General features: G+C 37.8%; 198 protein-coding genes, 3 pseudogenes and 1 other annotated feature. Of the genes and pseudogenes, 126 read left to right on the top strand and 75 right to left on the bottom strand.

Annotated features, from left to right (window positions below; genetic code table 11):
- The first annotated feature begins 201 nt into the window (after positions 1-201).
- The 17 genes and pseudogenes from ND811_RS12980 (at position 202) to ND811_RS12900 (ending at position 21,377) form a co-directional block, all read left to right on the top strand.
- A complete protein-coding gene (locus ND811_RS12980; RefSeq protein WP_265352215.1) occupies positions 202-1,686 on the top strand; it encodes a type I restriction-modification system subunit M in 1,485 nt (494 codons plus the stop codon).
- Complete coding sequence (locus ND811_RS12975) at positions 1,683-3,149, top strand: type I restriction-modification system subunit M (protein WP_265352216.1); 1,467 nt, start codon at positions 1,683-1,685, stop codon at positions 3,147-3,149. The genes ND811_RS12980 and ND811_RS12975 overlap by 4 nt, the downstream gene beginning before the upstream one ends.
- On the top strand, positions 3,086-4,276 hold the full coding sequence (locus ND811_RS12970) for a restriction endonuclease subunit S (RefSeq protein WP_265352217.1): 1,191 nt from the start codon (positions 3,086-3,088) through the stop codon (positions 4,274-4,276). The genes ND811_RS12975 and ND811_RS12970 overlap by 64 nt, the downstream gene beginning before the upstream one ends.
- A 2-nt stretch (positions 4,277-4,278) precedes the next feature.
- Positions 4,279-7,242, top strand: coding sequence for a type I restriction endonuclease subunit R (locus ND811_RS12965; protein ID WP_265352218.1), 2,964 nt, complete (start codon positions 4,279-4,281; stop codon positions 7,240-7,242).
- Positions 7,243-8,037, top strand: coding sequence for a DUF2971 domain-containing protein (locus ND811_RS12960; protein ID WP_100717148.1), 795 nt, complete (start codon positions 7,243-7,245; stop codon positions 8,035-8,037).
- 189 nt (positions 8,038-8,226) lie between these two features.
- Positions 8,227-8,470: a sequence feature (23S ribosomal RNA rRNA prediction is too short), on the top strand.
- Between the two features lie 431 nt (positions 8,471-8,901).
- Positions 8,902-10,049, top strand: a protein-coding gene (locus tag ND811_RS12955) for an IS3 family transposase (RefSeq protein ID WP_265352219.1) whose coding sequence is annotated in 2 segments (ribosomal slippage) — positions 8,902-9,145 and positions 9,145-10,049 — 1,149 coding nt in all. Because the reading frame shifts where the segments join, the coding sequence is not laid out codon by codon here.
- Between the two features lie 33 nt (positions 10,050-10,082).
- The gene (locus tag ND811_RS12950) at positions 10,083-10,310 is read left to right on the top strand and encodes a hypothetical protein (RefSeq protein WP_265352220.1); all 228 of its coding nucleotides are present in this window, start codon (positions 10,083-10,085) and stop codon (positions 10,308-10,310) included.
- A gap of 434 nt (positions 10,311-10,744) precedes the next feature.
- On the top strand, positions 10,745-12,202 hold the full coding sequence (locus ND811_RS12945) for an NAD(P)/FAD-dependent oxidoreductase (RefSeq protein WP_265352221.1): 1,458 nt from the start codon (positions 10,745-10,747) through the stop codon (positions 12,200-12,202).
- Positions 12,203-12,221: 19 nt separating this feature from the next.
- Positions 12,222-12,416, top strand: coding sequence for a hypothetical protein (locus ND811_RS12940; RefSeq protein ID WP_265352222.1), 195 nt, complete (start codon positions 12,222-12,224; stop codon positions 12,414-12,416).
- A 108-nt stretch (positions 12,417-12,524) separates the two neighbouring features.
- Positions 12,525-13,154, top strand: coding sequence for a DUF2306 domain-containing protein (locus ND811_RS12935; protein WP_265352223.1), 630 nt, complete (start codon positions 12,525-12,527; stop codon positions 13,152-13,154).
- Between the two features lie 121 nt (positions 13,155-13,275).
- Complete coding sequence (locus ND811_RS12930; RefSeq protein WP_265352224.1) at positions 13,276-13,743, top strand: MarR family winged helix-turn-helix transcriptional regulator; 468 nt, start codon at positions 13,276-13,278, stop codon at positions 13,741-13,743.
- Positions 13,744-13,817: 74 nt separating this feature from the next.
- Positions 13,818-14,861: pseudogene (locus tag ND811_RS12925) on the top strand (thiolase family protein).
- Positions 14,862-15,226: 365 nt separating this feature from the next.
- Positions 15,227-18,109, top strand: coding sequence for an Ig-like domain-containing domain (locus ND811_RS12920; RefSeq protein ID WP_265352225.1), 2,883 nt, complete (start codon positions 15,227-15,229; stop codon positions 18,107-18,109).
- A gap of 5 nt (positions 18,110-18,114) precedes the next feature.
- The gene (locus ND811_RS12915; RefSeq protein ID WP_265352226.1) at positions 18,115-19,326 is read left to right on the top strand and encodes a hypothetical protein; all 1,212 of its coding nucleotides are present in this window, start codon (positions 18,115-18,117) and stop codon (positions 19,324-19,326) included.
- A gap of 54 nt (positions 19,327-19,380) precedes the next feature.
- Positions 19,381-20,148, top strand: coding sequence for an OmpA family protein (locus ND811_RS12910; RefSeq protein ID WP_265352227.1), 768 nt, complete (start codon positions 19,381-19,383; stop codon positions 20,146-20,148).
- A gap of 69 nt (positions 20,149-20,217) precedes the next feature.
- Positions 20,218-20,826, top strand: coding sequence for a glycosyltransferase family protein (locus ND811_RS12905; protein WP_265361177.1), 609 nt, complete (start codon positions 20,218-20,220; stop codon positions 20,824-20,826).
- A gap of 191 nt (positions 20,827-21,017) precedes the next feature.
- Positions 21,018-21,377, top strand: a complete 360-nt coding sequence (locus tag ND811_RS12900) for a cysteine rich repeat-containing protein (protein ID WP_265352229.1) — start codon at positions 21,018-21,020, stop codon at positions 21,375-21,377.
- A gap of 153 nt (positions 21,378-21,530) precedes the next feature.
- Here the strand turns inward: ND811_RS12900 and rnk are convergent, their stop codons facing one another.
- A complete protein-coding gene (gene rnk, locus ND811_RS12895) occupies positions 21,531-21,947 on the bottom strand; it encodes a nucleoside diphosphate kinase regulator (protein ID WP_265352230.1) in 417 nt (138 codons plus the stop codon).
- A gap of 153 nt (positions 21,948-22,100) precedes the next feature.
- On the opposite strand from rnk, the gene ND811_RS12890 reads away from it, so the two are divergent.
- Together ND811_RS12890 and ND811_RS12885 are read left to right on the top strand one after the other, a co-directional pair.
- Positions 22,101-22,538, top strand: a complete 438-nt coding sequence (locus ND811_RS12890; RefSeq protein WP_265352231.1) for a MarR family winged helix-turn-helix transcriptional regulator — start codon at positions 22,101-22,103, stop codon at positions 22,536-22,538.
- Between the two features lie 91 nt (positions 22,539-22,629).
- Entirely contained in the window at positions 22,630-23,016 is a 387-nt protein-coding gene (locus ND811_RS12885) for a nuclear transport factor 2 family protein (protein ID WP_265352232.1), read from the top strand.
- An 89-nt stretch (positions 23,017-23,105) separates the two neighbouring features.
- On the opposite strand, the gene ND811_RS12880 is transcribed toward ND811_RS12885, so the two are convergent.
- Both ND811_RS12880 and ND811_RS12875 read right to left on the bottom strand, forming a co-directional pair.
- Positions 23,106-23,744 (bottom strand): DNA-3-methyladenine glycosylase I, encoded by a 639-nt coding sequence (locus ND811_RS12880; RefSeq protein WP_265352233.1) that lies wholly within the window; start codon positions 23,742-23,744, stop codon positions 23,106-23,108.
- 112 nt (positions 23,745-23,856) lie between these two features.
- A complete protein-coding gene (locus ND811_RS12875) occupies positions 23,857-24,816 on the bottom strand; it encodes an alpha/beta fold hydrolase (protein ID WP_265352234.1) in 960 nt (319 codons plus the stop codon).
- Positions 24,817-25,062: 246 nt separating this feature from the next.
- On the opposite strand from ND811_RS12875, the gene ND811_RS12870 reads away from it, so the two are divergent.
- Both ND811_RS12870 and ND811_RS12865 read left to right on the top strand, forming a co-directional pair.
- Entirely contained in the window at positions 25,063-26,049 is a 987-nt protein-coding gene (locus ND811_RS12870; protein WP_265352235.1) for a M14 family zinc carboxypeptidase, read from the top strand.
- A 483-nt stretch (positions 26,050-26,532) separates the two neighbouring features.
- Positions 26,533-27,474 (top strand): sensor histidine kinase, encoded by a 942-nt coding sequence (locus ND811_RS12865; protein ID WP_265352236.1) that lies wholly within the window; start codon positions 26,533-26,535, stop codon positions 27,472-27,474.
- Between the two features lie 22 nt (positions 27,475-27,496).
- On the opposite strand, the gene ND811_RS12860 is transcribed toward ND811_RS12865, so the two are convergent.
- On the bottom strand, positions 27,497-28,702 hold the full coding sequence (locus ND811_RS12860; protein WP_265352237.1) for a hypothetical protein: 1,206 nt from the start codon (positions 28,700-28,702) through the stop codon (positions 27,497-27,499).
- A 189-nt stretch (positions 28,703-28,891) separates the two neighbouring features.
- Entirely contained in the window at positions 28,892-29,482 is a 591-nt protein-coding gene (locus ND811_RS12855) for an HAD family hydrolase (RefSeq protein ID WP_265352238.1), read from the bottom strand.
- A gap of 339 nt (positions 29,483-29,821) precedes the next feature.
- On the opposite strand from ND811_RS12855, the gene ND811_RS12850 reads away from it, so the two are divergent.
- Positions 29,822-30,253 carry a DoxX family protein gene (locus ND811_RS12850; protein ID WP_265352239.1) on the top strand — a complete coding sequence of 144 codons (432 nt, stop codon included), beginning with the start codon at positions 29,822-29,824 and terminating at the stop codon, positions 30,251-30,253.
- 5 nt (positions 30,254-30,258) lie between these two features.
- Here the strand turns inward: ND811_RS12850 and ND811_RS12845 are convergent, their stop codons facing one another.
- Entirely contained in the window at positions 30,259-30,669 is a 411-nt protein-coding gene (locus tag ND811_RS12845; protein ID WP_265352240.1) for a CoA-binding protein, read from the bottom strand.
- Positions 30,670-30,825: 156 nt separating this feature from the next.
- Here ND811_RS12845 and ND811_RS12840 point away from each other — a divergent pair, with 156 nt between their 5' ends.
- The 4 genes from ND811_RS12840 to ND811_RS12825 all read left to right on the top strand — a co-directional run bounded on the left by ND811_RS12840 (position 30,826) and on the right by ND811_RS12825 (position 33,726).
- Positions 30,826-31,203, top strand: coding sequence for a DUF4215 domain-containing protein (locus ND811_RS12840; RefSeq protein WP_265352241.1), 378 nt, complete (start codon positions 30,826-30,828; stop codon positions 31,201-31,203).
- 20 nt (positions 31,204-31,223) lie between these two features.
- A complete protein-coding gene (locus ND811_RS12835) occupies positions 31,224-32,375 on the top strand; it encodes a hypothetical protein (RefSeq protein WP_265352242.1) in 1,152 nt (383 codons plus the stop codon).
- A 7-nt stretch (positions 32,376-32,382) separates the two neighbouring features.
- Positions 32,383-33,096: a flagellar filament core protein flaB2 domain protein gene (locus ND811_RS12830; protein WP_265352243.1), complete on the top strand. Its 714-nt coding sequence runs from the start codon at positions 32,383-32,385 to the stop codon at positions 33,094-33,096.
- An 84-nt stretch (positions 33,097-33,180) separates the two neighbouring features.
- Positions 33,181-33,726 carry a DUF4334 domain-containing protein gene (locus ND811_RS12825; protein WP_265352244.1) on the top strand — a complete coding sequence of 182 codons (546 nt, stop codon included), beginning with the start codon at positions 33,181-33,183 and terminating at the stop codon, positions 33,724-33,726.
- Between the two features lie 67 nt (positions 33,727-33,793).
- On the opposite strand, the gene ND811_RS12820 is transcribed toward ND811_RS12825, so the two are convergent.
- Both ND811_RS12820 and ND811_RS12815 read right to left on the bottom strand, forming a co-directional pair.
- Positions 33,794-35,485, bottom strand: a complete 1,692-nt coding sequence (locus tag ND811_RS12820) for a methyl-accepting chemotaxis protein (RefSeq protein ID WP_265352245.1) — start codon at positions 35,483-35,485, stop codon at positions 33,794-33,796.
- 96 nt (positions 35,486-35,581) lie between these two features.
- On the bottom strand, positions 35,582-36,727 hold the full coding sequence (locus tag ND811_RS12815) for a DJ-1/PfpI family protein (protein ID WP_265352246.1): 1,146 nt from the start codon (positions 36,725-36,727) through the stop codon (positions 35,582-35,584).
- Between the two features lie 118 nt (positions 36,728-36,845).
- Between ND811_RS12815 and ND811_RS12810 the strand changes: the two genes are divergently transcribed.
- Both ND811_RS12810 and ND811_RS12805 read left to right on the top strand, forming a co-directional pair.
- Entirely contained in the window at positions 36,846-37,670 is an 825-nt protein-coding gene (locus tag ND811_RS12810; RefSeq protein ID WP_265352247.1) for an AraC family transcriptional regulator, read from the top strand.
- Between the two features lie 15 nt (positions 37,671-37,685).
- Positions 37,686-37,985 (top strand): helix-turn-helix domain-containing protein, encoded by a 300-nt coding sequence (locus tag ND811_RS12805; protein ID WP_265352248.1) that lies wholly within the window; start codon positions 37,686-37,688, stop codon positions 37,983-37,985.
- A 2-nt stretch (positions 37,986-37,987) separates the two neighbouring features.
- Here the strand turns inward: ND811_RS12805 and ND811_RS12800 are convergent, their stop codons facing one another.
- The 5 genes from ND811_RS12800 to ND811_RS12780 all read right to left on the bottom strand — a co-directional run bounded on the left by ND811_RS12800 (position 37,988) and on the right by ND811_RS12780 (position 44,149).
- A complete protein-coding gene (locus ND811_RS12800; RefSeq protein ID WP_265352249.1) occupies positions 37,988-39,163 on the bottom strand; it encodes a YheT family hydrolase in 1,176 nt (391 codons plus the stop codon).
- Between the two features lie 9 nt (positions 39,164-39,172).
- A complete protein-coding gene (locus ND811_RS12795; RefSeq protein WP_265352250.1) occupies positions 39,173-40,864 on the bottom strand; it encodes a glycoside hydrolase family 2 protein in 1,692 nt (563 codons plus the stop codon).
- A complete protein-coding gene (locus tag ND811_RS12790; RefSeq protein WP_265352447.1) occupies positions 40,864-42,192 on the bottom strand; it encodes an MFS transporter in 1,329 nt (442 codons plus the stop codon). The genes ND811_RS12795 and ND811_RS12790 overlap by 1 nt, the downstream gene beginning before the upstream one ends.
- Positions 42,193-42,284: 92 nt before the next feature.
- Positions 42,285-43,727, bottom strand: a complete 1,443-nt coding sequence (locus ND811_RS12785) for a lipid A deacylase LpxR family protein (protein WP_265352251.1) — start codon at positions 43,725-43,727, stop codon at positions 42,285-42,287.
- Between the two features lie 98 nt (positions 43,728-43,825).
- A complete protein-coding gene (locus tag ND811_RS12780) occupies positions 43,826-44,149 on the bottom strand; it encodes a DUF3817 domain-containing protein (protein WP_265352252.1) in 324 nt (107 codons plus the stop codon).
- A 231-nt stretch (positions 44,150-44,380) separates the two neighbouring features.
- Between ND811_RS12780 and ND811_RS12775 the strand changes: the two genes are divergently transcribed.
- From ND811_RS12775 to ND811_RS12750, 6 genes are all read left to right on the top strand, one after another.
- A complete protein-coding gene (locus ND811_RS12775) occupies positions 44,381-46,393 on the top strand; it encodes a neutral/alkaline non-lysosomal ceramidase N-terminal domain-containing protein (RefSeq protein ID WP_265352253.1) in 2,013 nt (670 codons plus the stop codon).
- 206 nt (positions 46,394-46,599) lie between these two features.
- Complete coding sequence (locus ND811_RS12770; protein ID WP_265352254.1) at positions 46,600-47,403, top strand: SDR family NAD(P)-dependent oxidoreductase; 804 nt, start codon at positions 46,600-46,602, stop codon at positions 47,401-47,403.
- A gap of 6 nt (positions 47,404-47,409) precedes the next feature.
- Positions 47,410-47,835 carry a hypothetical protein gene (locus tag ND811_RS12765; protein ID WP_265352255.1) on the top strand — a complete coding sequence of 142 codons (426 nt, stop codon included), beginning with the start codon at positions 47,410-47,412 and terminating at the stop codon, positions 47,833-47,835.
- A gap of 93 nt (positions 47,836-47,928) precedes the next feature.
- Complete coding sequence (locus tag ND811_RS12760) at positions 47,929-51,048, top strand: HAD-IC family P-type ATPase (RefSeq protein ID WP_265352256.1); 3,120 nt, start codon at positions 47,929-47,931, stop codon at positions 51,046-51,048.
- A gap of 140 nt (positions 51,049-51,188) precedes the next feature.
- Positions 51,189-52,433, top strand: a complete 1,245-nt coding sequence (locus ND811_RS12755) for a hybrid sensor histidine kinase/response regulator (RefSeq protein WP_265352257.1) — start codon at positions 51,189-51,191, stop codon at positions 52,431-52,433.
- Between the two features lie 4 nt (positions 52,434-52,437).
- A complete protein-coding gene (locus ND811_RS12750) occupies positions 52,438-53,871 on the top strand; it encodes a PAS domain-containing sensor histidine kinase (protein WP_265352258.1) in 1,434 nt (477 codons plus the stop codon).
- Here ND811_RS12750 and ND811_RS12745 read toward each other — a convergent pair whose 3' ends face one another.
- Positions 53,872-54,981 (bottom strand): hypothetical protein, encoded by a 1,110-nt coding sequence (locus tag ND811_RS12745; protein WP_265352259.1) that lies wholly within the window; start codon positions 54,979-54,981, stop codon positions 53,872-53,874. It abuts the gene before it with no gap.
- Between the two features lie 82 nt (positions 54,982-55,063).
- Positions 55,064-55,276: an STAS domain-containing protein gene (locus ND811_RS12740; RefSeq protein ID WP_265352260.1), complete on the bottom strand. Its 213-nt coding sequence runs from the start codon at positions 55,274-55,276 to the stop codon at positions 55,064-55,066.
- 184 nt (positions 55,277-55,460) lie between these two features.
- Between ND811_RS12740 and ND811_RS12735 the strand changes: the two genes are divergently transcribed.
- Positions 55,461-55,766 carry a hypothetical protein gene (locus tag ND811_RS12735; RefSeq protein WP_265352261.1) on the top strand — a complete coding sequence of 102 codons (306 nt, stop codon included), beginning with the start codon at positions 55,461-55,463 and terminating at the stop codon, positions 55,764-55,766.
- 55 nt (positions 55,767-55,821) lie between these two features.
- On the opposite strand, the gene ND811_RS12730 is transcribed toward ND811_RS12735, so the two are convergent.
- Positions 55,822-56,739, bottom strand: coding sequence for a hypothetical protein (locus tag ND811_RS12730; protein ID WP_265352262.1), 918 nt, complete (start codon positions 56,737-56,739; stop codon positions 55,822-55,824).
- Positions 56,740-56,806: 67 nt separating this feature from the next.
- A complete protein-coding gene (locus ND811_RS12725) occupies positions 56,807-58,216 on the bottom strand; it encodes a hypothetical protein (RefSeq protein WP_265352263.1) in 1,410 nt (469 codons plus the stop codon).
- On the opposite strand from ND811_RS12725, the gene ND811_RS12720 reads away from it, so the two are divergent.
- A complete protein-coding gene (locus ND811_RS12720; protein ID WP_265352264.1) occupies positions 58,208-59,368 on the top strand; it encodes an SGNH/GDSL hydrolase family protein in 1,161 nt (386 codons plus the stop codon). The genes ND811_RS12725 and ND811_RS12720 overlap by 9 nt on opposite strands.
- A 2-nt stretch (positions 59,369-59,370) precedes the next feature.
- Here ND811_RS12720 and cueR read toward each other — a convergent pair whose 3' ends face one another.
- Complete coding sequence (cueR, locus tag ND811_RS12715) at positions 59,371-59,763, bottom strand: Cu(I)-responsive transcriptional regulator (RefSeq protein WP_265352265.1); 393 nt, start codon at positions 59,761-59,763, stop codon at positions 59,371-59,373.
- 109 nt (positions 59,764-59,872) lie between these two features.
- Between cueR and ND811_RS12710 the strand changes: the two genes are divergently transcribed.
- The 6 genes from ND811_RS12710 (at position 59,873) to purT (ending at position 65,299) form a co-directional block, all read left to right on the top strand.
- Positions 59,873-60,307 carry a hypothetical protein gene (locus ND811_RS12710; RefSeq protein ID WP_265352266.1) on the top strand — a complete coding sequence of 145 codons (435 nt, stop codon included), beginning with the start codon at positions 59,873-59,875 and terminating at the stop codon, positions 60,305-60,307.
- A complete protein-coding gene (locus ND811_RS12705) occupies positions 60,300-60,503 on the top strand; it encodes a heavy-metal-associated domain-containing protein (RefSeq protein ID WP_265352267.1) in 204 nt (67 codons plus the stop codon). The genes ND811_RS12710 and ND811_RS12705 overlap by 8 nt, the downstream gene beginning before the upstream one ends.
- On the top strand, positions 60,487-62,691 hold the full coding sequence (locus ND811_RS12700) for a heavy metal translocating P-type ATPase (RefSeq protein ID WP_265352268.1): 2,205 nt from the start codon (positions 60,487-60,489) through the stop codon (positions 62,689-62,691). Before ND811_RS12705 ends, ND811_RS12700 begins: the two co-directional genes overlap by 17 nt.
- 25 nt (positions 62,692-62,716) lie before the next feature.
- Positions 62,717-63,580 (top strand): helix-turn-helix domain-containing protein, encoded by an 864-nt coding sequence (locus ND811_RS12695; RefSeq protein WP_265352269.1) that lies wholly within the window; start codon positions 62,717-62,719, stop codon positions 63,578-63,580.
- Positions 63,577-64,047, top strand: coding sequence for an ankyrin repeat domain-containing protein (locus ND811_RS12690; RefSeq protein WP_265352270.1), 471 nt, complete (start codon positions 63,577-63,579; stop codon positions 64,045-64,047). The genes ND811_RS12695 and ND811_RS12690 overlap by 4 nt, the downstream gene beginning before the upstream one ends.
- Positions 64,048-64,123: 76 nt before the next feature.
- Positions 64,124-65,299 (top strand): formate-dependent phosphoribosylglycinamide formyltransferase, encoded by a 1,176-nt coding sequence (purT, locus tag ND811_RS12685; protein WP_265352271.1) that lies wholly within the window; start codon positions 64,124-64,126, stop codon positions 65,297-65,299.
- 60 nt (positions 65,300-65,359) lie between these two features.
- On the opposite strand, the gene ND811_RS12680 is transcribed toward purT, so the two are convergent.
- Positions 65,360-66,091, bottom strand: coding sequence for an adhesin OmpL37 family surface protein (locus ND811_RS12680; protein WP_265352272.1), 732 nt, complete (start codon positions 66,089-66,091; stop codon positions 65,360-65,362).
- Between the two features lie 199 nt (positions 66,092-66,290).
- Between ND811_RS12680 and ND811_RS12675 the strand changes: the two genes are divergently transcribed.
- From ND811_RS12675 to ND811_RS12665, 3 genes are read left to right on the top strand one after another with little or no spacing between them, the layout of a single operon-like run.
- Positions 66,291-67,787 carry an ABC-F family ATP-binding cassette domain-containing protein gene (locus ND811_RS12675; protein WP_265352273.1) on the top strand — a complete coding sequence of 499 codons (1,497 nt, stop codon included), beginning with the start codon at positions 66,291-66,293 and terminating at the stop codon, positions 67,785-67,787.
- Positions 67,784-68,710, top strand: a complete 927-nt coding sequence (locus ND811_RS12670; RefSeq protein ID WP_265352274.1) for an ABC transporter ATP-binding protein — start codon at positions 67,784-67,786, stop codon at positions 68,708-68,710. Before ND811_RS12675 ends, ND811_RS12670 begins: the two co-directional genes overlap by 4 nt.
- Entirely contained in the window at positions 68,707-69,468 is a 762-nt protein-coding gene (locus tag ND811_RS12665; RefSeq protein ID WP_265352275.1) for an ABC transporter permease, read from the top strand. Before ND811_RS12670 ends, ND811_RS12665 begins: the two co-directional genes overlap by 4 nt.
- A gap of 22 nt (positions 69,469-69,490) precedes the next feature.
- Here ND811_RS12665 and ND811_RS12660 read toward each other — a convergent pair whose 3' ends face one another.
- The gene (locus ND811_RS12660) at positions 69,491-69,880 is read right to left on the bottom strand and encodes an FKBP-type peptidyl-prolyl cis-trans isomerase (protein WP_265352448.1); all 390 of its coding nucleotides are present in this window, start codon (positions 69,878-69,880) and stop codon (positions 69,491-69,493) included.
- An 82-nt stretch (positions 69,881-69,962) separates the two neighbouring features.
- Between ND811_RS12660 and ND811_RS12655 the strand changes: the two genes are divergently transcribed.
- Positions 69,963-70,277, top strand: coding sequence for a ribonuclease HepT family protein (locus ND811_RS12655; RefSeq protein WP_135745787.1), 315 nt, complete (start codon positions 69,963-69,965; stop codon positions 70,275-70,277).
- A gap of 3 nt (positions 70,278-70,280) precedes the next feature.
- Here the strand turns inward: ND811_RS12655 and ND811_RS12650 are convergent, their stop codons facing one another.
- Together ND811_RS12650 and ND811_RS12645 are read right to left on the bottom strand one after the other, a co-directional pair.
- Positions 70,281-71,414: a DUF1577 domain-containing protein gene (locus tag ND811_RS12650; protein ID WP_265352276.1), complete on the bottom strand. Its 1,134-nt coding sequence runs from the start codon at positions 71,412-71,414 to the stop codon at positions 70,281-70,283.
- Between the two features lie 101 nt (positions 71,415-71,515).
- Positions 71,516-72,076 (bottom strand): hypothetical protein, encoded by a 561-nt coding sequence (locus tag ND811_RS12645; protein WP_265368939.1) that lies wholly within the window; start codon positions 72,074-72,076, stop codon positions 71,516-71,518.
- A 273-nt stretch (positions 72,077-72,349) separates the two neighbouring features.
- Here ND811_RS12645 and ND811_RS12640 point away from each other — a divergent pair, with 273 nt between their 5' ends.
- Positions 72,350-73,192 carry a patatin-like phospholipase family protein gene (locus ND811_RS12640; protein WP_407658903.1) on the top strand — a complete coding sequence of 281 codons (843 nt, stop codon included), beginning with the start codon at positions 72,350-72,352 and terminating at the stop codon, positions 73,190-73,192.
- A gap of 3 nt (positions 73,193-73,195) precedes the next feature.
- On the opposite strand, the gene ND811_RS12635 is transcribed toward ND811_RS12640, so the two are convergent.
- Together ND811_RS12635 and ND811_RS12630 are read right to left on the bottom strand one after the other, a co-directional pair.
- Entirely contained in the window at positions 73,196-75,475 is a 2,280-nt protein-coding gene (locus ND811_RS12635) for a Kelch repeat-containing protein (RefSeq protein WP_265352279.1), read from the bottom strand.
- A gap of 87 nt (positions 75,476-75,562) precedes the next feature.
- The gene (locus ND811_RS12630) at positions 75,563-77,836 is read right to left on the bottom strand and encodes a beta-propeller fold lactonase family protein (RefSeq protein ID WP_265352280.1); all 2,274 of its coding nucleotides are present in this window, start codon (positions 77,834-77,836) and stop codon (positions 75,563-75,565) included.
- Positions 77,837-78,288: 452 nt separating this feature from the next.
- Between ND811_RS12630 and ND811_RS12625 the strand changes: the two genes are divergently transcribed.
- On the top strand, positions 78,289-78,684 hold the full coding sequence (locus tag ND811_RS12625; RefSeq protein WP_265352281.1) for an acyl-CoA thioesterase: 396 nt from the start codon (positions 78,289-78,291) through the stop codon (positions 78,682-78,684).
- 1 nt (position 78,685) lies between these two features.
- Here the strand turns inward: ND811_RS12625 and ND811_RS12620 are convergent, their stop codons facing one another.
- On the bottom strand, positions 78,686-79,072 hold the full coding sequence (locus ND811_RS12620) for an LIC_11502 family protein (RefSeq protein ID WP_265352282.1): 387 nt from the start codon (positions 79,070-79,072) through the stop codon (positions 78,686-78,688).
- Between ND811_RS12620 and queG the strand changes: the two genes are divergently transcribed.
- On the top strand, positions 79,071-80,048 hold the full coding sequence (gene queG, locus ND811_RS12615) for a tRNA epoxyqueuosine(34) reductase QueG (protein ID WP_265352283.1): 978 nt from the start codon (positions 79,071-79,073) through the stop codon (positions 80,046-80,048). The genes ND811_RS12620 and queG overlap by 2 nt on opposite strands.
- Before the next feature lie 95 nt (positions 80,049-80,143).
- Here the strand turns inward: queG and thiE are convergent, their stop codons facing one another.
- The 10 genes from thiE to ND811_RS12565 form a co-directional block, all read right to left on the bottom strand.
- The gene (thiE, locus tag ND811_RS12610; protein WP_265352284.1) at positions 80,144-80,788 is read right to left on the bottom strand and encodes a thiamine phosphate synthase; all 645 of its coding nucleotides are present in this window, start codon (positions 80,786-80,788) and stop codon (positions 80,144-80,146) included.
- Positions 80,778-81,581 carry a hydroxyethylthiazole kinase gene (gene thiM, locus ND811_RS12605; protein WP_135745796.1) on the bottom strand — a complete coding sequence of 268 codons (804 nt, stop codon included), beginning with the start codon at positions 81,579-81,581 and terminating at the stop codon, positions 80,778-80,780. The genes thiE and thiM overlap by 11 nt, the downstream gene beginning before the upstream one ends.
- Before the next feature lie 21 nt (positions 81,582-81,602).
- Positions 81,603-81,998: a response regulator gene (locus ND811_RS12600; protein WP_135745797.1), complete on the bottom strand. Its 396-nt coding sequence runs from the start codon at positions 81,996-81,998 to the stop codon at positions 81,603-81,605.
- A gap of 6 nt (positions 81,999-82,004) precedes the next feature.
- Positions 82,005-82,136, bottom strand: coding sequence for a hypothetical protein (locus tag ND811_RS12595; protein WP_265352285.1), 132 nt, complete (start codon positions 82,134-82,136; stop codon positions 82,005-82,007).
- Positions 82,137-82,194: 58 nt separating this feature from the next.
- Positions 82,195-82,950, bottom strand: a complete 756-nt coding sequence (gene map / locus ND811_RS12590; RefSeq protein WP_238778373.1) for a type I methionyl aminopeptidase — start codon at positions 82,948-82,950, stop codon at positions 82,195-82,197.
- 3 nt (positions 82,951-82,953) lie between these two features.
- Entirely contained in the window at positions 82,954-83,157 is a 204-nt protein-coding gene (locus ND811_RS12585; protein WP_100744290.1) for a hypothetical protein, read from the bottom strand.
- Between the two features lie 11 nt (positions 83,158-83,168).
- Positions 83,169-86,399, bottom strand: a complete 3,231-nt coding sequence (locus ND811_RS12580) for a SpiroCoCo family coiled-coil protein (protein ID WP_265352286.1) — start codon at positions 86,397-86,399, stop codon at positions 83,169-83,171.
- 83 nt (positions 86,400-86,482) lie between these two features.
- Positions 86,483-87,118 (bottom strand): rubrerythrin, encoded by a 636-nt coding sequence (locus tag ND811_RS12575; RefSeq protein ID WP_265352287.1) that lies wholly within the window; start codon positions 87,116-87,118, stop codon positions 86,483-86,485.
- Positions 87,119-87,149: 31 nt separating this feature from the next.
- Positions 87,150-87,797 (bottom strand): hypothetical protein, encoded by a 648-nt coding sequence (locus tag ND811_RS12570; RefSeq protein WP_265352288.1) that lies wholly within the window; start codon positions 87,795-87,797, stop codon positions 87,150-87,152.
- A complete protein-coding gene (locus ND811_RS12565; protein WP_265352289.1) occupies positions 87,797-89,053 on the bottom strand; it encodes a 1-acyl-sn-glycerol-3-phosphate acyltransferase in 1,257 nt (418 codons plus the stop codon). Before ND811_RS12565 ends, ND811_RS12570 begins: the two co-directional genes overlap by 1 nt.
- Before the next feature lie 47 nt (positions 89,054-89,100).
- Here ND811_RS12565 and lmtA point away from each other — a divergent pair, with 47 nt between their 5' ends.
- Both lmtA and ND811_RS12555 read left to right on the top strand, forming a co-directional pair.
- Positions 89,101-89,862, top strand: coding sequence for a lipid A Kdo2 1-phosphate O-methyltransferase (gene lmtA, locus ND811_RS12560; RefSeq protein WP_265352290.1), 762 nt, complete (start codon positions 89,101-89,103; stop codon positions 89,860-89,862).
- Positions 89,863-89,868: 6 nt separating this feature from the next.
- Positions 89,869-90,126, top strand: coding sequence for a hypothetical protein (locus ND811_RS12555; RefSeq protein ID WP_265352291.1), 258 nt, complete (start codon positions 89,869-89,871; stop codon positions 90,124-90,126).
- A gap of 91 nt (positions 90,127-90,217) precedes the next feature.
- Here the strand turns inward: ND811_RS12555 and ND811_RS12550 are convergent, their stop codons facing one another.
- Positions 90,218-90,799 (bottom strand): hypothetical protein, encoded by a 582-nt coding sequence (locus tag ND811_RS12550; protein ID WP_265352292.1) that lies wholly within the window; start codon positions 90,797-90,799, stop codon positions 90,218-90,220.
- A 73-nt stretch (positions 90,800-90,872) separates the two neighbouring features.
- Between ND811_RS12550 and ND811_RS12545 the strand changes: the two genes are divergently transcribed.
- The 6 genes from ND811_RS12545 to ND811_RS12520 all read left to right on the top strand — a co-directional run bounded on the left by ND811_RS12545 (position 90,873) and on the right by ND811_RS12520 (position 96,359).
- Positions 90,873-91,787: a TIGR01777 family oxidoreductase gene (locus ND811_RS12545; RefSeq protein WP_265352293.1), complete on the top strand. Its 915-nt coding sequence runs from the start codon at positions 90,873-90,875 to the stop codon at positions 91,785-91,787.
- A gap of 63 nt (positions 91,788-91,850) precedes the next feature.
- On the top strand, positions 91,851-92,255 hold the full coding sequence (locus ND811_RS12540) for a c-type cytochrome (protein WP_265352294.1): 405 nt from the start codon (positions 91,851-91,853) through the stop codon (positions 92,253-92,255).
- A gap of 51 nt (positions 92,256-92,306) precedes the next feature.
- A complete protein-coding gene (locus tag ND811_RS12535) occupies positions 92,307-92,528 on the top strand; it encodes a hypothetical protein (protein WP_135745807.1) in 222 nt (73 codons plus the stop codon).
- Between the two features lie 42 nt (positions 92,529-92,570).
- The gene (locus ND811_RS12530; protein WP_135575065.1) at positions 92,571-92,921 is read left to right on the top strand and encodes an STAS domain-containing protein; all 351 of its coding nucleotides are present in this window, start codon (positions 92,571-92,573) and stop codon (positions 92,919-92,921) included.
- A gap of 56 nt (positions 92,922-92,977) precedes the next feature.
- Positions 92,978-94,258, top strand: coding sequence for a citrate/2-methylcitrate synthase (locus tag ND811_RS12525; RefSeq protein WP_135745808.1), 1,281 nt, complete (start codon positions 92,978-92,980; stop codon positions 94,256-94,258).
- A 22-nt stretch (positions 94,259-94,280) separates the two neighbouring features.
- Positions 94,281-96,359, top strand: coding sequence for a SpoIIE family protein phosphatase (locus ND811_RS12520; RefSeq protein ID WP_265352295.1), 2,079 nt, complete (start codon positions 94,281-94,283; stop codon positions 96,357-96,359).
- 80 nt (positions 96,360-96,439) lie between these two features.
- Here ND811_RS12520 and ND811_RS12515 read toward each other — a convergent pair whose 3' ends face one another.
- The 4 genes from ND811_RS12515 to ND811_RS12500 are packed head-to-tail and all read right to left on the bottom strand — an operon-like array spanning position 96,440 to position 99,806.
- Positions 96,440-97,360: a TPM domain-containing protein gene (locus ND811_RS12515; protein ID WP_265352296.1), complete on the bottom strand. Its 921-nt coding sequence runs from the start codon at positions 97,358-97,360 to the stop codon at positions 96,440-96,442.
- Positions 97,360-98,025, bottom strand: coding sequence for a TPM domain-containing protein (locus tag ND811_RS12510; RefSeq protein WP_265352297.1), 666 nt, complete (start codon positions 98,023-98,025; stop codon positions 97,360-97,362). Before ND811_RS12510 ends, ND811_RS12515 begins: the two co-directional genes overlap by 1 nt.
- 45 nt (positions 98,026-98,070) lie before the next feature.
- On the bottom strand, positions 98,071-98,925 hold the full coding sequence (locus ND811_RS12505) for a heme o synthase (protein WP_265352298.1): 855 nt from the start codon (positions 98,923-98,925) through the stop codon (positions 98,071-98,073).
- A complete protein-coding gene (locus ND811_RS12500; protein WP_265352299.1) occupies positions 98,925-99,806 on the bottom strand; it encodes a COX15/CtaA family protein in 882 nt (293 codons plus the stop codon). Before ND811_RS12500 ends, ND811_RS12505 begins: the two co-directional genes overlap by 1 nt.
- 295 nt (positions 99,807-100,101) lie before the next feature.
- Here ND811_RS12500 and ND811_RS12495 point away from each other — a divergent pair, with 295 nt between their 5' ends.
- The 6 genes from ND811_RS12495 (at position 100,102) to ND811_RS12470 (ending at position 106,913) form a co-directional block, all read left to right on the top strand.
- Positions 100,102-100,935 carry an SCO family protein gene (locus tag ND811_RS12495; RefSeq protein ID WP_265352300.1) on the top strand — a complete coding sequence of 278 codons (834 nt, stop codon included), beginning with the start codon at positions 100,102-100,104 and terminating at the stop codon, positions 100,933-100,935.
- Positions 100,936-101,898 (top strand): cytochrome c oxidase subunit II, encoded by a 963-nt coding sequence (coxB, locus tag ND811_RS12490; protein ID WP_265352301.1) that lies wholly within the window; start codon positions 100,936-100,938, stop codon positions 101,896-101,898.
- 9 nt (positions 101,899-101,907) lie between these two features.
- Positions 101,908-103,521 carry a cytochrome c oxidase subunit I gene (locus ND811_RS12485; RefSeq protein WP_265352302.1) on the top strand — a complete coding sequence of 538 codons (1,614 nt, stop codon included), beginning with the start codon at positions 101,908-101,910 and terminating at the stop codon, positions 103,519-103,521.
- Positions 103,508-104,281, top strand: a complete 774-nt coding sequence (locus ND811_RS12480) for a cytochrome c oxidase subunit 3 family protein (protein ID WP_265352303.1) — start codon at positions 103,508-103,510, stop codon at positions 104,279-104,281. The genes ND811_RS12485 and ND811_RS12480 overlap by 14 nt, the downstream gene beginning before the upstream one ends.
- 13 nt (positions 104,282-104,294) lie before the next feature.
- Positions 104,295-104,891: a cytochrome C oxidase subunit IV family protein gene (locus ND811_RS12475; RefSeq protein WP_265352304.1), complete on the top strand. Its 597-nt coding sequence runs from the start codon at positions 104,295-104,297 to the stop codon at positions 104,889-104,891.
- Between the two features lie 69 nt (positions 104,892-104,960).
- A complete protein-coding gene (locus ND811_RS12470; protein WP_265352305.1) occupies positions 104,961-106,913 on the top strand; it encodes a PP2C family protein-serine/threonine phosphatase in 1,953 nt (650 codons plus the stop codon).
- 59 nt (positions 106,914-106,972) lie between these two features.
- Here ND811_RS12470 and ND811_RS12465 read toward each other — a convergent pair whose 3' ends face one another.
- Positions 106,973-107,506, bottom strand: a complete 534-nt coding sequence (locus ND811_RS12465; RefSeq protein ID WP_265352306.1) for a class I SAM-dependent methyltransferase — start codon at positions 107,504-107,506, stop codon at positions 106,973-106,975.
- Between the two features lie 238 nt (positions 107,507-107,744).
- On the opposite strand from ND811_RS12465, the gene ND811_RS12460 reads away from it, so the two are divergent.
- The 5 genes from ND811_RS12460 (at position 107,745) to ND811_RS12440 (ending at position 113,397) form a co-directional block, all read left to right on the top strand.
- The gene (locus ND811_RS12460; RefSeq protein WP_265352307.1) at positions 107,745-108,356 is read left to right on the top strand and encodes a hypothetical protein; all 612 of its coding nucleotides are present in this window, start codon (positions 107,745-107,747) and stop codon (positions 108,354-108,356) included.
- Positions 108,357-108,440: 84 nt separating this feature from the next.
- Entirely contained in the window at positions 108,441-109,022 is a 582-nt protein-coding gene (locus ND811_RS12455; RefSeq protein WP_004785733.1) for a CarD family transcriptional regulator, read from the top strand.
- A 39-nt stretch (positions 109,023-109,061) separates the two neighbouring features.
- Positions 109,062-110,099, top strand: a complete 1,038-nt coding sequence (locus ND811_RS12450; RefSeq protein WP_265352308.1) for a PIN/TRAM domain-containing protein — start codon at positions 109,062-109,064, stop codon at positions 110,097-110,099.
- A 24-nt stretch (positions 110,100-110,123) separates the two neighbouring features.
- A complete protein-coding gene (gene lnt / locus ND811_RS12445) occupies positions 110,124-111,887 on the top strand; it encodes an apolipoprotein N-acyltransferase (RefSeq protein ID WP_265352309.1) in 1,764 nt (587 codons plus the stop codon).
- Entirely contained in the window at positions 111,868-113,397 is a 1,530-nt protein-coding gene (locus tag ND811_RS12440; protein WP_265352310.1) for a hypothetical protein, read from the top strand. Before lnt ends, ND811_RS12440 begins: the two co-directional genes overlap by 20 nt.
- Before the next feature lie 101 nt (positions 113,398-113,498).
- Here the strand turns inward: ND811_RS12440 and ND811_RS12435 are convergent, their stop codons facing one another.
- Complete coding sequence (locus tag ND811_RS12435; protein ID WP_265352311.1) at positions 113,499-113,948, bottom strand: hypothetical protein; 450 nt, start codon at positions 113,946-113,948, stop codon at positions 113,499-113,501.
- Between the two features lie 83 nt (positions 113,949-114,031).
- Complete coding sequence (locus tag ND811_RS12430) at positions 114,032-114,673, bottom strand: flagellar filament outer layer protein FlaA (RefSeq protein WP_265352312.1); 642 nt, start codon at positions 114,671-114,673, stop codon at positions 114,032-114,034.
- Between the two features lie 64 nt (positions 114,674-114,737).
- On the opposite strand from ND811_RS12430, the gene ompL47 reads away from it, so the two are divergent.
- Positions 114,738-115,811, top strand: a complete 1,074-nt coding sequence (gene ompL47 / locus ND811_RS12425; RefSeq protein WP_265352313.1) for a multi-beta-barrel domain surface protein OmpL47 — start codon at positions 114,738-114,740, stop codon at positions 115,809-115,811.
- 25 nt (positions 115,812-115,836) lie between these two features.
- Here ompL47 and ND811_RS12420 read toward each other — a convergent pair whose 3' ends face one another.
- A complete protein-coding gene (locus ND811_RS12420) occupies positions 115,837-115,974 on the bottom strand; it encodes a hypothetical protein (RefSeq protein ID WP_265352314.1) in 138 nt (45 codons plus the stop codon).
- A gap of 129 nt (positions 115,975-116,103) precedes the next feature.
- Between ND811_RS12420 and ND811_RS12415 the strand changes: the two genes are divergently transcribed.
- Genes ND811_RS12415 through ND811_RS12400 form a run of 4 tightly spaced genes read left to right on the top strand, consistent with a single transcriptional unit; the run spans position 116,104 to position 118,557 of the window.
- Complete coding sequence (locus tag ND811_RS12415; RefSeq protein WP_265352315.1) at positions 116,104-116,538, top strand: ComF family protein; 435 nt, start codon at positions 116,104-116,106, stop codon at positions 116,536-116,538.
- 9 nt (positions 116,539-116,547) lie between these two features.
- Positions 116,548-116,898, top strand: coding sequence for an STAS domain-containing protein (locus ND811_RS12410; protein ID WP_004785977.1), 351 nt, complete (start codon positions 116,548-116,550; stop codon positions 116,896-116,898).
- Positions 116,895-117,491 (top strand): RdgB/HAM1 family non-canonical purine NTP pyrophosphatase, encoded by a 597-nt coding sequence (rdgB, locus tag ND811_RS12405; RefSeq protein WP_265352449.1) that lies wholly within the window; start codon positions 116,895-116,897, stop codon positions 117,489-117,491. The genes ND811_RS12410 and rdgB overlap by 4 nt, the downstream gene beginning before the upstream one ends.
- A 40-nt stretch (positions 117,492-117,531) precedes the next feature.
- Positions 117,532-118,557: an Lsa36 family surface (lipo)protein gene (locus ND811_RS12400; protein WP_265352316.1), complete on the top strand. Its 1,026-nt coding sequence runs from the start codon at positions 117,532-117,534 to the stop codon at positions 118,555-118,557.
- Here the strand turns inward: ND811_RS12400 and ND811_RS12395 are convergent.
- A complete protein-coding gene (locus ND811_RS12395; RefSeq protein ID WP_265352317.1) occupies positions 118,554-120,194 on the bottom strand; it encodes an ATP-binding cassette domain-containing protein in 1,641 nt (546 codons plus the stop codon). The genes ND811_RS12400 and ND811_RS12395 overlap by 4 nt on opposite strands.
- A gap of 50 nt (positions 120,195-120,244) precedes the next feature.
- Here ND811_RS12395 and ND811_RS12390 point away from each other — a divergent pair, with 50 nt between their 5' ends.
- From ND811_RS12390 to ND811_RS12380, 3 genes are read left to right on the top strand one after another with little or no spacing between them, the layout of a single operon-like run.
- Positions 120,245-122,101, top strand: coding sequence for an OmpA family protein (locus ND811_RS12390; protein WP_265352318.1), 1,857 nt, complete (start codon positions 120,245-120,247; stop codon positions 122,099-122,101).
- Positions 122,102-122,104: 3 nt separating this feature from the next.
- Positions 122,105-122,839, top strand: a complete 735-nt coding sequence (locus ND811_RS12385) for an LIC_11485 family protein (protein ID WP_265352319.1) — start codon at positions 122,105-122,107, stop codon at positions 122,837-122,839.
- Entirely contained in the window at positions 122,836-123,774 is a 939-nt protein-coding gene (locus ND811_RS12380) for a tetratricopeptide repeat protein (RefSeq protein WP_265352320.1), read from the top strand. Before ND811_RS12385 ends, ND811_RS12380 begins: the two co-directional genes overlap by 4 nt.
- A 10-nt stretch (positions 123,775-123,784) precedes the next feature.
- Here ND811_RS12380 and ND811_RS12375 read toward each other — a convergent pair whose 3' ends face one another.
- Both ND811_RS12375 and ND811_RS12370 read right to left on the bottom strand, forming a co-directional pair.
- A complete protein-coding gene (locus tag ND811_RS12375; RefSeq protein ID WP_265352321.1) occupies positions 123,785-124,249 on the bottom strand; it encodes a chemotaxis protein CheX in 465 nt (154 codons plus the stop codon).
- On the bottom strand, positions 124,250-125,491 hold the full coding sequence (locus ND811_RS12370) for a hypothetical protein (protein ID WP_265352322.1): 1,242 nt from the start codon (positions 125,489-125,491) through the stop codon (positions 124,250-124,252).
- A gap of 85 nt (positions 125,492-125,576) precedes the next feature.
- Between ND811_RS12370 and ND811_RS12365 the strand changes: the two genes are divergently transcribed.
- Positions 125,577-126,224, top strand: a complete 648-nt coding sequence (locus ND811_RS12365) for an LIC_11490 family protein (protein ID WP_265352323.1) — start codon at positions 125,577-125,579, stop codon at positions 126,222-126,224.
- Between the two features lie 57 nt (positions 126,225-126,281).
- Here the strand turns inward: ND811_RS12365 and ND811_RS12360 are convergent, their stop codons facing one another.
- From ND811_RS12360 to ND811_RS12345, 4 genes are read right to left on the bottom strand one after another with little or no spacing between them, the layout of a single operon-like run.
- Positions 126,282-127,589, bottom strand: coding sequence for a DUF389 domain-containing protein (locus ND811_RS12360; protein WP_265352324.1), 1,308 nt, complete (start codon positions 127,587-127,589; stop codon positions 126,282-126,284).
- A 41-nt stretch (positions 127,590-127,630) separates the two neighbouring features.
- Positions 127,631-129,076 carry a gamma-aminobutyraldehyde dehydrogenase gene (locus ND811_RS12355; protein WP_265352325.1) on the bottom strand — a complete coding sequence of 482 codons (1,446 nt, stop codon included), beginning with the start codon at positions 129,074-129,076 and terminating at the stop codon, positions 127,631-127,633.
- 7 nt (positions 129,077-129,083) lie between these two features.
- Positions 129,084-130,373 carry a 4-aminobutyrate--2-oxoglutarate transaminase gene (gabT, locus tag ND811_RS12350; protein ID WP_265352326.1) on the bottom strand — a complete coding sequence of 430 codons (1,290 nt, stop codon included), beginning with the start codon at positions 130,371-130,373 and terminating at the stop codon, positions 129,084-129,086.
- Entirely contained in the window at positions 130,370-131,827 is a 1,458-nt protein-coding gene (locus tag ND811_RS12345; protein WP_265352327.1) for an NAD-dependent succinate-semialdehyde dehydrogenase, read from the bottom strand. The genes gabT and ND811_RS12345 overlap by 4 nt, the downstream gene beginning before the upstream one ends.
- 138 nt (positions 131,828-131,965) lie before the next feature.
- Here ND811_RS12345 and ND811_RS12340 point away from each other — a divergent pair, with 138 nt between their 5' ends.
- The 17 genes from ND811_RS12340 (at position 131,966) to ND811_RS12260 (ending at position 151,492) form a co-directional block, all read left to right on the top strand.
- Complete coding sequence (locus ND811_RS12340; RefSeq protein ID WP_265352328.1) at positions 131,966-133,135, top strand: ABC transporter substrate-binding protein; 1,170 nt, start codon at positions 131,966-131,968, stop codon at positions 133,133-133,135.
- Between the two features lie 34 nt (positions 133,136-133,169).
- Positions 133,170-134,195 carry an ABC transporter ATP-binding protein gene (locus tag ND811_RS12335; RefSeq protein WP_265352329.1) on the top strand — a complete coding sequence of 342 codons (1,026 nt, stop codon included), beginning with the start codon at positions 133,170-133,172 and terminating at the stop codon, positions 134,193-134,195.
- 10 nt (positions 134,196-134,205) lie between these two features.
- On the top strand, positions 134,206-135,123 hold the full coding sequence (locus ND811_RS12330; RefSeq protein WP_265352330.1) for an ABC transporter permease: 918 nt from the start codon (positions 134,206-134,208) through the stop codon (positions 135,121-135,123).
- Complete coding sequence (locus ND811_RS12325) at positions 135,113-135,916, top strand: ABC transporter permease (RefSeq protein WP_265352331.1); 804 nt, start codon at positions 135,113-135,115, stop codon at positions 135,914-135,916. The genes ND811_RS12330 and ND811_RS12325 overlap by 11 nt, the downstream gene beginning before the upstream one ends.
- A 125-nt stretch (positions 135,917-136,041) precedes the next feature.
- Positions 136,042-136,473, top strand: coding sequence for a universal stress protein (locus ND811_RS12320; RefSeq protein ID WP_265352332.1), 432 nt, complete (start codon positions 136,042-136,044; stop codon positions 136,471-136,473).
- A 103-nt stretch (positions 136,474-136,576) separates the two neighbouring features.
- Positions 136,577-137,836 carry an AfsA-related hotdog domain-containing protein gene (locus ND811_RS12315; RefSeq protein ID WP_265352333.1) on the top strand — a complete coding sequence of 420 codons (1,260 nt, stop codon included), beginning with the start codon at positions 136,577-136,579 and terminating at the stop codon, positions 137,834-137,836.
- Positions 137,833-138,597, top strand: coding sequence for an SDR family NAD(P)-dependent oxidoreductase (locus tag ND811_RS12310; RefSeq protein ID WP_265352334.1), 765 nt, complete (start codon positions 137,833-137,835; stop codon positions 138,595-138,597). The genes ND811_RS12315 and ND811_RS12310 overlap by 4 nt, the downstream gene beginning before the upstream one ends.
- Before the next feature lie 9 nt (positions 138,598-138,606).
- Complete coding sequence (locus ND811_RS12305; protein WP_265352335.1) at positions 138,607-144,321, top strand: AAA family ATPase; 5,715 nt, start codon at positions 138,607-138,609, stop codon at positions 144,319-144,321.
- Between the two features lie 8 nt (positions 144,322-144,329).
- Positions 144,330-144,713, top strand: a complete 384-nt coding sequence (acpS, locus tag ND811_RS12300) for a holo-ACP synthase (RefSeq protein ID WP_265352336.1) — start codon at positions 144,330-144,332, stop codon at positions 144,711-144,713.
- Positions 144,710-144,934 carry a hypothetical protein gene (locus ND811_RS12295; protein ID WP_407658900.1) on the top strand — a complete coding sequence of 75 codons (225 nt, stop codon included), beginning with the start codon at positions 144,710-144,712 and terminating at the stop codon, positions 144,932-144,934. The genes acpS and ND811_RS12295 overlap by 4 nt, the downstream gene beginning before the upstream one ends.
- 5 nt (positions 144,935-144,939) lie before the next feature.
- The gene (locus ND811_RS12290) at positions 144,940-145,308 is read left to right on the top strand and encodes a bactofilin family protein (RefSeq protein ID WP_265352337.1); all 369 of its coding nucleotides are present in this window, start codon (positions 144,940-144,942) and stop codon (positions 145,306-145,308) included.
- Between the two features lies 1 nt (position 145,309).
- A complete protein-coding gene (locus tag ND811_RS12285; RefSeq protein ID WP_265352338.1) occupies positions 145,310-147,091 on the top strand; it encodes a sensor histidine kinase in 1,782 nt (593 codons plus the stop codon).
- Positions 147,088-147,945, top strand: coding sequence for an SDR family oxidoreductase (locus ND811_RS12280; protein ID WP_265352339.1), 858 nt, complete (start codon positions 147,088-147,090; stop codon positions 147,943-147,945). The genes ND811_RS12285 and ND811_RS12280 overlap by 4 nt, the downstream gene beginning before the upstream one ends.
- Before the next feature lie 3 nt (positions 147,946-147,948).
- Positions 147,949-148,314 carry a cupin domain-containing protein gene (locus ND811_RS12275; protein WP_265352340.1) on the top strand — a complete coding sequence of 122 codons (366 nt, stop codon included), beginning with the start codon at positions 147,949-147,951 and terminating at the stop codon, positions 148,312-148,314.
- Between the two features lie 16 nt (positions 148,315-148,330).
- Positions 148,331-149,560: a PP2C family protein-serine/threonine phosphatase gene (locus tag ND811_RS12270; protein ID WP_265368938.1), complete on the top strand. Its 1,230-nt coding sequence runs from the start codon at positions 148,331-148,333 to the stop codon at positions 149,558-149,560.
- Positions 149,561-149,576: 16 nt separating this feature from the next.
- On the top strand, positions 149,577-150,455 hold the full coding sequence (locus tag ND811_RS12265) for an acetyltransferase (protein ID WP_265352342.1): 879 nt from the start codon (positions 149,577-149,579) through the stop codon (positions 150,453-150,455).
- A complete protein-coding gene (locus ND811_RS12260) occupies positions 150,452-151,492 on the top strand; it encodes an SMP-30/gluconolactonase/LRE family protein (protein WP_265352343.1) in 1,041 nt (346 codons plus the stop codon). Before ND811_RS12265 ends, ND811_RS12260 begins: the two co-directional genes overlap by 4 nt.
- Positions 151,493-151,559: 67 nt before the next feature.
- Here ND811_RS12260 and ND811_RS12255 read toward each other — a convergent pair whose 3' ends face one another.
- Positions 151,560-154,643: a hypothetical protein gene (locus ND811_RS12255; protein ID WP_265352344.1), complete on the bottom strand. Its 3,084-nt coding sequence runs from the start codon at positions 154,641-154,643 to the stop codon at positions 151,560-151,562.
- Positions 154,644-154,731: 88 nt separating this feature from the next.
- Between ND811_RS12255 and ND811_RS12250 the strand changes: the two genes are divergently transcribed.
- Positions 154,732-155,358: a trimeric intracellular cation channel family protein gene (locus tag ND811_RS12250; protein ID WP_265352345.1), complete on the top strand. Its 627-nt coding sequence runs from the start codon at positions 154,732-154,734 to the stop codon at positions 155,356-155,358.
- A 210-nt stretch (positions 155,359-155,568) separates the two neighbouring features.
- Positions 155,569-157,089, top strand: a complete 1,521-nt coding sequence (locus ND811_RS12245) for an HDOD domain-containing protein (protein WP_265352346.1) — start codon at positions 155,569-155,571, stop codon at positions 157,087-157,089.
- A 10-nt stretch (positions 157,090-157,099) separates the two neighbouring features.
- On the opposite strand, the gene msrA is transcribed toward ND811_RS12245, so the two are convergent.
- The 4 genes from msrA to ND811_RS12225 all read right to left on the bottom strand — a co-directional run bounded on the left by msrA (position 157,100) and on the right by ND811_RS12225 (position 159,510).
- Entirely contained in the window at positions 157,100-157,798 is a 699-nt protein-coding gene (gene msrA, locus ND811_RS12240) for a peptide-methionine (S)-S-oxide reductase MsrA (RefSeq protein ID WP_265352347.1), read from the bottom strand.
- A 56-nt stretch (positions 157,799-157,854) separates the two neighbouring features.
- Positions 157,855-158,217: a hypothetical protein gene (locus tag ND811_RS12235; RefSeq protein ID WP_265365528.1), complete on the bottom strand. Its 363-nt coding sequence runs from the start codon at positions 158,215-158,217 to the stop codon at positions 157,855-157,857.
- Between the two features lie 217 nt (positions 158,218-158,434).
- Positions 158,435-158,800 (bottom strand): sulfite exporter TauE/SafE family protein, encoded by a 366-nt coding sequence (locus tag ND811_RS12230; RefSeq protein ID WP_265352349.1) that lies wholly within the window; start codon positions 158,798-158,800, stop codon positions 158,435-158,437.
- The gene (locus ND811_RS12225; RefSeq protein WP_265352350.1) at positions 158,797-159,510 is read right to left on the bottom strand and encodes an MBL fold metallo-hydrolase; all 714 of its coding nucleotides are present in this window, start codon (positions 159,508-159,510) and stop codon (positions 158,797-158,799) included. The genes ND811_RS12230 and ND811_RS12225 overlap by 4 nt, the downstream gene beginning before the upstream one ends.
- A gap of 165 nt (positions 159,511-159,675) precedes the next feature.
- Between ND811_RS12225 and ND811_RS12220 the strand changes: the two genes are divergently transcribed.
- Positions 159,676-160,029: a rhodanese-like domain-containing protein gene (locus tag ND811_RS12220; protein WP_265352351.1), complete on the top strand. Its 354-nt coding sequence runs from the start codon at positions 159,676-159,678 to the stop codon at positions 160,027-160,029.
- Between the two features lie 19 nt (positions 160,030-160,048).
- Here ND811_RS12220 and ND811_RS12215 read toward each other — a convergent pair whose 3' ends face one another.
- The 4 genes and pseudogenes from ND811_RS12215 to ND811_RS12195 form a co-directional block, all read right to left on the bottom strand.
- Positions 160,049-161,242, bottom strand: coding sequence for a diguanylate cyclase (locus tag ND811_RS12215; protein ID WP_265352352.1), 1,194 nt, complete (start codon positions 161,240-161,242; stop codon positions 160,049-160,051).
- A gap of 115 nt (positions 161,243-161,357) precedes the next feature.
- Positions 161,358-162,938: pseudogene (locus ND811_RS12210) on the bottom strand (methyl-accepting chemotaxis protein).
- 198 nt (positions 162,939-163,136) lie between these two features.
- Positions 163,137-163,976 carry an SGNH/GDSL hydrolase family protein gene (locus tag ND811_RS12200; protein ID WP_265352355.1) on the bottom strand — a complete coding sequence of 280 codons (840 nt, stop codon included), beginning with the start codon at positions 163,974-163,976 and terminating at the stop codon, positions 163,137-163,139.
- A 44-nt stretch (positions 163,977-164,020) separates the two neighbouring features.
- On the bottom strand, positions 164,021-164,623 hold the full coding sequence (locus ND811_RS12195; protein WP_265365527.1) for a TetR/AcrR family transcriptional regulator: 603 nt from the start codon (positions 164,621-164,623) through the stop codon (positions 164,021-164,023).
- 101 nt (positions 164,624-164,724) lie between these two features.
- Here ND811_RS12195 and ND811_RS12190 point away from each other — a divergent pair, with 101 nt between their 5' ends.
- The gene (locus tag ND811_RS12190) at positions 164,725-165,195 is read left to right on the top strand and encodes a nuclear transport factor 2 family protein (RefSeq protein ID WP_265352357.1); all 471 of its coding nucleotides are present in this window, start codon (positions 164,725-164,727) and stop codon (positions 165,193-165,195) included.
- A 63-nt stretch (positions 165,196-165,258) separates the two neighbouring features.
- Here ND811_RS12190 and ND811_RS12185 read toward each other — a convergent pair whose 3' ends face one another.
- Together ND811_RS12185 and ND811_RS12180 are read right to left on the bottom strand one after the other, a co-directional pair.
- Positions 165,259-166,119, bottom strand: coding sequence for an AraC family transcriptional regulator (locus tag ND811_RS12185; protein WP_265352358.1), 861 nt, complete (start codon positions 166,117-166,119; stop codon positions 165,259-165,261).
- 60 nt (positions 166,120-166,179) lie between these two features.
- Entirely contained in the window at positions 166,180-166,701 is a 522-nt protein-coding gene (locus tag ND811_RS12180) for a VOC family protein (protein WP_265352359.1), read from the bottom strand.
- A gap of 168 nt (positions 166,702-166,869) precedes the next feature.
- On the opposite strand from ND811_RS12180, the gene ND811_RS12175 reads away from it, so the two are divergent.
- Positions 166,870-167,739 (top strand): DUF6544 family protein, encoded by an 870-nt coding sequence (locus tag ND811_RS12175; RefSeq protein WP_265352360.1) that lies wholly within the window; start codon positions 166,870-166,872, stop codon positions 167,737-167,739.
- Positions 167,740-167,790: 51 nt separating this feature from the next.
- On the opposite strand, the gene ND811_RS12170 is transcribed toward ND811_RS12175, so the two are convergent.
- The 5 genes from ND811_RS12170 to ND811_RS12150 all read right to left on the bottom strand — a co-directional run bounded on the left by ND811_RS12170 (position 167,791) and on the right by ND811_RS12150 (position 174,778).
- Positions 167,791-169,302: an LA_3751/LA_3752 family putative glycosyltransferase gene (locus tag ND811_RS12170; RefSeq protein WP_265352361.1), complete on the bottom strand. Its 1,512-nt coding sequence runs from the start codon at positions 169,300-169,302 to the stop codon at positions 167,791-167,793.
- A gap of 131 nt (positions 169,303-169,433) precedes the next feature.
- Positions 169,434-171,212 carry a glycoside hydrolase family 15 protein gene (locus tag ND811_RS12165; protein ID WP_265352362.1) on the bottom strand — a complete coding sequence of 593 codons (1,779 nt, stop codon included), beginning with the start codon at positions 171,210-171,212 and terminating at the stop codon, positions 169,434-169,436.
- Positions 171,199-173,385 carry a bifunctional alpha,alpha-trehalose-phosphate synthase (UDP-forming)/trehalose-phosphatase gene (locus ND811_RS12160; protein WP_265352363.1) on the bottom strand — a complete coding sequence of 729 codons (2,187 nt, stop codon included), beginning with the start codon at positions 173,383-173,385 and terminating at the stop codon, positions 171,199-171,201. The genes ND811_RS12165 and ND811_RS12160 overlap by 14 nt, the downstream gene beginning before the upstream one ends.
- A 295-nt stretch (positions 173,386-173,680) precedes the next feature.
- Complete coding sequence (locus tag ND811_RS12155; RefSeq protein WP_265352364.1) at positions 173,681-174,328, bottom strand: hypothetical protein; 648 nt, start codon at positions 174,326-174,328, stop codon at positions 173,681-173,683.
- A gap of 225 nt (positions 174,329-174,553) precedes the next feature.
- Positions 174,554-174,778, bottom strand: a complete 225-nt coding sequence (locus tag ND811_RS12150; protein ID WP_265361175.1) for a hypothetical protein — start codon at positions 174,776-174,778, stop codon at positions 174,554-174,556.
- A 498-nt stretch (positions 174,779-175,276) separates the two neighbouring features.
- Here ND811_RS12150 and ND811_RS12145 point away from each other — a divergent pair, with 498 nt between their 5' ends.
- The 15 genes from ND811_RS12145 to ND811_RS12075 all read left to right on the top strand — a co-directional run bounded on the left by ND811_RS12145 (position 175,277) and on the right by ND811_RS12075 (position 191,658).
- Positions 175,277-175,510 (top strand): hypothetical protein, encoded by a 234-nt coding sequence (locus ND811_RS12145; RefSeq protein WP_002974969.1) that lies wholly within the window; start codon positions 175,277-175,279, stop codon positions 175,508-175,510.
- A 2-nt stretch (positions 175,511-175,512) separates the two neighbouring features.
- Positions 175,513-176,412: a 30S ribosomal protein S2 gene (gene rpsB / locus ND811_RS12140; protein ID WP_265352365.1), complete on the top strand. Its 900-nt coding sequence runs from the start codon at positions 175,513-175,515 to the stop codon at positions 176,410-176,412.
- Complete coding sequence (tsf, locus tag ND811_RS12135) at positions 176,412-177,008, top strand: translation elongation factor Ts (RefSeq protein WP_265352366.1); 597 nt, start codon at positions 176,412-176,414, stop codon at positions 177,006-177,008. Before rpsB ends, tsf begins: the two co-directional genes overlap by 1 nt.
- Positions 176,998-177,744 (top strand): UMP kinase, encoded by a 747-nt coding sequence (gene pyrH / locus ND811_RS12130; RefSeq protein WP_265352367.1) that lies wholly within the window; start codon positions 176,998-177,000, stop codon positions 177,742-177,744. Before tsf ends, pyrH begins: the two co-directional genes overlap by 11 nt.
- Positions 177,734-178,285 (top strand): ribosome recycling factor, encoded by a 552-nt coding sequence (gene frr / locus ND811_RS12125; protein ID WP_265352368.1) that lies wholly within the window; start codon positions 177,734-177,736, stop codon positions 178,283-178,285. Before pyrH ends, frr begins: the two co-directional genes overlap by 11 nt.
- Before the next feature lie 6 nt (positions 178,286-178,291).
- Positions 178,292-179,005: an isoprenyl transferase gene (locus ND811_RS12120; protein ID WP_265352369.1), complete on the top strand. Its 714-nt coding sequence runs from the start codon at positions 178,292-178,294 to the stop codon at positions 179,003-179,005.
- Positions 179,002-179,913 (top strand): phosphatidate cytidylyltransferase, encoded by a 912-nt coding sequence (locus tag ND811_RS12115; RefSeq protein ID WP_265352370.1) that lies wholly within the window; start codon positions 179,002-179,004, stop codon positions 179,911-179,913. Before ND811_RS12120 ends, ND811_RS12115 begins: the two co-directional genes overlap by 4 nt.
- Before the next feature lie 30 nt (positions 179,914-179,943).
- Positions 179,944-181,104, top strand: a complete 1,161-nt coding sequence (dxr, locus tag ND811_RS12110) for a 1-deoxy-D-xylulose-5-phosphate reductoisomerase (RefSeq protein ID WP_265352371.1) — start codon at positions 179,944-179,946, stop codon at positions 181,102-181,104.
- Positions 181,101-182,807 carry a site-2 protease family protein gene (locus ND811_RS12105; RefSeq protein ID WP_265352372.1) on the top strand — a complete coding sequence of 569 codons (1,707 nt, stop codon included), beginning with the start codon at positions 181,101-181,103 and terminating at the stop codon, positions 182,805-182,807. Before dxr ends, ND811_RS12105 begins: the two co-directional genes overlap by 4 nt.
- 43 nt (positions 182,808-182,850) lie before the next feature.
- Positions 182,851-184,611, top strand: coding sequence for a proline--tRNA ligase (locus tag ND811_RS12100; protein WP_265352373.1), 1,761 nt, complete (start codon positions 182,851-182,853; stop codon positions 184,609-184,611).
- Between the two features lie 195 nt (positions 184,612-184,806).
- Positions 184,807-185,997, top strand: coding sequence for a tryptophan synthase subunit beta (trpB, locus tag ND811_RS12095; RefSeq protein WP_265352374.1), 1,191 nt, complete (start codon positions 184,807-184,809; stop codon positions 185,995-185,997).
- Entirely contained in the window at positions 185,994-186,794 is an 801-nt protein-coding gene (trpA, locus tag ND811_RS12090) for a tryptophan synthase subunit alpha (RefSeq protein ID WP_265352375.1), read from the top strand. Before trpB ends, trpA begins: the two co-directional genes overlap by 4 nt.
- A 90-nt stretch (positions 186,795-186,884) precedes the next feature.
- Positions 186,885-189,212 (top strand): adenylate/guanylate cyclase domain-containing protein, encoded by a 2,328-nt coding sequence (locus ND811_RS12085; RefSeq protein ID WP_265352376.1) that lies wholly within the window; start codon positions 186,885-186,887, stop codon positions 189,210-189,212.
- Positions 189,213-189,219: 7 nt separating this feature from the next.
- A complete protein-coding gene (dxs, locus tag ND811_RS12080; RefSeq protein ID WP_265352377.1) occupies positions 189,220-191,109 on the top strand; it encodes a 1-deoxy-D-xylulose-5-phosphate synthase in 1,890 nt (629 codons plus the stop codon).
- Positions 191,110-191,172: 63 nt separating this feature from the next.
- Positions 191,173-191,658 (top strand): tetratricopeptide repeat protein, encoded by a 486-nt coding sequence (locus ND811_RS12075; protein ID WP_265352378.1) that lies wholly within the window; start codon positions 191,173-191,175, stop codon positions 191,656-191,658.
- Here ND811_RS12075 and ND811_RS12070 read toward each other — a convergent pair.
- Together ND811_RS12070 and ND811_RS12065 are read right to left on the bottom strand one after the other, a co-directional pair.
- Positions 191,655-192,146: a hypothetical protein gene (locus tag ND811_RS12070; RefSeq protein WP_265352379.1), complete on the bottom strand. Its 492-nt coding sequence runs from the start codon at positions 192,144-192,146 to the stop codon at positions 191,655-191,657. The genes ND811_RS12075 and ND811_RS12070 overlap by 4 nt on opposite strands.
- 5 nt (positions 192,147-192,151) lie before the next feature.
- The gene (locus ND811_RS12065; RefSeq protein WP_265352380.1) at positions 192,152-192,556 is read right to left on the bottom strand and encodes a hypothetical protein; all 405 of its coding nucleotides are present in this window, start codon (positions 192,554-192,556) and stop codon (positions 192,152-192,154) included.
- 83 nt (positions 192,557-192,639) lie between these two features.
- On the opposite strand from ND811_RS12065, the gene ND811_RS12060 reads away from it, so the two are divergent.
- Complete coding sequence (locus ND811_RS12060; RefSeq protein WP_135574738.1) at positions 192,640-193,326, top strand: hypothetical protein; 687 nt, start codon at positions 192,640-192,642, stop codon at positions 193,324-193,326.
- Here the strand turns inward: ND811_RS12060 and ND811_RS12055 are convergent, their stop codons facing one another.
- Positions 193,327-194,229 carry an NAD(P)/FAD-dependent oxidoreductase gene (locus ND811_RS12055; protein WP_265352381.1) on the bottom strand — a complete coding sequence of 301 codons (903 nt, stop codon included), beginning with the start codon at positions 194,227-194,229 and terminating at the stop codon, positions 193,327-193,329. It abuts the gene before it with no gap.
- Positions 194,230-194,267: 38 nt separating this feature from the next.
- A complete protein-coding gene (locus ND811_RS12050) occupies positions 194,268-196,805 on the bottom strand; it encodes a cyclic nucleotide-binding domain-containing protein (protein WP_265352382.1) in 2,538 nt (845 codons plus the stop codon).
- Positions 196,806-196,893: 88 nt separating this feature from the next.
- Between ND811_RS12050 and aroA the strand changes: the two genes are divergently transcribed.
- Positions 196,894-198,180 (top strand): 3-phosphoshikimate 1-carboxyvinyltransferase, encoded by a 1,287-nt coding sequence (gene aroA, locus ND811_RS12045; RefSeq protein WP_265352383.1) that lies wholly within the window; start codon positions 196,894-196,896, stop codon positions 198,178-198,180.
- A gap of 43 nt (positions 198,181-198,223) precedes the next feature.
- Here aroA and ND811_RS12040 read toward each other — a convergent pair whose 3' ends face one another.
- Positions 198,224-198,877 carry a slr1658 superfamily regulator gene (locus ND811_RS12040; RefSeq protein WP_265352384.1) on the bottom strand — a complete coding sequence of 218 codons (654 nt, stop codon included), beginning with the start codon at positions 198,875-198,877 and terminating at the stop codon, positions 198,224-198,226.
- 255 nt (positions 198,878-199,132) lie between these two features.
- On the opposite strand from ND811_RS12040, the gene ND811_RS12035 reads away from it, so the two are divergent.
- The 3 genes from ND811_RS12035 to ND811_RS12025 all read left to right on the top strand — a co-directional run bounded on the left by ND811_RS12035 (position 199,133) and on the right by ND811_RS12025 (position 202,521).
- Positions 199,133-200,266 (top strand): AraC family transcriptional regulator, encoded by a 1,134-nt coding sequence (locus ND811_RS12035; RefSeq protein WP_265352385.1) that lies wholly within the window; start codon positions 199,133-199,135, stop codon positions 200,264-200,266.
- A 124-nt stretch (positions 200,267-200,390) separates the two neighbouring features.
- Entirely contained in the window at positions 200,391-200,816 is a 426-nt protein-coding gene (locus ND811_RS12030; protein WP_265352386.1) for a hypothetical protein, read from the top strand.
- A 106-nt stretch (positions 200,817-200,922) separates the two neighbouring features.
- Complete coding sequence (locus tag ND811_RS12025; protein WP_265352387.1) at positions 200,923-202,521, top strand: hypothetical protein; 1,599 nt, start codon at positions 200,923-200,925, stop codon at positions 202,519-202,521.
- Here ND811_RS12025 and ND811_RS19630 read toward each other — a convergent pair.
- Positions 202,502-203,960: pseudogene (locus ND811_RS19630) on the bottom strand (histidine kinase dimerization/phosphoacceptor domain -containing protein). The gene ND811_RS12025 and the pseudogene ND811_RS19630 overlap by 20 nt on opposite strands.
- A gap of 144 nt (positions 203,961-204,104) precedes the next feature.
- Between ND811_RS19630 and cmk the strand changes: the two are divergent.
- From cmk to fabG, 7 genes are all read left to right on the top strand, one after another.
- On the top strand, positions 204,105-204,857 hold the full coding sequence (cmk, locus tag ND811_RS12010; protein ID WP_265352389.1) for a (d)CMP kinase: 753 nt from the start codon (positions 204,105-204,107) through the stop codon (positions 204,855-204,857).
- 24 nt (positions 204,858-204,881) lie between these two features.
- Positions 204,882-206,585, top strand: coding sequence for a 30S ribosomal protein S1 (locus tag ND811_RS12005; protein WP_135745903.1), 1,704 nt, complete (start codon positions 204,882-204,884; stop codon positions 206,583-206,585).
- Positions 206,586-206,589: 4 nt separating this feature from the next.
- Complete coding sequence (locus ND811_RS12000; RefSeq protein WP_265352390.1) at positions 206,590-207,336, top strand: tetratricopeptide repeat protein; 747 nt, start codon at positions 206,590-206,592, stop codon at positions 207,334-207,336.
- 3 nt (positions 207,337-207,339) lie between these two features.
- On the top strand, positions 207,340-207,954 hold the full coding sequence (gene hisG / locus ND811_RS11995; RefSeq protein ID WP_135745905.1) for an ATP phosphoribosyltransferase: 615 nt from the start codon (positions 207,340-207,342) through the stop codon (positions 207,952-207,954).
- 67 nt (positions 207,955-208,021) lie between these two features.
- Positions 208,022-208,222, top strand: coding sequence for a 50S ribosomal protein L32 (gene rpmF, locus ND811_RS11990; RefSeq protein WP_015679024.1), 201 nt, complete (start codon positions 208,022-208,024; stop codon positions 208,220-208,222).
- A gap of 5 nt (positions 208,223-208,227) precedes the next feature.
- The gene (plsX, locus tag ND811_RS11985) at positions 208,228-209,250 is read left to right on the top strand and encodes a phosphate acyltransferase PlsX (protein WP_135745906.1); all 1,023 of its coding nucleotides are present in this window, start codon (positions 208,228-208,230) and stop codon (positions 209,248-209,250) included.
- 76 nt (positions 209,251-209,326) lie between these two features.
- Positions 209,327-210,088: a 3-oxoacyl-ACP reductase FabG gene (gene fabG / locus ND811_RS11980; RefSeq protein WP_135740697.1), complete on the top strand. Its 762-nt coding sequence runs from the start codon at positions 209,327-209,329 to the stop codon at positions 210,086-210,088.
- A 121-nt stretch (positions 210,089-210,209) separates the two neighbouring features.
- Here the strand turns inward: fabG and ND811_RS11975 are convergent, their stop codons facing one another.
- Together ND811_RS11975 and ND811_RS11970 are read right to left on the bottom strand one after the other, a co-directional pair.
- Positions 210,210-211,331: a P-II family nitrogen regulator gene (locus ND811_RS11975; RefSeq protein WP_265352391.1), complete on the bottom strand. Its 1,122-nt coding sequence runs from the start codon at positions 211,329-211,331 to the stop codon at positions 210,210-210,212.
- Entirely contained in the window at positions 211,328-213,238 is a 1,911-nt protein-coding gene (locus ND811_RS11970; RefSeq protein ID WP_265352392.1) for a DUF1538 domain-containing protein, read from the bottom strand. The genes ND811_RS11975 and ND811_RS11970 overlap by 4 nt, the downstream gene beginning before the upstream one ends.
- Positions 213,239-213,321 lie beyond the last annotated feature (83 nt).

The following is a 213,321-nucleotide window of genomic DNA, read 5'->3' as shown; positions in this document are numbered from 1 at the left end:
ATTTACATGTCGTATACAAATGTTGGGAAGAGCCTTACGTCGAAAGATGTGAGGCTTTTTTTATGTTTGGGGGTAAATTTGTCCTACCCATATTAGATAATTCGAATTATGAATTCTAACAATTGGAGTATTTTTTTGCCAATGGTTGACGCTATCTTTGAAGCGAATGGAAATGTGTATGTAGGAATAAACAGACGCTAAATGGAAGATAAAAAAGTTACCTTATCGCAACTGGAGCAGTATTTATCAAAAGCGGCTTGGATTTTAAAAGGTCCCGTTGATGCTTCTGATTTCAAAGTCTATATTTTCCCATTATTATTTTTTAAACGTATTTCAGATGTTTATGATGAAGAGTATCGTATTGCATTAGAAGAGTCTGGCGGCGATCAGGCGTATGCTTTGTTGCCAGAAATGCATCGATTTGAGATTCCAGATGGATGTCATTGGAAGAATATACGTGAGAAAACAACAAATGTCGGTTTAGCCATTGAGAAAGCACTTCGAGGTATCGAAAAAGCAAATCAGGAATATTTGTATGGAATATTCGGTGATGCTCAGTGGAGCAATAAAAATAAACTTACCGATAAACTACTCATCAATCTAATAGAACACTTTTCTATGTATTCCCTTGGTCGGGAAAATGTGAATCCAGATATGTTAGGTGAGGCATACGAATATTTAATCAAACATTTCGCTGATCTAACCAATAAAAAGGCCGGAGAATTTTATACACCGCGTTCGGTAGTGCATCTTCTGGGACTGATCTTGGACCCTCACGAAGGAGAAAGTATCTATGATCCCGCATGCGGGACAGGTGGCATGTTACTGGAATGTGTGGACCATCTCAAACACAATAAAGAAGACTACAGAACTCTTAAATTATTTGGTCAGGAGAAAAACTTAACATCCAGTGCCATCGCAAGGATGAATATGTTTTTGCATGGGATCGAAGATTTTCAAATTTTGCGTGGTGATACTTTGCGCAGTCCCGCCTTTTTTGAAGCGGATGGTTTGAAAACCTTTGATTGTGTGATTGCCAATCCACCGTTTTCATTAAGCGATTGGGGTTCCGAAAACTGGGCCAATGATCCCTTCGGTCGCAATATTGCAGGAGTGCCTCCGCAAAGCAACGGGGATATGGCATGGGTCCAACATATGGTCAAATCAATGAACCAAAATGGTCGTATGACGGTTGTTTTGCCCCATGGAGCCTTATTTCGGAAAGGTGCAGAAGGAAAAATTAGACAAGCACTATTAGAACAAGATTTGCTTGAGGCTGTGATTGGACTGGGTCCCAATATCTTTTATGGAACACAGCTTGCCGCCTGCGTTTTAGTTTTTAAGAGAAAAAAAGAAAAATCAAAAAAGAATAAAGTTCTATTTATCGATGGTTCTGACCAAGTGCGAGTGGGTCGTGCGCAAAACTTTTTAGATCCCACACATGTGGACCAACTCTTCGCCTGGTATAAAGCTTTTAAAGACGTAGATAATTATGTGAAAGTTGTCAGTTTTGAAGAGTTAAAGGAGAATGAATTCAATCTCAATATCCCTCTCTATGTCGAAAAAATCATAGAGGACAGTTTACCCGCGGTTGAAGAAGCAATGAAGGATCTGAAAGAGGCCTGGCAAGCAAGTCTCGAAGCCGAAGAACGTTTTAAAAAAATCTTAGAGAAATTTATCAAATGATGACCCAACAAGAATTGGAAAAATACCTTTGGGGCGCTGCAGTTGCGTTACGCGGAACGATTGATGCGGGAGACTATAAACAATACATTTTCCCACTTTTATTTTTTAAGCGAATATCGGATGTCTATGATGAAGAATTCGAAACGGCACTTGCGGAAAGTAAGGGGGATTTGGAATTTGCCTCCTTTGCCGAAAACCACCACTTTCAGATCCCAAAAGGGGCGCATTGGAAAGATGTTAGAGAGGTCACAACCAATGTAGGAGTCGCATTGCAGAAGGCAATGCGAGCCATCGAAAAGGCCAATCCAGACACACTTCATGGAATTTTTGGTGATGCGAGTTGGACAAGCAAGGAACGGCTTTCTGATGCGATGCTCACAAACCTGATTGAACATTTTTCTAAACACAAACTGGATTTAAAGAATGTCCCCGATGATAAATTGGGAAATGCTTATGAATACTTGATCAAAGAGTTTGCTGATGACAGTGGGCATACAGCGGCTGAGTTTTATACCAACCGAACGGTAGTAAAACTAATGACCATGATCATGGACCCAAAGCCTGGTGAGAGTGTCTATGATCCTACTTGTGGTTCGGGAGGACTCCTGCTGAACTGCGCCTTACACCTGAAAGAAGAAGGAAAAGAATACCGCACACTCAAGTTGTATGGCCAAGAAATCAATTTGTTAACCTCTGCCATTGCCAGAATGAATATGTTTTTGCATGGCATCGAAGAGTTTCAGATTGTCCGCGGAGATACTTTGGCTAGTCCTGGTTTTCTCGAAAATGATGAACTAAAGAAGTTCAACGTGATCCTTGCCAATCCCCCCTATTCGATCAAATCTTGGGATCGGAAAAGTTTTGAGAGTGACCCCTATGGCAGAAACATTTGGGGAACCCCACCGCAAGGTTGTGCCGATTATGCCTTCCAACAGCATATGCAAAAAAGTCTGGATCCGAAAAATGGTCGTTCGATTTCTCTTTGGCCGCATGGTATTTTGTTTCGCGATGCAGAAGCGGATATGCGTCGCAAAATGATCGAAGAAGATTTAGTAGAATGTGTGATTGGCCTTGGACCGAATCTATTTTACAATTCGCCTATGGAAGCCTGTTTGCTAATCACCAAAACGAATAAGGAGAAAAGTAAGAAGGGCAAAATATTGATAATCAATGCAGTGAAGGAAGTCAAACAGCAAAGTGCAATGGGTTATTTGGAAAAGAAACACATCGAGAAAATCTATTCCACTTACAAAGCCTTTGTTAGCCAGGATAACTTCGCAGTGTTAGTTGATACAAAGGATGTATTGGCCAAGAATGCCAATATGGCGATCAATCTTTATATCCGACCCGATTCGCTGGCAAACCAAACTGAGGTTTCTTTCGCAAGTGCCTATGAAAAGTGGCAAGAGTCATCAAATCATTTGAAGGCATCCATGGAAAAGCTGTTCAAGGAGTTGGCCTAGGCATGGATAAATTGGAAACGCCGAACCTCTTTATTGATAAAAGTAATTGGACCAAAGTTAAATTAGGCGATGTAGCATTTGAGCCGAAAGAAACGGTGAAAGACCTCGTGACAGAAGGTATAGAGCATGTTGTTGGGTTGGAACATATCGATAGCGAAGATATTCACTTACGTCGCTCCGCCGGAATTGAAGAAAGCACAACTTTTACCAAGAAATTCTCAAAAGGTGATGTGTTGTTTGGTCGTCGCAGAGCTTACCTAAAGAAAGCAGCGCAGGCAAATTTTGATGGGATATGTTCGAGCGATATCACGGTCATTAGAGCAAAAAAGAATTTGTTAGCAGAGCTCTTACCCTTCGTTATGAATAACGATAAGTTTTTTGATTATGCGATCAAACATTCCGCCGGTGGATTATCGCCACGTGTGAAATTTAAAGATTTGGCAAACTACGAATTCCTTCTCCCCCCAAAAGACCAACAAGCGGAGTTGGCTGAATTGCTTTGGGCGATGGATGAGGTGATTGAAATGAATTTGGCTTGCTTGGGGAAAATCAAATTAAATCGAAATCTCATCTTTACTAATTTGGTAAATATGTGCGAAGGAATTGAAAAACCATTTTCTGACTTGTTGATCTTGAAAAAAGGAAGAAGTGTAAACCCACATCAACGTGATAAATATATTGGGTTAGAGCATGTTGACTCAGGTGCATTTGATTGTGAAAAATATAGTAACGCTTCAGAAGCAGAATCAAGTTGTAACATAGTCGATGCCGGAGATTTGTGCTATTCCAAATTGAGACCATATTTAGATAAAGCTTTTATCGCTTCATTTGATGCTATTTCTACTACAGAAATTTTAGTTTATGATACTAAAGAAATTTCAAAAGAGTATGCTCTTCAGCACTTGCATAGTGAAAATTTTATTTTATATGCTAAAGGTAAGGCATTTGGTACAAAAATGCCGAGAGTTAGCAATGAAATCGTTGGAAAATATTTCATAAAAGTTCTCAAAGATGAATCAATTTTACTTTCAAAAATGAAAACGATAAGCGAAGCTGAATTAAAACTAAAATCCAAAATAACTACGTCCAAGTCCCTCCAGAAATCCCTCCTTAATCAGGTATTTTAGACATGTCATTTACCGAACTCAACAGTGTTGAACATTATATCATCCATCAGCTCAGTGGTGAGAACCTTAACGATCCTCAGGGAACGCCAAAGGAAAGTTATGCTGGGAAATGGCAATACCAATCCCCAGAACAGTTGCAACGTAGCGTTAACGAAGTGTTGCTTGAAGAAGAATTAAAAGCGGCACTACTTCGATTAAACCCAGAGATCCAACAAAGGCCAGAACTGGCAGAGGAAGTGATCTACAATCTCCGCGACATTTTAATTTCTGTGAACCAAATCGGTTTGGTCCGAGCCAATGAAGAGTTCTTCCAGTGGATGACTGGTGAAAAGACCATGCCCTTTGGAGAAAACAACCGCCATGTCCCGGTTAGGTTGATCGATTTTGAATTACTAAAGAATAATTCCTACACCATCACAAATCAGTTTCGGATCCACCACCGCGAAACGAAAATTCCGGATCTTGTGTTCCTCATCAATGGAATTCCTGTTGTTGTGGGAGAAGCCAAAACTCCGATCCGACCTTCTGTGAGTTGGCTGGATGGGGCTCATGAAATCCATTCGGTATATGAAAATGCAGTGCCTCAATTGTTTGTGCCCAACATATTCTCTTTTGCGACCGAAGGCAAAGAATTGTTTTACGGAGCGGTTCGTTGTCCTCTGGAATTTTGGTCTCCGTGGAGAATTACAAAGAAAGATCTGGGCATAGCCAAACAGCTGGGACTTGCCGAGATCGGAAGGGAACTTGTGGATTTACTCAGTCCGGTTCGTTTACTCGATATGATGCGAAACTTTTCGCTCTTTACGACCAATCATAAAAAACAAAGGATGAAAGTGATCCCCAGGTTCCAGCAGTATGAAGGAACCAATAAAATTGTGGACCGTGTGATAGAGGGACAAATCAAAAAGGGACTCCTTTGGCATTTCCAAGGATCAGGGAAATCACTCCTTATGGTCTTTGCAGCTCAAAAATTACGAAGAAATCCTTTGTTAAAAAGTCCGACCGTCATTGTTCTTGTAGACCGAACGGACTTAGACACACAAATCAGCGGGACATTCAATGCGGCAGACATACCAAATGTAGAAACTACAGACAATATCAATGAACTCAGAACCCTTTTGGAACAAGATACACGAAAAATCATCATCTCTATGATTCACAAGTTTCGAGATGCCAAACCAAATCTAAATACTCGGGAAAATATCATAGTTCTTGTTGATGAGGCCCACCGAACACAAGAAGGTGATCTTGGTCGCCAAATGCGCGCTGCATTGCCAAATGCCTTTTTATTCGGATTAACGGGAACACCAGTTAACAAGGTAGATAAAAATACATTTTGGGCGTTTGGTGCCGAAGAAGATCGGGGTGGATATTTGTCTCGTTATACGTTCCAAGATTCAATTCGAGACAACGCAACCTTACCACTTCACTTTGAACCTCGCCTAGTCGATGTTCACGTAGACAAAGAAACAATCGATATTGCCTTTGAGGAATTTAAAGAAAGTGCTGCCCTGACGGATGAAGAAGCAGATGCCCTCAATCGAAAATCGGCAAAAATGGCTGCCTTCTTAAAAGCACCGAAACGAGTTTCCAAAATCGTGGAAGATATAGCTCGTCACTTCAAGGAGAAAGTCGAACCGCAAGGTTTTAAGGCAATGATCGTTACACCTGATCGTTATGCTTGCGTGCAGTACAAAGAGGAACTAGACAAACATTTTCCTGCGGAAGCAAGTTGTGTTGTCATTTCAACAACAGCCAATGATGATTTTGATTTCAAAAAGAAATGGGCTTTGGATAAGGGCAAACTGGAAAAAGTCGTCGATGAATTCAATGATTCTCATTCTTCCTTAAAATTTCTCATTGTTACCGCAAAACTTCTGACAGGTTTTGATTCTCCCATTTTACAAACGATGTATTTGGACAAATCGCTCAAAGATCATACTCTTTTGCAGGCAATTTGCCGAACCAATCGACTGTATCCACACAAAACGTTTGGATGCATCGTCGACTATTTTGGCGTTTTTGATGATGCCGCCACAGCCCTCGAATACGATGAAGCGGGCGTCGATAAAATGATCACCAATTTATCTGAGCTTCGCGGGAAATTGCCGGAGGCTATGAAAGATGCCCTGTCTCATTTTCCAAACGTGGATAGGACGATCGAGGGTTTTGAAGGGCTCGAAGCGGCACAAAATGCCATCAATACCAATGAAAAGAAAGACGCCTTCGCGAATGATTTCAAATTTTTATCAAATTTATGGGAATCATTATCACCAGATGCAATTCTTGACCTCTATACTCAGGACTACCGTTGGCTTGCTCAAGTTTATGAATCTGTAAAACCTGCTTCTGATACTATTGGTAAGTTGTTATGGCTTACTTTGGGTGCACAAACTACGAAACTAATTCATGAAAATATCCATGTCGGGAACGTTCATGTGCTTGATGAGTTTGTCTTAGATGCAGACATCATAGATGACCTTGCCAACAACCAAGATCCAAAAAAAGTTCGCCAATTGGAGAAACTTCTCATCAAACGATTCCAAAAAAATGCAGGCGATCCTAAATTCAAATCCTTAAGCGAGAGATTAGAGGAACTTAGGAAAAAAGCGGAGCAAGGTCTCATTTCATCGATTGAGTTTGTAAAAGAATTATGTAAACTTGCAAAGGAAACAGTCCAAGCCGAAAAGGAATATGAACAAGAGATTCTAGCTAAGTCTCCCCAAGCCGCACTTACAGAATTATTCTTAGAAATTAAAACCGACCAAACGCCTGCTGTAGTTGCGCGCATTGTTGCCGATATCGATGCCATCGTACGAGTTGTTCGCTTTCCTGGTTGGCAAACTACGACAGGAGGTGAACGTGAAGTGCAAAAATCTTTACGGAAGGCACTCCTAAAATACAAATTGCATACGGATCAGGTATTGTTTGATCGGGCGTATGCGTATATTAAGGAATACTATTAGGTGGATCGGTTTGAATCGTATTCGGAAAATATTTTAAAAGGCAAAAATGAAAATCTTCTTTTTCGATTCGAGAAAAATGAAGAAAAACGTTTAAATTCAGTTTTAGATTCAAAATTGTTTTTCAGTGGTATAGGAAAATTTAATGATCCTTACGAATTCACTCATTTCCCGATTGCAAAAACTTCATCAAATTTATTAAGTTTTAAAAAATCGATGGAAGATGCTGGAATTTCTTTGGAAGGAATTGATTGGAAGTCTTTTCTTTTGCAAAAGAATGACGATTCCGAATTTCTCAAAGAAAACATGACTGCATTATCAAAAGAATATTCAATAGTATGTTTTTCTAAAGTCTGGGATAACCATCTTTTATGGTCACATTACGCAAATGCACACAAGGGTCTTTGTTATGCATATGGCTTTGATTCTGGAATCACAGCGGATATGCGATCGATTGTCGAAGTTGGAAACATATATCAGGCAACATTGTTTGATATAATTTATACAAATGTTTGGCCTGAATATTTGCGAGATCATGAGGAATTTAGCCGACGAATTTTATATACAAAATCACTCGTTTGGGAGTATGAAAAAGAAGTCAGGCTTATTCTTAGGAAGGAACGAGGTCTTCAAACTATCAAAAAGGAATCATTGAGAGCTTTGATTTTTGGTATGAAGTTTGATCCTGATTTAATTGATCCGATAATTAAACAGTTTCAAGATCGTGGATACAAAATAGAATTTTATATCATTAAAATGAAACTGGGCTCTTATGAACTTGGTCTCGAGAAAATCTAATCTCCCCCGCGTTAGGGATCTGCAGGGCTTGGTCCGAAGGACGGAAGCGAGAGCGCACCCCGAAAGAGCCCGACCCTTACACATTCCATTTCCGAAACTCTAATCCAATCGGGAACGCCCATTTCTTTTAACTGTGGTCAGAGGACCGGGTTGGTCGAACCATTCGCAGCGACCCATAGGGAGCGAGAATGCGAGTTTGGCGGAGCGTAGCCTAGCCAAAACTCGTCTGGCCCGAAGGGACACTGTGCATCTGTTGTCACACCAGTGGCATGGCAGAGTAGCTACGTTCGGTCGGGATAACCGCTGAAAGCATATAAGTGGGAAGCCCACCTGAAGATAAGATCTCCCTGAAGAGTCCAGGCAGACGACCTGGTTGATAGGTCACAGGTGTAAGTTCAGTAATGGATTCAGCCAAGTGATACTAATCGCTCGATCGGCTTGACCATATTACAATATACACGTGTTAACGTGTATGTATAGATTATAGCGTTGTTTGTTTTACTTACATGTCGTATACAAATGTTGGGAGAAGCCTTACGTCGAAAGATGTGAGGCTTTTTTTATGTTTGAAAACAATTCTTTAGATTTGTCCTACCTATATCATAAAATTAATGAAGATTGATCGATAGGTTCTAGTTAATTTCTGGGTAATAAAATACTTTGTCTTGTAGGTTAAAGTATGTTTTTTTATCAATATGGTTTTTAATTTCTATTCTATTGACTTTTCAGCAAACTAAGGTAAGGTTAGACGGGAAAATTCGAAATTTTGAATATTCCCTGGTCAGGCAAATTAAATGGTCAACGAGTTAGCCTGATTACATAAAAACGGACACCTTTTTTGCAAAGAAAAAGCAAGAGGTGCAAATGAGCAGACGATCAAAATACTCACCCGAGTTCAAAGAACAAGCAGTAAAACGAGCCATGTCAGGTTCGTTTACAATAAAAGAAGTTTCCGAATCTTTAGGAATCAGTTACTTTGTCTTACGACAATGGAAGGCTGAATTTTTGAAAAAATCAGATCAATTAAATCCCCCAACAGATAAACAGATCAAAGAAAGCGAAGAGCTTAAAAAACTTCGAAAAGAATTGGTGAAACTTCGAGAGGAAAACGCTATCTTAAAAAAGTTTGCAGCCATGCTCTCAAAGGAACAAAATCCCGATTAGAGTTCATGGCTACGTACAGAAATGAGTTTAAAGTAACGAGTATGGCGACCTATTTGGCGGTTTCTCGATCAGGATTCTACGACTATGTTAAACGGTTAAAGAATCCTAATGGTAAGCTTGATTTAGCTTTCATTGATTTCGTAAGGGAAACATGGAAGTCTAGTAAGCAGAGCTATGGATTGATTAGAATTCTCAATGAAGTCAGAAAAAATTCCCTAGGCTATGGATCAAGAAAAGTAAAAAAAGCCATGAATCTATTGAATATAAAGGGTAAACAAGATAAGAAATTTCGCATCAGTACCACAGACTCGAAACATTCAAAGCGAATTGCACCTGATTTAGTTCAACGTAAATTTCATGTCGAAAAGAAGGATGAGGTCTGGGTCTCAGACGTTACCTTCGTTAGAAGTTTCTCTGGTTGGTTGTATCTTTGTGTGATTTTAGATTTATATTCTAGAAAAGTAGTTAGTTGGAAGATAAGCACAAGAAATGATTCCGAATTAATAGTCGATGCACTTAACCAGGCGATCAATTCTAGAAATCCAAACAAAGGAATAATTTTTCATACTGACAAAGGCTCAAACTATTGTTCTGGAGAGGTTCGTAAAATCTTGGCAACCAATCGTATTAGAAGAAGTAACAGCCGTAAGGGAAATTGTTGGGACAATGCCGTCGCAGAATCTTTTTTTGCTACCTTAAAAAGAGAAATCGAATTCAATGTTTTTCAAAATCTAAAAGATGCAAAAAACAATCTCTTTGATTACATTGAAGTATTTTATAATAGACCGAGATCACATTCTTTTCTAGGTTATGTGAGTCCTGAGAAATTTGAATTAAAAATGAATTAGAAAAGTGTCCGACAAAACGTAATCAGGCTAAATATGGAAAAAAAAAGATATTGGAGAAATTCGGAACCTTATCACTTAGTCGAAGTTATACTTGAAAATGATAGAGTTGTATTTAAAGATTGGTTCGATTCAGGTAAAGATCCCAATCGCTATGATTGGAACTTTGAAGAGTTTTTGATGGGGGAAGGAAAGTCGGAAATTGTATATCATTTAGGATCAAATTTTTACCTCGAGATTATCGAAGAAGTAAAGTCTAGGTAACTAATATAAAATATTGAATTTTAATGTATAACATTACTAATGTTATACTAACAATAAAGATAAATGTTTCCAGAAAGATTGATTGTTTGAATAACAAAGACAAATAAATCAAATTCCATTTTTACTTTTTGTTATTGAATCGGTTGCCAATAGATGTAAAGGAAAGGGGTATAAGCACAAACGAACCTTTGCCTTTGTATGAGAACTTTTCTACATGCACTCGCGCAGTTTACTCATGCTAGTCCATTTCTTCCTTGAGCAGCTAACTTAGAACAATTCTATCTTTTGGTGACTTTGTTTTGTCTTTCCACATCATCCGCTCTGTATTCACAAACTGTGTTCAGTAAAAAATCTAAAATAATATCTTTTCAAAAAAGAATTTCTTGCAATTTTTTTTTGATTCAATATACATATAGGGGTATAGGTATTTGGTTATGAGAATTGTAATTATGGGTGCTGGTATTTCGGGACATACTGCTGCTACGTTGTTAAAAAAATACTTGGGAAAAAAACACGAGGTAGTTGTGATTTCTCCCAACGCCAATTGGAATTGGATTCCTTCCAATATTTGGGTTGGTGTGGGTGCAATGAAACCAAAAGAAGTTACATTTGCGTTGAAACCTATTTACGATAAAACGAAAATCCAATTCATCCAAGCTAAAGTCATTAGTTTGTACCCGGAAGGCGATGAGAAATCCGAACAGGCATTTCTCGAATTCGAATCGACAGCACTGGAAACAAAGGGACAGATCAATCGAATCAGCTATGATTATTGTATCAACGCTACGGGTCCCAAACTCAATTTCTCTGCCACACCGGGTCTTGGTCCTGAAGAAGGAAATACTGTTTCCGTGTGTACCTTTTCACATGCTGAGGAAGCAAATGAAAAATTACAAGTTCTGATTCAAAGAATGCAGAACGGTGAAAATCTGAATTTTGTATTTGGAACAGGGCATGGTATGTGTACTTGCCAAGGTGCCGCTTTTGAATATCTTTTTAACGTAGATCATGAACTAAGGAAAGCTGGCGTTCGTGATCACGCCAAAATTCTTTGGCTTTCCAATGAATATGAGTTAGGCGATTTTGGGATGGGCGGAATGCATTTAGAACAAGGTGGATACATAACAAGTAATAAAATATTCGCCGAATCATTGTTTACTGAAAGAGGGATACAGTGGAAAACAAGGGCACATGTAACTAAAATTGAAAAAGGCAAAATTTATTACACAACACTTGAAGGAGAAAATGGGTTTGTCAGATTTGACTTTTCGATGTTGATTCCTCCCTTTAGTGGGGTAGAATTGAAGGCCTTTGGAAAAAATAAAGAAGATATCACTGCAAAATTGTTTGCTGCCAATGGAATGATGAAAGTGGATGCAAACTATGAAGTTAAATCATATGAAAATTGGGATTCTAGAGACTGGCCGAGTACTTACCAATCGCCATTCTATTCTAATTTATTTGGGATTGGCATTGCTTTTGCGCCTCCTCATCCCATTTCGAAAGTGATGAAAAATAGCGAGGGAATTCAAATTTCTCCGACCCCACCAAGAACTGGAATGCCTTCTGCGATTATGGGAAAGGTTGTAGCACAAAATATAACTCTCCAAATCAAATCAAAAACCAAGGAACTAAAACATAGAGCTTCTATGGCGGAGATGGGAGCTGCTTGTATTGCTTCTGCAGGGAATGGTTTCTTTTCTGGAACTGCTGTCTCTATGACAGTTTATCCGATTGTTCCCGATTTCAAAAAGTATCCCAAGTGGGGTAGATCTCTTCGGTATACTACGGGCGAGATAGGGCTTGCTGGTCATTGGATCAAGATGGTACTCCATTATTTGTTTATGTATAAAGCTAAGTGTAAACCTGGTTGGTGGTTGATTCCTGAATAAAAAAATATCGGAGAAAAATATGAAACAAGATGAATTTGTAGAATTATCACTTCTGGATCAAAAGGAATTAAGTGCATCTTACAGACAAGGTGATTTTGTAGCACTTCCAAATAATAACACAAAATTTTTTAGAACCTTTTTCCCTTGGCAATTGGTAAGATTTATTTGGATAAATATTCGTATGGTGGTAATGATTTTTAAATCTCATCATTAAGTGATAGAAATTAGTTTTTTCCAATTCCATTTCTCAGAAAACTTTTCCAGGAAATCTTTTTTGGTTGATCGATCTTTCGTTTGTTAAGGCAATAATCTATATATTTTTATGACAACATCTTCAAAAAAAGACTATTGGATCATTGGCTCTCTTCTTTTCTTAAGTTTGATTCCTGCCATTGCAGGTATCATTCGTTTCCATCAAGTCATGACAGGGAATGGTTATACGATAGAAAACCAACGGTTTTTTAATGATCCGATTCCTGTTCTCACACATATTTTCAGTGTAGTGTTCTTTAGTATTTTAGGTGCTTTTCAATTTGCACCAGGTTTTCGAAAGAAACATATTATTTGGCATAAAATTTCTGGAAGATTCTTAGTATTAGTGGGAGTTGTTTCTGCACTCTCTGGTTTATGGCTCACCCTAGTTTATCCGAAAGTACCAACGGATGGAAATTGGCTTTTTGGAATTCGTTTGGTCGTTGGAATATGGATGTTCATTTGCATATTCGTTGGGTTTATTTTTATATTAAAAAGAAATATTTCCAAACATAGCCATTGGATGATTCGTGGTTATGCGATTGGAATGGGTGCGGGAACACAGGTTTTTACTCATTTACCTTGGTTTATCATTGTCGGTGGAGATCCTTCCGGTGTTCCCAGAGATTTGATGATGGGTGCTGGTTGGTTTATAAACTTTGTTTTTGCCGAATGGATCATTCGCAAAAAAAATTCCTAAGATGGCAGTTTCAGTTTCTATCAGTTTCTTTCTTTTGTTTGTAAATTAAGTAAAAAATTCTCTTTTTATTTGTTTGAAAGAATAGTGTATATACACTTTGAATTAATGCAGGTGATTGGAAATGAAATACACTCATGAAGATTTGAAGCAAATTGGGTTGTCCTGTTTAAATTTAAGTCTTAGGCGTACAAGTCGGCTAATCACCAGTTACTATGATTTGAAGTTAAAACCTATTGGGCTTAGGATCACTCAATTTACGTTGCTTGCAAGTATCGCTTATGAAAATGATCCCAGTATCTCTGATCTGGCACGTCTTACAGATATTGATCGAACTACATTGCAGAGAAGTTTGGAAATTTTGAATCGAGATGGTCTAATTACTGTAGAAAAAAAAGAGATTGGAAATGTTAGAAGTATCGCTCTCACCAAAAAAGGGGAGCTGAAACTTACAAAAGCAATTGAACTTTGGAGAGAAATTCAAAAATCAATTATGGAAGACTTAGGAAAATCTGAATTTAAACAAACCTTACAAATTCTTTCCGAACTACGTAACCTACCTGGCATACAAATAGGTATAGAAAAAGAATAAACAGCTGGTAGTGCATCTACTTTATTTTTAAATTTTGGATTTATGGTGTATATACACTATAAAAGGAGTCGGTAATGGTAGTATTGGTTGATGGAGTTCGAACTCCATTCGGGAAATTTGGCGGTGGGCTTAAAGAATATAGTGCTTCGGAGCTAGGTGTTATTACAGCTAAAGAGGCGATTCATAAAATTGGATTAGACCCCAGAGAAATCGAGGAATCCATTTATGGGAATGTGATCCAGGATGATAAGGATTCCGCTTATTTGGCCAGGCATATCGGGCTTAAATCTGGACTTAGTGAAAGTTCGAGCGGTCTCACCGTCAATCGCCTTTGTGGTTCTGGAATGGAAAGTGTAATCATCGGATCCCGGAAAATTCTTTCTGGAGAAAATCACCTTTTGTTAGTCGGTGGAACAGAATCTATGAGCAATGCTCCTTTTGTCCTAAAGAATGCTAGGTGGGGTAATAAATACGGTGACACAATGACTGAAGACCGTTTAGCGCATAGTTTAACAGATACATTTGTAAATCTTACAATGGGTAACACTGCCGAAAACATTGCACAACAGTTGCATATTTCTAGGTCGGATCAGGATGATTGGGCTGGACTCTCACAGGTTCGAGCAGAAAGAGCAACGGAGACCGGGATATTTTCTGAAGAAATAATACCCGTCTTAAGCAAAAGTAAAAATGCCAGTCTCCACCAAAAGGATGAACAGATTCGTGGAGTTTCTTGTATCAACCAATTGAAACAACTTCCTGCGGCTTTTTTGAAAGGGGGCAGTGTTACAGCAGGAAATTCATCAGGGATTAATGATGGAGCAGCATCTCTTCTGATTACCTCTCAGAAGTGGTCTAAAGTAACAATTTCAAACCCTTAGCAAAAATCTTGGGATTTGTATTGAGGAGGTTGATTTATTCGAGATCAACGAAGCTTGCACATCACGAACGTTAGCTGCCATTAGGGAATTAAAGTTAAATCCTGAAAAAACAAACGTAAATGGAGGTGCAATTGCCATTGGACATCCTCTAGGTGCGAGTGGGACCGCGTGGTTTTGACGCTCGCCTATGAACTGCGAAGAAAAAATTTGCGTTATGGAGTGGCTTCGCTTTGTTAAGTAGGAGGACAAGGCATTGCCTTAGTTTTAGAGAATCTATCGGAATAAATTCACAAAGGATGGGGGTATTGTGTTGCGAAGACCCTCAGATTTCTTTGAAAAATTATAAAATTGTCATATAGCGATAGTTAGACTATTTGTTATCATCATTATGATTTCCCTAAGAAATTTGTGAGTATTTACTCAGTGATCGGTGTTCTTTAAAATTAGAACGTTAAAAGTGTTTTTGAATCCAGTTCAAAACGTTTTTAACGGTATTTTATAAAAATTTAATTCTCTAAACAATTTTCACATTGCTTTATAGATTCTCGAATACCAGATTGCACCAGTAACGAAAATTATATGCTGAAACCTCGGAGTCGAAAATGGAAAATTTCTTTAAAAGGGTATGCGTTAGCTTTACTCTAATTCTCTCAACTATTTTATTTGCATCCTGCGCTGCGCTAATGGATGGAGAGGGAAATTTTAAACTTTTCCAATCAAATAAAGCACAGGAAGCTTTGCAGTTTAGAAATCAATTTTTATTAGCTTCTGTTTTCTTTTCGGGGAATGGCTCGGTTTCGAAAACCATCGGTAAAAATGGTGGCACCATTGAAAACCAAGCATTTTCTTTAAATATTCCCAAAGATGCATTGTCTCAAGATATAGTCATTACGATGAGGGTTGAGGAGATGAAGGGAACGGAGATTCCAGGAATGACTCCGGTAGCTTCAAAACTGGTATTAGAACCAGAGGGGACCACATTCGCAAAGCCAGTGACTCTGACTACGAAATACGATCCAAAGTCCGTACAATCTCAGATTCAAAATGAACTCACCCAAATTTACTATTTTAACCCTTCTACAAAAGAATGGGAACAACAGAAAACTAGTGTGGATGCTATTGCTGGAAGACTCACTACAGAACTAAACCATTTTTCGATTTACGCAGCACTCCATGTAAATATTGAAATGATTGTAGCTCGAGTCATTACCGATTCAGCGGCCATTCGCATGGCTGCAATTCAGTTCCGTAATTATTTGGATGATATAAACCAACTTAGCAATAGAAACAGGTTTTATTCCTTATTTTCTCGAACCTTCCTTCCATTCCTAAACATTGTTAAAGCTGAATATGCACCTGGAACAGATCCACTCCGACTTACTTTTCCTCTGGATGACTTTGATCAAGATGGAGCTCCCAATATCATTGATTCTTTTCCGTATGATCCAACGAATAACAATGATACTACGGCACCTCAAATCGTTTCAGGAACTCCAAATTCGAACGTGCTTCCATTGCAACCAGGGAACCTTTTTACAGTTACCTTCAATGAACCGGTAAACGAATTAACGGTCATTCATTCCGGCTTTATTTCAAGAGATCAAAATCTCTATGCACCCTTGAAATTTGTTTCGATTTCCTTAGACAGAAAAATTGTTACTTATAAAAACGAATTCACCCTCGATTCTGATGCCAATTATGCTTTGTATGTCAATGGAGTTACAGATGAAATTGGCAATTTAGAAAATGGATATAGGCTTGTGACAGCGTTCCATACGGTAGATATCATTTCACCAATGGTAACTTCCATTGAACCAGAAGGACAAAACGTTAACCCAAACGTCACAGAGTTCAAAATTCATTTCAGTGAACCGATGGACCCAGCTACAATAAAAGGATTTGGATTGGTTGGTTACGGCGATCCCGAAATCATCTTCTCCTCTCTAAGTTCAGACCAAAAAACAGCCATTTTTTCCTTTAATCCTTCCAAACCATTACGGAGTGATTCGGCATATCTCTTGGTTTCTTCTTCGGAGGCAAAGGATACATCTGGCAATTTGTTAGCTGTGTTAACGAAGCAGTTCTTTTTGATCACACAAGATACGGAAGCACCTTACGTCCGTTTAATCCTACCGGAAGGGGAAAGAGTGGATCCATCGATCACTAGTTTTCGCGTAGACTTTAGTGAAGCATTGAACGCGTCGAGCGTCCAAAATAAATTTATCTTACGAGCAAAACTATCAGGTTCCTTAATCGCGATTAATTCTGTTGATTACGATGATGCAAACCGCCGAGTGAACGTTCAGATTCCGGCAAACGCGCTAATAGAAAAAACGGAATATGAATTAGAAATTCTTCCTGGAATTCAGGATAGTTTCGGAAATGCGATGACAACGGGAAAGTTACATCCTTTTAGAACTACTGATGTAACACCTCCGCAAGTAACGTCCGTTTCTCCAGATCATGAGAGGGATGTTTTTTATTTCAGTGGTATTAACATAAAAATAAAATTCAATGATGTTATGGATCGGAACTCTCTCGAGTTCAATCCTCTTCGTTTGGAAAATCTTTCCGATGGGGGAGTGCAATATGTAATTTTGACGTCTTACGATCCGATCATCGGCGAAGCCATTTACTATTTGAATCCAGACCAAGTATTGAGTGACAAGGAATACGAGTATACCGTTCCTTCTGGGATTCGTAACATTGATGGAATTGCGTCCGTAACCACTGCAACATCTCGATTCTTTACAACAGCAGACAGGTTAACTCCTTCATTGCCTAAGATCAATAACGTGAATCTTGTAAATTGTCCGAACAATGCAAAGTTAAACGTTAATTTTTCAAGATTGATGGATTTTGAAAATGTAAATTCTAACCCACCAGCTTACTTAAAACTCAATTTAAAGATTCCGGAACTTTATAAGTATGAGCGCCAAACTAGTTCCATTTGCAGTTGGAGAACGGTAGAACGTAGAATTGAGAACCCTGATTTCAGAACTTGTTTGAATCTTTCTGTGGTCATTCCTTATGGATTTCTATGTATCTTAATTCCTCAGCAAATTTCAGTTTATGATTCCGTACCGGTATATTGCACAGTCCCGGATGTTGCGATGAGTTATACGAATAAGGACATTCGTGTTCAATTTGAAAAAGGAACTTTGAATCGAAAGGCAGCGGTTTACAAATACAATGCGAATATTAAAAAGAGTTTCTTTGATATTCAATGGACCAATGCACCTGTCCAAGATGGAAAGATTGTTACTTCTACAAGTTATTATTGTCCAAACTACGGTGGGCCATTAAACATTACACGATGTGATTACTCTCCAAGTGCAGTATATCAATTGGAAATTTCTGATCCTTGGAAGGTAAGAGGAAAATTTTTCGATGTCGATAACCAGGAGTTTATTTTTAATGACAACCTGACTATTCGTACAAATCAAAAATTGTTAAATCCAATTTCAGACGAGTGCGTGGAGTAAAATATATGCAAATTAAAACCACTTTAGTAATATCCTTATTTTCTTTAGTTGCGGTCTCATGTGGCCCAGCTAAAAAGAATGATCTTTCGGATGAATTGTTACTTGGTTTGTATCTGCTTTCCCAAAAAAATATAGTTTTTCGGATTGTCGATTCTGGCAACGCTCAAGCTTCTCTAAAAAATATTAAGGCGAGTGGGAGTAATTCTCTACCTGCTCGTTTCTTAAATGATGGAAAACTAAACCATTCTGTCGGATGTAAAAAAGCAAGATTGAATGTTTATTCTATTTTGTTATGGGAAAAAGGCATTGTTGCGTCGGGTAAAGAACGGATTTCTAATGCCTCTGCTCTTGTTTATGATGGCGATTGGATTGATAATCAGAACGGCGGACGTATGAAAGTCAGTTATCCTTTTGATTCGGGTAAGGCGTTTTACGGTGTCAGTGGATCTAGTAATGTAAGTCCCTTTGCTTGGAAAGAAGGAAAATACGATCGGATTGGGATCAGGATTGGCTCTATCAAGTGCGAGTTAGATGATTCTAAATTGGCAAATTCCCATAACAAATACATTTCCTATGTGATGTGGAATGAATCTGAGACAGGAAAGTCCGATCCGCAATATGGAAAACGAAATATTTTAAACGCCTATCCATTTGACAATAGTATTGAAAAAGTAAATTCCATTAATTACTTTATTTCTGCGACAACAGGATATCTAAGTCTAAAAGATCATGCTACCTATTCTCCTCGAATTCATAGAAATTCAGGAACAGAAGCCCAAGAATTAGCAGATCCAAATAACAATCCTTTTTGGGATTTATTAACAGCACCTTTCACTGATCGTTTGGATTTTGAATACCTAAATGATGAATACACAATGGACCGTTACAATGAAGATGGCCTGATTGTTTTGGATTTACCTGAAGGGAATAGAGAGAGTTTAATCTTGGATATGTATGCAACCAACAACTTTGTATATCAAACTGAACCTGGATTAACTTCTGCTAAGTTCTCACCAATTGATTATATTAAATTTGATCACAAAGAAAACGACTTTCAAACTTACTATCTCAATGCAGATTTCATAGCAGCAAACGGAAAGTATTTGGACTCTTGGACACTTCCGACACCTGGTCCCAATCAGCCGAATCCTGCTGATCCTGCTGGTGGAAGGCATATTGGATATTTTTTGCCGAAATTTGGGGTAAGCAAAGAATAAAGGCCATAAAACGGTTTCCTTTTGCGGCTGAAGAAATATTAATAAATAAGCATTATGGTTTTTCAAAAAGAAAATTTTAAAAATAGTATCTTTCTTATTCTTCTCATTGGTTCTTTGGCCGTATCTTGTAATTCTTTAGGAATCCCTTTAGAAAAAAAACGTCACTTACCTATAAATCCAACAAATGGCTGTGAGATGACATCGGAAGAACGTACATACCGTGTACTCTTCTTGTTACCGATTTATTCCCATGTTTTAGATTCTGATTCCGCTTCAAGTCATGTTGACCAGTTTGAATTGGAATCTAATTCTTATGCAAAACCTTGGGATATTGTTGTGACAACTTTGGGTTTTTTATTATCCTTTAACTCGTCTACTGAAATTAAAGTTTATTGCCCGAAGTCGGTAGTTTTGGAGTCCATCAAAAGAGAGCCAAATTCAGACACATCTTCTTCCAAGTTATCTTATTGGAAACCAGAGGGTCAACCAACGCCGATACAAATGGTGTCCTTTGTTCCTGATGATTATAAGATTACAGAGGAATCTAAGTCAAAACTCATCGCATTGTCTCGAGAAATCTTAAAATCGGAAGAACCTTTTAAAGTTGTGTTGGTTGGTAAATCACAGACTACCGGTGATTTGGCCTACCAAGTTCGTCTAGTGAAACGTCGTTTTGATGAAGTAAAACAAGTTTTAAGTAAGGAATCAATCGATGAAAACCGAATTCGCACATTTATATCTGATCGCGAAACCAGCGGAAGTATAAAAGAAATATCTGGGGACACCCCATCAACAATTCATATTTATCTAATAAAAGAGTGATTTTTCGCTTTTCCTGTTTGTATTGATTCTTCAACTATAGAATCAATACAAACAAAGATGTTGAGCATTGTGATTCCTACAGATAGCGGAGAGAATACTCTGTTTCAAAAATCCCTTTTGGGTTTTGAGAATCATCCAAAAGTGGAAATCCTTCCTATCGGTCAGCAGGAAGGAACCTCTCGTGCGGAACGTTTAAACATGGGCTTTCACAAAACAAAAGGAGAGTTGGTTCTTTTCCATCATCCTCGCTCGTTTTTACCTCCAGAAGCAATAAACCATTTAATCGAGTTAAGTTGTAAAAAAGTACCTGAGATTTGTTGGGGGGGATTCCTACACCAATTTGATAAAGAACATATGTTCTTACGATTGGTATCCTGGTATTCGAATTCGATACGATTTCGAAGAAAGGGTATTGTATATCTGGATCATTGTATTTTTTTTGATCGAAGACTTTGGAAAACGGATTTAAAAATACAATATATCTTTGAAGATACTGAGCTGAGCTTAGAATTTTGTAAAATTTCTTGGCCGATTCTTTTACCATATCCAGCCATTACCTCTGCCCACAGATTTGAAAAAAATGGAATTATGAAACAGTTGGTACTGAATCAAATTTTGAAATTGGGATATTTTTTAAAAATTCCATCTTCGTTTTTATACTCACTCTACCAACGGTAGAAATTATAAATGGAATTATTTTGATATCTCCTATAGAATCTAAAGACCTGGTAAAAGTATAAATTTTGACCAATGAAAGCTTCAAATTTGTAATATAATGGAGTTGTATTCTTTCTATAAAAATAAGGAATTTGATTTGAAGTCATAAATTTTAAACCATAGTTTATTAAGGATTCTGGATCAAATAAAATATGAAACTATACTCAATTTTGCTTATTTTCCTTTTTAGCTTTACTCTATTTGCAGAAACTAAATCAATTTATGATGTTTGCAAACAAGAAATAGTAACCTACTGTCAAGGAATCAAACTTACGAAAGCGAGCGTTTTGCAATGTTTGAAAGAACGTGGAAAAAATCTTTCAGATGTTTGTGATGCAGGCCAAAACGCACTTTCGGAATCGATGAAGAATCGGTCACAAAATTTTTGCAAAGAGGATGTGAGTGAATATTGTCGTTGGGTCATTCCTGGTGGTGGTCGTATCTTAAAGTGTCTGTTCGAAAATGAAAAGAAAATCTCTAATCAATGTAAAGTTATACTCAACGAAATATGACTCGCGTTAGTGGATCCGTAGGGCTTGGTCTGCCGAAGGCAGACGGGAGCGAACGCGGACCCCGAAGGAGCCCGCCCCTTATTTTAAGGGATTACCATAGAAAATTGAATGGGGAACGCCAAACGGAAAAGTGAAATTTGTAATTAATTTTAACTACAGATGGTAATCACCGTTAGCTTCTGGTTGGTATTTGATATTTGTGATTTGGAACTGATTTACGCCACTTGGAATTTTCCATTGAATCACGTCCCCAATCTTGTAACCAAGGATTGCAGTTCCAATAGGTGCTAAAACAGAAATTTTATTTTCATCTGTGTTCGCTTCTTCGGGGAAAACTAATCTAAATTCTTGGAATTCCAACTCGTTTAAATTTTTTAGCTCAATCACCGAATTCATTGTTACAAAGTTCGGTGGAATAACATGTGAGTCCACTTTTTGCGCTCTTTCAATTTCACCGAGTAGGTCTTTTATGTTTGGATCCATTTTGTTTCTTTTGGTATAATCCGAAATCATTAGTTTTATTCGGTTATAGTCAAAATGGGTGATACAAAGTTTATTTTTTCTATTCATTTTATACTCCTTTTTGTTTGTGCAAAAACTTTAGACTATAAATAATAAGGATTTGGTGTCAAGATAGATTGTCCAATGCTTAGGGCAGTTACAAAATACTTGCATTTTACTTGACTTAATAATCACATGCAATATTGTTGCTATAGCAACAATATGAACGAACCTTTTGATTTAGAAAACTCATACGCATATTTAATTTATCGAACCGTAAGAGCGTTAAGGCGTCAGTTCATGCGGTTAGCTTCTGCCAACGGGTTGGATTTATATCCTGAGCAGTGGTTTGTATTGGTTCGTTTGATGAAACAACCGGGATGTAGCCAATCGGATTTAGGTAGAGATTTTGATGATAGACCTTCGATGGCAAGGGCCTTGCGAAATATGGAAGAAAAGGGGTGGATTAAAATTCAGTCAAACCCTGAGGATGGTCGTAAAAATCAGGTTTATCCTACAAAGAAAGGTTCTGAAATTTATCAATTGATGGTTGCTGTTGTTACGGAAGAGCGTAAACGAATGTTTAAAAAACTATCGTCGCAAGACTTTAAAACCTTTAAAAGGATTATTGATCAAATTTATGAGGAGTCGATAGATTGATTTTTTTTGTATATATTGTTGCTATAGCAACAATATATAATCGGATTTGAGTGCGAGTGTGTTTGGAATTTTAGTGATTTTAGGAGGATTTATGATCACAAATGAAGTCGTTGTAGGAAAGGATGAGGAATCGTTAAGAAAAGAGTTTCTCTTTATTATGAAAAATATTGATGGAAGGAATGTTTCCGAGATTGAATCGAAGTTTCATTCCGATTATTCAGATAGTGTTTATATTAAAGGAAATGATCAGGTATTTAGTTCGAATAAAGCGAATTATATTCAATCATTAAAAGAAGGAAAAATCGGAGGTGTAGAAAGAGCGGTTCTGATTCATTCGATAGATTTTATAGATCAGTTTGGTTTTGTAAAAGTTGATTTAGAGAGTCATGTAATGAAATTCCGATCAATGTACATCCTTTATTTTGAAGGTGGAGAGTGGAAATTGATTAAGGCAGTGGTAGTGGCGGAGAAGAAGTAGTTTGAAATTTGAATATTTCTAAATTGTTTTTGATAATTGAAGAGTTGCTTTAAAAGATTTATACAACTCTTCAATTATCATTTGAAAATTCACTCAGAGTTTTGATCGGTATTATAAGGATTGTTTTTTTGTTGTGAAGACAAAAAATTAATCTCTTTATAACGAAAACAATCTTTGATATGATCATTGACAAGTCCACAAGCTTGCATATGCGCATAGATTACAGTGCTTCCAACAAACTTAAATCCACGTTTGATTAAATCTTTACTCAACGCATCAGACTCTTTGGTTGTTGCGGGAACTTCCCTTAGGTTTTTCCATTTATTTTGAATTGGATTGTGATTTACAAAACTCCAAATATAAAAATCAAAAGAACCAAATTCTTTTTGGATTTCTAAAAACCGTTTTGCGTTGTTTACCGCTGCATATACTTTTAAGCGATTTCGGACAATGGCAGGATTGAGAAGGATTGTTTCTATTTTTTTATCGTTGAATTTTGAAACTTTGTTTGGGTCAAAGTTTGCGAAAACTTTTTTATAACCTTCTCTTTTTTTTAAGATGGTCGACCAACTAAGTCCTGCTTGTGCGCCTTCTAGGATTAAAAATTCGAAGTGGGTTTGGTCATCATGAACTGGAACACCCCATTCTTCATCATGATACTTTACGTATTGCTCAAATTTGAGACACCAGGAACATCTTTCTTTTTCAGGAGGAGTCTTAGTCGGCATTTTTGATAAATGAAATTATACTGGATTTTTTATACTATCTATTTTATCTTTATAAAATTTTATCATGATTTCAAAGGCAAATGAATCTTCAGCTTCTAATATGTTTAATAATCTATTTTTTTAAATTCTTCAAAAAAAGATCAATCGCTTTGTCTCTTTCATTTAATTCTTCAAAAAGAATGCCATAGTGATTTGTTTTGATTTCCTCTCCTCTTGCAAATGGAATTCGCTGCAACATAGATTGAAAGGAAGTTTTGGGTAATAAATCATCCTTTGGAAATAGGTTCATTTCTGTGGCTCGTAGGATTAAGGTTGGTGTTTGTATTTTCTCGAATTCTAATTTTTTGTTTTCGATCATTTTCGAAATCACTTTTTTGGGGTTTTTTAGTAAGTATTTGATAATGTTTTTTTTGTGCATAGATCCACCCATTTCTTTGAGTTCTTCTTCCATCACATATCTAGGCATATGGCATACATAACCATTGTTTGTTTTTTCTAGTTCCAGTCGGAAGTATTCTTCGATCACTTTTGTCCAGTTCGGTACTAAAGGTGAGTTTTTTACTAAGTTTAAGTATTCGGAAATGTTTGGATAGATGACATCTAATCTTTCGAATGATTGTTGTAGTACCTTTAGGACTTGAAGTCTTTTTTGTACGGAAAGTAACCCTCCTCCATCCATTAGGATCATCGCTTTTACTTCATTGGGATATCGGATTGCAAAACGAAGAGCTATCATACAACCAAAAGAATGAGCAAAGAAAATGGGATTTTTGATTTTGTAATGAGTGATGATACCTTTTAAATCTTCGATATGATTTTGGAACCCATAACCCGATTTTGGTTTGTCAGATTGCCCTCTGCCTCTTAAATCATAGGAGATAACTTTGTATCCTTTGCGGTATAATCTTTCCGCTAGAGGTTTCATTGAGTAGAGATTTCCGGATAATCCATGTAGGCAAATAATCGTTTGCCCGCGTCCAGGCCAAATCCCTAAATGAATTTTGACACCTTTGGTTGTGATAAAATCTTCTTTGTATTTTTTTTGTTTAGTTTTGGGTGTAGAAGGACTCATTGATTCATGTTGAAAAAATTTCTATTCTTTCGTAAATGAAATTTGTGTAAGACACTTCTTTAATATTTTTTTTACCAGTCTTGTCCGTTTCTTTTTACCTGTTTTTGTAATCAAATTGTCATATAACTTTGTTAAATAGAATTTCTCTAAAAGGATTCAGTTTGAGACCATGAGTTCTATCGGCTATGGATCATCTTAGATCCGTGATTGTTAGTGATATAACGAAAGGTTCTTAGGTTAATATTAATGCTTAGAGGAATGAAACGCCTTAATCGATACGAAAATAGAATACTCAGGATAGTTAAGTTAGGTGGTAAATTAGTTCGATTCAAACAGTTTGGATTTTCCACAAAAACTGCAGACGGTTTTCGATTTCCAATTTATGTCTTAGAGATTGGAAAAGAAAAGGCAATCAAACGTAATGTAGCTGGTTTGGTTGCAGGTGTTCATGGCTTAGAAACGATAGGAATCAGAGTATTGTTAGATTTTTTGGATGATTTGTTTGCACGCAAAACTTCCGAACTGTATCAAGAAATCAAATCTGGTGAACTTGGAATTGTTTGTATTCCCATTCTAAATCCGGGTGGTGTTGCCATGAAACGTAGGTCAAATCCTGGTGGAGTGGATTTAATGAGAAACTCTGGTGTGGAGGCTGTGAAGGCTCCTTTCTTTTTTGGCGGTCACAAAATTTCTAATTTTTTTCCTTATTATAGAGGAAATGTTCTACAAGCTGAATCCAAGGTATTGGACAGGTTTTATGCAGAATACCTATTCCCAGCTGAGAACTTAATGATTCCCGTTGTTGATATCCATTCTGGATTTGGTGCCATTGATCATGTCTGGTGGCCATATGCAAGTACCCATGAACAATGTGTCGATGAGTCTTTGTTTCAAAAAATTGCAAATCATTTAACCACTAAGTATAATCATATTCTTTATAAATTTGGCCCGCAAAGCGAAACATATACGACACACGGTGATCTATGGGATCGTTTGTATAATGAATACCAAAAGGCAAAGGGGAGTGCCAATCCGAATAGTTCAAGGTTTCTTCCCTTAACATTAGAAATTGGTACATGGTCCGATATTCAAATTGATCCTTGGAAAGTTTTTCGAAAACGAGGAATTTTTAATCCTGCACGTGAATCAAAACAAGAGTTAATCATTAGTCATCGAAAATTTTTGACAGATGTATTAAGGTTGGCAAAAATGAAACTCATAGATTTAGATTAATTCCTTTTGCAAAGATGATTAGCTAAGTAAAATCTGGCATTTTAGTTCTTTTACTAAGTTTAATTGCTTTTATCATTTTTTTTGAACTTCTCTTAGGGGACTTGCGACGGATATTTATGTTCCTTTTTCACTAAAATTATCACTTTACCATAAACAAAAGTCTGTTATAGTTTGTCCTCTAGGTTAATGTACAGGCAACGTGGCCGCGGTAAATTATGTATCAAGTAAGTGAAGTCTTAAATCTTATTTTTGATAGCGTAGGGTTACTCATTACTCTACGGTTACTTACTTCCGGATTGATCCCTAAATTTTACTTTTTGATCTTTGGTTTTTCATGTATTTGGTTAAGTAATATTTTTACTGTTGTCGAGGGTTTTTGGTTTCATGATTTTTTTAATCTTCTCGAACATTCGTTTTATTTTTTAGCTTCCATCCTTTTTTTAGTAAGTTTAAAAAAAGAAATTTTGGTTTAGGACCACTAATATGAATTTTATATCTCTACTAAATCTTTCCTCTTTATCCGTTTATATAATTGCCATTTACATTATTATTAGAAGACTAATTGAGCAACCTAGTTACAGAGGGGAAGGTTCATTCGTTTTGATTCTAGCTATTATTCCATGTTATGTGAGCGTTTCGAATGTATTTGAACATGGATATTCGATTGATTATTTTGATGACTATGAAGGTTTTTTTAAAGACCTTTATGCAATGTTTTTTTTAATTTTTTTATACGTCCATTCGCTAAAGAAGGAACAATCCAAAAGAAACGAACAAGAGAGACAAATTAAGTCAGATCTAAAATTAAAATCAAAGTTACTTACAGAAATCCATCATAGAGTCAATAATAATCTTCAAATTATTTCTGGGCTTTTGGCTATGCAGGTAGAGTCTGAGAATGATATCAAATTAACTACTTCGTTAGGATTGATACAAAATAGAATTATGGCGATTGCCTCTGTTCATAAAATTATTTACGAATCACCAAATCTACTTTATGTGGACTTGAATCTGATCTTTAATTCGATATTGGGAAATCTAAAAGTCACCTATATAAACGAAAAAAGCAATATCGAATTACATGAATTGATTGAGGAAGGTTTGGAGATGGACTTAGATCGTGCCATTCCTATGGGACTAATATTGAATGAATTAGTGTCTAATTCATTTCGTCATGCTTTTATGAATCGTAACGAAGGTAAAATTGAGGTAAGTTTGGGTAGAATTGCGGATCAATTTTTACTTATCGTAAAAGACAATGGTGGTGGAACAGAAAATGTGGAGATGGAAGTAAAAGGAATGGGATTAACACTTGTAAAAAATCTTGTGAAACAACTTAGGGGAACCATTAAAATAGAAAATGAGAATGGAATGAATATCGAAATTAAATTTCCTATTTTAAACGAAAATTCCATTCATATTTAGATTTATCGTTTTCTAAATCAAACTAAGGTACGTTTACTTTTCCGTTGATATAATGATCAGAAAACCCACTTGGTCCATCCTTTACAAGATAAGATGATATAATCATACATGCATGCGGATAGGTAGTAACGTCAAAGGTTCGATTTTCCGTTTGATATTCGCCGGCTCCAATAGGGGACTCATGTTCAGTCCAAGAAAAATTAGCTGGACCTGAGCCGCCACTAGGAGTGGAACTGGTTGCATCTAAGTAAATATATTCCAGATTAGATTCAATATTTGATTTTGCTATGTAACTCATTTGATTACCAGCTAAATCGACAACCAAACAATGTGTAGAACAGTTTCCGATAGTGGTGGGAGCGTTGACACTTCCTTGACATGGGGAAGGTGGTGGCGGTGGGGGAATTGTATCAAGGCTACGATTTCCTTTTGCATCGGTTGTAGCACCAACAACAAAAATCTTGTAGGACGAATTCAGCTCAGGAGTTAGAAATAAAAATTCATTAGATGATGAATTGTAATAAGTTGCTGAGATATAATTGATTACATTATAGTTGTCCGGAGCAAGAGCAATAATAGTCGGTCTTCCAATATAGGCATCGAGTTTAATGAACTGACTGAGGTCTGCACCTAATTGGAATTTTACTCGAATGACTTGGTACTCCGTACCGCCAATGAGCGAACGTTTTGTTTCATAAGTAATTGCAGGTAGAGCTATAGCATTTGGTGGGATAGTAGGTGGGTTCGGTGGAGTCGATAATATTTCGCGGTAAGAAATGATTTTACCTTCTTTTTTTAAGGTAAGGATAATTTTGAATTTTTTTGTATGATCAGAGAAAGAAAAAAGTATTGAGTTTGTTTGGAATTGATCTTCTTTTCTGTTTAAATATCCTGAAATAGTTTTTGTTTTTAAGTCGAAACTGATTTCGCTTGGGTTACCTAGATACGCCTCAATTGTTTCAGAACCTTCTAATAAATTCTTTAATTGATACTCTATTAATATGTCTTGGAATTGTAAGTTCCCATCTTTTCTATAATAAGTTGTAGATTTTAGGGATTGGAATTTATCGTCAAGGGTTTGGAATTTATCGTCAAGGGTTTGGTCGGTCTGATTTCCAAGGATCCCCAAAAGGCCGAGTGCAGATATGTTGTCTTTTGTAGACCGATTGTTACACGAAATTAGAAGAAGTGTAAACAATAAATAAGAACAGATTTTAATAATACCCATCTATTGTTATTAACAATTAGTTGATGGATAAATTTCATTCAATTTATTATTTATTCAATTTCCTGTTTTTCGAATTTGAGAACATTAGAATACATTGAATTATTTATTTTTTTGTAAGGTTATTTGAAGAAAAAATATCCTAGATTATGCTACAAATACTTTCTATAATGATTTTGCTGCCTTAATCGTTCAGAGATTTAGGATTTCGCCTAAGTCTCTAATACAATGGGTTGCGAATTCTCTGAATGGGAATTTTCCTTCTGGATCTATATAAATGGTTTCTACACCTGCTGCCTTACCAGCATCTAAATCAAAAAGGTAATCTCCAATCATAACGGTTTCTTTTGGGTCGGCTTGCCAAAGTTCCATTAAACGAAAGATTCCTTCCGGGTTGGGTTTTGGTAAGGCGTGTTCTCGACAAAAGATATAATCGGATTGAAAAAAATGAATTAAACCAGCTGCCTTCAAGGTTTCAATTGAATTGGAGAAACTATTTCTTGTTAGTATGCCTAAACGATTGGTTTGGTTATTTAGTTCTTTTAACAAATCAAAACATCCGGGAGAAGGAGTGGATAACTTTGCAATTTTCAGTTCAATCGAATCTAATTGGATATGTTTTAATTTAGCTTCCTCTTTAGGTAAGTTGGACAAAGAAGTGAGTATGTCTGTATCAAAAGGAATTTCTAATTCTCGTTTAATAGCATCAAAGTCATGTTTGGCGATAGTGAGTGTTCCGTCCATATCAAAGATCCAATTCTTTTTCTGTTGTAAGAGGTGCATGTCGTTCCTTTAGAATCTTGTTTTGAATTTGTGCTTCTGATAATGGAAGCTTTCTTTAAAGGATGATTCAGAAAAACTTTTTTCTTCGTTCACATAATTTTCGATTGATAAGGAAAAAGATCTTCGTTGTTTTTAAGTCGAAACTATTAGTCCAAGCTGTAAATTCAGGGGAGAGTGGTTCTCAATAAGAAAGACCCTGTGGCCATTGCTTGTCAAAACTCGTCATTTGTCTATTCATAAACTAGAAAAAGACTAAAAATTATCAAATTAGTTTGATTGGATTTGAGGCTACAAGGAAGAGAAAAACATCAAAAGAGCGGAGCTTTCGTCTAAATTTGTATGAATCAAGCTAACACTTTTAAACGATCTGTTTTTCAAACGGCATTACGAATTCTTCTTGGTGCCTTTTTGGCCTTTGCTGGGACAGGTCACCTAACGTGGCATAGAACAGAGTTTTTGGCACAAGTCCCAACTTGGTTACCAATAAATGCGGATTTAGTAGTGTTGCTATCGGGAGTAGTAGAGATCACATTAGGTCTGTCTTTGATTTTTCTTCGCAGCAAACAAGTGCAAGTTGGTTGGATAGTGGCACTGTTTTTTGTGTTGATTTTTCCAGGGAATATATCTCAGTATATGAACGGAATCAGTGCTTTTGGCTTAGATACTGATAGGGCTCGACTGATCCGTTTGTTCTTTCAACCTGTGCTTGTTTTGTGGGCACTTTGGAGTTGCGGATCCTGGGCAGATTTTCGAGAGAAAAGAAAGAACTAAAAATTCTAAAAATACTTTTTGTGTTCTATGATGAGACAGCGATTTGATACAACACGCAGTCCTGCCTCTTCTGCTTTTTTTTCAGCTTCTGGATGAGAAATTCCCAACTGAAGCCAAATAACTTCTGTACCACCTAAACTTAAAATTTCATCGATTACTTCGGGAATTTTATCGGAGCTTCGAAAAACATCGATGAATTTCCGGTCTTCTTTTGGTATCTCATTTAAACTTTTAAAGATAGCAAATCCACCTACACTGTGTTCTTTGGGGTAAGTTCCGATTACTTCCCAACCTTTTTCACGAATGTAGAGAGGTACATAATGACTTGGCTTAGAAGGATCATTGCTTAAGCCGTAAACTGTGATTTTTTTATAAGTTTCTAGGAGGGATTTAATCTCGGAATCTGCTACATTCATAAGTGCAGTATAATGGAAAGATTAAAAATTGCAAGTGAGGAAATCATGTATTTCCCTAACTGGATATCCAATATTACATAGATTTATTATCTTAAATTAACAAGAATCAGTTGACGATGAGAGGAGTAAGTAAAAGATTCTCGCAGAGGTTAGTTGATGAAGTATTCTTTTTTGAAAAAATTTGTTTTTTCTTTGATTTCCCTAGTTGGAATTTTGGGATGTGATTTAGTTTCTAGTAAAGATGATGGGAAAAACATTCCTGTTGAATTAGTTGCTTTGGTTGTTGCAACAACTCCAGCGAGTCCTTCAACACCGCCATCAAATTTAAGTTATGCTGGCACACCAACCGTCAACCAGGCTTTGTCTAATTATACTATCACAGCAGCAAATAGTTTTGGGTCAACTTCAGCAACAATTTCTATACAGGTGAAAGACGCAGTGTGTGGGAATGGCGTAATCGAAGGAAACGAAGTTTGTGATGATAATAATGCAACTAATGGTGATGGTTGTAATAATACTTGCAGTGGTGCATAGCCTTCTTGTTTGTGATACCAATGCGGCGGATCGAATTTTTAAAAAACCTTTCTTTTACTGCCTTACTTGTTGCGGGAATTCGTAATGAGATTGAGGCAGTATCTGTCCCGACGCATACCTCGTCGTTAAAAAAACCTCCAGAATCTATTTCTCCTTATCCCATGAATGTTGCTGAAGAAATAACATCATCGATTATTTCTAAAATTGATAAAGTAGGAATGGAATTAGATTTTTTCTTGGATATGTTTGCAAAAGAATTACAAACACTCTATCCTTTTGAAAATAATTCTAAAATTTCAAACTACCGAGAATTGTACTTAGCATCTGCACGTTCTGAAGTAGTGTTTCAACTGACGATATTACTGGTAAAAGTTTGGCAAAATTTGTGTCTTCAGTATGGATTGGATGGATATGATAAAAAGCAACTGGCAATCGATTCTATTCAAATCCAAAATGCAATTATTCGATTTGGAAAAAAATTTAAAGTTGGTGAAGTAGATCCTTTTGTGATTGAGGATTCGAATAAATCTTTTCCGATGCGGTCGAGCATAACATGTTCCGTTTTATGGTTTGGATCTCAAAAAAAAGAATCTATCGTGAGTGATACCCTAGCCATTAATGTAATCAAAATAGGGAAGGAAATCAAAGACTTAGAAGGTAGCTCTGAATACAATCAATCATTTGTTTCTCAATTGTTAGCCTTTACGAATCAGATTTTATTTGATTTGGACTCACTTAGAGCTAGATGGCATCAATATTCTGTTCGATTTTATTATTTAGACTTTGCACAGACCAAATTTGAAAACCAACAAAAAATGCTCTCTAATGCAGATGATAGGAACAAAGCAGATATTAGTTTTTTGATTCAATCTCTTTCTTTAGAGTCTGCTATTCGGACCATAAAAGAGAGAGCCTTTCATATGCAAAGCGGAGTATATCATAATTTAGATCGACAAAACCAACAAATGGTGGTATCAACTCTTGTTCAAATTGTAGATCAGATTTCCAATGCAACTCGAGGAAAAATAGATGTCATTAAAAGGCTACGGTTGGTAAACCAATACGGCGGTATCATTACCGTGTCAACGGCAGCAATGGCAACAGATTCCCTGCCTGTCCTAGAAGAGGCAATTTTACTTTTGCAAAAAGAAAGAAAATTACATTTCCCGTGAGTTGTTTATGAAGCTAATCTATAACCTCAAATTATCTTTAAGTTCGTTTCGAGAGTATATTATCTATAAACAAATTCTCTACACTCAAAAAAAAATTTCTCGTTTTGTTGTAAATCGATTCGATTTAAAATCTGAAAACATTGTTAACTTTCGAACCGATACAAATCCGAACTCTGCTTTTACTGTAAAAGTGGATAAAAAAAATTCACAATCTCTTGAATCCAGATTAAAATTTATGGCTATTACAGCAAAGTCGTTGGAAAGATTGTATCAGATACAACCACAAAAAACCACTTTTCAAAAACAAAACTTACTAATCCAAAAGACTTTGGTTTATTTGGATACTTTACTTGCCATTTCCCATCGTCTATCATTCCTCTTCCAATCGAATGACACCAATCAGGAATTGCAGGGAGAAGTGCAGGCATTGGTTGACGAAGTAGACAGAATAGCTTCAACGGCAAAGTTTAATCGAATGAAATTGTTTGAAGGAGACTTTGCAAAATCTTCACGAACGGCGTCTATGTGGTTTATCAATGAAAAAAATGGAGAACTCTTTCGAATGTATATTTCTACTATGACATCCCATTCTCTTGGCTTAACTTCTTTTAATGGATTTCCTTTGACTTTATCCAATCCTATTCAGGCGCAAAAAAAAATCGAAGTCGCAATTAATCGAATTTCCGAAGAACGAAAACGGATTCAATCCGTTCTTGATTGAAGGTTGAAAATCTAATTAAACTTTTGTATATTTATTTCATCCTGGCGAAGAAAAATAAATATCGTTTTAGGTTACAAATTATTTATGAATACTCTTGAAACAAAATTTTTTGATATGCGTGCTAAAAAGAACAATTCTACAGAGGATTCTTTTGCACTTTTTGATGCGTTGGAAACTGTTACTATAGAAGACACAATGGGTATGTGGCATGGCTCTGGCTTTCACACTGGACACACTATGGATGGAGCATTAGAAACTTTCAATTGGTATGGAAAGGAATTTGTGGATGCAGATAACGTTCATCCATTGGTTTTTAAGTCATTTGGAAAAACCTTGTTTAAGGTAAATCCATCTTTAATGCCCGTTCGGTTAGCAACATTGATTCCATCTACGAATTTATCGCCATTAAAATATGTATTTTTGTTGATTCGGTTTTTGTTTCAAACGTCTAAATCGAAAGCTCGTGTTCGCCGTATAGAGTTTCGCGGTAAAATCACTGCTGCGATGATTTATGACAACTTACCAATTCATGATGTGTTCAAAAAAGTAAATCAAAACACTTTGTTTGGATGTATGGATTATAAAGGGATGAAACAACCTTTCTTTTTTGTATTAGAACGAGTTAAATGAAATAAATTAGATCATTGTTTGTATTTTGTTGAATACAAAAACAATGATCTAATTTATCTATTCGTTGTTAATCGTTTAACCAAGCGATACCCGCTTCTAAACTAGGTACGGATTTTAATTCCACATTTCCTGTTTTAAGAGTTTGGTCATCAATGGAAATGGCAGCTAAAGCTGAGTTTGGTACAACAACTGCCATTTTTCTTAGACTAGAATTACTTGCTTTGGGGAACCAATTGACATTTACCCATTCTTGTGCTGAGCGCGTCACAAGCCCCATTCTTCTAGTGTCTGCGAGCCATTTACGAATTTCATACTTTTTGATGATTTCTAAGGCTTCATTTAAAATTTCGATATACTTATCTTCACTGAAATTGGGCGTCCATACTACTTCCAAAAGATCTTTTTCTTTAATATAATAAATACTACCGATTTCGGATCTAAATTGAAGTTTATGTGTAGTTTCATCTCGATGCGAAATAGATGATTCATCCGAGATGATATTTGTTTTAAAAAGATCTACCATTGAAATTAATTTGTCAGCAGTATTGGCAATTGTTGTAATTTTTTCTGCAAATAAATCACTGCTTTCTGAATTACTAAAAGAAGATTGGCTAATGGAAGATACAGAAGCCATTACTTCGTTTGTTGCCGTTTTGTGTTCTGTTACCGCATCTTTGATTTCTTCTGATCTTTCTTTTACAAAAATTGCTTCTTTTAGAAGTTTAGTTTTTAATTCTTTTTGCGTATTTACAGAAGAATAAACTTCTGAAATTTTTTCTGAAATGGAATCGATGTTTCCTATGATCTCTTGGATTTCCATTGTTGTTTTTTCGATTCGTTCCCTTCCCAAAGAAACATCGTTTTGATTTTTCTTCATTAACGAATCGATTCCTTTAACGGCACTTGCCGTTCTTTCTGCTAGTTTTGAAACTTCTTCTGCTACAACTGCAAATCCTCTTCCGGCGTCTCCAGCTCTTGCGGCTTCAATAGACGCATTGAGTGCTAACATATTAACTTGTTCGCTGATTTTTGCAATGACATCCACTGTTTTAGAGATTTCTAGCGAGCTTTGTGATAAATTATCCATAGCTTCGTTCATCGTTCGTAATGTATTTTTACCTGCTTCCGCACGCTCAATGATATTTTTTATGGAATCGAGAGTCCCTTCCACATGTTCGCTAGTTCTATCAATTGCAAACGAGAGGTGATCTACCTCTGAAGTTAAATTATTCATACTTTGCGAGTTAGTCTCCGCAATATTAGAGATAGATACTGCAACTCCTGAAATTTCTTCTATAGATGCTGAAACTTCCTCTGTCGCTGCTGATTGAGATTGTAAATTGCTGGAGAAGTCAAGAGTCACCAACTTCATTTTTTGTGAGTCGGAGGAGAGCATATCTGCAGAAGTTTTAATATGTTGAATGAGTTCACCTTGCGCTTGTAACATTCTATGGAAACTTACGTAAAATTCTGATAATAAATCATTTTCTTTGTAAGGGATTCTAACCTGTAAATTGCCAAGTCCCACTTCTTTAAATGCAGCTTCTAATTTCCCGAAAATATTGCTAACCCAGGAACTTAGCGACGACCCAAATATAAAAATCAAAATCATTAGAATGAAAATTCCAAATCCGATAGTAATTGTGAAATTTTCTGGTAATGCGTTTTGCAGTTTTAAAATTAAGATCATACTTAAAAGTAACGCAGAGCCAAAAACCAAATAGGAAAGGAAAAAATATAATTTTAGTTTCGAACGCATAAGTTTTCTCTTTCCAGTTTTATCATAAACAAATGGGATGCTAGCCTAAAAATAAAGAAGATGAAAATTTGGTTTATATAGGTGACATAATGGAAACTAATGACCTGGAAATTCCAATTGAGTTTTTACGAATCGTTTTGTACTGAGTCCGTATCTTTTTTCAACATCAGACAATGATTGTTCAAACCACTCGAATGCCTTTTTCTTTTCTGTTATTTCAAAGAGAGTTTGTTTTTTCTTTTTTCCTTCTTCGATAAGTTCTGATATAAACTTGATTCCAGATTTTGATTGGCTGGGTTTATTTTTATAAGTAATGGTAATTGCCTTTGATTGATAAGTTCTAGAATAAACATCGGCCACTAAAGCTAAAGAAATTTCATCAATACCTTCATAAACAGGAATCTCTATCGTGTCATAATCCCAAAAGAAAAATAGGTTTTTCGCTGCCGTTAGATATTGTTTCCAATCAAAATTAAACTCATCAGTATTATGTTGAGAATCCCAATGCCGGATACCCAAACTTTGTGCCATTTCTTCTGCTTTTTTTCTACCTCCAATGGATTCAACCAAGGCTAATGAAATAGGTATGGAAGCTGTCACGCCAGAGGTAGTAATGATTCGCTCGTCTTGAATGTATCTTTTGTTTTTGTGCCAAATGGAATCTGGAAAAACTTCTGATAGTTTTTCTTTTGAATACCAATGTCCAGTCACATTTTTATTCTTTAATAATCCAGCATATCCTAATGTCCAGACTCCGTCGCAAATACCAACTATGGTTGCTCCCGAGTTATATTGTGTTTGAATCCAACGAATGATAGTTTCATTTTTTGCATTGTGGATCGCAGGAACGATCACAAGGTCTGCGCCTTCTGGATGCAGATTGTTGAAATCTTTCAAGGATGAATTGATTTCCATAGAGAGTGCGGGGAAAAAATCTATTTTTCCTTTTTTCTCAGCGATAGCATAAACTTTTGCTACATGAGAGCGTTTTAAAATTCCATAAGGGACGATAAAGTCAGTAAGTTCTGTGTATTGATTTTCTCCAATAACAACAACGATTGGTATTTTATGATTTGGTTTATTTAAATGAACTTTTAATTGGTCTTCATTCCCTACAGGGGAGTCTCCCCAAAGATTTAATGAAAGAAATACAAACATAAAAAATGTAAATTGATTTAACGATGGGAAGATACAATTTTTGTGATTGAACTTTGGATTGATTAAGGAGGTTTTAAGTTTCATGCAAAGAGTATCTCATTTTTATTGGAACCTGTCGTCCGAGTGTATACGGATGGAATACAAAGTTTTAGATTTTCTATAAAAAAATAGACAAGGGGCTTTTTCTTTTCTTAATTGTTTTATGAATTTGATTCCTTTGGCAGGAGCTTTGGTTGCGTTTCTTTTGGCGGTTTCCCATTGGATCGAAACGATGCAACGGAGAATCATTGGAAAACAAAACGCTCTTTCTCCTGTTTTGGCTTCTCGAAAACAAGAGATGGGTCTCGTTACTTTCTTTTATCACTATGCTGCTACGTTATTATTCCTTACTTTAGGAATATTACAAATTCATATCTATTTAGAATTATCCGGCGAGATACAGTTTTATCGGTATTTTTTTGGGATTCACATTCCCTGTTTATTTCTAATTGGTCCTTTAGTTTATATTTATTTTGAAGAAATGGGTGGAGGTGATTTTTATAAAAGTAATCCATTTCATTTTTTCCCTAGTTTGGTAAGCTTATTTTTTATTTATTTAATTCGTCCTACTGATTTTTCATTATTTCCGCTTGGTTTGTCTATTTGGAATCAAACGGATAACTTTGAATCGATGATCCATTTTTTACTTGGTTTTGCTATTCTATCAATTTTGGGTTATATGGTTTCTATTTTTACTCGAGTGGTTCGATGGAAGTTCGGATCTAAGGGAAAACTCGAATCCTCTTTTTTTCCTTTAATTTGCCTATTAGTTTATTCGTTGTTTGTTGTTGTTTCTTTTGTAATTTCGCAGTTATTTTTTATGTTACTTTTTGGTGTGGCCTGCTTTGCTTTAACATCTCTTTTGATTTTAATTTTATTGTTTAAAATGAATCATAAAGAAGTCATTCCTAACTTTCAATCAGAAGTAAGGCTTGCTCGGTACAAAGAAAGTAGGCTTAGAGGTTTGGATATAAACCAAACTTTGTAGAGATTGGATGATATCATGAACTTAGAGCAGCTTTACCTGAATGAAAACTTAAGTTTAGCGATCTTAGCAAAACGATTGGATTTACATACCCACCAACTTTCGGAAATATTAAATTCTCATTTGAATTCTACGTTTCGTAATTATGTAAATCAATTCAGGTTGCAAGAAGCAGCAAGGCTTCTTTTGGAAAAACCTGAAATGAGTATATTAAGTGTCATTTATGCTTCCGGGTTTAATTCTAAATCCTCATTTCACAAACTTTTTTTAGATCGTTTTGGACATTCACCTCAAAATTATCGATTGTTATCTAAATAGAGCTACATTCGCTTCTTTTTCTTTTTTGGATTTGGCGAAAGTTTTTGTTTTGGTAAATTTTCTTTTTGAACTGCCGCAAAATATTCTCCGATCACTTTGTCAGACCATGAATTCGCCTTTATACCTTCAAAGTATGCAATATGACTACCTCGTTTAGTGTGAACATGAATAGTGTTGGGAAGAGTTTCTAACCAATGAAGATTTTCCAATACATTTTGATTTACACAGATAGGATCATCCGCGGAATTTAAAACAAGAAGAGGTGTTTTGATATTATTTGCGACTAACACTGGATTGGAATGATAATAATAATTTTCTCGGTCTTTGAATCCAGAAATAGTGTGTAGTTTGTCTTGGAATTCTCCGATGGTTTTAATTTTAAAAAGTTCATCAACCCCCTTCAATTTAGAAAGGCTCTCATAATGATTCTTTAAAAAATAATTAATCATTCTCTGGCCCATAATTTTACTATAAACTGGATGAACACGGTGAAAGGCTTTTTCTATATCATAGGCTGGTGAAACGGCTACCGCAGCTGCAAATTTACTTTGGACTCCAGCCTCTCCTAAGTATCTGGCGAGTAGTCCTGATCCTGCTGAGATACCAACTCCAAACATTTTTCTCTTTGGGAATTTTTTTTGAATATAAGCTAATTGTTCCTTAAGGTCTGAGGTGGAACCCATTGTGTTTACTTTAGGTTTAGTGAGTGGAAGATCTCCATGTCCCCTTCGAATGCATACAACAACTATCCATGCATAACGTTCCCTTAAATATTTGACAGTCGATTTAACATCCTGTTCGTCACCGCTAATTGTATGGAATACTACAACAATCGGTGAATCACTTTGAGTTGTTAGTTCGTCTGTTCCTGACCAGGCAAGACCAGTAATTCCTCCGTCTTTCATTTTCAATTGTTCTAATTGATCATAAAGGTAAGGTTTTGTTCTATATTCACGTAACATTAGTAAAAGTAACATAAGGTGTTGGTTGAAACACCAAAATGTTGGATAATATTTTTTTGTTAAATGAGGTGTTCTCTCAATCACTCTTAATAAAAAATCAGATTCACTAAATCTAAGAACAGGAGTTTCTACAACTTCATGAAAATAATAAAAAAGAAAAAGTACCGTAACTAGGAAAGAAAAAATGAACAATGGATGACTGGATATAAATTCCATTTGATACTCTTATTTATACACTAGTTTAGAATTTAGTTCCCGCATAAATTCGATATCAAACTTTATCACTTTGCGGTCATAGGTGACTAGGCCGTTGATTTCTTCTTCCACGTCGCTGACTTGTGTGTAAATGGAAGCGCTAAGCCCTTTCTCTAACAGGGGTAAAAGTTCCTTTTCGAATAGGTTTCGGTATTCATTTTCTAAACTTTGTTTGTCTGGAAGAATTTTGTAACCAAACAGTTTTTTCTCATCAAAGACATGACCTTCGGTTTTTAGCGAATATCCACCAAACTCAGATAATACGATAACTCGACTTTCGTGTTTGGGCACTTTTAGTTTTTGGTAATAAAGGTGTAGACTTTTTAGGTCACTACTATTGGGGCCTTGGTCATACCAACCACTGACACTATCGATGGTCCTTGTATTGTCTAGATTTCTTAACTTTTCGGTGAGTTGGATGCTATCAAATTGTCCCCAACCTTCATTAAATAAAACCCAAACGGATAAACTGACAGTATTTTTTAATAAAGCAACGGTTCTATCCATCTCTGAAATAAATTCATTTCTACCTGCTTCATCCGTTCTATTTAAAAATTTATATTTAGTGTCCTTTGTTTTCCAGCCAATAAAAGGCAAATAAGCAACTTTCCAAGTTTCATAGGCACCACCACCACAGACAAAATCTTGCCATACTAACATTCCTAATCTGTCACAATGGTAATACCAACGTAATGGTTCTATTTTAATATGTTTGCGTAACATATTAAAACCCATATCTTTCATTAGTTTGATTTCTTTTTCCATTGCATCGTCGTTTGGTGGAGTGAGAAGTCCTTCTGACCAATAACCTTGGTCGAGTAAGCCATTATGGAAATAAGGTTTGTTGTTTAAGAATAACCTTTTGAATTTGCCATCAAATCCGATGGAAAATTTCCGCATTCCAAAATAGGATTTTATTGTATCACCATGCGTTTTGATAAGTATTCCGTAAAGTTTTGGATGTTCTGGCGACCAAAGTTCCATGTTAGGTAAATTGATATTCGCATTTTTTTCGTTTGATTCTGCAATTACGGTTTTACCATCTAATACCTGTATGGTTATTTTGGGACTTTCTGTAGTTACCAATATTTCCACAGACTTTGAGTCGATGTCTGGCGTTATTTTTATGTCTTTTACAAAATCTTTAGAAACACTTTCAAGCCATACGGTTTGCCAAATACCTGATTGCGGAGTGTACCAAATTCCACCACGTTTTAGTTTTTGTTTGCCTCTTGATTGGGTTCCCGCATCAGTGGGATCTGTCACTGTTAATTTAATTTCATTTTTCCCGATTTTTAGATATTGGGAAATATCAAACGTAAAAGGTAAAAAACCTCCTTTGTGAGAGCCTACCTCTTTGCCATTAATGGAACAAATGCATGAGTAATCAACAGCACCAAAATGAAGTAAGGTGATATCTTTGATAAAATCAGCTGTTAGGTCAAATTCGCGATCGTAAACTAATTGTTCTTTCGGCTGAAGAATAAAATGCCCTAGGCCACTGGCTTTTGATTCAGGTGAAAATGGAACAATGATTTTAAATTCTTCTTTAGAATCTAAATCTGGTTTTAAATGAGTTAAATTCCATTCACCGTTTAGATTTATATAACTATCACGTTCTAACTGTGGTCGTGGGTATTCTGTATGTGAAATGGTTTTCATTAAGCTTGTTTACCTCGGAATAAAAAGGAAAGAGGGAAAAATATCAGTAAACAAAATAAAGCACCAACTAAAAAAATCTCAGGTGCAGGAACATGTGCCGTAGCACCGTTGACTGGATCAATGTATGTAAGGTTTGTTCTTTCGTTGATGGTTTCACCGATCATGGGACCAATATACATAGGAATTAATACAAAAAAAATCATTCGGATTCCCTGGAGTTTTCCTGTGTTTTCTGTGGGAGTATTGTCACGAATTTGCGCACTAATTAATGCCAATACTTGTACGAAACCTGTAATTAAAATCAAACTTGTGAATCCTGTGATCCACATAACTTTTGTTTTGAGATTTATGTCGATTGTTTTTGACATTATATACAGAGATAACATTCCAATTATGTATAGTAACGAAAAATAAATTAATAACTTGTCTTTGTTTTTTCCATCAAACTGTTTGCCTAGGAATATTGTAATGATACTAGCTCCTAGTATCACTCCAGCCAGTACAATCGAATATTGAATGGCATCAAACTTTAGATATTCTTGCATATAAATAATGAGATAAGGCATATAAACTTGACTGGCAATTCCATATATCCCCATAGCAAAAAAATACAAATATAGTTTTTTGTTTTCTAACATGACGCTAAATTTGAATCCGTAACTTATGTCTGAAATAAAGTTTGTGTTTTGTTTTTTCAGGTTTGGGTTGTCTTTGATAAGCCAAATACCAATGATTCCAGATACAGACATCATGGTTCCAACGGCAACAAATAGCCCCGGATATCCTAGAGCATTCACAATCATACCAAATCCACCGGCCACTATCAGCATCGCGACAAGAGGCATTGCGGATAATACACCTTCTGCAAGGCTTCTCGCATTTTCTGTGTTATCTGTTACGAATGCATTAAAAGCTGCATCATTTGCGGTTGATCCGAATGCAGTCATAATACAATCAAGAGTAATGACTATAGCTATAGTGAGGCTGACAATTTGGCCACTATCGGTTAATTGAAACCAGTTAGCCGTATTTTCTTTGGAGATAAAAGCGAATGACAAAGTAAGTAGACCCCAAAGTAAGTAACCAATAGAAATGAAATACCTTCGGTTCCCTGCTTTGTCGGTTAGAATGCCTGCGATAAGGGTAGTAAAAGTGGCAACGATTCCACTCAGTTGGACCATCAAAGTTACAGAAGAAGTGCTTTTAGCGATTGTGTTGTATATGAATAAGTTAAAATACATATTCTCGACAGACCAAGCAATTTGCCCAACAAGTCCAAAAAGAATTAATACTGACCAAAGGCGGCCGCTTAAATTATGAGTGTTCATCATCGCATAGTGTCGGAGAAGGATAGGTTGGCTGGCGACAAAAATTTATACTCTCGCTCTATTTTCTTTGATAGCGGATCTAATTACATTCTTTAAAAGACTTTCCCTAATTGGAAACCTAACCACTGGTGTTGCTGTGGTAATCCCTTGCCCGATTGGAAGTCGATCGTTTGATAGTTATAATGAATGCCTGCTAGAAAGCCCGTATTGGATACGGATACAAATCCTGCCTTGATAAAACCAACAGCTCGTTTCAAATCGGCAACATACGTTTTTTCATCTCTGAATTCAATTTCATCGCGTAATAGTTGTAATAATATTTCTCTTTGTTTTGGGTCCAAGATAAATTGAGATAACACTTCGTAAGAATAAAGTCGTATTTGTGGCGGTAACTTTCCGCCTTCAGGGCGAAAAATAGAATATATTGCCAAAGCACGAGCGTTATCTGGCATTTGATCCCATTGTTCTGCTAAATTATTTAAAAGGAATAAACGTGTCGATTTCTCGATGTCCTCGGCTCCGTTAAAAATATTATTAAATAATAGATAGTTAAGCCCAATATTATAAGGGTTATTCGTCCCTTTTACTAAGAATTCATTAAACAAAATATATCTTTGTAAGGAATTTTTTCCATTATCTTCTGCTAAAGCTCTGTATTGAATCTCTCTTTCACCTGCTTCTCGTGTTGGATTATTTAAGTAATTATCCCAATTGCTAAAGGCAGTACTTCTATTTTGTGTTTTATAGGATTTGTCTGATCCCATCAAACCTTGGATAGTTGCATTATAAAATTGAAAAGTTCCACCTGGGTTCACATAGAAATACCAATAACCTTTGCCATCTTCATGAAGGATAGGAGGACCTGGTTGTAATGCAGAACTTCCTGGCCCCGGTGTTTTGTCTACGTTACCAAATCGAAAGATAAGACCAAAAGATGCATCGGCTTGAATATTTCCTAAGTTCAAATTATACTGGGTTCCAAAAAATCGATGATGAAACTTTCTTACATCCGTACGAAGTGCACCAGAATAAGAATTTGGAATTTGTGTGTCCCAACCTTGTGGGGTAGGTGAGCCAATAAAGTTGTGAAAATTCATTTGTGCCGATTTCCCACCGACAGAAGGTCCGATCATTCCAACTTCTAGTTCCGTAGTAATACTTGTATCTTCCGTAGCAGTTGTTAATGAATTACTAAAATATGCTCGGCTAGCATAAGGTCTGTCTCCATAAGATACATCCGCTTTTTCTATATTAGTTGGTGTATAAAATTCTTGGCCAAGTGCAAATCCTTGAAGATATTTGGTCGTTTTTGATGGCGTGAAAAATAAATCATTCCAATAACTTAAAATTCTTCGGGTAGGATTGGTTTCTCCTGCAGATTTGTTAAATTCCAAACGTGATCCATTTGTATAATATTGATCCGAAAAACCTCCAAATGCGTCGTTTTCCATAATCAAACGGATTTGGTATTGGTCTTTAGGTATTGGCTCGGTCTTCTCAATGTTAGATAGAGAAGACGTAGTAGGTTTTACCAAATTTGGTTTTGGACTTTCTTTCTTTGGTGCTGCGTTTAGATTCGCAAAAAAACTAAAGCTACATAGGAAAAAAAATACTTTTGTATTTTGAAAAAAGCTTAGGATTCTTTTGAACTTTCGGAATCGGATTTTAAATAAAGATATTTTTCTGCAATAAAAGTTCCGAAGGGAACAACGGATGCGAGCGCCGCTAACAAAGTTTTTTTCGTTTTCCATTCTAACTCTACTTTGACTTGAAACAATTCTACTAAATACAAAAGGAATAATAAACCATGAATGAGTCCCACAATTTTGTTTGGTTCCGGGTTTTTATATATGTATTTGAGAGGCATGGTAACAAAAAGAATCGTGAGAAAAGAAAGACCTTCTAAAAAAGCCAGAATACGAAATCGTCCTAGTTTTGTTTGGAGTAAAGAAAACACAGCCACTTCCTTATAGTTCAGTATTTTCCAATTTCTTTAGGTTTCCTTGTTTCGTCCTTCCTTTCTTCAGAGGCATTTTGGAACCGAACCACCGGTAAAACTTTTTGCCTTTTTTAGACAAATTTTAAAATCAGCCCGGAAAAACGTAACTTTCCCTGAGATTGATATCAGAAATTAGTCGACAATTGTTCGGGATTGACAAGGAAAAGGAAGCTCTTTAGAGTTTGAAAGATGAAGTTTCGAATTTCTTTCGTCGTTCTTTTTTGTTTTTCTCTTCCACTCCTGTCGGAAGAGAAACCGGTGTATCTTGCTGCTATGGCAAAAAAAGACATCACTGGTCCGTCTGTGGGTGTTATGTTCTGGGGTTATGCTAGAGAGGACCAAACGGGACTTGGGATTCATACAAGGCAGTTTGCCCGTTCTCTTGTGATTCGTGACATAGGTACCAAAAAACTTTTAGCTTATGTTACGGCGGAAGTGGGAGGAATCCCTTTTGAAATCCAAAGAGATGTTGTCAAAAGATTGCAAACAGAATTAGATTCAGGGTTTAACTATGGTAATGTTCTAATCAATGCATCACATACACATAGTGGTCCCGCTGGACATTTTCACTACTCCGAAGTTTCGTTTTATTCAAAAGAGTTCTATTCAGAATCTTATGCAGTTATAAGAGATGGAATTTTTGAGTCGATAAAAGATGCTTATCAAAAAATGAAACCAGCTGAGTTAACATTGGGAAAAGCAATGGTAAAGGAAGCGGGTGTCAATAGAAGTCTTTCTGCTTACCTTGCTAATCCTGAAACTGAAAGAAAATCATATTCTGATAATATTGATCGTGAAATGTTACAACTCAGCGTATCTGTATTTGGTGTTCCTATCGGTTTTGTCAATTGGTATGGAGTTCATCCAACGAATATTACTTTTGACAATCGACTTATCTCTTCCGACAATAAAGGAATTGCATCATTACTTGCTGAGGCAGAGGCCAAAAAACAAGGATTAAACGAATATGTTGCTATTTTTGCTCAGGCAAACGAGGGAGATGTTTCTCCGAATCTGAATCTAAACAATACAGGTCCAGGAAAAGATATTTACGAGAGTAGCTTTATTATTGGTAAAAGACAGTTTGTCGCAAGCCAAGAAATATTAAAATCAGAAGGCAAGCGTTTGTCAGGTGGAATTTCGTTCACACAGCGATTCATTGATATGAGTAATCATCCTGTAAGCAGTGAATTTTCTGGAACAGGGAAGGTTGAAACTACTTGCCCATCTGCTTATGGGTATTCGTTTGCTGCGGGATCTACAGAAGAAGGCGGAGGACATTGGTTATTTCACGAAGGGATGACGAATCAAAATCGTAGGTTTTATATCGATTGGATCGCCAAATTTATGTTACAATCTCCATCAGATGAACTGAGGGAATGCCAAAACCCAAAAGCTGTTTTATTTCCAATGGGTGAAACAAAACCAATTCCTAGTTTACCTCAAATTCTTCCTTACGGATTGGCGATGTTAGGTGATTTAACTATTTTGGTTTTACCTCATGAAGTCACAACAATGTCCAGTAGACGACTTAAAAATGAAGTTAGATCTGTTTTAAAAGATAAAACTTCAGAAATTGTTTTATCAGGTTTAACGAATGATTTTTCCGGATACATTACTACGCCTGAGGAATATTCTACTCAAAATTATGAAGGTGGCCATACCTTACACGGACCTCAGAGTTTGAATGCTTTAAGGCAAGAATTTCATAAAATGTCTCTAGAATTGAAAGATGGAACCCAAACAAAAGCACCAACTGTTATGCCTTTGGATTTATCGGATCGTATTCATCCTTTAAAAATACCATTCGCGGATGTTGTTTCAAACAAACCGCATTTGGTGATCCAACCAAATTCTGAGTTATATGAAAAAGGAGAGGTAGTGTCTTGTCGAGTGGCTGCAGCAAATCCTAACGTAGGTTATCCGAAAGTTCCATCTTATTTAGGTGTAGAAATACTCGAGAACTCTACTTGGAAACCGATTCGTTCTGATGCTGACTTTGATACAAAATTTTTATATCAAAAACGAGGCATTTGGGCTAGAGCTGAAGAAAGCCTGGATCTAATTTGGGAAACTCCTTTGGACACAAAACCTGGCGAATACCGTTTGGTACATGAAGGAATATATCTTGGATCGGATGGGAAAAAATCTACTTACCGAATAGAATGTCCCAGTTTTCGAGTCACCGAGTCTGGAATATAAGTAATAAAATTTTAGTTCTATAAAATTTCCTGCCTCGTTTTTACTGAGTCCTATGCGGTTTCGATCCTCGGGACTCGGTTTTTTGGATCTTCTATTCCAAATTTCTCTTATCTCTTAAATACCTTTTCGATTGAAAAACAAGTTGTGGGAATTTTGTATTCGGACGAAACCATAGCAAAAGGGAACAAAGGATAAAGGTGTGCCGTATGAATCAATTTTATAAAGACGAATGGGTTTGGATTACGGGAGCATCTTCAGGGATTGGAAAAGAACTAGTCATACAAGCTTATAAACAAAATGCAAAAGTTTTACTTGCATCCCGGAAAGTAAAAGATTTAGAAGCGATTGTTAAAGAACTTCACTTAGAAAAAGGGCGTTATGCGGTAGAGAAATTAGATTTAGAAGATTACAAATCTGCTGGAGATTTTGCTAAACGTTGTTTGCAGAAGTATGGAATTCCCAAGGTAGTCATTCATAATGGCGGAATCAGCCAACGTTCCTTAACAAAAGAAACCGATTTAGTGACACTAGAAAAAATCATGAATACGAATTTTTATGGTGCCGCAGAAATGACTCGAGCTATGATTCCAGAAATTTTAGGCAAAAAGGAAGTATATTTCGCCGTAATTTCTAGTGTTGCAGGAAAAATTGGCAGTCCACTTCGATCTGCTTATTCTGCCTCCAAATTCGCGTTAGTTGGCTTTTTTCATTCATTACGGTCGGAAGAAGAAAAGTCTGGAATTTTCGTAACAATGGTTTACCCAGGTTTTATCCAAACTAATATTTCTAAAAATGCATTGAAGGGAGACGGTTCCTCAACAGGAACTATGGATTCTGTGATTGCAGCAGGTTTGCCAGTTCAACTGTGTGCGCATAGGATTTTACATGCGATTGCAAATAAACAAAGAGAAGTTGTGATTGCTGGTATCAAAGAAAAATTCGGACTGGCTTTGCAGATGTTATACCCATCGTTATTTTTCAAAATGATTCAAAATGCAAAGGTTAGGTAGAATAAGATGCGTTTTAAAAGCCGGCTGTTTATTGTTGGAATGATTCTAGTTTTTGGGTTAGGAGTTTTTGCAGAGACTCCCGTATTAAATTACAAAACGAAAACAAGTTCGAATGAAAAGGAACGTAGCTATCTTTTAGATCTTTTACGAACAAAACTATCAAATGAGTTTAAACTAGAATTCATATTTGTAGTAGAACATTTTAAAGTTTCTGGAGATTATGCTTGGTTTCGCGGAACGGCCCAGAGAAAGGACGGGAAAGAAATTTCTTTGTCTGAAGAAATGGCCTATGATTGTTGCCATGTCGAAGCTTTATTCAAAAAAACAAACGGGAAATGGCAAATTTCGGAATCTGCTGCATTTAGTACAGATGTTTGGTGGGAAGGTATCCAATCGCGATACCCGAAAGCACCCAGAGATATCTTTCAGTAAGATCTGGAGACAACTTAAGTTTCGTTGTGATTTTTTTCGGAAAGAAATTTATATTTTGATAGAATCTCCTTTTGTTCGTTGTTTGATTGGAGTATGCTCCTTGAATATTTAAACGTAAACTCAATTCATATTCTTCCTAAAGCAAAAAAATGGGAGGATGTAAGTTTTGAGTTGTTACGGAAAATGGATGAAGGACCATTTAAGGAGGATTTACAAAATCGTATACAGTCCTTCCCAGACAGTTTATTCGGAGACCTTGGACCTCATATTTTAATTCCGCATTTTCGCTCCTTACATATTAAAACTCCCGAAGTTTTTTTGTTTTTGATTCCTCAAGGGATTCTTATGGGGGAACGATTTGTTCAATTGGTTGTATTCCAAATCATTCCAGAAACACAACCTTCCTTGCATTTGCGACTGTTACATGGTCTTTCTTCATTACTCCCTCAAATTTTTGATGAATTGTTAAAATGTGATTCTGAATCAAAAGTTCTTTCTGTGGTGCAACGTGGTGAATCGGACATGAAACCAAGTTATAAAAATCTAAACCAGTCCCAGATTGCATTCGAATTACAAACAGATTTACTAAATGGTTTAAATCAATCTGAAGCAAAGATTCGCTTAAAAACTTTTGGCAAAAACGCAATTGAAAAAGAAAAGTCTACTCCAGTTATTTGGAAATTGTTTCGAAGTTTTTTTAGTTTATTCGCTGTTTTGTTATGGGTTGCTATTGCTCTATGTTTTGTACCCGGCGTAGATATGCCAGAATTGGGGATCGCTATCTTTATTGTAGTTATCATCAATGGTATTTTTTCTTTTTTTCAAGAATCTAAATCAGATCATGCAGTGGAGGCATTACGTAAGTTACTCGCTCAGGAATGTCCTGTGATTCGCGATGGGATTACAACAACAGTTCCTGCAGATGAAATTGTTCCCGGTGATTTGATCGTCCTTTCAGAAGGCGATATTGTTCCTGCCGATTGTAGAATTATAGAATCAGAGGACGTTGAAGTTGATAATTCTTCTTTAACGGGAGAGTCTACATCTGCAAGGCGTTATAAGTCAGATAGTGAAATCGTTTTAGAAGGAAAGTTTCTTTGGTTGGAAATGCCAAATATCCTTTTTGCGGGCAGTTCTTTAATAAAAGGAAAATCGAAAGCCATTGTTTTTGGTACAGGCCAATCAACAGAAATTGGTCAAATTGCTGGGATCACTTCCAAAATCAAACGAGAAGAAAGTCCATTGCAAAAACAATTGAGACAAACAGTTATTTCTATTTCGTTATTTGCCTTTGTGGTTGGTATTGTTTTTCTTGTTCTGGGATATTTGGTTGCAGGACTCAGTTTTGTACAAGCTTTCATTTTCTTTATCGGAATTTTTGTCGCGAATGTTCCAGAAGGTTTATTGCCAACAGTAACACTTTCTTTGGCGTTAGGTGTTTCACGGATGGCCAAAAGGAATGCAATCTTAAAAGATCTTTCCAGCGTCGAAACATTGGGATGTACTACTGTTATTTGTTCGGATAAAACGGGTACATTAACACAAAATCAAATGCGTGTGATTGAAGTTTATTTCGATTCTTCATCATTTACACCTCAAGAATTAGAAAAAAAAGAAGGTAACCAAGCTTTTCTAAGTTGCGGTTACTATTGTAATAACGCAAGTTTAGATCCAACTCCTTTCGGTGATCCTACCGAACTTGCTTTGTTGTATTTATCACAAAGTAAGTTAAACGATAGAAAGGGACAACGAATTTATACGAATGCATTTGAATCAGTAAGAAAACGAATGAGCGTTGTAGTAAAATCGAATAACTTTACCACTGCTTATGCAAAGGGTGGTCCAGTAGAAATTCTTTCAATTTGTACACATGTTTATGAGAATGGTTCAGTAGTTTTGTTGGATGAAACTAAACGATTGAATCTTAAGAAGGCATCTGACCATTCTGCAAGCCAAGGTTACCGCGTTCTTTCTTTTGCATATAAACTCGTAAACGAGGAAAATTCATCTTGGAGTCAAGATTCAATTGAATCCAAGATGGTTTACTTAGGTCATTGTTGTCTTGCTGATCCTGTTCGTCCCAAAGTTCCTGAAGCAATTGCAAAATGCCACACGGCAGGGATTCGAATTTTAATGATTACCGGCGATCATCCGCTTACGGCTGAATCTGTTGGACGGTCCATAGGTATTGGAGGAGAAAGTCCTGTTGTCATCACTGGAGTCGAATTAGATAAAATGAATGACGCCTCTCTCAAGGAATGGATCAGAAAAGGGGAACCTATTTTTGCAAGGGTATCTCCATCGCAAAAACTACGAATAGTTACCATGCTGCAGAAGTTAGGTGAAATAGTTGCTGTTACTGGGGATGGAGTCAACGATGGTCCCGCATTGAAAAAAGCGGACATTGGAATTGCAATGGGAAAACGGGGGACAGAAGTTGCTAAAGAAGCGGCTAGGATGATTATTGTCGACGATGATTTTGCGACTATCGTTGATGCAATTGAGGAAGGAAGAGGAGTTTTTGATAATATTAGAAAATTTTCTGCGTACGTTTTGAACTCAAATCCACAAGAGCTAATTCCTTTTTTACTTTGGGCATTGATACCAGGTTTTCCTTTGCTTATGACTGTTATGGGTGTTCTTGCGGTCGATGTCGGCACTGATTTAATTCCAGCGATGGGTTTAGGAGCCGAACCACCTGAAAAGGGGATTATGTTCCGACCACCAAGGAATCGGAATGAAAAATTAATTTCTATTCGATTTATTTTACGATCTTACTTTGTAGAAGGAATGATTTTGTTTTTCTCTTGTTTAACTACTTATTTTTACTTTGTATATACAGAGTGTGATGGTGTGATGCCACTTTCTCCTGAGGGATTAAATATGGCTCATGCAAGTCCAATGTATCTTCAATCGTTAACCGCATTTTTTTTCCCAACGATCACTGTACAAATAGCAAACGTACTTTGCAAACGTTCAAGAACCGAATCTGTTTTTCAGATGGATTTGTTTTCCAATAAAATCATTTGGATCGGAATCGGATTTTCTTTGTTTCTTTGTTCGATTTTCTTTTATACTAACCTAAGTTCTATATACTATTTTGCTCCGATTCCTATGCATGTATATGTTTTCGCATTTCATGGAACAATAGTTATGGTAGTTTACTCAGAGATTATAAAATATTTCCGACGGAAACGATTCGCTCAAATTTAGAATAATTCTATTTTCTGAATCCTAGGAAATTTATTAATTTTTCTCATTAACTCTCAATTTCGTTCGTATCTGTTGACCAAAGAATGATTTATTTAATCATGCAATGTAAGATGGTTTCAATGAGGGATCCGGAAATATAAGTGAAAGAAAAAAGAGTGTTATTGGCTGAAGATGAATTGGTTTCTGCAACATTTCTAAAGGACAGTTTGTCCGATATGGGTTATAAAGTAACACTAGCAAACGATGGAAAACAGGCTTTAGAATATTATTTAGAGAATCCATTTCCCGTTATCATCACCGATTACGAAATGCCTGGTTTGAATGGTGCAGAATTAATTCAGGAATTAAAATCAGATGAAATTGAACCAGTGATTTTTATGTTAACTTCTCATACTGATCCTAAGTTGATTGTTAACGTTATGAAATTGGGGATTTATGATTATCTGGTAAAACCATTAGAAGAACAAGAGCTTTCCATTAAGTTAAAACGTGCGTTTGAATATTATGAAATGAAACGTATTGAAACGATCACAAAAAGGGAACGTCAGCTTCGATTGGAAGGCCATCTGGAATGGGTTCAGTGGAAAGAGAAGATGGCTGGTGTGGGTGAATTCAATCGTCTGAACCAAAATTTATTTGAAAGTTTGAAAAATAGTTTTTGTCAAGGTGCTGGTTTTGGGGCTCTTGTGACTCTCTTAAAATTAGTTTCAGACACTACGGTGAAAGAAGGTAACCATTATAAAATTGAATCAGACTTAATGGAGCTCATCCAACTCAATACGGAGATGGCTGAAAAAGCTTTAAAAATGTTTGCAGATATTGATTTAATTGTTTCTAACCCGATGCAGTTTGAAGAAATCACTTGCGAGAAGTTTTATGAGCAGTTATGGGCTTGGCTTCAAGAGATAAAACCTCTATTAGATTTAAAAGGACAACAAATATTAATTAGCGACCCGAAGCCAAATCACACAAAATTTAAAATTTCTTATAATCTTTTTACCATGCAGAACGCTTTTAAAGAAATTATTATTAATGCCTGTAAGTTTTCGGAAGCTAATTCTAAAATAACAATCGTAACCAATGTAGAACATGATTGGTTTAAATGTGTCGTTTATAATCAACCAGTTGTCAATGCAGATGGTACTTACGGAGTTCCATTGCAATATGAAAATTTGATATTTGAACCATTTTATAGATTATCGAAAAATGTTTTTGATGAATATGGAACTTTAGATTTTGGTTTAGGACTTAGTTATGTAGACAGTTGTTTTAAAAAACATGAAGGAAAACTTTCTGTTCATAATGTGATTGACCATTCTGAATGGAGTGAAAATCCCATAACCAAAGTTGCTTTTCAATTCTCCTTACCGGTAAACAAAATTTAAAATTATGCTCCAAACAAATTATATCGACTTACTTTCGAATGTTCCTGATTTAATTTGCGAAATAGACGATTTAGAGAAGATTAGTTACGCTAATGTCTATCATAAGGATAGATTAGGTTATGAGCAAGATGAAATACTAGGTCATTCGGTAGACGATTTTTTTCATCCGGATGATCGACATGAACTGCGTACAAAAATATCGAAATTGCAAATTCCTGGATCAGAAACTAAAGGTATCTGGAGGATCGCTCATAAAAATGGGAATTTTTTAACCTTCGAATGTAGAGGTAAACTTACAACTACTTCGGATGGTAAAAAAAGAATTGTTGTGATCGCAAGAGACATCACAGAAGATCTCGGATCAGAGTTTAAGTTGCATTCGAAATCTAATCCGAAAATTCAATTAACATCTAATCTTCATTACCAAAGTTTTTTTGAATTAAAAATGTCCCAATTCGAATTTTCGCAATTAAAATTTGCTTTTGATGAACATGCAGTCATTACGATTACTAATCGGGAAGGAGATATAACTTACGCGAATGATCGGTTTTGTGAAATCTCGATGTACTCTCGAGATGAATTAATTGGGAATAACCACCGTTTGTTGAATTCAGGGTTTCATTCTTCTGAATTTTTTGAACGTATGTATAATATGATTCAAAATGGTTTTGTTTGGAAAGGCGAAATTAGGAATCGAGCTAAGGATGGTTCAATCTATTGGGTAAATGCTACGATTGTTCCCTTACGTTCCATTGATGGGAATATTAATCGTTTTGTCGCTTTGCACACTTTGATTACCAGAACCATCGAATCAGAAGAAAAAGTGAAACAATTATTAAGAGAGAAAGAACTTCTATTGCAAGAAGTTCATCATCGAATTAAAAATAATCTCTTTTCAGTTTTTAGTTTGTTAAAGATGCAGGCAAGTTTTTCTTCAGACTCCCATTTGAAGGAACAATTTGATGAGGCTGCCGGCCGATTGCGAAGTATGATGGCCCTATATGATCGATTGTATCGATCGCAAAATCCTAATGAAATTGATCTAAAAGAATACATTCCTAACCTGGTTCGTCAAATCCTTTCGACTTATCCTAAAGATATTAAATTCGATTTTATTTTGGATAGTTCTCTGATTGTGAAACCTGATATCGCCAATAATTTAGGAATTATTTTGAATGAACTTATATGTAATTCAGTGAAACATTCTTTTTTAAATAAAGATGTTGGTCAAATCAGAATCAAAATAGAAAAAGAGGATCAACAGATTCAATTTTTATACAGTGATGACGGAGAACCCCTTCCAGATTCTTACTCACTGGAAAATATGAATCTGGGATTTGGTATTAAACTAATGAATTTACTAGTCCAACAATTAAAAGGAAACGTGAAAGTAATTCCTGGACAAAGTGTTCAGTTTAACTTATCGTTTCCATACTAATTAGTTTTTCCGTAGCCAATGTTTCCACTTTTTATTGTAAAAATAAAATATCATAATGAGTGAAGGAATCAAAAACCAAAAAAGTAAGATACTGTTGGCAGGTAAAATTGCCATTTGATTTGAACTAACAAGCTGGCGAAAATTTTCAATAGTCCATTGAACTGTGTGTTTATAAGGGCCTTGTCCTTTAATTACAGATAACGTTATCTCTGATTTGGCTAGAACAATTTCTCCGACAGGGATGTTAAATTGGTTTACTGGTGTAGATTCAACTACAATTCCATTGATCGGATCAATTGAATTACAATAGTTAAACTCACATTGAATACAATATCCATTTCTTCCTTTTGCATCTGGATCACCAGAAATATATGCATTCTTTGTAAAACCTTCGACACTTTTATGTTCGTTACCAACATAAGTACAAGTGGTATAAAAATTTTCTTCCGTTACATAGTTTAATTCTAATGTATGTGATCCAGCATGACCATTCCCATCAGAGATCAGAATAGGGAATTCCTTTGGCATTTTAAATTCTACACTTCCTAAAAGTGGAATCTTATCAATACATATATTGTCATTCATATCATTGTAACAATTGTTTAATGATATGTTCTTTGATTGATTTTGGAAACTATACATTTTTATATGATTTGTGTCTTGGGGAATCGGTCTTGAAAAACAAAATAAATTAGATCTTTTGTCTTTAGGAAAAAAACTTGGGTCTACCTCTATGTTAGTTGAAAAATCAATCCCTATATAAGTACGGGGATCTAAAATGGTTTGGGTTCCATTTCCATTGATCCCGATATTGATACAACTTGGATTCCAATCAATAGGGCTGCAGGTTTTTTCTGCACCTTGTGTGAACTGGATAAAAAGCCCACCATACATGGGGCAGTAGGTATCTACTGATTCGGGCTTTAGGATGGTGATTTGAATGAAAGTTGGAAGGAGAGAATCCGGAGGATTGATTGGACCTTCTGGAGTGGGCTCTGATATGTTATTTCCACTTCCTAAAAGTGGGATAAGCCAAAGGAGAGAGTCAGGTTTTTTATGAGTGCATGTGGTTGACAGGAGAAGAAGGAATACAAACGAGATACGCTTCATCTAAAATGAGACGAACGAGAATGGCTATTTCAATATTGAGTTAGAACTGTTTAGGAAATCCATACGTACTCATACGTATAGGTTAATCAATTAAATGCAAGATGGTGTCGAGTTTGTTCAAACGAAAGACTGTTCTGATGAGTTTGTTGACCCCTTGGATTTGTAGCTGTAAATTCTGAGATTCCATTGCAGAGTGAAACTTCATCAATTCTCCGATAGTGGCACTGTCTAGGGACATGGAGATGTCCGTAAAATCCAAAACAATGTCTTCCTTGGCATTGTTGATGTTGGACATAATTCTCTCCCGAAAAGCAGTGAGGCCATCAAAGGAAAGATCGTTGTTCTTGATTTCGATTACAGTAGCCAAGGTTTAAATCTATTTTTAATGGATCGGATATTTTGAAAGAATTTTTCCATTTTTAGTTCCTGTTTCTGGGTTGTTTTTCGCGTTCTTTTATGATGTGTTGGTTTTAGATTTTATGTCAGTCAGTGATCGACAATTAAGATTAATCAAAGAAGCCGCAGAACTCCTGGTTATGGAACACCGCCTAACGGTCGAAGAGGCAGTTGTCGTTATTTCCTCTGCGATAAAAAAAGAATTATCTCAACGTAATACTAGTTTTGAGAAATTGGAAAGCGGATCTAAAATTGATCGAACAAGTTTTACACGTAGTGTTGTAAAGACAGTTCAAGATAGTCTAGAAGCAAATCCTTATTGGCGCTCTCATAATTTAGAGAAATCAATCGATAACTTTTATAAAGTTTTACACAAACATTTGGACTAAATAGAAAGCCTCCATATCGTATTAATTATTTTTTTTATGAAAATACAGAACCTTTTTATGGGTTTGTATTCTCTTTTATAATTGCGTCAGTCTCGCAGTAATATGAGTCAGGGATTTGTTTTGCTCTAGAAAAAATCATTTCGAAATTTTGAACCTCTTTTGGTAGGAAATCTTCTTTTTGTAGACTTACCGTTCCATAATCTATCGTTTTCTCTTCTTTGTTGATTAATAAACAATTGATCCGAGTAAAATTTGTTATGGAATTACTTTTGTTTTGAATTTTTCCTGCCAGTACAATTTCTTTATGTTGGTTACGTTTAAAGTCCAACTTTTTTAATGTAAGTTCTGGTTTCTCTGTTTCCTTGGGAATCGTAGTCGCCGTTACTTGGATTTCAAAATGATCATAACTTGGTGCTTCTTCTACTAAAACTTGAAAACTAACGGACTCTCCGTCATTAACTAAATTTTTTTCAGCATAACCAAAACTTGTTTTGATGTTTATATTTCCATTATTGAATAATGAAACGGTAAACTTTGGCATTAGAAGTGATTGTCCGCTTTGATTTGTAAATTTTCCTACTATGTAAACATTTCCAATGACATCTGGTATTGCTGACGTATATTGAAATTCGCCTTCTGGAACGATTTCAACGGAATCTAAATTAGGATCTAGTGAAATAGATGTTGCTTCTTCTTCTAATGTTGTTTGGACAGGTTTTATATTTTGAAAGTAAGTAAAAACAAAAGAACCTAACAAGAGCCAGGCAAATGCTGTTCCTGTAATGAGGGTTTTCCATTTTTTTAAAGAGTCAGCTTTCGAATTTTGTTTGGAGGTTCCAAAGACTTTTGTAGGCGGGGAATTGACCATAACACCAGTCGGCAATTTATCAAAACAATCACCGCAACGATAAATGGTTACCGATTCTTGGTAAATATTTGTGCTCCCGCAGTTGGGACATTGTTTTGAGTTCATATACCGAATTCATTCCAATAGGTTCAAAAAACCAAGGAGAAAATTTTTTAGTCAATATATTTCTTGGTTAATTTCTTTGGTATAAGGTTTTGGAGATGGGTAGAAGTGCCCCTTCTAAAATGTGAGTTTCCCTGCGTCGAAAAGTACATTCTTTTAAACAATTGGATATAGGTAAATTGTCAGGTAATACAATGGGAGAAGGTGGAAGTTCTAAAAAAGTAAATGTTCTTATATTTTCCTTAAACAGTAGGTCTGCCATTTCTTTTTGATTGAAATTTTTTCTTAAGAGGAGTAGGTCTTTTTTTTCTTCGAGTAGAGGTAAGGAAACAAATGCAAAATCTGGGTTACTGAATATAAGGACAGAATCCTTTATTTTGCGAATTTCATTTAAGGTATTTGATTGGAATTTGGATATTTTTTTTAGCTCTTTGATTTGAAAGTTTAGATTCCAAACTGTGTAAAAGGCAATCAAGGCGATGAGAAAGATCCACCCAAACGAAATGTACGGTGCTCCATTTTCTTTCTTATTGCCAATAAGCAAAACATAAAGCGGAACAAGACCGAATAGATAACGAGGTGTGTTGTGGCCACCCGAATTAGGTGCCAATAAAATCATAACAATTGTTATAAAGAGTAAAAGAAATATTGATAATAGATTTATTTTGGATATTAAGGACTTTAAAAAAAATAAACAAGAAATGGTAAAGATAGGAACCTGTAGAATCCAAATCTTACTAAGATAAACAATATTCTCTGGGCGTAATTCAATGTCTGAATTTTTTAATAGACGGAACGGGAGAAAAGAACCGGTCCAATATAAATTACCGAGGGCAAACATGCAGAAACCGGAGAACATAGATAAATAAAAGGAAATCGGAAGGCTCTGTTTTTCGAAACAAAATGGAATCAGAATCATCACAAAACTCATTTCAGGTCTAATCCAAATAATAATCGCTGAAATGATTCCAGAAAAATTTTTTAGTTTTTTGTGATATAGATACAGAGCAAAAATTTCTAAGGTAAAAATAAAAACTGTTTCATGGATTAAAAAAATATAAATTGGTAAGGTTGACCCAAATAACAAAAGTAAGGTAGTCTTAGAATTTTTTTCTATTTGATGGAAGGTGTAAATAGCAATAAAAAATAAAATACTCTGTAATGTTATAATCCCAGATAAACCAAAAAATTTCAGAATCGGAGAAATTAGGATTGGATAAAGGTTTGGAAAAGTAGAATATGCAAATCCTTTTGTTAGTTGGAAAAAAAGGTCTGGTAGCGGAAAAAAAGAATAACTTGGATCCTGAATCTGATGATTATAGGGCAAATGAAAAAGCCCTTTAGCTGCTAATTTCGATTGCCATTCCAAAAGGGCAAAATCGGCAAAGGGTTCGATTCCTTTGGCAGTGGAAGCAAAAAAAACGAATACCAAAATTGCAAAACTAAAGAAGAAACCAATTGCTTTTTTGGAATGTATCATATCGAATCGAAAACAGGGTACAGTGTTTTTAGTTTCCTACCTTATGCAATGAAAAAAGTAAATGATGTATCCCTCTTTCCTACATCAAAATTCCGCAAAGTAATTCTGTTCTTTGGTATTTTGGTGGGACTTTTATTTGTTTGTCGTTTTTTCGATTTCGTAAGTTTATATTTTGAATCTCCTTATGGGCATTATCATTTTCCTAAAAACAGAGAAATTCCCTTTTTTCGTTTGGGAGAAAAGGAAATCGGGAAAATGGGGGAATTTGGGACTCGCATAGGCAACTGGAACAAAAACTCTCAATGCAAGTACTTGCTGTTAGGTGATTCACAGGTTTTTGGTTCTGGTATTTTTTGGAAAGATACTTTTCCCGAAATATTAAACCGAGAAACGAAGTGTTCTTGGATCAATCTGGGAATTCCAGGATTTACACTTGAGAATGAACTTTCATTGTATCGAACGATTCGAACTCATATTTCTTTTGATAGGGTATATCTTTTTGTCTATGGAAATGATATATTTGAAACAGGCGATACCCCTGATTATTTACACTTTGTAAAAAGACAATATTGGTACTTTCGGGCTCTCTCTTTTTTGTTTCCTGAACAAACTCGGATTCACTTGAAGAATAAATATTTTGAATCTATCCAAAAGAGGATGGAAGTCGAATTAGGAAAAATCGCCAAGTTAAATAATCAAGTTTCTCCAAACTCTCAAATAAATAAGGAAAACTTTGTTACTTTAAAAGGATTATTTAATCTTAGTCCGGACTACTTACGTGGTTCTTTGGATACTAAGTCGTATGCTGCCACTAACTTTAATCGTTGGCATCGCATTTTACGACAGTTTAACGGCAATATCCTATCGGACAAAAAAGAATTAGTGATGGTTTATATTCCCTTGGAAATCGAATACGATCCAAAAATGTTTCAAATTTATAAAGAGATTGGCTTTGTTATGGATTCTCGGTGGTTAGATTCTGATTCAGAATTCATAACTGATTTAAAAATCATTTCTAAAGAAGAGAGAATTCCCCTAATTGACTTAAGGGAGTCAATGCGTTTTCGGACTGATTTATTGCAGTCAGGAGATATCCATTTGAATGAATCGGCCCATCGTATGATTGCTAACACTTTAAAACAAAGTTTATAAGCTCATTCATTTTCTTCTAATCTTTTTAAAATAGGGCAATCGGGTCTATGGTCTCCGTGGCAATGTTTAATAAGGTTTTTCAAAGTATCAGACATATCTTTTAACTGTTTTAGTTTTAAATCTAATTCATTTAAGTGTTTTTCAGCTAGAAGTTTGACTTGTTTGCTGCTTCGTGATTTATTTTTCCAAAGTCCAAGTAAACTTTTTATATCATCTAATGGAAAACCAAGTTCTCTTGATCTTTTTATAAATCTTAAATAATGAATATCTTCATTCGTGTAAGACCTGTATCCGTTTTCTGTCCTACCTGCTTCTGGAATCAAACCTATTCCTTCATAATGTCGAATGAGTTTTGTGCTGACTCCTGATTCTTTAGAAAGTTCTCCAATATTCATTTTATCCTCTCCTTTTTTTATAAAAAAAAGCTAAAAAAAAATATTTCGCCTATTGACCTTCCAACGATTGGAAGGTTTAGACTGGTTATAGGTTAACAAAGGAGTTACCATGAAACCAATCAAAAATTTACTAAAACTAGCTATTTTTGCAATGTTTTTGAGTTCGCAGCAAATGAATGCTCACGGGGAACACAAACCAGGGCCTCATGGTGGTCTGATAGGGATGCCTGGGGCTTTTCACACGGAGGTGCTTCCTTACCAAAATAAAGGATTTAAAATATATTTACTTGATATCAATTTTGAAAATCCTACTTCCAAAAATTCGGAGTTGCGTGGTAAGGTAGTATCAAATGGTAAGGAATTCCCTTTGAAATGTTCAACTCATCCGGATCATTTTTATTGTGAAATTCCCAAAGGAAGTTCGATGGAAGAAGGAGATCTGATTCTTTCTCCCGTCTGGAATTATCAAAAGGGGGCAGAAGTTAAATACAAACTTCCCCTTTTTGAATCTAAAGAACCTAAGAAGGAGCATCATCATGGTTAATTATGAAGTAGAAGGAATGACTTGCGGACATTGCAAAAAAACGGTAGAGAAAGTATTTGCTGAATTTGGTACGGAAGCAACGGCTAACCTCGATGACAAATCGGTAACTGTGAAAGAAATTCTAACGGATGCAGAGTTAAATAAACTGCGGGACCGTTTGAGTGAGGATGGATATACCCTTGGAAACGTCAAATAACACCACAGAACGAACGTTAGATCTTTTTGGTATGACCTGCGCCAATTGTGCCCTTCGGATTGAGAAGGGCCTTTCTAAAATGGAAGGTGTATCAGATGTTCGAGTCAATTTTGCTCGTGAATCGGTTTTTTTACGGAGTTCAGATTCTGTAACACTTGATTCCCTTATAAACAAAGTCGAGTCTCTTGGGTATTCGGCAATCGAACACGACCCAAACAAACAGTCAGAAACGGAAAAAAAACAAAAGGAACAAATCCGCAATTTAAAAGTTCGTTTCCTTCTTTCTGCTTTTTTGTCCTTACCATTGTTTTATGGCATGGTAACACATTTTAGTTTCCTTAATTTTATGCCAATGCCACATATTCTGATGGATCGTTTTGTTCAAATGGCCATTGCCTTTCCCGTTCAGTTTTTAATTGGATTTCCATTTTATCAGTCAGCGTATCGTGCATTACGAAATGGATCAGCAAATATGGATGTTTTAGTTGTCATTGGTACCAGTGCCGCCTTTGGATACAGCGTGTTTGGAAAAGATCTTTATTTCGAAACCTCCGTTGTCCTTATCACTTTTATTCTGGGTGGGAAGTGGATCGAACATTATGCCAAAGGGAAAAGTAGTGATGGGATTAATGCCCTACTAAAACTTCGTCCAGAAGTTGCTACTGTTCAATCCAATGGTGTTTGGACAGAAGTTCCCAATGAATACTTAAAACCGGGAGACTTAGTTTTAGTAAAAGCGGGTGAGCGTTTCCCTATGGATGGTTTTGTTTTCGAAGGAATTAGTTTTGCCGATGAATCTATGTTAACTGGTGAGAGTTTGCCTGTGGAAAAAAACGTGGGTGATAAAATTCTTAGTGGAACTGTGAACGGAAGTGGATCATTAGTTGTGAAAGCTAATAAAGTAGGGAATGATACTACTCTTTCGCATATCATTCGATCTGTGGAAGAGTCTCTAGGAACCAAAGCACCAATCCAAAGGATTGCCGATCAAATTTCTGCATATTTTGTTCCCGTTGTGATTGCTATCAGCATTGTTGATTTTTTTGTATGGTATCTTCTCATTAATCCAGGTGTCATTACTTCGGCTATTGAAACAAGTATTGCCATTCTTGTGATTGCTTGCCCTTGTGCTTTGGGTCTTGCTACGCCCATCTCATTACTTGTTGGTACTGGAAGGGCTGCGAAAAGGGGTATGCTTTTTCGCAGTGCGGAGGCATTGGAATCTGTTTCTAAAATCAATTGGATTGCCTTTGATAAAACAGGAACATTGACAGAAGGAAAACCTAAGGTAACAGAGTTTACACATTCTTTTTTTGATTCTAACAACATTGATTCTGTCCTAAAAGACATTGTTAGGATGGAAGAAACTTCAGACCATCCTTTGGCTAAAGCAATTGTTCTTTTTGGAAAAGAAAGAAAATTAACTCAAACAGATTCTGATCTGATTTCGACTAAAACCTTCCCAGGTGGCGGAATTGTATCGGAACAAAACAAAAATTATTACTTCGCAGGCAAACGTTCGTTTGTGGAAGATAATGGTTTTGTTTTACCAGAATCCATACAGAAAACAATTCAACCTTGGACAGAAGATGGTTCTAGTTTGGTTTTTGTAGGCATACGAGGTGAGATTGAAGGAATGGTGGTATTTCGAATTGAGGATAAACTGCGAAATGAGGCTAAGGATGCAGTCAAAAACTTAATATCCATTGGTGTGGAACCGGTCCTCCTAACAGGTGATAATCAGGCTTCCGCCGAAAAGGTAGCACGTTTAGTTGGGATTTCTTCTTTATATTCAGGGCTTTTGCCTGAAGAAAAGGCAAAAATCATCCTTCGACTCAAAACTGAGAAAATACATTCGGCAATGGTTGGTGATGGAATTAATGACGCACCAGCGCTTGCTTCTGCGGATGTAGGCATTGCAATGGGAACCGGCTCTGATGTTGCCATTAACACTGCTGATGTGGTGCTTGTAAATGGAGATATCCAAAGAATTGTGGATTTGATTCATATTGGAAAAGATACTGTATTAAATATTCGACAAAACTTTGGTTGGGCACTTGGATACAATTTACTGGGTATTCCGATCGCTGCTTCTGGTTTACTTGCGCCTTGGGTGAGTGGGGCAGCAATGGCATTTAGTTCATTGTCTGTAGTTTTCAATGCTCTGCGTATGAGTCGTTGGAAATAAATCATAACTTAATGATGGTGAACCCTTGGAAATTTTTTTTATAAAACCACCTTCTTTTTTGGAATTCAGCATTAAAGAATTCTGGATTTGGAAAGATGTAAACGTTAAGGAACTTCCTTGGATTTTGCCATCTTATGAGTGTGAGATGGTGTTTCATTTGGGGAACCCACCGATTGTGGAAACAGAAGACAAACAAGTGATTTGCTTACCTATGGTTCATCTTGTGGGGCCACAAACAAGAAGGTGGCGGATTTTATCTGATTTTAATCTTTCCTTAATTGCAATTAGATTCTATGTTGGTGGTCTGTATTCCTTATTTTCAAAACGTGGAGATGAATTACAGAATCAATTTTCGGAAATGAAACTTGATTTGATGTTAGGCGGTCTTTCCGAAATCAAAAAAAAGATTTTATTAAACGAAAATAGTAGTTCTAACATAATTTGTAAGGATGATATCGTTGTATTTTTAACATCCTTTCTGGAAACGTATCCGGGAAAACCTCGAGAAATTCCCGCATTCATTCGTTTTGCTCTTTTCGAATTAAAGGGCCCTAATGTTTCCATTGAAAGTCTTTGTAAAAAGCTGGGAATTTCTAGAAAACAATTAGATCGTAAATTTAAAGAGATTGTGGGTATGGCTCCCTCGGAATTCAGAACGGTGCACAGGTTACTCGAAATGGTGAGAAATCCAGAACATTATCGGGAAAATAATCCTAATTTAAGATTCACTGATTTGGCTCAGGAATTCAATTATTCGGATCAGTCTCATTTTAATCATGATTTCAAAAAAAAATCTGGGAATATTCCGAACGAATGGTTTGCTGAATACGAAAAAATGTCCCATTTTTACAAGGGAGATTCGTCTTATACTGATAGGATAAACAAATGATACAAAACATAATTGATTTCGTTGGTAAAACAAAATCTAATCTTAGGTTGCGCACCTTGTGTTCTGCCATCACTAGAGAAGATAAAGAATCATTCGATTTATTATTAGCTGATTCAGATCTGAAGGAAGTTTTGGTGTCGGAATCTGCTTTGCTATTAGGGATAGCGGTTACTGAAGTATCGGATGTTTATTATCTAAAAAAATTGTTATCCATTGGATTAAATCCAAATGAGCCAGATAACATGGGTTTGTATCCTATTCATAAAGCGACAGAAACTGGAAATGTGGATGCGGTAGAAGTTTTGCTGAAATCAGCAGCGGATCCTAATGCGGCAGACCCGAGTGGCGTCACGGCTCTCCATATTGCAAATAGTTTTGATGGACTTAGCGAAATTTCCGATCTACTCATTCGGATGGGAGCCAATATCTATCAAAGAGATAAACTTGGGAAACGTTACCTAATGTAATTCCAACGATTCATTTACTTGGGCAGCTAGATATAATCTGTTTGTCTGATTCGCCCAGTTTTCAATCTTTGTGAATATGATTGGAACTCCTTTTACAAAGACTGCCACAAAACTTTTACTCCTGGGATCAGGGGAACTAGGGAAAGAGGTTGCCATCGAGGCCAACCGTTTGGGAGTTCATGTCATAGCCGTTGATCGTTATCCCAATGCACCAGCTATGCTTGTGGCACAAGAATCTCGTGTCATTAATATGCTCGATCCAAAAGAGTTGGAAGCCACCATACGAGAGTTAAAACCTGATTTTGTTGTTCCAGAAATAGAAGCCATTCATACAGAAACTTTAGTCCGACTAGAAACTGAAGGATTTCATATCATCCCTTCTGCAAAAGCAGTAAACCTTACCATGAACAGGGAGGGTATCCGAAACTTTGCAGCAAAGGAACTTGGTTTAAAAACATCCAAATATCTTTTTGCTGATACGGAAGAAAGCTTCTTAAAAGCGGTAAGTGAAATTGGATTTCCTTGCGTAGTCAAACCCATAATGAGTTCTTCTGGAAAAGGACAAAGTATGGTTCGTAACGAATCCGAAATTCTAAAGGCTTGGGAATATGGCCAAACAGGAGGAAGGACAGGAAAAGGAAAAATGATTATCGAAGAGTTTGTTCCTTTTGATTTTGAAATCACTCTTCTGACCATACGTCATATAGGTGGAACTTCCTTTTTGCCACCCATTGGTCATAGACAAGTAAACGGTGATTATGTGGAGTCTTGGATGCCTCAATCAATGACGGAGAAAGCACTCCTTGCAGCACAAAACATAGCGGAAGCAGTCACCACAGGCCTCGGAGGGAAAGGGATTTTTGGTGTCGAACTTTTTGTCAAAGGAGACGAAGTATACTTTAGCGAAGTCTCACCTAGACCGCATGACACGGGTCTTGTGACTCTCGTCTCTCAAAATTTCTCTGAATTTTCTCTTCATGTTAGGGCTTTACTTGGTCTTCCCATTCCGGAACTAATCTTTCATACTCCCGCTGCGAGTTCAGCCATCCTCTTAGAAGGAAAAACTAAAACTCCTATATATACTGGTCTTGAAAATGCCCTTCAAATCAAAGGAGTGGATGTCCGAATTTTTGGGAAACCGGAAATTGAAGGAAAACGTCGAATGGGTGTTAGTTTGGCATTGGGTGGTACAGTCGAAGAGGTAAGAGAAAAAGCCAACCGAGCAAGAGATCAGATCAAACTAAAAATGTAAATGACTTATAAAATTGATAGAGACATCAACTTCTCTCGGATCATATAAAGCTATATTTAGTTAATCTTTTTTGATCTCCGATGATTTGTAGTTGGTCATCATCGACTCATAGATACTTTCTTCCCCAAAAGGAAGAAAGGAATTGTCATAATGTAGTGCCAGTAATTTATTATTTTCTTTCCCAAAACCGCGAATGAGTTCTGATTCAATGGAATCAAAATCAGAAAATTCAATGGAATCCATAAACTTTCCATCGTGCAGAAGGTTTAAAAAAACAACAAACTTCCCTGCATGTTTTAAAATTTTCAAAGAAAATAACATTTCTCTAAGTTTTAATAAATAGAGAAGGGGACGAGTGTTTCTCGCCATTACTAACTTCTGTTCAGCTTCGCTGATGTCTCTTAATGCTAATCGTAAAAACGCTCTTGTTTGTGTTTTCTCTTTATCTCTAGATTTACCGCCGAGTAAAATCAATTCCGATCGAATAAGGTTTAAGTTTTTAGTTAGAATTTTGTCATATAACTTTATAAGTTTGAGTTGGGTAGATCTAACGGCCAAATAAGCCTCGCTGTACTTGCCTTGGATATGCAGACTTTTGAATCGCAAATACTCATTTATGATTTCTTTGTATTCTTCTTTTTCTTCAGGACTTCCTAAATGAATGATGCTGGAATCGATCGAGCGAACTAATAGATAATTTTCTTCCGCACCGAAAGCAACTTGTAAGTTACCATTGGCATAGCTACCCCAGCAGAAACTAAAGGCTAGGAGAAGAATGAAAAAAGTTCGCACAGTACAGTTTCGGAATTTTTACCGATGAAAAAAAGTCCATAATCTCATTGGTAGTTTTCTTTCCGATTATGTCCTTCTAAATTGGGAGAACGCACAATTCATAAGAAAACTACCAGATTTTCTTTGCGATTCTACTCGTCGTTTCCGGTTCTTTTTTGATCCTGGTTCTATACGAAAAAGGGAAACCTTTAGGAATTATATGATTAAAATATCTGGTTTAAACAAACAATTCAATGGCAAAGTTTTATTCGATGATTTACAATTTAGCGTCAACCGTGGCGAGCGGGTTGGCCTTGTCGGTCGCAATGGTCACGGGAAATCGACCCTTGTCCAAATCATTTTAGGTAAAACGGAACCTGACTCAGGCAATATCACCATCCCCAAAGGATACCGAATCGGACATTTGGAACAACACTTAGTTTTTACAAAACCAACAGTATTAGAAGAGTGTGCTCTTGGTCTACCTGAGGGAGACGAATATGAAACTTGGAAGGTGGAAAGAATCCTTTTTGGACTTGGTTTTTCTGAAAAAGACATGGAACGAAGTCCTGAAGAATTTTCTGGCGGTTATCAGATTCGGATGAATTTAGCCAAACTTCTTGTATCGGCACCGGATATGCTCATTTTAGATGAACCGAACAACTATTTGGATATTGTCACCATACGTTGGTTAGAGGAATTCCTTCGTGAATGGGAAGGTGAGATCATTCTTATTACGCACGATAGAAGTTTTATGGACAGTGTTGTAACTCACACAGTTGCCATTCACCGAACTAAAGCCATTAAGGTGCAAGGTGATACAGAAAAGTTATACACACAAATCAACCAAGCCGAAGAAATTTACGAAAAAACTAGACTTAATGAAGCCAAAAAACGTAAACAAGAAGAGATATTTATCGCGAAGTTTAAAGCAAAAGCAAGTTTTGCCAGCCGCACCCAGTCTCGTGTTAAAAAATTAGAAAAACAAGGAGAAATGAAAGCACTAGAAAATATAGAAGATATGGAACTATATTTTAATAGTGCACCATTTTCCGCCAATCAGATGTTAAGTGTTGAAGATGTTTCATTTTCTTATAACGGAACTTCTCCCTATTTGTTTGAAAATTTTTCTCTGAGTGTAGGACCGGAAGATCGTATTTGTATTATCGGGAAAAACGGAAAAGGTAAATCTACTTTACTTAAGTTAATTGCAGGCGAACTTAAGGCCGTTTCGGGTGAAGTGAAAAAACATCCTATCTTAAAAGAAGGATATTTTGGACAAACCAATAAATTGAATATGAACGAAAGTAATACAGTTGTTCAGGAAATTATGAGTGCCGATCCGAATTGTTCAGAAGGAAAGGCTCGTAACATTGCAGGTGGACTTATGTTTTCGGAAGACCTTGCTCTAAAAAAAATCAAAGTTCTTTCCGGGGGAGAAAAGAGCAGGGTTTTACTTGGGAAAATTTTAGTCACACCTTGCCACCTTTTGTATTTGGATGAACCGACAAACCACTTGGATATGCAGTCTTGTGACTCCCTTATTGAAGCTATCGATAACTTTGATGGTTCTGTGATTATGGTAACACATAACGAAATGCACTTGCGCGCTGTAGCCACGAAACTAATAGTATTCGATGATGACCGAGTTTTTGTCTATGATGGAGGTTATGACGACTTCCTCTCAGACATTGGCTGGAAGGATGAAACTGTTTGAAATCGATCCTAACTCTAAAAAAAGTTTCTAAGTCTTATGACAACGGATTCCAAGCATTAAAGGATGTTTATTGGGAAGTAAAAGAGGGCGAAATCCATGCTCTTCTTGGTCCGAATGGGGCAGGGAAAACCACTTTAATCAATTTGATATGTGGCATTGTCTCACCAAGTTCAGGTGAGGTGAACGTGGATGGTTTTGACATCATAAGTGATTTCAAAAAAACAAGGTCTTTCATTGGCCTTGTCCCTCAAGAACTGAGTGTTCATGCTTTTGAAACTGTTTGGGCCAGTGTATCCTTTACTCGTGGTTTGTACGGAAAACCAGCCAATCCAAAATACATTGAAGAAGTTCTAAAATCGCTTTCACTTTGGGACAAAAAAGACCAAAGAATTATGACTTTATCTGGTGGGATGAAACGAAGGGTTCTCATCGCCAAAGCATTGTCACATGAACCAAAAATTCTTTTTTTAGATGAGCCGAGTGCAGGTGTCGATGTGGAACTCAGAAAGGATATGTGGAAAATTGTAGAATCCCTCAGAAAAAATGGGGTAACCATTATCCTCACAACACATTATATCGAAGAGGCGGAATCGATTGCGGATCGGATTTCTGTGATCAGAAAAGGCCAAATTTTCCTAACTGAAGATAAAGATCGGCTCATGAAACAGCTCGGAACCAAACAACTTCGGATTGAACTTAAGAAAAATCTAAAACAAATTCCGAAATCTCTTTCAAAGTATGAATTAGAACTTGTTGATAACAATTCTGCTCTAGTATTTACTTATGATCGTTCGGATGATAGCAGTCTTATTACCAAACTTTTGGATGATTTGAAAAAACTAAAAATCCAATTCAGTGATTTAAGCACAAAACAAAGTTCACTGGAAGAAATCTTTGTACAATTGTTACAGGAGGCTGTATGAATTTTTACGCAATTAGCTCTATTTATAAATTCGAAATGGCTAGAACCTTTCGAACCCTTTTACAAAGTATTGCCTCTCCTGTACTTTCTACTTCTTTATATTTTATTGTCTTTGGATCGGCTATAGGTTCGCGGATACAAGAAATCGACGGAATCCATTATGGAAGTTTTATTGTTCCGGGTCTTGTGATGTTGTCGCTACTCACAGAAAGTATTTCCAATGCGTCCTTCGGAATTTATTTCCCTAAATTCAATGGAACGATATATGAAATTCTCTCCGCTCCTGTGACGATGTGGGAAGTGGTGATTGGATATGTTGGTGCAGCGGCTACAAAATCACTAATGCTCGGTGTTTTAATGCTCATTACCGCATCTTTTTTTGTCCCAATCCGTATAGATCATCCGATTCTAATGGTATTTTTTCTTGTTTTAACGTGCGTTAGCTTTAGTTTGTTTGGTTTTGTGATTGGTATATGGGCAGACAGTTTTGAAAAACTTCAAATGATTCCGATGCTTGTCATTACACCACTCGTATTCCTTGGAGGAAGTTTTTATTCCATTCAAATGTTGCCACCATTTTGGCAAAAACTGAGTATGTTTAACCCAGTTTTGTATTTGGTTAGTGGATTTCGATATAGTTTTTTTGAAAGAGCAGATGTAGCCCTGTCAGTGAGTATTTCCATGATCCTTGTGTTTTTGACTTTATGTCTGACTGTGACTTGGGTTATTTTTCGCACAGGATATAAAATCAAAAACTGAAAATGAGTATGAGTTTTGGATCTTAATAGATCTTTAAAAGCTCTACCTCAAAGATGAGAGTAGAATCAGGAGGGATGTTTCCCACTCTTTTACTACCATAACCTAATTCTGGCGGGATGATGAGTTTTCGTTTTCCGCCTACTCGCATTCCTTTGATTCCTTTGTCCCAACCTTTAACCACTTCTCCGGCACCAAGATTGAATTCGAAAGGTCGGTTGCGATCGCGGGAACTATCAAATTTAGTTCCGTTTGTAAGTTTACCCACATAGTGAACCGTCACATAGGAACCAGAAAAGGCTTCTTCTCCTTTGCCCACAACAAGATCGATGATTTGGAAATCTTTTTCTGCAGATTGGATGGGATAGACCAAAACTAAGAGGGAAAATAATACGATTCGGAATATGATCTTCATACGAAGTAGAACTTTCATGATTTAGATTTCTTTGCCAATGAAAAAAACTATTCGTATTCCAATCAAATTTTAGAATTACCAAATGTTTTATGAGTTTATTTTCTATTGTCGGGAGCTTGAGTCCTTCCTCTTCAGAAATCAAATCCAAGAATTTAAAGAAGGGGATCACGATAGTTTTTTTGCTGAGGAGATGCTGCGTTATATCCAGGCTGAGTCTTTAAAAATCCCACAGACTGAAAAACAAAAGTACCCAAACCTTCCTTGGGATAAAATTGATAGCCTTTGGGAAAAGGATTTAGCCAGAGCTTATGATTACATCGACCTAAAAATGTTATATTATATCTGCGCTTATGAAATTCCCAAAATTACAAAAACAATCAAATTAGAGGCCCGCTAACAATTATGCAGCGGACTTCCCACTATTTTTGATTATTTCTATATTTTCTTCAAAACGAACTTTTTCTGCATAGGTTCGTTTTCCAGAAAATTCTACTCCGACAAGTAAATCCCCAGATTCTTCTTTTTTGGCCCAAGCAATCTTTCCAAAAAAACGAAAAGGTGTTTGGAGTTTGAAAACCAGTTCCAAAAGAATACCTTTTTGTTTTGGTAATGTTTCCACCAAACTACTGTTAGCAATACGTAATTTCAGACCTGTTGTGGATAAGTCCAAAACTGGAAATCTTTCTACGGTTGTCATTAGATTGGCATCTTTAATTCTTTCGATCATTTCGCCAATTTGGGTTTGGTAGAATGTTAAATCATCTGTCGTAATGAAGTTCTCTTTCGTTTGTAACCAATAATATCCAATGGGGATGATTTCTTCTAATTCATTTTTGTAAAGTATGGGTAGAATGAGTTCCGACTTTATTTTTTTGTCACGAGCCATCATTGCAAGTTTATCGACTTGTTCATCAATTTCGTCTTCATAATTGATAAACCCCTCTTCGTCGGAACGGTAACTTTCTACACTAGTAGCATCTTTGATGAATAGGATTTTTTGAGTCGATTTGACAACATCAAACTTTCGTTCCATACCTGATTTGAAAATATCCATTGTACCAGCTTCGCCGGATCTGATCATCATTCGTTTGCGATAGTCTTCAAAGTTAACTCGTACAAGAGTTGGGATATTAAACATGTTGGCTTCAATGATGGTTTTAGAGCTGACAATATTGGTTACATTGACTAAACCTTCTTCAGTAATCGTAAAACGTGGGTTTAATCTTTCTTTTTTGGCGATAAGAACTTTATCAACATGGAGTTGGATTTTATGAGGAGAAAGTTGTTTCACAAATGTGCAATGGAGTTCTAAATATCGCGCGAGTAATTTCGATAGGATAAAAGAAGATCCTGGTCCAATGGGCCAAACCTCAGACCAATCCACTATGATTTCTTCGCCACCAGGTAACTCCTGTGTGACGGTCATGGTTTGGATTTGCCCATTCCAATTTGCCTTCATTTCTTGATTCATGAGGTAGTGTAGTATCACATGGTGTTTTTGTTCTTTCCCTGTGATTTGATCCATTGGTCGCATAGCTAAATTCCGAGTTCTATTTTTTAGGAAACGGAAATAAATTTCTGTCCCTAATGGAAAGTAAAGAGTAAGCTCGAATCTTTGGCAAGAAAAAGGAAAAATTAAAGTAAGAGTAGGTGTTTTTTTTCCGTTAGTTCATAACAAAATTGAATCCAAGAAAAATGATTTTGAAGATGAGAATACTCGGGAAGGTACTGAGATAAAAAAGCTTCGCATCGTTTCTCACGTTCGAAATATTTTTTTTCCATTACTATTGTTAGATCGTTTAAAGTTTTCTCGTATCTGTCTGCATCCATATAACCTTCTTGTAAGGCCTTTTTTAAAAAGTTACATTTTTCATTCCATTCGTATGGGGAAAGTACTGAAATCGTTTCTATTTCTAACCAAAACTTTTTTAAATCTGATTCGAACTTAGGAATTTCCTTTTTGAAACTCTCACATTTAAAAAAAAGTGTGCGGAGGTGGCTTATGGCATATTTGTCAATTTCGGAAATATGTCCCTCTCCAAGTGCATGATAAATCTTGGGAAAGGAAAAAGTAAACATCGGTCCTTTGTAAGGAGAGATCAAATCCAATTGGTATGCCCCCATCGCATTCAATTGCAAGGTGCCTTTGACAATGGTTCCATTCACCTCTGTTTGCAACGTTTTGATCCCGAGCATCATATATTCAATTGCTAATGTAGTGAAATTTATTGTATGGACGGAAGTTTTTTTACGGATTTTCGATTGAAAGGGATTTCACCCAGATTGTCTTTAGTGATTCCCCTAAGGAGGGAAAACCTTCGGATGTTATGAATTATTTTTTGCAACCGAAAGTAGACCAAAGACCCTGACATTATTGTGCAGTCATCTGTTGTAAGTGAATCATCAAACCAACCCAAACTCCCGAAAGCAAAAGGTACCAAAAGAGCCCTTCTTGTGGAAGGTGGGGGGATGAAGGGTGCCTTCTCGGGTGGTGTTTTACACGCTTGGAACCGGTTTTTGCGTCCGAATTACTTTGATTTGGTGGTGGGTGTTTCTTCGGGAGCTTGTGCGGCAGCCTATTATGTATCCATGCCAAAAGAGGAACCTGTTAAAAGTGAAAAGGCACTGGCAGTTTGGTACAGAGATCTGTCAGGAAGGAAACTGATTTCATTTTTTCATCCTTTCCAAGGTAAAACTCTACTGAATCAAGAATACTTAATTGACTTTATCTTTCGAAAAAAAGTGCGATTGGAATCGGAAACATTGGATAGGAAAAATGTTCCGCATTTTGCCATCGCTGTGAGTAATCTACACACACATTCTATTGAATATATTAAAGCTACTTCCTCGAATGTTTTCGACCTTTTGAAGGCTGCTACCTCTCTACCTATTGCGACTCGAGGTAAACATTGGTTAAATGGAAGATTGTATTCGGACGCAGCGATTTTAAATCCACTCCCTATCCAAGATATTATAGAAGCTGGTTATAAAGAAATAGTAGTGATTATGAATTCGCCAATTCGTCATATATCTGGTCCGTTAACTCGTTTCACTAGTTTACTTGCTTTTCCAAAACATAGGACAATTCGGAAGATGATGCGTAAACTTCACCACTTCCACTTCAATGCAGCAAGAGAAATAGCAGTGAAACCTCCCAAAGGTGTAAAAATCATTACTGTCGCTCCAGATGGACCTTTGCCGGTCAAACTTACCACAACGATTCGAACAAAATTATACAAAACTGCTCTTCTCGGTGTAAGAAAGGGCGAAGAAGCTTTACAAAAAATTCTGAAACGAAAGTCTAAAAAATAGATTTTATTTTTTTTCGTTCATTTCGCTAATAAAAAAGGCTCCGTATGGTTTATTGAACGCATTGTTAAAATCTCCGCCTATAAACCATTTTCCGTTTTTATAATAACTTGCATTTCCCACATCACTTGGGTTAGGAGACCAATCGAGAATGGAATTGGTTTTGGCATCAAAAGCAGCTATGTATTGACTTGCTGAGTTACTATTAATTGCACTAAAGGAACCTGTAACGATTACCTTTCCTTCTGGGGATGCTGTTAAAGAAGAAACCATCCCATCTGCATAAATATAATTAGGTGTGGAATAATTTTGTGTTTGAGTATCAAACACTGCAATATGATTAAAGGATCCTAAACTACCTATTGATGTAAATATTCCGCCCAAATAAATTTTTCCTTCGAAATAAGTTTGTCCGTTGACTCCGTTTCCTGGATAATGAGTATTTGATGGTATAGGGCGCATAACACCTGACGCCGTGTCTACAGCACGGTAATTGATTACGGTGCCATCACCATTAAGACTATTAAAAATTCCGCCAACAAAAATAAGATCATTTACAACAAGTAAAGTGCTAGCACTTCCACTAACACCTAAGTCCGGATTCCAGGCAGTGAGGCCAAAAGATTTTGAATCAATAGCAGCAATAGCATTCCGAGATTGGCCTCCTACAGAAGTCATTCCAAAACCGCTAAAGAAAATTTGGTTTTCGTTACTTGTAATGGTTCTTATATCTGTCCCTGCTGGAGAAACACCAATGTTGGTAGGATTAAGATGGTAAGAAGGCAAATCTAAAATGGCAAATGAAACCCTAGGGATACCGTTGATATTCTCAAAGGAGCCTCCAACAAAAAGATGGTTATCTTTGATATGAAGAGCTTTGATCGAATAATCGAAGTTTGGTGTGTTATCTACAGGGTATCCTGTTTCTTCATCAAAAACAACAAAATTGTTTCTTAATTTTGTATTGATTGCAGAATGATTACTTCCAATAAGAATGGTAGAGCCTGAAAGAACGATATCTCCGGCTGGAAAGTAAATAGAAGAGTTTAAACTTGGATCCCACTGATTTAAGTTTTGGCTTGGTAAATCAAAACTCGCCGCATAGTTTCTTTTTTGTCCTTTTGCCTCAGTAAATTCTCCAAGAATATAAATTTTGTTTCCGATCACATTTAAGTTCCTAACAAAACTGTTGAGAGCAAAGGAATTTTCTTTGATGGCACCCAATTGATTGTCTACGCCAACAAGATAATTAGAAGGTGAGACTCCGATCGTAGTGAATTCACCTCCCAAGTAAATTGTGTTTTCAAATTGGTTGATTTTATAAACTTCCATGTTTGGGTTGGGAGCCCATGAAGTTTGTGTTCCATTTAAATAGAACGACATAGCTTGACCTGTAAATGGTCCTACTATATATAAAACGTTTGAACCCGTGTGGTCTGTCCCTAAATGTAAATCGTTTACTTGTCCACCTGCAGGAGCTTGTCCTGTGAATGACGAATCAATGGCTCCAGTGATTGGAGATAATTTAACAAGTCCGTAACGAGGGTTTCCTCCTATGCTTTGAAAATGTCCGCCAACATACAAAGCGGAACCGTCAGTTACGATATCAAAAACAGAATTATCGTATGACGGACTGAGAAATCCAGGGTTGAGATGGCCTGTAATTCGATTGATTGAAGCAATGTTAATTTGTGATCCAGATCCCCAGCCTGAGAACATTCCTCCTACGTATAAATTATCACCTAATAAAGATAAGGCTGTAATGTTTCTTGTTGGATCTTCGACTGGTACGAAATTTGGGTCCAATTGGCATCCTGGTAAAATATGGGCTATCTGGCTTCGTTTGATTCCTTGGACATGCGTAAAATCGCCTCCGATATAAAACCCACCTGATCCGTCTGAGATGGCAACGTTAGTAAGGCCTTTCACCTTTAAATGAGGGCAGGAACGATTGGGAATGACTGCACCTGTTATAGGATCTACCATAGAAGCACTTCCCGTAGGGACTCCTGTCATCGTAAATTCCCCACCTAGTATGATTTTTCCTTCGTAGCTTGTAATGGCATTGACCCTTGCAGTTGGGCCATACACTCCCCATTGGTCGAAGAAAGAAAAAGAGGGGAGGCAAGAGGGAGAATGATCACCGGTTACATACCGAATGATAGTTCCTAAAAGAAAAGCCTTGGATTTAACATCACATGCATTTTCAAGATCTGCTGGTTTGCAATGAGAAGCCGAAAGAGTGAGAAAAATAATCATTCCAAAAAATGAATACAAGCGAGCCATAGAAACAAAGTCTGATTCTTAGAATTTGTGTCTAGTCTTTGGGAGAGAATTATTTAGGTCATTCTGCTAAAAAAATTATTTCTGCAATCATTCATTAAAGTTCGATCGAACGAGACCACCATTGCTTCTTCTCAGTGCGTTCGTGAATGCACCTCCCAAATAGTATTTTCCATTTTTATACATGGAAGTATAAACTACATCATTGAACCCGCTTTTCCAAGGTGATACAGTATTGGTGTTACTATTGAAAACTCCAAAAGAATAGTTTTCAGTGGCTCCATTCAGACCAGTGAAGGATCCTCCAATTAGGATATTTCCATCTGGGTAAGCTGCGATGTGGTATACAATACCGTCACCATACACTTGGTTAGGTTGTTCGTAAGATTGGTTCGTTAGATTATAAACTGCTATATTGTTAAAAGTTCCTATGCTGCCAATAGTTGTAAATTGCCCACCAAGAAAGATTCTTGAACCAACTAGTGCTTGCGCATAGACACCGCTATTTGGAAAATTAGTTGAGGATGGAATGTTTCGTTTAGTTCCTGTGAGTTTGTCCACTGCTTGGTAAGATGTAGTTACACCATCCCCGTTTATTCCAGAATATAAACCTCCGAGAAACACTAAATCATTGGCAACAAGAAAGTTCTCCCCACTACCAGCGAGATTGGGATTCCATCCACTAACGGAAAGGTCACTTAAATTTAATGCAAAAGCACCATTTCTTGTATTTCCATTTACGTTCGTTAAACTATCACCACCAACATAAAGTTGTGATTCGTCACTGGTGATGGTTCGAATTTCTGGAGTGCCTGATAAAATATGATTCACCGGACTCACTTGATAGGATGGCAAATCCAAAATGGCAAACCTATTTCTGGATTCTCCTGCCACGTTGTTAAAGGACCCACCTACAAACAGTCGATTTCCCACACGGTGCAGGGCTTTGATCGCAAAATCAAAATTAGGTGTTCCTTCAATTGGTGCGCCTGTCACTTCATCCAATACTGCAAAATTACTTCTCGGGAGAACATTCACCGTAGAACGAATGGAGGTGGTGACAAATACAACCCCATTTTCTGCAGAGACGAAGTCAGAACCTGGGTTTGTGATCGTACCATCAGGATTGGGATTAAATGCATTGACTGACTCACTAGGTAAGCTGAGTGCTGCCATGTAATTTCTACCAACGGATTTGACCGTAGTAAAACTTCCACTTAGGTATAGAGTGTCCCCGAGCAATCCGAGGGAGGCAACATTGCCATTCAAATTATAATTTGCAGTAATAATACCACCTGTGCCATTGTTAACCGAAGCTAAACCAGTTGAGACACTAGCTCCAACCAAACTAAACTGGCCCCCTATATAAATTGTATTTTGATACTGTTGGATCGAATTGACTTGAGCATTTGGACCTGGATTCCATGTTGTTAAAGTTCCATCGGGATAAATGGAAAACGCATAGTTATAAGTCGCCGTAAAATCCCCACCTACAAAGAAGTTCGGACTTCCATTGGCATCTGTTCCATAATACAAATCAAGGCAAGTACCTGCAGAAATAATTGGACTAAAAGAGGAAAATAAGGAACCTGAGTGGAAAGATAACTTTGCGATACCTCGCTGTGCCCCTCCGCCGATACTCGTAAAGTCCCCACAGACATAGAGTGCTTGGCCATCTGTTTCTAAATCAAATACCCCCGAAGCAGATGGGTCTACGTTTGCATTGAAAGAGTTATCAATGGCACCAGTATAACGATTGAGTCGAACTAAGAATTTTTGGTTTGAATCACTCCAGGTTGGAAACAATCCTCCCACATAGAGAGAGTCACCCATAAGTAACAAGGCTCTTACTTCTCTACTTGTATCTTTTGGAACATTAAAGTTGCGATCCAATTGGCAACCGGGAAGGATATGGGCAAGGCCGTATCTTTCTTCCCCTTGGACCCAAAAAAAAGAACCGCCAATATAGAATCCGCCATTTCCATCGGAAATCGCTGTCTGTGTACCTCCCACAACTTTCAAATAAGGGCAATAACGATTAGGTAATACCTTTCCCGTGGCTGTTTCTAAATAAACGGCTTCCCCAGTAGAGGGGCCAACGAATTGGAAATTACCACCAATGATGATTTGGTCGTTATAACTAGTCATTGCATTGACACTCGTTGTGCCTGAGGTTCCTTGAAAGACACCCCAAAGATTTTGAAAATCGAAAGATGGATAACATGAAGGAGAGCGATCTTCTGTGACAAAACGGATTAGCGTTCCGAAAAAATAATCTTTTGATTTTATATCACAAGGGTTCGAAAGTTTTGCGGGTTTACAACCGAACAATAAAACCATAACCATTGAGTAGATGAAAATCATTTTTCGCATATTGTCCATAATGCGATATTCTAATAAGAATTTTAGAATTTGTCTACTCGTTTGAAATAAATTTCTCTAAACTTGGGTCTGTCTAATGAGAAATGTTTTGGATTTCCCTAATGTTAGTCGGAACTGGAGTTCTTTTGCTTTGGTTTTGGAGAAAAAGTTTAAAAAACTAAAAGCACTGTACCTGTTTTACGCGTAGAAATGAACCTTGCCACTGAAAAAATACAACTGTTATAGAATCGCCGGTAAAGGAAAGGGTTCGAGCAGTGGAAAGATATTTGATTTCTTTAGGAATTCCCAAAGGTAAAATAGAAAAAGTTTTTTTGAACCCTAGTTTTGGTCGAAGTTTCGAACAACGAAGATTGCTACGCTCTGTTCAAATTCAGTATAAATTAGAAACATTGAAGTGACGTTTAAGTTTCGTTTTAGTCTGATGTTAAAGTAGTATGATTCAAACGGACATCCAAATTCGATTTAATGACATGGACCCTATGCGTAGAGTCAATAACGCAAGTTATTCGGCATACTTGGAGTTAGCAAGGTTAGATTTTTGTAATCGTTATCTATCTGTTAGTGAACTCGAAGACATTCCTTTTGTTCTTGCTCGAGTGGAAATGGATTTAATAGCATCGGTCCTGCCTGGGACATCCATTTATGTTGAAACTTGGGTATCCTCCATTGGTACTACCTCTTGGGAATTTTCTTATGAAATTCGAGACAAAAGAACGAACAAAGTGTATGTGAAAGCAAAAACGGTTCAGGTATACTTTGATTATAGAGCACAAACCAAAAAACAAATTCCTCTTGATTTTTTAAAATCTTTAGAAAAGGAACGATTGTAATTCAGAACAACTCTCTGGAATCAAAATGTTTCCATTCCCAATGATAAGCGGATTTGTCTCCGTATTGGATGCATTCCTCGAGCCAATTAGAGGAGGCATCGGGACTCAAGACAGAATAGGTTTCAGAAACCGAACGAATGAGTTCTCCATATTCAGGTAGAATTTCAGGCAGGAGAGGGTCCGTGTTTCGTTCGAGTAATCTCACTACCGATTGGAGCAGGGCAAAATAAATTCCCTTTCGTAGAAGTTCCGGTAATCCCTTCGGAATTGTCACCAAAGCTTCTATTTGTGGAAATAGAGAAACTAGTTTTGGAAGATGGACATACAAATGGCTTGGCAATTGGCCTTGCAATTCCATAAGATATACTTCATTCTCTTTATCACCCATGACCAGTCCACTCTATCAGATCCGTTCTCAAATTAAAACCATTTGTGAAGTGGAAGGGTTTTCTTTGGTAGGGTTTGCCGAGGCAAAGATTCCTGAATCCGACTTAGCAAATTTTGAGGTTTGGATTCGTGACAACCGATATGGAAATATGGATTGGTTTGCAAAAGATCATGCTCTGGCCATTCGGAATCGTTTTGAAAATTTAGGCCTTACACCTCGTTCTGCAATTTGTCTTGGATTTATTTACCGTTCGAAAGCTGGTGAGGAGATTCTTACTAAGATGGAATCTAAAGTTTCTCGTTATGCGTTAGGTTCCGATTACCACCTCATTTTGAAGGAAAAAGGAAATCGCATTTTAAAAACTTTAAGGGTAATGTTTCCAAACCATAAATTTCGCCAATCGGTGGATAGTTTGCCCGTGGCAGAAAAAATTCTTTCGAGAGAATCTGGGATAGCCTGGCAAGGAAAAAATACAAACCTCATTCATCCAAAACTAGGATCTTATTTTTTTCTTTCTACGATTCTCACAGACTTAGAGTTAGGTGGGCCGGATCCAAAAGAAATTATCACGGATCATTGCGGGAGTTGCCGGAAATGTTTGGATGTATGTCCTACCGGTGCACTCGAAGCCTATCAAATTGATGCAAAAAAATGTATTTCTTATCTAACCATTGAAGATAGGCGAGAAAGGGAAGCAACGGAAACATTTCTAAGCTGGGATCGAAAAGGTTGGGTGTATGGATGTGACCTATGCCAAGAAGTTTGTCCTTGGAATGCCAATGTCGCCAAACGAAATGAAGTGGAAACCTCTGAACCAGGTTTTTTACCAAGAGCCTTTTGGACAGATCCTGAGTTTATCAATAAAACATCACTCACCAAAGAAGAGTTTGATTCTTATTTTAAAGATTCTCCGATGGAAAGGATTGGATTTGAAATTTGGAATCGAAACTTACAACAAGGGAAGGCCAAAAAATAAAATTAAAAATACTCTAAACTACTAAATGATTTCGATTTATATGAAAAGATAAACTTTATGAGTTCAGTTGAATACAATTTGTAACCATTTCTTTTTTATGAATGAAACTTATCTGATAAAATTTCCGTTGCCAGTTTCGGATCTTTAGCCGAACAAATCGCACTCACTACTGCAATCGAATCTGCACCTGCTTGGATCACTGCTTCTGCATTGGATTCTTTGATTCCTCCGATGGCAACGATGGGAATTGTGGTTTTACTTCGTAACCATTTGAGTCCTTCCAGTCCCCATGCTGGTTTGGTATTGGTTTTTGTATCGGTATCAAATACAGGAGATACAGCCAGATAATCTAAGGAAGGATTTGGATCCAATTGGATGAGAGAGTGGTAATCCTCTTTTGTTTCTAAGGATAAGCCAATGAAGGCATCATTTCCTAAAAGTCTGCGTGCTTCCCACCAAGGTAAATCGGATTGTCCCAGATGGACGCCATCGGCTCCTGCCGCCAAACAAATGTCTAGGCGGTCATTGATGAGAAGGGGAATGGAAAATGGAGTTAGGATTGTTTTTAAATGTTTAGCGAGTTCTAAAAATGTTCGGCTATCGGCTTCTTTTTCCCTCAGTTGGACAAAAGATACTCCACCAAAGGCGGCAAGTTTTACGACTTCTGCTAAATTGTGGTGGATACATAAGGGTCTATCGGTGACAAGATAAACCCCTCGGATCTGTTTTTTATTCACCATTTAACTTTTGTTTAATGGCATCGGCTCCGATTTCATAGAGGGCATCTAAAAAAGCAACTTGGAAACTTCCAGGAGAACTTGTTTTGGATTTTGCCATTTCCCCAGCAATACCCATCACAGCCATAGCAGAAGTAGCCGCGCGAAACTGATTGGGTTGGATGGCAGCAAAGGCCCCACAAATGGCTGAAGCAGTGCATCCAAGCCCAGTGACCTTTGTCATCAAAACATCTCCATTGCGTATTTGGGCTTTTTCTGTTCCACTTAAGATATAATCAGTAGCTCCTGAGATCACAACCACCCCACCCGTAACTTTCGAGAGAGACTTCCCTGAATCCACTGCCGACTCGGAGGAATCTGTTGCATCGACACCTTTTGTTTTTCCAGAAGAATTGAGAGTCGAGAGAATTTCAGATGCATTTCCTCGGATAATGCTCGGACTTCCTGCACCGAGGATACGACGAATTGCCATATTACGCAAGTTACTCGCTCCTGCTCCTACAGGATCTAAAATGAGAGGTTTGTTAAGAGACACCGCTTTTGCCGCAGCTTTTTCCATACTTTGGATCCAAGGTTCAGAGAGTGTTCCTATGTTGATAACCGTAGCCGAACAGATTGTAACCATTTCTTCCACTTCTTCAATGGCATGGGCCATAATGGGAGAAGCACCAATGGCAAGAAGAGCATTGGCTGTGTTATTCATGACTACATAGTTTGTGATATTATGAACGAGAGGGGACTTAGAACGTAAATTTTCCAAGTCTTCGATAGTGTTTTGAATGATTGATTGAGACATGCGGAGGTATCCTAGGAAAACCTAGGCAATCTTCGCGATGGCGTCTTCTACTTTTTTGATTAAATCCGATTCAGACCAAGGTTTGTTTAAAAAACTATGTAGGTCTACTTCTCCTCTCAATTGGTTGAGTGAGAGTTCATCGATATGACCAGAAATAATTATTTTCTTAATCTCTGGATATGTTTTGTGGACATCCCTAAGAAACTCATCACCTCTTTGGTTGGGCATAAGCCAATCAGAAATGATGATGAGGATATCGATTCCTTCTTCTGCCAATTCTTCGATGATCGACCAAGCCTCTTCCGTATTTTGGGCGGTTTCATAACGATACTCGTTCCCAAAATGTTTTTTGAGCTGAGACTTCAGGCTCATTAGAATGATTTGTTCGTCATCAACGAAGAGAATGGCTTTGTTCATTGCGAATTACTTTCCGTCGTGTGGGCATTCAATGAGTTTGTCATGGCCAGGGCAGGAACGTTTTTCTTTTCCTGGGCAAATCGCAAAAGATGCAGATGTGATGACAAAAAGGCTAAATAGAGTGATGGTTAGTTTCATAAAAAATCCTCTTTTGAAATTAGACGATAGAATGGAAGCGAAAGCAAGAACGATTTCTTCAGACTTTTGTTAGAATTTCATAACCTTTGTCTGTGACAAGAACGGTATGTTCAAATTGGGCTGAGAGTTTTCCATCTTTTGTTCGGACAGTCCATTTGTCGGACTTATCGAAATTCACTTCCCAAGTTCCTAAGTTGACCATCGGTTCTACTGTGAAAATCATTCCTGCTTCAATTTTTGCCAGTTTTCTGGGAGACCGGAAATGAGGAACTTGTGGTTCTTCATGGAAATTACGTCCTACTCCATGACCCATTAGGTCCCGAACAATTCCATACCCAAGGGGGGTAAGAAAATCATCAATGGCATTGCCGATATCATCAATTCGGTTTCCTGGTTTCACTTGTTCAATTCCGATCCACATGGCTTTTTCGGTATCTGCCACAAGTTTTTCCGCTTCGGGACTAGATTTTCCACCCACGATAAAGGTTTTAGAAGTGTCTCCAATGTATCCGTCGACTATTGGTGATACGTCTAGATTGACAATGTCTCCATCGGCGAGAACATCCTCTTTTTTGGGAATTCCGTGGCAAACCACGTGATTGATGGAAGAACAGATGGATTTCGGAAACCCTTTGTACCCAAGGGGAGCAGACCTATGACCATTTTTTTTGGTATAGGCCTCAGCAAGATCGTTCAGCTCCAGGGTCGTGACCCCAGCTTTGACAAAAGGTTCTAAATAGACGAGGAGTTCGGCGGCAAATTTTCCCGCCTTCCTCATCTTTTCAATTTCAGATTTGTTTTTAATGTAAATCACGGATTAGAAATCTGTGGAGCGAACCGTTGTTCTTTTGTTGGCAGAGGTTCTTTCCAAAGCTTTGTCGATCAATCGGTAGATTTCTTCATTGATTCCTTCAATCGCATCGCCAGAAGTCATAAATCCCTTACTTTTGATGTATGCTTTCACTTTAGAAGTGACAATTAGGGATTCCTTCGACGTTGATTCTGTTTGTTCTTCGGACATGGATACCTCGGTTATTTCTTTCTAACTCCGAGGATGTTATCTACGAGGGATTTTTCAATATTTAATTTTTCGCTAATTGCCTCAGAAGACCACTGGTAATTGTCGTGGAGGCTCTGGATGGTGGCTCTTTTCCTCTCGACAAGGGGATTTCCCGAAACTTTTCGGTCTGATTTCCCCGTTGGGACCGGATTTTGCATGGCCCCTTGGACAATGTCCAGGAATTCGGAGAGTTTTTCGAAGGTTTCGTCTGCCTCTCCGAGGAGAGATTCCAAATCATCCTTGGTTTCGCGTGAGGATTCTTTCAGGTCTTCCAGACGTTTTTGGAGGGTAAGGATTTGGCGGTGGCGGTCGGAAAGATCACCTAGCAGCTCTTCGATTTTGTCAAACTTACGTTCGACCGAATCAATTTGAGCTTCTCGTTCTACAAGGAAGGAAGTGCGGTTTTCCGCTTGGCGAATGGTTTCTGTGAGTTCCTTTTCGCGGGCTTCTACCACTTCGATTTCGCGGTCAAGGATGTCGAGGCGGGCTTGGAGTTCCCGTGTATTGTGTTTTTGGCCTTCTAAGTTTTCTACCAAATGGAAAACGGAATCTTGTGACTCTTGTAGGGAAGAAAGGAAGGATTCAATTTTAGATTGTTCTGCTGTGAGTTTCGTTACCCGAGTTTCAATGGAACTTACTTCGCTTAAACTTTGTTCAAAACCTTCCATCGTTTCCGATACATGGACTAGGTTTGAGGCAAGGATTTGTATTTGTTTGTCGATGTCTTCGGTTTGGAACTGAGCTTCTTTTAAAGTTTCTAATTCGTTTGCGATTTCTTTTCGAAGTTCAGAAAACTCGGAGATTGCCGATTGGTAGAGGTCAATGTCTGGTCGATTTTTTTCAAGGGATCGGAGGGCTTCAGAAATTTCTTCTACAGCACGATTGGATTCATCTGCAATCTGTTTGGCGGAAGCAAATAAATCAGAATGTTCTTTGACCGTTTCTAACTCACTCGAAAGAGTTAAGATATCTTCTTTTAATGTTTCCATCTCGGATTGGAAACTAGAAAGAGTTTCTTCTTTGGTATCGTTTAGATCCTCCAATCCATTTTTGATTTCTTGTTTTAAATCCTGGAAACGATCTAAACTTTCTTTTAAGAAGTCTTGGCTTTCTTTTGCAATCTCTTTGAAAGACTTTTCGTAGTCTCTTTGATAAGTTTCAATTTGTTTTTTAGATTCGTCTTTAGAACGTTTGATACTTTCGTCTAAGTTGCGTTTGACGGTATTTAGATGGTTTGAAATTTTTTCTTCCAGTTGGCCTAATTGGACATTTCCTTTATCAAGGAGTTTTGTCAATTGGTGAGAGATTTTAGAATCAATGGTTTCATTGAGCCTATCCATTTTCTCTTCTTGTAAATTGAAAAAGGATTCACCCGATTCTTCTAAATGTTTGAGGATTCGTTCGACTTCGCTACGAGCCAGTTTCGCTTCTTCTTCTAATCGGGAGATACTTTCTTTGGTTTTGGACTCTGCTGCCATATCCAAATTAGCTTTTGCTTTTTGGAATTGGTTTTGAAATTCACCGAGTAGGTCAGCACCTTCTATATGAATTTCTTTTAGGCGGTCTTGGAGTCTTTCAATACTATAATTTTGGTCTTCCCGAATTTTACCGAGTTCGTCTTCCCATTTGCTGACAAATTGTTCTAAGTTGGCATTGGCGATACGAATCTTTTCTGTGACGATTTCTTCGGATTCTTTGGCTTTTTCTTCTGCTGTTTCTAAAATTTCATGTGCGGATTCTCGAAGAGCCGATTTTAACTCTTCCACATATTCATCCACATCTTTGGTTTGTGCTGTAATGGATTCGTTTAAGTTTTTGATTTGTGATTGGACTATCTCAAGATCTGATTCCATTTCACTCTTTTGGAGTTTGAAATCAGAATTCATTCTTTCTTCGAGTTCTTTTCTTAATTCAAAAAGAGAAGTTTTAATGACTGTTTCTTGGTTGGTGCGAACCGAATCTAACTCACGATCAAAATCTTTGAGTTCTTGCAGGGCACTTTTTTTGAGAGAACTTGCTTCTTCTTTTAGATCTTCCGAAATGCGGTGGAATTCTTCGGAGAAGGCTTCGATTTCGCGAATGAGTTCTTGTTTGCGTATGTCTGCCTGGCGAAGAAGTTTGTTCTCTGCTTCCAAATATTTTTCTTGGAACTGGATTATGGTTTGGTTGATCCCATCCGCTTGCCTTCTTGTTTCGTTGATGATGTCATCACGTTTCGAAAGTGTTTCGAGGGACAAGTCTTCAATTTCACGTTTGATGGCATCTGTCTCTTGGTTGAGACCCTTCATAAAAGAATCTTTTGTATGGGTAACTTGGTCAAAGATAGAATCAAAACGTTCTTGGATTTTTTTCTCAAGTAAGTTTACTTTCTCTTCCAACTTACCAGAAGCGCGTTGGTATTTTTCTTCTAACCTTTCATCAAACTTATCGACTTTATCGGAGAGTAGGGAAGAGGTATCTTCGAACTTTGTGAGGCGAACATCTAAGTCACCTTGTGCGTATTTCATGGACTCGAGGAGTAGATCCATTTCTTTGCGAGCATGATCTAAACGACCCGCGGTTTCTCCCACCATCACATCTGCATGGGATAAAAGTTTTTCACGAGCCGTTTCTGCAATTTTAGAAAGAGAGTTATCGAGAAAGTCTGATTTGGTTTCAAGAAGACTTTCTAACTCTACCATCTTTTGTGCAACAGATTGTAAAATTTCATCACTTCTATGATTGAGTTTGTTTTGGAAAGTATCCAACATGGAGATGGATTCATTATGAAGGGCTTCCATATCTTCGGACACTTCACGTAACTCTCGTTTGTGGGTATTGATTTGAGAGAGTCCTTCTTCCATATATTGTTTTTCGCGACGGACTTGGGTGCTCAAATCTTGGATTTGTTCCATCTCACCTGACAAAGAAGAGAGGTAGTCTTTACTTGCGCGGATTTTTTCGAATAGGTCGCGAGATTCTGAACTTAAAGATTGGATGTCTTCGGCAACTTTGCGAGATTGTTTGACAAGGATGTCGAGGTCAATACCGGCATCTTTGACCAATTGGATTTTTTGAAGGGCGACACCATCGATTTCATCGGTCAATTTGGACGCATAACGTTTGAGTTGGGAGAGTTTGGTGTTCGATTTGTCCAAACGACGAAGTCCGATGGTCACGGCAACACTTGCCAAAAAAGGTAATAAAAAGACTTCTAAACCCATTTTCTCAAAGATCCAATAATAGTATTATGTCGCATGAAGATGGTTGAAGAAAACCAGGCTCGGATTTTTTCCGCAAGCCTTTTTTAATTCAGTGAGAATTCACGGATTTGGAGCCAAAATCGGGCAAAAATCTTCGCTTCTTCTGCCTCGAGAGCCGCGAGTCGTTCCTTCGCACTTGGGTCGAGTCGGAACATTTCGGCACTCATATCGGAGAGGTGGCCTTCTTCTTCCAAAATCAGGTTGGTTAGGCGGATGGGAGATCCCGTACGATCCAAAATTTCGTCATACGCAGCATAGACGACCATAGCCCTTTTTTCGATGACCGTGGTGGTGTACAAATAAGCAAGGTAGGTAAAATCTTTTTGGTTAGGGAAAACCTTTCGTAGGCTTCGCCGTACCAAGGTATCTAATTTCGCGAAATAAATTCTTGCCGCAGTCCCACGAACGAGTGCGGAGTTTTGGTATCCTAATTGGAAGCTAGGCTTTATCGTGCGGGCTGCTTTTTTAAAAAATAGGGCATGCCGTGCTTCCTCGGTGGCATGTTTTAAAATCATCTCCGAAGTTTCTTCGCTCGATTGTGTGAGGAGGATTTTTCTGGAACCCAGATGTTCTAAGAGAGAAAGAGTGTTTAGCCAGAGGGCATGGTTCGTTTCATTGGCAACAATGTCAGACAGAACTTTAGGAATGGAATCATTCGAGAGGACAGTAGCAGAACCCATAAATCCAAAATGTGGGAGTTCGTTCTTTGGGCTAGCTTTTCTTTAGAGGAATGGAGAGTTGGGCAATGGTTTCTCCATCCTCATGGTAGATTCTAAATTGGTCCGTGGGAAGGCCTTCCCCTTTCAGAAGGATGACACAAAGAGCAATGCCAATCCCTTCTCCTTCCGAATTGTCTCCACGTTCAATATAATATTCCATGATATCGTTATAGTTTTGTGCATGTAAAAGTGAGTTACGAATTTTTTGCATTTCTCCGCGCACAAGAGTGGTATTGTTCCTTACATCAAATTTGATTTGGTTCTCATTATGTTCGATTTTTAAATGAACGTACAAATTTTTTTCTCGTGCGAGAGGTTCAAAACTGTTGCCTCTTCCGGAGAGGATAAGGCTTTTATACATTCTTACACCTAACTCGTAGTCGGTGGGAGAGTGGATGTCTAATTGATTTTCTTGAAAAAAGATTCTTTTAAAGTTGGCTTTAAAACCATTGAGGATTAAGTCCTTTACAATCGTAAATAAAATTGCCGATAAATCAAGAATCCCGTATTTTTCAGTAAGAGTATCTAGAATTTTTACCAAATTTTCATCTAGAGCCTTGGATGCACCATAGGCACTCAGTTCAATCGGAGCACCACTTGCGATTAAATTTTTTACCTGCTCCAGGCTAAATAAATCCATCAAAATATATACTGGCTCGGAAATAGAGGATTGGATTTTGACTTTTCTTCCACAAGCATTGTTTGTAACTCTTCTCTTAGACGTTCTGTAATCGAATCTATCGTTTTCTTTTTGTCTTCTTTATAGGAACTAAAATACTCATTGATCGTAAATGGCTTTCCAAATCTAACAACTGCTTTGTGTGGGCGCGGTTTGAACTCACCAAACAGTTCGTTTTCATAACGGTATAAAAATTCGTAAAGTCGTTCGGCACTTGGCAATTCTTTGATATAAGCGGTTTGGATAGTGATAAAATCATAGGCTTTGGTGGCAGCTTGTTTAGCCCAAGTTGCCATTTCTAAACTGGGGAGCTCACCTTTTGGATCGGGCATTCCTACAGAAACCATTTCGAGAACGCTTAAGATCCTTCTTAACTTTTCAATGGCATTGGAATCATTATCCCATTTCGGAATGTTGGCCTTTCTTGCAATATTGTCGAGCATGGCATGACGCATCCGTCCCAATCGATAATCAAAGTCATCGGCTCTGTTTTCTTCGACAGGTACTCCATATTCTTTTTCTTCCCTTTCGATCATTCGTTTTCCCACTGACAAAAAACGATGTACAATGTCTTTGCCGGTTTTTTCAATTCCTAACTTCTGCTCCATCCTAGCGATGGTTTGGTCTATGTCCTTTTGCATGGAGCTTAGTGAACCGGTCATTCTGTACTTAACATAGGTGGGTAAAATCCAAATTATTGCTTCTGGATCTTTTTTGAGAGCATCTTCCAGTCCCCAAAAACCAAGTTGGGCGACACCTGGCTGGAAGGGAAGTAGGGTATCATTCATACCACTGGTTGGCTCGCCTTCCGGAAATAGAGCAAGTTTCCCACCTTTAGAAGAAAGAATTTCTCTTGAGGCTTTTAAGGACTCACGGTCGGGGGCGCCAGCTAACACGGAGTATGCACCAATGGACTGTATGAAGTCACCAACGAATCCGAATCCCCATTCAAATACCTCTCTTGCTGCCATATAATGAAACCTTGAACCCATTATGTTTGCCGCATGATACGCAATTCCGGGTTCTTTGGTTGTGGGATGATTGGAAATATAAAGGAGTCGTTCTTTTTGAAAGGATTTTAAAGTCTTTTGATCGGTTTCGGATATCTCGATGGAATCAAGATTGTGGAGCATTTTGTTAAGAACAGGAAGCGTCAGATCCGTAAACCATAGAGCAGGAAGATTGAACTTTGCGGGGATGAAGGATTTGATTGACATAGGACGAATGCTGACAGCTTAATCAAAGGAAGCAAGTACGAATTCACATGGCACTTATAGAAGAACTCAACCAACAAGGCAACTTTCTCTTCCGATGGCGCTCCTACATCCCAGGAGTCATTTTGTTTCTTTCCTTACTGTATTTACCGTATGTCCCTTATTTCCAAGGGAGTTACGAATCTAATTTGTATTGGTTATCTGGTGCATTTTTAGTCAGTATTGCAGGGCTTTTTGTTAGATGTTTTACGATCGGTTACACTCCTAAAAACACTTCCGGAAGGAACACAAAACAACAAGTGGCTGATGTCGTAAATCAATCAGGAATTTACTCTCTAGTCAGACACCCGTTATATGTAGGGAATTTTCTTATGTATCTTGGCCCGGTATTCATCCTTCGGGATTTTGCCTTTGCGCTCGTATACATTATGTTTTTTTATCTCTATTACGAACGTATTATTTTTGCGGAAGAATACTTCTTACGTGGTAAATTTGCGGAAGGATACTTAAAATGGGCAGACAAAACTCCTGCTTTCATTCCGAGACTTTCTGGATATATAAAACCAAACTTAGATTTTTCATTTCGTAATATTTGGAAACGTGAATACCCAAGTTTGTTTGGAATCATTGTTGTGTTCACAGTTTTTGATTTGATTCAAGTTTATTTCCAAGAGCCGGCACTTCGAGCTGTAGACATCACAGGAATTTGGAAACCATTTCATACTTGGTTTTTCGGATTTGGTTTTGTCTTTTATGTTGTGACTCGTATTATAGTAAAAACTACCAAACTTCTGGAAGTTGAAGGTAGATAACTTTAAATGAGCCGTTTGTCCAATGGTTGGAAGGTTCCTGAATCTCTTTTAGATAAAAAAGAACTGATGGAATCTTACCAGAAAACAGTCGAAAGTATGGAGGCGGAAAACCCACTTACCATCTTTCGGGAACATATGGACAACGGTCTTTTATTTAAGGCCGGATTGCAAGATGCAATGAACCAACTCACAACTTTTGCCAATCTTTATATGAGTATCATTGAACTAAAAGCTGAAATAGAAAAACAAACAAAAGATCTTTGATCCAGACTTTTCCCTTTTGACAAAATGTTTTTCAATGATCTCCCAGAGGCCTTTCCTTTATTGAATTACCAAATTTAAAAAAATATAAATTTTACTTAGTTTCTTCTAGTTCTACTTCCGAAATACATCCATCCTTAGAAAGAAGTTTAAATTCAGGTGTGAGAATATGAATGTTTTCAGGATAATTATTTTCTTTTTGGAATTTGGGAAGATTTGATAGGGGAATGGCTAAATTCGATTTGTTTTTTTCTTTAAATATATAAACAAATGCTAGCTGGTCTTTCGGCATTCTAAGTTCCTTATCTACGTTGATACTTTCCCGTAATAAAAAACGCATTTGAAAGGTTGGAAGATTTTCTCCAGGACAGGCAAAGACTTTCAAATTTTGAAATTCTCTAGGTGAAAATTCTTTTCCATTCCAAAAGTGAGACAATTTCATTTCTAAGAAAAAGTCAAAATCTTCATTTCCTTCTTGTTTCTTTCTCCAAACTGTATTTTTATCTTTGTCTAACAAAAGATGAATTCCACCGGAGCCAGTTGCATCTTCGATGCGGAAAGGTGGGTTGTCTTTGTATTGGTTGATACTTTTTATTGTTCCAGAAAACAAATAATAATTCCCGAGGAGAACAAAAAGTATGGCAAAGAAGATAGGGAGGACAATGACAGGTTTCATAACAAAGAAAAACTTCTACTGCCTCGGAAAATGGGCTACTTCTTTTTTATGATTCGATCCTAAAGGAGATCAGATGAAAATTGGGATTTTAGGTGGTACCGGCCTTATAGGTAAATCATTCATAAAAACCGCAATCGGTAAGGGACATCGGTTTCGTGTTTTTTCGAGACAAACTTCATTGCCAGATGAACTATCTTCCTTTAAAGAATTAGAATTTGTCTCTTGCATTCTCCCACAGACAGCAGATTTAGAAGGTTTAGATGCAATTGTCAATTTGGTTGGTGAGCCAATTGCTGGCGTTAGGTGGACTGAAGAACGCAAACGCCTCATTAGAACTTCTCGTGTAGATTTTACCAGGGGGGTTGTGGCTCGTGTATTGGATTTAAAATCTCCACCGAAAGTTTTTGTGAACTCAAGTGCAGTAGGTTATTACGGAATGTCGGAAGATCACCATCCTCCTTATTCTGAGAACTCGGCACCTGGGCAAGACTTTCTTGCCAAAATTTGTGTAGATTGGGAACATCAAACCCTTCCTTTACAATCTGCGGGAATTCGTTCCTTAATGTTAAGGACAGGGATTGTTTTGTCACCTCAAGGGGGTGCCTTGGAAAAAATGATTCCTCCTTTTTTATTAGGAGTTGGTGGATCGATTGCATCTGGAAAACAAGGAATGAGTTGGATTCACATATCTGATTTTATCTCTGCTATGTTACATTTGATGCAGTTGGATTCGGCTTCTGGCGCTTATAATTTAGTATCTCCTCATCCTGTAAGTAACGATGAGTTTTCTCGATCGTTGGCCGAAATTTTACACCGACCGAACTTTTTCAAAGTGCCTTCCTTCGCCATACAAGCGCTTTATGGAGATGGTTCAGTGGTTGTGACAAAAGGGCAATATGTGATTCCTGAACGGTTACTTTCTAGCGGTTATGAGTTTCAGTTTCAAAATTTAGAAAAGGCACTCGCAAATCTTTTAGAAAAACAGTGATTTCTTCTTTTCAAAAGATAAGAAGGGTGAGAGACTGGAGCCAACCTTATCTTGGAGTAAGAAATGAACTCAAAAAAAGTCCTAGTCTCTCTCTTCGCACTCTCCTTCGCATTCGTGATGGTAGCTTGTGGCGATTCCAAACCAAAAGAAGAAACACCTGCTGCTGTTGAATCTAGCGCAAGTGCTGATCCGGAACTTGCTAAAGGGGAAGAACTTTACCTACAAAACTGCTCTTCTTGCCACGGTGAAAAAGGTGCTGGTGATGGAGCTGCTGCAGCTGCTCTCAACCCAAAACCTAGAAACTACAAATCTCCAGCTTCTGAATGGAAAAATGGAAACACTGCTGCTGGTGTGACTAAAACTTTGAAAGAAGGAATCAAAGGATCTCCAATGGTTGCTTACGGACATTTGGGTGATGATAACATCCGCATTCTCGCTAAATACGTAGAACACCTTTCTAAAAATTAATCGTTGTCTTTTTCGGTTCCGCCTACGGGTTGGAGCCGAACACTTGTCTTTATGAACCAAATCATTAAAAAAGCCGATCGACCCACTTGTGATTGTGGAACCACTCGTGACGATGAAAATGCACGTAAAGTTGTTAAGTATTCCACTTGGGGAATGATCGCCATGGGTCTTGTCGGGATATCTGCTACACCAACCGATATATACTTTGTTTGTCGAAAGTGCAAACAACCCTTTGGTCGAATGACGAAAGAAGAAAGAAAATCGAAATCCTAATTTTAGTTGACCCGCGTTCTCGGTGGATTTCCCTGGAAGCTAATGATGGAAGAGTTTAAGATTCGGTTGGGATTTGAAAACGGGGGAAATTTACCCGTAATTCATATATCTGGCGAAATCACATCCGAAGCTGAAGAGGAAATCGTAGAATCTTACGAATCCATCCCGGCAGATAAACGAAATCGTGTCATTTTGAACTTTTCGGAAACATCATACATCAACTCTGCCGGAATTGCGACTCTTATCAGTCTCATTACAAAATCATCAGAGAATCAGGGTAAAATTGAATTTGCAGGACTCAATACTCACTTTAGAAAAGTGATGGATATTGTTGGTCTGACTGATTTTGTCCTCATTCACGATTCTCTGAATTCTGCGCTCACCCAAGTCTAAATTATTCTAGATTCCAAACTTCCCTTCCGTAAGATAGGAGGGAGAGAGGTCTTTTCATGAGTGAAGTGGAAATCCACGTCAAGGGCAAAACATATAAATTACCGGTCATTGTTGGTACCGATGGAAAAGAAGGAATCGACCTAACCGATTTTTATAGAAAAACGGGCCTAGTCACTGTTGATCCAGGTTTGTTTAATACAGCTCTTGGATTGTCTAAAGTATCAAGACGTGATCCAGAAAAAGGGGAGCTAACCTATCGCGGTTATGACCTAAAAGAACTCGCATACCAATCCACATTTGTGGAAACTTCGTTTTTATTAATTTACGGGAACCTCCCCACAAAACAAGAGTTAAATGACTTTTCCGGTCGACTTTCTAAACACTCTATGATCCACGAAGATATGTTAAATCTCTTCGACGGATTTCCTGGTGTTGCCAATCCATTGGCAGTTTTATCTGTAATGGTTACTTCACTTTCTAGTTATTATTTAGAAGACTACGAAGAAAAATTAGATATGGGTGTGGACTTAATTGCAAGGTTACTTGCAAAAATTCGCACCATTGCCGCTTTCACATACAAACATGCAGTGGGTCATCCTTTCGTATATCCTTTGGATAAAAATCCATATTGTACAAACTTTCTTTATATGATGCATAAAATGCCTGCGGACAATTATACAGTTCCGGAAGAGTTTGATCGTATTTTAAACCAAATGTGGATTTTACATGCGGATCACGAACAAAACGTATCCAACACTGCAGTCCAAGTGGTAGGTTCTACTCAAGCCAATTTATTTGCCTCTATCTCTGCAGGGATTATGGCACAATGGGGAGCACGAGAGGGCGGACGTCCTACAGCAGCCATTGGTCTAATTGAAGACATTTTAAAAACTAAAACACCTGTTAAAGATTATTTCGAAAGATTCAAACGCGGTGGTTTGAATATCCAAACTAATGGTTTTGGACAAAAGGCTTATGATGTAGTGAGTCCACGTGCTAAGGTCGCTCGTGAAATCATTCGTGAATTCTACAAAGGTAGAAAGTTGTCTGCTGTGGAAGACATTGCGCTACAAATAGACGAAGTGGTTTGGAACGATTCCTACTTTATGGAGAATCTTCTTTATCCTAATTTAGAATACTACTCTGGTCTCGTATTTCACACGTTGGGAATTCCTAAGAATATGTTCTCAGTGATGCAGGTCATTGGCAGACTTCCAGGTTGGCTTGCTCATTGGAGAGAACAAAGAGTGAAGGGAGACTTCTCAAAAGTTCGTCCAAAACAGATATATGTGGGTGAAAATCAAAGAAAGTACATTCCTGTTCAGAACCGTCTCTAGGTTTATCAAACAGCATCGTCTTATGAATTTCCGCTGGTTCGGACTTGTATGGTGTTTGCTGCTTTTTTCGTGTATTGCGAAAGAGACACCACCCAAGGTGGAAAAAGGGGTCCTTTCCGCTGAGTCTTATTTAAGTTCCTCCTCCAAAACGGTGGAACTTAAAGGTGAATGGGAATATTATCCGGGACTTCTCATTTCACCTTTAGAGTTGGAAATATTAAATGCAAACAGGGAACCCCATTTTTTTGAGGTCCCTGGGGTTTGGTCCGACTCTTTTTGGAAAAGAGGATTTCTAGCTGGGGATGGATATGCCACTTTTAGCATGAAAGTTCATCATGGACTGAAGGGTGTTCCACTTTCTTTAAAGGTTCCTGAAATGGAAACCGCCTATAATCTGTTTGTTGATGGTGTCAAAATAGCATCAAATGGAATTGTAGCAACGTCTTATCAAACTGGAAAACCTGAATATCGTCCACGAATAGTCGATTTTTTTCCCAAAGAAAACCAGACTTCTATCGTATTACAAATTTCCAACTACCACCATAGAAAGGGTGGTCCAGCACAAATATTAGTATTAGGAAGGACTCCTGATATTCACCATCAATATGAGGTAGAAATCCTACGCGATATGTTACTTGTGGGTAGCATTTTGTTTATGGGTATTTATCATCTGTTTTTGTTTTTGAATAGGAAAAAAGATCCTTTTACATATTGGTTTGCGCTTACTTGTATCCTTGTCGCCTTACGGGTATTTGTTACGGGGAATAAATATATCGTTCAGCTCTATCCTGAACTTCCGTGGGAAATTCATTTAAAGTTAAGTTACTTAAGTTTTTTTCTAATTACACCTATATTTGCACGTTATGTTTATCTGCTTTTCAAACCGTATTTTTCAAAAAGAGTTTATGAGGTTCTTAAATATTCAGGTTTTGCTTTTTGTTTTATCGTTCTTTTGACTAGGTCTTCTTTTTATACATATCTGATGGTTCCATTTCAGATATTTACTTTGTTGGGTGCAATTTATACATTTTTCGTAATAGCAAGGGCTATTCGTGATTCATCATCCGATTCGATCATTTTTTTGTTTAGTTTTTTCATCTTCATCGCAAGTTTTTTAAACGACATTCTGGTTAATAATCTACTCATTTATGGGCCACTTTTAATTCATTTTGGAATTTTTACAATGTTCCTTGTTCAATCCGTTTATATAGCCAGGAATTTTTCCAAAGGTTTTGTGGAAGCGGAAAACCTAGCTGGTGAACTGGCAAACAAAAACAAAACATTGCAAAATGTACAAAATCAATTAACCGAACTAAATGAACGGTTAGAAACCAGAGTCAAAGATAAAACTGAGGAACTCCAAGGGAAATTAGATCAGATCGGAAAAGATATGAGATTGGCCAAATCAATCATCCAAAGTGTCACCAAACCACCTGAATTAGAGCCTTACCTCAAAGTAGATATTTTATATAAACCAATCGCTGAAGTGGGTGGAGATATATATTTCGTAAAACGAATTCAGGATTTTTATTACCGCTTCTTTTTAGGTGATGCTACAGGGCATGGTTTACAAGCAGCTCTATACTCTATGATGATACAATCAGAGTTTGAACGTGTATCTGCTGTGGCTATGCGGCCAAATGATGTATTGTTTTATATGAACCAGCATTTTTATGATAAAAACGCTGATTTACAAATTTACTTTCCGGCGATTGTGATGGATTTTGATTTTCATCAAAAAATACTTCGTTACGCAGGTGGCGGAGTCCAAAACCAAATCCATCTGAAAAAAAATGGTGTGACTGCCATGTTGGAAAACACAGGTCCCATCATTGGAATTTTGGAACACTACCGTTATGGGATTACTGAATCTAAAGTTGATTCAGGTGACAGAATCTTTTTATTTACAGATGGTTTATTTGAAGAGTTAAACGAAGCCGATGGAGCTCAGGCCTGGGAGGATTTGTTAAATATAATTCAGAAAACATCTTCTTTGCCTTTTTCCGAAGTCCTTCCCGCAATTCAAAATATGTTATTCCAAACGATGAACAAATCTCAATGGAAGGATGATTCTACACTCATTTTCATTGAAGTCACCTAGGAATATTTCTGCGTTAGGTGACTACTTCGAAACGTTTCTGATATTTATTGGAATTTACAATTTATTTGATTGTGGTTGAATTACCAATCTCCAGAAGATCCTCCACCCGCAGAATCTCCGCCGCCACCGGACCAACTGTCTGAACCGGAAGACCAAGAGTCTCCACCACTGGACCAACCTCCACCGCCAAAGTACCCTCCATCTGAACCTCCACCATTTCCGATACCCAGTTTACGTTTTAAAAACATAACGAGTATAAATAACAATACTGCAATCATTAGGCCGAACGTACTACCGAAGATAAAGGTTAAAAGTGGAAATAAAACGAGTAGTCCGATGATAGTAAAAATCATCCCCCCAATCGAAGGCACAATTAAGGAAATGAGAGTAAAAATCCCGCCCACAATTCCAGAGGAAAAAACTTCTTCCTCGGAATTATTACCCGTTGTATCTACATCATCTTCTGAAGGTGCATATTCTCCTCGGATTGTTGCCATAATCGCATTCACTCCTGCTGTGACACCACCATCCATATCTCCTGATTGAAAGCTGGGTTTTAGTTCATTTCGAATGATATGTTTTGCTTGAATGTCAGTGAGTGCTCCTTCAAGACCACGTCCCACAGCAATTCGCATCTTCCTTTCGTTAGGTGCAATAATTAATAGTACTCCATTGTTTTTGGATTTTTGCCCTAACTTCCATTCGTCAAAGATCTCAATGGATACATCTTCAATGGTTTCACCTTGTAAACTTGGGGTTGTGTACACCGCAATTTGGTTGGAAGTTTCGGCTTCGAATTGTTTTAGGTTGGATTCTATTTGGTTTACCGTTGCTTCCGATAAAATTCCGGCATGATCCATCACTCTTCTTTCCAATTTTGGAACGGGATAGGACAAAATTTCTGCTAGGGTAACAAAAAAAATAGATAGGAATAAATACTTTTTCCTTCGATTCAATAGAGATAAGGTTTTTGAATTTTTGAATTTAAAATTGAATTTCATTACATCAATTTCCCACCGTCACGGATTTCGTTAGAGATTTCGTTTTTGTCGTCTTTTTCGATTTGAATATTATATTTTTGGAGAAGTTGTCCGCAAAAAAGAATACTCGAAACGATTCCTTCTTTTTTTTTGTTTGATTTCATACCTTCTACAATCAATCGAACTGCTTCATTCCATTCTGATTTCGGAACTACCCTTGCTATTTCTTTATCTGGTAAAATCCTTACAAAATGTTCAAACAAAGAAATATAAATCAAAATACCTGTTCTGTTTTTCGTCCGAAAAACTTCTTCATCTAAAAAAGCTTCTTTTGCTCTCAAATCAACAAAGTATTGTTTTGCGGCCCTTGAAACTAAGTTGATTCTAATTTTAGGAAATAATGCGACAATGGCTAAGCCGAAAAGGGCACCAATCCAAACAGATAAAACGGCAAAGAAAGATTCTCCACTCCATATAAGGCTGTAGAATTTTTGCGCAGTATAAAATGTAACACCTGAAAGCCCGCCCATTAGGAAGGCACCAAGCCAGGCCCACTCTTTATAATGGTGTGAGGATTCTGCAAAAAAGGGAACAATTTCTGCTGAAGTTTTTGATTCAGCTTCTCCGACAGCAGATTTGATCTCATCTAAGTCGGATTTTGAGAAATAACGTGTTAGTATACTCATGGCCAGTAGAAAAACAGGAAATCCTGACCAGATCAACTAAAAAAACTAGATTTTCGAATCGATGACGATGACCAAACTCACCAAAAATAAATGAAGAATGCTAAAAAAGAAAAATCGTTTTGCAAGAAGTTTATCTCCTGAAAGTTTCAATCGATAAGCAAAAGTCAAAATCAAAACGGTTAGAATCATTGCTGAAATTAAAAATAAATATCCCATTCTTTCATCAGCAAAATAAAATCCAATAACAGATAAAGAATAAGCAATGGCATAAAGAAAGATTTGATTTACTGTCTTTTGAATTCCTGAAACAACAGGCATCATTGGAATTCCTGCATAGGCGTAATCATCTTTTAGGAAGATAGCGAGTGCCCAGAAATGTGCTGGTGTCCAAAGAAAAATCATTAAAAATAATACCCAAGAAGGAACGGGAAGTGTATTTGCCATTGCAGCATATCCAATGAGCGGTCCAATACATCCAGAAATCCCACCGATGACTATGTTTTGTTCTGTTCTTGGCTTTAGCCAAATTGTATATAAAAACACATATAAAAGCAGAGCAGAGAGAGCACAAACGGCCGTTAGGAGATTGATGTAATAAGTTAAAATTCCGAATGCCAAAATGGCTACAAAGATGCCCAAAAAGAGCGCAAAACTTGGAGAGATTTCGCCAGCAGGGATTGGTCTTTGTTTAGTTCTGTACATCACAGCATCTCTTTCTCTTTCAATATACTGATTGAGAATAAAAGAAGCAGAGCTCATTAAGTAAGTTCCAAGAAGAGTAATTGAAATCTCCCAGAGGGAAGGATATCCATTAGTCCCTAGATACATTCCAGGAAGAACTGTCGCAAGAACGAGAACAGTGACTCTAGGTTTTGTGAGTTGGTTCCATAAGCGGAACATTATATAACCTCTTTCCTTGGAGACCTAAAATGGTAAAAGGCAGCAATAAAACAAAACATAAATACCAAAACACCGTTTAGCGTATGTAATCCGGTGATTAGTTTTGGGAGTTGATATAAAACGTTCATAGCACCAAGGAAAATTTGAAAAGAAATCAAATAAGCTGCAATTTTAAGAGATTTTTTGACCAGGTTATCTTTTAAGTAGAGAATCGCATAAGCAGACAACGAAAGTACAGACAAAGCAGCTAAATAACCAAACAATCTATGTTCCATTTGAAATCGGATCGGACCAATCATTTTTGGGAACCATTCTCCGTTACAAGTAGGGAAGTCAGAACAAACGAGACCCGCATAGTGAGAACTCACTTTTCCTCCAAGGAAAAGTTGGTATAAAACAATAATGAGTACAAATAGAAAAAAATACTTACCTGGTCGATTCCATTGGAATTTCGATTCACTTCCTTCGGCGATGAGTAAACGAACCGTCAGACAAGAAGATAATAGTAATACTGCATTGAGTAAGTGTAGGTTAACGGTTGTTGGGTGAAGTAGCTTTGTGACAGTCAAACCGCCTAAAATGACTTGGGAAACAAGAAATACTAGTGACAGCGTTGCTGCCACCCCGAGGTATTTCCTCGTATCTTGGTTTCGTAAAATCCAAAGAAATCCAATCCCCACAAGGATCCCTAAAACCCCAGAATAGTATCTATGACCCACTTCCATAAAAATTTGGAATGTAAATTCTGGTACGAATTTCCCGTGACACAAAGGCCAATCAGGACAGGCGAGCCCAGAATCAGTTGCTCTTACGAGAGGTCCGTAGAGGAGATTGATAAGGATCATAGCGGAAAGGATGGTGTAAAAACGTTTGAGTGTCATACGTCTATCTGTTTCCTCCAGGTTTTGTGACCTGAGTTTAGGGAAAATAAAATTAATCTTGCATCTTTTAAAAATTGTTGGATAAAAAGAGCAGTTTTTCGTATAGACTATATCAGGTAAAATTATGCAAAACACAGACCTTTACAATAAGGGTGGCTATTGGACTTTCCTTGTCACACTCATACTCAACATTCTTTTCTTCGCTTATATTTCCTTTGTTCATCCGGGCACGCCGGACAACCCAGGAATGGAATCCAAAAGCGTTCAGTCCAAATAGGGTAACCACCAAACCTTCGTGAACATTCGATTCTTCTTTTTTCTTTTTCTGTTATTCGGAACTAGCGTGTTTGCGTATGACCCGCATTCCAACTTGACTCGGGAAAATAAACTCCCGAAGGAACTAGAAAATATTGGATTTTCTGATGTCACAGGGAAGTCACTCAATCTCGAGATTCCATTCCGGGATGAATCAGGAAAAACCGTTAAGTTTTCCGATTTTCTCTCGAAAGGGAAACCTGTCCTTCTATCTCCTGTTTACTTCAAATGTCCCACTCTTTGTAATTTCCACCTCAATGGTGTGTTTCAAGGATTAAAAGCACTCGATTGGTCTCTTGGAAAAGAATACCAATACATTGCCGTATCCATTGACCCCAAGGAAAATGAGTCGGTTGCTTTTCCCAAAAAGGGTGCTTATTTGAAGGAATATGGTAGGGAAGGTGCAGAATCTGGCCTACATCTCCTCACTGGCTCACAGGAATCCATTGATGCATTAACCAAACAACTGGACTTTCGGTACGCATGGGATGCAGAAGCAAAACAATACATCCACGCCAGTGGGGTTTATGTTTTGACTCCTGAAGGTAAGGTCTCACGCATCTTTCAAGGAATCCAATTAGAACCGAGAGATTTAAAATTTGCCTTTCTCGAGGCATCTTCTGGTAAGATTGGGAGTTTTGTAGACAAGTTTGCTTTATTTTGCTTTCAATTTGATCCGAGAAAAAATAAATATACGATATACGCATACAGGATGATGCAATTCGGGGGGGCGGTCACCTTACTCCTTCTCGGTGCGTTTTTATACATAAACTGGCGAAAAATAACAAATAACAACCGTCAAGGAGTCACATAGATGTCTTGGAGCAGTCTCATTCCAGCGACCTCGTTCATGCCTATCCAGGCAACTGAAATCGCAAAAGAAGTCGATCTTCTCTATGCGTTTCTGATCATAGCAAGCCTTGTTTCGTTTGTCATCTTGGTTGGTGGAATGACATGGTTCCTCATCAAGTTCAAACGTACAAGTTTAGACCAGAAATCCGCATACATTACTCACAATAATTTTGCAGAATTTCTTTGGTCGTTCATTCCTCTCATCATTATGATGGGGATTTTCTACTGGGGTATGGTCATTTTTGAAAAACTCAGAACCCCTCCAGAGGACATTGCTGCTGAAATCCACGTCACTGCAGAGCAGTGGGCTTGGACTTATCGTTATGCAAACGGAAAAGAATTTTATAGTTCTGCAAATGATCCTATGGTCGTTCCAGCAGGAAAAGCTACAAAACTAATCCTAACTTCAAAAGATGTGATTCATAGTTTCTTTGTGCCAGCATTCCGAACCAAACAAGATGCGGTTCCGGGAAAACTCACTCAGCTATGGTTCGAACCAAAACAACCTGGCGAATACATTGTTTTCTGTACAGAGTATTGCGGAACTAAACACTCTGGTATGATGATTAAAATCAAAGCGATTCCTTCTGAGGAATATGCGGCTTGGTATCATGCTGAGAAAAAAGGTGCAGATAGTCCTGCAGATTTAGGAAAAACTCTTTTTGCTCAAAAAGCTTGTGCCTCTTGCCACTCAATTGACGGATCTAGAATTGTTGGACCTACAATGAAGGGACTTTTTGGTTCTAGTAGAAAGTTTGCTGATGGTAGCCAATCCAAAGCAGATGAAAACTATCTTCGCGAATCCATCCTAGTTTCTTCTGCGAAAATCGTAGAAGGATATCCACCAGCGATGCCAGTGTTCCAAGGCCAACTTTCTGATGAAGATGTTGCCAACTTAATTGAATATATCAAATCCATTAAATAAGGAAGAGAGATGAGTTCAGCACAGACAAAAACCGAACATGGTCACACAGACCATAATTATCTGAACCACGGATCTGGAATCTGGTCTTGGATGACCACTCTAGACCACAAACGTATTGGCCTTATGTACTTTGCAACAGTTGCTACCCTTTTCTTAATCGGTGGTTTCTTTGCTTTGGGAATCCGTCTGCATTTAGCAAAATTTGGTGCAGAGCCACTTTTGGATCCAGACACTTATAACAAGTTTATGACCTTCCACGGTGCCATCATGGTATTTATGGTGATCATTCCTGGAATTCCTGCCTTTCTTGGAAACTTTGTCCTCCCCATCCAATTGGGAGCTAAGGACGTTGCTTTCCCTAGATTGAACTTAGCGTCTTACTACATCTTCATTGCAGGGGCTCTCATTGCAGCTTCCTCTATGATCTTTAACCAAGTAGACACAGGTTGGACATTCTATACTCCATACTCAACTTCAAAGACTTCGAATGGAGTAATTTTGCTTGTTTTGGGTGCTTTTACAATGGGTTTTTCCTCTATCCTTACAGGACTTAACTTCATCGTAACCACTCATAAATTAAGAGCACCTGGAATGACAATGGATCGAATCCCGCTGATGATTTGGGCTTTGTATTCTACTTCCATCATTCAGATCCTTGCAACTCCAATCCTTGCCATCACTCTACTTCTCATTGGAGCAGAAAAAACTCTTGGTGTGGGAATCTTTGATCCAGACTTAGGTGGAGATCCAGTTCTTTTCCAACACTTCTTTTGGTTCTACTCTCACCCTGCGGTGTACATTATGATCCTTCCTGCGATGGGAGTGATTTCTGAGCTCATCACAGCATTCTCCAAAAAAACAATCTTCGGTTATCGTGCGATTGCTTACTCTTCGGTTGCGATTGCAGCAGTATCCTTCCTTGTTTGGGGACACCATATGTTTGTTTCTGGACAATCCACTTTAGCAGGACTTGTATTTTCCATCATCACCATGTTTGTTGGGGTTCCAACAGCGATTAAACTTTTCAACTGGATCTCCACAATGTATCGCGGAACTGTTACCTTCGAAGCGCCAATGCTCTTCGCTCTAGGTTTCATGTTCTTATTCACGATCGGTGGTTTGACAGGGGTTTTCCTTGCCTCGACAGGAATGGATGTTCACTTTCATGACACTTACTTTGTGGTAGCACACTTCCACTATGTAATGGTAGGGGGAACGCTTATGGCACTCATGGGTGGTATTTTCTACTGGTTCCCAAAAATGTTTGGAAAGATGACTTCCGACCTTGGTGGTCGCATTTCTTGGGTTTTAATTTTTACTGGCTTCAACGTAACTTTCTTCCCGCAATTCATCTTAGGTGCAATGGGAATGCCTAGACGTTACTTTGATTACCTTCCTGAATACACTAATCTCAACCAAATCTCTACTGTGGGTTCTTGGCTCATTGGTCTTGGATTTTTGGTGGGTCTTATCACAATCATTCATGGGATTTTGAAAGGAGAAAAAGCTACTGACAATCCTTGGGGTGCAAAAACACTCGAATGGCAAACGTCTTCTCCTCCTCCACACGAAAACTTTACAACTACTCCAACAGTAACTGCAGGGCCATATGACTTCCGTTAGTTCTTCAAGTGAATTTCATCACCAACACCATTTTAAGAGTGCAGATCATCAATATGCCTCTTCCAAACAAGGAATTTGGTTATTCCTTTGCACTGAGATCCTGATGTTTGGTGGCCTCTTCGTAGGTTACCTCATCTATCATTCTCTTTACCCAACTGTTTTCAAAAACGGTTCGGAAACATTGGATTGGAAAATGGGAGCTGTAAACACAGTGGTCCTTCTTGTCAGTTCCTTCACTATGGCTGCGGCAATTAATTACGTGCAACGTGGTTTGCATAAAATTGCTGCCATCATGTTAGCTCTTACGATTGCTTGTGCTGGTGCCTTCATGGTAATTAAATACTTTGAATACAGTCACAAGTTTCATGTAGGAACCGTACCTGGAAAATTTTCCCTTGTGGATCCTTCTTGTGCTGCTGGTGGAAAAAGAGCTGAGTGTGAATCTAAAATTTCCGCTCTTCTTAAAAACCCTGCTGAACTTGAAAAAAACCATGTGAGTGCAGAAGAAGTCACACGTTTGAAAGCAGTGATCTCTCAACCAAAATGGGAAATGTTCTATGGATTTTACTTTGTAATGACTGGTCTTCACGGGGTTCACGTGGTAGCTGGTGCTTTCCTAATCTTCTGGGTTTTCATCAAAACTTTAAGAAGAAAGGTTGGTCCTGAATACTACACTCCTGTGGAAGGTGTGGGTCTTTTCTGGCACGTTGTGGACTTGGTATGGATTTACCTCTTCCCACTTCTTTATTTGGTAGGATAAAAGGTATTATAGAATGGAATACGTAATCAATTACGGACTTTACTTCATTGCGCTTGTGGCGGTTTTCACTCCAATTCTTGGATTTGGAATCTTTGCTCCAGGGATTGCAACCGCTACCATTTTAGGATTTATCGTAAACTGGTTTGGTCAGTTCTTCCAAACTGATCGATTTGCAAAATTTACTGAAGAAAACAAAGATAACAAATTGTTAAAATTTGTATTGGGTGATGAAGATCACAAAGAAGACCATGCTTCTGCTTCCATGTGGGTAGAAGATGGAGAAGAGGAAGAAGAACATGATCACCATGTAATCTCCATTAAAACATATGTATTTGTTCTTTTGGCTCTATTCTTTGGAACCTTTGTTACAGTTTGGGTAGCACAATACGATTTAGGAAAGTGGAACATGATTGTTGCAATGGCTGTAGCAACTTGTAAAGCTTTTTTCGTTTTGGCTTACTTCATGCATTTAAAGTATGATAATATGTTGAACCGTGTTATCTTCCTTTCGGCTTTTGCCTTTTTGGCATTGCTATTTGCTTTCTCTTTCGGAGACATCATTTCACGAATTGCTCCGTCAACAGAGTTCCCAGCAAAACCTTTCTTCTAGAAAAAAAATTTACAAAACTATTTCAAAGAAGCCCGCCCTCGTGCGGGCTTTTTCGTCTAATGAAGAATCGTGTATCAGTATCTTAAGGCGATTTTATCTCTCTTTTTAGATCTAATTCCTGAGCGGAAAATCTATAACGACGATTATATTAAGGAATTAGACAGACACACACGAATCATTCAAATCCCCGGAAGTATCATTGGCGTATTTGGAATGTTAGGTTTTGCATTTGATACTGATGCCAAACTTCATCCCGAATTCCCTGAACTTTTCTATTTCCGTATTGGATATAGTCTCTTTTGTTTTTCCTATATAGTTTTTATCATATATAATCATTTTAAAAATAAATTTTCCTCTTGGGAAGGACTTACCTGGGCGTATTTAACATACGCATATCTATTGTTTACGGCTGCGTATTATACGGGTCGGATCGCAGATGATGCAGCTTATGTTTCTGGATACCAGATGCTCGTGATGATCCTTCCCTTTTTGCCACTCCCAAGAAAAACATTATTCATCTATTATCCTATATCGATTTTGATTTTTTTTATTTCTGTCATTGTTTATAAGCCGGATTTAGACACAGCTTCTGCAAACTATTCAATGCAAAACCTTGCGATTAGTTACGTTCTCGGTATTTTCAGTGGTTTAATTATGGAAAGATATCGGTTCCATTCTTTTTTAAACCACAAAAGAATTATTAATAAAAATGAAGAAGTTACTAAAACTGTAGATGAAATTCAATCCTTAAAGTCACAGCAGGATGGAGATTATTTTCTAACGTCGTTGCTTTTGGAGCCATTGTTAGGTCATGAAACTGACGGCAATGCTTTGCATATAGAAACGATTGTGAATCAATATAAAAAATTCAAATTTAGAAATAAGGAATATCAGTTAGGTGGTGATTATGTATCTGTTTATAATTTGATCTTACAAGGAAAACGATACAAAGCCTTTATTAATGGAGATGCAATGGGTAAGTCGATCCAAGGTGCAGGTGGTGCCATTGTCCTTGGGGCTGTTTATAATTCTATAGTTATTCGTTCGAAAATGGATCCATCTTCTTCGAATAGGTCTCCCGAAAGATGGTTACACGATTGTTATTTGGATCTTCAGAAAATATTTGAAACTTTTGATGGAGCCATGTTGGTCTCGGCGGTTCTCGGACTACTTGAAGAATCAACGGGAACTTTATATTTTATAAATTTGGAACATCCATGGGTTATTTTATATCGAGATGGGAAAGCAAGGTTTATTGAAGATGAAATTCATTATTATAAATTGGGGGTGATGGAAGTTCCAACCAATCGATTCATTTCTGTTTTTCAGATGCAGAAAGGGGATAAAATTATTTGTGGTTCAGACGGAAAGGATGATTTAGTCATATCTGAATCAGGAAGGTATCGTGAAATCAATGAGGATCAAAATCTAATTTTAAATTGCCTTGAAGAATCAGGTGGAGATTTGAATAACGTGATCTCCGTATTGAAAACAAAAGGGAAGTTTTCAGATGATTTAAGTTTGATTTCATTGGAATATAAGCTTGGTCCTTTTTCTAAACCAGGAGTTTACTGGGATGAAGCTAAAAAACTAATCAAACTAAAACAATATAGTAAAGCTTTGGATGTACTTTTGTCATATAATTCCGCCTTAGAAATATCGATTAAGGAATTAAAATATATCACTAGATTATATGAAAAAGAAGGCGTTTTGTTAAAAGCAATGGAATATGCAAGTTTGGCGTTGGAAAATTTTCCATCCGATACAAGATGGATGTTTCATACCTCGGTTTTATACAAACGATTGTATTCAATTCACAAATCAAAATCTTTTTTGGAGGAATCGCAAGAGTTGAGCGAAAGGGTCAGGTTGCGACAGCCCTCAAATATCGGAAACTTGATTCATTTAGCGGACGTTTGTCGGCTTAGCGGAGATAGGGACCGCTTTGTATACATACTCAAACAAATCGAAGCACTAGAACCTAATAACGCAAAATTAGTCGAATTAAAAGAAAAAACTTAAAAAAACTTTCAATAGGTATTAATTTTAAACTTGAGAAGAGTCCTTTGGTATTATACATCCTATTTTATAAATCGAATGATTCGACCTCCAATCTCTAAGTGATTAAAACCAAAGTGATTTCGAATCCATTCGAATGAATCTTTGGTATAAAAAAAAGTATGTGTTTGGTCATTTTTATAATACCATTTTTCGAAATTGATCGAGTCATCGTACGGATGAGTAAGTATATATAGATTTCCGCTTTCGTTTAGTAATTTTATCAATTTTTCAAACTCAAATTTTGGGTTATGAAAGTGTTCGACTACTTCTGTAAGAATAATATAATCATAAGTTTGATATAAATTGTCTACGTGATTATGGAAAAAAGGATCGAAAAGTTTTATTTTGAATCCAGCTTGTTCTAATAGGTATTGGACCACTGGGCCCGGACCTGCACCATAATCTAGACCTTTGTCTGTAACTTTTTGGTTTGTTATAACCTGATCCACAATTGGCTTTAAAAAATTTTGGTAACGAGTGTCTTCTACATCGTTATTGTGTTCTAGATACCTTTTTTTTTCTTCCTGAGCGTTTGGCCAAAATTTTGAATCCATAAAAACAGAAAGGCAATTTTTGCACCTAAGGTAGGAGCGAAACCGATTTGTAAAAAACAGATTTGATTTAGATTCGCAAAGGGGGCAATTCATGATTCTATAATATCACTTTAGAAAGACAGTTAGTGCTTTCAACTACGAACCATCCATTCGTTCTTCATTTGTATTTTATAAAAAACCATTCTATTTTTTTGATTTGTTATCCGACAATTAGAGTAATAGAGATACCGGAACGCCCATGCAAAATATAGATTATTCCAGAAAGCTTAGGTCCGGCCGGCCCTTTGAAGGCGAGGTTCCCTCCTATTCTCCCCAAACACATTCCTATTTAGGAAATACTCAAAAGCCAAAATCAGCATTTATCCTTCTGATTGGTGGGATCTTACTTTTTACTTCAGGGATGGTGGTAGGAATCCAACTCGGACAAAAAGAAACAAAATTTAAAGAAAACTCGGAAACATCATTTTCGAATGTAGGCACTCATAAATTGCCAGCGCCCAAATTGTCTGAATCCAAAGAAGAGGGAGGAAACCAGGAAGAAACAGGTTCACAAGGAACTGATTCTCCTTCTGGGTCTCCGTTTCCAGCCACTTTGAAATTCCCTCCCAAAAATGACCAAATCAACTATATGGTTCAAATTGGGGATTTTACACCGGAAGAAGCGGTAGCTGTCGGAAAACAATTGATTGATGCCAACCCCTCTTTGCGTGGAAGGATTTTCCGTACCTCTACGGGGAAACTTTTTGCAGGGTATTTCTATCGATTGGATGATGCGAAAGAAACTTTAGAAGCAGTGAAGTCGAAACTGCCCACATTGACCGACGCCCAAGTAAAAACCATTCGATTCTGAACTATTTTTCCCAACTTCCTTGACATTCGTCAATTTTCAGGTATACTAAAGGACAAGAGTATTTACGGAAGTTATTATACTTACTTGGCTACAAAAAAACTAAACGAAAAAACTAAAGAGCCTAAATTCAAGGTGGGGGACTACGTTGTATACCCTATTCATGGAGTAGGTGAAGTCACAGAAGTTGCGAAAAAGCTGATTCTGGGGAAGAAAAAGGACTGTTACAGTTTGGAAATTCAAGGTTCCAAAATGAAGGTCTCTATCCCTGTGGATCGGGCAATGGATGTGGGTATCCGGTCGATCATTGATAAAAAAGAGATCAAAAAAGTTCTCACTCTCCTAAAAAAGGATGAGGTCGACACGGAAGAGGACTGGAAGGTCCGTTACCAGAACAATATGAACAAGATCAAATCTGGTTCCATTTTCGAAGTGGCTGATGTTTGCCGTAATCTTTACAGACGTGCCTATGGCAAAGAACTTTCCATTATGGAAAGAAAGCTCTATGAGAGCGCCTATAATTTAGTAAAGATGGAAATTGCATTGAGTAAGGGTGTACCCCAAGAAGAAGCAGGAAACATAGTTTCCGATGTGCTGGCAGCTTCAGTGCAAGGTATGGCTCCACCACCACCTCCAAAAGAATTGGATGATGATCTAGATTTAGAATAGACTTCCGTTTTTGCTCAACTCTTTTACAAGGATTGAGTTATGAAACACTTACTTTCAGCCCTTGGGACGATTCTCGTCTCTTCGGTATCATTTTTCTTCTTATATTCGGAATCGCAAAACCTCGTTTTGGCGGGGACGCTTGCTGGAATCATTTTTCTTTATGCCTTATTCCTCGCGTTAGGTGAAAGAAAGTTATTCCCTGAAATCAAAGCAGATGTAGTACTTTGTGCTAGCATTGGGGCCCTCCTTGGGTTGTCCATAGCCGCTTTCCCTGTCAGTCTTTTAAATGATTACGGATTTAAATCTATTGCCATCTTTGTGGCAGTCCTATTGTTTTTAACAGGAATCAAAACGGGAGTGGCATTTGCAAAAAAACCAGGACTTGCTATTTTTGGCGGTGGAAGTGGGACTCCAGGTTCTAGTTTCCAAATTCCTGGTCTCGAAACTGGCAACACGCAAATTAAAGACAAAATTTTAGACACCTCAGTTGTGATCGATGGTCGTATCTTGGATATTGCTGATACTCACTTCTTAGATGGCCCACTCATTTTACCAAACTTTGTTTTAAGAGAAATCCAACTTATTTCTGATTCTTCTGATCCTATTAAAAGAGCACGCGGGCGCCGTGGGCTTGAGATGTTGAACAAACTCCAAAGAAAAGGATCCATTGAAGTTAAGATCACTTATACAGATTACTCTGATACGAGAGAAGTGGATGCAAAACTTGTCAAATTAGCTCGTGATACGGGAGGCGCTGTTGTTACCAACGACTTTAACTTAAATAAAGTGGCTGAGTTGCAAGGGGTTCGTGTCCTTAACTTAAACAATCTTGCCAATGCATTAAAACCAGTAGTTCTTCCTGGCGAAGAATTCCAAATTTCCGTTATTAAAGAAGGAAAGGATGAAAACCAAGGGATTGGTTACTTAGAAGATGGGACTATGGTGGTGATTGAAAACGGCGGTCACTTAGTTGGAAAAGATGTGCGAGTGGTAGTCACTAGTATCATCCAAACAGCTGCTGGTAAAATGATTTTTACAAAAGTACAAAACGGTAACAATAACTACAACAAATCGTAATTAATTTTTTGTAGTCTAACGGGTATGAAACTGGTACGTTTTTTAATTTCACGGGAAGGGTTCATATCCGTTTTTTGTTATGCGATTACTGCTGTATTTTCCTTTCTTTCTTTTGCTCCTTTAAATTTACCTTTTTTTGTTTGGTTAGCTCCTTTTGGTCTTTTCCTTGTGGAAAAACGAAATCGAGGGGTATGGAAGAAACTCATTTATCATGGGTTTGGTTTTTCTATTCTATTTTATTTTGTTTCCTTCCATTGGATTTATCATATGACCACCGTATTCGGAGGGTTTGATTGGTATTTGGCAGTGCCTATTTTTATTGGTTCTGCGATTTTACTAAATTTTAAATTTCCTGTTTATCTTTTGTTATTTTCCTTTTTAGCAAAACGGGTGGGAAAATTTTTTCCTATTATTGCATCTTTTTCGATATTATTTGCAGAATTTTTTACTCCGCAAGTATTCCCTTGGTATTTTGGAAACGTTGTCGCTGAAAACCAAATTTTGGCACAAAACGCAGAGTATGTGAGCGCGTACGGACTATCCGCATTTCTTTTTTTTATTTCTTATTATTTATTTTTACTTAGAAAACCAAAAACTTTTTATCGTTTCATTACAAGTTTTCTTTCTAAACACAAAGCTTTTCAAAAACAATTTTTGTTTGGTGCAGTTAGTTTTGTTTTGGTTCTCATTTTGTTTTTTGGAAATGGGTATTATTTATTCCAAAAATGGTCGAATGTGAAGCCGATTGCCGAAAGGGATGTATTAATCGTGCAGCCAAATGCCCCTTTGGAATTTCGCGACGGACGTAATCCTGCAGAAGAGATTCGCAACTTGATGAACCGAATCGATGTAATGACTGAGAAGGAATTGAAAGGGACACCTGCGGATTTAGTTGTATTACCTGAATCAGGTGTTCCATTTTTTACAACTCACGATACAGAAGTGACCCGGTTTAGTCGTATTTATTGGCACCAATTCGAATCGTTAATGGCTATCATTAGTTTACGTCATGGGACTAACGTTTTTTATAATGAGTTGGATGCCGATTTAGCAAAGACAGAATCTAATGGCCGTATTTCCAGACGAGATGTTCGTATGTATAATTCTTCGGTGATTATGAATCCGAATGGAGAAAGACGGAATAGTTATCAAAAAGTTTTTTTACTAATCTTTGGCGAATACATGCCTTTTGAATGGATGTATGCACTGTCTGGACAAACGGGGCAATTTGCACCGGGAACTAATCTTAATTTAATTCCCTATTATGAACCAAGAAAGACAGCTTCTACGCAAACAAAGGATCTGCACTTTGAAGATACAGTGACGATGGGTCCTGCTGGGGTTAGGGAGTATTATTCCAAAGACAAAGTGGAAGAAAAACAAATTGGAAGTTTTTTGCCTTTGATTTGTTATGAAGTTATCATTTCTGAATTCGTGAGAAAGTTTGAGGGAGATCCTGATTTCATTGTCAATGTTACCAATGATAAGTGGTATGGGAACTCAGTAGAGTCCTATCAGCACCATACTTTGGGACGGCTTAGGGCTATCGAATTTCGCAAATGGATTGTTAGGTCTACAAATTCAGGAACGTCGGTTTTTACAGATCATCTCGGCCGTAATATCGATAATGATTTTACTCCTATTGAAACGACCGCTGTGATTCGCAAAAAAGTACAAGTGATTCCAGGGGAAATGACATTTTATAGGTTATATGGAAACTTACTTTCTTATTTGTACATGGGAATTGTGGGGTTAGTATTTTTCTTTTATGCGAAAAGGAATCCTTAAAGCCCTCTTTGAAAGTAGATTCTATATTGCTCTCTATATTTCTATTATCTTCCATATAACATTAATTATATATTCATTCAACAATGCAGATTCGCCTTATCACAAAGTCCTTTGTGGTCCGGCCTGGATTTATGGGCAAGAAGAAGGAAAAGAGCTCTCTTTTCAGATGAATTTTGGAAAAATCGGTGGGGAAACTGGAAATGCAGAAACTTCCGATGAGCCAGGTGAAGGAGAGACCGGAGAGGATGGAGAAGGGAATGGATTTTCCAAAGGTAAGTATAAAGGGAGCCAATGGGAAGAATTAGTTAAGGATCTGGAAGGTACATCATCCTTACGGAAACAATTCAAAAATGATTACGACCAGATCAATGAAAACTCTGGAGTGGCGGATTCTTACATCAAAAGAAATCGTGATTATGAAGATATTATCGTTAAAGATGTTTTTCCAACGGTAAAAGGAATCCGTGATCCTTTTCGTGTTGATATAGAAAGCGCAGAAGACAATTTATTTGTTCACAAAGAACGAAACCGGATCATAGAAGAATTTAGAAAAGGAGATGAATCCTCTCCTCCGATTACGATGAGAATTTCTAAAGAAGGGGAAGCAGAACCAAAGTCTCCGCTGACAATGCCTCAAGGAGATCGTATTCGTTATTTAGATAAGACACTCAAACAAAAGAAAGAAAAACAATTAGATGAGTTTATCTCTCGGTTTATGGGATATGATCCTGATAAAGGGGATCTAAGTTTTTTTGTTAGAGATTTATATTACGAAAACTTACAAAGATTAGCCTATCCTTTTAGTAGTGATCCCAGTTACTTTGCTATTGATTACTTTCAAGAAAATCTAAACAAAGAAGATTTCCTTAGACAAATGATGGCAGCACTATCAGAGAACTTAGGAACGAATACCGGCACAGAGATTCTTTTTACTATTGAAAACATTTATGAAATTCAAGGCAGAGCTCTCGAACAATACTTTCAGGCAAAAGAATACTTAAAACTAGCAACCCCTGAACAAAAACAAACTCTTCGTTATGAAACTTTGCGAAGAATGTCCGAAAAATACAAAAAGTTATTAGCAGAAAAGAAACTCTTCGCGCCCAAGGATGTGGAGGAAGCCTATTCCAAAAAGAGAGTTGAAATTTTAGACACGCTGATTGCAAAAACACCGAAAGGATATAGGATCAAAGATGGATACTTTGAAAAAGGAAGGATTCTTTGGGAAGCGGGAAATACACGCAAAGATTCTAAACTTCAAACGGATGCGATCAAAACTTGGAATCGAATTACAAGTTTACCGGCAAATGGTGATTTTCTAAATGAAAAAGCTTTTGAATCGATCCAGCTTTTGTTAAGAGACCTCGGAAATATTTCTAATGCGGAGCAGTTGCCTTTTCAGACAAAAGACCAAATTGAATTTATTTTACGCACAAGACTTAGTGAATCAATGAATCGAAAAAAAGAACGAGAAGATAAATTGCTTTGGCCTAAAATAAAACAGAAATAGGATCATTTAGAAAGTTTGAACTCTTTATATGTTCGCCTAACAGAGAGTTTAGTGTTTTTAGGGGCTTTGTTTTCGCAGGACGACTAATAAGGATAGAGGGATTAGATTTTTATATTTTCCAAACCGTTTTCATGAAACTCTTGGGCCCATTTGTCATGAAAAGGCGTTTCTTTTTCGATCCGTTCTTCGATTGCCATTTGGGAGATGGCTGTTTCTCCGTAATGACGAAGAAAATCTCTATGAGCAAGTCTTTCGATGAGAGCTTGCCAGAATACTTCGTCCTCGTAGTCTTCTAAGATATCTACGAGTCCACTTTCTTCCTCAAATTCCCTGGTCAAATACGGCTCTCCATTGTTTTGGTCAATTTGGACAATGTTACCAAGACCAGCATGGTCCGCTTGAGCAAAAACATGACGTACCACATCGGCAAACCGAGAGTCTGTGTCAGGCTCATCTTCAGAACGATCTTTGGCTTGCAGGGTAGAAATGACCCAGTCGCCCATATACACTAGCTTTAGCAGGGTTTCGTATTGTTCTAGGGACAGTTCCATTTCCATTTAGGATCAGGTTCGGTCATGAGGTTATGAAGAAAAGAGTTTTTTTAACAGAAGGATCCATCCATCGGTCTGAAAATTCAATCTTCAAGAAGGATTTCTTTGTTGCGAAGAGGCCTATATTTATCTCGCACAATGGCAGTTATATCATCGATGGCAATCAGGACCTCTTGGTTCGGGTCATTGTTTTCATAAGGAAGATAGAAAAATCCAAGAATTCTGATAGAGCTTTTTTGAAGAAAAACACGATCATTTTGATCAAAATTTTTTGATATGGATACGGTAATGGTTTTCCAACCTCTATAATTTAGCGAAGTGAGGTTTAATTGTCTTACCTCCGCATCTTGCGATTCTATGATCAGTGTTAGGTTCCCGTTGGATTGTGATGAATAAATGGGAATGGTGATTTCTTTGATAAATGCATTCACTTCGATGGGTTTCGGAAAATACAATGAAAAAGGAAAATTTGCGTCCTTGGGAATCCGAAGCACTAATGCTTGTTTGGAACCCGGAATAGGCGCTGTAAAATTGCTAGAAAGGGAAATTTCAGGAAGTTTTGTACCTTTTTCTAATTTAGTACGCAAGTTTCCTTGGTTGTAATTGGATAATTCAAAGTTTTCGAGGAGTATTTCCCGCCAAATCCCGCTCTCGCCCCAATTCGGAACCATTCCAAATAAGAAAAGAAAAAGTGCGAGTTTCCTTAAGTTTCTTAGCGCAATCATGTTGACAATAATTCCTTAGAAGGGGGATATATATGTTTTATCTGTAAAAAGGAGACTTATACAAATGCAGGCGCACAAATACCTTTTGGCCATACTGACTATTACTTTCGCAGGCCAAATCACAGCACAAGTTGCTGCACCAAAAGCCACTACTTCCACAAAAGACCAGGCAATCACAAAAACAGAATCTACCTCTACTCAAGCCAAAGACGGTGTTGATAAAGTTGAGACAACTGTAAAAGACATCTTGGGTGACAAAAAAGAATCAGGAGCTTCTACTTCTGATGCGTCTGCTCTTTTCATTACTAGCAAAACTTCATTCTCATTAGATGCAAAAGATGAATCATCTACAATTGATTTTATTGAGTGGAAGCCAAAAAATGGCGAATACAGAAAATACACTCAACCGATCCGTCTTGCTGAAGAAGGTCTTACTGAAATTTACTATCGTTCTGTGGATAAAGTAGGAAATGCTGAAACTCCGAAAATCCTTGTGGTTCATGTGGATAATACTGCTCCAAGAGTCAATTTAGTCCCCCAAGAACAATTCTTTGTATTAGATGGCGTTCCTTTCGCTTCCAAAAATAATACTTATACTCTTGTTGCAGAAGACCAACAAACAGGTGTTGAAAAAGTACAATTCAGCATCAACCAAGAAGCTGCAAAAGTATATGCTGATCCAATCAAGTTAGAGAACGGTGGAGCAAATGTAGTTAAGTATTCCGCTACAGATAAATCTGGAAATTCTTCTCCTGAATCTTCCATCATCATTACCGTAGACGATGTAAAACCAACCATTGAAATCGTACCTTCTTTCCCGTTAGTGGATATCAATGGAAAAAACTTCCAAAGAAAAGGAAACGTATTCTACGTAAATGCTACTGATAAAGAATCCGGTATCAAAAAAGTTTTAGTAAAAATTGACGAAGAAGAATACAAACCTTATGTGGAAGCAATTGCCATTGAAACACAAGGTGATCACGTCATTAAAGCTATGGCGGTTGATAATGTTGGAAACCAATCCGATGTCGTGGAAGTAAAGCTCACTGTGGATTTAACTCCTCCAACATCTACGATCCAAAAATCAGCTGAGGAAACAAAAGTAGAAGCTCCACAAGCAACTACCCCTGCTAAGTAATTCTATTAAAAAAAACTAGAACCGCTCATTTGCGGTAGAAACCCCTTTCGATATGAGAGGGGTTTCTTTTTTGTCCTTCATTTTCCCAAAGCCTTGTGTCAGTTGCGGTAGGATTGATTTCTTTTCCGAACTCTTGTCCGTCTGTAAGTTTTGTACGAAACAACACTATCTTCCTCAAAAACAAAATTTAAAAACAAACCGGATGAAAAACCCCTTGGACCGATTTGTCTTTTACGACCAGGTCTTCTATTTACAAAGGCGGGGGAAATTTGAGAAGGGTCTTTTCCAATCTTTGAAGTTTGAAAACGAACGTTCTCTTGCGAAATACTTTTGTTTGGGACATAGGTTCCTTGCACACGATCTAAAAAATGATCCGCCAGACCTTGTCAGCTTAGTTCCGTCCTCATTAAAAAGTGGACCAAGGCCTTATCATTCTTCCTACGCCCTTCTAGCTAGATGGACGCGGCTATGGAAAATCAGGGAAGATACTAGTTTGTGTAAGGTTTCAGCGGACAAACAGTCTTCCCAAGGATACGAAAAGCGTTTTTTTCATGCAAAAAAGGCCTTCGGATTCATAAAAAGTGATAGAATCATTGAGGGACTTCATGTTCTCATTGTAGATGATATATTTACGACGGGCGCCACTGTAAACGAAATTGCTAGGCTATACAAATTGGCCGGGGCAAGAAAGGTGACTTGCGTTGTTCTACTGTTAAGTGGGGGGTGATTGAATCGAATGGATGTTCAAGTCAAGGATGACATAAGGATTATTAAATTTTCTGGGGCCATCCTCAAGGTTGATTCCGATGAAATTGAAAAGGAACTTTCGAAACTCACTCAAAGTTCTGTTAAAAAAATCATTCTGGATCTAACGAAAGTTCATCATATTTGTTCCACTGCACTTGGAATTTTCGTCGCCACCAAACGTAAATTAAAGCCGATGAATGGCGATATCAAGGTAATAGTTGTTGATGAGGATTTGATACAACTTTTTGAAATTACAATGCTCGACAAAGTATTTGAAATTTTCCCTGATTTATCTTCTGCTATGGAAGGCTTTCAACTCGACGAGGAAGACTCCCACTGACAAAAAAAACTTTAGCATTTGCTTCCGGCAGTTTACACAAATGGAAGGAAATGCAAATGTTGCTTTCCCCTTATGGGTATGATGTTGTTCTTCCGAAAGACTTAGGAATCAACTTCGCACCAGAAGAAACAGAAACCTCATTTACTGGTAATTCATTTATCAAATCAAAAGAACTTTTTCGACTGACCGGTCTTCCTTCCTTTGCTGATGATTCAGGAATTTCAGTTCCGGCCCTCGGTGGAGAACCGGGGGTGTATTCAGCACGATTCGGAGGTCCAGGACTTAGCGACAAAGACCGTGCTCTTTTCCTTTTACAAAGATTAGGTGCTAATAAGAATCGTGATGCTTATTATAGTTGTGTGGTAAGTTATGTAGATGGAACTCATGCCGTTTCTTTTGAAGGCCGAGTGGATGGTCTGATTTGTACTGATTATGACGAAGAAGGTAAATATGGATTTGGGTACGATCCCATTTTTTTCTACCCTCCCTTCGAAAAACGATTTTCCCAGGTTCCTGAATCGGAAAAAAATACAGTCTCTCACAGAAAAAAGGCTATGGATCTTTTTTTGGATTGGCTTTCTCATAAAAAGTAACAAAGGTTAGATTTATCATTTAATAAACCTATTTGGCATTATGAGATTTTTATTCTCTATTTTCATTTTAAGTTTGGCAATCCCCTTGATTGGGAACCGCATTGAGGCACAGGTTCTCTGTTTAGGTGGTGAGTGTTCTAATATTCCGAGCGAATACCAATTATTAGGAAATTTTGCAGAACCCGTATTCGATAAAATTTATACCAATGGATTTCTTCGATCAATGGGTGATAATGCTGTCTTACAGAATTTGAATTCGAACCAGTCTGGTGGCATTAAGGTACAAGGATACCGAATGGGACTTGGTTATACTATTTCGCAGGGACAAGAAAAGGCCAGAGACTTTTATTACGAAAATTCGGAACTTAGGACACTACCAAAAAAAGGGGCAGCTGCATCACCTTCACTCAGTTTTACGGCCAACTTAGGGCAATGGTTGGATGGAGCTTTTGCAAAACAGTGGAACCTAACTACCCATTTTTTCCCATATGAGTTTAGAGAAGCCAATGTACCATTTGTAAAAATTAGAAACACCGATGTTCGGGGAAGAGTTTTCAATTATGGTGCTGTTTTTCGATATTTCCCACTTGATTCTGGGTTTTCCTTTGGATTGGGAGTTTTCCAAACCAACCAAGATCTTTATCTAAGTTCGTATGATAGAAGACCTACCCAAATTAGAATTGATGGAGATAAACGCCGTTGGATTGGTCAAAACGATTTGTTTTACGAGTCAAGAATTGTATCTGGGTCTTTGGATTTGAAATACAACTATACAATTGATTTTTTCTCTATCATTCCAGGAATTGGATTCGTATATAATCATGGTTATACTGCCATAGAGGCAAGTCGATTTGCTGCTATTTCTACTAGGGCAAATCCAGATGATTTTGGTTCTGTTCCTAGTGCTATAGGAATTCGACTTTCAACGAGGCACAACCATAGATCCGGTTTTGGGTATGGCAGTTTGGGCTTACAAATTGGTTTAGGAAAATACAGTTTAGTGACGGAATTAATGGCAGGGAAAGAGATTCAGTCGATCAACCTTTCCCTGCAGGTTCAATTTTAAGTAGTGAGAATGGCACCGCCGGTAAGTCGTTTGTAAAAATCGTTTCCTTCCCGTTCCAAAAATTCTTCGTAATTTCCTTTGAAATCTTTGATCCCTTCAGGAGTCACTTCGATGATTCTTGTACAAAGCGAGGAAATAAATTCCCTATCATGGGAAACAAGGATAACTGTTCCGTCAAACAAAGATAAGGCGTAGTTGAGAGCTTCAATCGTTTCTAAATCCAAGTGGTTTGTTGGTTCGTCAAGAGCAATGACATTGTCTCCTGCAAGGATCATTTTACCAATGATCATCCTTGATTTTTCACCTCCAGAAAGAACTGTAGTTGATTTGTTTGCCATATCACCTGAAAAAAGCATTCGTCCAAGGATCGCACGAATTTCTTGGACTTCTGTTCCTTGAGGCGAATTTCGTAACAGCCATTCCACAAGTGTATCTGCATCAGGTTCCATCGCTTCGCGGTGGTCTTGTGGAAAAAAGGAAGTTTCTACAGAATCTCCCCATTTTACCTGACCAGAATCTGGCTCTAATTTTTTTAATAACATTTTGAGTAGGGTTGTTTTACCAACTCCGTTCGTACCTACGATCCCAACTTTTTCGCCTTTTGTGATAGATGTACTAAAATCTTTAATGACTGGTTTCCCATCATAAGCCTTGGAGATGTTGATTGCTTCGAACACATCCTTTCCTAGCGTTCGTTTTGCCTTAAAACGAATGTAAGGTGCTACCCTGGAAGATGGTTTTACATCCACCATATCAGCTTTGATTTTTTCGATCATCTTTTGGCGGGAAGTTGCTTGTTTGGATTTACTTGCGTTCGCAGAAAATCTGGAAACAAACTCTTGTAAGTCAGCGATTTTTTCTTTGGCACGTTTGCTATCACTCATTAACTGTTCACGAGTTTGTTCTGCGGCAATCATAAAGTCATCATAATTCCCTGGGAACATACGGATGGTATTATAATCTAAATCGGCAATATGCGTGGAAACGGAGTTGATGAAGTGACGGTCGTGGGAAATCACAATGACCACACCTTCGTAATTGATGAGAAGTTCTTCTAACCAATGGATGGTTTTGATATCTAAGTGGTTGGTTGGTTCATCCAGAAGGAGAACATCTGGTTTTAAAAATAAAACTTGAGCGAGAAGAACGCGGAGTTTGAATCCACCCGTAAGAAAATTCAATGGTCGGTTGTGGGCGGATGTAGGGATTCCTAGTCCTTCTAGAAGTTCTCCGGCTACAGATTCAGCTTCGTACCCTCCCATATCAGCAAATATTTCCTCAATTTCGGAGATACGCATTCCGTCTTCATCTGTCATTTCTTCTTTGGAATAGATAGCATCCCTTTCGGTCATGACATTCCAAAGTTCTGGATTTCCCCGTAGGACGGTACCAAGAACGGTCTCATTTTCGTATTCGTAGTGGTCCTGTTTGAGGTATCCAACCTTCTTGTCTTTGTCTACAACGACAGAACCGGCTGTAGGCTGCAAAATACCGGCTAAAACCTTCATAAAGGTCGATTTCCCGGACCCGTTGGCCCCAATCAGACCGTAACGGCATCCAGGCTTGAATTTAATGGAGACGTTTTCGAAAAGGGGTTTTTTCCCGAAGGAAACTGTAATGCCGCTAGCTTGGATCATAAGTCAATTTTCTAAGGGAATCGGAGGTTTCAACCGACATTTCGTATGGTATGGCACGGATTCTCATTATCATTCTCCTCTTTTTCGGGAATGGGCTCATTAGCTCACAAAGTGTAAAAAATGGAATCCAGGTTTTGGAGGGTGACCTTCTAAATTCAGGCCATCTGCTTCGCACGGACAAACAAGTTCTTCGTATTCATGGAGGTGTCCTGCAAGAGGAATTAGCTTATTTGGCCGGGAAAAAAATACGGATGTTATGTGATGTGCAAGGTGAAACCTGTAATCCCATTCGGTATGAAATGGAACCGTTTGAATCAGGCAAAACACCGGACTGGACTTTAAAAAAAATCCCTCGTTATGTAACTGGGGGCCTTTTTTCTTTTAACCCGCAGTGTACACCCGATGGAAAAATTTTATTTTGGACTGCCCTTGTTAGAGAGGGCGGCCGATCTACCCAGAAAATTTGGGCCGCCAAACGAGACCAATACGGGTTTTGGATGCAAGGGGAGCAGCTTCCCACACCTCTCAATAATAAATTTCCTTCTGCGGTGATTTCTGCTCTTCCCGGTGGGAATGAACTATTTGTTTTCGGAAATTTTGGTGAAGAAGAGTTATTGGATAACTTAAAACGAGAGATGATGTACAAATCTCAAGTAGCATCTAGAGAAGCACAAAACCCAAAAGAGTTTCATCTAGTTTTGACTAAGTTAGAAACAGAATATAAAGAAAGAACTGAGAAAATCCAAAACCGCGCACCTTTATATAAAACACGCAAAACAGAAACCGGTTGGTCTATGCCCACCCCCATAAACTTCCCAAGTTTTTATAATTGGTATAAAAAGGCAGATAATCCCAACCAACAAGTATTTGGTGGATCGGCATTGGCTTCTAGTGGTCGGACTCTACTATATTCTGCTCAACAAAAGAAAAATTTTGGAAAGTTGGATTTGTATGTCAGTTTACAAAATGATTCTGGCGTATTCGAAGAGGGAATTAACTTAGGAAATACTTTGAATACTGTTGAAGAGGAAATGGCACCTTTCCTTGCTCCGGATGACAAAACATTATACTTTTCTTCTTCTGGAAGAAAGGAAGGGATATCCATTTTTATCACAAGAAGGTTAAATGATTCTTGGACTTCTTGGTCAGAACCACAAGAGTTATCCGCTAACTTAAGAGGTGTAAACTTTTTTAGTATCCCGGCTGTGGGGAATTGGGCTTATGTTTCTCGCGAAGGGGAATTGTATATGGCGGCCATCCCTCATCATTTCCAACCAGAACCAGTCGTTGTGATCAAAGGAAAGGTGGTAGATGAAGAAGGTAAACCTCTTTCTGCTTATGTTCAATACGAATCATTAAATAGAAAAAAATCCATTGGTTCTACGATCAGTGATCCTACCACTGGTGAATTTAGCATTATCCTTCCTTATGAGGAAAACTATGGGTTTTATGGAGAGAAAGAAGGATACCTCCCTGTTTCACAAAACCTCAATTTGGTGGGAAAGGAAAAGGAGGACAAAGAAAAAACTGTCCTACTTGTCCTTCCCAAATTGAAAAAGGGAAATCAAATTGTGATGAACAATTTGTTTTTTGCCTTTCGATCCGCGGAGCTCACCAAAGAATCGGAGCCAGAACTAGACAGATTGGCAGGAATTTTAAGAAAATCTGCGAATTTGAAGATCCTCATTGAGGGTCATACCGACAATCTGGGAACCAAATCGGCCAACCAAAAGTTATCCTTGGAAAGAGCAAATTCGGTTGCTAATTATTTAAAGTCTAAACATAAAATAGAAGAAACTCGCATTGCTGTAGTGGGATTTGGTCCCACAGTGCCAATTGCGGATAATCAGACCGAAGAAGGTCGCGGGACAAACCGAAGGGTCGTCTTTAAAATTTCGGAAGAGTAACCAGTGGACATTAAAAATATCAATATACCCAAAGTCAATGTAGACACCCACAAGATGATGGGTGCTGTGGATGGACTTGTTGACAAAATCCCTCCTCAAGTACAAGACCTGCTTAAGAAAATTGCCATTTCACTTTTTGTTTTTTTTCTTATTATGGCAATTTATGTGGGTTGGACCAATGGTTGGGAAAATGCAAAACCGCAAGGGATGCAACTGGCCCAAGATACTCGAAGTTTATTTTTAACGGAGATTGAAAGAGATTACAATCGAAAACGTAAAGACGTTCGTATGTCTGATCCTGAAGATTTAAAATATGAATCCAACCGTCGGATGCAATTTGATTTTATCAGTGAAAGGGAATCAAATGGTTACACACACGATACAATCCCTGAAGAACAAGATTTTTTAGGAAAGGAATATGACTTTAGAAATCGTAAAGCAGAAGATACTTCGGTTCCTCCCATCTACACTCCGTCAGGTGATGGATTGATCCCATCGCCTATTGATATCCAACCGGCAGTCCCAAAAGAAGATACAAAATCTGGTTTGGATTCAGATTCCGATTCTGAACTTCGGATGCAAAAAATGTTGGAACGGGTGTCTGACTTAGAAAAGAAAGTGAAGGCAAAAAACGAGGAGAAAAATTTGGAAACTTTAAAGTTGCCGAAACCTCCTGAAGCAAGTGAAGGTCTCGGGAAACCAAGAAGTTTAGAGCGAATTCCAAAGAACTTACGATGAAGGGGAAATTCCTGTTTTTTACTTCTAGATTTCGAGTTTTGATCGAAAGATCTAGTTTCCTTGTGATTGTTTTATTTCCTCTTTTGAGTATGGGAGATATTTTTTCGCTACATGCTCAAACAACTGAATTGTTTTTGCCATTTCCTGAAACTTGGAACAATGATAACTCTAATTCAAAATTTCAGCCATCTACATCTACAGAAATAAATTCGAAAACACCTTCATCAGCAGTTGCAGCAGACAACCAAATCTCTGTTACAACAAAATCTAAACCAGTAGAGAAAAAGAAAAAAAAGAAGGAAGTCATTGATCCTTCTCTAGCATCTTTTCAAAAAGGTAAGGCCTATTTGACAAGAGACCAGAAAAAATCCGCCGAATCCGAATTTGCTGACTCTTATGGAAAGGAAGGAGATGTTGCAAAGTTCTCTCGGGTTGAGAATACTAATTTGTTTGGTTTGGATGGCAACGATAAAGATTCGACAGCACTTGTTGAAAAACAAGAAGATCCAGATCTCAAAATTAAAACGCAATTTGAACTGGCACGTTCTTTGGATCGGATTGGGAACACTGAATCGGAAGAAAAGGCTTACAAAGAATATCTAAAACTTGTTACAGAGTATCCAAAACATCCAGAACTCACACCTAGATCACATTATGCGATGGCAATCCTTCTTATTCGCAAAAAGGAATTTCGTTCTGCAGCTCACCAATTGGTGAATATCATTAAAAATTTTAAAGAATCAGCGGAGTATCTTCCTGCTCATTATTACTTAGGTAAAATTTATGAGAGTAGTTGGGACGAAAGGGATTTAGAACGTTCTTTAAAATACTACCAGCTCTATATGAATGGAGTGGAGGGAAAAACAACGGTTCCAGGATATGATTTTAAAAAAGAAACCCGCGAAAGAATGCGGGTTTTAGGTTCTTCTATTTAAGACTAAGATTTTAAGCAATCGCAACGTTTACTTCGATTCGTCCAAATTTAGAATATAAGTTGATGGAGAGTGTTGGTTTTTTGTTAAACCTTACAGAAGTGTTGTTTGTTTCTTGGATGTTCGGAGTTGTAATCTCTACAGATTGGCCTGCCGATGTAAAAATATTCATCGCATTACCTGTAGTCATGTTGGCGATCTCACCGAGGATGTCTTTGTACTCGTTTTTGACATCATCATCAGAAAGACCTGGAACCAGTTTGCGAGATATTTTGTAGGCAGCATCGAGGTTCATACTATAAACCACTTCACCACTAAAAGAACCTACTACGCCAATGATGATTGCAATTTCATGACTCGGTGCAGGTGAATCTTTGATTCCGATTTTTCCTCGGATGAGATCCTGTTGTAGGACATCGCGAAAAACGATGGTGGCTGCTTCCAGGAACGGGTTGATGAAGTCGGCTTTAATTTGCATTTATTCTAAAGAGAGAAGGCCTTTTTTCTCTACGTTGTATTCTGCTGCTAGGGACTGGTTTATTTCAAGAAAAAAGCTAAGAAGTTGCCTTTGTTTCAAAAAATCTGCAGCTTGGTCAGACGGTTTTTTGGCTGTGGTTTGTCCGTAAGTTAAGTCCCCAAACTCTACATAAACCTGTTTGTCGTTATCAGAAAAAGGTCCCACTACCGTTTTTTTGGAAAACGGATCATTGGCTAGAGTTTCCCAAAATTTGGCAGAGTTCGCCAAACGGTAGCTATTGCCACGGTTCGAAGTGACAAGTTTTAAATCAGATAAGGAAACATTAGAAACTGTCTCTATTGGTTGGAGAGTTTCCTGAGCAATGGCTTCCAAAGCATTTGGCTCGGAAATTTTTGCAGAAATTCGACCTTTCCATGCTTCGACTTCCTTTCTTTTCCGATCAAATTTTAGTTTGGAAAGCAAAAGTGGTTTTCTTGATTCGAAGCTCACAAAGTTTCCAGAAGGATCTTTGGCAAGTGATCCTTCTTTTTTTTCTTTTTCGTACTCTTTCATTAGTTCTGCGTCTGAAATATTGATTTTGGCTTCGACCGCATTGAGTAAATTGACTTCGGAGACGGCAACGATTCGAAAAGAAATTTTAGCACGTTTGGCTTCATCTTCCAACTCTAGCTCATTTTCCGAAGGAGTGAGGAGTTGGTCTAAAAAGTTCGGATAAAGAGCGTATCCTGTGGCAGAATCGATGCGGTAATTCATCGGTGCCGATCGGTAAATTTGTTGGTAAATCTCTGTGAGCGAACGAGAATCTTCTTCTCCATACCCGGCTTGGGAAACGGATTCTTTATGAACTTCCCTTGCTTGCCTAGACATCTCTCGTTTGATGCTAATTTCGGAAACTTGGAATCCAACGGCCGTAGCAATGTCGTTTGCAATATAGATTTCCCGAACCGTAGAATAAGCACAAGAATTGAGAAGTTCTGGGTTTTGAGCGGTTTCACGGCCATATTGTTGGTAGCGGTAGTAACAGTCGCGTTTGGCTGCATTGAAGTAGTCCACGGGGATACTTCGACCTGCTATGGTTCCGGCCTTTGTCGAATTTTGGCCTGTAATGGCACCTACAAGGCTTTGTTCTGCGTCCCCAGGCAAAAATGTGATGATAAGGGTTCCGACCAAAATGAATAAAAAGAGGGCAATAATCGCACGATAGATTTTTTCTTTGAGAGTAGAGGGTTCTTCTTCGAACATAAAGGAAGGGTTTCCGTTTTCGAAACCCTTGTAAAGAAAAAATGTAATCAAGGGAATCGCCGTTTGGCAAGATAATATAGGTAGTATGTTGTTTGCAGCCTTTGCTATGATTCTTGTGGGTGTTCTATGTTTTTTGTACGTAGCCCTTTCTCCACAAAAAGCAAAACCTACAACCTACCCACAGAGAAAACCGCAAAGCCCGAGCCCGTACCGAATGCCACAAGGCCCTTCTGTTTCGCCACAATTAGATGAGAGAATTAGAAAGGAACGTGCCATTTCTGATGATCGCCATATTTCCTACTCTTTACCAGAGGAAGTAACCCCTTCTGTAGTTCAAAAATCGGAAGTTTTATTGCCAACAGAAGATGGAAATTTGGAAGAGGAACCACCTGCACCGAAAGAAAGCAGATTTCAAATTGAGGGAACTTTGTTTTTGGATTATTCCGGTAAACTTACGTTTGGTGAGGAAGCCTCAGACATTGAATCTATGGAAGATGGTCTTAAGAACTTCAAACGGATTGGTTCGGGAAGTTTACGTGAAGAAAATGGAAAGTTTTTGTTTCATTCAGGAAATGTTACTTATACTTACACACCTGACGAATTAGACCAAGTAGTTCTTCACAACCAAGGGATAGTGTTTCTTTTGAAGGAAACAAAAGCACCCAAACCAGTTTTTTTCACAAAAGACATCGATACTTTTAAAGATTTTTTAAAACAAGCGTCCTTAGTTTAAATTCATCCCAAACACAAACTAAGGACAATAGATTCGATGTCTCTTCTTGAATCTATTTTAGTTTTTTAACACTTCTCTTGTAATCAGTTCTAATTGTTTTTCTCCAGTTCTGATTTCGATGTATTGTTCTAATTTCTTTTTGTCATTCTCTGTTGGGAGTTTTGTCCATTCCGAATCAAAAATATTTGTGTCTACATAGATGTTTTGGTTCATGTCAAATTTTTTTGTCTTTGTGAAGCTTGCCGAGATAAGATTCGGGAAAAATATTTGGATCTCTTTTGCTATCATCTCTGTATTGATTTGGGTATAGTTTGTGTTGGATTTGTAGATTTCAGATAGGATTTCGTATTTTAAATTATCTATATTGGAGGAAGAGAGATCCTGGTGTAAGATGAGTTTTGTATTTTCAATATTGTAATATTTTAATTTACTTTGTAATTCTTTTTCTTTGTTTTCGTCAATTTTTGGACCAATGATTGTGAGTTCGATTTTGGGATTTTTTTGATATGTAATTTCTTTTTCCAAAATTCTGCGGTTATCTATTAAAATTTCGTTACGAATAAACTCAGAGGCTTTTCCTTTAAAGTAGGATGACCGTACGATTTGATAAGCAGTAAAAATTGATGGAATGATGAGAATGAGGGTAAATAGAGCCAAATAAATTTTTACCTTTCGTTCTTTTTCTTTATATAATCCCCAACTCACTTTCGGAAATTCCATATAGCGAACAAAAATAAAAGTAGTGATGGCGATGAAAATGGAATTGATTAAAAATAGGTATGTGGCTCCCAAAAAATAAGTCCAGTTCCCTTGTGATAATCCATATCCTGCGGTGCAGAGGGGAGGCATAAGGGCTGTTGCAATCGCAACTCCTGCAATGGCTGTACCTTTCTCTTTTCTGGTATTGGCAATGATTCCTGTGGCACCACCAAAGATCGCAATCAGAGCATCGTAAATTGTGGGTGAAGTTCTTGCTAATAGTTCCGACTGAGCTTCGTTAATTGGTGAAAGGGAAAAGTAAATAAAGGAAGTGGCAATACTTGCAATCGTTGCCACGGAAAGAGTTCTAAGAAATTTTTTTAAATTGTCAAAGTCGTTTGTGGCGGCGGCAAATCCAATTCCCACTATGGGTCCCATTAGTGGTGATACAAGCATCGCCCCAATGATGACGGCCGTGGAGTTGACGTTAAGACCAATGCTTGCAATAAAAATGGCAAAAATCAAAGTCCAAAGGTTGGAACCTCTTAGTTCCGCACCTTTTTGTACTGATTCGATAGTGCCAGGTTTGTCCAAGTCATCTAGAAGATGGAATCTTGGAGCCAACCATTCAAAAAAGGAAACAATCGGATTTTTTTCGGATGCCATAGCCCCTTAGACATCCGATTCTTCCTATTTGTAAAGAGAAATTAAACTCCTCCCACCATTACATGTTTTGTGATTAAGTAATCACCTACTGATTCGATGGAGAGATCTTTTCCAAATCCGGATTGTTTAAATCCACCATGAGGTGTTTCCGAAGCTAGTGGAAGGTGATCATTGACCCAAACTGTTCCAAATTCCAATTGTTTGGATACTCGCATAGCGCGTGCTATGTCCTTAGTCCAAATGGAAGAGGCGAGACCATAGTTTACATCGTTTGCAAGTTTAATTCCTTCTTCTTCTTTTTCATACGTTTGGATCGTAAGAACAGGCCCAAAGATTTCATTTTGCACAACGTCGTAGTTTTGTTTTACATCTGTGATGACAGTCGGTTCAAAAAAATATCCATTGTCTAAGCCTTTGGGTACTGATCCTCCGGTAAGAATTTTGGCTCCTTCTTTCTTGGCTCTATCCATAAATCCAAAGACTCGTTCGCGGTGGACGGCCGAGATCAGCGGTCCCATTTCGGTTTTGTCGTTGAAGGGATCACCAACATTTACCGCTTTCATTGCATCGACAACTGCATCTGTAATTTTTTTCTGTAACGATTGGGGAACAAGAATTCTTGTGGCGGCAGTGCAGTCTTGCCCTGAATTGCAAGTAGCACCAAACGCAGCTTTTGCGGCAAATAGGTTGATATCCACATCATCGAAAACTAGGAGTGGCGCTTTTCCTCCGAGTTCTAAATGCACTCGTTTTAAAGAATCAGAGGCGGACTTCATAATGTTTTTTCCTGTTCCCGTTGATCCAGTGAGAGAAACCATTCTTACAAGGGGATGATCTACAATGGCTTGTCCTGTGGCATTTCCACCAGTGACAATATTGATGACTCCATCAGGAATCCCTGCTATTTTTGTTAGTTCAGCTAACATAAGTGTGGTGATTGGAGTTCCAGGAGCTGGCTTTAGAATGATCGTGCAACCTGCGGCAAGAGCAGGTCCAAATTTCCAAACGGCCATAAGAAGTGGATAATTCCAAGGAGCAATTTGACCCACAACACCAACAGGTTCCCTTCGAAGGATAGATGTATACCCAGGTTGGTATTCGTTTGCTCGACTTCCATGTACATCTCGAGCCGCTGTTGCAAAAAAACGAATGTTATCGACAGCAAAAGGAATATCTCCTGCCAAACTCAAGTTTTTATAAGGTTTTCCTGCATTGAGAGATTCCGCTTTTGCAAACTCTATTGTTTTTTCTTCTAAAAGATCTGCGAGTTTCCAAATGGCTTTGGATCGTTCCCCGGGTGTAAGTCCAGACCATCTTCCATCATAAAAAGCTTTGTGAGCCGCTTGAGCTGCTTTGTCGACATCGGCCACACTTGCATCAATGACCTTCGCAATTTTTTTGCCAGTGGCAGGGTCTTCGATGTCCATAAGTTTCCCGCCACTTGTATTTGTCCATTTCCCATCAATCCAAAGTTTATATTCTTCCATGCTGTTTTTAGATTTCCTTTAGTGATTTTGTTATGATACTTAAACCTTCTTTGACCACAGACTCTTCAGCAGTGATGGGAACAAGAATTCTGATCACGTTTCCATATACACCACAAGAAAGTAAAACTAGTCCATGTTCTAAAGCTTTTGCAGTTAATTTTTTTGCCAAATCCGCAGATGGTTTATTTGCATCTCCATTTTCGACAAGTTCGAAAGCAACCATTGCACCTAACCCACGTATTTCGCCAATATGTGGGTAGGATTTTTTGATTTCATTTAATTCAGAGATTAAAAGTTTACCAAGTTTGACGGACTTTTCAAAAATTCCTTCTTCTTCGATAAGATCCATCACGGCAATCCCTGCAGCACAAGCCACTGGATTTCCTGCATAAGTTCCACCAAGTCCACCAGGTTCTACTGCATCCATAATAGATGTTTTTCCAATCACTGCAGAAAGTGGCATCCCTGCCGCGAGAGATTTTGCAGTGGTGATGAGGTCTGGTTTGATACCAGAATGTTCAATCGCAAAAAGTTTTCCTGTTCTTGCAAAACCGGACTGCACTTCATCGGCAATCAGTAGGATTCCATGTTCATCACAAATGGCCCTAAGTTTTTTAAGGAAACTAGGAGAGGCAATATAAAAACCACCTTCACCTTGCACGGGTTCAATGGCAATGGCTGCCACACGAGATGGGTCAATATCTGCTTTAAATAAATTGTTTAACGCTTTGATCGAATCGTCTTCTGTGACTCCGTGGTAATCCATAGGAAAAGGAATGTGGTAAACATCACTAGGAAATGGTCCGAATCCTTTTTTGTATGGAACCACTTTTCCTGTGAGGGCAAGGGCCATCATGGTTCGACCATGAAATCCACCGAGGAAACTGATGATTCCTGGTCGTCCAGTGGCTGCTCTCGCAATTTTTACTGCATTTTCCAAAGCCTCTGCACCGGAAGAAAAAAGGATGGTTTTGGCTCCTCCCTCAATCGGTGCTTTGGCATTTAGTTTTTCACAAAGAACTATATATGGTTCATAAGGCATAATTTGGAAAGCGGTGTGAAGTACTTGGTCCACTTGTTTGTGGATGGCAGCGACTACTTTTGGGTGGCAATGTCCTGTGTTTTGGACTCCAATCCCACCACCGAAGTCTATAAACCTTTTTCCTTCGACATCCCAAATTTCTGCATTTTTTGCTTTTTCAGCAAACACTGGATAGGCGGTCGTCACACCTCTCGGAACGTTTGCGAGTCTTCTTTCCCATAAAGTTTGGTTAGTTTGTTTTTGATTGCCCGTCATTTGATTCCTCCGAGGCAGAGATATTTGGTTACTGTATAATCATCGAGTCCGTATTTAGAACCTTCGCGTCCCATTCCAGAAAATTTGACTCCCCCGAAAGGGACTTGTTCAGAAGAAATTAATCCTTCGTTAATTCCCACCATACCGTATTCTAATTGTTCGGCGACTCTGAACGTGCGTGCCATGTCCTTGGTATATAAATAAGAAGCAAGTCCGAAGTCTGTGTCATTGGCTAGTTGGATGGCTTCTTCTTCTGTTTGAAAGGTTTGGATACAAGATACTGGGCCAAAGGTTTCTTCCTTTGTGACAATCATTGATGAGTTAACAGGATATAACACTGTAGGTTCAAAAAAATTCCCACCGAGAGTATGTTCTTTCCCACCAGTAAGGATTTTTGCACCCTTAGAAAGAGCATCAGCAATATGTGATTTTACTTTTTCCAGAGCGGCATCGTTTATGAGTGGGCCTTGTTGGGCATTTGGTTCCATTCCATTGGCGACTATAAGTTCCTTTGCTTTGTCTGCTAGTTTTTTTGCAAATATATCAGCTACGGATATATGAACCAGGAAACGGTTCACGCAAACACAAGTTTGTCCAGTGTTTCTATATTTGGATAACATGGCACCTTTCACTGCTTCATCTAAGTCTGCATCTTCAAATACGATAAAGGGAGCATTACCTCCGAGTTCGAGTGAAAGTTTTTTTAATGTAGCCGCAGATTTTTCCATTAAGTAAATCCCCGTTTTGGTAGAACCAGTAAAACTCAGTTTGCGGACATCTTTACTTTCTAAAATTGTTTTTCCGATCGCAATGGGATCACCCACTAACACGTTCCATACGCCTTTGGGAAGTCCTGCTCGTTCAGCCAGAACTGCCATTGCAAGAGCCGAATAGGGAGTCAGTTCTGCGGGTTTTGATACTACTGTACATCCTGCTGCAAGGGCTGGTGCTACTTTTCTGGCAAGCATGGCAGCAGGAAAATTCCAAGGTGTAATGGTTCCCACCACACCGATTGGTTCTTTTAAAACAAGAATTCTTGTGTCTTTTCTGTGAGAGGGAATGATATCTCCATAGGAACGTTTTGCTTCTTCACCAAACCATTCTATGTAAGATGCTGCATAAGCAATTTCCCCCCTAGCTTCCGTTAGTGGCTTCCCTTGTTCTTGTGTCATGATTAGGGCAAGATCTTCTTGGTTGTCCATCATGAGTTGGAACCATTTGCGTAAAATTCCTGCTCTTTCTTTGGCAGGAAGCGTTTTCCAATCGTGGTGCGCCTCTTTGGCCGAACGAATGGCGTTCGCTGTATCTTTTTCGGTGGAATGAGGAATGTTTCCGATCACTTCATTACTTGCGGGGTTATGTACTAAAATTTCTTTTTTGTTTTCCGCAGGGCACCATATCCCGCCGATGAAGTTTTCTTGTCGGAAAAGGTCTTTGTCTTTGATGTATTTCATACCAAACCTGTGCTTTCATCGAAATCCCAGCTCCTAAAAATTCCTACCTTTTTTTTGAAAACCTAGGAAGTGGTTGCTTAATTTTGGATTTTTGGTATCTAATCCCTGACATAAGTAAAACCAGGAGCACATAGGTTTATGAAATTCGATTCATACAAACGAGTGATTTTTTCTGTTGCGGTACTTACAATTGCATTTGCAGTTGCCTGCGGCAAAAAAGAAACTAAGGTTTCCGAAATCGGACAAGGCGAGGGTGAAGTTTCCATCGTTGCTTGGCCGGGATACATTGAACGTGGTGAGACAGACAAAGGATATGACTGGGTCACTGAATTTGAAAAAAATACTGGCTGTAAAGTAAATGTAAAAACTGCTGCTACATCCGATGAGATGGTAGCTCTCATGAACGAAGGTGGATTTGATCTTGTCACTGCTTCCGGTGATGCATCACTTCGTTTGGTTGCGGGAGGAAAGGTTCAGGAAATCAACACTGACCTGATCCCTAGTTGGAAAAATGTCGATTCTCGTTTGCAAAATGCTCCTTGGCATACTGTGGAAGGAAAACATTACGGTGTTCCTTATCAATGGGGTCCAAACGTACTTATGTACAATACAAAAGTTTTCAAAAAGGCTCCCACAAGTTGGAATATTGTTTTTGAAGAACAAGTTCTTCCCGATGGAAAATCAAACAAAGGCCGCGTACAAGCGTTTGATGGTCCAATTTACATCGCCGATGCTGCGTTGTATTTAAAACAATCTAAACCAGAATTGGGAATTCAAGATCCTTATGAGTTGGATGAAAAACAATACAATGCTGTCATTGAACTATTAAAAAAACAAAGACAATTAGTTCCTAAGTATTGGCATGATGCAATGGTTCAAGTAGATGATTTTAAAAAAGAAGGACTTGTTGCTTCTTCTACATGGCCATTCCAAGTAAACCTCCTCGTGAGCGAAAAACAACCTGTTGCATCTGTCGTTCCACAAGAAGGAGCCACTGGTTGGGCTGACAGTACAATGCTTCATAAAGATTCTAAACACGTAAACTGTGCTTATAAGTGGTTAGAACATTCACTTTCACCAAAAGTACAGGGTGACCTTGCCTCTTGGTTCGGATCAGTACCTTCCGTTCCTTCTGCTTGTAAAGGAAATGCACTTCTCGGTGATACAGGTTGTGCCATAAACGGATTCAATAACTTTGAAAAAATCTCTTTCTGGAGAACACCAAAAGAAGATTGTTCCGGTGGCAGAAAATGTGTGCCATATAAAAAATGGGCTGAAGATTATATTTCTATCATTGGAAGTAAATAAATCCTAACATCACATGAGTTCTGAAGGAGAAAGAATGGGCCAAGTTTTCGATGTTGAATTTCAAAATGTAACAAGGAAATTCGATCAATTTATTGCTGTGGATGATGTCTCCTTTGGAATTAAAAAAGGTGAATTCTTTTCGATGTTAGGCCCTTCCGGGTCGGGAAAAACTACCTGTCTCCGTATGGTGGCAGGCTTTCAAGATACAACCTCTGGAAGGGTTCTTTTGGAAGGTGTTGATGTAACAGGCATCCCACCTTACAAAAGAAATGTGAATACAGTATTTCAAGATTATGCCTTATTCCCACATATGACTGTTGCAGAAAATGTGGGATATGGATTAAAAATCAAAAACACTCCCACAAAAGAGATTACCCAAAGAGTGGCAGAGATGCTTTCTATGGTTCGACTGCCCGATGTGGGAAATCGCAAACCTTCGGAATTATCTGGTGGGCAAAGACAAAGGATCGCACTAGCAAGAGCCCTTATCAATCGTCCGGGTGTTTTACTTCTAGATGAACCTCTTGGTGCTCTCGACCTCAAGTTAAGAGAAGAGATGCAACTAGAGCTAAAAGCCATTCAAAAAGAGGTGGGGATTACCTTTATCTTTGTCACTCACGACCAAGAAGAAGCGCTTTCCATGTCTGATCGAATTGCTGTTTTTAACAAAGGTAAGGTGGAGCAAATTGCTACGCCAGAAGAATTGTACGATCGACCTAAAACTGAGTTTGTTGCAAATTTTGTAGGAACTTCTAATATCCTATCATTGGAAGAAACTAAACGGCTTACAGGTCAAAACGGAAAAGGAATGATTCGCCCAGAACGAGTCCATATCTTTGCCAACGCACAGGAAAACAATCATTCCACTGGCTATAGAACCTTTAAGGCGATTTTAAAAAGCCAAGTGTATTCAGGTGCTACTTCTAAAATGCATTTTGAAACTCCCAATGGTTCTCGTATCATTGCTTCCACTCAAAATTTAAAAATTTCTGCTGAACATATTGCTGTTGGTTCGGAAGTTCTTGTGGGTTGGAAAGATTCAGACATGCATCTGCTTTAAGGATTCGTAAATGACAAACACTTTAGATAAGTTCTTTACCTTCCTTTTTTATCGAAAAGGCCTTGCGATATTATTATTACTCACACCTCTCCTTGTTTGGCTTGGGGTTGTGTATTTGGGATCCCTCTTTACACTTCTCATTCAAAGTTTTTTCTCTATTGATTCTTTTTCTGGAGTGATCAAACGAGAATTCACTTTTGAATCATATTATGATTTATTTCGCCAAAGTACCAATTGGGATATCATCATTCGTACAACAACAATGGCTTTTACGGTCACTATTGTGAGTGCAATCATTGCATTTCCGATTGCCTATTATATGGCGATGTATGCAGGTCCTAAATTAAAACCAATATTGTATTTGGGAGTTATGTTACCTCTATGGTCGAGTTATCTTGTAAAAGTTTATTCCTGGAAACTCATCATGGCAAAAGAGGGAATTCTTACTTGGATTTTGGAAAAACTTGGACTCTTACATGTATTAGATTTGGTTTTATCGATTCCAGTGATTGGGGGAACTTCATTATCGTTTTCTTATATTGGGATGTTTTTGGTTTTTGTTTATATTTGGCTTCCTTATATGATCCTTCCCATCCAAGCATCTTTGGAAAGAATTCCAAAATCTTTGCTCGAAGCTTCCTCTGATTTAGGAGGGGGGCCGGCTCAAACTTTTCGTAAAGTGGTATTACCACTAGCTTTTCCTGGGGTGGTCGCGGGCTCTATCTTTACGTTTTCTTTAACCTTAGGTGATTATATCATTCCCACAATCATAGGGAATTCGAGTTACTTTATTGGAATGGCTGTTTACACTCACCAAGGAACTGCAGGTAACATTCCTTTGGCGGCAGCATTTTCAATGATACCGATCATTATTATGATGGTATATCTCATGATTGCCAAACGATTAGGAGCCTTCGATGCCCTCTAAATGGAATTTCGGAACCATCGGATTAAAACTGGCAACCACTCTCGGTTTTCTTTTTATCCATATACCCATTTTTATCATTATCATGTATGCATTCTCTACTGATGAGAAAACATTCCAATTTCCATTACCAGGTTTCACACTCAAATGGTTTGGAGTGGCTTGGGATAGAAATGATATTTGGGAGGCCATCATTTTGTCTTCTCAAGTAGCAACAATTTCTACGATTTTAGCAATCATTCTGGGAACTTTGGCTTGTCTTGCTGTTTACCGTAGTAAGTTTTTTGGAAAAGAAGTGATTTCCTTTCTTGTGATTTTGCCAATCGCTCTTCCTGGAATTGTAACTGGTATATCACTTAGATCTGCGATGTCTCTTTTTGGAATTCCATTTAGTACTTGGACCATTGTGATAGCACATGCTACTTTTTGTATTGTGACAGTGTATAACAATGTGCTCGCAAGACTCCGAAGAAGTTCTCATTCAATGGTCGAGGCTTCAATGGATTTGGGTGCTAATCCTTGGCAGACATTTCGATTTGTGATTTTACCAAATATCGCTACTGCATTGTTAGCTGGTGGTATGTTGTCTTTTGCATTATCATTTGATGAAGTGATAGTAACCACATTTACAGCAGGGCAACAATCGACTGTTCCTATCTGGATGTTAACTGAGTTTATACGTCCAAGACAAAGACCCGTGACTAATGTGGTTGCTGTTTTTGTCATTCTTGTGACAACAATACCGATCCTTGTTGCGTATTATTTAACAAAGGAAGATGAAGGTGGGAAAAAATAAACCCACCAAATTCCATCCTTTCCTTTTAATATTAGGTTTTTGTTCCCGTTGTTATATTTGAAAATTTTGACATTTGTCAAAGGAATTTCACTTTCCCAAATCCATTAAGGTGGTAGACTTTTGGAATGGAAAAATTGATTCAAAAGCTGATCATCCCTATTGATGGTTCACCCAGTTCCGCAAAAGCATTGGAATTTGGTCTGGCAATTGCAAAGGCAAGTAATGCAAAATGTTATGTCGTTGAAGTGGTTGAAGATTTCGGTCCTCTACCTGGATACTATGATGCTGCTCCTGCGGGCAAGGATCGAGTGAAGTGGATCTCTGAGCAACGTTTTGAAAAAATACACCCAATCTTAGATGAAACTTCCGTGAAATGGGAGCGAGTTGTATTGGAAGGATATCCTGCTGAGGAAATATGCAAATTGGCGGAAAAAGAAAAAGTTGATTTGATTGTGATTGGAAGCAGAGGTCACGGAATTCTAGGAAGATTTATCATGGGTAGTGTCTCAGACCGAGTCGTACACTATGCACCTTGTTCTGTAACTGTAGTTAGGTGATATTAACATAAATTTGCCAAATCGTTGTTAATTTTGTTGCGCGGAATTGTATCTCGTCGGAATCTACGGACTAATCCTCAATGTAGATTCCCGGTTGATACTTATGATTGTTTTTGAAAAAGATGAACTTCCCGCAGTTTTACCTCTAGACAAACGATATACTAGAACATATTACCAAGACGATAGTTTTGTTTCCAACATTCGAAGGGCACTTCCTCGAATGATAACAGCTGTCGTCATGGAAGAACATGTTTTTCCAAACCTTTCTAAAGAGGAAATTGACTTTCTCTTGCAGTATTATGCAAAAAAGCAGGATATTAGTGGAGACTATTACCAACTTAAAACAATTCCCTATCGTATTCGCAAAGATTCTGCAGAAAGAATCGTAAAAGAAGCGGCAATTGATGAAACACAATTAGAATTTATTAGTAACTTCTATCAGTTTGATTCAGAATTACAACAATACGTTTTAAAAGATAAAGTCACAGAGGCTGATGAAATTCGTATTTTACAGATAGTCAAACGACGTGACTATTATGTCGGCAATGTTGAAAAGTCAAAGATATCCTCAATCTTTGAAAGATTCGCTGAGATCCCCAAAAAAGATACTTTTTTTGCAAACCTTTATGTTCCACCGAATCATAAGTTTTTTTCTCCGCCAAATTTAAAACATATTTCCGGTATGCAAATTGTTGAAGCTGCTAGGCAGTTTGGAATTGCATGTAACCATATGTTTGGAAAGGTTCCTTTTGAAGGTGTCACCTTTTTATTGTTATATTTAAACTCGGAATTTTTCCAGTATGCAAAAATGAATATGCCTATCAAGTTAAGGGCGATTGCAAAAGAAACAAAGTTTAGTAAATCTGGATATTGGAATTACTCAAAACTAGAAATTACGGCTTATCAGGAAAACCAAGAAATTACAAAAATAGAAATGGCTGCAAGTATTTTGCCCTTAAAGGTCTATAAGCGCTTAAAAAGTACACAGGAAGAAGTATATGAAATTGATCCAAGGTTTAGAGTGCTGGATCAGTTCAAAAATAATATTTCGATCAGGGAAAACGGAAGGAATATTGTATCAACCATTGAAAATATCTCAAGTTCAGGGTTTATGGTGCGCTGCTCAGGGATTCATCCCGGTGAATTAGCCGATAGCGGGCAACTAGAATTTTTTATGCATTTTGATATTGTCGGCTTTGTTCATGGAACTTGTATTTTATTATGGATCAAAGAAGACGATAATAATGAGGACACCTTTTTTGCTGGATTTCGTTTCGAAATCATTTCAGAATTAGACCGGGCAAATGTAAAGGAAGCAATCAATCGTTATGGACGTTTGATCGAAGAAAGGGAAATCCAATGAGTGGAAAAAAAGTAGCAATAGTGACCGGAGGAACTTCTGGACTTGGAAGATCTATCGTATTAGAATTTGCGAACGCTGGTTATGTGGTTGGATTTTGCGGAAGACGTAAACAGGAGGGAGAGGAAACTTTAGCTCTTCTTGAAAAAGAAGGTGGCACCGGAATGTTTGTTCGCTGTGATGTCACACAATCGGAAGCAGTTCGTAATTTTATTGAATCAATTGTTTCCAAATATGGTTCTATTGATGTTGCAGTTAACAATGCGGGAATTTCTGGAGTTCTTAAGGCCACTGCAGATTATCCTTTAGATATATTTGATTCTGTGATGGATGTAAATTTAAAAGGCACCTTCCTTTCTATGCAGTTTGAATTAAAACAGTTCTTGAGCCAAGGGAAGGGTGGAGCCATTATCAATGTTTCTTCTGCGTTAGGACTTAGAGGAAAAGAAAAAGCAGGTCCTTATTCTATGACAAAACACGGAATCATTGGGCTAACAAAATCAGCGGCTTTAGAATATGGTTCTTCGGGAATTCGGGTTGTGGCTTTGTGTCCTGGTGGAATACAAACAGAAATGGATGATGTGTTTTATGCTAATGTTCCTAATCCAGAAGAAGTCAAAAAAGAGAGAATGAAATCGTATGCTTTAGGTAGAATGGCAACACCTGAAGAGGTTGCTAAAACTTGTTTATGGCTTACTTCCGACGGAGCTTCATTTATCACGGGAGCTGTGATTCCTGTTGATGGTGGAAAAACAGCAAAATAGGAAATTTTTGTGTTCACTGTTGGTAAATATACAGCTTTAAGAGAACTTCATTTAGGTAAAAGAAGTTCTGTATACGTTGGGGAATCTTCGTCTGGGGAACCTGTCGTAATCAAGTTACTCAATCGTGATTATCCCGATAACCAGGAGATCACTCGATTTAAAAACGAATTTGAAATTTTACGTTCTATCGATTCTCCATACACATTAAGACCTTTAGATTTAGAATCTTATCAAAATACAGTTGCTATTGTATTTCCAAATGTTGGTTTTACCGATCTCGCCAAACTGCAATTAAGTGGAAAATATAGCAATATAGCCACTTTTTTAAGTATTGCTATTGAAGTCTGTAAGGCGCTTACGGACATTCATAAGGCAAAAGTGGTTCATAATGATATCAAAGCTCAGAATATAATTTATAATCCGGATACCGGTGCGCTTAAGATCATTGACTTTGGTTCGGCAACTCTTCTCACTCATCGCAGTTTTTATCTTCCGATGAACCAGAATCTTACAGGAACACTTGCACACATTTCTCCTGAACAAACAGGTAGGATGAATCGAACGGTTGATTATCGAACTGATTTCTATTCGCTAGGTGTCACCTTGTACCAGTTAATCACTGGGGATTTGCCATTTTTATACACCGATAGTTTAGAAATGGTTCATGCTCACCTTGCCAAAACTCCTTTATCTCCCAAGGAGAGAAGTGGCGCGCCAAAAATTGTATCTGACCTGATCATGAAACTTCTAGAAAAAAATCCCGAAGATCGTTATCAAACGGCGACTGGTTTGCTTTCTGATCTTTCCGCGATTCAATCTATCCTTTTAGAAAGTGGACGTGACTCATTAGATTTGTTCCAAATGGAACTAGCAAAAAATGATAAATCATCTAGGTTCCAAATTCCCAAAAAATTATATGGAAGAGAGGACCAACTTAAAATATTCGAAGAAAAATTTCTAGATGCAAAAGAAGGTCGAATCGAAATTTTTCTGATTTCTGGTCGGTCTGGGATTGGCAAGTCAGCTCTCATCAATGAAATTCAAAAGCCTGTTACAAGAGAAAAGGCATACTTTACTTCAGGTAAATTTGATTTATATAAAAAATCCATTCCTTATCGAGCTATCAACTTAGCATTACAAGGCCTTGTACGGCAATTGTTGTCTGAAAGTGAATCTTCCGTAAAAGAATGGAAAAAAAGTTTATCTGAGGCTTTAGGTTCAAACGCAAAACTAATTATTGATGTGGTACCTGAACTTTTTCAGTTGTTAGGTGAACAGCCGACTCCTCCTGAACTGGATAGTTTTGAAACGGAAAACCGTTTTCATTTAGTGTTTAGAAAGTTTCTGAGAAGTATTTGTACAAAAGATCATCCTGTCGTTTTGTTTTTAGACGATATGCAATGGGCAGATTCTTCCAGTATTCTGCTTTTGAAGGAAGTTTTAACAGATCCTGAAATTAACCATTTATTTGTAATTTTATCTTATCGAGATAATGAAGTTTTTCCTACAGACCCATTTTATAGACTTTTAGATGAATTAAGAGAAATTCAATTACCCATTACTGAAATTCGTTTGGAGCCACTAAGGGAACGTGATGTAGCCTCACTTGTATCTGACACTCTTGTTGTTCCCGAATCGGAAATTAGGCCCATAGCGGAAGTAATTTGGAAAAAAACGAAAGGTAATCCATTCCATGTAAATGAGATGTTTAAAAACCTTTACGAAAGATCATACATTTATTTTAAAGATGATCATTGGTCTTGGGATAAAGACAAAATTGATTCTGTAAATATCTCTGATAACGTAATCGATTTGATTATTGATAAGATTAATCTTCAGTCGGCTGAATTAATTGATGCTCTGAAACTAACTGCTTGTATTGGGAATTGGTTTCGGCATGATATTTATGCAACCATTGCCGAAAGACCATTCCATAAAGCCTCTATGGATTTAGTTGCCTTGGCCAATGAAGAGTTTTTGGTTCTTGGTATGGAGGACGCCAATTTTACTCATGATAAAATTCGTGAGGCAATATATAAGATCATCTCTCCGGAAGAAAAAGCAAAACTCCATTATAAGATTGGTAAAACCTACCTTTCAATATTATATAAATATAAACTTGAGGATCATCTATTTACAATTGTTAACCAATTAAATTTGGGTGCTTCCCAAATGAAAACGGATGAAGAATTTTCTGAATTAAGAATTCTAAATGAAAAAGCAGGCTTCAAAGCACTGAACTCATCGGCATATGAAGCTGCCTTTAACTTTTTTGACCGTATGGTCGGATTGATGAGGGATGCAGAATGGAACAGCGATTACGAAAATACATTAAGACTTCATTTAGCTTATGCAAGGTCCGCATATCTTTCAAAGAATTTTGAAGCTGCTGAGAAAAGTTTTAACTATATACTTAGTTTTGCACAGAATGATTTAGACAAAATTTTGGTTTATGAATTACAATCTTCCATGCTTGTTACGCAAAATAAGATGAAGGAAGTATTGGTTACTCTTAAACAAGCATTAAAACTTGTTGGGGTCAGATTGCCCAAAAAAGCGGGGCCTTTGTCTCCACTTCGTGAAATTCTTAAATTTAAAATTAAGTTGGGACATAGGTCTATTGAAAGTTTAGAAAACTTACCTGTTTCGAATGATCCCAAATATCTAGCAATTATGCGCCTACTTAATGCATGTACTGCTCCTTCTTTTTTAGCGGAATCAGATTTGTTTCCAGTGATTGTCTTAAAGTTAGTAAATCACACCTTGAAATACGGTTTATGTGAAATCAGTGCCTTTGGATTTTGTGCAATGGGTGTCATTCAAGGATCTGGTTTAGGTAATTATGAAGTTGGTTTGAAATTTGGTCAGTTAAGTGTTCGTTTACTGGATACTTTGGATGCGAAAGCTTTTCGATGTAGAACATTATTTATGTTTGCTAATATGATTTCACCTTGGAAAAATCCAGCGAGGGAAAGTCGTTCTATATTTTGGGATAGTTTCTTATCTGGTATGGAGACAGGTGATTTGCAGTATTCATCTTATTCATTAAATAATATTCATTTTCAGGGTTTATTATTTCGTGAAAATCTTGAAGACCTATACAAAAGCCAACTTCGTTATGATTCTTCATTATTAAGCCTTCGTCAAAACCATGCATACCAGGTTCATCGTCTTAACTTGCAACTGGTTGAAAACATGAGGGGAGAGTCGCTTGATCCAATGAATTTGGAAGGCCGATACTTTTCCGAATCAGAGACTGTTTCGGAATGGTTATCTTCTGGAAATGCAAATGCACTTTTTGATTACTATTTATGTAAGTTGCGAATTGAATATTTCCTTGGTGATAAAGAAAAGGCCTATGAGTATTCAAGAAAGTTAGATGCACTAGAGGGAGCTATGTTTGGAATGATGTTTGTTCCTGAACATGTATTTCTTGGCGCTCTTGTTTCTTTTGCTCTGCTTGTAGATAATCAAATTCCAAAAAACACTTCAAAATCAGCTCTTAAGAAGAGGTTACAAAGATTTGAGAAACGAATGAAGGTATGGGCTAAAAGTGCTCCAGAAAACTTTGGACATAAACACCATATTATTTCGGCCTTGTTATTATATTTAGCCAACCAAAAAACGCAAGCAGTGATTGCCTGTAAGACAGCGATCTCTTTGGCTCGTGAATCTAGTTATATTCTCGAAGAAGCTATTGCAAACGAATTTTTGGTGAGGATGTGGAAAGAAACAGGTTTCGAACAATATAGTAATCTGCATTTGGTGGAAGCTCATTATCGATATGGAAAGTATGGGTTTCTTTCCAAGGTTAAACAATTAGAAGCGAACCACATCTCTTTAAAAAAATATATTGGAAGAAATTTTAGAACAGATTCGACTGATAGTCTCTCTTTATTTAGTACTACGAAAGATATTTTCGGTGATGTTGGTTCTAGCTTAGACATTAACACAGTCATTAAAGCCTCCCAAACCATTTCGGGAGAGATTCAACTCAATCGGCTCTTGGAAAAGATGATGAAAATTCTGGTAGAAAATGCTGGGGCCGAAAGAGGTTATTTTATACTGAAAGCAGAGTCTGGTTGGCAAGTTTTAGCGGAATCGGAAGTGGAAAAGGAATCGGTTTCCGTATATTCCGAATCTCCGTTCGCAATAGATTTTCTGGAACCTATTGCTTATGTGAACCAAAATAAAATTCCTTCACAAATTATTGGTTATGTGGTAAGGACAGGTCTTGTTGTTATTTGTGGAGATGCTGCCAGAGAAGGCGATTTTAAAAATGATCCGTATGTAAAATCAACTCTGCCAAAATCTCTACTTTGTTATCCGATTCTAAGTCATGGAACTGTGGTAGGGATTGTATATTTAGAAAATAATCTTACAACGGATGCTTTTACTCCGGGCAGAGTTGAAATCTTAAAAATATTATCTTCGCAAATTGCAGTGTCTATTGAAAATTCATTACTTTATACTAACTTGGAACAGAAAGTAGATGAAAGAACAAAAGAATTGAATTTTGCCCTAACAGAAGTGCAGGGATTAAAAGAACAACAGGACGGGGATTATTTTTTAGCTTCATTGCTGATTGAACCTTTGACGCAAAACCTTGCCAGTTCCTCAAATATGAAAATCCAGTTCCTTACGGAACAAAAGAAAAAGTTTTCTTATAAACAATGGAGCTCTGAAATCGGTGGAGACTTATGTGTGTCTTCTTCTATTTTACTACAGAATAAAAAATATATCGTAGTTCTGAATGGTGATGCAATGGGTAAGTCTATGCAGGGTGCCAGTGGAGCATTGGTCATTGGTTCTGTTTTTGAGGCCATTATAAAAAGAAACGGTCAATCGGAAGATGTAAGAGATATCACTCCAGAAAAGTGGGTCAGCAATGCATATATGGAATTACATAATACTCTTGTTACGTTTGATGGATCTATGCTCATCTCTATGTTTCTATGTTTAATTGATGACGAAACTGGATTCTTTTATTTTTTAAATGCAGAACATCCACGTCCGGTGATATACCGAAAACATAAAACTTTTTTCTTGCCTCATAACTATGTTTGTGCAAAGCTCGGGCTTTTAGCTTCAAAAAAAGCCCTTCAGATTAATACCTTCCAATTAGAGAAAGGAGATCTATTATTAATTGGATCGGATGGTCGAGACGATATTTTGATTGGTTCAGAAGTCGAAATGGAAGTCAATGAGGATGATGAATTATTCCTTAAAACAACATTAGAAGGACATGGCGATTTAGAATTAATCCGCGATGCCATCAAAAGTCACGGTGAATTGATTGATGATTTGTCATTGATCCGAGTCGAATACACGGGAGAGGGATCGCCTGTCCACGTTTCTGTCAATCATCCCAAACATTTTGTATACCTCAGGGCACTTACGTTATATAAACAAAAAAAATGGAATGAAGTAGAACATGCGATTTCCAATCATTTTGAGTCGATTCATGATGCGCCTCTTTCAGTGCAGAAAATTTATTTATACACTGAACATAGAATGTCCGCTTTTCCTCTGGAATTTGCTGTAAATTACATTCAAAAAAATCCATCAGATAGCCTAACTCTCTATTATATTGCGGAGGCACTATATAAAAATGGAGATTTTTCGGCCGCTTTCGATTATTCTGAGAGAGTGAAACTCAGGCGCCCTTACCATAAGGAGAACAATATTTTATTTGCTCGACTCTTGGAACTTCGGCGAAAATAAATCATCTTATGTTATCGGTCGGGAACGACATTGTAGAAAATCATCGAATTCGTGAGCTCCTAGAAAAACATGGGGATCGCTTCCTTAAGCGGGTTTTTACAGATGAGGAAGTGGAATATTGCCACAAACACAAGGATCCCGTTCCATATCTTGCGGGTCGATTTGCATGTAAAGAAGCCGTAATTAAGGCCTTAAACCTAAATTCGGGGGAGGTGGCTGATATGCGCGAGATTGAATTGGCAGGCACAAATTTTGGTAAAAAAACGCTAGTCATCCGCGGGAAAACTGAGAAGTTTTTCCGAGAGAAAGGATTTACCAAGAGTTCCGTATCCATCAGCCATGCTGACCATTACGCAACTGCCGTTGTCATTTTCTATAAGGAGCCCCTATGATCGCCAGTGATAAAATGAAAGCAGTATTGGTTCACTATAACCACGCACTTTCGTTATACAAATCGCGAAAGTTCGCGGAAGCGAAAGAAGAGTTCAAAAAAGGATTAGCAATCCTTCCCGAAGATGGCCCTTCGAAGTTATACATTGAAAGATGTGATGATTATATCGCTGATCCCCCACCAGAAGATTGGGATGGGGTTTATAATATGAAAACAAAATAGGAACTATGTCTAAAAAAGAAATGCAACCAACCATCACCGAACACGGAGTTATCGCTACTATTCTCGGAAAAGAAACAGCATTTAGCGGAACTTTAGCTTTTAAAAAACCCTTACAAATATCCGGTGATTTTACCGGCGAAATTATCTCTGACGGTTATTTAGTAATCAGTGAAGGGGCTCGAGTAAAAGCAAACATCAAAGCTGGTACTGTTGTTGTTGGTGGAACTATCATTGGGAATGTAACGGCAACCCAAAGATTAGAAATGTTATCCACTGGAAAAGTACAAGGTAACATTCGCACCGCAAAACTTCAGATTGCTGATGGAGTTGTTTTTGACGGCAATTGTGAAATGCTAAGCAGCGAAGAGTCTTAGTTTGTGGCAATTCCATCCCTATAGTTTACTTCTCTTTTTAGCCTTTAGCTTCAATCTTGCATTGGGGCTATTCATTTTAAAATCCTTCCGCCTTGACATTGTAAAATACTTGTTAGTTTTAGTTTTCGGATCCATGATGTGGACCGGATTCTATGGAATCGACTTTGCATTTATCAGTCCTAGTTTACATAGGACATTCGTTGCGTTATTGTATATCGGGGTAGCCATTGCCAATGTGGGAATGGTTCTGGTTTCACTAGAGTTCACACAAAACAAACATTTGTTAACTAGGAGGTTTTGGGTTTTACTCACAATCCAACCTTTTTTAACTCTAATAGTTTGTGTCCTTGATCCGATTTTTAAAACACTTACTTTAGATACATATTTAGTTAGCATCAATGATCGCATTCAATGGATCCAAGTAACTAATACGGCTGGTTTTTTTGTATCATATTTTCTTTCTTTCTTTTGGTCCGTATTTGTAGCATACCTGTTAGTTAAGGGAATTTTTATTTCAAAATCAACAGAAAGACGGCGATATCTTTTAATTTTAATTTCTTATTTATTTATTTGGATCACAGCCATTTTGCACAAGTTAGGTGTTAGGCCTTTGCCGGGTATTAATTTAACCGCGGTAATGAGCACGATGCAGGTAATTTTGATTTTCTTTGCCATCGGATACTATCGCATGTTCGATTTAGTTCCCTTGGTGCGGGGTGAAATTGTAGATGAGTTAGATGAAGCGGTCGTGATTCTTGATTTCAACAATCGGGTTGTGGATTGGAACATTGCCGCAGAACATTTATTTTGTACTGCATCGAAGAATGCTAGTTTACTTTCCTATAAATATTTTTTCGCTTCATCTCCAGGTATTATTTCTAAGTTGGATCACTTGTCAGAGAAACGAACACTTACAAAATGGATTTGGGAAAAAGATGATAAATATTGGGAAGTGACCGCAAAACAAATCAGAGATGCCAATCGTAAAAAAATTGGAATGGTACTCGTTTTCCGAGACAACACGGAACAGAGAAACTTAGAGAAACAAATGGCCAATGTCAATCGAGAGCTTCTGGTCGCTAACGGAACAAAGGACCGTTTTTTATCTATCATTTCACACGATCTAAGAGGGCCACTTGCTGGTATTAAAATGTTACTCAAAGTCTTAAATGAGGACATGAAGAAGAAAGAAGACGCTCTTTCTGGAATGACACAATCCTTAGTAGATGCAACAGAATCAGTTTTTTCGTTATTGGAAAATCTTTTGGAATGGTCTAAGTTGCAACGAGGACAAGAAGAATACCGCCCTCACTATTACAGGTTGGATAATATTGTTAGAGAATGTTTAGAGTTATTTGTTCTAAGTGCTTCTAACAAAGGGATTACATTTGAAGTAGCAATTCCATCACATGCTATGGTTTTTTGTGATGATAGAATGATTATTACCGTCATTCGAAATTTGGTTTCTAATGCTTTAAAGTTTAGCCATAGTAATAGTAAGATTCAAATTGATGCGGTTGATACAGGAAAAGACTGGCAGGTCTCCGTTATTGATTCAGGTGTTGGTATGTCCAAGTCAATTTTAAACAAACTATTCAAAGTTGGAGAAGTAATTAAATCTACTGGAACAGGAGGGGAAACCGGAAATGGAATTGGGCTTTTGTTATGCCACGAATTCGTTTCCGTAAATGGAGGAGTTATGTTTGCTGATAGCGATGGAGTGTCCGGTTCCAAGTTTGTTTTTACCATTCCCAAAAAGATGAAAGAGGAGATCATTTCATGAAAAAGACAATTGTCATAACAGGTGCAACAGACGGGATTGGTAGAGTCTGTGCTCATTCTTTTGCTAAAAACCAAGATGAATTAATTTTAATTGGACGAAACCCAGATAAACTTGCGGCACTGGTATACTCTTTACAGGTAACAGGTGCAACGGTTCATTCTTATGTGGCTGACTTGTCTTCTGCTAAAGAAACTTTCTCATTAACAGAGACCATTCGAAAGGACCATCCAAAAATCGATGTATTACTCAATAATGCAGGGGCTTATTTTGATCAATATTCAATAACCAAGGAAGGTCTTGAATCTACATTTGCTTTAAACCATTTAAATTATTTTATTCTGACGCTTGGATTGCTTCCTTCATTAAAAAAAGCTGGTGAATCAAGGATTGTCAATGTAGCTTCTCGAGCGCATATGGGTGTATCATTAGATTTCGATAATCTGTTAGGTGAAAAAGAATATTCCGGCTGGAAACAGTATCAAAGATCAAAACTGATGAATATTTATTTTACCTATGAACTCGCAGAACGATTAAGTCAAACTAAGATAACTGTCAACTGCCTACATCCGGGATTTGTAAAAACAAAGTTTGGTCAAAATAATGATGGTTTGGCAAAAATTATTTTGACGTTTGCACAGAATATCTTTGCGATCTCTGAGGAAAAAGGTGCTGAGACCTCTATATTCCTTGTTAATGATCCTACTATTAGTTCCATTTCTGGAAAATATTTTGTAAAAAAGGAAATTCAAAAGAGTTCGGAACCTTCATATGATGTAACTGCCAGAAGAAAACTTTGGTCTTACACGGAAGAACTTCTTAAAAGTAAATTTAATTTCAAATTCCCTGGTTTTTAATTTATGGGTTTTAAACATCAAAAAGACCCGATTCAAATTCCGGTACCTGGTGGAAAAACGATATCGGAACACTTTGGAATTCCCTCTACCGGCAGCTCTGACCTTTCCTTAGCTCATATGATAGCACCTCCTGGTTGGGGAGAACCTTTTCAGTCACCTAACTTCGATGAGTGGACACTGATGATTCGGGGTAAAAAACAAATTGAAGTAGATGGGGAGGTTATCATTCTTTCTGCCGGAGAATCTCTTCTCGTGGAAAAAGGGACAAAAGTCAGATACTCTAATCCGTTTTCGGAAGATGCAGAATACTGGTCTGTTTGTAAACCTGCCTTTTCGTTGGATTCAGTCAACCGGGAATCGGAAGTCTAAGTTTAGGTTACACGGAATGGGTGCCGAGGAGAAACCAACAGCAGATCTAAGTTTTTTGAAGAAAGAAATGAAATCGGCTTTTTTTCCAAAGGGATCTCTTGTCATCGAACAGTTTTCGTTAGGCGATTCTTTCTACTACATTGAATCGGGAACCGTTGAAGTTTGGAAGTATTTAGATGAGAGTAAAGAAGAAATATTAATTATTGGTGATCTTGTATCTGGGGATTATTTCGGTGAAATTGCATTGATCGATTCAGCGCCGAGAACAGTGAATATATCTGCTAAGGAAGATTCTACACTCTTTATATTAACTCGGGAAGATTTTCATCGATTGTTGCAAACAAGTCCAGATCTGACTTTGACACTTTTAAAATTGTTAACTGCAAGAATTCGTAATGCGGAACAAAGAGAAAACCAAGTATTGATTGAAAAGAATAGGGAACTTCGTCTTCAAAATGAAACCTTAGAAGAAATGGTAAAAGAAAGAACGGCAAAGTTAACCCAATCTTTAAAAATCATCCAAGAAGATTTAGAAACCGCAAAAACCATTCAAAGAAATATATTACCACTCGGTTTAAAATATATAGCGCACTTAGATTTTGGATCACGATTTGAACCTATGGCAGAAGTAGGTGGTGATATCTTTGATGTCATTCGTTTAGAAAAATCAAAAATACGGTTATTTTTAGCCGATGCGATCGGACACGGTGTGCAAGCTGCCTTAATCACAATGGCCATTAAAGCGGAGTACGATCATATCAAACATTCCGCACCAAATCCAGCCGATGTTTTGTATGTTCTCAATCAAGTTTTCAGTGATCGTTATGGGAAAAAATCGAATCAATTTACCGCAGTTGTTGTAGATCTGAATTTAGAAGAAAATAGATTAACATATTCTTCCGCAGGTCATAATGAACCTTATGTAGTTACAAGAGAGAATGTCATACCGCTGGTTGAGTCGGGAGTTATGCTTGGTTTGGAGAAAGATGTAGAATATTCAAATCATTCTATGCCTTTTGGGTTGGGTGATCGTTTGTTTATGATTTCAGATGGATATTTGGAGCAAGAAAACAAAGAAGGAAATCTCCTCGGAGAAACCAAATTGCTTTCCAGTTTTGAATCCGCTAAGAGTTTGGATTTAAATCTAACAGATACAATTAATTTGTTAATGGATGATTTTCATTCGTTTAGGGGAGATGCCTCTATGATGGATGATGTGACGATTCTTGCAATCGGAACAACGTAGTAATTAGGAGTTTCACTTGGGATTAATTATCGCTTATTTTTTCTTTCTTTTAAATTTAATATCAATCATTCCAACAATGTATCCGCTATACATATGGAAATTGGTAACTACCGGATCTGCACGGAGACTAGGTGATAGGCTTCTTTTGAGGGTAGGAGAATTTTGGATTGAAAATAATTACCGCATTTCGCGGATGTTATATGGTGTCCAATTTGAGGTGATTGGGGACTCGTATAAAGATTTGAAAGCAGATGGTCATTACATGATTATTTGTAACCACCAATCTTGGTCTGATATTTATATCATCCAATCAGTTCTAAATCGAAAAATTCCACTCATTCGTTTTTTTATCAAAGACTCATTGAAGTATGTGCCTATTTTAGGCCATGCTTGGCTTGCTTTGGACTTTCCTTTTGTAAAAAGAAGTAGTAGGGAACAACTGAAAAAAAATCCAGAACTTGCCACTCAAGATTTAGAAAATGTCAAAAGAGTTTGTGAAAAATTTGCCGGGATGCCTTTCTCCATTTTGAACTTTCTTGAAGGGCATAGAAGAACACCAGAAAGAGTACAAAAGTTACTAAAGAAGAATCCTTACCAACACTTACTTCGTCCTCATAGCGGTGGGATCTCTGTTGTGTCTACAGCACTCAAAAATTCGATTGATGCATTTATCGATTTGACGATTGTATATCCTACTGAAAACCCAAGTTTTTTGGATTTAATGCGTGGAAAAATTAGAAAGTTAAAGGTGTTTGTAGAAGTAATTTCTGTTTCTCAAGTTCCAATTGAAGAAAACGAACAATTTGCACCTATGTCCAAAAAAATGAAACGATGGGTGGATGAACGCTGGGCTTTGAAAGATAGTTTGATCGAAAAGGAGAAACAAATAAAATGAGATATTTAGGATTCAATTTATTGCTGGGTATCGTATTTTTTTCTTGTAGAACATTTGAACCTGTAGCATACGAGCCACCGATCAAACCTGAGTCAGTCGGCATATATGCACCTAACACTGAGTTACAAAAATCAATATTACTTGCAATTGGTAAAGTAAAAGGATTGGAATCCTTAGATGTAGATGCTGATGGAAATATTTATGGCGGAGATAAAGAAGGTCGTATCATACGCATCACCCTAAAAGGGGAAATCAAAGCCATCGCTAAAACAGGTGGCCGGCCATTAGGGATCCAGTTCGATCAATCAGGAAACCTTATCATTGCAGATGCATACCGAGGTTTACTTTCTTTAGATAAAGCTGGAAAACTAACCGTCCTTGTTTCTGAATACAAGGGAAAACCTTTTCAATTTACTGATGATTTGGATATCGCAAAGGACGGAAAAATTTATTTTTCTGATGCATCCATTTATGAACAAAAGGAATATTTATATGACCTTTTAGAAGCAAAACCGTATGGGCGTGTTTTTGTTTATGATCCAAAAACTAAGGAAACTGAACTTCTTGCCGATGGACTATATTTTGCAAATGGAATTGCTTTGTCTAAGAGCGAAGATTACCTTCTAGTAAATGAAACATATCGATATAGGATCACTAAACTTTGGTTAAAGGGCCCTAAAAAAGGAACGAAAGAAACTATAATCGAAAATCTACCAGGTTTTCCTGATAATATCACTAGAAATGAAAATGGAGAATTTTGGGTGGCACTTTTTACAGTCAGAAACGATAGGATGGATCATATGCATCCTTCTCCTGTTGTGAAAAAGATGATTTCCTTTCTTCCCAAATTCCTATGGCCCAAAGCTGAACCATATGGGTATGCACTCAAAATGGATGGGAATGGAAAAGTGCTTATGACCTTACAAGATCCAAGCGGAGAACATCTTAAAGAAGTGACTAGTGTATTAGAAAAGAAAAGACAATTGTACATAGGCAGTCTATACAATGATCGTGTAGGGATTTACGTTTTGCCTTAATAGTTTTTATAAAATCATACACGGTAAAGAAAAGGGAAACTAATCCCTTAACTTTATGTACTTTAAATTAAGGTGTGCAACCGTATTCGTATTCAATGGCACCAAGGCTCACGGCTCCATCGCCACCGGGCCTTGTCCCATTTCCATTAAAACTATCTGTTAGAATATTGTTTGTGGATTTTGTGATCGAACAAGAAGTGGCAGTGGTTGGTGTATAATTTGCCACCGTTCCAAAATTCAAAACAAAATTGGGATTTAAGTTTAGATTGTTACCAAAATTTCCCACAACACCAAGGGGGGTAGCACATCCGGCTGTGGTAGGAATTCCTCCTCCGCACAGGTCTGTATAGTTTATGCTATTATGATAAACTAAAGATGTACAGTTGTGAAATACATTGTATTTGATCGCACTTTGCATCCCAGACCCAGAATTAATAATACAGGCATTCCCTGCCGAATTATCGACTAACAATAAAACATTATTTTGAATATCCGCTCCACTGGAAGGGGTTGTAATGAATATTGGTGTTTCCCTTCCCGCTACAGTAGAGGATCCGCTACTCACTGTGTTATGGTAAATTCTAATCCCCGAAAACATTCCTTTTAATTCAATTCCAAAGGCATTATAATTACTTGTTCCATTCTGAATCCAATTATTAGCAACAAGGAAATTGGAGGGAGAGCTGATACTGATTCCTGCAGCCGTTGTGGCAGTCCCTGTTCCATTAGATTGTCCAGTACGGATGTAGTTTCCTACTATGCGTGCTGCGGCAGCTGAATTGGAAGTATAGATGCCATATGTTGATGTGCTGACTGTAGAGTTTGCTTTTCCTACTTCTATTGCATTATTTTCTAAAATGGGTGTCCCCCCGCCGGTGATATAAATCCCAGCTATAGTTGTTGGTCCTGTACTAGTTGTATTTCCTACATTAATTGCATTTCTACGAACCACATGTCCACCTAAAAGATTTATACCGTAAGACGTAAAGACTCCATCGTTTGAAACGATTGAATTACCTTGAGTAGGAGAACCAATTTCAATCGAAGAAGCTACTTGGATACGAATCCCAATGGAAATGTATCCTTGACCTGCCATAAAGATATTTCCTGATAAAGTTCCATTTGAACCAGCGCTAGCCGATGAAGTTACCTCAAATGCAATACTTTCCGTGGAGGAGGTTAGGTTTAAATTCTTACTGAAAAAAACATTCCCGATAATATTGGAAACTGTAATAGTAGAAGGTCCTACAAACTGGATTCCCTTTGATTTTGTTATATTGTATGCTGATGTTCCACCTGATATTGTATTGATCAGTAGGATGGGAGAAATTGGAAAGGCCGAAGAGATATATAACCCTAAAGCTCCACAACTATCAGAAGTACAATCACCACCATTGATTAAATTCTTAACCAAAAATGGATTACTATCAATTGCATGAACCCCACTCGATCCGGAGATTCCTGTGCCGCCATCAATGGCATTATTTATCAGTCTCACTTTCGAAGTTGAATTTAAAGATACTCCTGTCATATAAGGTGCTGTATCTGGCCCCGATTTGATAAAAAAACCAGAAATAGTCGTGTCATTGACAACGGAAGCATCACCAGCAACAGAAGCACATGGCGCCGCCTGTGTGGATCCACCACAACTTGCTGGGGTTGTGATCATTAAAATCTGAGAGCTATGTGAGTCTGGGTCCCATGTGCCGAAGTTAGTGCCGGCAACATAACCGCCATAAAGTGATATACCGTCTACAAGTTGGATTTTATCTCCAACAGCCGCAGAATAATACCAGCCTCCCTCTACTAGGACTGCACAATCAAAGGTAGGACAACCACCGAAATCGTTGATAGCAGCTTGGATGTTCCTTTTGGGAGTCAATGGAGTAAGACCATCCATTAAAGTATCATCTCCATTAACTTGAGAAACGTATCGAATAAATGAAGGCACTAAATAAAGAATATTTACAGTGGTTGACAGCGGGTATCCACTATTGCTGATACAGTTTAGTGTCAGAGTACTATTTCCATTCACCCAGGAATCTGTAGGTGCTGGAGAAACTATAAGTGTGTCGTCTGTGATAGAAGTAGTAATAACCGAAAACTGTGCTGGCAATCCTAAGTTGGTATTTAAACCGCTGGACCCGGTACAGCTTCCCACATTAACTGCAGCTGAAAATTTTAAACGAATGCTTTCCGTAGATTGCAAAATCCCGCCATTGGAAGGAGTTACACTTAACATACTAAAACAATTGGCAGTGACTGTGATGGTCGCTACTGTAACAACTCCAGTCGGGGCAGAGATAACACATTGATGGTTTGCCGGTTGGGATGCCACTTGTAAATTGTAAGCATTATTGATTACCACATCCGTTGGAAACATGTGAGTTCCATTTGTTGTTACTGTTAGGAGTTCGGAATTATTATTTCGAATCGTTAAGGTCCCTGAGGATAAACCCACTACATTCACTTCAATTGGAAATGCTGTCGAAGTACATACAATGTTAATGTTAGTTATATCTGCTCCGGCGATGACTCCAACACCATTGGTAGTCACACAGTTTTGTACTGGATGGTTGGGTTGGGTTGTAACAGAAACATTATAGGATGTTCCATCTAAGTAAGTTTGGGTAAATGCAAAAGTACCTGAGGCAACCGCAACATTCAGTGTGGCTCCATCGAACGAGTTTGTGAGAACAAGGCCTGTGATTCCATCCAGTCCAGTAATGGTTCCAGAAAGTGCATAACGCAATGGATCACAATTGATTATAATGGAATCGATATTGCCTCGTCCAACAACACCTGAACCACCGCTGACAGAACAGGTTTGTGTGGGAAGTGTAGGTTGTGTTTGGATGGAGACATTAAAATTATTTCCAGAATTAAGAACCGTAGAAAAATCATATTTTCCATCTGCATTTACAGTAAGAATTTCTGAACCGGAATTTAGGTTTACCACAAGGCCTGAACCAAGAAGACCTGAGACAGTAAAAGAAATTTTAAACGGCCCTGATGGACCGGAGCTTGTTAAACTTCTGAATTGTAAAAAGTCAGTGATGGATTGTAAAAAACCTTTAGAAAGACTGGGAATACAAGCATGAAATAAAAAAGTGGGGATTAGAATTGCATTCCTAAAAAATTTTAAACACATAGTCAGCTCTCTATTCTATACAACAATTGAGACACCCAAACATTGTCATTTTATTTACGTCTAAAAAAAGAAAAGTTAGGGAGAATCCGTGGATTTTAGTTTTTCTTATTACATCGGTCTTGCCGGGATCATGGTTTTTGCGATATCAGGTGCACTTTCTGCATTGGAACATAAGGACCACCACCATGACCTATTCAGTGTATTTTTTACTGGATTCATTACTGCCATTGGTGGAGGGACCTTAAGAGACATCACACTCGGAAATTATCCCGTATCTTGGGTAAGAGACGAAAATATTCTTTGGGCGATATTTGTCGGATTTTTACTCGTAATTCTTTTGCCAAGGATACTGACTAAACTAAGGGATGAGTTATTCCTTTTTGATACTTTAGGCATTGGAATTTATACAGTCCTTGGAACAAGGATAGCTTTGGATCATGGAGTCAATTTTTTTGCCTCCGCACTTCTTGGAATGATCTCTGCTATATTTGGTGGTGTCATTCGAGACACACTTATGAATGAAGTCCCTTTTATTTTTAGAAAGGAGATTTATGCTACTGCTTGTTTGGCGGGATCGGTTTTATACATTATCCTAAATATTGGGAACATAGATTCTAATTGGAATTTAGTCATTTCCGCAAGTGTTGTGGTCGCAATTCGTGTTGTCGCAGTTCGTTATAATTTAGGATTACCGAAGATTAAACTTTTTGAATAAGTATTATACAGTTTAGTACTCGAACGTAGTAAAAAAAAGGATTAAACCTATTTTTGGTTCCGTACTTGTCGCAAGTTTTATTGGTTTCGTTATTTTATCGTTAAACGCTTGCAATAGTAAAATCTTAACATGGGATGGAAGAGAAGTGCTTTGAATGAGATATTGAATTCAGGGTTTCCCCGTAGGCACTGGTTCGTTACATGAGGTTATATGGCAAGTCCCAAGGCTGTCTCGTTAGAATATAAACAAGAGTTAGGTCTTCATACTAATATTGATGATATCAATCATCCTATTTCCGAAAATTCCCCGTTTCATTTTAAATTTTTCCAGATTACTGATGAAGTAGAAAATACTTTATATCAGGTTTTAGATCGATTTTTATTACAATTGGATCTAATCATTGTTAGGGATTCAGTTCTTGCTGCAATGAAAGAAACTGTAACAAACGCAATTAAAGCAAATGCAAAACGAGTTTTTTTTAAAAACCGTGCTAGCAATATTGAAAATGAAGAAGAATACGAAACAGGGATTGCCGAATTCAAAAAAACCTATCTCGAAAATCGTGAATTAATCGAAGATTCGCTGCAAAGAAATAACTTCGGGGTTTTTGTTTCTTTTATTCATAATAAGAGTCTGATGCGAATCCGAATTATGAATAATGTCCAACTCACGGCAGCTGAATCTGCTAGAATTAAAGAAAGAATTGATAAGGCAAAAACATACAATGATTTAGCAGACGCATTTGTCGATATGTCCAGTGAACAAGAAGGTGCTGGTCTTGGGTTGATCATGACATTAATGATGTTGCGTAACGATGGATTGGGTGATTCTGCATTCAAGTTTGAATCTGGCGAAAACAAAACTGTTTTTATGATCGATATACCTTCAAAGGTTACTAAAGAAAACCAACAATTAGAAAAAATTGATCATATTGTTTCTCAGATAGATAATTTACCAACATTTCCGAAGGCGATAAAAGACATCCAAGATGCGATTGATAAACCAAACTCAAGTATTGGAACCATTGCGGAAATGATCAAACGAGATATAGCTTTATCAGCAAATATTCTAAAACTTTCCAACTCTGCCGCTTTCCGACGAGGAGGACGGGTTGAGAGTTTAGACCGAGCCATTCAACTCATCGGCCTAAAAGAATTACAAACTTTATTATACAGCCTTGGAACAAAACAAATGTTGGAGGATAAGTTCCCCGCATTTACAGCCATTTGGGAAAAATCGAATGAATCTGCCTACTACTGTAAAGCCATCGGTCAAAAGATGGGAATGAATAAAACCGATCTGAGCAATTTAATGGCAGCTTCTCTGTTACATGATATTGGAGAAATTCTACTTTTATCTTTTGACCAAAAGCATATGTCAAAAATTAAAACCTATTCAAATTCTAGAGAGATTGCATCTACCATTAGTTTGGAAGAATCTGCTATAGGAATCACGCATTCAAAGTTAGGTGCTATGGTTGGCGAAAAATGGAATTTCCCAATTCTCTATACAAAAGCAATGGAGTTCCACCATAGGCCACTTCTTGCTAATGATGTATATGCGGACATTGTGTTCCCAATTTATTTAAGTGATATGATGATTTCAATTAATGCAAAGGAAGCAAAATCATCTGAAATTCCTACAGAAATACTGAAAGTTTGTAAGTTTCAATCCAAATCCGAATTTGATTCGTTCCGTACAAAAATCAGAGAACAGTTTTTAGCATTCTAGAATACTGTAGTCATTTTGTTGCCTTTTTTGTTTTGCGATATAGTTCATATCTGTTTTGGAATTCTTGATATCTTGGGATCGAAACTGCCCGCACATAAGACTGGTCTGGATGTTTTTGTATGAAGTTTTGGTGGTATCCTTCGGCTTGGTAAAATTCCTTTAATTCTTGGAACTCTGTCACAATTGGATTTTTCCAGATTTTATGATCTTGGATCTCTGTTTGAATTTGTTTTGCTATTTTTAGTTCTTCTTCAGAAGAATAAAATAAAATGGACCTGTAGGAAGAACCTTCGTCTGGACCTTGTTTGTTGAGGGATGTAGGGTCATGAGAGAGAAAAAAGATTCTACATAATTCCATATAACCGATCTTCGTTGGATCATAATAAATAATTACGGTTTCTGCATGTCCGGTAGTTTCCGTATTCACTAAATCATAGGTCGGATTTTTGGTATGGCCTCCTGCATATCCTGAAATAACTTCTGTAACTCCTGGAATTGATTCAAAAATATGTTCGGAACACCAAAAACATCCTTCCGCAAAGGCTGCTATTTTCTGGCCAGATTTAGGTTGTAGGGAGATTTTTTGAACCTTTGTATCCTTGTCTGAAAAAAGACTACATTGGCTGAAGAGGAAGGTCGACACGAGGGTAATTACCACCAAACGCACAAAAGGAAAAAAGTGATTTCTTGGTTTTATTGTAGATGCCATGTCTTTTAGATTGTTTTCGAAAAGGGTAGGCACAATAAAAATGTTAAACAGTTTTTCTAAGGAGGAGTTACGTCTTTTTCCTTGGGGAATGTTTCTCCTTGGGAACCGTATCCATTCTCCATTCCGGCTCTTCGGTAAAGGAAAATGCTCCGGGAACCAGAAAATTTTGCCATCGGTTTGTAAAAGTTCTGTTTAATAAAATATCCCAAAATGACTGCAGAAAGGGAGGCCTTGTATACCCACGTTTCCGTGTGGCCACTATAACCAAAAATATAAGAACCAGAAAGAACTAGGCTTTGGCTTAAGAACCAAACGGTTGTTCTATTGAGAAGAAACTTATACCAACCGATTTCTGTGACTTGGTTCCTGATACCTTGTAACAAAATTCCAACAACGGGAATGCGAAGTAAAAGACCCAAAAAACCAAAAACTACGATAAAAACAAAAACTAACCATATAGAAGAGAATAGTAGGTTCCACCAAAAAAGAAATTGTATTGGCGAAACGAGGCTTGTTGGCCAAGAAAATTCGGAAGAAAAAAAACGAATTAATATCCAAAAGAATGTGAGATAAAAACCGAACACGAGGAAATAGAAAATTGAATCAGAAGTTCCTGCAAGGAAAAATTAAATAATTTTATTTGGGAAAAAAAATCATTTTTAAGCCTACGATGACCGTAAATATACCAAAAAAACGTGATAAGGTAGTTGTATCAATTTTCGAGGCGGCGCTGGCTCCAAAAATGCTACCTAAGATAAAGCCGACACTAATAAAAGCTGCCGCAAATACATTCGTTTCCCCTCTCGTATAATAGATATAAGCTGCAACAATCCCAATCGGTGGAACCATTGCAGCAAGGGTTGTACCTTGTGCTATTTTTTGGTTAAAATCAAAAAAATAAACAAGTGCAGGGACAAGAAGAATTCCCCCGCCAATCCCAACCAATCCTCCGAGAACTCCCGCACCAACACCTAACAATAAAAATAAAATTCCGATACTCATAATACCTTCCCGCAGGCACGGTTTGCAGGCACTGCTTCATGAATTTTTTTTGGTTCTGGTAAGTTCAAGTTGTCCATAATCTCTTTAAACTCTAAAAGAGATTTTCCGGCAATCCTTGGATTCCACTTTTTCTCTTCACCAATCGTAGTAGATAAAAAACCTTTATAGTCATGTCCCGGTAAAACAATCGTAGAATCTGGTAATAAAAAAAGTTTTTCTGTTATCGATTGGTACAAGGATTCGGCACTTCCTCCTTGGAAATCGGTACGACCGCAACCTCTTACAAAGAGTGCATCTCCAGTAAATACATATTTACCATTTAAAAGAAGGGAAATAGAACAGGGGGTATGACCTGGAGTATAGATGACTTGAAATTTTAAGTTCCCAACAGTAAAAACATCACCATCCTTAAGAAACTTAGAAGCACAATTGGCTCCAGAATATTCTGATGCATACGATTCACATTGTGTTTTATCTCTTAACTCTCCTGCAGAAGTAATATGGTCAGCATGCATATGTGTATCAACCGTTAAGGAAAGTGTAAATCCGAGTTCTCTTAAATAATTTAAGTCTCTATCCAATCGTTCCAATACAGGATCAATGAATACGGACTGTTTTGATTCTAAGTCTAGCAAAAGATAGGTCCAAGTGCCAGATTCTAAGTCGTAGAGTGGACGAATTTCAATTTTATCTTTTTTGTCTGCTATCATAAAACAACGATCTCCTAAATTCCAAAATCCATAAGTTTCTAGCAAATTATAGAAACCCGTTTTTATTTCGAGGGTTAGAATGAATCAAAATACCATACCCCCTATGGTATATAGTTCGATTGACGAAATATCTGGCAAGAAAAAAATAGGAAAAAAGGAGAAAGTATGAAATCTTTCCTGGTTTTAGGAATTGTAATTGGGTTCCTCTTTATTTTCGTAAAAAAAATCCAATCAAAGGGAGACAAAGATATGGTGAATCAATGGATAAAGGAAGGAGCAATCGTTATTGACGTTCGAACTAAATCAGAATATGTTGAAGGACATTTTCCTGGTGCCAAAAATATTCCGGTGGATGTACTTCCCGGCAATTTAAACCAATTCAAAGACAAAGAAAGTAAAATTGTCGTATATTGCCGGTCAGGTGCACGAAGTGAACGAGCAAAACAAATCTTACAAGCTAGCGGTTATTCTTCTGTAATCAACGCTGGTGGGCTTAGTGATATGCCCCAAGGTAATTAAATTACCAACCAAATTTAAGTTACACCACACTGGTAGAGATATTTGATTTATACCGGTGTAGTGAATAAAGATCAGATAACTTATGTTGGTCTTCGTTAGAGAGTTCTAAAAACTCCGCACCCATATGGTATTTATGAAGTCCTATTTCTTCTTTTCTGATGACTTTAATTTTTGCATTAATTTCCTCGTGCGAATCTGATTCGCGAAGTTTGACATCAAAGGATTCGTTTAAAGTAATATCATCTTCTGTATCAAATGCAATTCCAGTAACAGAAATATTTTTTGAAATGGTTCTAAGCGTTTTATCCGGTAATATGAAAAGAAGTTCTAAATTGGCATCGAAGCGTAAACTACCACGTTTTTCATCACTATAAGCAACAATTTGGTTTTTGCCTGAATACTTAGCGGTATATAGAGCCCGGTCTGCGAGGTCGTACATTTCTTCGCAGGTTTTTACTTTTTCTGGGTAAGAAACAATACCTCCACTGAGAGTTACTGATTTTCCACTGAGCTTAATGGTTCGGCAAGCATCCAAAAGTTTTTCGGAAGCGATCATTGCCTGTTCTTCGCTAGTCTGTGGGAAAATAATCGCAAATTCTTCACCACCAATTCTACAAGCAGTGTCTTCCATCCTCAAGCAAGAAGTAATTTGTTTCGCAACTTTGATTAGAATTTCGTCACCCGTTGTATGGCCATAGGTATCATTTATTTTTTTGAAATCATCGATATCTATAATGAGGAGTGAGAGTTTTTGGTTATATCTTGTCGATTGTTTGAATTCACGAACAAGTGCTTTTTCGAAGTGTCTACGGTTGTATAATCTGGTTAGTTCATCAACTAAGATGAGTTTTTCGGTTTCAGAAAAAAGTTGAATTTCAATAATCTTGGGATTTTTAATTTTCGGATTGATATTAGTGAAATAGTCCACCAAGGACACACCAAATCCGACTTCTCGATTCATACATAGGGAAAGTTTATTTTTATTTTCCAGTATTTCGTTCCAAATCGATTCCGATTCAGTTTCAGAGATTTCAATCGAAGTGAGTACTTTTAAGATGGCAGAATAAATTTGACCGTTGGAAAGAGTATGGATCGCGTTTTCTTTTATTTTTGGCAGAAGGACTTCTGGATGATTTGGATTTTCCTCTAAAATCCCAATAATGATGTCTTCGATTCTTTCCCCGGGACGTATAGAGTGATTTGATTTTAGCATAAAGATTCCAGATGAATCAATTTATTTCTCACGATTCCCCAAAATTCTAGAAAAGCCTTCTCTTGTAAAGACAGGTTTTCATTCCAAAACTCGGTTCATCGAACAGGGGAATCCCTCAGGTGGAAGTTAACTGTTTGGCCTGGGTGTGAATGGCATTGATTTCTTCATATAGAAGTTGGACTGAGTCCGCGAGTTTTTGTGTGGTTTCATCAATGGTAGTAATGGCACGGTTGATTTCCTTACTACCTGACATTTGTTCCTGCGCAATCACACCTATTTGTTCTGATAATACATGGAGTTCGGAAAAGGTGACTCTAAGTTTATTGTTTAATTTCTCTTGTTCGGTGACATGACCTTCCAAACTCAATATTTCGTCTTCAATGCGGAATAACTCTTGGTTTTGACTCTCTACTTGTGATTTGACTTCTTTGGAATAACGGGTTCCTTCGTTGATTTTAAGCCCGGCATCCTTAACAATTTTGGCAATGGTTCCTGCATTTGATTGCGAACGTTCGGCAAGTTTTGCTACTTCCTGTGCAACCACGGCAAATCCGCGGCCATGTTCTCCCGCTCTAGCTGCTTCAATAGAAGCATTTAATGCCAGTAAGTTGGTTTGATCGGCAATTTCTGACATCATCTGGTTGATTTCTTCTACTTTGGAGAAAGCTTGGTTGAGTTCAGAATAAATGCTGTTGAGTTCTTCTGAGGAATTTTTTACTTTTTTGCTAAAATCAGCAGAAATACTTACATCCTTTGCAATTTGAGTGGTTTTTGTTTTTACACTAACACTTATATTTTGCAGAGATAAAAAATTTTGATCAACAATTTTCACTCTTGCGACTTGGTCTTCTACCAAATTTGCTGAACTGATAGCAGAAGAGGATAGTTCCTCAACCGAAGCAGAAATTTCTTCCACTGAGGCTGCTTGATTTTGTGATTGGTTATGAAGTTCATCCGACATTGATTGCAAAGTTTCCACAGAAGAGGCAAGTGTATTTGCCGATTTTTCCAATTGGATCGATTTATTAGCGATAAAATTTTGTTTTTCTAAGGTTTCTTTTAATTTAGTTTTTAGATCCGATTGCATTTCGCGCATCAGTGCTACAACGTAACGTAAACTAAAAATCACTCCGAAGTAAAAAATAATTTTTTGCACCTCAGTGGTGACAATGATATGATTTGCTCATAACATATCTGGATAGGGTTTTGATACAGTAGTTGCACCAAGTTTTAGTGATAAAAATATCCCACCTATATATAAGCATGTTGAAATAAGTCCAACGGCTAAAACTAGTTTTGTTTCAAAGAGGAAACTAGAATAAATGGCAATGAACACAAAGATAATATAAAAAATGCCGGTGCTTAATGTATTTGTTGCGTCGCCTTTCGTGGAATTATTATAAATATCTAGATAGAAAAAACTTACAATAATCAGTAGATCGATAAAAATGATGGTATTTGCCCAGGTTTTTGTGATTTCTTTTCCTTTACGTAAATAATGACCAGGAATGATTCCATTTAACAAAAATATAAGAGAACCTATGAAATTAGGAATAAAACTCTTTGTGGCGAAGTTGGCTGCGACACCTAAAAGAAATACCGCACTCAGACCGTACCTTGTGTACACTATGAGTGAAATTCCTTTGCGGAAGAGGGTTCTTTCAAATTGATTGATTTCGTTTGTTTCTACGGACATTCCCGAGTCTCCTCATAAGGTAACCATTTTCACGATTCAAATTTTTATTGACTACCTGTCAGTTATACTGTTACGCGAACGATGTATTCTCTGACGATTAAAATTCCAATTTTCTATTCGATTCGTAAACCTACTAAGTGTTTGTTTGGTTTTTATAAGGATGTTTCGTTGGCAAAGAGATTGAGTATCAATTCGAACTCAGAGTGGCTTATTAGAAAGGATTTCTTCCAAAACCATAGGCTCTAAAATTTTTCCCCCACGTTCGTTCAAATGAATCGCATCGGTTAGATAATGATATCCATTGGAATCACCTAAGTCATTCCAGGTTGCAGGAGTGGAATAATATTTCAAAATCGTCCAGTACATTCCCCAAGTATTTGAAATGTATGGTTTTTTGTTTGTTAGTTTAGAATCCTCCAATCCTTTGGATAGAGTTTCATGTAAGGGTTTGTAAGTAACTTTTTCCTTAGTAACTACTTCTTTTGTTAGTTCTGCGAATCGTTTGGATCTTTGAAATGGAATGGAATTTTTGTCTTCACCCAATATGGGAGGAGAAAACACGACGAGCTTTGCCTTTGTCGCTGTTTTAATGTTTTGGATGATGGTCCTCAGATTTTTTACAAAACTTTCTTCTGTGACCGGTTCTTTCAAATTCCAGAGACTTGCATAACGTTTGTATTCTTCTTCAGAAAGTGTGGCTTTTAAATCATTTGTCCCGATCAAAAGGAATACGAAATCGGGATTTAATACCTTTAGATCTTCTAATTGTTCTAATATTTGAACTGTTAGGCGGCTATTAATTCCTTCATTGACAACATGGTAATCTTTTAAAGTCGGATGTTTGGATATGGAACCTACATAATCATAACTAACTCGACCATGCGTGATGCTATCTCCTAAAAATACAATCTTTGGTTTTTGGAGGGAATTTTTTTCGAGTGCGGACTTTAGATTATTTGAGGGAACTTTTGTGGCTTGGAAAATCGCACAGGATTCAAATAGGAAAAAAATGAGGACCCAAAGATTTGTAAGTTTCATATCTATCGATCCTATTAAGAATTTAAATAAGAAAAAAGCAAAATTTATTTCTTCAAAGTATTTAAAAACTTTTCTAACCAAGGTCTGAGATCCTGAAACTGAGGTTTTTCATGTTTGAGTAATAACCGAAAATAAAGTGTTCCGTAGAGGATATCCATACAAACATCGATCTCTGAATCAGATAGTAGTCGGATTTGTTTTGTATCTATGGCGTGGTGGAAAAATTGTTTTGCCGCGTTCCTTCTCGGTAGTAAATAGTTTTCTAAAATCGAATCTGCTAATTCTGCATCTTGTTGCCCGGCTCCAATTAAAGTGGAAATCACTCTTCCAAATTTCCCAGAAAAAACTCCAGAAAGTGCATCCATTTGGTCTAACAGTGCTTTTTCGAAAGGAATCTCTTTTGGAAATTCTAAGTAAGGGGAAATCATGTGAGTGACAGTGCTCATTGATAAGTGGGCTTTGCTCGGCCAACGCCTATAAATTGTGGTTTTAGCAACACCTGTCTCCAAAACGATATCATCAATGGAAAAACCATGATAACCCTTTTTTGCTAACATTTCATAAGTGGTTTTTAAAACCAAAGGTTCTAAATCTTCCGACCTGGGGCGTCCTGCTGTTTTTTGCGCCATTTTCTTTTTTGCAGCCATAAATCAAAATATTTTAAAAAATAGTTGACTGTCAAACATGTTTCGATACGGATGGTATCGAAATATCGATACTGACGGTATCGTTATTTAAGGAGATTTGTATGAAACCAGTTTTGGTATTAGTAACTTTGTTATTTGGGAGTGTCGGATTGTTTGCTAAATCTTCCTCTCCTTCTGGGGAAAAAGTTTTGGAAACTTTTTTTAGTGAATTTGGAAAAGGAAATGCGGCAGGTGTTCTGAACCTTTTCCACCCGCAAACAACGATTACGGCAGTTCGAAACGAAAACCGATCGGAAAACCAGTTGTATGGAACCTATACAGGAATCCCTGGGGCTGAGGAATTTTTAAAGAATATGGGAAACCAATTAGATACTAAAAAATTTCAAGTCGATCAAATTGTAGGAAAAAAGGATTGGGTGTTTGCTAGTGGAAGTTTTTTGCACATTTTAAAACAGACTGGTAAACCCTTTGAAAGCGAATGGGCCCTAAAAGTGCAAATCAAAGATGGTAAAATTCTTTCTTACCATTTTTATGAAGACAGTGCCTCTTTTGTGGCGGCATCTAAAAAATAAAAATCCATAGTTTTGTAAACTAAACTACTCCGTATCAACTAACTTTGGGAACTTTCGAATCCATTAGCGAATAGGAATGTAAATATCTGTAATTCGTTTTTCATCACTGATTTCTAGTGGGTTCAAATAACATTCCCAAGGTGGTTGATTTTTTAATTTCCAATTTGTGGTATTAAAATACTCATTCAAAATCCAATGGTAAATTTTTGGTAAATTCTCATAACAACCTTGGTAACGGATTTGTAAATACTTCCCAGATGGAATGGTTTGGATTCCAAATCCTTCGGGGAGTGGTTTTGTTAGAGAACCAATTGTGATTCCCAAATCAAATCGGATTTTGCCTTGGGGCGAAATGTCTGGATCATCTTGACTGATCCCAATCCACTTATGATTAGAATATAACAAATTCCAATGCCTCATTAAAGATTGAATGGATAAGACTTCTTTACTTTTGGGAAGAGGCCCTGGAAGTTCTTCATAACTTCCAATATGACGTACATAAGCAATGTTAAATGTTTTAATCGTTTTAATTTGGAATCCAAATTTGGATATTCCATCTGGGATCGTTTGGTGGATTTCTTTGGATGAATTTTTTTTCTTCTGAAATTTTTTGCGAAACTCAGAAGGTGTGGAACCAATCACTCGTTTGAAAGCTTTGGAAAACGATTCGTGAGATGAAAATCCGGCCTCAATGGCGATTTCTAAAATAGGGAAGTTTGTTATCTTCAATTCGTATGCAGCTTTTTCTATGCGTAATCGGCGAATGTACTCCTTTACATTTTCACCTTGTATGGATTTAAACAAACGATGGAAATGCCAATCACTATATCCTGTAAAAAAAGCAATTTGGTTTAGGCCAATGGTATCCTCTAGTTGTTTTTCTATTTTGTTCCAAACTGGATAGAGGTTGGGTGTTTTCGGCAAGAGGGAACCTCTCTTAATAGAAGAAAGGTAAGAAAGGTTCCTTTATTTGTCTTCTCTATTTTACGTAGTACTACGTTCCTGGACGATATCAATTCCAATTCCATTGGGATCAATTAATGTAAAATGAGTATCTCCCCATTCCTCTGTAGTGAGCGGAAGATCAATAGGCGCATTATTTTGTTTCATCATTTCAAATTCCTTTTTTACATCATTTGATTCAAATATAAACCAAACTCCTTTGCCCTGATAAGAATTTTGAAAATATGATTTTCTAACCTGTGTTTGGTTAGGTTTCATGATTGCCAACTCCACATCTGTGCGATTTGGTAAACATAATAAAACAAACCACTCTGATTCGAATTTTGTTTGTAGTCCTAACCATTTTTCATAAAAAGTTTTTGTTTCGATTAGTTTTTCAGTAATAATCCCCGTTTGGATTTGTTGGAATGCCATCTGTTCTCCTTTAATTGTTTTAATGATACAAAGATTAAAAAAAAATCCTGGATCATTTTTGCTATTTTGTTTGGGCGCATCGGTTACACCGACCGGGCTCTTTGCTCCAATCTTTCTTGCAAAATACAAGAAAGGATTTCCGCTCCGATCCCTTGCGCCTTCGTTTTCCAAAATCCTAGTGTATTTCTGTAGTTTCGTCCTTTGGATTTGAAAGGGACAAGCGATTTGACAAGATCCAAAAATAACTTATAATCAGTTAGGTTGGAATTTAGGAAGACGAAGGAGCCGGTTTAGAAAATGAATCAGTTGTCGAGTTTTCCACATTTAGGTTTTATTTGGATTCTTAGATGGTCTTTTCCTTTGCTGTTGTTTGGATGCGGTGGTGTAGAAACAACTTTTATCAAAAAAGTAGAAGCCGATTTTTCAAGCCAACCATTCGTTTCCGAAAAAATTCTAACCGAATCTGAAATTCGGCATTTACCAAATCCTGTAAAAAATTACCTGCGTTTTACGGGTGTGATTGGAAAAATACACCCTCAAAATATGCGGATTGTTTTTGAAGAGTTAATGTATAAAAGCCCTGAAGCAAGACCTATGGACTCTTCTTCCGAACAATACAACTTTTTTAATTTTCCCTCTCGCCATTTTTATATGAAGGCCAATATGATGGGAGTCCCTTTTCGAGTATTACATTCCTACTCAAATGAGAGGGCCACTATGTTAGTTCGAGTTTTTTCCCTTTTTGATGTTGTGGATTTGGATGGAGAGGAGTTAACAATGGCAGAAACCGTTACCTTGTTAAACGATCTTTGTTTATTTGCACCCGCAGCTTTGGTTCATAAAAATATCAGCTGGGAAAAAATAGATTCCTTATCGACTAAGATTTATTTTGTTAACGGAAAATACAAAGTATCAGCGACTCTTTACTTCAATCAAAAAGGGGAGCTGATCGAATTTGTATCTGAAGATCGTTCCGCCTTGCAAGATGATGGTAGTTTGCGAAAAGCTCGTTGGACCACCCCTATCCGAGATTACAAAGAATTTAACGGGATTAAGGTTCCTACTTATGGAGAAGCCATTTGGAATTATCCTGAAGGAGATTTTACTTACGGAAAATTCTTTTTAAAGAACATTGATTACAACCTAAAGGGATACAAAAAAGAATAAACGCGGATCGAAATACAACAGGTATTGAACTAAAAGATAAAAATCCAATGATCATTCATTGGATTTGATACAGGTTTTTCCTAAAATTCGGGCTGTCCGTTCTTCCCTGCTACAATTGTAACCCGATTTTTCCGAACGGACGAGTAAAGAGGTAAAGAGATTTTTTTCAGCTTGGTTTTTATTTGATTCTTTTCCAATGGTTAAAATCGTAAATTCTTTCGGTAAAGTTCTTTGTAGGTTCTTTTCAAAATAATCTAACAAATTTTCCCTTCGAACACAAATTACTTTTTTGTCGATAAGATCTAATCCAAATCCACCGGAAATTAATTCATTGGTAGTTACGATGAGAGGGGATTGGAAAGTTTTTAGTTCGGTGCGTAATTTTTTAAGTTCTATACTTGAAAAATAAAAGATCGCAATGATTAAAAAGGAAAATAAAAACATCCAAACATAAATTGGATACAATATCCATTTGTTTTTCCTTAACTCATTCATTTGTTCGTTTAGGATAAAACTGAGAGGGAAGACAGTAACAACTAAATACCTTCCCGTCAGCGTAATTCCATCGTTTGGTGATGTTAGTCCAGCAATGAGAAGGTAGATAGGAACAATCAGTAGGTGGAATAATAGGTTTAAATTTGTGGTAATTTGAACTTTACGTAATTTTAGGATCGCATAAATAAAAATGGGGCTTTGGAGAAAAAAACCGAATGACCAACCATTGCTCCTTGGATAAGTGAAAACCATCGAAAGAAAAATTTTCATTTGATCGTAAAAGGTTTTATCGGAGTTCCCAAAATTGGTAAGATGTCTTGTTCCTAATGGGTGAGAGTAGCTGTATGTATTCCAAAGCAGGAATAGAGATAAAATCGCAGCGAATACAAGGAACCTAACAGGATGAAGTTTTTTTAGGATCGGTTCTTTTTTGATAAAAACTTGAATCAATCCAATTGTGATTTGAATGGATAAAAAAAACAAAACTCCTTCTAATCTAAACCATAAAGAGATTCCAAGAAATAAGTTCCCTAAAAGCCAATCTTGTTTTTGGTCGGTTAAATATGCCTTCCATAAATAAATATATCCGTAACCTGAAAGTAAGATAAAAGGTCCATTTTCGGAGAAATCGATTAATAAGGGAAAGACGACGGTTCCCAGTGTCACAATGACCAGTGTTGGAATTTGAATCGAATTTTTGGTAAGTAACCTTAAAAAAACAAATAAAAATAAAATATTGAAGTAGGGAAGTATAGAAAATGGTAAAAAACCAAACAAGGAATAAAGGAAGGTTAGGGCGATTGGATATTGCCCAATGAACCTGTTGTTATTTAAGAAAACAAACCCTTCGTTAAACGGGCTGAATAGAAAATCTGGGTCAATTTCTTTTGCGGGATAAATGATACTTTCGGTGGACCAGCCTTGTTTCCAAAGTGAAATGGTTTGAATCATTTTGACTAAAGGATCTGAAAGAAAGTAACTATCGACTCGAATCAACCATTGGATGAGAAACAAAAGTAATGAAATTGAAATGGTAACGATAACCGTATTTCCGGATATTTTTCGCATTATTCTTTTATTTAGAATTCTTGTTAGGTTGGCAAATAGAAAAATGGGCGACGGAATGAAAAAGAGAGTTTGGCGTTAGAATATAAAGTCGTGTAAAAAAGTGTGTTTTATTGTTTAATGGCAATAAATTATTACCAAAATAATCTATCGGACTTTTTCTGCGAAATTTTTCTAGCCGCATTGACGAGTCCTACGTGGCTATAGGTCTGAGGAAAATTTCCCCATTGATTTCCCGACATAGATTCAATGTCTTCGCTAAAGAGACCAACGTGATTTGCATGTTCACATACAAAATCAAAAAGTTGGGTAGCTTCCTCTATTCGTTCCATACATGCGAGAGCTTCTATATACCAAAATGTACAAACTAAAAATGTTGTTTCTGGTTTACCAAAATCATCTTGGTGAAGGTATCTATACATAAAACCATTTTCCGTTTTTAATGTATTTTCGATTGCCTTGATATGGGATTTTGCCTTTTCCGATTTTGGATCTAAATAACCTAAGGTGATTAATTGTAATAAACTAGCATCTAACTCTTTTTTCCCTTGGGCTTGCGTGTAACAGCCGAGCTTTTCATCGTAACATTTTTCTATATTTGTTTCTGCTTTTTTCATTAAAAGGTCAGATCGTTCGATTAAATCCTGTCGGTCTAATTTTAAGGCAATTTCTTTGGCTGCTTTTGCTCCGATCCAATGAAATAAATACGTATAACAATGCTTTTGTGAAAAGTTTCGAAATTCCCAGAGTCCTGCATCTGGTTCTTCCATAGTCAATTCAATTTGTTCTAAAATATTTTTAACTAATCCTAAGTTATGAAATCTGTTTTTTTCAGGAATACGTTCATCTAAATATAATGGTAGGAGCGACAATAAAATTTGTCCATACGCATCATTTTGTTTATGTGTATATGCGGAATTCCCAATTCTTACTGGTTTATTACCCAAATAACCTTCTAATTCTAAAATTTGTTCTTCTAAAAGATTTTCTCCAAAAATACTATAGAGTGGTTGGTATCTTCCGTCTTCCGTTGGAGTTAAATTGCTTATATATTGAGAATACATTTCCAATTCTTCAAACTGACCTAAGTTGGTGAGAGCTAATAATGTATAAAAACCATCACGTAACCAGCAGAAACGATAATCCCAATTGCGGCCTGCCATAGGTGCTTCTGGTAAACTAGTTGTAGATGCAGCGATGATTGCTCCTGTCTCTTGGAATTGATGCAGTTTTAGACAAAGTGCAGAACGAATTTGTTGTTTTTGTGCAAAATGGGGAATGGTGCAGTGCTTTACCCAATTTTGCCAATAGTATTTTGTTTTTTTGAATTCTGATTCAATAAAATCGCCTAACAATAGATCGACCGGTATTGTTTCGAATAAAGTTAGGTAGATGTTTTGATTTAATAAAAAATAATTTTCTTTCAGAATTTGATTGAGAGATACATTGGAAGTGAAGTGGAGTCTGAAATCGTTTGTTTTGTATTGGATTTCCGCAGAATTGATTCTTGGTTTTAAATGTTCTTTTCCATACTGGTAAGTCAGGTTTAATTGTATCTTTATCTTTACATCACCGAACAATGGAATGATTTTCCTATATAAATTTCTTTTGTTATGAAGGGTTCCATTTTGATAGTATCTAGGTGCAAAATCAAGTACAGCAAACGATCCAGTTTCTGTGACAATTTCGGTTCTTAAAATATTGGTATTTTCTAAATATACTTGAGAGGTTGAAATGATTTTGGAATTGGGGATGATTGAAAAATGACCGCAATTTTGGTCTAACAATGAGCCAAAAATGGGAGAACTGTCAAAGTTCGGCCAGCAGAGCCAGACAATTTCTGCTTTTGTATTGATATGAGCAATATAACTTCCGTTACCGATAATTCCAAAATCATATTTATGTTTTTTCATTTGAATTTCCTGTTATGTGGAAAATTAAATTTTGAATCCAGGTTTGAACCTCAGTAGGGTGATTAAACCTATATTTTGCGATGGTTTCCGATTTTCCAACTTTGACAGAAATCGCATCATCAGGTAGTTCGCGGAACATATCTTCGTCTGTCGTATCATCTCCAAAAACAAAGACGTTTAACTCCGTATTTGGAAGGATTTGTTTGGCGGCTTTACCTTTTCCGGTTCCGTATTCACGAACTTCAATGATTTTGTTACCTCTTTGAACAAAAAAACCAGTATTAGAAGAGATTTGAGATAACTCATCTAACATTTCTCTTGCGGCATTTAGACCAATATCGGGATCAGCGTTACGAAAATGCCAAACTATAGAGAATTCCTTTTCTTCTGTGAAAGATCCAGGAACTCTTTTTGTGAATTCGTCTAAATGGTTTTTGATTTGCCCTTTCCAATCTAAATTTGATGTGAAAAGTGAATTCCACTTTGCTCCGTAGGGTGCCCTATGCCAAGCTCCATGTTCTGCCACTAAGTGAATTGGTAAGTTTTGAAATTGAGTTTCTAAGAATTTTCTATCTCTACCGCTAATGATGGCAAGTGAGACAGTGGGAATCTTTGTTAATGTTTGGAGAGATTGTATTAATTCTTTATTCGGAACTGCTAAGTGTGGGAGTGATTCAAAAGGAACAAGAGTTCCATCATAATCGAATATGATAAATATCGGATCATTGTTTTTTGGCAAAAGCAGTGTTGAAGAAGGCGGAATTGATTTTGTTTGGAAGGATAAGTTTTTCTGCGCATGTTCTTCTGTATCTGTGTAAATCTTACCTGCCCACTCCTTTACGGAATTTTCTGATAACCGGTTGATCATAATTTGGTTTCGAAAGTGAATTTCTTTTTTATCCATTTCGATCGCTTCTCGAATTGCATTTGCCATTCCGCTGAGGTCATTCGGGTTTACTAAGATAGCCTCAGGAAGTTCTGCTGAAGCACCAGCCATCTCGCTAAGTACCAACATGCCACTTTTCTGTGAAACTAAAAATTCTTTTGCCACAAGATTCATCCCATCACGAAAAGGTGTAACTAACATAACGTGAGTATTCTTGTATAAAGGCACTAATTCTTCAAAGGGGAAACCTTTGTATTGGTATAAAATTGGTGTCCAATCTAACGTGCCAAAAGATCCGTTAATGGCTCCCACTTTTTCATCTATGGCTTTTTTCATAGATTGATAAGAGGAAACATCGGTTCTTGATGGCACTAACACCAAGACAAACTTACATTTTTTTATCCACTGTGGATTTTCTTTTAAAAAGAGCTCAAAAGCATTTAGTCTTTGTAATACGCCTTTTGTGTAGTCTAGTCGATCAACAGAAAGAATTTGTTTTAGATTTTTGTGGTTTTTGTTGATTTCATTTGCAATGGCATCACATTCTTTTGAGTCCGAATATTGAATAAAATTTTCAACGTTGATACCCATTGGGTAAGCACCTGTTTTTGTTAAGTGGTTTTTGTAGTAAATGATACCTCTTTCGTTTTCTATTCCTAAACATCTTAATAATGACCTAAGAAAATATTGCGTATAACTTTGGGTGTGAAACCCTATTAGATCTGCACCTAAAACCCCTGTTAAAATTTTTGTCCGAAACCGTTCAGGCAACAATCGAAAGATTTCAAATGTAGGGAATGGAATATGCAAGAAAAAAGATAAGATTATATTTGGAAATAAATTTCTTAATATTCCTGGGAGTAGAAATAAATGATAATCATGAACCCATACCCAGTCACCAGGTTCGTAAATTTCTGAGACGGTTTTTGCAAATTCATTGTTTACTTCTTCATAAGAATTAAATGTAATGTCAGAGTATTCGCAGTGGGCAGTAAAATAATGAAATAGAGGCCAAATGGTTTTATTGCAAAAACCGTTGTAAAAAGAATCGGCTAACTTTTGTTTTAGAAAAACAGGAATAGTTCCGTATTCTTCTTTCATTTGTGCTGCGTAAGTGGGTTGTTCTTTTTCAGGAATGGATTTCCCAGGCCATCCGACCCAAACAACTTCATTGCCTAATGATTTCCAGTGATAAAGAAAGCTGGAAAGACCTGTTGCAAGGCCACCAACACTGGGAGTTCCATCCCACTGGACTGGTAGCCTGTTGGATACGAGGATCAGTCTCATGTTATCAACTGGATCAGATTGAAATGATATGGCAAGGGCTTTATGGAAAAAAATGCATCAATATTAATCTATAATGTTTGTGAATAGTGAGGAGATAAGGTGTTTTGATATTGCTGTTTTTATAAATGTTTAAACCATTTAGACTATTCTGATTTATAAAAGTTTCTATTTTTTTGGATGTATGCTTGTCTTGTTTTAAATGCAGAGATATTGTTAGTTGTTTTATTGAGAGGAGAATTATTTCATTTAAAATAAATTTAGATGCAAAAAAAACTTTAGGATAATCCAATAGTATTTAATTTATTGATTCGCCTAACTCTTTTAATACTTCCATCGCCCAGAATTTCTTTGTATAAAAAATCATTCGATCAAAGTTATCTTTGTTTTGGTGTATTTGATCTTTGGATTCTTTGGTTTTCAGTAAGACGTAAAGGTCTTCTTTAAATTGAGTTTGGCAGCGTTTTCTTTTTTCGTTGGTAACGTTTGTTAAACAATCATTTTTTCTTTTGCAAATTGAATCTAATCCGAATTGATCTATTGGGCAGTTTTGGTAAATAGAGAGGTTAGGTTCTTTGCGGCAATAACAACCAAAATAAGTTTCTTCCTCTATTTTTTGGATTTTTGTTTGCAGGTTGGAGGAAAAGCCGGGAATGCCGGCATTTTGATTTTTGTCCTTTCTATTCCTTAACTGAATTTCGCCCAAGTAGTTTGGGTCTGTGACACATTCAAAAGAAAATTCTAAACAGTAATCAATCAGTCTTTCGTTAGGTAAAATGCTGATTTCTGATTTAGGTTTTGGTTCCCAGATTTTTTTTGGGGAAAAAGGGTCATGGGGATTTTGTGCCGTTGTATATTTGGTATTAAGGAAATTTTCTTTTGATTCTGATTTATTAATTTTTCGGATCGTTTCCAAATCTACCAATTGGTATTCACGAGTGATCATGATCGGTAGATCAGGAGGGATTTCTTTTCGTTTTTTCCCTATGGTTTTTGCTAGCTTTTGTTTGGTGGCCTGATCGAAATAAAGTAGGTAACCCGTTATGTGGTATTCGCTGCAATTGTATTTGGAAAAATATGGGATCAGTCTGAGCTCCCAAAAATAATCATGGGATTGGTAAATATTTAAATCTTCAATGGCATCGAATGGTTCCTTAGTTAAAAATTGATTTCAAAATTTGCCATCGTCCCAAATGGAAATGAGTTCTAAGTTTTGAATTGAGTCTTTTTGAAAGATAAAATTGCTGTCACAAAAGTTAGCTATAAAGGGCAATCGTTTGGTGTATGGGTATTCTTTTTGCGGGAGCTCTATTTTGCGAAGGAAATTTTGATTTCGGCAATAGAGACTTCCAAACAAGGAAAGGCAAATTGTCGCAACTAATAATATTCGATGCATATAAATCCGGAAGATTCGTAAACTGCGGCTACTGTTCGTTCTTCGATCAAGGTAAAAGTTTTGGTTAGATCAGATTTCGTAGTTTCACACTTCCTTTTTTTCTTTTGGTTGAATCCGATCGAGTTTTGAGGTTCGATGACAACTGTTCCCAGTTTGATGATTTAGTGCTTTTTAGCACCATTTAACAATTGCTACAGAATTGTTTTTGTTTTAGAAAAATAAATAACTAATTTGGGCCAGGTGGTTGTTCGGGACTTCGTTAAAGAGTCTAAATCCTGCGGCAGGGATCGCAGTGGAAATCGGAGATTGGAACGGAGAGCCAGGTCCTTGATCCGATAGAATGTGGTTTTGGGAAGGGCTTGGAGCCGCCCACACTCGCTAAAAATCAGAGATGGGTCCCCTGGAACCCACTTTTCGAAGCCCATCTTGTTCCTTTCCCCTTGACAATCTGCCTAAATTCCAAATTCTGACAGGGAAGCTTGATAAAGGTGCTTTTGGATGAACAAAACCCAAATCGGGAACCTACTTCTCGTGTTATTTTTGGGGCTGATGGCGGGAGCTGTGGCGGGAGTGGTCCTTGACCGACTTCTTGGCACAACATATCTCTCTCGGTTTTTGTTCGAATCACCAGTATCTCTAGAGCTTTACATAATTAAAGTCGAGTTCCAGCTAACCCCTGCAAGTATCGTTGGTCTTGTAGCGTCTGGATATCTCGCACTAAAAAAGGGGTAACTATGTCAGTAATTTCTATGAAGAGTCTGCTAGAAGCAGGCGTACACTTCGGTCACCAAACACGTCGTTGGAATCCAAAAATGAGTCCTTATGTTTATACGGCTCGTAACGGAATCCACATCATTGACCTTCAAAAAACAGTTCAAAAGACAAAAGAAGCTTACGATGCTTTGAAAAAACTTACCGGTCAAGGTAAGAAAGTTCTTTTTGTTGGAACCAAAAAACAAGCTCGTGGTGCAATTGAAAGAGCAGCACAAGCATGTAACATGTATTATGTATCTAACCGTTGGTTAGGTGGTCTTCTTACTAACTGGAACACTGTGAAAAAGTCTATTGCTCGTTTGAAAAGACTAGAGCAAATGGAAGAGAATAACTCCTTCGAACAAGAAGCTAGAACTAAAAAAGAAGCACTCTCTCTCAAACGTGAGTTAGAGAAACTTCGCCAAACACTTGGTGGAATTAAAGATATGGCAGTTGTGCCAGAAATTCTTTTTGTGATCGATCCTAAAAAAGAAGAAATTGCTGTCAGTGAAGCAAAAAAACTTGGTTTGAAAGTGTTTGCAGTGATTGATACGAACTGTGATCCAGAGCCAATTGATTACCCAATTCCAGGTAATGATGATGCGATCCGCGCTATCTCCTTATTTCTTGATACAATGGCAAATGCAGTTCTTGAAGGAACTGGTGGTGAAGTCATCCAAACTAATTTTGCTGAAGATATGGACGCAGAACAACTTGCTCTTGAATACCAAGGTGAGTATGATGAGTCTGGAAAATTCATTATGGACGATGAACTTCCTCCAGTGGCAAAAGACATCCCTGTGGATGCTGAAGCGGCAAAAAAAGCAGCCGAAGTGGCAGCAGAAACAGAAGCAAAACCAGCAACAGAAGGTAAAGAGTAATGGCAGTTAGCTCCGAACAAATCAAAGACCTCCGTGAACGTACGGGCGCGGGGATGATGGACTGCAAAAAAGCCCTCGAAGAAAAGGGTGGCGATATTGAAAAAGCAGTTACTTATTTAAGAGAAAAAGGTTTAGCGAAAGCAGCAAAACGTGCAGGTCGCGAAACCGGTGAAGGAAAAGTCATCGCTTACGTACACGGAAACGGGAAAACAGGGGTTCTTGTGGAACTTAACTGTGAAACTGACTTCGTTGCAAACAATGAAGCGTTTGAGGCTCTTGGAAAAGAGATCGCTCTTCAAATCACTGCGATGAACCCTCTTTACGTAAATGAGGAATCCATCCCTAAGTCTGAAGTAGACAACGAGATGAGTGTGCAAAAAGCGCTTCTAGAAAAAGAAGGCAAAAAAGCAGACCAAATCGAAAAAATTCTTCCTGGTAAAATGAAAAAATACTTCGAAGAGATTTGTCTCATTCACCAAAAATCAATTCGCGACAACTCCAAAACGATCAATGACCTTCTGCAAGAAGCCATTGCAAAGTTTGGAGAGAACATTACTGTTGGTAGGTTCTCGAGGTTCCAAGTAGGTGGGAACTAGTCCGCGTTTTAAACGCATCCTAATTAAAATCTCCGGCGAGGCTCTCGCCGGTGAGGGTGAACTTGGTATTGATACCAACAAAACATTCTCACTTGCCGGACAAATCAAAGAAGTTCATGACTTAGGTTTGGAAGTAGCTGTCGTTGTCGGCGGTGGAAATATGATCCGCGGAGAAACTTTGGCTAAGTCTGGAATGGATAGAGCTACCGCAGACTATATGGGTATGCTTGGCACTATCATGAATGGTCTCGCCTTACAAGATGCATGCGAAAAACAAGGGATGTTTACCCGAGTTCTTTCCGCCATCGAAATGAAATCCGTAGCAGAACCTTATATTCGCAGACGTGCTGTTCGCCATTTAGAAAAAAATCGTGTGATTATATTCGCTGGTGGGACAGGAAATCCTTATTTTACAACGGATACAACGGCATCCCTTCGCGCTGTGGAAGTGGGATGTGAAGTGATTCTCAAAGCCACAAAAGTTGACGGAGTTTACACTGCGGATCCTAAAAAAGATCCAAGTGCAAAACGTTACTTAGAAGTTTCTTTTATGGAGTCCATCAAACACCGCCTAAAGGTTATGGATTCAACTGCTCTCAGTCTATGTATGGACAATAATATGCCCATCATTGTCTTTGATATTTTTAAAGCAGGTAATTTAAGAAAATTAATCGATGGGGAACCTATTGGTACACTCATCTCCAATGCAGAGGAAGTGATTCTAGATGGTAGATGAAATTATAAAATCAATGCAGTCCAAAATGGACAAAACAGTGGAAGCTTTGAAAAAAGACTTTGGTACTATTCGTACAGGAAAAGCAAGTCCAATGATGGTTGAAGATGTGAGAGTTGATTATTATGGAACACTCACCCCCTTAAACCAACTAGGTAAAATTGCCTGCCCGGAACCACGTGTGATTCTCATCACTCCCTTTGAAAAAGGAATGTTGAAAGACATTGAAAAGGCAATTTTTGCAGCGAGTCTTGGGCTTACGCCAAATAACGACGGTTCTAGTATTCGTATCAACATCCCCGAGCTAACAGGGGAAAGACGGAAAGAACTTGCAAAAGTGGTCAAACAAAAGGCCGAAGAAAAAAAAGTTGCAATTCGTAATATCCGTCGTGATGCCAACGATGAATTAAAAAAACACCAGGCAGAAATGTCCCAAGATGAATTAAAAGGCCATCAAGACAAAATCCAAAAAATTACGGATTCTTATGTTGCCAAATTGGGAGATTTGGAAAAGGAAAAAGAAAAAGAGATCACTACTCTTTAATTTCCTATGAAGTTGAACACAATCCCTGCTCACATTGCTGTCATCATGGACGGAAATGGAAGGTGGGCGGAAAGCCAAGGGAAAAAAAGAACCGAAGGCCATAGAGAAGGGGCAAACGCAATTGATCGCCTTTTAGATGTGGCCTTAGAATATAAAATTCCCGCTGTTTCCCTATACGCATTTTCTACAGAAAATTGGAAACGCCCCATTACGGAAATCCAAGCCATCTTTGGTTTGTTAGTCGAATTCATAGAGACTCGACTCGACACCATCCACAAAAAAGGCATCCGCATCCACCACAGTGGAGCAAGAAATAAGTTATCCAAAACGGTCCTCGCAAAGATTGACCACGCAATGGCAGTGACAAAAAAAAATAAAAAACTGACTGCTAACTTTTGTCTGAACTATGGTGGACACGAAGAGATCCTCAGTAATTTTTCACGTGTGATGGCTGCACGGAAGTCCAAAAAAGATTCTTTGGACAAACCCATCACAACCAAAGAATTTGAAAAATATTTGTATACATTCCCTTTGCCGCCGGTAGATTTATTGATCAGAACTGCGGGTGAACAAAGGATTTCCAATTTTCTATTGTGGCAGAGTGCTTATGCTGAAATGTATTTTACGAATACACTTTGGCCGGACTTTGGAAGAACTTCTTTAGAAGAAGCCCTTCTTTTTTTTGATTCCCGTAAACGTAAATTTGGTGGTTTGTTATGAGTGAGACAACACTCCGTATCCTTTCTGCAATTGTACTAACATTTGTATATGTTTTTATGATATTTCATAGCTCTTGGTATTATCTTGAGTTCTTTTTGTTCGGTTGTGTTACCATCTACTTGGGTTTAAAAGAGCTGTATGCGTTTTGCAGAAGGGAAGATTCCAAACCTTTTTTTGGAACGGGACTTCTGTTTTCGCTATTAATTTTTACTGTTTACTACATTCAATTTTTAGGACTTCAATTTGAAGTCACACCTCCTGCTTTTGTTTTGGAATTGTCTAAGGTTCTAAGAGAAGGATTCCATCCGATTCCTTTTTTACTCATCACACTTTCTCTCACTGTTTGGATTTTGCAAATTCTGAAACGCCCGTTAGATGGTGCATTGTTTTCTGCCAGTGCTACCATTCTCGGTCCTGTTTATTTGGCGATTCCCATCGGACATTTTTTACTTCTACTCGCATTCCCTTTTGGCGCGTATTATATCTTTTTAGTTTCCGTGATTACTTTTATGAGTGATGCAGGGGCCTACTTTGGTGGTCGTTGGTTTGGAAAACATCCTGCAGGCCTTAAGATCTCTCCCAAAAAAACTTGGGAAGGTTATGTGACGGGAAATATCACTGCAGTTGTAGGTGTACAAATTCTAAATGCCACTTGGGAACATTTTAGTGGTGTGAAATTACCGATTGGAGTGATTGAATCCGTGATCGTGGCCTTTGTGGTTTCTATCATTTCTGTGATGGGTGATTTGGCGGAGTCTGCAATGAAACGAGATGCTAAAATCAAAGATTCAGGAAGTTTGATTCCTGGTCATGGTGGTGTTCTTGATTTGGCTGATGCCCTTTTATTTACTGTTCCTGTGATTTATTATTATTTCCTATTTAAGGGAATTCTCGGATACCCGGTCTGATTCTCAGTTCAGGATCGGTCTAAGACTTAGATGGTTGGAGTATCTGTATTAGGAATTTCTGGTTCTGTTGGCTCTTCGACTGTGAAGGTACTCCGCCAATTTAAAGATTCCTTTTTTTTACGTAGTTTTTCGGTTCATTCAAACTTAGATCTTGCGAAATCACTCATCGATGAATTTTCTCCAGAAGTGATTTCTATCACCGATTCCAAGTTAGAAGGGGTATTGGGTTCTAAATACAAATCCACTACCGTTCTCTATGGAGAGGAATCATTATCCGATTTGGTTCGGCTATCTTCTGTCTCTGTTGTGGTAACTGCAGTTGTTGGAGCAAGAGGAGTGAGGCCCACCATTGCAGCCATCGAAGCTGGTAAAAAAATTGCCATCGCAAATAAAGAAACACTCGTGACTTTTGGGCCACTCATCAATCGTTTGGTGGCAAAATACAATACATTGATGGTACCGGTTGACTCGGAACACAATGCACTATTTCAATTGATTGAAAGAGAAAAAAGATCCAATATCCGTGCCATCACACTTACGGCATCGGGAGGAAGTTTCCGAACTCTACCTATTGAAGAATTGGAACATGTATCCGTAAAACAGGCGTTAAATCACCCTACTTGGTCAATGGGACCAAAAATCACAGTGGATTCTGCGGGACTTATCAATAAGGGTCTCGAAGTGATCGAAGCTCACTATTTATTTGGGTTTTCTTATGATGAGATTGAAGTGGTGATCCACCCACAATCTCTCACGCATGGAATCATTGAAACGATGGATGGGGCTTGTTTACAATACACGAGCCACCCCGATATGATTTATCCCATTGCCCATTCCTTATTTTATCCAACACCAACACCGAAAATGTTGATGGAAAGAAAACCTGGAACATGGAAGACTTTAGAATTTTTCCCACCCGATATCAAACGTTATCCTGGCCTTCGTTTGGCTTTCCAAGCAGGAAGGGCTGGCGGGACGGCGCCTTGCGTTTTTAACGCTGCTAACGAAGAAGCCGTAGCTTTATTTTTAGATGAAAAAATATCTTTTACCGCCATTCCAAAGTTAATCGAATCGGCATTAAACAAAATTCCCAATACCTTCCCAAGTGACTTGGAAGGATATTTAGAAAAAGATCAGAAAACACGCGAATTCATTCAAAAAGAATTTATGAGAGGGGGAGTGACTATATGATCATCATGATATTCGGGGCCGTATTCATGTTAGCGGTTTCAATTTTTATCCATGAGTTGGGGCACCTCTTATGTGGAAAGTTAGTCGGTGTGGAAGCTCGGATTTTTTCTCTGGGTTATGGGAAAGGAATTTGGAAAAAAAGAATTGGGAAAACCATCTATCAAATTACTGCCATTCCCATTGGAGGATATGTACTTTTTCGCGGGGATGATTATTCTAAAAATAAAAAACCAAGGCAAGGGGATTTACTTTCTACTCCACCACTTCGCCGAATGATTCCTGTTCTTGGTGGGCCGTTCGCTAATTTAGTGTTAGGTTTTATTTTGTTGTTTATTTTGGAACTCTCAGGAGATAGCCCATCTTCTAATCGGATTTTTATCGAAGATGCAAGTAAGGTTTCGAGTCCCGCTTATACGGCAGGGCTTCGCACGGGGGATCGAATTATATCCATCAATGGGAAAAAAACAGAGAGTTTCGAAGATATTTTTACCAATGTGAGTTTGACCACGGGAGATCCTGTGGAAGTGACTTTTGAAAGAGCTGGGGTAAATAAAACCGTACAAATTGTACCAAATTTATATTCTGCAGGGGGGCATCCCACTATTGGAGTGATGCCATTTGGAGAAAGAAGGGTAGTGGCGACCTTTACTTATGGGGAACAACTCAGCCACTTTATAGCAAACTTACTAGATCGTGATGACAAATCTTCAGCATATTTCCAAGAAAAAATCGAAGAACGAAAAGATGAAATTCCAGAAGAACTCTTAAAACAAAGAGAAATCCAAGAAAGAGAAAAGTCCCTTCGGAGACGTGCCTTATCTTTTTTAAAAGATGGAGATATGATTTTGCAAGTGGCCGGTGTGGATGTTCACACCGTTCCTGAGTTACAAACGGAACTAGGGAAACATCAGGGAAAAACTATCCCTGTAGTAGTAGAAAGAAAAACCTATCCACTCCTCACTCCTTGGGCCACTGAAACGGTAACGATCCAAATACCTGTATTAGGCGCTAATGTGTTTGAGTTTTGGGATATCCGTCATCCAAAGTTTTCCGAACTGGGGATTCCATACTTCCGTTTGGACAGTTATGATGCAGAAATTGAAAATCGTCTTTCAAACTTAAAAATTGATAACAAAACCTTTGAAAAAGCAGATGCCTTTTCCGAATACTTAAAACAATCAGCAGGTAGAAAAGATATCTGGATTGGGAATATGAAATATTCTGCCGATCTCAATTTGAAACCCATTGGGCTACTTGGCTTTCGTGCCTCAATGAAATTTGAAGCAGAAAAACTGCAAAAAGAATCAACCGTATATTCCTCATTAGTGGGTGCTTCCACGAAAGTTTATGAAAACGTATCCACAACGTTAAAAGGGATTGGAATGTTGTTTTCTGGGCTTCTTTCTCCCAAAGAAAATCTTTCTGGGCCGATTGGGATTGTTCAAATTGCAGGAATTAGTTTGGAGTATGGTTGGTTCACTTATCTTGACTTTGTTGCAAAGATTTCTTTAGCGCTTATGGTAATGAATTTACTACCTATCCCAATGGCTGACGGCGGACATATTGTTCTCTATGCATATGAAGCTATTACGGGTAGACCACTTCCCAGAAAAGCGATCGAAGCAATCTTTCGATTGGGATTTTTCTTTCTCATTGGACTTGGGCTTTATGTTTCGTTTAATGATGTGATGCGTATTTTTTAATTTTTGTTACGTTTAGTTTATATAAATAAAAGAGAAAAGATTGATGAAAGCTAGTTCCTATTTGATCCCTACGGCAAAAGAAGATCCACAAGATGCAGTTGTCGCTTCCCATAAACTGATGACAAGAGCAGGTCTCATTCGTAAATCTGCAGCGGGATTATATTCTTATCTTCCACTTGGACTTAGGGTATTAAAAAAAATTGAAGGTATTGTTCGTTCTGAAATGGACCGAGCTGGTGCCTTGGAATTCCAACTTCCCATTTTGACACCGAGTGAAATTTGGAAAGAGTCTGGTCGTTGGGACAAAATGGGAAAAGAGATGTTTCGTTTGAAAGATCGTCATGACAATGAAAGTTGTCTTGGACCCACTCATGAAGAATCGTTTTGTGTGCTTGTGAAACCGATGGTTCGTTCTTACAAAGACTTACCGATTAATGTATATCAAATCCATACAAAATTTAGAGATGAAATTCGTCCGAGATTTGGAGTGATTCGTTCTCGTGAATTTACGATGAAGGATGCCTATTCTTTTCATTTAGATGATGAATCTTTAGATAAAACCTATCAAACGATGCGTAAAACCTACCGAAGGATTTTTGCGGGGATGGGTCTTTCTACAATCCCAGTACAAGCAGACTCTGGAAATATGGGTGGGTCTGCGTCAGAGGAATTTATGGTAGTGTCACCGATTGGTGAAGAAACACTGACGATTTGTCCTTCTTGCCAATATTCTGGAAATATTGAAAAAACTCCTGTGATTCGGAAATCAAATGCAGTAAAACAAGAGTTTGTTGGTAGTGGCAAAATCCATACACCTTCTAAAAAAACAATTACAGAAGTTGCTGAGTTTATCAAAACCAAAGAAGAAAATATGTTAAAAGCGGTTGCTTTATGGGCGGACGGAACCTATGTTTTAGTCTTTTTAGAAGGTGACCGAGAACTCAATGAAAACAAACTAAAAAACCACTTGGGTTGTAATGAACTAAGACCTATGGGTTCGGCTGAAATGGAAAAGTTGGGCCTTGTTCCTGGATTCATTGGGCCAGGATTTCCAAAATCAGAATCACTCAAAATCATCATTGATTCACTTGTCGATTGGAGTTTTGGATATATTTCCGGTGCTAATGAAGTGGACCACCATCTAGCAGGAGTTAAGCTAAACGACTTTTTTAAAGTAGAGGAAGTGACAAAAATTGATGTATCACAATCCAAAGTTGGAGACCCTTGTCCTAACTGTGGAACTGGTCTCACTGCAGAAAAAGGGATCGAGGTCGGCCATATCTTTAAATTAGGCCAAAAGTATTCCAAGGCATTTGATATCACTGTTTTGAATGATAAAGGGAAAGCCACCGTAACAACTATGGGTTGTTACGGAATTGGTGTGAACCGATGTATGGCCACTGTTATTGAACAATGTAATGACGAGAAGGGTATTTTTTGGCCAGTATCTATTGCACCGTTTACTGTCTGTTTGGTGAGTATTGCCAAAAATCCAGAGGACATTGCAAAAATTGAATCCATTTACAATGCACTAGTGGCAGCAGGGATTGATGTGCTTTGGGATGACCGTGACCTAGGGCCGGGCTTTAAATTCAAAGATTCGGAGCTCATTGGTTTTCCGATTCGGCTCACGCTTGGGAAAGGGTTTTTAGAAAAGGGTGAGATTACCATCCTTGATCGTAAATCGATGTCAGAAGAGATTGTTTCTTTTACGACAAATGAAGATTTGGTTTCGCGACTACAAAATCAAATCAATACCCTACATAGCACCCTCCAAGCGGAAGTGGATCGTGTTGGAACATGAACTTCTTTCGATTTTTTCTTTAAAATGGCGAGAAGGGGTCGCAAGAATTAGGGCTTTGTGAAAGAAGGAAGCCATTGGGTGGCGGGTGGTTAACCCCACCCAGTTCAATCAGGGCGGGGAGATTATACCTAAAAACCCCCACCCCCTACAAAAGAAGCAGTTTTCATATTCGCCCATTCCCGTATCATGGGATATATGGGCAAAAACCTACCTGGATATTTTGGTGAATTCGGCGGCCGTTACTCTCCTGAGATTTTAACGGAAGCATTAGAAGAACTTGAATCCACCTATCAAAAGTTAAAGAAAAGTAAAAAGTTCAAAAAAGAACTCGAATACTACTTAAAGAATTATGTCGGAAGACCTAGTCCTTTGACTTATGCAGAACGCCTCACCAAACAATGGGGAGGTGCTCGTATCTGGCTCAAACGCGAAGACTTAAATCATACAGGTGCTCATAAAATTAATAATGCTATTGGACAAGCACTTATTGCGCGTTTTATGGGAAAAAAACGGATCATCGCAGAAACAGGAGCGGGCCAACATGGTCTCGCCACTGCAACTGTTGGTGCGATGTTTGGTATGGAAACTGTTATTTACATGGGTGCTGTAGATGTGGAAAGACAAAACCTCAATGCTAAAAAAATTGAGATGTTAGGTGCTAAAATCCTTCCGGTCACTGCAGGAGAAGCCACTCTCAAGGAAGCCACCAGCGAAGCTATGAGAGACTGGGCACTCAATGTATCCACAACTCATTATATTGTTGGTTCTGCGATTGGGCCTCATCCGTTTCCTACGATTGTTCGTGACTTCCAATCCTTCATCGGATCAGAAGCAAGAGCAGAATTTAAAAAACGCAACAAAAAACTTCCCAATGCGATCGTGGCTTGTGTGGGTGGGGGATCCAATTCCATTGGAATGTTCCATGCCTTTTTAAAAGACAAACAAGTTGCTATCTATGGTGCAGAAGCTGGCGGACTCGGTTCCCAACCAGGGGAACATTCCGCAACATTAACATACGGAAAAACTGGATTTTTACATGGAACCAAAACTCTCATCATCCAAGATGATTTTGGCCAAATTGTTCCAGCTCATTCTGTTTCCGCAGGGTTAGATTATCCGGGTGTCGGACCAGAACATGCTTACCTTTCTCAAACAGGAAGAGTGGACTATCGAATGGTAACCGACGAGCAGGCGCTAGATTCCTTTTTGGAAGTCACTCGTGTAGAAGGAATCATTCCTGCCTTAGAGACAGCTCATGCTTTTCATGTGGCACGTGATGTTGCCAAAGATTTAGGAAAGAAAAAAGATCTCATCATTTGTCTTTCTGGTCGGGGCGACAAGGACGTAACGGAAGTTTTGCGACTTTTAGGTGAAAGAAGTAAATGAGTAAAATAAAATCACAATTTGAGAGCGGAAAATTTAAATCAGCCTTTATCCCCTATTTTACATTAGGGGATCCAAACTATAATGATTCCATTGAATTTGGAAAAACCATTTTAGATAATGGTGCTGATATTTTGGAACTCGGAATCCCATTTTCTGACCCTGTGGCGGATGGTCCCGTCATACAAAGGGCGGTGGCTCGTTCTTTAAAGAATGTTTTTTCTTTCGATGAAATCTTTCGAGTCACAAAAGCCATCCATGACCACAAACCAGAGACTCCTCTCGTGTATCTCACTTACTTCAATCCCATTTACCATTGTGGGATTTCAAAGTTTTTGGACCGAGCCAAGGATTCTGGGATCGTGGGACTTGTGATTCCCGATTTACCGTTCGATACAGCAGAAAGCGAAACTTTGTTTCGAGAACTAAAAAATAGAGATATGGATCTCATTCATTTGGTGACTCCGGCCTCTGAAAAAAAGAGAATCCAAGCCCTCTCCAAAACTTCATCCGGGTTTATTTACTATGTAACGTCCTTTGGAGTGACTGGGGAAAGACGGGAGTTCTCGGTTGATTTAAAAGAGAGAATTAAATTTTTGAAAGATACCATCCGGTTGCCAATTTGTGCTGGATTTGGAATTTCCACTCCAGACCAAGCCAACCAAATTTCACAGTTTGCGGACGGGATCATCATCGGTTCTGCAATCCAAAGAATCATCGAAGATAATGGGGCAGAACGTTCTAAAGCAGTTTTGGCATTGGCGGATTACATTTCAAAGATTAGGGCATCCATTTCCTAAATTTTTTTCCTATATCTCCCAAAAACATTTGAGTCTCTTTAAAAATTCCGGGAAAATGGTCGGAAATTCCCAAACGAATAAAGAGGCTCTATGTCCGACAAAGAATCAAAATCGCTTTCGATTTTGGACTATCTCAGTGTTACCGTCGCAACCCTAGGTTCACTCGGTGTTATCATATCTGTTGTAATGACAGGATGGGAATACGAGTTTTCCTTTCTCATTGGCGGTTTACTTGCCTTACTTGCTTCCTCATACTTTGTATATAAAACCATTGAAAAGGTCTCAAAAGACAAACAGAAGTCAGGTGCGATTTGGTTATCCTATGTAATTGCCATTTTTATGTATGCAATGGTAAATACTTTTCAACCGCTGAAAGATTTGGAAGAAAACTCTGTTTCCACTCGGTTCCAATTTTTACGTGGATCCAATACCAAAACAGAAAGTGAAGGTGATACTGGACGCATCGAATACATTCAATTTCAACCACCAGCTAAGGCTCGTAAGGATATCAATATCATTGGTATCACCACAGAGTCACTTGAAAAATTGCAGGGAACGTGGCCTCTTCCTTGGAGTTATTACGCAGACATCATTGATACCTTTAAAGAATCGAATAACATTCTAATGTTCGATATTTTTTTCGTAGATTACAAACCCGGTCAAACGGAAGAGATGGTTACTGCTCTTCAAAAGAACCGGAATGTCCTCTTTGACTACCCTATGGAAGTCAGTGCAGAATCAAAAGAAGCGGTTCTCAATTTGGAAAAACGAATTGATATCCTTCGTAAGTATCAATTGAAAAATGTCATCGATGAGAACGATGCGGGGATCTCTTGGGTCAAGTTCCCACAACCTCCCATTGAACCCATTGGAGAATTATCAGCTGGTCTTGGTTTTGCGAACGTAAAAAAAGATGAATCTGGTTTGAATCGAAAGATGCCACTTGTCGTAAAAGTGTATAATTCGGGAAGAGATAGAGAGACGGAATATTTCCCTTCTATCGACTTACTCATTGTATGTAAATACTACGGTATCGATGTACAAAGAGATGTGGAAGTCAACATGGGGCATTATGTGAAGTTGTCCAACATCCCTAAAAAAATCATTAGAGAGTTCAACATCAAAGAACGTAAGTTTGAAGAAAGGGATGTCATGCAAGTCCCGAACGAAAAAAGAGAAGTTGTCATTCCTATTGATTGGGAAGGACAAATGGAAATCAATTTCGTGGGTGGGCGTTATTCCTTCAAACAAAATGAAATTTTTGAGGTTACGAATGATTGGGATGCGGAACTACTCGAAGCAAATCAAATTAGTAACAAAATCTTTCTTGTCGCAATGTATTATGCTACGGGTCGCGGGGCTTCTAAAGACTCCCACTTGTCTCCGTTTGGTGATATGTCTGGAATTGAACACCACGCACACGCGATCAATACCATCTTAAACCAAGACTTTTTGTCCACAGTGCCGAACTGGGGAATCTTTTTGATTTATGTTGGCCTTGGTGTGATGATTGGTTTTTTACAACCAAGGGTAAAAACACATATTGGTTTTGTGATTATGTTGACTCAGCTTTTACTCTATGTAGTCGCTGCGCTCTATATTTTCCAAACTTTCAACCTCATTACAGTTCTTCCTTCCGTTACCATCGAACAAATTGTGGTCTTTGTGGCCATCATCGGATTTAGAATTTTAACAGAAGAAGAAAACGTTAAATATATCCGACAAACGTTCTCTAAATTCGTATCCAAAGACGTTGTGGATGAACTCCTCAAACACCCGGACAACTTGGCACTTGGTGGATCCAAAAGAGAAATCACCATTTTTTTCTCCGACGTACGCGGGTTCACAACCATCTCAGAACAGTTGGGTCCAGAAGATTTGGTGAAGTTATTGAACGAATATTTGTCTGCCATGACAGATATCATTATTGAATACAAGGGAACCATTGATAAGTATATGGGTGATGCGATCATGGCTTTTTGGGGAGCTCCTGTTCCTTTGGAAGACCATGCGTACTATGCTTGTGTGGCGGCACTGGCACAGCTCGATTATTTAAAAGTCCTCCAACAAAAATGGGCAGAACGTAATGTTCCGGTGATCGATATTGGATGTGGTCTTAATTCCGGCCCTGCCGTTGTCGGGAACATGGGATCTTCACACAGGATGGAATACACTTGTATGGGTGATACAATCAACCTTGGATCCCGTTTGGAAGGGTCCAATAAAATGTACACCACAAATGTGATTATTTCTGAATACACTTACGAAAAAGTGAAAGACAGAGTGGTTGCTCGAGAACTGGACTTAGTGCGAGTAAAAGGAAAAACACAGCCTGTTCGGATTTACGAATTGCTTGGAATCACAAACCCAGAAGATATGGAGAAAATGAAGCGGCCTCTCCAAAAGGCGGCAACATGAAGTTTACATGCCATCATATCCCTATCTCGACAAAATCCAATTTCCGGAAGATCTTAGAAAGATAAACGAAGCGGATCTCCCGAAGGTTTGCCATGACCTTCGGGAATACATCATCGATACCCTCTCTGACGTGGGAGGGCACTTCGCCAGTAACCTTGGTGTTGTGGAACTCACCGTAGCCTTACACTATGTTTTCCAAACCCCGATAGACAAAATCATTTGGGATGTCGGACACCAAACTTACCCTCACAAAATTTTGACAGGAAGAAAAAAAGAACTCCCCACCGTACGTAAATGGTTGGGACTTTCTGGATTCCCTAAAAGGGAAGAATCCGAATACGATTTGTACAACACTGGCCATGCCGGAACATCCATCTCCCAGGCCCTCGGTGAGGCTTGTGCCCGCGACCTTCTAGGCAAAAATTATAAAGTGGCAGCAGTGATTGGTGACGCCTCCATCGCTACAGGGATGGCCCTCGAAGCCATGAACCACGGTGGTCATATCAAACCGAATATGCTTGTCATTTTGAATGACAACTATATGTCGATTTCCAAAAACGTTGGTTCCATTTCGAATTATCTCAATCGTATTATCTCTTCTCAAGTATATAACAGAGGTAAAACGGCATTTTACAGTTTTTTAAAATGGATCCCACTCATTGGACCCGCCTTACAGGCGCTTGCTCATAATATGGAAACTTCTTTTAAACATTTTATGATGCGTCCTGGTGGACTTTTTGAAGATTTGGGTTTTACGTACTTTGGCCCGATTGACGGTCATGATGTGAACCGCGTGGTTCAGATGTTACAAAACCTTTCTAAAATCCAAGGACCTATCCTTTTGCATGTCCTAACCCAAAAAGGAAAAGGTTATAAACCAGCTGAAGCCGATCCCATTAAATACCACGGTGTCACACCGTTTAATAAAGAGTCAGGAAAAATGGCCACTTCCGACTCCAATAAAATTGGTCTTTCTAAAATAGTTGGAAAAACTCTCACCGATTTAACAGACAAAGACAAACGAATTGCTGTCATTACTCCTGCAATGATCGAAGGCTCTGGACTTCGTGAATACCAAGAGGCTTATCCAGAAAATACTTTTGATGTGGGAATTGCAGAGCAACATTCCGTTGCATTTGCGGGTGCCATGACAAGTGGTGGGGCCATTCCTTTTATGTGTATTTATTCCACATTCCTAACCCGGGCTATGGACCAACTTGTCGAAGATGTATCGCTTATGAATTTGCCAGTTCGATTTGTAATCGATCGGGCAGGGATTGTTGGTCCCGATGGGGAAACTCATCAAGGTTTATCAGATCTCGGTTATTTGGCTGGACTTCCCAATATGGATATCATTGTCCCAAGTTCGGCTCAAGACATCATAGATAGCCTTCATTTTATGAAGGATTATACAGAACATCCCATTGCTATTCGCTTCCCAAAAGATAGTGGCGACTTACGGGAGTTAAAATTTGAAGCACCACTTCCTATTACTAAGGCAAAAAGCCGTTTGGTTCTGGAAGGGGAAGATTTGCTCATTCTATCCGTTGGGTTTATGTTACCGATTGCGAAGTCCGTTGCTGAAATTTTAAAACAAGATGGGATCTCTGTTTCTGTTTTGGATCTTTTTTGGTTACGCCCATACGATACAGATTTAGTTCATGGGCAGATCCAAAAGACCAAAAGGTTTGTGATTTTGGATGAAAGTTATATCCATGCTGGTGCCTCTGGATTCCTTTTGAATGAAATTCCAGCAGATCTCCTTGGAAAGTTCTTAAAGACCTTTGCTTTGCCACCGGAGCCTATTCATCACGGAGAAAGAAATCAGATTTTGGATCATTACCGTCTGAACGCTTTGCAAATTGCAAAAGAGTTGCTTCAGTCTTTGAAAAAATAAAAAAATCTTTTACTGAGTTTTTTTAAGTCTTCCGAAAATGAAAGAAAACAGGCGAGGATTTCATTGTCTTCTAGTTCTTTCCAACTTTCCTTAGATTTAGCAAAAGACCATTTCAAAGTCGGTGACCTAGACCGAGCTGAATTCTACCTTCGTTCCAGTTTAGAATTGGAAGAATCCGAAGAAGCCTATTTTTATTTAGGTTTGGTGCAAAACGCACTTGGTCAGTGGAGTGATGCGCTGGCTTCTTATTACAAAGCAGTGAGTCTTAACCACGAATACGGCAACCCTTGTAACGAAATAGGTGTTCTTTTGCTACGTATGGGAAACGACAAAGAAGCAGTTTATTGGTTAAAAAAATCCGTTCGTTGCGAACGAAATGATGCTCCTCATATTTCTTACTTTAATCTTGCTACTCTCTACAAGTTATGGAATAGGCCGGAGAGATCTTTGCAATATTTGCATAAAGCATTGAGTTTAAAAAAAGATTTTTCAGAAGCAAACGATCTTTGGCGAGAGTTAAAATCTGACGAAGAAGCTCCATCTAACTAAGTATAATCTGTCGGGAGAGGAACCAAAACTTCTCCCGAATATTTTGGAATTTCCATTTTGACTCCTTTCCATTCCAAATAAGTGGTTCCATCCTCTTCTTCTAAATGTTCGGATAGTTCTCTTGCTGCATTCCAAGTAAATCTGTATTTGATTTTTTCTTCTGCAGACCTAAGTCCTAAAAGCCCACCGTCACTAGTTTCATAAATTTCAAAATCACCAAAAGGATAACTCCTTCCATCATCTGTATGGAAAATCATTCCAGAATCGGTCAGTTCCACATGGAGGACATGGCAGGGGAAACCATCGATACGAATATATCCATGTTCTGAGAGTTCTCCAAATCGATTTTCTATATAAACGCCCTTTTCGTTACCGTGAAGATTGTTGCGAAAGTATTGTAAAATTTCTTCTTTATCGATTTTGTTTCCACGGAAAATCCACTCATCGGATGGAGATATATAAATTTCAGAGTCAAAAATTCTTGGCATATGTTCTATTTATACCTATAAGCATAACCCTTCCAAAAGGGAAGGTTAGATTTTTGTAAGTAGGAGTTTGTAGATCGACCTTTTTGATCCATTGTTTCTACAGTCACCGAATCCACAGTATTTTGGTTTTTTTCCGTCATCCACACACCATCAATTTTTCTACGAAACAGGTCCTTTTTCACCCTCGGTTCATAATCGTCCCAAGTGAGGTCTTCTGTATTTCGAACGACCACTTCTCCAACGATTTTAAAAAGCCGTTTGGGTCTCTCGCGTAGAATTTCCACTTCTTCCCATGATTTCACCTTATAACGGGAATCATTTGGCCGAAAATCGGGTTCTGGGATAAAATCAACTGTGGAACATCCGACGACGAATAAGAGTAGGGGAAAAAGGGAAAATTTGAACCGCATTCTATTCCTTAGACAAAAATATGCTATACAATGCTAGAATTACCATAGGATAAGCAATACAAAGATTTAGGCACCAAGCTTTCATGGAAGAAACAGACATAGGGAAACGCAAAAGGGAAAATGTACTCAAGATTGGTTACTCAACCTTGGATGAAATCGAGGAAAAAGTAAAGGCCTTTCGAGTCATGAACCAAAATGCCGTGAAAAAGCGGTATCTCATCACGCGAGATCCCATTCTTGACCCTCAAGGAAAGGTTCTCCTTGCCAAAGCCCAGGAAATTGATGTATCTGCTGCCAAACTCCTGCGCCGCCATTTTAAGGGTGTGGATATGTTCAAAGTCTTCCAGCCGGATGAGGGTCTCGTGATTATCTCAGACATGTCTACGATGGAAGGGGTTTCCTTCTCTATGGACATTGTGACACAGATCATGAACCTAGGTGGTGGGGCTTACGAAGGTTTTATCGACCGAGTGGATAGTTTTGAAGACTTTATTGGGCTTTTGAAAAAAAACCTTTTCCCCCGGATGATCATAGTAGGTTATCTTCCCAAAGAAAAAATCCAAAACGAAATCATCAATTTTGTAAAAGTAAAACGATTGGACAACTACTTGCGAGCCTTGGAACTTACCCATTCTGTTTTTAAACCCACTGCGTATTTTCCAAAAATCAAACAGGTCAATATTTCCCAGGAAGACCCAAAATCCTGGGGCCGATTTGTTGTTGAGATCGTTCGGGAATACACAAGACCTTATTTTGTAGAAGAAGTTTAGTTAAGACAAAATCATCGCACGGTTGAGCATTGCACCTGCTATGTTTCCAGAGTGGACTGCATTCGCCACCGAACGAAACATAGATGCCATGTCGCCGACTGCATACACACCCGGTACATTTGTCTCATAAAAATTGGAAACCTCTATATGTCCGCTTGGCAAAAGTTTGCATCCAATTTCTTCCGGTAACTTCGAATGTTGTATCATTGGGAGTCTTGTGTAGAGTGCCTCGATCTGATACTCATTACCTGATTTTAGTTTGATCGATGAAATTTGGCCTTCTTTGTGAATCAGTGCATCCACCAAGTCTGTAACAATGTTAATACCATCATTTTCTAACAGGCTTTGTTCTTCTTCAGAAAACTGGACCGGTCCATTGGTATATACTGTTAACTCTTTTGACCAGTGATTTAGAAATTTTGAATGTTCTAATATTCCTGGTTCATTCATCCAGAGTCCGGTTTTATTCCCGACATATTCATACCCGTGGCAATAAGGGCAATGAATGACAGACTTACCCCAAGACTCGGCAAACCCAGGGATCTCAGGCAAAATATCTTTAAGGCCCGTCGCAAAAATAATTTTATCTGTGATCACTTGAGAAAATCCATTTCCCTTTAACAGGTAACCTTTCTCATTTTTTTTGATCGAGGTAACTTCACCTAATTGGAGTTTGAAGTTTGGATATTTTTTTAAATCTGAGAGTGCTTTTTCGTGAATGGCTCCGGGAGATTCTCCATCGTGGGTTAGGAAGTTATGCGAGGCCGGAGTAGTTTTGTTACAAGGTTTTTCTGAATCAATTACTATGATTTTGCGAAGAGAACGAACAAGGGAAAGGGCTGCAGAAAGTCCTGAAAAACTTCCTCCGATGATGGCGACTTCGACTTTTTGAATGGATTCCATAGATGCAATTATGTTGCATCTATGGATGTTGGCAAGAATTAAACTTCGTAAAAAGTCAAATTCTCGTAGAGCTCTTTGGGAAGATTTCCGCTGGCATCCATATACTTTTTGTATTTATTTTCGAATTCTTTATGTTGGCGAGTTCGAATGTTTTTGAATCGGTTATGAAGTTCAGCATAGGCAGGTTGCGTACTTACTTTTTCTCTGATGTTTTTGTGGAAAGGAATATGTCTGTAGAAGATGGAGCGCACCACACGGTTGACGCGCTGTACCCCTTCTGCTTCATATCGAATCCACATGGAATAGTCGTAAGCGAATTTGTCGCGGTCTGTTCGGAATCGTTTGAACTCAGCTGCGATTTTTTCTTTGAGTTCTGGTGACAGATCCTTACTCTTTTTGAAGAACTGCACATAATCTGTGTAATCTGCCGTAATAGAAGGAATCCCCACATTGTTCCAATCGGGACCAAGTATATTTTTGCAAAGTTCCCAACGGAAAGCGGCAATGGCTTCCAACATAAAAGTCTTTAAGTCTCCCGTGACGAAGTGTGGGATACAAATCCTACCTCTAGATTCTTTGGAACCTGCTCCTCGAAAAACAGATAGGTCTTGCCACATCATAATTTTAGGCCCAATGGAAGGGACTAAAATAAAGTCCGGGATAATCGATCTTTGTACAAATTCGTTTTTGATTCCAATCTCTTCATTTCGATAGATGACTTCCCTATTGAAAGCGGTGTAGTCTACGCTTAAGATATATTGAAGGGCCTTTTCTACATCTTCTTTGGAAACAAAACATTTCTCCAAAGGAATTGTAATATGGTATTTTGTTAGAATAGGAAAGTGACTTGCAATATTACCAGAGGTTAAACGAACGTTTGGTTCATACATTGAGGAAATTTCTGACCCAAGTCTTGCCTCTCCCGTATCATAATCGGGTGGAATATCCTTTTCTGATTTGATGCCGGAATCCTTCAGATCCATTTTGAGTTTTTCAAAAAAAGTCTGTCCAAGTTCATCTACAGAAGTGGGGACTTCGCGAGAGTAGATTTTTTCTAGCCAATCGGTTCCATAATGAATGGGCGCACTCGGATTTCCTCCACCTTGATACAATCGACTAACCAATTCAACAATATGGCCTTCATCTAGAAGACTTTCATCAAAGTATCCGTAACGTAACATAAGTTCAACGGCTTTTGGTGCTTGTTTCCCTGATTGTAACCACTTGGAAAAAGATTTTTTATAAACATCCCAGTAGGTTTTGGAAATAGTTCTTCTAATTTTGCGGTTGTCTGGTTCTGGGTCCAATGGGTTTTTAAAGGATTTTAGTTTTACCATTAGAGTGGAAAACTCTTTCACCGATTCGGGATCCGCTTGTGAATAGTTTAAGATCTGACTTGCCGAGTTCAATAGTTCGACTTTTAGTGCTTGGGTATCGATTCCAGCTCGAATGGTTTCACTTCCTTGGGCGCTAGCTTCATCCTTATTTTTTTGCGCCGAAAGTTCATGACCATATTTTGCCATTAGTTCAGTTTGTTTGGTTTCTAGTTTATCTAGGTTATTGCCAAGGGATGCATAAGGAGAACCAAAAATTTGTTTGTATTCATCTAACAATGATTTGGATTTTTTTAGCGCCCATTCTGTGATTGGTAATAATACGGTAGAAGGAATTGTGGAATAACCAGTATTGAATAGGTCTAATGTTAAATTAAATTTCTCAATCAGAGAATTTTCGCCAGAGAACATCGTGTTCATCATTTCAGATAACTCTGAGGTTTCTTTATTCAATATATCGAATAATTCGCGATAGGTTTTTACATAACTTTCCGCAGCACTTTGTAATAAACTGGGATCTGCTTCAAACAATGCCTGTGAGATTTTTGGATTCACCGAAAGAATTTTTCTTATGAAATGAAATTCCGCATCACTCCATTCAATGGTTTCGGCGTAATTACGTTCGAAAAATTCACCGTGGTCTTCTTCTAAAAAATGTACTGTAGGTTTGTCCGGTAAAATTCCACCATGTTCCTGGAACCCAGCAAGATTGTTTCTAATCAGTCGCATTACAGGATCAATGATATTTTCATCTCGAGTGATGAGCCCCCCAGGGTTTACATCAGAAAAAATCGATGGGTTAAGAATATAATACACAGCGCCTAAGTTGTCCATTGTCTGTTCGAATTTTGCGGTTAGGCCTTTAATAGAGAGGACTCGTTTGTAGAGCTCGCCAATTTCTTTAAGTAACGTTCGAACGGCCATAACTCCCACTGATACTTTGGAAGTGAGGGTTTTTTTTGCATTGGCCTGGTTCATTACATATGTGGAAACAACACAAGAGGTTTTGGCGCGAATGGTATAGGGGTATGGCGTTCCTTCGAGGAGAGCAAAGATTCCTGGCGTTAGGTTTGCCCCTTCCAAACTATAAAGAACAATACTGGTATCACCTAAAGTGGTTTCTACTCGAACCGATCCTTCGTGGAGGATGTTCATGGAAGTTGAGGCCTTGCCTCCGATGAAAAGGACTTCACCTGGATTGACTGGGATCTTTTGGTTATTTTTACTGGTATCTAGAGGCATTTGTTTGTTCGTTTTGCGAAACTTGGGTTTCCGTCAAAACCTACTAAAGAAGCGCCAAATTGCAAAATACTTTTTAGAAAAATACAACATGTTGAAGCCCCAAATTAAATTAAGTGCAAAAAAAGAAATTTATGTCCCTGGAGATAAGTCTATCTCTCACAGGTCCGTACTATTTAGTGCACTCGCCAGAGGAAAATCGGAAATTCATGGTTTTTTAGAAGGAGAAGATCCCCTTCATACCTTAAATAGTTTTGTCAGTTTAGGGCTTTCGGTGGAGTCCTTAGGGAAAGGAAGTTATTTTGTACAAAGCCCAGGAAAAGAAAATTTAAAATCTCCCTCTGGGGTTTTAGATTTTGGAAATGCAGGAACGGGGATCCGACTCTCTGCGGGACTCCTTGCCGGACTACCTGGGGTCACCGCCACTCTGACAGGGGATGTCTCTCTTTGTAAACGCCCTATGGCAAGGATTATGAATCCACTTCGTGAAATGGGGGCAGACATTGTATCTGTCGAAGGAAATGATCGTGCTCCTCTCCGTATCGCTGGCAAACAATTAAAAAGTTATTCTTATTCTAGTCCTATTGCCTCGGCTCAAATCAAAAGTGCTTTGGTCTTTGCTGCTCTTGCCTCTGAGATTTCTATTGATTATAAAGAACCAGAAGTTTCGCGAGATCATACAGAAAATATGATCCGATTTCTCGGGGGAAAGATTAAACACCATTCTCCGATTCATTTTACAGTGGAACCGCCATACCATTTTGAAGGTGCTAAGTTTGTCATTCCGGGTGATATTTCAAGTGCAGCCTTTTATATTGTTTTTGGGCTTTGTGCGGGAGGGAGTGAACCTCTCCTAATCCGAAATATTGGACTCAATCCTTCTAGGGTGGGAATCATCACTGTTTTAAGAAATATGGGTGGCAAAATTGAAATCACCGCCAAACGACAAGAATGTGGTGAAGAGATTGGGGACTTACTTGTATATCCTTCCAAACTAAAACGGTCTGTAATTACCGAAGATTTGATCCCTTCCATTATAGATGAAATTCCAATTCTTACCATTGCTGGGTTGTTTTCGGAAGGGGGATTCCAAATCTCACATGCGGAAGAACTACGTGCGAAGGAATCTGACCGAATCCAATCGATGGTCTCCAATCTAGAAAGACTAGGTATTAAAGTGAATGAATCAAAAGATGGATACGAATTTGGCGAAGTGAAAGAAATCAAATCCTCTGCGATTGAAACTTTTATGGACCATAGGATCGCTATGAGTTTTGCCATTCTATCTAAACTAACTGGCGTCGAACTATCGTTCGACGATACCAGTTGGGTGGACACCAGTTTCCCTGGTTTTTTTGAAATTTTAAAAACCTTTTAGTTCAATTAAGATTCCATTCAGAAATTTGTATTGCCATTAGGTATTAAGAAAATAAATCCTTTTGGCAGTTTTCAACAGGGATATGAACTCGAATGGTAAGATCAAAGCCAGACTCATCGGTTTTGCAAAATTCATAAGCGAGTTTTAATTGGTAATCTTTTAGTAATATAAGTAAACCCAATCCCTCTGATCCGCTTCCATTATTTCTAGATTCTAAAGCATCAAAATACAGTTGATTGATGTCTCCTTCCTGGATGGTTTTAATTTTGTTTTCGAAGATGGCTTTCATCCAAGGGGTAACACGATTTTTCACTTCCAATCTCAGATCTGTGCCTAGGTCTTTGATTTCGATATGGATTTTGCTATTTTCTTTATCAGAATATTTCGCCGCGTTTTCCACAAGTTCATTGATGATTGTGGAGATTGCATTTTTATCTAACTTCTTTGCTTCGTAAGAATGGAAATAAAATTGAGATATAAAATTTGATAATACATCACATCTTTTCCAATAGAAATTCATATCTGCTGCAGAAACTGCAATGGAAAGCTGGCTATGAAAAAAAATCTTTTGCTCGAGCAGTGAACTTCTCGTATCAACTGAGATTTGTTTCTCATTTTCTATTTCATTTGTATTGGCCGAATCATTTGTTTTGTTAAGGTTTGTTTGTTTTAAGGATGTTAAACTGACAAAAGACATGGAGTACCTCTTTCTAAATAAAGGATACCTTATGTCCGAAAGACAGTCGTCTGAGTAGATCCATTCTTACCTATAAAATAATCCGTTTCGATCGAATCGGACAAATTATGTTCGAAGTTTTACAACTTGTGCTAAATTTTTAGGAAAAATATTTCTATTACTTTTGAAATCAAAGCTTTGTAATGATTGATTGTTTCTACTTCGCGTCTAAATGTAACTATCAAGCGGTTTTTCGGTTTTTAGAGTGGTGTATTTATGACTTCCTCCTTCCAATATTTTAATGAATATTTGAATTTTTTCCTATTGTTCTCTGCTTTACTCGGGTTTCTTTATGCAATTGGAGAGTTTTTCAGTTATCATAAAAACAGAAAACAAATCCTGTTAGGGATCATCTTTCTCGGAACCAGTTACTTACTGTTTAACTTTTACTTAATTTCTTCAGGTAAAATCAGGTGGCTCTATCCTTTATTCTTAACCGATTTACCAATTGTAGCTTGTCTTGGTGTTCTTTTGGATGAATACTTTCTCACAATCTTGGAAGGAAAATTTCGTTCTTTTAGAAGGCTTTCCTTTCGAATTGTTCCTTTGGTTAGCTTGTTTGTTTTGATTGTATTTTGGAATGTTTGGAACCAAACAAATTATTTGGAAAACCTAAACCTTGGATTGAACCCTTTTTTGAGTAGGCCATTGTTATTAGTTTTGCCCACCATTCTCATTTATATTTGGTGTATGCTTCGTATTTTTAGAAGGATTTCAAAACAAATCCGCTGGAGCACATTTAGAAAAAATTACACATTAAAAATAGGAATCATCATCGTGGGATTTTGTTTGGCATTATCCTTCAATGGACTCATCACTTTGGCAAGGGGCGGGCAAACGGCACACCAATTGTCGGGAATTGCCATTGGAGTTTTTCTGTGTTTTTTATATGTGCTTAGACAAAGTTATCCAGATTTCTTTTTGGAAGTTAGAAAAATTGTAGAAGATGAAAAAAAGGCAAAAATTTCGCAGATTTCCAAGTTAGATCATAACGAAGTCCGAAACAAACTCCAAGATTTATTTGAAAAGGAAAAGATTTACCGAGAAGAAAAGTTAAGTCTTCGCGAATTAGCCGATAGAATCGACCTAAGTTCTCATCAACTTTCCGAATTTTTAAATACGGAGATCAAACAAAGCTTTTACCAATATACAAATTATTACCGTGTGAGGGAAGCGAAGGAAAAAATCGAAAAAGAACCTGACCGTTCGCTTCTTGCCATTGCCTATGACGTTGGATTTGGCTCGAAATCTACTTTCAATGAAGCATTTAAAAAGGAAACGGGAACCACTCCAAGAGAATATAGAGAAAAAATTCTAAAAAAACATCCAGTTCGATCCAGTCGGTCGTAGTTTTCAATCCAATTCGATCGATCCAGACGATCTGGATTCATTTCCATAGTAGGATGGATTCATGTTTGAGAGGGGGATTCCAAGAAATCCCGCTGAAAACAAATTTGATTGAAAGGATAATCCTATGAAAAAGAAAATCAGTTTAGTACTCGCTATCGTGTTTGCCACTCAAGCAGCATTTGCAGCACCAGCCAACCAAATGAGCGTAAAAGAAGCCGCAAAGATTTTGGTAAACAATGGAATGACAAACAAAGAAGCACATGAGTATTTAAAAGCTCATATCACTCCTGCAGAGTTTGTTCGAATCAGTAGAGAAATCAAAAATGCTGAATTCGCAGGAACACTCGACCAAGACTTAGATAAAATTGCTTCTTCTATTCAATTGAAACAATCTACTGGAAACTATTTACACGGGTCAAACTTCAGAGTTTTGGAAAACGTTTTAGCTTCTGTGACTGTTGTTGCAGTGGTTGGTTTAGTGATTCATGCAGGTGGGCTCAGTAACGTAGTTACTGGTGGGATGTATGATTCTGTAGGACTTGGTTTATAGTTCTATCAATTTTATATCAGAATTTAATCACCTTGTTTCCTTCGATTTACCTAATGATGTGAAACAAGGTTTTTTTGTAACAATTCCAATGAATAGAGTATAAAAAATGAAGAATAAAAAATATAGCAGAGATGCTTGGATGAAAAAAATCTACACTTTGTTTTCTGTTTTTGTTTTAATCTCGAGCTTTAGCCTATACTCAGAAACAAAAAAAGAAAATCAAGTTTTGGACTGGGACAACGAACGTAAGCTGTTTGTACATAAAAATGTATCTATAGAAGAATTAAATCTCAAATCAACATCAAATTATGTATTGGATCACTTTTCTATCTATTCTGGTTTGGAAGAAAACCCAATCCCTCTCAGTCAAGTAGAAGGGAATTTAAAATATCTTACATTAGGCTATCAACTTCAAAAAATAGAATCTAGATGGAAAACAATTGCATTGACCTCAGGATCAAAAGATAAAATCACCGAATTTTATCCAAGAATCATTGTTCGGGTCAATGCACCTTATGCTTATTCGCCGACAGAATATTTTGATTCCAAAGTATTCCTTAAAAATACTGCACTTACGATTCCTCCATCGGAATCTAATGGGAAATGGCAAAGTGAGTTGTGGTTTGCTCCGAAATGGGATATCCCCGTTTTAAGTACATTTGCTTTTGAAAGGATTATTGACACGGCTACTTGTCCTGATGCGATTTATCATGAATATACACACTTAATCACAGGAAAGTATTTGGGAAACAATGCCATAGGACGTTCATTAGCCGAAGGACTTTCTGATTATTATGCAGCTTCCATATTAGATCATCCTGTTTTATACACTCATAAAACATGCGAGGCAGTCAAAAGACAACTTTTGGTTTCTACTTTTCGTTTGGATCGGGAGATTGGGTTGTATGATTCGTCTATCGAATCTGATTTTAAAAAAGACTTCGCCTTTATCCCGTCTTTGTTATGGCAATATAGGCAAGTGGTTGGGGGTGAGCTTGCGGACGTTACTATATTCCAAGCAATAGAGAATACAAGCGTAGGGGATCGTTTTTTTCCTGAATTTATCAATACTCTTTCGACTTCTCTTTATAAAGAACTCAAAAAAAGAAATGGTGAGCAAGTCGCAACGGATATGGTTCAAAAAATTGAGGATTCCGTTTTGATTCCGCATGGAGTTTATTCTAAGTATAGTAGAAAAAAAATAGTTTTTTCCTTTTTCCCAAAAACATCGATTAAAGTTCCGAATTCTGATGAGAAGTCCAATGAGTTTTGTGGCGTGAAGAATGAATTAGAGTTTTATTGGAAGGATGTCAGTTTAGAGGAACCAACTCTTAGGTTCTATTGGAACTGTAATCAGGTAAAAATTCCAATGGTCATTCAGATAGAACAGTCGAATCCGATTCATTATCTACTTGATTCGAACCTTCGTTTTATCAATGGGAAACTAAGGTTTGCAAGCCTAAGTGCGGACAAACCCAATCCAAAACTATCAGAAGAAAATCAAAATTTATACCGCCAAATGTATCAGTATGTAAAAGAAAACTATTTCTATAGAAAATCTATGGAGAAAGAAATAAGACTGTACTTTGATAGTAATAACGATGTTAATCGAATCGACAATATACGAATGGAATTTGCTTATTTAGGGAATTCTAAAAAGAGGTTTCGTTATAGTTTTGTTCCTGTTAGTGGCGAGTCCTATTAATAGGGAATATTATATGGTATTCTGCTCCGGCATTCCCATGAAAGATGAGTTTGCCGGACAATTGTGATGTTAACATATTGACTAAAGTCAAACCAAACCCTAGATTTTCTGCGTTAATCATTTGGGAATCGAATCCTTTCCCATTATCCTTTAAGAATAAATGGTAATTCTCTTCTTCTTTCCAAACTTTGATTTGAATTTCCAAATCTTTGGAAGAGTCCCTTGCGTATTTAAGACTATTTGTCAATATTTCATTGGTAATGATTCCCACTGCTTGTAATTGATCTGAAGCGAGTTGAACACTGATTACATCTGTCTCTAATTTTACTTGGTAAGGGAATAACGAAATAATCTCTTGCGATAAAGGTATTAGGTATTCGTCTAACAGTAATTCTTGAACGGCTTTTCCAGAATACAATTTGTCATAGAGTAGTGACATGGTTTTGATACGGCTTGTCGCATCTTTAAGAGAGTTTGTTAAAAATTCGTTTTCTTGCGATTTCGCCTGTAAGTCCAAGAGGTTGTATAAAATCGCCATATTGTTTTTGATACGGTGATGCACTTCTCTTAAAATAACTTCTTTTTCAGAAAGCAGGGATTTTACTTTTTCTTCTGCTATTTTTCTTTCTGTCACATCATGGATGATAGAAAACAGAAGATGTCTGTTGTTTGTTTCGATCGGAGTGGAATAAACTTCCACCTGTTTGATTTCTCCACTTGCTAGTTTATGCGAAAAGGAAAAATAACTTCGTTCTTCTGAGAAAGCACGCATTCTTTCTTGTTTTACTTCCTCTTCAGGGAGTATATTGATATCTGTGATTTTCATCTTAATAAGGACTTCGTGAGGGTAGCCATAATATTGAACTGCCGTTTGGTTGGCATTAATGATCTCTCCGGTATTTGGTTCAATAATCAGCATCACAGAAGAATTCTTTTCAAAAAAATCGCGAAACCTTCGTTCGCTTTCAGTTAGTCGAGCCGAGACTATGGATTTCACGATGGTAAATGGCGAAGGTTCCAATAACTTCATTGCTATGAGACCTAATCGGTTCTGACCAACACGAAAGAAGGCCAACTTGAATTGCAATCTCCTTGTAGTTTTTCCAAAGAGGACTTGTATTAATATTTTCTACTATGATTCGTTTGCCCGTGTATGCAGCCGTACCACAGGAGCCTACTTCCGGTCCTATCGTAACACCTTCAATGGCGTCGTTGTAAATTTTTGGAAGAGAAGGGGCCGCACCAATTTTGATTTTGGAATTTTCTATAAGGATAACGGTGCATACCATTGTTGGATTGAGAGTCTCAATTCCTAAAACGATTTCATTGAGAATCTCTGTGAGGGGTGAATTTTTTACGATGAGTTCTAATACTCCGCTTCGGAAGCATTCAAAGTCGGCAATTCTTTCTGGATCCAGATTGCGGTTTCTTAACTTCACTAAATTCCCACCAAACGCCACTGATCCTCTGAGGGGAAAAACAGTATGTCAAGGTAAAATCGCTTACCGTTAGTTAGCCTTTCTTTTCCCTAGGAATTCCTCTGGACGAAATCAAATCCTGTTCTAGTTTTAGAATTTAAAACTATGAGTCTCTCGAATATAGAAAAAGTCATTGCCATCGATGGGCCTGCCGGCTCCGGAAAAAGTACACTTGCCCGCATGATCGCCCAAAAAATTGGGTATCTCTACTTGGATTCAGGGGCCTATTACCGTGCGCTAACCCTTGCTATATGGGAGAAATTTTTAGAAACAAAAGAGGATGAATCCAAGTTTCCTTTTTATACAGAGAAATTAGCGGATGCATGCCTTCTGGACCTAGACGAAGCGGAATTTGGTTATTCAGTGTCGAAAATCCCTGTACATTGTGAACTTTCCTCCACAGGTGAAAATTTAATGTTTCTGGGAGAAAGGGACATAAGTCACGAAATCCGCGATCCAGAGATCACAAAAAAAATCCGTTACATTGCCCCAAGACGGGCTTTCCGCGAAATTCTAAACCGCCATATTCGAGAATTTGCAAAAAACCATAAATTGGTTATGGATGGCCGCGATATAGGAACGGAAGTTTTTCCAAAATCCAAATTCAAATTTTTTCTCACCGCCTCTGTGGAAGTGCGGGCCAAACGCCGATACGATGAATTAGTTGCCAAGGGTTTTAAGGCAGACCTGGACCACATCAAAGAAGAAATTGTGGCACGGGACGAAAGTGACACCACCCGTACTGTGGCTCCCCTGAAGCAGGCTTCCGACGCAATCCTGATTGACACGAGCACCCTCGACACGGAAACTGTCCTAAATACTATCCTGTCCAAGGTTTCGTCCTCTGGGCAAATCTAAGTTTTGTATCCCGGTAAGTAACCATTGAATTCAACCAACCCATCCTCCCCCAAAAATGAGACCACTTCTTCCTTCGGCGAATTATTAGAGAAGTGGGAATCGCAGTCACAAGCACAAGAACAAGAAAACTCCGCAGGAAAAGGTACCCTCATCGAAGGGACCGTAGTTGATGTCATTGGTGATACTGTTTTCCTTGATATCGGAGAGAAATTGGAAGCTCGTGTCTCTCGTGAAGACTTCTCTGAAACGCCAAAACGCGGTGAGAAAGTCAGTGCGATCATTAAAAAGCGGGTCGACGGATATTGTGTCCTCTCCAAAAAAGAAGCGGACCAAAGAGTTGGTTGGGAAACCATCAAAGATGCAAGCCAAAACGGTTACCCTCTCTCCGGTAAAATTGTCGGAGAAGTGAAAAACAAAGGATACCTAGTTGAAAGCGAAGGCATTCAACTTTTCCTTCCTGCTTCTCATGTAGGAGTTAGATTTAAGGAATCCACAGAAGGTGGAAAAGAGTTTTCATTCAAAATCATTGAACTCAATGAAAAAACGAGAACCGGTGTGGTTTCTCGTAAAACCCTCCTCGACGAAATCAACGGCGAGAAGTGGGAAGAACTCCTCGGCAAAGTAAAAGTAGGAGATAAAGTCACAGGAAAGGTGGTTAAAATTGCCAACTTTGGTGTATTTCTCTCTGTTTACGATGTAGTAGGTCTTCTTCGTCAAAACGATATTTCTTACAAAAAATTTGCTCCTTTCAAACAATACTTCAACATCGGTGCCGAAGTCGAAGTGGTTGTTTTAGAAGTAGATAAAGAGAACAACAAACTTTCTCTTGGAATCAAACAACTTTATGAAGATCCTTGGATTTGGGCAAAGAAAGAACTCGAAAAAGGAATGGTGGTTCGCGGAATCGTAACCTCACTTACCAACTTCGGTGCTTTCGTAGAACTCAAAGAAGGTCTCGAAGGTCTGATTCATACCACTGAACTTTCTTGGGCAAAAAAACCACCACATCCAAAAGATGTTTTGAAAAAAGGCCAAGAAGTTGACTCAGAAATTTTAGACATTGATTTCGAAGCAAGACGTTTGTCTCTCGGACTCAAACAACTCCTTCCTAACCCTTGGGAAGCTCTCTCTGCTAACGTTCGTGCCGGAAACGTACTCGAAGGTAAAATCACTGGAATCACTAAATATGGTGCTTTCGTAGAAGTAGAAAGTGGAATCGAAGGACTGATTCATATCTCTGATATCACTTGGGATGAAAAAGAAAAGAATCCATTAAACCTTCTGAAAAAAGGCCAATCGGTTCAGTACAAAATCCTAGATGTCAACTTAGATGCACAACGTATTAGCTGTGGATTAAAACAACTTTCAGAACATCCATACGAAGCTCTTCGCAAAAAATACCCACCGGGTACACTTGTAGAAGGTCGTGTGAAATCGATTGTTAGTTTTGGTGTTTTCGTAGAAGTAGAACCAGGTTACGAAGGCCTAGTTCACATCTCTGAAATTCCAGATGGTCGTAACATCAAGTTAGAAGATCTTTACAAAGTGGGAGATTCGGTTCGCACAGTAGTTGTCAAAATCGAACCTAACAACAAAAAGATTTCTCTCTCTATCAAAGACTTTGATAAAGCGGTAGAACGTGAAGAGATGGCGAAATACATGAAGGAAGATAACCAACCTTCACGTGAATCCATCGGTTCTTTCATGAATTTAAACCAAAACCGATAGGTCCATGGATAAGTTTCATAAAAAAAACCAAATCGAACAAAAGAAACAAGCTGAACTCATCCAAAAGGATGAGTTCGCTGATTTTGAAGGTTCTAAGGCAGAACTTGCATTTTTAAAGTTCACACATTTTTTAGCAAAAAATCGTAAGTCTGTTTTTATCGGTCTCGCATCTGCTATTATTGTGTTAGCTGGTGTGATTGGATTTTTCGAATACCGTGCTTATCTTTTTGAAAAAGAAACAGTAACACTCGAAGATTTGAAACTCTCTCACCAAAAATCAAAGGTGAGTCTTGAAGTACAGATAGAGAGTTTAGAAACTTTTTTAAAGAACCAAAGCACCGGTAAAATGGAGCTTCGGGTTTGGAAGGATCTTTCTAAACTTTATGCAGAAAAAGGGGAATTCGGAAAAGCTGCCGGATATCTCGAAGACGCTGCTAAAAAAATTGATACTCCTAAAGAAATCAAAGCACTCTATTTTTACATTGCGGGTAATTACCGCGAAAAAGAAAAAAACAACGCCAAGTCTCTAGAAAATTATAAGATTGCTGCGGCTGTCATCGAACCTGCAAGAGAATTGAATGGATTTAAAGCATGGTCTTATTACCAAGCAGGTCGTTTATCATTCCTTAACGGTGATAAGGCGGCTGCCAAAGAATATCTTGAAAAAGCAGTGAAACTAGACGTAGCAGAGTCTGGAGAAGATGTAAAACTCCTCTCTAGTTATTTACTCCTCAAACTCGGGAAAAATTAATTTATGTTAACTTTGGCTCTTCCGAAAGGTAGGCTTGCCGAAGAAACAGCGGTTCTTTTGTTATCGAAAGGATGGTTAAAAACTTTGCCATCCGAAGGTTCCAAAGAACTTACCTTCGTCTCCGAAGACAAACGCCTCCGCCTTTTATTTGTCAGATCCCAAGATGTTTGTACTTATGTGGAAGAAGCCGCTGCCGATGCAGGCATTGTCGGTTGGGATATTTTGCGAGAAGGGGGATTTGACCTCATTGCTCCCGTGGATTTGAAACTAGGGGCTTGTAGGCTTTCTCTTGCCTCCTTTCCTGACTTTGATCTCTTTGCCAAACGCTCTAAAGTGCGTGTAGCGACGAAATACCCGAACCTTACCCGTGAGTATTTTTTTTCCAAAGGGATTTCCTGTGAAATCATCAAACTCTATGGTTCGATAGAACTTGCACCGATTGTGGGTCTATCCGACTGTATTGTGGACTTAGTTTCTACTGGCGGGACCTTAAAAGCCAATGGTTTGAAAGAGTTTGAGTCGATTTTATACAGTACAGCCCGTTTTGTCTGCAATCGCTCCGCTTTTTATCACAAACATACCGAATTACGGTCTCTTATCGAGAGCTTAGAAAATTAAAATATTGTTTTCACATTGGTTTTCCAAAACATAGTAAAAACCAGTTATAATTCCATAGAGGATAGCCATGGCAGTCCCAAAGAGACGTAAATCAAAATCGAAAGTTAGAACAAAAAGAGCCCATCACGCGATTGGCAAACCTAACTTAAACCCGTGTTCCAATTGTGGTTCATTTGTTCTGTCCCACCGTGTTTGCCCTTATTGCGGTTTTTATAAGGGAAAACTCGTAGTCGCTCAAAAAGTTAAAAAAACGACCGAAGATAACTAACCGTTATGTGGGTCGCCGTGGACGCGATGAGCGGAGATTACGGCCCCGAAGGTATCGTCGAGGGCGCGGTACTGGCAGTTCGAGAATTCGGACTGTCTGTTTACCTCGTTGGCGACGAACAAGAGTTACTTGATATCCTGTTAAAATTTGATTATGACACAGAGAAACTTCGTGTCATTCATTCTACTGAAATTATCGGTATGAATGATTCTCCATCTATAGCAGTCCGCGCTATGGAGGATTCTTCCGTAGTCAAAGCAGTTCGTTTAGTGGCAGATAAAGAATGTATCGGTGTGTTTTCTCCTGGAAACACAGGTGCTACTATGGCCGCCGCATTATTACACCTTGGTCGCCTACCTGGTGTTTTGCGGCCACCAATTGCTGCGCATATTCCCAGGGAAGAAGGACCACCTGTACTTTTGTTAGATGCCGGTGCCAATGTTGATTGTAAACCGGAATATTTAGCTCAGTTTGCTGTGATGGGGGAAATTTATTCCCGTGAACTTTTTGGAATTCAAAATCCTAAAGTAGGAATTCTCTCCAATGGAGAAGAAGACAAAAAGGGAAATACAGTTTCCGTCAAAACCTTTGATCTTTTAAAAAAAATCCCTTTTAACTTTGTAGGAAACGTAGAAGGCCGCGACCTTTATGGTAGTGGTCGAGAAGTAGATGTTGTCGTTTGTGATGGTTTTATTGGGAACATTGTTCTTAAAGCCACAGAAGGTCTTGCAAAATCTATATTTAATGTTCTAAAGAATTCCATAAGGCATTCGAGTCTTGCAAAAACGGGAGCCTTACTTTTAAAATCAACATTCAACGCTGTGAAAAAACGTTTAGACTATGCGGAATACGGTGGTGCCCTTCTTCTCGGTGTAGAAGGAATTTGTATGATTGGACATGGTTCTTCGAATGCTTTAGCAGTTAAAAATGCAGTAAGGGTTATTGCAGAATGCGCCAAACACGGGATCAACGAACGGATTCGCGAAAGGCTCGGTGAATACAAAACCATACTTGGTGATTCTACATAAAATATTAGGATTCATTTGAATTGATTTAGTTTAGAAAAATGTTTTTAGGAATTAGAAAAGAAGAGGAAAAAAACAAATGATTAGTTTATCAGGAAAAACAGCCATCGTAACCGGTGGAGCAAGAGGAATTGGAAAAGCAACTTGTTTGAAACTAGCTTCTCTTGGAGCTAACATCGTTGTTGCGGATATGAACCCAGAAGCAACGAATGCAACAGCGGAAGAATTAAAATCCAAAGGTTACAAAGCAATTGCAGTAGTAGCAAACGTATCTGTTGAAGAAGATGCTCAAAAACTAATTGATTCCGCAAAAAAAGAATTTGGTTCAGTTGATATCCTCGTAAATAACGCAGGGATTACTCGTGACACTCTCCTTATGAGAATGAAAAAAGAGCAGTGGGATGCTGTGATTGCAGTGAACCTTACCGGAACTTATCTCTGTACACAAGCAGCTATCAAAGTGATGATGAAACAAGAAAACGGTGGATCAATTATCAATCTTTCTTCTATTTCTGGTGAAAACGGAAACATTGGACAAACCAACTACTCTGCATCCAAAGCTGGTGTGATTGGTTTTACAAAGGCTGTAGCTCTTGAGATGGCTTCAAGAAAAGTTCGTTGTAATGCGATCGCTCCGGGTTTTATCGCTACTGAAATGACAGAAGCAATCCCTGAAAATATCAGACATGGTATGGTCCAAGCAATTCCACTCAAACGCGCAGGCCTTCCTGAAGACATTGCAAACGGAATTGCATTCTTAGCATCTGACGCATCTTCCTTCATCACTGGACATATCTTAGATATCAATGGTGGTGGATTTTTACCAGGTGGCGGCCATTAAGATTTAGAAATCCATCACCGCTCCATTTGTAGTGGTGATGGACCTAGCCAAAAAGGTTACTACCTTGGCCAATTAAGATAACGAATCCCCTGATTTCGATTCTTCGAGATGAGGGGATTTTTTAATTCTTTTTGCCAAGTTTCGATTGGTAAGAGAATGCCCTTGGAATCTCCATTGTATAGGCAATTCCTTCTGTTTCTTTAGTAAAAAAATCCAAAACTTCTAATTCAGAAATAACTTCGTTTAACATTCTTTTCGGAATTAATAAATTTGCAGAATCTCTTGCTGGGTTATATAAACTGTTCTCCTCGTCTAACTTGATCAGACGGTCTTGGGAGATTGTGGCTCCTGAAATTCCAAGTTTAGAAAGTTTCATGAGCACTTTTTCCACAGAACCTTCTTTTGCATTGAGGTGAATGTTTACACCTTCGAAATAACTTCGTTTTCTTGCGCCCTTTCGGAAATTTGTAAACTGTCTTCTCCAATCAATGTTTCCGTATAAATGATCGAGTGCTGAGATCACTTGTTCCATACTAGCCGCTTGTTTTGGTCCATCCAAACTAATCTTTGTATTGATAAGGCCTCGTTTGATCGGATATTCAAAGATGAAACCTTTTCCGGGTAAATCGAGTTTACCTGCTTCGATGATAAAGTCTAGCGCGTGTTCTGCGTCGGAAGAGTGGACAATTAATTTTACAATTTCCTTTTCTTTGGGGATGGTAATTCGCAAAAGTCCCAAACGGTCTCTAAGGCCTCTTCCCACACCATAAGTAATCGTTGGAACTGCAACTCCGTTTTCTAAAATGTAGTGTGACATGGTATCGGCGGCTCCTCTTTGGATGATACAAAAGATACCTGTGAGTCCAGTAAAACCTAATGGCTTTGTTTTGATTGGATTTTTGTAGATTAAGTTTTCTGCGATGGGACAAAATATAGAAATTTCTTCAGTGTAAATCGAACCATGACCGGGAACAGTTAGGTCTGCTGCTTCGATGATATGATTGAATAAAAAGTCTTCTGATTTTTTATCAGTGAGTACTTGGAAAATAACAACAGGCAAATTATACAACTGAGCACTGGAATATAGGTTTAAAAGAAATATATGATTTCTTTTGAGGATAGGATACCTTCCTAATTCATGAGAAAAATACGGAACCTTTAAATTGGTAAATACTTTTTGAACCTCATCGGCGAGATCTTTATGAACAACGACTGTGATTCTAATGGCTTGGCAATGATTCATTTTTCTTCTGCCTCAATATTTGATAATGATTGTCTTCGGGACCTTTCCATCCACAATCCCATGACGAGTACTGTGAGTACAGGGAAGATAGCAGCGGAAGATAGAATTCCAAATCCATCCACGATATTCAATTGGTTTCCGATTCCAAGTCCAAGAACAATGATTAGAGGAACGGTAATGGGGCCTGTTGTTACACCCGCACTATCCCAAGCTATGTCAATGAATTCGGGTTTACTGAGTAAAGTAAGGAACACGAGAAAAATATAAGAAGGCAAAAGGATGTATAAAAGTGGAATCTCTAAAAATATTTTTAAGATTCCCAGTAAGGTTCCGAGTCCAACTCCAATCCCTACCGCTTGGATGAGAACCATCTTTTTCACGGTCCCCACAGTCACTTCTTCCACACTATTTGCGAGTGCGCTTAGCGCTGGTTCTGCGAGTGTGGCGCTATATCCTAATAAAAAAGCAAATAGAAGTGCAACAAAATATCCTAAAAGGTTATCTTCTTTTCCAAAAAGTGGACCATGAATTGGCACATAACTATAAATTTCTGATTCAGAATCATAGTTTTTTTCTCTGAAGGGGATTTGTGAAAATGACTTTTTATCTTTTAAATAAAAGAAATCCTCTGTATTTCCATTTTCATCTGTGGCAGTGAAAACAATTTTGGGATTAAAATTTCTGATCTCTTTTGTAGAATCGGTGAGTTCGATGGAACGAAATGAAGAAGGAAGTTTGTTTCCCACCTGACTTCCTAGTTTACTAAGTCCAAAAAAGATTCCAAAGTTAAAAATGGCTAACCCCAAAAAGACAAATAAAATTCCCAAATACAATTCATCTGTAAATGGCAAACTCTCTCTTAATACAATATATAAAAATAGAACCAAACATCCTGCTAAAGGAATGATGGTTTGGAGGGAACCGGAAAAACTTTCTAAAATTCCTTCCATTATTTTCACTAATTTGTTATGAATGGATAGTTGAGAATTATGTTCTTTTTCACTCATTCCAAATAGCGTTTCTGGATTTTTTTCACCAAACATCAGTTTGGATTGTTCCAGAGTGATCCCTGAACTAAAAAATTTATCTTTTGGCATTGGTTGGGGTAACTTTGGTGCAAAGTAAAGGCCAACAACAAATACACTTAAGATAGGAAATAGAGATGCCAGTGTCACCACACCAAAACCCGTCGTTGTATCACTTGTGCGTGATGCTTTCGATACACCAAGTCCTAATGCCACAATTAAGGGGACGGTAAGAGAGCCAGTGGCCACCACTCCTGAATCCCAGGCAAGTCCAGAAATCAACCTTAAGTTGTCGTTGTTGAAGGAATATACCGTGATTAAAATTAGAATGATAAGGCTTGGTATCAAAAACTTTGATAAAGAAATTCCGTAAATGATTCTGATGATTCCAAAAACGATAGAGAATCCAACACCGATAGCGATGCTAAGAAAAAGTACATCCGCACCTTCATTTAATAAATGAAATAATAAGGGGGCATCCCAAGGATTCACTGCGGAACCACTTTGTTTTAATACAGAAATGGCAGGTTCTGCGAGTGTTGCGACAATTCCTACAAATAAACAGAAAACCATTATCATGAGTAAGTTTACTTTTTGCGGAAGTCTTAACCCGATGGTTTCACCCAGTGGCATGATGCCTAAATACAAACCTTCCATAAAAAAAGTTAGGCCCATGATGACGGCAAAAATTCCGAATGAAATGATTCCTGCTTCTTTGATCGGGATTCTGAGTACAATGAGTTGAAATAATACTAAGTAAGAAACAACCCAAACGACTGATTTTGTTTGTTCCCAAAGTTTTTTTCGAAAGTAGGGAAGTATGAGCGTAAATGCTTCTTTAAATCCTATATGAATGGACTCTTCTTTTTCGTTCCTTGCCATTATGACAAACTGTCAGACAAAAACATTTTTGCAAAGGGATTTTAAAAAGCAAAAAGAATGTCTCCCGGCAGATGCCAGGAGAC

Source organism: Leptospira soteropolitanensis, from assembly GCF_026151655.1.
Taxonomy (GTDB): domain Bacteria; phylum Spirochaetota; class Leptospiria; order Leptospirales; family Leptospiraceae; genus Leptospira_A; species Leptospira_A soteropolitanensis.
This window is presented reverse-complemented; position numbering and strand designations above follow the sequence as displayed.

Bases quoted from the DNA above. Each gene is read 5' to 3' on its own strand.
- ND811_RS12980 (WP_265352215.1), top strand. From the start codon at position 202: ATGGAAGATAAAAAAGTTACCTTATCGCAACTGGAGCAGTATTTATCA.
- ND811_RS12975 (WP_265352216.1), top strand. From the start codon at position 1,683: ATGATGACCCAACAAGAATTGGAAAAATACCTTTGGGGCGCTGCAGTT.
- ND811_RS12965 (WP_265352218.1), top strand. From the start codon at position 4,279: ATGTCATTTACCGAACTCAACAGTGTTGAACATTATATCATCCATCAG.
- ND811_RS12950 (WP_265352220.1), top strand. From the start codon at position 10,083: ATGGAAAAAAAAAGATATTGGAGAAATTCGGAACCTTATCACTTAGTC.
- ND811_RS12945 (WP_265352221.1), top strand. From the start codon at position 10,745: ATGAGAATTGTAATTATGGGTGCTGGTATTTCGGGACATACTGCTGCT.
- ND811_RS12940 (WP_265352222.1), top strand. From the start codon at position 12,222: ATGAAACAAGATGAATTTGTAGAATTATCACTTCTGGATCAAAAGGAA.
- ND811_RS12935 (WP_265352223.1), top strand. From the start codon at position 12,525: ATGACAACATCTTCAAAAAAAGACTATTGGATCATTGGCTCTCTTCTT.
- ND811_RS12930 (WP_265352224.1), top strand. From the start codon at position 13,276: ATGAAATACACTCATGAAGATTTGAAGCAAATTGGGTTGTCCTGTTTA.
- ND811_RS12920 (WP_265352225.1), top strand. From the start codon at position 15,227: ATGGAAAATTTCTTTAAAAGGGTATGCGTTAGCTTTACTCTAATTCTC.
- ND811_RS12915 (WP_265352226.1), top strand. From the start codon at position 18,115: ATGCAAATTAAAACCACTTTAGTAATATCCTTATTTTCTTTAGTTGCG.
- ND811_RS12910 (WP_265352227.1), top strand. From the start codon at position 19,381: ATGGTTTTTCAAAAAGAAAATTTTAAAAATAGTATCTTTCTTATTCTT.
- ND811_RS12900 (WP_265352229.1), top strand. From the start codon at position 21,018: ATGAAACTATACTCAATTTTGCTTATTTTCCTTTTTAGCTTTACTCTA.
- rnk (WP_265352230.1), bottom strand. From the start codon at position 21,947: ATGAATAGAAAAAATAAACTTTGTATCACCCATTTTGACTATAACCGA.
- ND811_RS12890 (WP_265352231.1), top strand. From the start codon at position 22,101: ATGAACGAACCTTTTGATTTAGAAAACTCATACGCATATTTAATTTAT.
- ND811_RS12885 (WP_265352232.1), top strand. From the start codon at position 22,630: ATGATCACAAATGAAGTCGTTGTAGGAAAGGATGAGGAATCGTTAAGA.
- ND811_RS12880 (WP_265352233.1), bottom strand. From the start codon at position 23,744: ATGCCGACTAAGACTCCTCCTGAAAAAGAAAGATGTTCCTGGTGTCTC.
- ND811_RS12875 (WP_265352234.1), bottom strand. From the start codon at position 24,816: ATGAGTCCTTCTACACCCAAAACTAAACAAAAAAAATACAAAGAAGAT.
- ND811_RS12870 (WP_265352235.1), top strand. From the start codon at position 25,063: ATGCTTAGAGGAATGAAACGCCTTAATCGATACGAAAATAGAATACTC.
- ND811_RS12865 (WP_265352236.1), top strand. From the start codon at position 26,533: ATGAATTTTATATCTCTACTAAATCTTTCCTCTTTATCCGTTTATATA.
- ND811_RS12860 (WP_265352237.1), bottom strand. From the start codon at position 28,702: ATGGGTATTATTAAAATCTGTTCTTATTTATTGTTTACACTTCTTCTA.
- ND811_RS12855 (WP_265352238.1), bottom strand. From the start codon at position 29,482: ATGCACCTCTTACAACAGAAAAAGAATTGGATCTTTGATATGGACGGA.
- ND811_RS12850 (WP_265352239.1), top strand. From the start codon at position 29,822: ATGAATCAAGCTAACACTTTTAAACGATCTGTTTTTCAAACGGCATTA.
- ND811_RS12845 (WP_265352240.1), bottom strand. From the start codon at position 30,669: ATGAATGTAGCAGATTCCGAGATTAAATCCCTCCTAGAAACTTATAAA.
- ND811_RS12840 (WP_265352241.1), top strand. From the start codon at position 30,826: ATGAAGTATTCTTTTTTGAAAAAATTTGTTTTTTCTTTGATTTCCCTA.
- ND811_RS12835 (WP_265352242.1), top strand. From the start codon at position 31,224: ATGCGGCGGATCGAATTTTTAAAAAACCTTTCTTTTACTGCCTTACTT.
- ND811_RS12830 (WP_265352243.1), top strand. From the start codon at position 32,383: ATGAAGCTAATCTATAACCTCAAATTATCTTTAAGTTCGTTTCGAGAG.
- ND811_RS12825 (WP_265352244.1), top strand. From the start codon at position 33,181: ATGAATACTCTTGAAACAAAATTTTTTGATATGCGTGCTAAAAAGAAC.
- ND811_RS12820 (WP_265352245.1), bottom strand. From the start codon at position 35,485: ATGCGTTCGAAACTAAAATTATATTTTTTCCTTTCCTATTTGGTTTTT.
- ND811_RS12815 (WP_265352246.1), bottom strand. From the start codon at position 36,727: ATGAAACTTAAAACCTCCTTAATCAATCCAAAGTTCAATCACAAAAAT.
- ND811_RS12810 (WP_265352247.1), top strand. From the start codon at position 36,846: ATGAATTTGATTCCTTTGGCAGGAGCTTTGGTTGCGTTTCTTTTGGCG.
- ND811_RS12805 (WP_265352248.1), top strand. From the start codon at position 37,686: ATGAACTTAGAGCAGCTTTACCTGAATGAAAACTTAAGTTTAGCGATC.
- ND811_RS12800 (WP_265352249.1), bottom strand. From the start codon at position 39,163: ATGGAATTTATATCCAGTCATCCATTGTTCATTTTTTCTTTCCTAGTT.
- ND811_RS12795 (WP_265352250.1), bottom strand. From the start codon at position 40,864: ATGAAAACCATTTCACATACAGAATACCCACGACCACAGTTAGAACGT.
- ND811_RS12790 (WP_265352447.1), bottom strand. From the start codon at position 42,192: ATGAACACTCATAATTTAAGCGGCCGCCTTTGGTCAGTATTAATTCTT.
- ND811_RS12775 (WP_265352253.1), top strand. From the start codon at position 44,381: ATGAAGTTTCGAATTTCTTTCGTCGTTCTTTTTTGTTTTTCTCTTCCA.
- ND811_RS12770 (WP_265352254.1), top strand. From the start codon at position 46,600: ATGAATCAATTTTATAAAGACGAATGGGTTTGGATTACGGGAGCATCT.
- ND811_RS12765 (WP_265352255.1), top strand. From the start codon at position 47,410: ATGCGTTTTAAAAGCCGGCTGTTTATTGTTGGAATGATTCTAGTTTTT.
- ND811_RS12760 (WP_265352256.1), top strand. From the start codon at position 47,929: ATGCTCCTTGAATATTTAAACGTAAACTCAATTCATATTCTTCCTAAA.
- ND811_RS12750 (WP_265352258.1), top strand. From the start codon at position 52,438: ATGCTCCAAACAAATTATATCGACTTACTTTCGAATGTTCCTGATTTA.
- ND811_RS12745 (WP_265352259.1), bottom strand. From the start codon at position 54,981: ATGAAGCGTATCTCGTTTGTATTCCTTCTTCTCCTGTCAACCACATGC.
- ND811_RS12740 (WP_265352260.1), bottom strand. From the start codon at position 55,276: ATGTCCAACATCAACAATGCCAAGGAAGACATTGTTTTGGATTTTACG.
- ND811_RS12735 (WP_265352261.1), top strand. From the start codon at position 55,461: ATGTCAGTCAGTGATCGACAATTAAGATTAATCAAAGAAGCCGCAGAA.
- ND811_RS12730 (WP_265352262.1), bottom strand. From the start codon at position 56,739: ATGAACTCAAAACAATGTCCCAACTGCGGGAGCACAAATATTTACCAA.
- ND811_RS12720 (WP_265352264.1), top strand. From the start codon at position 58,208: ATGTATCATATCGAATCGAAAACAGGGTACAGTGTTTTTAGTTTCCTA.
- ND811_RS12725 (WP_265352263.1), bottom strand. From the start codon at position 58,216: ATGATACATTCCAAAAAAGCAATTGGTTTCTTCTTTAGTTTTGCAATT.
- cueR (WP_265352265.1), bottom strand. From the start codon at position 59,763: ATGAATATTGGAGAACTTTCTAAAGAATCAGGAGTCAGCACAAAACTC.
- ND811_RS12710 (WP_265352266.1), top strand. From the start codon at position 59,873: ATGAAACCAATCAAAAATTTACTAAAACTAGCTATTTTTGCAATGTTT.
- ND811_RS12705 (WP_265352267.1), top strand. From the start codon at position 60,300: ATGGTTAATTATGAAGTAGAAGGAATGACTTGCGGACATTGCAAAAAA.
- ND811_RS12690 (WP_265352270.1), top strand. From the start codon at position 63,577: ATGATACAAAACATAATTGATTTCGTTGGTAAAACAAAATCTAATCTT.
- purT (WP_265352271.1), top strand. From the start codon at position 64,124: ATGATTGGAACTCCTTTTACAAAGACTGCCACAAAACTTTTACTCCTG.
- ND811_RS12675 (WP_265352273.1), top strand. From the start codon at position 66,291: ATGATTAAAATATCTGGTTTAAACAAACAATTCAATGGCAAAGTTTTA.
- ND811_RS12665 (WP_265352275.1), top strand. From the start codon at position 68,707: ATGAATTTTTACGCAATTAGCTCTATTTATAAATTCGAAATGGCTAGA.
- ND811_RS12660 (WP_265352448.1), bottom strand. From the start codon at position 69,880: ATGAAGATCATATTCCGAATCGTATTATTTTCCCTCTTAGTTTTGGTC.
- ND811_RS12655 (WP_135745787.1), top strand. From the start codon at position 69,963: ATGTTTTATGAGTTTATTTTCTATTGTCGGGAGCTTGAGTCCTTCCTC.
- ND811_RS12650 (WP_265352276.1), bottom strand. From the start codon at position 71,414: ATGCGACCAATGGATCAAATCACAGGGAAAGAACAAAAACACCATGTG.
- ND811_RS12645 (WP_265368939.1), bottom strand. From the start codon at position 72,076: ATGCTCGGGATCAAAACGTTGCAAACAGAGGTGAATGGAACCATTGTC.
- ND811_RS12640 (WP_407658903.1), top strand. From the start codon at position 72,350: ATGAAGGGTGCCTTCTCGGGTGGTGTTTTACACGCTTGGAACCGGTTT.
- ND811_RS12635 (WP_265352279.1), bottom strand. From the start codon at position 75,475: ATGGCTCGCTTGTATTCATTTTTTGGAATGATTATTTTTCTCACTCTT.
- ND811_RS12630 (WP_265352280.1), bottom strand. From the start codon at position 77,836: ATGATTTTCATCTACTCAATGGTTATGGTTTTATTGTTCGGTTGTAAA.
- ND811_RS12625 (WP_265352281.1), top strand. From the start codon at position 78,289: ATGATTCAAACGGACATCCAAATTCGATTTAATGACATGGACCCTATG.
- queG (WP_265352283.1), top strand. From the start codon at position 79,071: ATGACCAGTCCACTCTATCAGATCCGTTCTCAAATTAAAACCATTTGT.
- ND811_RS12620 (WP_265352282.1), bottom strand. From the start codon at position 79,072: ATGGGTGATAAAGAGAATGAAGTATATCTTATGGAATTGCAAGGCCAA.
- thiE (WP_265352284.1), bottom strand. From the start codon at position 80,788: ATGGTGAATAAAAAACAGATCCGAGGGGTTTATCTTGTCACCGATAGA.
- thiM (WP_135745796.1), bottom strand. From the start codon at position 81,581: ATGTCTCAATCAATCATTCAAAACACTATCGAAGACTTGGAAAATTTA.
- ND811_RS12600 (WP_135745797.1), bottom strand. From the start codon at position 81,998: ATGAACAAAGCCATTCTCTTCGTTGATGACGAACAAATCATTCTAATG.
- ND811_RS12595 (WP_265352285.1), bottom strand. From the start codon at position 82,136: ATGAAACTAACCATCACTCTATTTAGCCTTTTTGTCATCACATCTGCA.
- ND811_RS12585 (WP_100744290.1), bottom strand. From the start codon at position 83,157: ATGTCCGAAGAACAAACAGAATCAACGTCGAAGGAATCCCTAATTGTC.
- ND811_RS12580 (WP_265352286.1), bottom strand. From the start codon at position 86,399: ATGGGTTTAGAAGTCTTTTTATTACCTTTTTTGGCAAGTGTTGCCGTG.
- ND811_RS12575 (WP_265352287.1), bottom strand. From the start codon at position 87,118: ATGGGTTCTGCTACTGTCCTCTCGAATGATTCCATTCCTAAAGTTCTG.
- ND811_RS12570 (WP_265352288.1), bottom strand. From the start codon at position 87,797: ATGGATTTATTTAGCCTGGAGCAGGTAAAAAATTTAATCGCAAGTGGT.
- ND811_RS12565 (WP_265352289.1), bottom strand. From the start codon at position 89,053: ATGTCAATCAAATCCTTCATCCCCGCAAAGTTCAATCTTCCTGCTCTA.
- lmtA (WP_265352290.1), top strand. From the start codon at position 89,101: ATGGCACTTATAGAAGAACTCAACCAACAAGGCAACTTTCTCTTCCGA.
- ND811_RS12555 (WP_265352291.1), top strand. From the start codon at position 89,869: ATGAGCCGTTTGTCCAATGGTTGGAAGGTTCCTGAATCTCTTTTAGAT.
- ND811_RS12550 (WP_265352292.1), bottom strand. From the start codon at position 90,799: ATGAAACCTGTCATTGTCCTCCCTATCTTCTTTGCCATACTTTTTGTT.
- ND811_RS12545 (WP_265352293.1), top strand. From the start codon at position 90,873: ATGAAAATTGGGATTTTAGGTGGTACCGGCCTTATAGGTAAATCATTC.
- ND811_RS12540 (WP_265352294.1), top strand. From the start codon at position 91,851: ATGAACTCAAAAAAAGTCCTAGTCTCTCTCTTCGCACTCTCCTTCGCA.
- ND811_RS12535 (WP_135745807.1), top strand. From the start codon at position 92,307: ATGAACCAAATCATTAAAAAAGCCGATCGACCCACTTGTGATTGTGGA.
- ND811_RS12530 (WP_135575065.1), top strand. From the start codon at position 92,571: ATGATGGAAGAGTTTAAGATTCGGTTGGGATTTGAAAACGGGGGAAAT.
- ND811_RS12525 (WP_135745808.1), top strand. From the start codon at position 92,978: ATGAGTGAAGTGGAAATCCACGTCAAGGGCAAAACATATAAATTACCG.
- ND811_RS12520 (WP_265352295.1), top strand. From the start codon at position 94,281: ATGAATTTCCGCTGGTTCGGACTTGTATGGTGTTTGCTGCTTTTTTCG.
- ND811_RS12515 (WP_265352296.1), bottom strand. From the start codon at position 97,360: ATGAAATTCAATTTTAAATTCAAAAATTCAAAAACCTTATCTCTATTG.
- ND811_RS12510 (WP_265352297.1), bottom strand. From the start codon at position 98,025: ATGAGTATACTAACACGTTATTTCTCAAAATCCGACTTAGATGAGATC.
- ND811_RS12505 (WP_265352298.1), bottom strand. From the start codon at position 98,925: ATGTTCCGCTTATGGAACCAACTCACAAAACCTAGAGTCACTGTTCTC.
- ND811_RS12500 (WP_265352299.1), bottom strand. From the start codon at position 99,806: ATGACACTCAAACGTTTTTACACCATCCTTTCCGCTATGATCCTTATC.
- coxB (WP_265352301.1), top strand. From the start codon at position 100,936: ATGTCTTGGAGCAGTCTCATTCCAGCGACCTCGTTCATGCCTATCCAG.
- ND811_RS12485 (WP_265352302.1), top strand. From the start codon at position 101,908: ATGAGTTCAGCACAGACAAAAACCGAACATGGTCACACAGACCATAAT.
- ND811_RS12480 (WP_265352303.1), top strand. From the start codon at position 103,508: ATGACTTCCGTTAGTTCTTCAAGTGAATTTCATCACCAACACCATTTT.
- ND811_RS12475 (WP_265352304.1), top strand. From the start codon at position 104,295: ATGGAATACGTAATCAATTACGGACTTTACTTCATTGCGCTTGTGGCG.
- ND811_RS12465 (WP_265352306.1), bottom strand. From the start codon at position 107,506: ATGGATTCAAAATTTTGGCCAAACGCTCAGGAAGAAAAAAAAAGGTAT.
- ND811_RS12460 (WP_265352307.1), top strand. From the start codon at position 107,745: ATGCAAAATATAGATTATTCCAGAAAGCTTAGGTCCGGCCGGCCCTTT.
- ND811_RS12450 (WP_265352308.1), top strand. From the start codon at position 109,062: ATGAAACACTTACTTTCAGCCCTTGGGACGATTCTCGTCTCTTCGGTA.
- lnt (WP_265352309.1), top strand. From the start codon at position 110,124: ATGAAACTGGTACGTTTTTTAATTTCACGGGAAGGGTTCATATCCGTT.
- ND811_RS12440 (WP_265352310.1), top strand. From the start codon at position 111,868: ATGCGAAAAGGAATCCTTAAAGCCCTCTTTGAAAGTAGATTCTATATT.
- ND811_RS12435 (WP_265352311.1), bottom strand. From the start codon at position 113,948: ATGGAACTGTCCCTAGAACAATACGAAACCCTGCTAAAGCTAGTGTAT.
- ND811_RS12430 (WP_265352312.1), bottom strand. From the start codon at position 114,673: ATGATTGCGCTAAGAAACTTAAGGAAACTCGCACTTTTTCTTTTCTTA.
- ompL47 (WP_265352313.1), top strand. From the start codon at position 114,738: ATGCAGGCGCACAAATACCTTTTGGCCATACTGACTATTACTTTCGCA.
- ND811_RS12410 (WP_004785977.1), top strand. From the start codon at position 116,548: ATGGATGTTCAAGTCAAGGATGACATAAGGATTATTAAATTTTCTGGG.
- ND811_RS12400 (WP_265352316.1), top strand. From the start codon at position 117,532: ATGAGATTTTTATTCTCTATTTTCATTTTAAGTTTGGCAATCCCCTTG.
- ND811_RS12395 (WP_265352317.1), bottom strand. From the start codon at position 120,194: ATGATCCAAGCTAGCGGCATTACAGTTTCCTTCGGGAAAAAACCCCTT.
- ND811_RS12390 (WP_265352318.1), top strand. From the start codon at position 120,245: ATGGCACGGATTCTCATTATCATTCTCCTCTTTTTCGGGAATGGGCTC.
- ND811_RS12380 (WP_265352320.1), top strand. From the start codon at position 122,836: ATGAAGGGGAAATTCCTGTTTTTTACTTCTAGATTTCGAGTTTTGATC.
- ND811_RS12375 (WP_265352321.1), bottom strand. From the start codon at position 124,249: ATGCAAATTAAAGCCGACTTCATCAACCCGTTCCTGGAAGCAGCCACC.
- ND811_RS12370 (WP_265352322.1), bottom strand. From the start codon at position 125,491: ATGTTCGAAGAAGAACCCTCTACTCTCAAAGAAAAAATCTATCGTGCG.
- ND811_RS12365 (WP_265352323.1), top strand. From the start codon at position 125,577: ATGTTGTTTGCAGCCTTTGCTATGATTCTTGTGGGTGTTCTATGTTTT.
- ND811_RS12360 (WP_265352324.1), bottom strand. From the start codon at position 127,589: ATGGCATCCGAAAAAAATCCGATTGTTTCCTTTTTTGAATGGTTGGCT.
- ND811_RS12355 (WP_265352325.1), bottom strand. From the start codon at position 129,076: ATGGAAGAATATAAACTTTGGATTGATGGGAAATGGACAAATACAAGT.
- gabT (WP_265352326.1), bottom strand. From the start codon at position 130,373: ATGACGGGCAATCAAAAACAAACTAACCAAACTTTATGGGAAAGAAGA.
- ND811_RS12345 (WP_265352327.1), bottom strand. From the start codon at position 131,827: ATGAAATACATCAAAGACAAAGACCTTTTCCGACAAGAAAACTTCATC.
- ND811_RS12340 (WP_265352328.1), top strand. From the start codon at position 131,966: ATGAAATTCGATTCATACAAACGAGTGATTTTTTCTGTTGCGGTACTT.
- ND811_RS12335 (WP_265352329.1), top strand. From the start codon at position 133,170: ATGGGCCAAGTTTTCGATGTTGAATTTCAAAATGTAACAAGGAAATTC.
- ND811_RS12330 (WP_265352330.1), top strand. From the start codon at position 134,206: ATGACAAACACTTTAGATAAGTTCTTTACCTTCCTTTTTTATCGAAAA.
- ND811_RS12325 (WP_265352331.1), top strand. From the start codon at position 135,113: ATGCCCTCTAAATGGAATTTCGGAACCATCGGATTAAAACTGGCAACC.
- ND811_RS12320 (WP_265352332.1), top strand. From the start codon at position 136,042: ATGGAAAAATTGATTCAAAAGCTGATCATCCCTATTGATGGTTCACCC.
- ND811_RS12315 (WP_265352333.1), top strand. From the start codon at position 136,577: ATGATTGTTTTTGAAAAAGATGAACTTCCCGCAGTTTTACCTCTAGAC.
- ND811_RS12310 (WP_265352334.1), top strand. From the start codon at position 137,833: ATGAGTGGAAAAAAAGTAGCAATAGTGACCGGAGGAACTTCTGGACTT.
- acpS (WP_265352336.1), top strand. From the start codon at position 144,330: ATGTTATCGGTCGGGAACGACATTGTAGAAAATCATCGAATTCGTGAG.
- ND811_RS12295 (WP_407658900.1), top strand. From the start codon at position 144,710: ATGATCGCCAGTGATAAAATGAAAGCAGTATTGGTTCACTATAACCAC.
- ND811_RS12290 (WP_265352337.1), top strand. From the start codon at position 144,940: ATGTCTAAAAAAGAAATGCAACCAACCATCACCGAACACGGAGTTATC.
- ND811_RS12280 (WP_265352339.1), top strand. From the start codon at position 147,088: ATGAAAAAGACAATTGTCATAACAGGTGCAACAGACGGGATTGGTAGA.
- ND811_RS12275 (WP_265352340.1), top strand. From the start codon at position 147,949: ATGGGTTTTAAACATCAAAAAGACCCGATTCAAATTCCGGTACCTGGT.
- ND811_RS12270 (WP_265368938.1), top strand. From the start codon at position 148,331: ATGGGTGCCGAGGAGAAACCAACAGCAGATCTAAGTTTTTTGAAGAAA.
- ND811_RS12260 (WP_265352343.1), top strand. From the start codon at position 150,452: ATGAGATATTTAGGATTCAATTTATTGCTGGGTATCGTATTTTTTTCT.
- ND811_RS12255 (WP_265352344.1), bottom strand. From the start codon at position 154,643: ATGTGTTTAAAATTTTTTAGGAATGCAATTCTAATCCCCACTTTTTTA.
- ND811_RS12245 (WP_265352346.1), top strand. From the start codon at position 155,569: ATGGCAAGTCCCAAGGCTGTCTCGTTAGAATATAAACAAGAGTTAGGT.
- msrA (WP_265352347.1), bottom strand. From the start codon at position 157,798: ATGGCATCTACAATAAAACCAAGAAATCACTTTTTTCCTTTTGTGCGT.
- ND811_RS12230 (WP_265352349.1), bottom strand. From the start codon at position 158,800: ATGAGTATCGGAATTTTATTTTTATTGTTAGGTGTTGGTGCGGGAGTT.
- ND811_RS12225 (WP_265352350.1), bottom strand. From the start codon at position 159,510: ATGATAGCAGACAAAAAAGATAAAATTGAAATTCGTCCACTCTACGAC.
- ND811_RS12220 (WP_265352351.1), top strand. From the start codon at position 159,676: ATGAAATCTTTCCTGGTTTTAGGAATTGTAATTGGGTTCCTCTTTATT.
- ND811_RS12215 (WP_265352352.1), bottom strand. From the start codon at position 161,242: ATGCTAAAATCAAATCACTCTATACGTCCCGGGGAAAGAATCGAAGAC.
- ND811_RS12200 (WP_265352355.1), bottom strand. From the start codon at position 163,976: ATGAAACTTACAAATCTTTGGGTCCTCATTTTTTTCCTATTTGAATCC.
- ND811_RS12195 (WP_265365527.1), bottom strand. From the start codon at position 164,623: ATGGCTGCAAAAAAGAAAATGGCGCAAAAAACAGCAGGACGCCCCAGG.
- ND811_RS12190 (WP_265352357.1), top strand. From the start codon at position 164,725: ATGAAACCAGTTTTGGTATTAGTAACTTTGTTATTTGGGAGTGTCGGA.
- ND811_RS12175 (WP_265352360.1), top strand. From the start codon at position 166,870: ATGAATCAGTTGTCGAGTTTTCCACATTTAGGTTTTATTTGGATTCTT.
- ND811_RS12170 (WP_265352361.1), bottom strand. From the start codon at position 169,302: ATGCGAAAAATATCCGGAAATACGGTTATCGTTACCATTTCAATTTCA.
- ND811_RS12165 (WP_265352362.1), bottom strand. From the start codon at position 171,212: ATGAAAAAACATAAATATGATTTTGGAATTATCGGTAACGGAAGTTAT.
- ND811_RS12160 (WP_265352363.1), bottom strand. From the start codon at position 173,385: ATGAGACTGATCCTCGTATCCAACAGGCTACCAGTCCAGTGGGATGGA.
- ND811_RS12155 (WP_265352364.1), bottom strand. From the start codon at position 174,328: ATGATCACTCGTGAATACCAATTGGTAGATTTGGAAACGATCCGAAAA.
- ND811_RS12150 (WP_265361175.1), bottom strand. From the start codon at position 174,778: ATGCATCGAATATTATTAGTTGCGACAATTTGCCTTTCCTTGTTTGGA.
- ND811_RS12145 (WP_002974969.1), top strand. From the start codon at position 175,277: ATGAACAAAACCCAAATCGGGAACCTACTTCTCGTGTTATTTTTGGGG.
- rpsB (WP_265352365.1), top strand. From the start codon at position 175,513: ATGTCAGTAATTTCTATGAAGAGTCTGCTAGAAGCAGGCGTACACTTC.
- tsf (WP_265352366.1), top strand. From the start codon at position 176,412: ATGGCAGTTAGCTCCGAACAAATCAAAGACCTCCGTGAACGTACGGGC.
- frr (WP_265352368.1), top strand. From the start codon at position 177,734: ATGGTAGATGAAATTATAAAATCAATGCAGTCCAAAATGGACAAAACA.
- ND811_RS12120 (WP_265352369.1), top strand. From the start codon at position 178,292: ATGAAGTTGAACACAATCCCTGCTCACATTGCTGTCATCATGGACGGA.
- ND811_RS12115 (WP_265352370.1), top strand. From the start codon at position 179,002: ATGAGTGAGACAACACTCCGTATCCTTTCTGCAATTGTACTAACATTT.
- dxr (WP_265352371.1), top strand. From the start codon at position 179,944: ATGGTTGGAGTATCTGTATTAGGAATTTCTGGTTCTGTTGGCTCTTCG.
- ND811_RS12105 (WP_265352372.1), top strand. From the start codon at position 181,101: ATGATCATCATGATATTCGGGGCCGTATTCATGTTAGCGGTTTCAATT.
- ND811_RS12100 (WP_265352373.1), top strand. From the start codon at position 182,851: ATGAAAGCTAGTTCCTATTTGATCCCTACGGCAAAAGAAGATCCACAA.
- trpB (WP_265352374.1), top strand. From the start codon at position 184,807: ATGGGCAAAAACCTACCTGGATATTTTGGTGAATTCGGCGGCCGTTAC.
- trpA (WP_265352375.1), top strand. From the start codon at position 185,994: ATGAGTAAAATAAAATCACAATTTGAGAGCGGAAAATTTAAATCAGCC.
- ND811_RS12085 (WP_265352376.1), top strand. From the start codon at position 186,885: ATGTCCGACAAAGAATCAAAATCGCTTTCGATTTTGGACTATCTCAGT.
- dxs (WP_265352377.1), top strand. From the start codon at position 189,220: ATGCCATCATATCCCTATCTCGACAAAATCCAATTTCCGGAAGATCTT.
- ND811_RS12070 (WP_265352379.1), bottom strand. From the start codon at position 192,146: ATGCCAAGAATTTTTGACTCTGAAATTTATATATCTCCATCCGATGAG.
- ND811_RS12065 (WP_265352380.1), bottom strand. From the start codon at position 192,556: ATGCGGTTCAAATTTTCCCTTTTTCCCCTACTCTTATTCGTCGTCGGA.
- ND811_RS12060 (WP_135574738.1), top strand. From the start codon at position 192,640: ATGGAAGAAACAGACATAGGGAAACGCAAAAGGGAAAATGTACTCAAG.
- ND811_RS12055 (WP_265352381.1), bottom strand. From the start codon at position 194,229: ATGGAATCCATTCAAAAAGTCGAAGTCGCCATCATCGGAGGAAGTTTT.
- ND811_RS12050 (WP_265352382.1), bottom strand. From the start codon at position 196,805: ATGCCTCTAGATACCAGTAAAAATAACCAAAAGATCCCAGTCAATCCA.
- aroA (WP_265352383.1), top strand. From the start codon at position 196,894: ATGTTGAAGCCCCAAATTAAATTAAGTGCAAAAAAAGAAATTTATGTC.
- ND811_RS12040 (WP_265352384.1), bottom strand. From the start codon at position 198,877: ATGTCTTTTGTCAGTTTAACATCCTTAAAACAAACAAACCTTAACAAA.
- ND811_RS12035 (WP_265352385.1), top strand. From the start codon at position 199,133: ATGACTTCCTCCTTCCAATATTTTAATGAATATTTGAATTTTTTCCTA.
- ND811_RS12030 (WP_265352386.1), top strand. From the start codon at position 200,391: ATGAAAAAGAAAATCAGTTTAGTACTCGCTATCGTGTTTGCCACTCAA.
- ND811_RS12025 (WP_265352387.1), top strand. From the start codon at position 200,923: ATGAAGAATAAAAAATATAGCAGAGATGCTTGGATGAAAAAAATCTAC.
- cmk (WP_265352389.1), top strand. From the start codon at position 204,105: ATGAGTCTCTCGAATATAGAAAAAGTCATTGCCATCGATGGGCCTGCC.
- ND811_RS12000 (WP_265352390.1), top strand. From the start codon at position 206,590: ATGGATAAGTTTCATAAAAAAAACCAAATCGAACAAAAGAAACAAGCT.
- hisG (WP_135745905.1), top strand. From the start codon at position 207,340: ATGTTAACTTTGGCTCTTCCGAAAGGTAGGCTTGCCGAAGAAACAGCG.
- rpmF (WP_015679024.1), top strand. From the start codon at position 208,022: ATGGCAGTCCCAAAGAGACGTAAATCAAAATCGAAAGTTAGAACAAAA.
- plsX (WP_135745906.1), top strand. From the start codon at position 208,228: ATGTGGGTCGCCGTGGACGCGATGAGCGGAGATTACGGCCCCGAAGGT.
- fabG (WP_135740697.1), top strand. From the start codon at position 209,327: ATGATTAGTTTATCAGGAAAAACAGCCATCGTAACCGGTGGAGCAAGA.
- ND811_RS11975 (WP_265352391.1), bottom strand. From the start codon at position 211,331: ATGAATCATTGCCAAGCCATTAGAATCACAGTCGTTGTTCATAAAGAT.
- ND811_RS11970 (WP_265352392.1), bottom strand. From the start codon at position 213,238: ATGGCAAGGAACGAAAAAGAAGAGTCCATTCATATAGGATTTAAAGAA.